This is a genomic window from Haemophilus parainfluenzae ATCC 33392 (assembly GCF_031191205.1).
Lineage (GTDB): Bacteria > Pseudomonadota > Gammaproteobacteria > Enterobacterales > Pasteurellaceae > Haemophilus_D > Haemophilus_D parainfluenzae.
The window spans coordinates 1,102,017-1,332,702 of sequence record NZ_CP133470.1 but is presented as its reverse complement, the minus strand read 5'-3'; the positions used below and the strand labels follow the sequence as shown (position 1 = coordinate 1,332,702).

The following is a 230,686-nucleotide window of genomic DNA, read 5'->3' as shown; positions in this document are numbered from 1 at the left end:
AGTACGAGTAATAACGTCGCGTTGTTGTTCTGGCGTTAAAGAGTTGAAACGTACTGCGTAACCAGAAACACGGATAGTTAATTGTGGGTATTTATCCGGGTTGTTTACTGCATCTTCTAACGTTTCACGACGTAATACGTTCACGTTTAAGTGTTGACCACCTTCAACTTTAACAGTTGGTGCTACGTTTACCGGTAATTCACGGTATTCGATTTGGCCTAATTCGCTTACTGCTACTACTTGGTCTTCTACGAATTCAGCTTTTGCACATAAACAACGAGCTTCATTTTTTTCGCTGTCTAATAACCAGAATGAGTTTAAAAGATTGTCATTTGCTGCTTGAGTAATTTGAATACCTTTGATCATAAAGTGCCTCCTAATTTGGCGGTTGTATATTTATTAAACTGTGCAAATTTTATCAAACTATTTGAAGAATTCAATTAATTTTGACCTAAAACAGGTTCTTTTTTCTGACTAATTTTTAAAAATTGATCTAGATTAAAGTTTCAGCCACAGCAAGGCCTCAACACACTCTAACTTTTAACAAAGTATTAACATAACTCGGATGAAGCCTTTCTAAGCAATTTCATTTATAATGTGCTCAAGCTTATCCAATAAGGAAATACAGAATGAAAACCTGGACAGATGTTATCGGTCAAGAGAAAGAAAAACCTTACTTTAAACACATTCTACAACAAGTTCATCAAGAGCGACTCGCGGGGAAAACCATTTACCCACCGCAAGACGAAGTGTTTAATGCCTTTAAGTATACGGCATTTGATGAGGTGAAAGTCGTCATTTTAGGACAGGATCCCTATCATGGCCCAAATCAAGCGCACGGTTTAGCTTTTTCGGTGAAACCTGAGGTTGCAATTCCCCCTTCTCTACTGAATATGTATAAAGAATTGGCTAACGACATTCCTGGTTTTCACATGCCAAATCATGGTTACTTGGTGAAATGGGCGGAGCAAGGTGTGCTGCTGCTTAACACTGTGCTGACCGTAGAACGTGGCATAGCTCATTCACATGCTAAGTTTGGTTGGGAAGTTTTTACAGATCAAGTGATTGCAGCACTTAATGAACATCGTGAAAAAGTAGTCTTTTTACTTTGGGGAAGTCATGCTCAGAAAAAAGGGCAATTTATTGATCGCAATCGTCATTATGTTTTAACTGCCCCCCACCCTTCTCCACTTTCGGCACATCGTGGTTTTCTAGGATGTCATCATTTTTCTAAAACTAACGAATATTTAAAACAAAATGGTTTAACTGAAATTGATTGGCAAGTTTAAGATTGTGGCTCTACATCAAGCGGGAGATTCTTTTCCCGCTTTTCTTCTTTTTTTTGCTCTCGTCTTTTCTTGAAAAAATCACTCAATTTCTGACCGCACTTTTCTGCCAACACGCCAGACGTAATTTCTAACGCGTGATTCATTTTATAATCATCAAAGAAGTGAAAGCGAGAACCTACAGCCCCCGTTTTATAATCTGATGCACCGAAGACTAAACGTTTAATTCGACTATGCAAAATCGCGCCCGCACACATAGTACAAGGCTCAAGGGTGACATAGAGTGTGGTATTGAGAAGGCGATAATTTTGAATATTTTGCGCTGCGTTACGCAATGCGACAATTTCAGCATGAGCGGTCGGATCATTTTCAATGATAGATAAATTCCAGCCTTCACCGAGAATATTTCCTTCATCACCCACCAACACCGCCCCGACAGGAATCTCACCGAGCGCTTCTGCACGATCGGCAAGCATCAGGGCGTGTTGCATAAATTTCTCGTCTAAATCTGACCACACGTTGAATGCCTAAACAGAGAAAGGATATTTGATTGGTTCGTGAGATTGATAGCCCACCACCTTGAAATCATCCATCGTCACCCAAGTTTCAAGATCTTCAAGGGTTTTAATATCAGGATTAATTTCTAATTGCGGTGAAGGGAATGGTTCACGTTTTAATTGCACATCACGCATTAACTCTAGTTGGTCTTCATAAATATGCGCATTTACAATTTTATGATATGCCTTACCCGATTTATTACCAGTAATTTGCGCCATTAGAGCAAGGAAAGTAAAGACCTGAATTTGATTGAAGTTTAAGCCAAGTGGCACATCACAAGAGCGTTGATAGCTCGTTAAGTGCAATGTATCGCCTACTAAAGAGAAAGTATGTGTGTGCATGCAAGGACGCAAACAGCCTAGGTCAAATTCGCCTGGATTGAAGAAAGTCAGGATTTCACCACGGTCATCGATACCTCGGCTTAAATTATTCACAATTTTACGAAGTTGATCGATGGTTTCGCCATTCGGTTTACGCCATGCTCTTCCTTGTACACCATAAACGCGGCCCATGTCATCGGTGCCTTTACGATGTGGATTAGCAAGCCAAGCGGCATTTTCATTGGCATTGGCATCCCATGTTTTGGTGCCAAGTTTACGGAAATCTGCCGCATTATCATAACCACGGATATAACCTAAAAACTCCGCAATTGCTGCTTTCCAGTAACTTTTACGCGTGGTAATTAAGGGGAATTGATTATTAGCAACATCATATTCTAAATCCGCATTAATTACTGTAAGACAACGCTTACCAGTACGCTCGTTAGCAACCCACTCACCTTCATTTACAATGCGTCGACAAAGATCTAAGTATTGTTTCATAAAAAACTCCTTACTGATAAACCGCACTTTTCGCGCGATTGTATGCCCATGCTATAATTAATCCACCGCCAATAATCATAGGTAAGCAAAGAGCCTGGCCACGTGTCATGATGCCTAAGAAAGATTCCACTTCAGGCTCACGAACATATTCAACGATAAAACGGAAAATCCCGTAACCAACCAGGAATAATCCAGCTACCGAACCTACAGGACGAGGCTTTTTAATGAAGACATTCAGAATAATAAACAAAATGAAACCTTCTAAGAAGGCCTCATAAAGCTGTGAAGGATGGCGAGGTAATAACAATGGATCATTTGGGAAAATCATAGCCCAAGACACATCCGTTTCTCGTCCCCAAAGTTCTAAATTGATGAAGTTACCAATTCGTCCCATCCCTAAACCAAATGGAATCAAAGGCGCAACAAAATCTGCTGTCTGCCAGAAACTTCTTTTTTGAGAATAAGAGGTCCAAATCATTGAGATAATCACCCCAATTAATCCACCATGGAATGACATTCCCCCTTCCCAAACACGGAATAAATACAGCGGATCTTGAACAAAATGATCGAAGTTATAGAAAAAGACATCGCCAATGCGACCACCTAAAAATACGCCCATAAAGCCATTAAAAAGTAACGTATCCACTTGTTCGACGGTCCAACCACTATTCGGTTGATTTGCTCGACGAACAGCTAACCAACGAGCAAAAATGAAACCTAATAGATACATTAAGCCATACCAACGCAGCCCAATATTGCTATCACCGAAAGTGAAAATAGTCGGATCAAAATGCGGAAGCATCAAAAATTCTGAATTCATAACATTCCTTATTTAATAAACATATCAACTGCGATCGCAACTAATAGCAAGGCAAAGCCTTTTTTCAAGGTTGGGACAGGGAGTTTGGAGGTTGCTGTTGCCCCTAGTTTAGAAGTGAAGAATGAAGTGCCCGTAATACCAAGCACGGCAGGCAAATAAACATAACCTAGGGAATAATCTGGCATAGAAGGATTACCCCAACCACTCACCATAAAACTCAACATGCCAGATAAACCAAGAAGTGCGCCACAGAATGCAGAAGAACCAATGGATTTTTTCATATCAATACCGCGGGAATTTAAAAATGGCACGATAAAACCACCACCACCTACGCCCGCTGCACTAGATGCCATCCCAATTAAAATACCCCCAATAACAGAAGCTTGCGTTGTTAAAGGTTTGGTTTTCCCTGTGCTTTTCTTAATAGAAATCACCATTTTTGCCGCTAAATACACAACTAAACAGGCAAAGATTTTAGCGGATACATCACGATCAAGCTTGCCAATAAACAAACCAGAGATAAAGACCGAAATCATGATCATCGGTGCCAATACTTTAACTGCACTCCAAACTATATTGCCTAGTTTATGATGACGCTGTGCAGAAGAAAATCCGGTAATCACAATAGTTGCAAATGAAGTCCCTAATGCGGTGGACATCAGCAAGGGTTCAGGTACGCCTACCATCGGCAATAAATAAACCAAGGTAGGGACGATAATTAACCCACCACCAATGCCAAATAATCCCGCAAGAAAACCAACAACAGACCCGACAAGTAAACAAAGTAGAATAAAAGTGAGCATTATTGCCCCCTTGATTTATAAGATGAACGTTTTTGATATTTAGAAAAACCATTTTTACGCGGCGCATGATAAGGTTTATTTGTCTCATGCTCTTGCGTATTTTCAAGCAATGTTTTTTCGTTGCCAAACATCACTTGAGCAAACTCTTTCATCGCTTTGCGATAAACATCTTTCTTAAAGGACACAACCTGACGTACGGGATACCAAAAACTCACCCAACGCCAACCATCAAATTCGGGTGATTTTGTCGTGTTCATATTGATATTTTTTTCATCACCCACTAATTGCAACAAAAACCAACGTTGTTTTTGCCCAATACACACGGGTTTGCTGTCATAACGCAGCAATCTTTTCGGCAGCTTATAACGCAACCAATGTTTAGACGCGTAAAGCACCTTCACATCTTTAGGTTGCAAGCCAACCTCTTCATGTAATTCACGATACATGGCTTGTTCGGCACTTTCATTATCATTAATTCCCCCTTGCGGGAATTGCCACGAATTCTGCCCGTATCGTTTAGCCCAAAGCACCTGCCCTTTGCGATTACAAATGACAATGCCTACATTTGGACGGTAGCCATCAAAATCGATCACTATCGTTCACCTTAAATTTTGTACAAAAATAATTTGCAGATTGTTTCATAAATTCGCTTTTTTATCAACCGAATGGGCATATTTACCCTATTGTGGATAACTCTGTGGGTAACACTTGGATAGCCTAAATTTAACTGTGTATAAAGATCAAAAACAGCTTTTCTCACTTCACTTTTTTCATTTTTAAATAATATTTGCTCAAAAATTTCTCGAAAAAAATGACCGCACTTTTTCTCATCAAAGTGCGGTCAAAAATTCAGCCATTTTTTAATTTAAACATATCTTGTCTGATGAAAAAATAACAGCTGTGAGTTATTCAATATTTCTGTGGATAAAATTGTGATTGAGCAAATGGTGACTGTTGCATAACTCTTCTTAGCATTTTACCATCGATTTTTGAGAAGAAATTTTATCTTTAATTTCATGAAGATAACGCTTATTCACAGAAATCATCTTATTCACATTAAAGTAAAAATTTTAGTGGTTATTTTTCATCCAAGCCTTTTTTGACTAACGCTAAATAGCGTTCCCATTCAAAATATTGACCAGGATCGATCTTACGACCAGGCGAAATATCGCAATGCCCAACGATACGATCGAGCGTTATTTTCGGGTACGCCTGCATGATATCTCGTGTTAATTCAGCAAGTGCTTGATATTGCTCCGCTGTAAAAGGTTGTTCATTACTGCCCTCTAGCTCAATCCCAATCGCAAAATCATTACATTTATCGCGTCCTTCAAAGCAAGAAAGCCCTGCATGCCATGCTCTGTCATCGAAACTGACATATTGTGTCACCTTACCATCCCGTTCAATTAAACAATGGGCAGACACGCGAAATTGATAAATTTCCTCAAAATAGGGATGGATGGTTGGATCGAGTTTACCTTGGAAAAAATCATCTACATATCCCCCACCAAATTGTTCTGGCGGCAAACTGATGTAATGAATGACGAGTAATGAAATATCCTCTACATCAGGACGTTCATCAAAATGTGGTGAAATCACTTTTCTTGCCTGGCTTAACCAGCCATTTTTTATCTTATTCATCTGTTTTTCTGCGATTAAATTTTATTTTTGCGATCGAGATCGCAAAAGAAGTGCGGTCAGTTTCACTTTCATTTTTCCCTTTTACACAATGTTGCAGCCAATCCTGGCATTTTTTTATTCAACCAAAAGGAAATTTAATTTAATGAAACTGACTTTTTCTAAACCTTTACATAAAGGTTTTACGTTAATTGAATTGATGATCGTGATTGCGATTATTGCTATTCTCGCGACGATCGCCATTCCGTCTTATCAAAATTATACCAAAAAAGCGGCTATCTCCGAATTGTTACAAGCTTCGGCACCTTATAAATCTGATGTGGAGTTATGTGTCTATAGCACCAATGCCCCGACAAACTGTTCTGGTGGTTCAAATGGCATTGCAGCAGACATCACTACTGCAAAAGGTTATGTTAAATCCATTACCACGAAATCGGGTGTGATTACGGTAACAGGAAATGGTGCATTAGATGGGATCAGTTATTCTTTAACGGCGACAGGCTCAACCTCATCAGGTGTTACCTGGACAACCGCTTGCCCAAGCAATGCGGATTTATTCCCTGCGGGTTTCTGCTCTCCTACCAAATAGCGAAACATGGCCTATCAAGCAATCGCAAAAAATGGCGAGATTTATCATATCTCGCCACAATATTGGCAACAAAACCAACAGCAACAAGCTTTACTGTTGCGTTACTTTGCGCTCCCTCTTAAAGAAGACGAACACCATTTATGGCTTGCGGTGGATTCGCTAAATAATCTTGCAGCTTGTGAAACCTTTGCTTTTTTAAGTGGAAAATTAGTTGAACCGATTTTATTTGAAACGACTCAACTCAAACAACTTTTACAATCCCTTGCCCCTAAAGCCAATCAAATAGAAGACCAAACAACGTTTTATCATCATTCTGAAGACGAAAACGCTGCTAATTTATCTAATGAAGATGAACCCGTTATTCAATTATTAAATAGTATTTTTGAAACAGCCCTACAAAAAAATGCCTCCGATATTCATTTAGAAACTCAGCCAAGTGGACTCTTAATTCGTTTACGTATTGATGGCGTACTACAGCCACAGCCGGTAATCAGTAAAGCGTTCGCCAATCGTGTGATTTCTCGTTTAAAACTCTTAGCTAAACTGGATATCAGTGAAACTCGGCTACCACAAGATGGCCGCTTTCAATTCAAAACCACGTTCTCCGATATTTTAGATTTCCGCCTTTCTACCTTGCCCACACATTGGGGAGAAAAAGCGGTATTACGATTACAACAAAATAAACCAGTTCAGTTAAGTTTTGCTGAACTTGGCATGACACAAAAGCAACAAATCCAATTTCAACACGCGCTCAGCCAACCTCAAGGTTTAATTCTTGTAACTGGACCAACAGGAAGCGGAAAAAGTATCTCGCTTTATACCGCACTTCAATGGCTCAATACGCCAGATAAACATATTATGACAGCAGAAGATCCCGTTGAAATTGAATTAGAAGGTATTATTCAAACTCAAGTGAATCCGCAAATCGGTTTAGATTTTAGCCGATTACTTCGTACATTTTTACGACAAGATCCCGACATTATTATGCTTGGTGAAATTCGAGATGAAGAAAGTGCATTGATGGCATTAAGAGCCGCTCAAACCGGCCATTTAGTGCTTTCTACCTTACATACCAACGATGCCATCTCAGCGATTTCACGCTTGCAACAACTAGGCATTCAATCTCACGAAATTGAAAACAGTCTCTTATTAGTTATCGCACAACGATTGGTGCGTAAACGTTGCTTAAAGTGCGGTCAACATTTCAGTGATTCTTGCGATTGCCATCAGGGATACCGAGGTCGAATTGGGGTATATCAATTTTTACAATGCAAAAACAATCGCTACCAAACTGATTTCGATTCACTTTATCAAAGCGCGTTAGAAAAAGTAAAAGATCACATCACCGATCTCGATGAGATTCAACGCGTGTTAGGCAAAAAATAGGTATCACTATGGCAAAGCAAAAACTCTTTTATTTTCAAGCCTATGACCAGCGACAACAATGGCAAAAAGGCAGTCTTGTTGCTCAATCTAAACAAGCCGCACAATTTCTGTTAATTGCAAAAGGTTTTAGTAGAATTCGCTTGCAACAAGATTGGCAACTTAATCAGAAACCTAAAAATGCTGAAATCAGTGCTTTATTAAATCAGCTAGCTACTCTGCTCAGCTCTGCCATTCCATTAAAAAATGCATTGCACATTTTGCAAGATAACTGCACGCAATTGGGATTGCATCAATGGCTTGGCGCCTTAATTGAATTAATTGAAAGTGGCATTTCGTTTTCACAAAGCTTGGAAATACAAGGAAAGTATTTAAATTTTCAAGAAATTCAGCTCATTCAAGTGGGGGAAATGACAGGAAAACTGGCGGAGGTATGCACTAAAATTGCAGAACGTCGAACGCAATCATTAACGCTTCAACGAAAATTACAAAAAATTATGCTTTATCCCGCCATGGTATTAGGTATTTCGCTTTCACTTACGTTGATTTTATTACTCTTCGTTGTACCACAATTTGCTGAAATGTATGGTGAAAACTCCGCTGAACTGCCTACATTAACTGCTGTGTTATTAGCCATGTCTCAATTCCTACAACATCATTTTATCGCCTTGATGATTGTCTGTATTTTCGCTATTTTTATGCTAAAGATGGCATTAAAACATTCTCTTTGGCTAAATCAAAAAAAGAATGCACTGATTAGTCGCATGCCAATTTGGGGCAATATCATTTGCCTTTCTCGTTTAATCAGTTTTAGCCATAATCTGCAATTAATGCTTCAATCCGGTGTAGCCTTAACGCCTGCGTTAAATAGTTTTCTTCCCAAACAGCAAACCTGGCAAACACAACGTACTTTAAAAGGCGATATCCTGCTACAACAAGAAGTGCGGTCAATTTTACAGTGGGTTTCTCAAGGTTATCCATTTTCAGAAAGCGTCAGTAGCCATCTTTTCCCAATGGAAGCGCAGCAAATGCTACAAATTGGCGAAAAAAGTGGAAAACTTGCGTTGATGTTGCGCCATATTGCTGACAACTATCAAGAAAAGCTTAATCATCAAATTGATTTACTTTCCCAACTTTTAGAGCCATTAATGATGCTCATTATTGGTAGTTTAATTGGTATCATAATGATGGGGATGTATCTGCCAATTTTTAATATGGGTTCGGTAATCCAATGATGACATTCGCCTTTTTCTTATTGGGTGGTTTAGCGGGCATCTTTGCTTGGTTTTATATTGATCGTTTTATTCCTAACCTTCAACAAGAAATTTATCTGAACTATGTCGAACTTTATCCCGAAAACAGGCCTATTTTCCATAGCGAAAAAGCATTGATTCAATCTCAAAAGTGTGGTCATATTTTTCGTTATTTTTTAGGATTCGGACTCTGTTTTGCTGTACTCGATTATTTTCTTCAGGATGAATTGTTTACTTTATGGCTCGCGATTACGCTTAGTCTCATCTTTGTTATCAGTTGGCTAGACTGGCATTATCAACTGATTTCACCAACACCTTGCCTATTTTTATTTTTCCTGGGGCTATTCGGCGCACATCAAGAATTTTCAATTCTGACGCTTTCTCAAAGTTTAGAAAGTGCGGTTAGTTTTTTCAGTGTTTTTTATATCATCTATCATTTGTCTAAATGGTTTTATAAGAAGGAAGCGTTAGGTCGTGGCGATTATTGGCTCGCTTTGGGAATCGGCACTTATCTCACCATCGAATACTTACCACTTTTCTTATTCATTGCCTGTCTATTAGGCATAATAGTCTATTGGATTTCTCGTAAACCTGTTTTACCTTTTGCGCCCTTTCTTTGCATATCGTTAATCGTCACCAGTGCAATAACCTTATAAATGTAATATATTGGCAACATTGGAAAATATTATATTTAAAGGATAGATGCGAAACATCCCCTCTAAATCAAGTAGCAAGGAATCTTATGACTTATATTGTGGGCCTCACTGGCGGCATCGGTAGTGGAAAAAGCACAATTGCAAATCTTTTTGTTGAACTTGGTGTCCCTATTGTTGATGCCGATATTGTGGCAAGAGAAGTGGTTGAAAAAGGCTCGCCGCTACTTGCTCAAATTGCTGAGCACTTTGGAAAATCGATTTTGACTGAAGAAGGCGAATTAAATCGAGCTGAGCTACGAAAAAAAGTATTTGCAGACGAAAATGAGAAAAACTGGCTCAATCATTTATTACATCCTGCTATTCGAGAAAGAATGTTAGCACAGTTAAATGCTCAGACCGCTCCTTATACCTTGTTTGTCGTTCCACTGCTTATTGAAAACAAGCTCACCACGCTTTGCGATCGCATACTTGTTATCGATGTTAAACCTGAGACTCAACTCGCTCGTGCATCATCGAGAGATCATAATAATATTCAGCAAATTCAAGCTATTATGAATGCACAAGTCAGCCGAGAAGAAAGATTAAAATGGGCGGATGATATCATTTCAAATGATGCAAAATTGCCAGAAAACTTACCGCACTTAAAACAAAAAGTGCTAGAATTGCACCAATTTTATTTAAGTGAATCGAGAAAGAAAGATGTCAGATGAAATTTTTGAAGTACCCTGCCCAACATGTCAAAAGCCAGTGCCTTGGACGCAGGAAAGTCAATTTCGCCCTTTTTGCAGCAAACGCTGCCAACTCATTGATTTAGGCGAATGGGCTGCAGAAGAAAAAGCCATTCCAAGTGATACTGCTGATTTTGCCATGGATCCCAATCTCAGTGATGAATGGAGTATCAAATGAGTCTTCAGCATCATGATAATGGTAAACAGGGCGAGTTTTTCTTACTCGATGAACAAGGCAAGAAAATCGCAAAACTCACCTATTTTTATGAAACACCCGATACCATTAATGCTAATCACACGTTTGTTGATGATTCTCTTCGAGGACAAGGTGTGGCGGACAAACTCTATCAAGCCTTAATTCATTTTATCCAAGCTAAAAAGCTGACATTGCACCCAACTTGTAGCTATATCGCAAGAAAATGGGAACGAACCCAATCAGCTCAATCACAAGCTTAATCTTATTAATAAGCTCGTAATTTTTAAGGATATTTTTCCGACTTCGTGCTATCCTTAGCCCTATTTATTTCTGAGAACCATTATTTATCATGCAAGAAAATTATTTAAGCCAGCAGCGATTTGCTGATCTTCCATTACATCCTATCGTACAAAAAGCCCTACAAGACAAGGGGTTTGAATATTGTACCCCGATTCAAGCATTATCATTACCTATCACGTTACAAGGAAAAGATGTTGCCGGCCAAGCGCAAACCGGCACGGGTAAAACCATGGCATTTTTAACGGCAACCTTTCATCACTTATTAACACATCAACCTGATTTTGCCACCTCTCAACCTCGCGCATTAATTCTTGCACCAACCCGTGAACTGGCTGTGCAAATTAATAATGATGCAGAATTATTAGCTAAAACAAGTGGATTACGAACCGCACTTGCTTATGGTGGAGATGGCTATGATAAACAGCTCAAAGCTATCGAAGCCGGTGTAGATATTTTAATTGGCACTACTGGTCGTGTGATTGATTATGTTAAACAAGGCATTATTCGTTTAGATGACATTCAAGTCGTGGTATTGGACGAAGCGGATCGTATGTTTGATTTAGGATTCATTCGTGATATTCGTTATTTATTACGCAAGTGTCCTTCTCCGCAAGAACGCCTCACCATGCTCTTTTCTGCTACACTCTCTTACAAAGTGCGCGAACTTGCCTTTGAAGATATGAATTCCCCAGAATACATTGAAATTGAACCAGAACAAAAAACGGGACATCGAATTAAAGAGGAACTTTTCTATCCGTCAAATGAAGACAAAATCCCTCTCTTACTGACATTAATGGAAGAGGAATGGCCGGAGCGTTGTATTGTTTTTGCGAACACTAAACATAAATGTGAAGAAATTTGGGGCTATTTAGCAGCAGATGGCCATCGTGTTGGATTACTCACGGGTGATGTGGCACAGAAAAAACGTCTTTCATTGCTCAAACAATTTGCAGATGGTGAGCTCGATATTCTCGTGGCAACTGATGTTGCGGCGCGTGGATTGCATATTTCAGACGTGACTCATGTCTTCAACTTTGATTTACCCGATGATCGAGAAGATTACGTTCACCGTATTGGTCGTACTGGTCGAGCAGGTGAAAGTGGTGTGTCTATCAGCTTTGCTTGTGAAGAATATGCGATGAATTTACCGGCAATTGAAGAATACATTGGTCATTCTATTCCCGTCAGTCAATATGACCCGAATTCATTGATTAGTGATATTCCAAAACCTTATCGTTTAAAGCACCATTCTACGCCCCAAACGAGAAATACTTCGACGAGAAAAACAAACTATCGTCGTAAAAACTAAAAAGAAAAGCTGATGAACTTCTTCATCAGCTTTTTTATGATTAATTCAATCCAACTCTTCGACGCGCAGTACGCATCAATAAGAATACCCAAGGCCATAAGACGCCAGATGCAACAGCACCAAAGATTTCCTGCCAATTAAAAAATGCACCATGCAAAGAAAATTCAACCAAGAAAATAGCCACTCGAATGACAAAAACGAAAAGAAGTACTAATAAGCTTTGAAACCACAAGGAAAGGTTACGCAACATTAAGTAATATTTAGAAACAAAATAGAAGGTAATAGAAAGTACCAGCGCATGCACGCCTAAAATAGAGCCTAGCACAATATCCCATAAAACTCCGAGTAAAAATGCCAAACCAATGCTTACTCTATCAGGTAAAGCAAGGGTCCAGTAAAGCAAGACTAAAATCAACCAAGAAGGTTTAAAGGCTTGAAAGCCTGCTGGCCATGGCGCTAACTCCATCACTAATGCCACAACAAAAAAGCATAAAATGGTCGCCCATTGAAAAATAAAACGCCCTTGCATTAGTCTTCATCCCTATGTTCTTGTTGATCTGGAGAAACCGGTTCCTCTTGTTGAGGCATTGTGGTCGGAATTTCAGGATCCACGATTTCTTTTCCTGTATGTGGTTGAGAGCTATCCGATTGCTCATCCATAATTTTGGTTTTTCTCACAGAATGTTTTGCTTCATGAGCTTGGCTTTCCAAACGCAGCTGTACAAGACGACGCACTTCTTCCGGTGACATAGATTTGACTTTCGACATATCAAGATTGCTCGGCCAAAGTAAAAGCAGATAACGTAAACGATCTAACTCAGCCAAAGGTTTCGCTTTCACCGTTGCAAAGTAATTTGAGCCATCACGAGACACACTTTGTACGACTGCCACAGGATAGCCTTCTACAAAACGTCCGCCCAAACCCGAAGTTACTAATAAATCGCCTTTTTCAATATCCACGGAACGAGGCACATTATCTAAGGTAAGCTCATCAGAGTGTCCTGTACCACTCGCAATCACACGAACATCATTACGTAAAACTTGTACTGGAATTGAATGAGTCACATCAGTTAAAAGCAATACTCGGCTCGTATTTTCGCCCACAGATATAATCTGTCCAATCATCCCTTTTTCATCAATCACGGGCTGACCGACATAAGCGCCATCACGTTCCCCTTGATTGATCACCACTTGCTGACGATAAACGTCAGTTTCAGCGGTAAGCACTTCTGCAATCTTTTTATATTCATCCGTGCGTAAAGGCGAATTAAGAAGTAAACGAAGACGTTGGTTTTCTACCTTGAGTTGATCCAATAATAAAAGATCGGCATTTTTCTCACGCAACTGCTCACGCAATACTTTATTTTCAATAAGCAGTTTATTGGTATCCACCAAGTTGCTTGATACACTATCTAGAACTGTTCTTGGCCCATTCGCAAGGTAATATAAGCCTCCGACAGCCGTTTCCATGACACTACGCGCCTTTGTCATTGATGAGGTTTGCCCATCAACTAAAATGAGTGTCATCGAAGCAATCACCGCTAATGTGAGTCGGATACCTAATGGTGGTGCTTTACCAAAAATGGGTTTCATTCACTGTCCTAGGGTTGAAAGGAAAAGTGCGGTCAAAAAATCAGACGAATTAAAAACGTCGATTTTTCTGACCGCACTTTTAGAAATTAAATTTCGTCGCTGAAAATATCGCCGCCGTGCATATCAATCATTTCGATTGCTTCACCGCCACCACGAGCTACGCAAGTTAATGGTTCTTCTGCAATGATTGCCGGTACGCCACATTCTTTTGATAACAATACATCAATGTTGCGTAATAAAGCACCACCACCCGTTAACACCATACCACGCTCAAAAATATCTGCTGCGTGTTCCGGTTGACATTCTTCAAGTGCTGTACGCACTGCTGCAACGATACCATTTAATGGTTGTTGAAGGGCTTCTTGTACATCACGAGAGGTTAATTTGAATGAACGAGGCGCACCTTCAGCAAGATTGTGACCGTGCACTTCCATTTCTAAAATTTCATCACCTTCTTGAATGTAAGCTGTACCAATTTCGTGTTTGATACGTTCTGCAGTTGGCTCACCAATAACAGAACCAAAAGTGCGACGAACATAAGAGATGATCGCTTCATCAAAACGGTCACCACCAATACGTACAGAAGATGAATACACGATACCGTTTAAAGAAATCACCGCCACTTCAGTGGTACCACCACCGATATCAATGACCATTGAACCGATCGCTGTAGAAACCGGCAAGTTTGCACCGATTGCAGCCGCCATTGGCTCTTCAATTAAATAAACTTCACGTGCACCTGCACCTAATGCTGATTCTTTGATTGCACGACGTTCAACTTGAGTTGCACCAGCCGGTACACAAACGAGTACGCGTGGACTAGGACGCATAAAGTTACCGCTATGTACTTGTTTGATAAAGTATTGCAACATTTTTTCTGTCACAGAGAAATCAGCAATTACACCATCTTTCATTGGACGAATAGCCACGATACTTTTCGGAGTACGACCAAGCATTTGTTTTGCTTCTTTACCTACTGCCGCAATGCTTTTGTATGCCCCCATTCGGTCTTGACGAATTGCCACAACTGAAGGCTCATCAAGTACGATACCTTGGCCTTTCACGTAAATTAATGTATTTGCTGTACCTAGATCGATAGAAAGATCATTTGAAAATAAACCACGAATTTTTTTGAATAACATAAGAATTCCGTCATTAGTTTGGTGAAAAATTACTCATTTCTGAGCATAGAAAAAAATTGTGCTAAATGTATCAAAAAATCGAGTTTGATAACAGGATTTTTTGCTTTGTTCATCCACACTTACCTCACTATTTTTTCTAACAAGGTAAGTGCGGTCAATTTTAATGGTGTTTTATACGAGATTTCGGTCAGTGAATTGCCACTCGCCATTACCTAAAATCATCAATTGTTGCTTATGGAAAGCTTGCAAGGTTGAACGATGCCCCACACTAATAACCGTTGTATGAGGTAAACATTCTTTTAATAGACGATACATATTATCTTCTAAGCCTTCATCCATACTCGCCGTGGCTTCGTCCAGGAATGCTACTTTCGGTTTATGTAATAACAAACGAGCAAAAGCCAAACGTTGTTGCTCACCGAGAGAAAGAATTCGTGTCCAATCTTGTTCTTGATCTAAACGATCTTGTAAATGGCCTAAGGACACTTGTTTTAATACCTCAATCATCTCATCACGATTAAAGGCCTTTTCTTCATTCGGATAAGCCAGCGCAGTCAATAAGCTGCCTTGTGGTAAATAAGGTTTTTGCGATAAGAAAAGCTGATGGGGTGGACAATACACATCCCCTTCTGAATACACCCAAAGCCCTGCTACTGTTCGCAATAACGTGGTTTTACCCACGCCTGAATGACCTTGAATTAATAGGGTTGAACCTTGTGGCAGTGTTAAATTTAAATTCTCAATTAAGGTTTTTCCAAATGGATTACTGATGCTTAAATCCTTAAAGATCACGTCAGTTTCATGTTCGTGTAAATGCGAAGTAGATTGACGATTCGCCATATCAATCGCATAACTAAAGCCAGTTAAACGATCCAATGTGGCTTTGTATCCAGCAAAACCATCGTAAGAATTACGGAAGAAGGAAAGATTTGAATGCAACTTACCAAATACTTGTAGCGTTTGCATCAGATCGCCGAGTTTAATTTGTTTCTCAAAATAACGCCCCACTTGAATTAACAAAGGGAACACAACGGAAACTTGGCTTACTACTAGGTTAAAACCAGAGAATTTTAAGGTTCGATAAACAATATCCCACATGTTATTGATCACCGTACCGAATTGTTTATAAAGTTGGCTGCTCTCAACTTTCTCCCCCGCATAAAATGCCACACTTTCCGCATATTCTTTGATGCGAATTAAAGAATAACGATAGTTAGCGTTTAAGCGTTCGTTGACGAAATTCAGCATAATTAACGGACGCCCTAAACGGAATGCAATCGCGGTAGTGATAATCACATAAGCAAATACCAAGAATACCATCATGCGTGGAATTTCAGTACCAAATACCATCATTGGTCCCGCTAATCCCCACAATAAGATCGTGTAAGAAATCATAGAGGTGACAGCATCAATCACCCCGGTACTTAAAGAGAGCGTGGTTCGCACATAGGATTGCACATCTTGTTGAATACGTTGATCGGGGTTATCTAAGTTAGCGGAAACATACTGCGTTTTATAGTACGCGCGATTATTCATCCATTTATCCACTAGCTGACCATTCAACCATTCGATCCAATCAATAGAAAAACGTTGCTCTAAATAATAGCTCAGCAATGCAGCAATCACTGAACTTGTCGCTATCACACAAAACAGCACCATTTGATCCCAAAACACAGGTTCATTAAATTCCTGCAAGGATGTGTACATATTGTTATACCATTCGGAATGCACCAAGCTAATACGCACACTGACCAATGTCATCGCTACAATTAACAAGAAAAATAGCAAAGGTTTAATACTTCGGCGTGGTGAAAGATAACCACCAGCAAATTGCCAAAATTGTTTCCCCCAGTGGGTAAAACGGACTAATAAGAAAATACCAAAGCTAAACACGACAGCCGTCATCGCTAATGTTTTTGCTATCCATAAAAGCGAATTAATGGCCTCTTGAGCGTAATCCATAATCAACCTATAAAATCAAAAAAGTGCGGTCATTTTAGGCGGTGTTTATTTTTAAGCAAGAAAAAATGTGATGGAGATAACATTTTTTGACTTTGTCACAAGCGGGTAAGAAATCTAATTGATATAATCCAAAATAGTTAAATTTTTAATAAATTAGAGGTCGGTATGAGTGAAACTGCGATTACCATTAGTTTGCTTGCCCTCGTTGCCGTGATTGGCCTATGGATCGGGCATTTTAAAATTAAAGGTGTAGGTCTGGGTATTGGGGGCGTGCTATTTGGTGGGATTTTAGTTGCCCATTTTACCACCCAATATGGCATTAAATTAGATAGCCATACATTACATTTCGTGCAAGAGTTCGGCTTAATTCTGTTTGTTTATACGATTGGTATTCAAGTGGGGCCGGGCTTTTTTGCTTCCTTACGAAAATCAGGCTTAACCTTAAATGGGTTAGGCATTTTAATCGTTGCACTTGGTGCAGTGGTGACAATTCTCATTTATAAGCTGGCGGATATTCCTCTTGATGTCGCGCTTGGTATTTACTCCGGTGCAGTCACCAATACCCCATCTCTCGGTGCGGGTCAGCAAATTCTTTCTGAATTAGGCATGTCGCAGACGACGTCTAACATGGGGATGGCCTATGCAATGGCTTATCCTTTTGGAATTTGTGGCATTTTACTTTCTATGTGGCTTATTCGTCTTTTCTTTAAAATTAAAGTGGATAAAGAAGCAGCAAATTTTGAAAAAGAAAGTGGTCATGACAAAGAAGCACTCAAAAGCATGTCTCTGAAAGTCACCAATACTAATCTCAATGGTATCCATTTGATTGAAATTCCAGGTTTTGATGATGAAGATGTCGTCTGCTCTCGCTTGAAACGGGGTGAGCTTGTTATTGTGCCGAAAGCAGATACCAATGTTCAGCTTGATGATATTTTACATTTAGTTGGTAACCCTGAAGGCTTGAAAAAAATGCATCTGATTATCGGGGAAGAAGTTGATGTTCCAGTCGCAAGCTTAAGTGGAGAAATTCGTTCTGAGCGAGTGGTCGTGACAAATGAAAAAGTGCTCGGAAAACAAATTCGTCATCTCGGCATTCATCAAAAATACGGTGTAGTCATTTCACGTTTAAACCGAGCAGGTGTCGAATTAGTACCAACTGCACATACAACACTTCAATTTGGTGATGTATTACACATGGTGGGTAAAACTGATATTCTCAACCAAGCAATTTCAGTGATCGGGAACGCCAAACAGAAACTGTTACAAGTACAAATGTTGCCAGTGTTTATTGGGATTGGCTTAGGGGTATTACTCGGCTCCATTCCTTTCTATATTCCAGGTTTCCCTGTGGCATTAAAATTAGGGCTAGCAGGCGGACCGTTAGTCGTCGCATTGATCTTGGCTCGAATTGGCTCTATCGGAAAACTCTACTGGTTTATGCCACCGAGTGCGAACTTGGCATTGCGCGAAATTGGTATTGTGCTCTTCCTTGCTGTAGTCGGTTTAAAATCTGGCGGTAGCTTTGTGGACACACTCACCAATGGTTCCGGTCTTGAATGGATGGGCTACGGTATTTTCATCACTCTTGTACCATTAATGATTGTAGGTATCATTGCACGTTTATATGTAAAATTAAATTATCTTTCTCTTTGTGGCCTGTTAGCGGGGTCAATGACGGATCCTCCTGCGCTTGCTTTCGCCAATGAACTGAAAGAAGGAAGCGGTGCCGCAGCACTCTCCTATGCGACAGTCTATCCGCTCACCATGTTCTTACGGATCATTTCACCACAATTATTAGCCATTCTTTTATGGGTTTAACATCCTTCAGACTTGGGGCAGAATAACTGCCCCAATATTTACGTTAAGCACCATGAAAACCATGAAACAATTCAAATAAAATCTGCCCTAAGCCTATCCCTTTCCCTCATTCAATGATAGAATTCATCGCTTTATTTAGATAGGAAAAGAAATGTCATTAGTTGAATTTGTAATTGATAAACTCGATGATTTAAAAGGCACTGAAATTGTGCATTTTGATGTAAAAGGCAAATCATCGATTACTGAAAATATGATTATTTGTACCGGTACATCTAGCCGCCAAGTCTCTGCGATGGCCGATAACCTTATTGCGGAATGTAAAAAAGCCGGTTATGAAACCTTTGGTGAAGAAGGTCGTAATACCGCAGATTGGATCGTGGTCGATCTCGGTCAAACCATCGTACACATCATGCAGCGCGATGCACGTGAAATGTATCAATTAGAAAAACTTTGGGCATAAAGTGCGGTCAATTTTGATGGTGTTTTAAAAGGGAAAAGGATGAAAATCACATTAATTGCAGTGGGCACCAAAATGCCGGCTTGGGTTACCACCGGATTTGAAGAATACCAACGTCGTTTTCCTAAAGACATGCCTTTTGAACTCATTGAAATCCCTGCAGGCAAGCGTGGAAAAAATGCGGATATTAAACGTATCTTAGAGCAAGAAGGCAAAGCGATGCTCGCAGCTTGCGGAAAAGGCAAAGTAGTCACATTAGATATCCCTGGCAAACCTTGGACAACACCACAACTTGCTGAGCAATTAGAGGGTTGGAAAAATGATGGTCGTGATGTGTGCTTACTCATTGGCGGGCCTGAAGGTTTATCCCCCGAATGCAAAGCGGCAGCAGAACAAAGTTGGTCACTGTCACCACTCACACTGCCCCATCCATTAGTGCGAGTTGTCGTGGCAGAAAGTTTATACCGCGCGTGGTCACTGACAACAAACCACCCTTATCATAGAGAATAACGTATTACATTACCGATGAATTTAAAAAAATTCTTTTCTGCACCAACCAATGAACCGATCCGCGATAAAAAAGCGGAGCGGAACTTGTTTGCGCGTCGAACATTGGTCGCATTCATCGGTATTTTAGCCCTAAGTGGTGTGCTATTTGCTAATATTTACCATCTCCAAGTGGTGAATTACGACATGTACCAAACTCGCTCAAATGGTAACCGTATTAAATTACTTCCGCTTCCTCCTACTCGCGGATTAATTTACGACCGTTACGGCGAGTTACTGGCAGAAAACCTCACTTTTTTCGGTTTATATATCGTGCCGGAAAAAACAGAAAATTTAGACCGCACTTTTGAAGAATTGCGCTATGTTGTAGGACTCACTGATGAAGACATTGAGCATTTCAAAAAAGAGCGTCGTCGTGGTACACGCTATACGCCGATTTTACTCAAACCAAGCTTAACGGAAGAACAAATTGCCCGTTTTGCAGTAAACCAGTATAAATATCCAAGCCTTGATGTACGTCCTTATTTCAAACGAAATTACCTGTATGGCGAAGCCATGACTCATATTTTGGGTTATGTTGGACGCATTAATGACCGAGATGTTGAGCGCCTAAAAAAAGAAGAAAAATTTGCTAACTATTCCGGTTCTACGGACATGGGGAAACTGGGTATTGAACGTTATTACGAAGAACAACTCCATGGTACAACTGGTTTCGAAGAGGTTGAAATTAATAACCGTGGTAAAGTTATTCGTAAACTACGTGAACAACCCGCCACCGCGGGGAAAAGTATTCATCTGACTATCGATTTTACTCTTCAACGCTACATTATGTCGCTCCTTTCAGGTCAAAAAGGCGCTGTTGTTGTGCTTGATCCGAAAGATAATAGTGTATTAGCGATGGTTTCAACACCAAGCTACGATAATAATTTATTCGTCGATGGCATTTCTTCCAGTGATTACAAACGTTTACTCGAAGATCCAACTCGACCACTTTACAGTCGTGCAACACAAGGGGTGTATCCACCAGCCTCTACGGTAAAACCATTCGTTGCTGTTGCGGCATTAACTGAAGGGGTGATTACACCTAATACCACGATTTTTGACCCAGGCTACTGGACATTACCAAACTCAACAAAACGTTTCCGAGATTGGAAAAAAACAGGGCATGGTTATACAGATTTAAACAAAGCCATTACTGAATCATCGGACACTTTCTTCTATCAAACCGCCTTTAATTTAGGTATTGATCGTTTCTCAATGTGGATGAAACGTTTTGGGTTTGGTATGCCGACAGGTATTGAAATTCAAGAAGAAGCCACGGCCAATATGCCGAGTAAAGAATGGAAACAAAAACGTTATAAAAAACCTTGGGTACAGGGCGATACAATCTCAGTGGGTATTGGGCAGGGGTATTGGACAGCGACACCATTACAAGTGGCAAAAGCGACTTCTATTGTAGTCAATAACGGTAAAATTCATACGCCACATTTAATGAAATCAGTTGAGGGTGCCACCATTGAACCGTATCAAGACCCGCTTTTATATGAAGATATTACCGACCCGAAACAAGCTTATTGGGATGCGGCTAAGCGCGGTATGTTCAATGTGGTGAATTCAGGTGCAGGAACAGGGCGAAAAGCCTTTATCGGCACGAATTATCATGTAGCAGGGAAATCCGGTACCGCACAAGTGTTCAGCTTAAAAGAAAACCAAAAATATAATGCCGCGGGATTGAAAAAAGAATTACATGACCATGCTTGGTTCACGGCTTATGCGCCTTATGAAGATCCAAAATTAGTTGTCACCATTATTTTAGAAAACGCGGGCGGTGGTTCAAGTAATGCGGCGCCAATTGCACGGCAAATTATGGATTTCTACTTGAATAAACGCTTGCCGCAAATTGAACGTCTAGAAAATGCTGAAAAAGAGAAAAAGACGAACCAAACTGATTTAGATGCGCCAGCACTAGAATCTCAACCAAGTGAGAATGAATAATGGAAGAAAAAGTGCCTCTATGCTTGCGATTATGGCAACGCTTACATATTGATTTTTTATTATTTATTGGATTAGCCGCTATTACAGCCTATGGCATGCTTGTGCTTTATAGTGCATCTGGTGCCAGTGAAGTGATGTTCCAAAATCGTATCATTCAGGTCATATTAGGTTTTACTGTCATGATGATTATGGCACAACTTCCCCCTAAATTTTATCAGCGACTCGCCCCTTACTTATATTTGGTGGGTTTTATCATGCTGATCTTGGTTGATGCTATCGGAACAACCAGTAAAGGAGCACAACGTTGGTTAGATCTTGGGTTTATTCGCTTTCAGCCTTCTGAAATTGTCAAACTCGCGGTACCATTAATGGTTGCGGTATATTTAGGTAACCGTCCATTACCACCGAAAATGAGCGAAACCTTTATTGCTATTGCCATGATTATTGTGCCAACTTTACTTGTGGCTATTCAACCAGACTTAGGCACGTCAATTCTGGTTAGTGCATCAGGCCTATTCGTGGTATTCTTAGCTGGGATGAGTTGGTGGCTAATTCTTGCTGCAGTAGTTGGTTTAGCGGCATTTATTCCTATCATGTGGATGTATTTAATGCATGATTACCAACGCATGCGTGTATTAACCTTGCTTGACCCCGAAAAAGATCCTTTGGGGGCAGGTTATCACATTTTGCAATCCAAAATTGCCATCGGTTCAGGCGGTATATCTGGCAAGGGATGGATGCAAGGGACACAATCCCAATTAGAATTTTTGCCTGAACCACACACTGATTTTATTTTTGCCGTGATGAGTGAAGAACATGGAATGGTCGGTTTTCTTATTCTGATGGCAATTTATTTGTTTATTATTATCCGTGGCTTAATAATTGCGGTAAATGCAGAAACCTCTTTCGGGCGTATTCTTGCGGGCGCAACCACACTGATATTCTTCGTTTATGTCTTCGTGAATATTGGTATGGTGAGTGGCATTTTGCCTGTTGTAGGGGTGCCTTTACCACTCTTTAGCTACGGCGGTACCTCATATGTCGCCATCATGGCAAGCTTTGGTTTAGTGATGTCCATTCATACTCACAAACCTCGCTTTATGAAAGGGAACTAATTTCCCTTTTGGCTTTCTTATGAAGAGCACCGATAATCTTGAAAGTAATAAGTATGACATTAAAAAACATCTTAAAAACGACCGCACTTTTTACCTTGATAAGCAGCTCAAGTTTTTCTGCTTTTGCCGATACGCAAAAAATGTATGGTATTCAAGGAGATTCACTGTCGATTACCACGACCGTTCAAGCGCCACAGAGCTATGAAGTGAATGGTAAAACATACACCACACAAGGTGATGAGGCGAAATCCTATTCAAAAGAAGGGACAGCAAGCTATTACCACCATAAATTTAATGGTCGTAAAACAGCTAATGGTGAACGCTATAATTCGGCTCTTTTCACTGCAGCCCATAAAACGTTGCCTTTAAACTCTTATGCAGTTGTCACAAACTTGCATAATAATCGCAAAGTGATTGTGCGAATTAATGATCGCGGCCCATTCAGTGAGAAACGTATCATTGACTTATCCCATTCGGCTGCGAAAGAATTAGGCCTTATTGCTCGTGGTACAGGACAAGTAAGAATTGAAGCCTTACACGTGGATCATGAAGGTCAAATTTCAGGTGCAGGAGCAAAAACACTCGCTAAGCATGCAAAAACGCAAGAAGCCAGTGACCGTTTAGTTATCAATAAAAATAACGAAAAAAAAAATCAAAACTTAGAAAGCACAAACAATGCAAAAACTGTCTTCAAGCTAAAACTACTCGCTCTGTCGTCAAAAAATCAAGCAGAAAGCATCATCACAAAACTCGCACTAGACGACATCAAAACTGAAATTAATCAAAATGGGCAAAACTACGAAATCCATTTTGGTCCATTAACGGAGCAATCGGATATTAATCAATTAAAAACAAAATTACAAAAAACGATCAATGGGCAACCCGTAATCGTTTATACTTATAAAAACTAATAAGCTATTAAAGGAAATGCTATGTTAAAACAATCTGCAAAATTGAAAAAAATTGTACTATGCTCGGGATTAATGGCAGCATCAACATTTGCCGCATCTGAAGACATTCAATATGGTATTGCAATACCGGAAGTGAATGCACAAACTTATGTTTTAATGGATTACAATTCTGGTGCGGTACTGGCATCACTTAACCCTGATCAACGCCAATACCCTGCTTCATTAACGAAAATGATGACCAGTTATGTGGTTGGTGCGGCATTAAAACAAGGTAAAATCCATAATGAAGATATGGTGACAATTAGCGAAAGCGCTTGGGGTAGAAATTTCCCTGATTCGTCAAAAATGTTCTTAAATTTAAATCAACAAGTGTCAGTGGGTGATTTAAACAAAGGGATTATCATTGTTTCTGGTAATGATGCCTGTGTTGCAGTAGCTGAACATATTTCGGGTACCGTGGCTAACTTCGTTGATACCATGAATAAATACGTTCAACAATTTGGCTTAAAAAATACTAACTTCACTACACCACATGGTTTAGACGATCCAAACCAATATTCAACTGCACGTGATATGGCGATTATTGGTGCGCATATTATTCGTGATTTACCGGAAGAATATAAAATCTACGCGGAAAAAGACTTTACTTTCAACAAAATCAAACAACCTAATCGTAATGGTTTATTATGGGATAAAACCATTAACGTGGATGGTATGAAAACCGGTCACACAAGCCAAGCAGGTTATAACCTTGTCGCATCAGCAACAAGCCCAAACAATATGCGTTTGATTTCTGTTGTCATGGGCGTGCCTACCTATAAAGGCCGTGAAGTTGAAAGTAAAAAACTCTTACAATGGGGTTTTGCTAACTTTGAAACCTTAAAAACCTACAAAGCCAATGAAGAAATTTCAAAACAATCGGTTTACTACGGTGATAAAGGTGAGGTAAAAGTTGGTGTATTACAAGATGGATTTATTACCGTGCCAAAAGGTAAACAAGCTGACTTAAAAGCACGTTACGAATTAGATAACAAATACTTACAAGCACCTTTAGCAAAAGGCCAAGTGGTAGGTAAAATCGTTTATCAATTAGATGGTAAAGATGTCGCAACAGTGAATCTTCAAGCATTAGAAGATGTACAAGAAGGCGGCTTCTTAGGAAAAGGTTGGGACTGGTTAGTGTTAACGGTTAAAGGATTATTCGACTAAACACCTTGAAAATTAACCGCACTTCCCCATTTATATCACATCAATAAATTCGTAAGGTGTGTGAATTTAGCTGATTCACACACCTTATTCTTAAATTAAGGAAACAACATGGCAACCGAAAACGATTATGAAAAACTAAAAGAAGTAATGGAATTCCCAGCTGCAATGACATTTAAAGTCGCAGGCGTTAACCGCGAGGGGTTAGCACAAGACATCATCGCGGTGATACAAAAATATTTACCGGGTGATTATATTCCAAAGGAAAAACGCAGTAGTAAAGGCACTTATAATTCAGTTTCGATTGATATCGTCGCGCAAAACTTTGAGCAAGTAGAAACACTTTACAAAGAACTTTCAAAAGTTGAAGGCGTTAAAATGGTTCTCTAAAATGAGCAATACTGATTTAATTGTCCGTCAATTAGGATTACAAGATTATCAGGAAATCTGGCATAAAATGCAGAAATTCACCGATAATCGAAATGCAGAAACCACCGATGAAATTTGGTTAGTTGAGCATCATCCTGTTTTCACACAAGGCCAAGCAGGCAAACCAGAGCACTTATTACAAAGTAGTAATATACCTGTTGTTCAATCCGATCGTGGTGGTCAAATTACCTATCATGGTCCTGGTCAGCAGGTCATGTATGTACTCATTGATATTAAACGTCATGAACATTTAAATGTTCGCCAATTAGTGACAGCACTTGAACAATCCGTTGTAAAAACCCTAGCAGACTATGGTATTGAAGGTTATCCCAAACCAGATGCACCTGGCGTGTATATTGATGGCAAAAAAATCTGTTCATTAGGTTTACGCATTCGAAAAGGCTGCTCTTTCCATGGGCTCGCGTTTAATATCAATATGGATCTCAATCCTTTCCACTACATTAATCCTTGTGGCTATGCAGGGCTTGAAATGTGTCAGCTTGCTGACTTTATTGGTAAAGAAGAGGCAACACTTGACAAGGTTTCCCCAAAATTAATTAAACACTTTGCCGAACTTTTGGGCTATAATGTTACAAATTTATAACATTCACTTTTATAATACATTTAAAAATGCCTAAATCAGGCATTTTTCTTTAGGAAAGAACAATGTCAACGCCTTTTAAAATGGAACGCGGTGTGAAATACCGTGATGCAGCCAAAACATCAATTATCCCTGTTAAAAACATCGATCCTAATCAAGAATTATTGAAAAAGCCGGAATGGATGAAAATCAAATTGCCATCTAGCTCATTAAAGATCGAGACCATTAAAAATGGGATGCGTCGTCATGGCCTACATTCTGTCTGCGAAGAAGCGTCTTGTCCAAATTTACACGAGTGCTTTAACCATGGTACAGCAACCTTTATGATTTTAGGGGCGATTTGTACTCGTCGTTGCCCTTTCTGTGACGTTGCACATGGTAAACCATTACCACCCGATCCAGATGAACCACGTAAATTAGCTGAAACTATCCAAGATATGAAGTTGAAATATGTGGTGATTACCTCTGTAGACCGTGATGATTTGCCTGATCGTGGCGCAGGTCATTTTGCTGAATGTGTAAAAGAAGTGCGCGCATTAAATCCTGGCATCAAAATTGAGATTTTGGTTCCTGATTTCCGTGGACGTATTACTCAAGCCTTAGAAAAATTAAAAGACAATCCACCGGATGTGTTCAACCACAACTTGGAAAATGTGCCACGTTTGTATAAAGAAATTCGTCCGGGCGCTGATTATCAGTGGTCTTTAAAATTGCTTCATGATTTCAAAGAAATGTTCCCAAACATCCCAACAAAATCAGGTTTAATGGTTGGATTAGGTGAAACTAATGAAGAAATTCTTCAAGTCATGGAAGACTTACGTGCAAACGGCGTAACCATGCTTACACTGGGTCAATATCTTCAACCTAGTCGCCATCACTTACCGGTTGCGCGCTATGTGCCACCAGCCGAATTTGATGAGTTCCGTGATAAAGCCAACGCAATGGGCTTTGAACACGCAGCCTGTGGCCCATTTGTTCGCTCTTCCTACCATGCTGATTTACAAGCAAGTGGTGGATTAGTGAAGTAATCAAAAACAGATAAAAAAATGACCGCATTTTGAATCTCAAGTGCGGTCATTTTTTATATTATCCTTTCAACTAGTCAGTTGCTGCTGGCTTCTCTTCTTCGCCCTCATCACTCTCCATCATGCTTTCTTGACGAAGATCTTCAAGCGTACGACCATTAATTAAGTAGCCATTTTCCGTTTTTTCCACTCTAGAAACGTAATTATCACCTTCTTCCACAAATTCTCGGTGAAGTTTTCCATCATGTTTCACAAAGCTACTTAAATATTGCCAAAAGTATGAATTTTCCTTAATGGCTAAGGCTTTTTCATTTTGATCATCAAACAACATTTTACTTAATGTCAGATTAAATGTGCCTTCAATATTATCTGGAATCATGTCTGATAAATCATCTTCGGGCACTTGAGGCACAATACCACTCACTTCCAATTTAACAGGATAAGCATTAGTCTCTGGATAAGTATTTAGATTTAAATTCAACGTTGCATTATCAACAATTAAATCAAGCTCTTTCCATGAGTTTTTGATGTATTTATCAAATGTTGCTGACGTTAAATGTGTGCTGCATAAGGCCCCATAAAACGGTGCTGAGCAAAATCTTGCTGATAAATGCGCTTTGCTGTGATTAATTTTAAATGGTGCATCAACCGCTAATTTTTCAAATTCGAAACCTGCACTTGGGTAACTCGCTTTATTCGCAGACAATGTGATATGTTCATTATATTGATCATTGTCTAATGTTTCCGTCTTATCACTGGCTGATACGTCATCAAGCACTAGATCGGCCATATTAAATGATTTTAATGCGGCCTCAATATTGGTTTTGCCACTAAATTCTCTCACCCATTTATCTTTGGCATTCAAGAAGTCTTTATTGTCTTTTGACGGTGCCTCTTTCTCAGCAAAAGCATCTAATAAAAACGGTACAAACGCCAATTCGTTTGCCACGTTGTAATCATCTAACTGAATATTAACTTTACCGCCTTTAGCTTCCCATTTACGCTCTTCATCGGCAGGAGTTTGTTTCACACTTTCAACATTTAATTTGAAATCCACATTGGCTTTGGTTAAATCTGTATTCGCCAACTTAAGTTCAAGACTGGCATTTTGTAAGTTAAAGTAAGGTTGATTATTTTTAGGCACATTGACAGAAAGTACCGATAATGAACCATCAAAACGATCGTTTTGTGTAAAAATTTTCGTTAACAAATTGACGCCGTCTTTAATATCTAATGAGCCATCACTTAATTTTTTAAATTCATGATGAAAATTGACCGCACTTGGCACGCCATTTTGTTTAATCAATAAATTCAAACCACCTGCTGTTGCTTGGCTTTCTTCTGTCGTACGGCTTTTATTGGCAATGCGTAAAATATCACTACTAAATTTTGTACTTAGATCACGTTTATCTGATTCTCCAGGTTTCACATCAAAATGATAAGTGGCATTTTTAAAATAAACATGTGTATTTTCCCCATTTAACAATGCCACTTCGGCATTTTTCGCGGTTAAGTCAATACTTGATAGGTCATATTGATTTGCTCCAACAGGCACAAGGCGAGCTTCACCCTCAATTTCTTCAAGTTTCGTGTCTTTATCGTAATTAAAACCACTTAAGTTTGTTTTTAGCTCAACTTCTTTATTTTTTAAGAAATGAAGACCAATAGAAAGGTTTTGGGACTTATTCGCAAAATCACGGAATTCCGTCAAAATATCAGACTGTAAATAATCCCCTACCGGCGAAAATTTACTATTAATCGTGTTTTTATCAATCGTGATATTTAATGTTTTATTTAATTGACGAACTAATTGCTCGGACAGCTGAGACTCCGCTGTAATGAAGAAAGGCAGTGCGGTGAGCTTAGTTGAAATCACATTTGTGCTTTTCGCATCACTATCTTTTACACTAAAGATCAACTCACGAATAAAAAAGTTTTTCGCGGTTTGCGTCACATTCAATGTTGCTTGGTTATCCAAAGAATAAGGGAAATTTTTTAACACCTGATCGATTTTATGATTGGTGTAAAATTGTGCGCCAATCCCAAGTGCCACTGCGATAGCCGAAATCGTCAATGCTATTGTTCTTTTCTTGCTCATAATGTCCCCAAATACGATCTCAATTTACGATCTCAAAATCCTTTTGAAAAATTAACCGCACTTTAATCTTCAAAGTGCGGTCAGTTTCCAGTCTATTTTAACCTAAGATTTTATCTAACTCTTGGCTTACAGCTTCCACTTTTTGAGTACCATCTAAACGGAAATATTGCGTATTACCTGCTTTTGCTTCAGCTTGGTAATAATCAATTAATGGGCTGGTTTGTTTGTGGTAAACCGCTAAACGATCTAACACAGTTTCTGGTTTATCATCGGCACGGATAATTAAATCTTCACCCGTTACATCATCTTTACCTTCCACTTTTGGTGGGTTGTAAACGATGTGATAAGAACGACCAGACGCTTGGTGAACACGACGACCACTCATACGCTCAACGATCACTTCATCCGGTACATCAAACTCTAAAACGTAGTCAATTTTCACGCCAGAATCTTTTAATGCATCCGCTTGTGGAATCGTACGTGGGAAACCATCTAATAAGAAACCATTTGCACAATCTGGTTGAGAAATACGATCTTTTACTAATGCCACGGTTAATTCATCCGGTACTAATTTTCCTTCATCCATTAATGCTTTTGCTTGTTTGCCTAATTCTGTACCCGCTTTAATCGCTGCACGGAACATATCCCCTGTTGAAATTTGTGGAATGCCAAACTTGTTCATAATAAATTGTGCTTGCGTGCCTTTTCCTGCACCAGGAGCACCTAAAAGAATAATTTTCATACGAATCTCCAATAAATAATAAACCTGTTTAAAATACCGTTAAAGCCTTGTTTGGTCAAATGATTTTGCTGTTAATTTTGACCGCACTTTATTTTATTTTAAGCTTTTTCATTTCCTTTTTCATTCCATGGCGCCACCCAGAATAAACAAATCATTCCTGGGATAGCGAGGAATAAACAAATCCAGAAAAAATGATAGTAACCTACTGCTTTGACTAGGTAACCCGATAACATACCAAGCCCTTTACTTGGTAAAGCGGAAAGGCTGGTAAATAAGGCTAATTGAGTGGCAGTATAAAGTGGATTTGTTTCGCGAGCCATAAAGGCGACAAAGGCGGCTGTGCCGAGACCGACACCAATATATTCACCCGCAATCACGAAACCTAATTTCCAAAGTTCTGCGGCGCCAATTTGGTCAAAATGCCCAAATGCCGCTAACCAAATAAATCCACCAATAGTGATTAATTGGATAAAACCAAATACCCATAATGCGCGGTTAATCCCTAAACGCAGCATGATCACACCGCCCACGAGACCAGCAGAGATACTCGCCCAAAGTGAAGTGCTTTTTACCACCAACGCAATATGCTCTTTTTCAAAGCCCATGTCATAGACGAATTTCGTTTGTAACGTAGTGGCAAATGAATCACCAAATTTATACAAGAACAAAAAGAGTAAAAAACCGATGGCTTGGGCGACACCTTTGCGTTGGAAGAACTCTTTCAAAGGTATCCAAAACACCATATAGAAAGGTTGCTCACGATCGACCTGTGCAATCTGCGGTTCTTTCGCTAAAAAGAGCGTCATAAATATGCCCGCTAACATACAAAGTGCGGTCAATAAAAAGACGGTTTCCCATGGATAAATCGTCGCTAAATAAAGCGAGAGCCCCCCTGGAATTAAGCCTGCAACGCGATAAGCATTAATGTGGATGGTGTTCCCCAATCCTAATTCATTATCCGTTAAAATTTCACGACGATAAGCATCGAGTACAATATCTTGTGTCGCTGAGAAAAAAGCAATGAATGTGGCAATTTTAGCTACCATACTTAACTCAGCCACGGGATCAAACTGACTAATCGCATAAAGGGAAATCAGCAAAATCACTTGAGAAATCAATAACCAACTACGACGACGACCTAAAAAATGCGGGAAATAGCGGTCTAATAACGGTGCCCATAAAAACTTCAAACCATATGGCACCATCACCCCTGTCAATGCACCGATTAATTCAACGGAAAGTTTCTTATCTGTCAGCCACACTGGCAACATTTGCAATAACACGAAAAGTGGTAAGCCCGAACTAAATCCAGTGAAAACACAGATCAGCATTTTGCGGGTAAATATTTGACTAGAAAGGGATTGTTCTGACATAAAGTGCGGTTATTTTTGAGCGTGTTTTATCTGATTAAAATATTAAGGGCGGAATGATACTCCGCCCAATAAGAGTGAGATTAATCTCTGTATCCTTTTGGATTATTTTTTTGCCAATTCCAAGTGTCTTTCATCATTTGCTCAAGACCACGTTCAGCTGTCCAATTTAACTCTTTCGCAGCAAGACTTGGATCAGAATAGCATGTTGCAATATCACCAGGGCGACGCGCAACAAGACGATACGGGATTTCGATATTGTTCGCTTGTTCAAACGCTTTCACCATATCAAGCACAGAATAACCCGTACCTGTACCTAAGTTATAAATGTGTAAACCTGCGTCATTTTCATGGCGATTTAATGCTTTTAAGTGACCAATCGCTAAATCCACCACATGGATATAATCACGTACACCTGTACCATCATGAGTATCATAATCGCTACCAAACACCGAAAGTTGTGGTAATTTACCGATCGCAACTTGGCTGATGTAAGGCAATAAATTATTTGGAATACCATTTGGATCTTCACCAATCAAGCCGCTTGCGTGAGCGCCTACTGGATTGAAATAACGTAAAATCGTCATGCTAAATTGTGGTTCAGCTTTCGCAACATCGGTCAGAATTTGTTCCACCATGTATTTAGAGGTTCCGTAAGGGTTGGTTGTACCGCCCACTTTGCAATCTTCTGTAATTGGAATGATTTCCGGATCGCCATAAACCGTTGCAGATGAACTAAATACAAAGTTCCACACGCCTGCTTTTTTCATTTCTTGAATGAGAACAATCGTGCCTGCGACGTTATTCATGTAGTATTCAGCGGGTTTTTGAACACTTTCACCCACGGCTTTTAAACCGGCAAAATGGATTACCGACTGAATGCTGTTTTCAGCAAAGATTTTTTGTAATAAAGCACGATCTAAAATATCACCTTCATAAAATTTCACGTCTTTGCCCGTGATTTCTTTGACGCGTTCTAAAGATTTTGGCGATGAATTGCATAAATTATCCAATACCACGACATCTTTATTTGCATTTAATAATTCCACTACAGTGTGTGAACCGATATAGCCTGCGCCACCCGTTACTAAAATAGCCATGAGTTACTCCTTAATCATTTTTGTTCGCAAATTATAACATTGATTTCTACGATACATAAATTTATCCCCTATTTTGACCGCACTTTGGTGTGATCGTTGTCACAGAATAAACATTTTTCTCTGGAATTTTGATTTGAGTCATTGAAGCGCTTCGCGATGAGACGAATAATAGTCTCCTAAAATCAAAAAGATAAAGGAAGACAATATGAAACCTCAAACACTTCAAAAAACCGCACTCGCACTACTTGTTGGTTGGTATGCTGCTAATGCAGCCGCTTATTCTGAACAAGGCCAAGCCGGTAATACCAAAAGTTGGGAAAGCGCTGAATACCTCAAAGACTGGGGCTTAACCTCAATGAATGCCTCCACGGCTTACGCTCTTGGCTTTAATGGTTCAGGCGTAAAAATCGGCGTGATGGATTCAGGTGTGCTATTAAACCACCCTGAATTTCAAGACGGTCGAATCCACGTTGTAAAAACGGAAGGGACTTATAGTAAAGATGGCATGCGTTATCCCGATGCATCGGTAGGAAATGGTCCAATTAATAAAAATGAACCAGTAAAAAACGGTAAACGCAATTTCGATAAAACAGATAATGGCATCTTCACTAAAGGTGAAGCCTTCAATATTGACGGGGCATGGCATAAATATACCAATGATGCGCACGGTACGCATGTTGGCGGGACAATGGCGGCAAGCCGTGACGGCAATGAAATGCATGGTGTAGCATTCGGTGCTAACCTCTATTCTGCCAACACAGGTGGTAACGACAACATGACCTATGGTCCAAACCAAGACTATAGTTTCTTCTTACAGGGCTACTCGGCCCTAGCAGATGCCGGTGCAAAAGTGATTAATAACAGTTGGGGTTCAAACCGTCGTGTCAATTCATCCTTTGCTGGCGCACAAGGCTACAAACCAAAATATGATTGGCGTGATGTGCCTGAATATGGCGTGCAATACTACGATGTACCAAAAGCACCTGAACCAATTTCCAGTCCTGCAGCACATATTTATTTAAGTAATTTAGGCGAAGCTGAAAAAGCTTATTATCAATTTGTCACCAGTGGTGAGAAAAACTTCGTTGATGCGGCTTATGAAGTGGCAAAAAATAAACAAGTGATTCAAGTCTTTACAGCGGGTAACCGTAGTATGATGGTTGAATCTTTTACGCGTGCTATGTTGCCATATTTCAGACCTGATGCAGAAAAATACTGGGTAAACGTCACGGGGCAAGTCGGTGGTGAAGGCTATCCGAATGACTCAAATGACGATGTGAGTGATGAAAAAGCAGGCGCAGATATTCAAGAATTTAACTTAGCCGGCCATTCCAAATGGTGGACGATTGCAGCGCCATCCGCCAACATCTATTCCTCCTACATTCAATTACAAGACAACAATACTTATGGTGACCCTATTTACAAATCGGCCGGTGGTACTTCAATGGCTGCCCCACACGTAAGTGGTGCATTAGGTGTCATTCTTTCTCGCTATCCATACATGACAACCGATCAAGCGCGTGATGTCATGCTGACTACAGCAAGACAAACCACACTTCGTAAAGGGCTTGAAGGTAAACCGTTAGAACGTTGGGAAACCGAACAAGGTGTACCAAGTAACGTTTGGGGTTGGGGTATTTTAGATCTTGGCAAAGCCATGTTTGGCCCAGGTCAATTCTTAGGAAACGTAAAAATCAACCTCAATCAAAATGATGTTTGGTCAAATGATATTAGCGATAAAGCCATCAAAGCACGTCAAGTCGAAGATCAAGCTGAAGCCGCAACTTGGACAACGCGCAAAGCAGAATTACAAGCATTAATGCAAAATCGTGCAGGCGCGACAGCAGAAGAAAAAGCGGAATATCAAGTCGGTTTAGCACGTGAAGTGGCTCGTAATGAACGTGCCGCACAAGGCTATGTCGGCACATTAACTAAAAATGGGTCAGGTACCTTAACGCTCACAGGTAATAACAGCTTCACCGGTGCAATTACTGTAAATGAAGGTCAACTTTCAGGGTTAAATCAATCCCTTGGTTCGACACAACAAGTCATCGTAAAACAAGGTGCAACATTGGAAGTGTTACCGAAAGCGGAAGTTACTAAACCAAGTGAGAATGGATTTGTCACCGAAACCTTAACCAGCACCGCGAAAACGGTCACCGCAACCGTGGAAAAAGGTGGTCGTTTGTTACTGAATAATGGTATTGCTAACGTCAATGCAACCTTTGCAGACGGTTCTATTTTAGTGCCAAATAAATTTGACGAAGAAATTCTGCCTCAATTACAACAAGATCCACAAAAAGCAGTTTCCGTACAAGGTACTGGCTCATTTGTGGGAGCTGAAAATGCGGTAGTTGAAACACCTCGCACTTATGATTTCTTTGCGGTTAAAAATGAAAGTAATGCAAATACGTTGAAAGTAACCGTTCAGAAAAAAGCCCTTTCATCTGCGGCAACCACTGAAAATGAAGTGGCTATCGCCAATGCTTTAGATGCAGCAACAAACAGCCCTGATTACCAAAACCTTGTTTTGGGAACTGAAGAGAATGCTCGCCAAGCTTTTGCTCGTTTAAGCTATGATGAGGATCTCGCTGCCCAACAACACAATGTGTTAAATGGCTTATTGCTTCGTCAGCAACTTGCCCAACCGGGTACAGTAAGAGCACAACTTAATACCGGCACACAAATTTGGACAAGTGGCACCTTCACTCACTTCAGCACGGATAGTTTAAGCAGTCATGCGTACAATCAACTTGTGGGTATTGATGCAACCATTGATACAAACAAACATTTAGGTGTATTTGTTGGTTCAACACAAAACAGCCACAAAATTGACCGCACTTCGAAAGATCGTGCCGTACATTTAGGCTTAACAGCTGAACATCGTTTCAACGTGTTAACACCGAAAATTGGTTTTATTCAAAGTTGGGGTAAACACGAACAACGTGCTGAATTTGCACAAGGGGTGAAAAGCCATAGCCAAACACAAAATGTCTTTGCTGAGCTTGCCTACACAGGCTTAAAAGGGGAACATTTTGCAATTGAACCATACGCTGGCGTAAGCTATATGCACATCAAAAACAAAGGTGTGACAAAAGACGAAGTGCAGTTAAAAGACAACAATCGTGATTTAATCGTTACCTCTGCAGGTTTACGTCCATCCATTCCATTTGCAATTGGTGGCGTTCAATTAAACTTATTAGGTGATGTGGCTTATCATCGTTTCCACAAAGATAAAGCCGCTGAAGGCAGCTTGGTTATCAATAACCAAGGTGTAGCGAATCTTTATGGTAAAGAATTGAAAAATGTCGTTACAACAGGTGTGGCATTACAAGCGCAGTTCACACCAGCATTTAGCGTAAAAGTTGGCTATCAAGGTGCTTACAACCACGATACGAAAGCGAATAATGTTAATGCAGAACTACGTTTCTCATTTTAACGATATTCAATAAGACAAAAGTGCGGTCAATTTTTGAGAGGTTTTAAAACTCTTTGAAAATTGACCGCACTTTGTACTTCAGTATTTTAAATTATTATGCTAGGAAGATTCTACCTCCCTATCTTCTAGAAATCTAAAAAACTAAGATATTGATGTTTCTTTTCAAAGCATGTTTTTTAAAACACCTCTAAAATTCTATTTCCTAATTCTATTTGAAATAAATATTGATAATAATATCAAAGGAGAGCCTAATAAAAACAATTTAAAGCAAAAAACTATTATTTCCATTGTCTCATCTAAAGAAATAGAACCTCCATTCATAACAAATGAAAATATTATTAAACCTAATGAAAACACAAAAAAACAACATAAAAATATCATTATTAAAAGAATAATAATTTGAAGAATTTTATTCATTAGTGATTACTCCCTTTACCCAATTCTTTATTTTTTCTTGTTTATATTAAATCTCTAACTCCATTTCTTCTTTGTCTATTAAGCTTTCTCCACAACGATATCCTACTTTTTAGTTCAATCTCATTACGAGTACGGTTAAAAACATGCTGATTCTAGAAGTTTATATAGCTAATTTTAATTATACTTTTATTCATCTATAAAAACAAAAGGCATCAATCTGATGCCTTTTAAATTCACTAACATGAAAAATTAACGTTCATTCCAACGTTTGATTGATTCACGAATCACTTCTTTCGCTTCTTCTACATCACCCCAGTGAGTTACTTTCGTTGAACCTGGTTTTTTCAATGCTTTGTAGTTATTGAAGTGGAATTCAATTTGTTTGATTAATTGCGCTGGTACATCGGCAAGGCTGTTGTATGCATTGCCGGTATCGCGGTCATCTGCTGGCACACAAACGATTTTATCGTCCACTTCGCCATCATCAACGAATTTCATCACCCCGATTACTTTTGCTTCAAGGAATACACCTGTTGCAAGTGGTTGGCGAGTTAATAATAAAACATCTAACTCATCGCCATCTTCGTCTAAAGTTTGTGGAATGAAACCATAGTTAGTTGGTTTTGCGAAGATCGCTGGCTCAACACGGTCTAACTGGAACGCTGCAACTTTACGGTTCCATTCTATTTTGTGGCAGCTACCTTCTGGAATTTCATTTACCACATTGATAATGCCAGCATCTACATCGCCTGGCGTTAAAATTTGATTAAAATCAGCCATTGTTTTTCCTTTTTTTGATTACGTTAAAAACTTTCAGAGTATAGCAGTTTTTAGTCGATAAAAAAATATGCGAAAAACATCCTCAAAAGCGACCGCACTTTTCCATCCAACTTCTATAAAACAATTACGCAAACGTTTACTTTTAAATGATTTACTATAAAATGGCACATCTTTTTGATTATTAACCTAGGGGACTTTATGTCAAGTTTAGAAAAAACCTTTGAACTCAGTAAACGCGGTTCAACGGTTCGTCAAGAAATCATTGCGGGTTTAACCACCTTCTTAGCCATGGTGTATTCCGTGATTGTTGTGCCTAAAATGCTTGGTGATGCAGGCTTTCCGGCAGAATCGGTGTTTATCGCAACCTGTTTAGTCGCGGGTCTTGGTTCGATCTTAATAGGCTTTTGGGCAAATGCGCCAATGGCAATCGGCTGTGCTATTTCATTAACTGCCTTCACCGCATTTAGCTTAGTGATTGGTCAACATGTTTCTATTCCTGTGGCATTAGGTGCGGTATTCCTCATGGGTTTAGTGTTCACCTTAATTTCGGCAACAGGTATTCGTTCATGGATCTTACGTAACCTGCCATCAAGTATCGCTCATGGTGCAGGGATCGGGATCGGCCTATTCTTACTTTTAATCGCCGCAAATGGCGTAGGCTTAGTAGTCGGCAACCAAGCAGGTTTACCGGTTAAATTAGGCGATTTCACCTCGTTCCCAGTAATGATGTCTTTAATCGGTCTTGCATTCATTATCGGCTTAGAAAAAATGAAAGTAAAAGGCGGGATTTTATGGGTCATCATCGCGATTACTATCGTCGGTTTAATCTTCGATCCAAACGTAACATTCAATGGCCAAATCTTCAAAATGCCAACCTTTGGTGAAAACTCACTTTTCTTACAATTAGATTTACAAGGTGCATTACAACCGGCTATTTTACCGATTGTTTTTGCTTTAGTGATGACAGCGGTATTTGATGCAACAGGTACTATTCGTGCCGTTGCAGGACAAGCTGACCTATTAGATAAAGACGGGCAAATCATCAACGGTGGCAAAGCCTTAACCTCTGACTCTGTAAGTAGTTTATTCTCAGGCTTATTTGGTACTGCACCGGCAGCCGTTTATATCGAATCAGCAGCAGGTACAGCCGCAGGCGGTAAAACTGGTATCACCGCTATCGTCGTCGGCGTATTATTCTTATTGATGTTATTCTTCCAACCACTTGCATTCTTAGTGCCAGGTTACGCAACTGCCCCGGCATTAATGTATGTGGGCTTATTAATGTTAAGCAATGTGAGCAAATTAGACTTCGATGATTTCGTAGGCGCAATGAGCGGCTTAGTTTGCGCGGTATTCATCGTGTTAACGGCAAACATCGTAACCGGTATCATGCTTGGCTTTGCGGCATTAGTAATTGGTCGTATCGTGAGTGGCGATGTGAAAAAACTCAATATCGGCACAATTATCATCGCTGTTGTACTTGTCGCATTCTACGCAGGCGGCTGGGCGATTTAATTAAATACAATCTTGATAAGGCGAACAATGGTTCGCCTTTTTTATTTCTAGCCTTAAAAAACAATCAAAAAACTAACCGCACTTTTACTTTACAAATCCCTAAATCCGCCTAAAATACAGGCCTTTAATACGGCTTGCCAAAAGCAAGCTACTGACCTGAAATCAGACAAGAGAACATTATGACAACCCCATTTAAACCTGAATTACTCTCCCCTGCTGGCTCCCTAAAAAATATGCGCTATGCCTTTGCGTATGGTGCAGATGCCGTTTATGCAGGCCAACCACGTTACAGCTTACGTGTACGCAACAATGAATTTAATCATGCCAATTTAAAAATCGGGATCGATGAAGCCCATGCACTTGGCAAAAAATTCTATGTGGTCGTAAACATTGCACCGCATAACTCCAAACTCAAAACCTTTATCAAAGATTTACAACCTGTGATCGACATGGGCCCTGATGCCTTAATTATGTCTGACCCAGGCTTAATCATGTTGGTGCGTGAAAACTTCCCTGATATTGATATTCACCTTTCTGTACAAGCGAATGCGGTAAACTGGGCGACCGTCAAATTCTGGAAACAAATGGGATTAACCCGTGTGATTTTATCGCGCGAATTATCCATTGAAGAGATCGCTGAAATTCGCCAACACGTGCCTGATATCGAACTCGAAATTTTCGTACACGGTGCGTTATGTATGGCGTATTCTGGCCGCTGCTTACTTTCTGGCTATATCAACAAACGCGACCCAAACCAAGGCACTTGCACCAATGCTTGCCGTTGGGAATACAAAATGGAAGAAGGCACCACAGATGAAGTAGGCAACATCGTGCCGAAAATCGATCCCGCTCAACAAATCGAAGTGAAAAATGTCGCGCCAACTTTAGGCGAAGGTGCGGTAACGGATAAAGTCTTCCTTTATACCGAATCACAAAAACCCGATGAACAAATGACAGCGTTTGAAGATGAGCACGGCACCTACTTTATGAACTCGAAAGATCTACGTGCCGTACAACACGTGGAAAAATTGACCGCACTTGGTGTGCATTCTTTAAAAATCGAAGGCCGTACTAAATCCTTCTATTACTGTGCAAGAACCGCTCAAGTTTATCGCAAAGCCATTGATGATGCGGCAGCGGGCAAACCATTTGATGAAAGCTTAATGGATACTTTGGAATCCCTTGCACACCGTGGTTATACCGAAGGTTTCTTACGTCGTCATACGCACGATGAATACCAAAATTATGAATACGGCTACTCTATCTCTGAACGCCAACAATTTGTTGGTGAATTTACCGGTAAACGTAATGAACAAGGCATGGCTGAAGTGGCAGTGAAAAACAAATTCTTGCTTGGTGATGAAGTAGAAATGATGACTCCACAAGGCAATATCGTCTTTAAGATTGAAAAAATGCTCAATCGCAAAAACGAAAATGTGGAAGCCGCACTCGGCGATGGCCATTTTGTCTTTTTAGATGTGCCACAAGACATCCAGCTTGATTATGCCTTGTTGATGCGTAACCTAGTCAACACCAACACGCGCAATCCACATAATTAATTTGTTAAAAAAATGTTGCATTTGTTAATAAATAAACTATAATACGTCCCATACCTGATTTGTTAATTCAACAACTCATAGTATGACTCCAAATATTTTGCCCTTTCACCTTTTTGAAAGGGCTTTTTTTATGCCCAAAATAAATTTTGAGATATAGATCACAAATTTAATATATATTTCATTATCATATTGAAGCCATAATAAAAAGGCGTACACTATCTCATAATTTTATATTTAACAATGGGATAATAGGCAGCCGCCTTCGGGCGGCTGTGTGTTGAAACCGCAAAATGAAACAATGACACGCACAATCAAGCTAAGCAGCCGCCTTCGGGCGGCTGTGTGTTGAAACAGGGCAATAACTCACAAAATCCCATGTTTTATATGCAGCCGCCTCCGCGCGGCTGTGTGTTGAAACTACTTTTTCTTGTTTTTAAATCAAGATTTAACCAGCAGCCGCCTTCGCGCGGCTGCATGTTGAAAAACAAGCACCGAAGGGAACAACGTTAGTTAATAAGGAAAGAACATGGGCGTTAAACGCATTGTGGCCAATATCAACGTAACCCAACCCGTCGCAGCAAAGGCTTTCTACCATGACTTGCTTGGACTGGAATTGCTAATGGATCATGGTTGGATACAGACCTACGGGCAGGATACAACCATGTCTGTGCAGGTTAGTTTTGCCAGTGAAGGCGGTTCTGGCATGCCTGTGCCTGATTTGTCTATTGAAGTGGACAATCTGGGCGAATTATTGGAACGGATGCAGCATGCTGGTTTCACACCTGAATACGGACCAGTCACTGAGCCCTGGGGCGTGCGCCGTTTTTTTGTGCGTGATCCGTTTGGGCGGCTAGTGAATATTTTGCAGCATGAATAAGTTAACTTAATGCGTGGCTACGCCATACACCCTAGCCGCCTCCGCGCGGCTGTGTGTTGAAACATGGAGAAAGGAAAATTTTTCACATCTAAATAGGCTGCGCCTCTAGGCGGTTTTACGTTGCAATAAAACTTAATAAATTTAAATAGTATAATATTTGCCGCCCTACTCTATCTCTCAAGCCAATTCATGCCCAACAACATTCCCCCTTGTATTTCCCCCTTATTCACTCTAGACTATGCCCCATTTTTAGCTTTCATGATTTACAATTATGCGTGTTTCTGACTTTCATTTTAACTTACCTGATGAGCTGATTGCTCGTTATCCTAAAGAAGATCGCTCTTCTTGCCGCTTGCTACAACTTAATGGCGAAAACGGTGAAATTTCTCACCGCACTTTTACCGATGTATTGGATTTAATCGATGAAGGGGATTTGTTGATTTTTAACAATACACGTGTGATCCCTGCTCGTATGTTTGGTCGTAAAGCCAGCGGCGGTAAAATTGAAGTGTTGGTGGAACGTGTTTTAAGTGAACATCATTTCTTAGCACATATTCGTTCGTCAAAAGCCCCGAAAGAAGGTACAGAATTATTTTTAGGCGAAGATAAACTCGGTGAAAATAATGGCGTAAAAGCCATTATGGTTGGTCGTCAAGATGCCCTTTTTGAAGTGGAATTAGCAGATAAAAGTCGCAATGTGCTTGATGTGTTGCAAGAAATCGGTCATATGCCTTTGCCGCCTTATATTGATCGACCTGATGAAGAGGCAGATCAAGAATGCTATCAAACCGTGTATAACAAAGTACCTGGTGCAGTGGCAGCGCCAACGGCTGGCTTGCATTTTGATGATGAGCTTTTACAAAAGCTACACGAAAAAGGTGTCAATTTTGAATTTGTAACTTTGCACGTAGGTGCGGGTACATTCCAACCTGTACGTGTTGAAAATATTGAAGATCACATTATGCATGCAGAATATGTGGAGCTTTCTCAAGAAGTCTGCAATGCCATTATTGAAACGAAGAAAGCGGGTAAACGTGTCATTGCAGTAGGCACAACATCAGTACGTTCTGTTGAAACCGCTGCCCTATCCGCAGAAGAAAATGGCAACCCAGATTTAATTGAACCTTATTTTTCTGATACGTCTATTTTTATTTACCCGGGTAAATCATTCCGTGTGGTGGATGCATTAATTACCAACTTCCACTTACCAGAAAGCACATTGATTATGTTGGTGTCTGCCTTCGCAGGCTTTAGCCACACCATGAACGCCTATAAAAGTGCGGTCGAAAATCGCTACCGTTTTTTCAGTTATGGCGATGCGATGTTCATTACTAAAAATCCCAATGTGAAAGGGTTAGAATAAGTGGTTTGACTTATTTTCAACCAACTCATAAAATACCTATCAAGAAGCCTGTACTAACAGGCTTTTTTATTGAATAACAACCTACGAACTGTTTATTCGTTGAGGAAAGAAAATGAAATATGAATTAGATAAAACCAGCGGCAGTGCACGTCGTGGTCGCTTGGTATTTGAACGTCCACAAGGCACGTTCAGCGTAGAAACCCCTGCATTTATGCCAGTGGGTACTTATGGCACCGTAAAAGGCATGACGCCAGAAGAAGTGCGTGCGACAGGGGCAGAAATTTTGCTTGGTAACACATTCCATCTATGGCTTCGTCCTGGTCAAGAAGTGATGCGTAAACACGGTGATTTACACGACTTTATGCAATGGCATCGTCCGATTTTAACTGACAGTGGTGGTTTCCAAGTATTTAGTTTAGGTAAATTACGTAAAATCACCGAAGAAGGCGTGAAATTCCAAAACCCAATTAACGGTGAGCGCATTTTCCTTTCACCTGAAAAATCCATGGAAATTCAATATGATTTAGGGTCTGACATCGTAATGATTTTCGATGAATGTACGCCTTATCCTGCAACTTTCGATTATGCGAAAAAATCCATGGAAATGTCTCTTCGTTGGGCAAAACGTAGCCGCGATCGCTTTGATGAATTAGGCAATAAGAATGCCTTATTCGGTATTATCCAAGGCGGCGTATTTGAAGAATTACGCAAAGTATCATTAGAAGGCTTAGTCAATATTGGCTTTGACGGTTACGCGGTGGGCGGTTTAGCGGTAGGCGAACCAAAAGAAGACATGCACCGTATCTTAGAATACATCTGCCCACAAATCCCAGCTGATAAACCGCGTTATTTAATGGGCGTGGGTAAGCCAGAAGATTTAGTGGAAGGCGTACGTCGTGGTATTGATATGTTTGACTGTGTAATGCCAACCCGTAACGCTCGTAACGGTCATTTATTCGTGACAGACGGCATTGTCAAAATCCGTAATGCAAAATACCGCGATGATACGAGTCCATTAGATCCAGAATGTGATTGCTACACCTGTAAAAACTACACCAAAGCTTATTTATATCATTTAGATAAGTGTGGTGAAATTTTAGGCGCTCGCTTAAATACTATTCACAATTTACGCTATTATCAACGTTTAATGGCGGAAATTCGTCAAGCTATCGAAGACGATCGTTTTGATGATTTTGTAGTGGAATTCTATGCTCGCATGGGCAAACCTGTTCCCCCATTACAATTAGCAGATAAATCATAATTGATGAAAGTGCGGTAGAAAAATGAAATATTTTTTGACCGCACTTTTTAACAAAGGAAACCTTATGCAAATCCTCGAACCTCAACAATTTGCCACTTGGAATGAACCGATTGATATGCTTTATGCTTGTCATAGCAAAGTGAAACGCTTTTGCAAGCAGCTCACCATTCTTCCAGGCTATTTAGAAAAGAATGGCGTGAATCAAGCTGTATTAAATGATGTGAAAACCATTTTGCAGTATTTTAATCACGCGGCTCCACTTCACCATGATGATGAAGAAAAAGACTTCTTCCCCGCTTTAATTGAAAAAGCGCCTCAAACGAAAGAATCGGTAGATGAATTAGAACGCCAACATGTTACTTTGCATGAAAATTGGGCAAAGCTTTCTGAGCAGCTAGAAGAATTAATTGCTGAGAAACGCACTGATGTAGATGAAAGGCTGATTACGCTGTTTGTGGCGAGCTATGATAGACACATTGCCCTTGAAGAGCCGCTATTTGAGCTTGGTAAGCAATATTTATCCGCAGAACAACTCACGGCTATGGGCAAAATTATGTTTGCTCGTCGTCAAGCTTAAATCATGAAATATCAATTAAATTTGACCGCACTTTCCTGCCCGATTCCGCTTTTAACGGCGAAGAAAGCTTTGGCAAATTTAGCGCCAAATGATGAATTAGTTTTGCAATTAAATCGTCAAAGTGCGGTAGAAAATTTTGTTGTTTTTTGTGAAGAAAATCAATGTGAATTAGTGGATAAACATTGGCTTTCCGAGCAAATCTTCGAAGTTTGCTTGAAAAAAATCAATTAATCCTAAAATTCTCGTTGTTATTGCCTTCATCGGCTTTTACTGAATGCCGTTTTATGGTATTTTACGCACACTTTTAACTTTTCATTTATAAGGAAAACACAATGGAAGCACAAAGCCCAATGTCCACGTTATTTATTTTCGTGATCTTCGGTTTAATTTTTTATTTTATGATTTACCGCCCACAAGCGAAACGTAATAAAGAACACAAAAAATTAATGTCTGAATTAGCGAAAGGCACTGAAGTATTAACCGCTGGTGGTTTGATTGGTAAAATCACTAAAGTAACCGAAGGTGCTGAAATTGTTATCGCGTTAAACGATACCACTGAAATCACGATTAACCGTAACTACATCGTTTCAGTATTACCGAAAGGTTCTGTAAAATCTCTCTAATTTAAATTCCTAAAGGGAAAACTATGTTAAATCGTTACCCATTATGGAAGAATCTAATGGTGATCCTTGTGGTCGCCATTGGTGCTTTATACTCTCTTCCAAATATCTATGGTGAAGATCCTGCGGTACAAATTTCTGGTACTCGCGGACAACAAGCAGACACCACCGCATTAACTGAAGTACAAAACGTACTAAAAGAAAATAACCTTTCAACCAAATCTATCGTTCTTGAAAATGGCTCTATTCTTGCCCGTTTCAACAACACAGATGACCAACTTCTTGCCAAAGATAAAATTGCAGAAAAACTTGGCAACAACTACACCACGGCATTAAACCTTGCACCAGCAACACCGGCTTGGTTAAGCAGCATTGGGGCTAATCCAATGAAATGGGGCTTGGACTTACGTGGTGGGGTACGTTTCTTGATGGAAGTGGACATGAATTCTGCGCTTGCTAAACGTCAAGAACAGTTACAAGACACATTACGCAACGAATTACGTAAAGAAAAGATTCAGTTTACGGCAATTAAAAACGGTGACAAATTTGGTACAACGGTCACATTAGAAAACGCTGACCAAATGTCGAAAGCAGCGCGTATTATTCGTCAATTACACCCAACATTAGACGTATCTGATATTGGTGACAACACCTTAAATCTTGCCCTTTCTGAAGCATCATTAACTGAATCACGTAACTTAGCGATCGAGCAAAACTTAACGATTTTGCGTAAACGTGTTGCTGAATTAGGCGTAGCTGAAGCAGTGATCCAACGTCAAGGCGCAGAACGTATCGTAATCGAATTGCCGGGCGTTCAAGATACTGCGCGAGCAAAAGAAATCTTAGGGGCAACTGCAACACTTGAATTCCGTATTGTGAATTCGTTGGTGAACCCTGAATCAGCAGCGCGCGGTATGTTACCTTCTGACACAGAAATCAAATATGACCGTCAAGGTAGACCTGTTGCACTTTACAAACGTGCGGTATTGGGTGGTGAACACATTATCAACTCAAGCTCGGGCTTAGACCAACACACCAGTACGCCACAAGTAAGTGTGACCTTGGACAGTGAAGGCGGCGAAATCATGTCGCAAACTACCAAGAAATACTATAAAAAACCAATGGCAACCTTGTATGTAGAATACAAAGACAACGGTAAAAAAGACGAAAATGGCAAAACCATTTTAGAGAAAAGTGAAGAAGTGATTAACGTTGCTACTATTCAAGGTCGCTTCAGTTCTAACTTCCAAATTACAGGTGTAAGCAGTTCTGCAGAAGCACAAAACCTTTCTATGTTATTAAAATCAGGTGCATTAATCGCGCCAGTGCAAATTGTTGAAGAACGTACAATCGGTCCTTCTCTTGGTGCACAAAACGTAGAACAAGGTATTGATGCAAGCTTCTGGGGCTTAATTGCGGTCATTGTCTTCATGCTGGTTTACTATAAAGTCTTTGGTATTATCGCAAGCTTTGCCTTGGTGATTAATATCGTTTTATTAGTCGGTTTGATGTCTATCCTACCTGGTGCAACACTCACCATGCCGGGGATTGCGGGTATCGTATTAACCCTGGGGATGTCGGTGGATGCCAACGTACTTATTTTTGAACGTATCAAAGAAGAGATTCGTAATGGCCGTCCAATCCAGCAAGCCATTAACGAAGGTTATAACGGTGCATTCACCTCTATCTTCGATGCGAACTTAACTACAATTTTAACGGCAATCATTCTTTATGCTGTGGGTACCGGTCCAATTCAAGGCTTTGCGGTAACCCTTGCATTAGGTGTAGCAATTTCAATGTTTACAGCGATTACTGGAACACGTGCTATCGTGAACTTCCTATACGGCGGTAAACGTCTTGAAAAATTATCAATTTAGGTAGGATAAGATGAGATTATTTGCAAAAGATAAAAACGGACATTTTATCCGTGAAGTGAATGGGATTAAATTGCCATTCCCTCTCACTGAATTTATGAAAGTGAGATTTGTGGGATATACCTTTTCCATCATTTTAATGGCGATTTCCCTCTTCTTCATTGTGACAAAAGGCTTCAACTGGGGCTTGGATTTTACCGGTGGTGTGGTATTTGATACGCACTTCTCACAACCGGCTGATTTAGAGAAAATCCGTGGCACATTAAATCAAAACGGGATTGCAAGTCCAATTGTACAAACAACGGGTTCTGTACAAGACGTGATGATCCGCTTACCGGCTGATAATAACGATTCAGCTATTGGTGATCACGTTAAAAGCATGCTCCAAACAATTGATCCTAATATTCATATTAACAGTATCGAATTCGTCGGTCCGAATGTGGGTGAAGAACTGGCTCAAGGTGCGGTTTATGCGACCCTTGCAACCCTAGCAATGATGTTAATTTACGTGGGCTCACGTTTTGAATGGCGTTTAGGTTTTGGTGGTATTGCCTCACTTGCGCATGACGTGGTGATTACACTCGGTGTTTTCTCTGCATTACAAGTCGAAATGGATTTAACCTTCGTGGCGGCGATTCTTTCCGTTGTAGGTTATTCTATCAACGATAGTATCGTGGTATTCGACCGTGTACGTGAAAACTTCCGTAAAATTCGCCGTGTAGAAACCATCGATATTATTGATATTTCCTTAACGCAAACCTTATCGAGAACCATCATGACATCTCTCACAACGCTTCTTGTTGTGATTGCCTTGTTCTTCTTTGGTGGTCCATCAATTCATAACTTCTCATTAGCGTTATTAATTGGTATCGGTTTTGGTACTTACTCATCAATCTTTATCGCGATTGCGATTGCTTATGATATCGGCCTACGCCGTGAACATATGATTCCACCAAAAGTGGATAAAGAAATCGATGATTTACCTTAATCTATTAAACATCAGATAAAAAGAAAGCCACCATAACGGTGGCTTTTTTATTGCTAAAATTATGACATTTTTTATGACTGCACTTTAGTCGTTTACATCTCCTAATAAAGCCGCATATTTCTTCGTTGATTCAGAGCTTTCCAAGGTAATTTTAAACGCCATTGTTAGCGGCACTGAAAGTAACATACCGACTGTACCGAGCAACCATCCCCAGAAAAGCAACGAAAAGAATACGACCAAGGTAGAAAGCCCTAAGGTTTTACCCATCATTTTCGGTTCAATAATATTACCGATCACAATATTTAATACAATAATACCGACGGTTACGCCCATGCCTACACCAAATCCATTCAGCAATAACGCTTGAACAATAATAGGTACTGCTGCAATAATGGAACCGATATTCGGAATGTAATTTAATAAGAAGCTTAAGGTTGCCCATAAAATCGCATATTGCACACCCGCTACGTCCAATAAAATCCAAGTTGTGAAACCAGTCAACAAACTAATCACCGTTTTCACACCAAGATAACTAATTACACCGTCTAAAATACGATCAATATGATGTTCTTCCGCGACAACATCATGTTCATTGTCACTTAAAACTAAAGCAAGTTTATGCTTCATAGTTGGTGCTTCAAGCAGCATAAAAATCACCGCTAAAATCAACACAAAAACATTCGTCACCACGCCAGAAAAGTTTAATAACAAACGGCTCACAAAGTTCATGATCACACTTGGATCAAAATGCTCCATAATGGCTTCGCGAGAAATCACAATCGGCAATTTCAGTTTTTGTGCTAATGCCATAACGTCATTTACACGCTCCGAAAGCAGCACTTTATATTGAGGAATCGAGCGTGTAAATTCTTGTACACTGCTATTAATTAATCCCGCTAGGAAAAAGAATACGATTAAAATTAGGATAAACAACAAGGCAATAGCAATACCATGCGGCACTTTGCGTTGTGTCATCGCTTTAATTACCGGCGAACAAATAATAGCGATAAATAATGCCAATAAAAAAGGCACGACAATCTCTGCCGCCAGTTTAATTCCCGCAAACACAATTACTAAAGCCGCCATAGCGACTACAGTGCGGTTAAAATTTAAGTTTTTTTCCACTAAATGGCTTCCTCATTTTCTTCGCCTGTACGAACACGAATCACGCGTTCTATATCATAAACAAAGATCTTACCATCCCCGATTTTGCCTGTTTGGCAGGTTTCAACAATGGTTTCAAGACATTGCTCAAGCAAATCATCTGGCACGACAATTTCAATTTTCACTTTAGGCAGAAAATCCACCATATATTCTGCACCACGATAAAGCTCTGTATGCCCTTTTTGACGACCAAAACCACGAACTTCAATCACGGTCATTCCGCTAATGCCAATATCAGATAAATTTTCACGCACATCATCTAATTTAAATGGCTTAATAATGGCTTCGATTTTTTTCATCTTATTTCTCCAAATTTTCGCGGCGTGCGGCTTTCGGTCGGAAGCTTGTAATCACTTCAGGCTTGGTATCAATATAAATACCATCGATTAATTGCAAGCAGTAAGGCACTGCACTAAAAATCCCTTTCACTAAGACCTTGCCTTGCTCATCTTTCACGCCTTCTAAGGTTTCTTTGATGGCTTTTGGCTGCCCTGGTAAATTCAAGATTAGGCTGTTTTTACGAATCACACCAACTTGACGAGATAAAATCGCTGTTGGTACAAAATGTAAACTCACTTGACGCATTTGCTCACCAAATCCTGGCATTTCACGATCGGCTACTGCTAACGTGGCATCAGGTGTCACATCACGTTTTGCCGGTCCTGTACCGCCCGTTGTCAGCACTAAATGACAATGGTGCTCATCCACCAATTCTTTCAGCGTTTGTTCGATTAATGGTTGCTCATCTGGAATTAATCGCGTTTCCACTTCAAAAGGATCCACCAACGCTTGCTCTAACCATTTTTGTAATTCTGGAATCCCTTGATCTTGATACACACCACTTGATGCACGATCTGATACTGAAACCAAACCAATTTTTAAAACTGCAGTCATTTTTTTCCTCATTTTTATACGCAATACACAGCGTCATTCTACCCTATTTTATCTTTTACCAAAGCATAAAAAAGCCATTTAGCTTTCACTAAATGGCTTTCATTTTACAAATTATTGTCTGGCTTGAACTTTGCCATCCACATAATCTACTGTGACCACTTTACCTGGTAATAATTGACCAGATAGAACTTGTTGTGCCAAGCTGTTTTCGATCTCTTGTTGGATTGCACGTTTTAATGGACGCGCCCCATAAATTGGGTCGTAACCCACTTCACCAATGAAATCTAATAACGCTTCGGTAAACACCAATTCGTAACCACGAGTTTCCATACGTTTTGCTAGACGTTCTAATTGGATGCTTGCAATCGCACGGATATTTTCTTTGCCCAGTGGGTGGAATACCACAGTTTCGTCAATACGGTTGATGAATTCCGGACGGAAATGTTGGCTCACCACTGACATCACTAAGGCTTTCATTTCGCCATAGCTTTCGTTTTTGCTACCTTGAATTAAATCAGAACCCAAGTTAGAGGTCATAATCACCACGGTGTTACGGAAGTCCACTGTACGACCTTGACCATCAGTTAAACGGCCATCATCCAACACTTGTAATAAGATGTTGAATACATCCGCATGTGCTTTTTCCACTTCATCGAGCAAAATTACTGAATATGGACGACGACGAACTGCTTCAGTTAAGTAACCACCTTCTTCATAGCCTACGTAGCCTGGAGGCGCACCCACTAAACGAGATACGCTGTGTTTTTCCATAAACTCTGACATATCAATACGCACCATTGCATCTTCGCTGTCAAAGAGGAATTTCGCCAACGTTTTACAAAGCTCGGTTTTACCTACACCAGTTGGACCTAAGAATAAGAAAGAACCAATTGGGCGGTTAGGATCTGAAAGCCCTGCACGGCTACGACGAATTGCGTTCGCGACGGCATCAACTGCTTCTTCTTGACCGATCACACGTTTGTGCAATTCTTCTTCCATACGTAAGAGTTTTTCTTTCTCACCTTCCATCATTTTAGAAACTGGAATGCCAGTTGCTTTAGAAAGTACTTCCGCAATTTCTTCATCTGTCACACGATAGCGTAATAGGCTCATTTCTTTGCCTTCACCGGTTTCAGCGGCTGCAAGTTGTTTTTCCAATTCAGGAATACGCCCATATTGCAGCTCAGACATTTTGCTTAAATCGCCAGCACGACGCGCTTGTTCCATTTCAGTTTTCGCCGCATCTAACTCTTGTTTGATGTGTTGAGAACCTGAAAGCGCCGCTTTTTCTGATTTCCATACTTCTTCAAGTTCAGCATATTCACGTTCTTTATCAGAAAGTTCTTTTTCTAACATTTCTAAACGTTTACGGCTTGCTTCGTCTTCTTCTTTTTGTAACGCCTGTTGTTCCAATTTTAATTGGATGATACGGCGTTCAAGACGATCGAGTGGCTCTGGTTTAGAGTCAATTTCCATACGGATGCTTGAAGCAGCTTCATCGATTAGATCGATTGCTTTATCCGGCAATTGACGATCTGAAATATAACGATGCGAAAGTGTTGCCGCAGCTACGATTGCAGGGTCAGTAATATCTACATGGTGATGGATCTCATAACGCTCTTTCAAACCACGTAAGATCGCAATGGTATCTTCTACACTTGGTTCATCTACAAAGACTTTTTGGAAACGACGTTCAAGCGCCGCATCTTTCTCAATATACTGACGATATTCGTCTAACGTTGTTGCCCCCACACAGTGTAATTCACCACGAGCTAAACTTGGTTTTAATAAGTTGCCTGCATCCATCGCACCGTCAGTTTTACCTGCACCAACCATGGTATGGATTTCATCAATAAAGAGGATCACGCGACCTTCTTCTTTTGCAAGTTCATTTAATACCGCTTTTAAACGTTCTTCAAATTCACCACGATATTTAGCACCTGCAATCAAGGCCCCCATATCTAAAGAAAGGACACGTTTGTTTTTCAAGCCTTCCGGTACTTCACCATTGACAATACGTTGTGCCAAACCTTCTACAATAGCGGTTTTACCTACACCAGGCTCACCGATTAATACTGGGTTGTTTTTGGTACGACGTTGTAATACTTGAATGGCTCGACGAATTTCTTCATCACGACCAATAACCGGGTCGAGTTTGCCACTTTCAGCACGAGCTGTTAAATCAATCGTATATTTTTCAAGAGCTTGTCTGCTTTCTTCTGCATTTTGATCGTTCACGCTTTGTCCTCCGCGAATATGTTGAATCGCTTGTAAAATTTGTTCTTTTTTCGCACCACATTTTTTCAAAATGTCATTTAATGCACCACGCTCTTCAAGCGCCGCCAATAAGAACAATTCACTGGAAATAAATTTATCTTGTTTTTGTTGTGCTAATTTGTCACATAAATTCAATAAGTTGAGTAATTGACGAGAAATTTGCACGTCTCCGCCATTACCTGACACTTGTGGCAATTTATTCAATTCTGCGTTTAATTCATTACGTAATAACGCGACATTCACGCCACTTGCTGTCAAAATCGGTGCAATTGAACCGTCTTGTTGATTTAAAAGTGCGGCCAATAAATGCACTGGTTCAATAAACTGATTATCTTTACCAAGCGCTAATGACTGTGCTTCACTAAGTGCTTGTTGGAATTTAGTGGTAAATTTTTCAATATTCATATCTTATCTTCTCCTGCATAAAATACTTGGGGTCATCCCCTTTATGAGTAATTAAATAAGACCCTTTTTTGGGATTTCAAGAGAAAAAATAGACTATTTTTAATTTTTTCTATCAAACTTTACGTCTTGATAGGTTTAAGCAACTAAGATTTGATGAAGTGGCACGTCCCACGCTTCTGTTGGAAGCTGTTCGACTTGCTGACATTGATGGGCTAATCCCACGGGGATAAAAGGAGATTTCTGCCAATGTTGTAAAGTGCGGTCATAAAAACCACCGCCCATGCCTAAGCGATTCCCCTGTTTATCAAACGCGACGAGTGGCGTAAAAAGAATATCTAATTCATCCAAAGGCAATACGTTTTGCACATTGAGTTTTGGCTCCCAAATGCCAAATTTATTTTTCAGCATCGGTGTATCTGGCAAATAACGTAAAAACAAAAGATGATTCGGATTGAAAGGGTGTAATACCGGCAAATAAACCTGTTTACCTTGCGCCCAAAGGATTTTGATGAGTTTATCCGTGGAGATTTCTCCATCAAAGGAAAGATACAAAGCAATATGCTGAGCATTTCGTTCTTCAATTAACGCAAGTGCTTGTTGAGTGATAGAATCTTCCGCCTGTTGCTGCTGAAGAGCGGTCAAATTTGCTCGTGTTTTACGAATTTGTTGACGGAGTTGATTGCGAAGCGTTTGCTGTGTTGATTTCATTCGATTGGAAAGAATGGATTTTAAAGGAAGGTCCCAGAGTGCCGCTACGAGTAGTAGTCCTTGAACCCGACGGTCCAAGGAAACCGGTAAGGCCATTTTTAGGTTTCTTTAGTCCAATGACAAAGTCAAAGGTCAAGCCTACACACCAATGGCGGGAAACCGATTTATAAAGTTCTAAGTATCGGCTCAGGGACATAACCCATCCACGAACACCCCAGGAAATCTTTTAAATTTATACTAGCTCAATTTGATTAGTTTGACTAGCCTTTATTTGAATAATTTTGCTTATTCAAGCACGTCCCACAAGGGACGGGATTATTTTTTAACCGGTTGAATTAAATCAGACTCTTCCAGTTTTTTCACGTCCGCAAATTGTTTATCTTTATTCGCATCGATGACTTGTTGAGTTTGACTCGCTAATTGTTGTAAACCCATTTTTTCATAGGCTTCTTTCATTAAGAATAAACCTTCGTAAGTCGCTTTGGCATCTGGATATTGTTGTAACATACCCACTACACGGTTTGCTACAGCTACCCATGCATCACGTTTTGCATAGAATTTTGCAATTTCTAATTCATGACGAGCTAATGAATCTTTGATGTATGCCATACGTGCTACTGCATCTTGTGAATATGGGCTATTTGGGAACGCACGCACTAAGCTTTGGAAGTTTGAAAACGCCGTTTTCATTGAAGTGGTTTCACGCGTTGCACGATCGATACCAAAGAAATCTTGGATCATGTTATCGGCCGTTGCTAAGTTTGTTAAACCCGCCATATACACTGCATAGTCACGGTTTGGACTTTGTGGGAATTGGTGTAAGTAGTTATCTACGGTTACCAACGTTGCGGTGTAATCTTGCGTTTTATAGTTTGCATAAATTAAATCAAGCATTGCTTGCTCTTGGTAAGTACTACCAGGGAAACGCTCTGTTGCTGCTTTTAAATAACGAATCGAGTCAGAATAGCTTCCTTCTTGCAATGCTGCTGCCCCTTTTGCATAAAGGTCATCAACAGAAGCTTGTTCCACTTCTTTATTACCACTGCTACAAGCTGCAATCGCGAATGAGGTCAATGCAATTAGTGCAAGAGATTTTATTTTACGCATTCTTTTTTCCTTAATTTTTACGAAAATCAATAAATAAGTTACAATTAACGAATATTGTATAGAACATTACACAATAAGCCAACTTTTTAAATTTTTAGATGGATTTTTTATGCCACAAATTACCTTAACGGCTGAAATTCAGCCCGAACAAATGGGACAGCGTTTAGATCAAACCCTAGCAGAGTTGTTCCCAGAATATTCCCGTTCGCGTTTAAAAACCTGGATTGAAGCAAAACAGGTAAAAATGAACGGTGAAATTGCCGATATTCCACGTGCAAAAGTTTATGGCGGAGAGCAAATTGAAATTTCGGTAGAAGTAGAAGATGAAAACCGTTTTGAGCCACAAAATATTCCGCTCAATATCGTTTATGAAGATGACGATATTATCGTGATTAACAAACCTAAAGATCTCGTGGTTCATCCCGGTGCAGGCAATCCAGACGGAACGGTACTTAACGCACTACTCTATCACTATCCACCTATTGCCGAAGTACCACGCGCAGGGATTGTGCATCGTTTAGATAAAGATACGACGGGTCTCATGGTTGTTGCTAAAACGATCCCCGCACAAACTAAGCTCGTGCGTGACTTACAAAAACGTAAGATCACTCGTGAATACGAAGCCGTCGCCAGTGGCATTATGACCAAAGGCGGCACAGTAGATCAGCCAATGGCTCGTCATGCGACAAAACGCACATTGATGGCGGTTCACCCAATGGGTAAACCGGCTGTGACGCACTACCGCATTATGGAAAACTTCCGTAATTACACCCGCTTACGCTTACGTTTAGAAACCGGTCGTACTCACCAAATTCGTGTGCACATGGCGCATATCGCACATCCATTATTAGGTGATCAAACTTACGGTGGTCGTCCTCGTCCACCTAAAAATGCAAGCAAAGCCTTTACTGAAGTGCTGCGTAATTTTAAACGTCAAGCCTTACATGCGGTTATGTTGCGTTTAGCTCACCCGATTACGGGAGAAATGATGGAATGGTATGCCCCATTACCGGATGACTTTGTCGAATTACTTCATGCCTTAAAAGCGGATTACCTCGAACACAAAGACGAGTTGGATTATTAAGATGAAAAGCATTGTTCCAAACTGGACTGTTCCACCACACATCCAAGCTTTTACGACCACAAGAGAAGGGGGCGTAAGCCTGCCGCCTTTCGAGAGTTTCAATTTAGGCGATCATGTCGAAGATGATAAAAGTGCGGTCAAAACTAACCGCACTTTATTGGTTGAAAAATTTAATCTGCCACATTTCCCGTTGTTTTTAACTCAAACGCACAGCACTCGTGTGATTACAGTACCTTATGAGGGAAATAATTTTGAAGCTGATGCAGTTTACACCAATCAACCTAACCAAGTCTGTTTGGTGATGACGGCTGATTGCTTGCCAGTTTTATTCACCAATAAACTAGGCACTGAAGTGGCTGCAGCACATGCAGGCTGGCGCGGACTCTGTGATGGTGTTTTAGAAGAAACGGTGAAATGTTTCCAATCTGCCCCCGAAGAGATTATCGCGTGGTTTGGACCTGCTATCGGCCCCAATGCGTTCCAAGTAGGAAAAGAAGTGATTGAGCAATTTATGGCTTTTGACCCAATTGCAGAAACAGCTTTTCGACCAGATCCGAATGAAGCAGGAAAATACCTCTGTAATCTTTATCAAATTGCTACACAACGCCTCAATAAATTAGGGATTACCCAAATTTACGGTGGAGAACACTGCACATTCACAGAAAAAGAGAGCTTCTTTTCCTATCGTCGAGATAGCAAAACAGGTCGAATGGCAAGTCTGATTTGGATAAAAAAATAAACTCATAAATACAACAAACCGCACATTAAAGTGCGGTTTATTTTTGGCTTATTCTGAATAACTTTCGAACCAACTTTCTAAAATCAGACAAGCAGAAATTCCATCGACTTTGCCTTTATTGAGGGCGCGATAACCGCCACGCTGGAAAATTTCATCTCTAGCAGAAACCGTCGTTAAGCGCTCATCTTGCAGTTCTACTTTAATACCGAAACGACCATTTAAGCGATTGGCAAATTTTTTCGCACGAAGTGTTAAATCTTGCTCGGTACCATCCATATTTAAAGGCAATCCCACCACAATAACATCAGGCTTCCAATCCTTTAAACATTTTTCAATAGCATCCCAGTTTGGAATCCCATCTTGCGCTTTAAATGCAGGTAAGGCTTGTGCCGTACCTGTGATACTTTGCCCGACCGCACAACCAATGCTTTTTGTGCCAAAATCAAACGCGATTGCCGTGATGCCCATTAACTATGCCCCACTTGTGAAAAGACAAAATTATGAGGATGAATCCCTAATAATTGATTCGCGGCAGGATAACGATCTTCATAAATCGTTTCAAACAAAATGGTGTCTGAAGCCGGTGCCACTAACCACGCATTATCTGCAATCTCTTGTTCAAGCTGCCCTGCTGTCCAACTGGCACAACCGAGTGCAACAAGATATTTCTCAGGCGCATCCGCTGAACCAAAGGTTTCCACAATATCTGCTGACGTGGTGAGATACATATCATCAGTAATTTTATAACTATGCTCAAATTCTTTCGCGGTTTTCTTATGCAAAATAAAACCACGCTCAGAATGTACTGGACCACCCGCAAGTACAAGTTCATTGCTAAAAGTGCGGTCATTTTTCATCATAAAATTCATTTTTGAATATAGCTCTGCAATGCTTAAATCAGTGGGTTGATTAATCACTAAGCCCATCGAACCTTGCTCATTATGCTCGCACATATACACCACGGTATTTTGGAAATAATCCTCCAACTGTGGCATCGCAATTAAAAATTGCCCTTGTAAATCCATCATTATCCCAAATCTCCAAAACAAATTTGTAACGCGCTAATAGCTGCTAAAGAAGCCGTTTCTGTGCGTAACACACGCTTTCCTAATAAAATTTCAGTAAATCCTTGTTGTTCAGTTTGAACGATTTCTTGAGGTGATAAACCACCTTCTGAACCAATAAGCAAACGAACCCCTTCTTTGGGAATGGAAGGCAAGGTTTTAATAGAATATTGGGCTCTTGGATGTAAATTCAATTTCAACGTACCATCATTTTCTGCACACCAATCTTGTAATTTCATTAATGGGCGAATTTCTGGTACAACGTTACGGCCACATTGTTCACAAGCGGCAATAGCAATTTTTTGCCATTGTTGAATTTTCTTATCCATGCGTTCGCCGTCTAGCTTCACGCCACAGCGTTCTGACCACAATGGTGTAATCACGTTCACGCCCAATTCCACAGATTTTTGGATTGTAAATTCCATTCGATCACCACGGGAAATAACCTGCCCTAAGTGAATCGATAAATTCGACTCTTTATCACTCAATTCACAGCCTAGAATTTCCACTTTAACGGCTTTTTTGCTCACTTCAATAATTTTGGCTGGATAAATATGATTACTTCCATCAAATAATTCAATTTGCTCACTTTCAGTCATTCGAAGTACACGTCCTACGTGATTAGCCGCATCTTCTGAAAGTTGACAAGTAGATTGATTTTTAAGAGATTCTGGGTGATAAATTCTTGGAATACGCATAATATTGAGTCTTTGATATAAGGAAAAAGTGCGGTCATTTTCAACCGCACTTTTCATATTATTCTGTTTCTAAATCTTTTGGCAAACTTTCTAAAATGGTTCGCCAGTAAGCGGAAGTCACTTGCTTATGTTTGCGAATACAGCCTACCACTAAATCGGATTGGCCACTTTCACAAATATCGCGCAATTCAACATAGAAATCATGCGTGACTTGGCGATGTTTTTCTTCGCTGAAAAACAATAAGCCAATTTTATGATAAACCCCACGTAAACTATTAAAAATCAAACGATAGAAGGGTTTATTCGCCATGACTGTAAATTGGCGGAATAAGGCATAATCGAATTCCATGTAACTTTCAGCGGTGTTTTCTAATGAATCTAGCCCTTTAAACAAAGCAACCGAGGCTTTAGGTGAATTTTTGACAGCTTCATAAATATAAGATTCAGACATACGACTACGCAACGAAAGCATATTTTCAATGATTAATGGCGCACTCTGACGATCTAAGGTAATTAAGGTTTCAATAATGCTTGGGCCGGCTGTATCCCAAATATCATTGACTTTGGTCGGCTTGCCGTGTTGAATGGTAAGCCATCCATCTCGTGCTAAACGCTGTAATACTTCACGTAATGTGGTGCGTGTCACACCGATTTTATCAGCTAAATCACGTTCAGAAGGAAGATTGGTACCCGCGGGAAATACATCATCCCAAATGCTTCTAACAATATATTCTTCGGCAAGTGCGGCTGGGCTTTGAGCCCGTAAAAGGGTATTATCTGTTTGCATAAATATAAAATAAATATAAAAAAGCTTAAAAAGATCAAAAAAATGTGATTTATTCAATAAATCTTTAACTGGTCTATTATCCTTTAAAGCTGTATATATTACAATGTTAAGACTATAAAAAAACGGAGTTCGATATGACTTACACACAAGCATTTATGAAAAACTTTCTGGGCGCAAGTCCAGATTGGTATAAATTAACTATTATTGCCTTCCTGGTAATTAACCCGATTTTATTCTTTTTTGTTAGTCCATTTCTTGCAGGTTGGCTACTCGTTGCCGAGTTTATTTTCACGCTAGCCATGGCATTAAAATGCTACCCTCTTCAACCGGGTGGTTTATTAGCATTTGAAGCCATTGCTATTGGCATGACAAATGCTGAACACGTTAAAGCGGAGATCGTGGCAAACTTTGAAGTGCTTTTACTTTTAATCTTCATGGTGGCCGGTATTTATTTTATGAAGCAACTTTTGCTTTATGTTTTCACCAAATTATTAGTGCGTATTCGTTCTAAAATCGTTCTCTCTTTAGCATTCTGTTTTAGTGCTGCATTTCTTTCAGCTTTCTTAGATGCACTAACTGTTGTGGCGGTCATCATCAGTGTTGCCATGGGTTTCTATGGGGTTTATCACAAAGTGGCATCAGGGAAAAATCTACAAGATGCGGTTGATATTTCCGATGATAACAAAATAAAAAATCACGAAACTCTCGAAAAATTCCGCTCTTTCTTACGTAGCTTAATGATGCATGCTGGTGTCGGTACCGCACTCGGTGGTGTCATGACCATGGTGGGGGAACCTCAAAACTTAATCATTGCAGAACAAGCTAAATGGAATTTCATTGAATTTTTCTTCCGTATGGCACCTGTGACAGTCCCTGTATTTATCTGTGGATTACTCACTTGTATTTTAGTCGAAAAATTTAAATTATTCGGTTATGGTGAAAAACTACCAGAAGAAGTATGGCAAGTCTTAGCGGATTTAGATCGTGAAAACGCACAAAAAATGTCTAAACAAGATAAGATTCGTCTTTCTGTCCAAGCGGTTATCGCGGTTTGGTTGATCTTAGGTTTAGCTTTCCACTTAGCGGCCGTAGGCTTGATTGGTTTAAGCGTGATCATTCTTGCGACAACCTTTACTGGTGTAACTGATGAACATGCTATTGGTAAAGCATTCCAAGAAAGTTTACCTTTCACTGCACTATTAGTGGTGTTTTTCTCTGTCGTTGCAGTGATTATCGATCAAAAACTCTTTGCGCCAATTATTCACTTTGTATTAAGTTCTGAAGAGAAAACACAGTTAGCATTATTCTACTGTTTCAACGGTTTACTGTCTGCGATTTCTGATAACGTATTCGTAGCAACAGTTTATATCAATGAAGCGAAACATGCCCTTGCGACAGGCGCAATTACACCGCACCAATTTGAATTACTTGCGGTAGCAATCAATACAGGTACAAACTTACCTTCTGTCGCTACACCAAACGGTCAAGCCGCGTTCTTGTTCTTATTAACATCATCGCTTGCACCGTTAATTAAACTTTCTTATGGTAGAATGGTCTACATGGCATTGCCTTACACTATCGTATTAACGCTAGTTGGTTTCCTTGCAATCGAATTTATCCTACCAGGAATGACGATTTGGCTTGCAAACCTTGGCTTAATTCTTCCAATTTAATGAAGCATAAGGAGAAAGAATGCTCGACTTTTTTAAGCAATTATCCCTTAAACGTTCAGCGTGGATCTTTTTGGCATTTTCCGTATTTGCCTTAGAATCGACCGCACTTTACTTTCAATACGGAATGGGTTTACAACCTTGCGTACTTTGTGTTTACGAACGTTTAGCTATGGTAGGGTTATTTATTGCTGGTTTTATCGGCGCCTTAGCCCCTAGTTCGCTTATTGTCCGCATTCTTGCTCTTATTGTGGGTTTATTTAGTGCAATCAAAGGATTAATGATTTCCATTCGTCACCTTGATTTACAAATGACCCCTGCGCCATGGAAACAATGTGAATTTATACCAAACTTTCCAGAAACGTTACCATTCCATAAATGGCTACCTGCGGTCTTCAATCCGACAGGCAGCTGCAACGAAAGCCAATGGTCACTTTTCGGCATCACGATGGTGCAATGGTTGGTATTTATTTTCGCTGTCTATGTCATTGTGTTGGGATTAATTACACTTTCACAAGTGAAGAAAAGTCGAAATCGACGCCTCATTTTTAAGTAGTCTAATCGCATACTAAAAAGCCTAGAGATATTCTCTAGGCTTTTTTCTTACTGAAAGTCATTCTGTACTCAACATTATTCAAGAAAGAAATACCAATAAGGCATTAAGATCAACCAAATAAAGGCACTGAGAATAACAACAAATTTAAAACTAAAGTGTTTGGTTTTATGACGAAAGCGTTTCATCCCACAATCAACACCAATAAACCCACCAAGCAGGCTTAATAGAAAGAAAGTATTTTCAGAAATTCGCCAGCCGTGACGAACCGCGCGAACTTTGTCTTTCCACATTAAAAAATAAGCGGCGATATTCATCGCCGCTAACATCACAAATAAAAGCTGAATCAGCATTATGCGTAAACGAGAAGATCAAAAAATAATAGTTCATTTTAACATATTGATCTGGTATTACGCCTCTCCTTTTGCATGAAAAAACATCAAGTAAGGTGTTATTTTTATAGCATCTCGCACGCTTTTTCATATCCAGCTTCACAGGATTTTTTAAACCATTGGGTGGCAAATTTGCGGTTGCGTTTTGTGCCAAAGCCATTGTCATACATCGCACCTAAATTATACATTCCCTCAGGACTGCCATTTTCAGCAGCAAGTTGGAAATACAAAAAAGCTTTAGCATTATCTTTTGGTGTGCCTAACCCATTAAAGTGAAGAATGCCTAACTCATTTTGCGCTTCACCGTTCCAGCTTCCGCCCGCCAATTCATAATATTCCCGTGCAGACTGATAATCTTTTTTAATAGTATCGCCATAAGTATAAAGAAATCCAAGTTGATAATAAGCTTCCGTGACGTCTTTTTTCGCGGCCTTTTTATACCATTTGATCGCTTCTAATTCATCTTTTCTAACTAAATCACCTGAACTATATTCAAATCCTAAATTATAGTAAGCCAGCCCATGACCTTGTTCTGCACTACGATGTAGCCATTTCATCGCTTCTTCGCTATTTTGTTCAACTCCTTCGCCTTTTGCATAGCGATTGTACAGACTATTTTGTGCATCAGCATCACCTTGTTCCGCAGCGGCTTTATACCATTTAAAGGCTTCTTCATTATTCTGTTCAATTTCATCACCTCGAACGTAAGCCATCGCTAAATCCTTTTGTGCATCAAGATCGCCTTCTTTAGCGCGTTCAAGTAATTCATCAAAATTATCTCGCACAGCAAGACGGCTTCGAAGTTGTTGTACTGAGCGTTCGACATTCTCTCCAGCTTCTTTGGCAAGTAGATAAAACGCTTGAGCTTTTTCTAAATTTTGTGGCACATTACCTAGCCCATCCTGGTAAATCTCAGCCAATTCCCTAGCCGCATCCCTCATTTGGTATTCTGCTGCTAGCTCTAGCCATTTCAAGGCTTTCTGGCTATCTTGTTGAATGCCCTCACCTCTTTTATAAGCATTACCAACATAGTAATAGGCATCAATTAAGCCATTTTCAGCGGCTTTTAAATACCATTTAAAGGCTTGTTTTTTATCCCCTCTGAAATCGTGTAAATTTGCTAAACCATACATTGCATTAGGAAGCCCCATTTCAGCAGCTTTGGTTAGGTATTTTTGCGCTTCAGCATAATTAGTTGGAATATCCTCGTGAGCGTTGTAGAGTGTCCCAAGGTTATTATAAAGCGTCATTAAATCTTCATTGGTTAAATCTTGTTTATTCTTTTCAGCAAGCAAGTAATATTCCAATGCTTTAGGATAATTAATTGGAACTTCATATCCTATAACACCATCATATACCTGCGCTAAAAGGTATGAAGCAAGCCCATCATTGTCATATTTCTTAAGCATTTCAACGCCTTTAAATGTGTCTTGCTCCACGCCAATGCCTAAAAGATAGAATCGTCCCAAACTAATTGTCGCTCGTTTATCGCCTTGACGAATGCCTTGCTCAAACCATTCTACTGATTTTTCGGGCTCACCCATATCATCATAAAGCGCACCAATATTATTTGCCGCTAATGGATAACCCAATGCATTCGCGCGGTGATATAACGTCATTGCTTTATCGTAATCGACTTCTTCCCCTTTACCAAGAGCATATACTCTCCCCAACTGATATATTGCCTCTGCATCACCTTGTTCTGCATGTTGCTTTAAGGCTTCAAGACTATTTTTGTCAGTCGAGCAAAATAAATTTAATAATGTTTTAAACATAGGACTTCCTTTGGGAGATAAATGTATTTCAATTGAATCGAAAGTGCGGTTGGATTTTTAACTAAATTGGATAATAGGCTCAGCACCGTTAAACCACTATCGTGGCAATTTGAGTAAGCATAATGGAGACTGTTTTTTACCCGGGCTCTTTAGGCTGAAGAATTAATATATTTATCGTTTAGTTGAGTTACCAAATAATATATTATTTTATTCAACTATTCTATTACTCAGAAAAATAGCACTATAACATCAACTAATTAGCCTTTACCTTTCCCTATAAATCATAAAAAATTGAAATAAAAAACGGTAACATCCTTCATTGATGTCACCGTTTCGTTTAGCAAAGATGAAAAATTAGTTTGCGTAAACAGGAAGACGTTTGCAGATTGCCAATACTTTTTCTTTGGTTGCTGTAATCACTTGTTCTTCGTTTTCTTTGCCTAATGCATCCAATACATCACACATCCAACCGGCTAATTCACGACAGTCTTGTTCGTTAAAACCTCGACGAGTCACTGCTGGTGTACCTACACGGATACCAGAGGTCACAAATGGTTTTTGTGGATCATTTGGTACGGAGTTTTTATTCACTGTGATATTCGCTTTACCTAACGCGGCATCTGCTGCTTTACCGGTTAAACCTTGTTTGATGAAACTGACTAAGAATAAATGGTTTTCTGTGCCATTTGAAACCACGTCATAACCACGTTGTTTAAACACTTCTACCATTGCTTTCGCATTTTTAATCACGTTTGCTTGGTATTCTTTATAAGCAGGCTCTAATGCTTCTTTGAAACATACTGCTTTCGCCGCAATAATGTGAACTAATGGACCACCTTGGTTTGCAGGGAAAACAGAAGATTGTAAGCGTTTATAAAGCTCTTCATCACCACAAGAAGAAAGGATTAAACCACCACGTGGACCACCTAAGGTTTTATGGGTGGTCGTTGTTACAACATGTGCGTATGGTAATGGGTTTGGATATAAACCTGCTGCGATTAAGCCCGCAACGTGAGCCATATCAACAAATAAATACGCGCCCACTTCATCCGCAATTTCGCGCATTTTTTTCCAATCTACCACTTGAGAATAAGCAGAGAAACCCGCCACGATCATTTTTGGTTTATGTTCTAACGCTTTTTGACGCACATCTTCATAGTCGATTAAACCATCAGCAGTGATACCATAAAGTACAGAATTATAGATTTTACCGGAGAAACTCACTTTTGCCCCATGGGTTAAGTGACCACCGTGTGCTAAATCCATCCCTAAAATGGTATCGCCCGCATTGATTAATGCACCATATACTGCCGCATTTGCTTGTGAACCTGAGTGTGGTTGTACGTTCACATAATCCGCACCAAATAACTCTTTCGCGCGATCAATCGCCAACTGCTCCACAATGTCTGCGTACTCACAACCGCCGTAGTAACGTTTACCAGGATAGCCTTCAGCATACTTGTTAGTAAACTGTGAACCTTGCGCTTCCATTACGCGTGGACTCGCATAGTTTTCAGACGCGATAAGTTCGATATGCTCTTCTTGACGACGATTTTCGTCCTGAATGGCTTGCCATAGAACCGGATCGTAATCAGCGATGTTCATACTTTTTTTAAACATTGTGTTTTCCTCGTTGTTTGCATTATTTGTGTATAGTTTACCTGTTTCTAGGCAAAAACTTAATCAAAAATTTCGACCATATTTTTCATTATTACAATGAAAAACATTCATTTATCTAAATCGAGCCTTTTTCTTTCACTAATTTTTCAATTAATTTAACTTCTTTTGTTTTCTCACCAGCACCGAGTTTACGGCATTGGCTGGTTTCTTTCGTATAAGTATTAAAATTTGTCATCCTTGTTGGACTTTTCATTTTAATCTTCATATCCAAATGATCACCACAACGATCACAAGGTTAAACAAATTCCTTATCTAATTCTTTAAATTCTGGAGATTGTTCAATAATTTTCGCGACTTGTGGTGAATGGGCTGTTTTAAATAGACGATCGGTAAAGTCATAACTTAACTTACCATCACTCGCCTGCCATTTAGCTTTAGCTTGCAATAAATAACGCATCCAGCCTTCTTTTGTATCAATCTGTGAAATACCGCGTAGAAGCACAGTTTGATCTGCTCGATAAGTGACATAATCAAAATGTTCAACTGGCAAAGGTGCCTTGGCGGCGGGTTTCACATGACAAATCCAATCACCCACCAACGCTTTTTCCTGTTCAGTTTTCTGATGCGCCGTTGCACATCCCGATAGCAATACAGCGACAAGACTACCTAATACTAATTTTCTCATAGTAATACTAATTTTCTCATAGTAATACTCCTTTTATTAAGTTGATTTCAGCACTTACAAAAATAAAGTGCGGTTAAAATCATGCTTGTTTTTTATCAAGCTTAAAATAATTATATTTATTTCTTCACAAACCATTTATTCAATAACTGAATATCTTTGTCATTCTCGGTGACTCGTCGGCAAGTCGCAAAATCCTTACCTAAAATTAGTTGATTGCCATTCTGTTTAAGTTCAATTGGCATATTCACGTGATCGCCTGATTTGCTATAAAACGCAGCCAATTTCTCTTTTTCTTGTTTTTGTAATTTCTTATCTTGCTTAATGGCTTTAGCCACATTATTACTGTGCGCAGGCACCATAGCGCGATTAACAAAATCAAAACTCAAGACATTATTTTGGCTCTGCCATTTCACCTTACCTTTTGTTAAATAACGAATAGTCGTCTCTTTATCCAATTCAATGTAGGAAATGCCTCGCAAGGCGCCTGTTCCATCTGGCTTTAAGACAAAGTGATCTAATCGATCGTAAGTTTGTTTATCTTGTGTCGGGATAGTATGACAAATCCACTCGCCATCTAATGTTGAGCTTTGTGAGACATTTGAAGCCCCCGAGCAAGCCGTTAATAATGCAGCAACAAGGCCACCTAATATTAATTTTCTCATGAGATACTCCTTTTATTAACAGTAGGGATAACGTTGTTCACAACAAAATAGGGAAATTTTCGTTTAATCAGGAATGTGTAAAAGGCGGCAGTTACATAAATCATCACTCTCAAATTCTGATATTTCACCTGCAACCTTATTCGGAATGGGAAATAAGCGTACAGTTAGTGGTTTATTTAAGCGAAATGCCATCGTCCCCGTATCACGCATAATCGCCGCGATGCTTTCAGCCTTAGCATTTCCCGCTACAGGGACCGTATCTAAACCGATACCACATACTGCGCTATACGTCAGTAAAGCACGAATATCGAAATCTTGTTTTTGTGTCCCTTCGGCTAAACCTAAATCTTCTGTCACCGCCAACATTAATCCAGAAAACCCAACCAATGGCACACGTTGGACTGATTTAAACACTTTTGTCAGTAGCGCAGAAACCTCGACTGAACCAGCCGCACCAAAATAGGGTAATCCCATTAATTCATACACTTTTGTCATGGATGCACAATTTTTAGATGGTGCCGCCGAACTATCAATGCCTGCAAATTCAAATTCACCTGATAATTTGGCCGCACTTAACATCTCTAATACTTGATCTACATGATATTGCAGAGCTTGCGACATAGCCTGATAACAATCAGCATAAAATTGATTATGAGGCGATTTTGGCACAGATTTTAATACTTCGACTAATAAATCGGGTGTTTCTAAACCAATGACAAAACTGTTTGGTAAATGACTTAGATGATAACCGGCGGGGAAATAAGGAATAAATGGCTTGCAGTTAAAATTCACCGTAAAGTTAAAATTACCTTCGCCACGTGGTGTGATATTTGCAATTCGTTGTACCGCATAAACAGATTGCTCAATAAGTTCATTATCTAACACGCCATTTTCATCTAATGGCACATTGACACAAGCATTACACAAGTCGCCATAAGCGGCGATTAACTCTGGTAATAAAGCAATTTCCTCTTTATTTCTCGCTGCACCTATTGCAAATCGAAGACGAATTCCACTTTCATTAAATTTATTCAATAATTCCGTTAAATACTGCAAATCTGCTTTTGCTGTCTGCAAATTGGTTAAATCCAAATATTCACCAAAGGGATTGGTGATCACTCGAATCGATTGCAAGGTATAACCTGCTTTCTGAACAGCTGGCAATAATAAATCCACATCACGTTTCACCGAATAAAGGGCGTCTTCCCATTGCGTTTTATCTTTATGTAACGTCAGAAAAAAACTGATTGTGCGGAGACGACATAATTCTTTATTTTTATAATCCATTCGAGCCCTTACCATTAAAGTAGTTAATTTTTATTGTTCACGAGCGACGGCACGATGACCAATATCTCGACGATAAAAACGTCCTGTCCATTGAATTTGTTCAGCTAGTTTTAAGGCTTTTTGTTGAGCTTCAAATACGCTTTCGCCTAATGCAGTAACACAAAGCACGCGACCGCCATTCGTAACTAATTTGCCTTCTTTTTCTGCGACACCCGCTAAGAAAACTTTCTCATTTTCGACCGCACTTTGTGGTAAACCACTAATCACATCGCCTTTACGATAATCGCCTGGATAGCCTTCCGCGGCTAACACAATACCTAAGGACGCTTTTGGATTCCATTGGGATTTCACTTCATCCAATTTTCCCTCGCAAGCTTTAAGACAAAGCTCAACGAGATCTGATTCGAGGCGTAGCATAATTGGCTGTGTTTCTGGATCGCCAAAACGGCAGTTAAATTCAATTACTTTCGGCTGACCATTTGGCATGATCATCAATCCCGCATACAAGAAACCGGTGTAAACATTGCCTTCTGCCGCCATGCCATTAACCGTTGGATAAATCACTTCACGCATAATGCGATCATGAATTTCTGATGTCACCACTGGTGCAGGCGAATACGCCCCCATGCCACCAGTATTTAAACCTGTATCATTTTCGCCCACGCGTTTATGGTCTTGACTGGTTGCCATAGGCTCGACGTTTTTACCGTCCACCATGATGATAAAACTGGCTTCTTCGCCATCTAAAAACTCTTCAATCACCACTCGGCTACCCGCTTCGCCAAAGGCATTGCCAGAAAGCATATCACGCACAGCGTCTTCCGCTTCTTGCAATGTCATTGCAACGATTACCCCTTTACCCGCCGCTAAACCATCCGCTTTAACGACAATTGGTGCACCTTTCTCACGCAAGTACGCCAATGCAGGTTCTACTTCGGTGAAGTTTTGATATTCTGCCGTTGGGATTTTATGACGAGCGAGGAAATCTTTGGTAAATGCTTTTGAACCTTCCAATTGTGCAGCCGCTTGAGTTGGACCAAAAATTTTTAATCCTGCAGCCCGAAATGCATCGACTACCCCAATTACTAATGGGGCTTCAGGGCCAACAATGGTTAATCCAATTTGTTTATCTTGAGCAAATTTAACTAATGCGGGGATATCTGTTGCAGAAATATTTACGTTTTCTACTTTGTGTTCCAATGCTGTACCCGCATTGCCCGGTGCGACAAAAACTTTATCTGCCAATGGAGATTGTGCTGCTTTCCAAGCCAAGGCGTGTTCACGACCGCCATTTCCGATGATGAGAATGTTCATAATACTCCTTGTATCTTTTTGAATTTAATCCCCTCTTTAGCAAAGAGGGGTAGGGGAGATTTGGCAGAAGTTATTTCAACCTCATAGTATATTTAGCATCGTTTAAATCTCCCCCTCGCCCCCTCTTTACGAAAGAGGGGGAATAAGTAAGTCGCTCATTGAGCGAAGTTACGACATAAATTAATGTCTAAAATGACGCATTCCAGTTAATACCATCACCATATTATGTTCATCCGCTGCATCAATGACTTCTTGATCGCGCATTGAACCACCTGGATGGATAACACATTGAATTCCCACTTTCGCCGCCGCATCAATACCGTCACGGAATGGGAAGAATGCATCAGATGCCATCACACAACCGGCTACGGTTAAACCTTCATCCTGTGCCTTAATCCCTGCAATCTTCGCAGAATATACGCGGCTCATTTGGCCAGCACCGATACCGATAGTTTGATTGTCTTTGGCGTAAACAATGGCATTCGATTTCACAAATTTCGCTACTTTCCAGCAGAACAATAAGTCTTTTAGTTCTTGTTCAGTTGGCTGACGTTTACTTACCACTTTTAAATCATCCACGCCAACCATGCCTAAATCCGCATCTTGCACTAATAAACCGCCGTTTACACGTTTGAAATCTAGACGTTCAGAACGTGACGTCCACTCGCCACATTCAAGCAAACGAACATTTTTCTTACGTTTCACCACTTCTTGCGCTTCAGCTGATACTTTCGGTGCAATAATCACTTCAACAAATTGACGTTCCACAATTTCAGTCGCGGTTTTTTCGTCTAATTCACGGTTGAAAGCAATAATGCCGCCAAATGCAGAAGTTGGATCGGTTTGGTAAGCACGGTTATAAGCTTCTAAAATATCTTTACCTAAAGCCACACCGCATGGATTAGCGTGTTTAACGATCACGCAAGCCGGCTCATCAAATTCTTTCACGCATTCAAGTGCTGCATCGGTGTCAGCAATATTATTGTAAGACAAGGCTTTACCTTGTAATTGATGAGCGGTAGCTACGCTTGCTTCTTTCACATTTAAATCAACATAGAAGGCCGCATTTTGATGAGCGTTCTCCCCATAACGCATGGTTTGTTTACGCACGAAGTTAAGGTTTAAAGTACGTGGGAATTGACCGCACTTCGCATTGGCATCTTCTTCCTCTGCCACATGATACGGTTTCACCATTTGTCCAAAGTAGTTAGCAATCATAGAATCATATTGAGCGGTATGTTCAAATGCTTTGATGGCAAGATCAAAACGGGTTTCAAGCGTTAAGCTGTTGTGGTGTTTATCCATTTCAGCAAGAATGGCGTTAAAATCATGATTATTCACTACAATCGCCACATCTTTATGGTTTTTCGCTGCAGAACGTACCATGGTTGGCCCACCGATATCTATATTTTCTACTGCATCAGCCAATGTGCAATCTGGTTTAGCCACGGTGGCTGCAAATGGATATAAATTCACGACGACCATATCAATGCCTTCAATGCCATGTTGCTGCATGATCGCATCATCTGTACCACGACGCCCAAGAATCCCGCCATGCACTTTTGGATGTAAGGTTTTTACACGACCGTCCATCATTTCAGGGAATCCCGTATAATCAGACACTTCAGTCACCGGCAAACCATGTTGCTCTAACAATTTTGCAGTACCGCCTGTGGAAAGTAGTTTTACACCACGCTGTATTAAGCCTTGAGCAAATTCTACGATACCGGCTTTATCAGAAACACTCAGTAAAGCCTGACGAATTGGACGATCTGTCATTACATTTTCCTTTCATTAAATGGTTAAAAATAAGTGGGATAAATTATAGCGCAAACGTTTGCTTTTATATAGAAAAAATTTTACTGGTAAGCACACTTAAAAGTGTGTGATTTATTTAATTGATTAAAAAAAAAGCCCGCAAAATGCGGGCAATAAATTAATGAGATAATTGATTAACGTTTGCGGTTGTCTAGAGAAAATGCGCCGGCACCAGCAAACACAAAATAGAAGAACACTAAAGAATAAAATAAAGCAAGTTCACCACCGTTCGCGATTGGGAAGAACAAATTCCCTTTACCTGCTACATGCATGAAGAAATATGCATAAGCCATTTGACCTGAAAGGATAAATGCCGCTGGGCGAACAAATAAACCTAAAATTAATAAGATTGAACCGACAATCTCAATTATCCCACCAACGATCATTAGTGGATCGCCCACCGCACCATTACCACCAGTCATTGACACTGGGAATTCCCAGAATTTCGCTGTACCGTGCAAGATAAACATATAGGCAGCGATGATACGTAATAAAGCTAAAACATACGGAGAATATTTTTCTAAGTTTTTCATAAAGTTTACCTCATAAAAATAAAAAGTGATTTGAGAACGGGGTGTATATTAATGATTAACTTAACACTAAGCAATACCTTAAATCGAAAAGGACTTTTTACGATTAAGAAATAATTTTATGGTTTACTGATTTTCTCAATCCATTGTAGAAACTCAACAGGCGACATGAATCCGTTAATACGACTCCCCTCGATTTCTTTTCCATCTTGATTAAAGAACAAAATAGTCGGTAAACCTAGCACTTTATATTTTGTCATTAAAGCACGGTTTTCTTCAGAGTTTTTTGTCATATCAACTTGAAGGAGCAACATATCGCCAAAGGTTTTTTGTACACGAGGATCGCTAAATGTTTCTTTTTCAAACTCTTTACAAGCCACACACCAATCCGCATAAAGATCGAGCATCACCAGTGATTTGTTATTTTCCGCCAGTGCTTGTTGCAATTCAGCTTCACTTTTCACTTGTTTAAATTCAACGTGAGAAACCAATTTATTTTCGACCGCACTTTGTGCAGAGCCTTCACCCCAAACCCATGCTTGAAGAGGTTTCACACTAATCATCGCTGCCACTAAAAATAGAATTCGGAATAGCCAACCTGTACCATTCTTCGGCATTTGGAAAGCAAACCAAATAAAAAATGCAGTGCCGAGCATCGCCCATAATCTTGGTGTCCATTCATCTGGTAAAATACGAGAAATTAAGAATACCGGTAATGCGAGCATCACAAAGCCAAAGAGCTTTTTGACCGTTTCCATCCACATACCTGATTTAGGCAGGATTTTATTACCGAATAAGGTGATTAAAATAAGTGGTACGCCCATCCCTAATGCGAGCAAATAAAGCGTAATCGCACCAGTGAATAAATCGCCACTCTGCGCCACATAAAGCAAGGCCCCTGAAAGCGGTGCTGATGTACAAGGTGAAGCGACAAGTCCCGCAATCATTCCCATTAAGAACACTCCACCAAAGGCACCGGCTTTTTGCTGTTGACTAAGTAAAGATAGTTTTGTTTGTAATGAGCTTGGAAGCTGTAAGGTAAATACCCCGAACATCGACAAAGCTAACAAAACAAAGATGATTGATAACCCAATCATCACATAAGGATGTTGCAACGCCACTTGGAATGGCAAACCAATTGCAGCTACAATCAAGCCTAGTAAGGTATAAGTCAGCGCCATCCCCTGCACATATACAAAACTTAATGCGAAAGCGCGCCACATATTAGGGCGTTGATTTTGACCAATTACTATCGCTGAAAGCAATGGTAGCATTGGCAACACACAGGGGGTAAAAGCCAAACCTAAGCCCAATAAAAAGAAACCAAATACGGCATATTTGCTATTAAATAAACTTTCCGCTAAACGGTCTTGCTCTGCTTTAGGTTGTGCTGAAAGTGCGGTCGATTTTTCCGATGTTTTTTCAGTATCGGTAACCTGGACAATAGGCAAATCCGCCACTTTAATTTCTTTCACTTCAGGGGGATAACAAAAGCCCTCAGTACAACCTTGGTAAGCAATTTCAATCACATCTTCCGCTTTAAAGGGCGGCTGGCTTGCTTTAAAAATAGCTTGTACCGGCTTTTTGAAAATCTTCATTAAGCCAAAATAAGGATCGTTATAATCTTCAGGTGAAATAGAAAATGTCGGCACATCAAAGGATGGGGTTTCCGCTTGGTTAAGTTTCACGGAAATTTTATCTTGATAGAGATAATACCCTTCTGCAATTGACCACTTGACGATCACATTTTCTTGATTATCGCTTTTCGCAGCTGAAAATTGAAAAGCGTCATCCACAGGTAAGAAAGCTGATTTTTTATCAAAAAGACCGGCTTGAGTGGAAAGTGCGGTAAAAATAAAAAATAAAAAAAGAAGAATTCGCTTCATCATAAAGTTCCATTTGTTGTTCCTGTTAAAATTCTAGCATAGATGAACAGAATGTTAAGAATTTATGACTTAGATCATAAAATTAAATGTAATTTAAAAAAATGACCATACTTTTCTGTTGTTACAGCAATGTTACAATTATAGAATATACTCATAATAAAGTATAACAAGGAGCAATGAATGGCTACCCCAAAAATCCTCATCGTGGAAGATGAAGCGGTAACCCGTAATACATTAAAAGGAATTTTCGAAGCTGAAGGCTATGACGTATTACAAGCACAAGATGGTGCAGAAATGTATCGTCAGCTAAATTCAGAAACGGTTAATCTCATTGTATTAGATATCAACTTACCTGGTAAGAATGGTTTATTACTAGGTCGTGAATTACGTGAAAAAACACCTATCCCTTTGATTTTCCTCACTGGGCGAGATAATGAGGTCGATAAAATTTTAGGTTTAGAAATCGGAGCCGATGATTATCTTACAAAGCCATTTAACCCTAGAGAACTTACTATTCGTGCACGAAATTTATTACATCGCACGATGACATTAAATGGTAAAGAAGCCCATTTACAACGTGAGAACTATCGTTTTAATGGTTGGACGCTGGATTTAAATAGCCATAATTTAATTACACCAGAAGGCGTTGAATTTAAATTGCCTCGTAGTGAATTTCGTGCCATGTTGCATTTCTGTGAAAACCCAGGCAAATTGCAAACACGTGAAGAATTATTGCAAAAAATGACAGGGCGTGAATTAAAACCACAAGATCGTACTGTAGATGTAACAATTCGTCGTATTCGTAAGCATTTTGAAGATCATCCTAATACACCAGAAATCATTGCTACCGTGCATGGTGAAGGCTATCGTTTCTGTGGTGAATTAGAAGAGTAATCTATCATTAAGTAATAAAAGGCTGAGTCAAATCAGCCTTTTGTTTTTTGCTATCCACGGCGAGATTCGGTAAAATCAACGCCAATTTACGATTAATGAACAACGGATAACAATGACCAAGAAGAAAGTCAAAGTCGGCTCCAATACCATTGCGTTAAACAAACGAGCTCGACATGAATATTTTATTGAAGATGAGATTGAAGCCGGCCTTGAATTACAAGGTTGGGAAGTCAAATCAATGCGCGCGGGTAAAGCCAATATCAGCGACAGCTATATCATTTTTAAAAACGGTGAAGCCTATTTATTTGGTGCAACCATTCAACCATTAAGCTTAGCCTCAACTCACGTAGTTTGCGATCCGACGCGTACACGTAAACTTTTATTGAATAAACGTGAACTGGATAATCTTTTCGGTAAATCAAGCCGTGATGGTTTTACCATTGTTGCCCTTTCTCTTTATTGGAAAGGCCCTTGGGCGAAGATCAAAATCGGTCTTGCGAAAGGTAAAAAACAACATGATAAACGTGATGATATTAAAGAGCGTGAATGGAAAGTAGCAAAAGAGCGTATTATGAAAAATGCGAATCGTGGATAACTCTCCCTCCAAGCAGACAAAATGCCTTTCAACCGAAAGGCATTTTTCTTTTTTCAATATGAAAAAAATTCTCATCGCTATGAATAAAAATACATTGATAATCATTCTCTTTTAAATTAGTATCTTCGCCCAATTATTTCCGTCATATAAGGAGCTCTAATGAAAAAAGGCATTCACCCTGAAAATTATCGTACCGTTTTATTTTATGATTCCAATGCGAAACAAGGCTTTCTCATCCGTTCTTGTGCTAAAACTAACAACACCATGAAATGGGAAGATGGTAACGAATACCCTGTATTTATGTGTGATACTTCATCTGCTTCTCACCCATTTTATACTGGTAAAACTCGTCAAATTGGTAACGAAGGTCGTGCAAGTGAATTTGCAAACCGCTACGGTAAGTTTGGTGCATTTAAATCAAAATAGGAATGTTCAATGAAAGTATTATCTTCACTCAAAAGTGCTAAAAACCGTCCTGGCTGCAAAATTGTTCGCCGCCACGGTGTCGTCTATGTCATTTCGAAAACCAACCCTCGCTTTAAAGCGCGTCAAGGTGGGAAAAAGAAAGGTTAACAGCAATAAAAAAGAGCGGTCAAATTTCCGCTCTTTTTTTTATTTAGGGATTAAGGTTTGTAAATAAACTCAACACCTTCTTCATCTTCTTCGTCCCAATCATCCCAGTCGTCATCTTCATCATCAAATTGATGTTCAGCAAGCTGTTCCTGATGGTAGTCTTCCCATTTGAATTTCACTTCTTCCGGTTTATTTTCTTCTACTTCCGCATCACGTGGATTCGCTTCAATGAAATCCATAATATCACGACAAAGTGGTGGCACATTTTTACCGGTTGCGGCAGAAATAAGGTGATACCCTTCTTCCCAACCAAGACGTTCCGTAATCTCTTGTGCTCGTTCATGCGCCTCTTCTTCTGTCATCGTATCAATTTTATTGAAGACTAACCAACGCGGCTTATCTGCCAATTTTTCGCTATATTGGAATAATTCTGACTCGATGATCGAAATATTATCAGCAGGATCGGATTCATCAATTGGGTTAATATCTACTAAATGAATTAACACACGACAACGTTCCAAGTGTTTTAAGAAACGAATCCCTAAACCAGCGCCATCCGATGCACCTTCAATCAATCCAGGAATATCTGCCACCACAAAGCTATGGCTTTCATCCACTTTTACGACACCTAAACTTGGCACTAAAGTGGTAAATGGATAATCAGCGACTTTTGGTTTTGCGGCTGAAACGGCACGAATAAAGGTCGATTTACCTGCATTTGGTAAACCAAGCATCCCGACATCCGCAAGAAGCATTAGTTCTAATAATAAATCGCGTTTTTCTCCTGGTGTACCCATGGTTTTTTGGCGAGGTGCACGGTTCACTGAAGATTTAAAACGTGTGTTCCCTAAACCATGATAACCACCTTTCGCCACTAACATTTTGGCACCATGCTTTGTTAAATCTCCAAGCACTTCTTTGGTGTCATGATCAATTGCACGCGTTCCCACCGGCACACGTAATGTAATATTTTTACCGCGACGACCAGTACAATCTGAACTATGTCCGTTCTCACCACGCTCTGCGGCAAAACGTTTTGTAAAACGATAATCGATCAAGGTATTTAAGTTTTCGTCTGCAACCAAATAAACATCACCGCCATCACCGCCATCGCCGCCATCTGGACCGCCTTTTGGGATAAATTTTTCACGGCGGAAACTTACACAACCGTTTCCACCATCCCCTGCTTCCACACGAATCAGGGCTTCATCAATAAATTTCATAAAAACTCTCCAATATTTAACCGCACTTTATTTTGATTGCGGTAATAACTTATGTCCGATTGCCGACAAAATTGCTCCGCATACTACAACAAACGCCCCAATATAGCTAATCATATTTAATTCTGGCGCGGCAAAATTCTCAGGGCTCACATAATGGGCAAGATGGGCAAAGAAAATGGTAAAGAGTGGTACTAAGGTTATCACTACGCTTACTTTAGAAACCTCCCAACGATTAAGCGCCTCAGCATAAGCCCCATAACCAAATAACGTATTCAAGCAGCAATAAACAAAACAACCGAATGCAAACGGGGTGAGGTTACTCACTTGTGAAAATTCGGCTACAGGTGTAAAGACTAAAAGACAGCCGAAATACATCATTAATAAAATTTGTTGCTAACTAAAACGACGGAGCATGAGCTTTTGTGCCATACCATAAGCAACCCAAACTAATGAGGCTGTTAGGCTTAATAAGACGCCCGTTAAATAACCAGTCTCTCCTTTAAACACCTCAAGCTTATCATTGAAGAAAAGCACCAACCCAGCCAATAACAAACCTAAACCAATCTTTTGATGTAATCCGAGCTTTTCTTTAAAGACAAAAATACCGCAAATTAACATACCAAAAGAAGAAAAATGAATAAAAATTTGAGCCGAAGAAGGATCGATAAAATTAAGTGAGCTATTGAATAAAAAGAAATTACCCGCTAACCCTGCTACACCGATGAGTACAAGCCAAATAAAACGACCACCTTTCGAAAATTGTGGCAGTTTTTTCTTATAACCTAACAGAATCAATAGTGCAAGAGAAGCTACCGCAAATCGATACCAAACGATCGTTTGTGGTGTCATCACTGATAGAACCTGTTTTAACGCAATAGGTAAAGATCCCCACGCCATCGCTGTAATTAAAGCGAAGAGAAAACCTAAAAGCGGTTGTTGTTTCATGATATCTTCCTTTATTTTACTAAAGTACAGTTAGGAATTCAGGTAAATTTCATTCTAAGAAATATTGAAGAGAATGAATGACAGTGCCAAGATAACAGATTTGATTAATGATTGTAAATCACAGGTAAGAAAACAAAGAAAACGCCCCACAGATAATGCGGGGCGTTTATCAAATCAGATGTAAAATTATTCAGTTACAATACTCACGTATTTACGGCTTTTCTCGCCTTTAACTTCAAATTTTACTTTACCGTCAGCGGTAGCAAATAAGGTGTGGTCACGACCCATACCTACGTTGTTACCTGCGTGGAATTTAGTACCACGTTGACGTACAATGATGCTACCTGCTAATACAGATTCGCCACCGAAACGTTTAACACCAAGGCGTTTAGCTTCAGAATCACGACCGTTACGAGTTGAACCACCAGCTTTTTTAGTTGCCATCTACTTGATCTCCTCTGAAATTATGCTTGAATCCCAGTGATTTTCACTTCTGTGAACCACTGACGATGACCTTGTTGTTTACGGCTGTGTTTACGACGACGGAACTTAACGATTTTAACTTTATCGCCACGACCTTGTGCCACAACTTCAGCCACTACTTTCGCGCCAGCTACTACTGGTGCACCAATTTTAACATCTTCACCATTAACGACCATCAACACTGAGTCGAACTCAACTGTTGCGCCAGTTGCAAGTTCAAGTTTTTCTAAACGAACGACTTGACCTTCGCTCACACGGTGTTGTTTACCGCCACTTTGGAAAACTGCGTACATAAATACTCCGCTATAATTGTGCTTCTCCGTTACTATTTTCGGTCCGCACTTCAAAATTCATATAAATAGGTCGCAAATTCTACGGAAAAAACAACTCGATCGCAAGCACTTATTTGCAATAAAATAAAAAAAAGCGCTTTTCCTCGAGTTTAATTTCAGAAACCCTGAAAAATCGGGTAAAATTCACCGCACTTTTCTTTTATATACACAACCATCGAACCAAATGAAGATGAACAAACAAGATTTAATGGATATGCATGCAATCCAAGCATTAACAGATGCGGATATGCAGAAAGTTAACCAAGCCATTTTAGCACAAATTAACTCCGATGTGCCGATGGTTAATCAGCTTGGCTTTTATATTGTGCAAGGTGGCGGAAAACGTATTCGACCACTTATTGCGGTTTTAGCGGCGCGTGCATTAGGCTACGAAAGCGATAAAGTGGCGACTTGTGCGACCTTTGTAGAATTTATTCACACCGCTTCTTTATTACATGATGATGTGGTGGATGAATCGGATATGCGTCGAGGTCGAGCAACGGCAAACTCTGCCTTTGGTAATGCCGCTAGCGTATTAGTGGGTGACTTCATTTATACTCGTGCATTCCAATTAGTGGCGCAGTTACAATCGCTAGATATTCTTCGTATTATGGCAGATGCCACCAACGTGTTGGCTGAAGGTGAAGTTCAACAATTAATGAACGTGAATGATCCGGATACCACTGAAGAAAGCTATATGCGTGTGATTTATAGTAAAACGGCACGCTTATTTGAAGTGGCAGCACAATCTGTGGCAATTGTTGCAGGTGCTGAAAAATCAATTGAAACCGCATTTCAAGAATATGGTCGCTATCTCGGTACCGCATTCCAATTAGTAGATGACGTGCTAGATTACAGCGCTAACGCTGCGGCATTAGGAAAAAATGTGGGTGATGACCTCGCTGAAGGTAAACCTACTCTTCCTTTATTACACGCAATGCGTCACGGTAATCCACAACAAGCTGCGCTTATTCGTGAAGCCATTGAACAAGGCGGAAAACGTGATGCGATCGATGAAGTGCTTGCGATTATGGCTGAACATAAATCCCTCGATTATGCAATGGATCGTGCGAAACAAGAAGCACAAAAGGCCATTGATGCGATTCAGATTTTGCCAGAAAGTGAATATAAACAAGCGTTAATTTCTCTAGCTTATTTATCTGTTTCTAGGAGCTATTAGATGGAGCTTAAATGGATTACAGATAATTTATTTCCTAATTTTGTTCAAAATCTATCAATAATTGCAACTATACTTGGAACAGTTATAACATGCTGTGTGTGGTTTAAAACGAATAAGCTATATAAACTGTATAATGAAAAAAGTTCTAACTTTTACATCACAGATCAGATTTCTCAAGCGTATGATGACTACACTAAGGAGATTACTGCCAAGGGTGATTTTGAAGAACAAAAGCTAGCCGTATGGAAGCTAATAAAAAAGATTAATGGAATTGTTATTACTTATGAACATCCAAAAACATCAATTGGCAAACATGTCGGTACATTTAAATCTGAAACAAAGATGTTTATTAATCTTTCAAAGGATAATTTAACATATGAGGATGCTTGGAGTTATTACAATCATTTGGCAACTCTATCTCAAGCGTTAAAAAATATACAAGCGTTAAACGCGAGAAAAGCCGAATGATTACTAAAGAGATGTTTATATGACTGCAAATGAAATTTCTATTATTAATGAGTTACTAAAAAAGTCAGTAGAAGATATTGTTACATGGAAGATGACATCTCCTCCAACAATTTTATACGCAACTACTGAACTCACTATAGTCTCATGTTATATAGCTTATGGTATAAATAACAGTTCAGGGAAATTATATCTATTTAAATATAGAGTGCCTGAGTACTTAGGAGAATATGATAAGTTTTTCAACTTAGAAAAAGTTGGATTAGCACTTATTAATAATGATCAAATAACTTGGCAAAGTATAAATGATTCAATTCCTGCTCATAACTTATATGAATATGTCAGTAATAAATATTCTGGGATAGAAAATATCTTTAACATATGATAGAACAACAATCTCAAAGTGCGGTCGTTTTTCAACATAAATCGCGCAAACAAAAAGTGCGCAAGGATCCCAATGCGCCTTTTATTCGTGAAAAACTTGAATTACCTGAAGGACATAATAAGTTGCTTCTCCACTCTTGCTGTGCACCTTGCTCAGGTGAAGTGATGGAAGCCATTTTGGCCTCAGGTATTGAGTTTACGATTTATTTTTACAATCCGAATATTCATCCATTGAAGGAATATTTAATTCGTAAAGAAGAAAACATCCGTTTTGCCAAAAAATTTGGGATTCCGTTTATTGATGCAGACTACGATCGCCAACAATGGTTTGATCGCGCAAAAGGCATGGAATGGGAACCTGAACGTGGCATTCGCTGTACCATGTGTTTTGATATGCGTTTTGAAAAAGCCGCTGAATATGCTCATGAGCATGGTTTCCCTGTATTCACCAGCTGTCTTGGTATTTCCCGCTGGAAAGACATGGATCAAATTAATGGTTGTGGTCACCGTGCGGCTGAAAAATATGATGATGTGATTTATTGGGATTACAACTGGCGTAAAGCAGGTGGATCGCAACGCATGATCGAAATCAGTAAGCGTGAACGTTTTTATCAACAGGAATATTGTGGCTGTGTTTATTCTTTACGAGACAGCAATAAATGGCGTGAAGAAACAGGGCGACAAAAAATTGAAATTGGTAAACTCTATTACACGCCAGATTAAAAAACACATAAAAAAAAGAACCGCACTTTCAACATGCGGTTCTTTTTTATTTAATCTACGATGGTTCGCCCACCTAATGCATTCTCTAAAGAATGATCTAACTGTTGAATTCGCGTACATAACACGTTTTCAATCTGGGCATTTTTATTTTTTTCTTGGGTTAATTCAAAACTTAAATTCAAGGCAACAATAGAAAGCACACGGTCTAATTGTAATAAACCTGTACGCTCTTTCATTTCAGACACTTGAAGATCTAAATTACGCGCCGCTTGACGCAAAATCTCTTCTTGTTCAGCAGGGACATTCAAGCGCAACACTTGCCCTAATACAACAACTTCAACCAGTTTTAATGACATATTATTCCCTTATGTTGAATGCTCAAGTACTCCTATTATGCCACAGCCAAATGCCTTCGTCATAATTTTTACGTTTAATTGACCGCACTTTATCCGTTCGCCCCATTTCGTAATTTACGCTATAATGCGACACTTTTCATTATTTTTGAACGGAAGATTTATGCCAACTATCGCTCCTAATCCATTAGTCCTAGTGGACGGTTCATCTTATTTATATCGTGCTTTTCATGCTTTTCCGCCGCTCACCAATTCTGCTGGCGAACCGACTGGTGCCATGTACGGTGTATTAAATATGCTCAAAAGCCTGATTTCGCAAGTACAACCGAGCCATATTGCGGTGGTCTTTGATGCAAAGGGCAAAACTTTCCGTGATGAAATGTTTGAACAATATAAATCCCATCGTCCACCGATGCCAGACGACCTACGCAAACAAATTCAGCCGTTACACGATATTATCCGTGCCCTTGGCATTCCTCTGTTAGTCATCGAAGGCGTGGAGGCTGACGATGTCATCGGTACCTTGGCGGTAGAGGCTTCTAAAGCCAATCAAAAAGTGTTGATCAGTACCGGAGATAAGGATATGGCACAACTGGTGGATGACAACATTATGTTGATCAACACCATGAATAATACCTTATTGGATCGCGAGGCCGTGATTGAAAAATACGGTATTCCGCCAGAGCTCATCATCGATTACTTAGCGCTAATGGGTGATAGTGCCGATAATATTCCAGGCGTAGCGGGTGTCGGTGAAAAAACGGCACTTGGTCTCTTGCAGGGTATCGGCAGTATGGCAGAAATTTATGCCAACTTAGACAAAGTGGCCGAATTGCCAATTCGTGGAGCAAAAAAATTAGGGGACAAATTATTGGCGGAAAAAGAAATGGCCGATTTATCCTATCGCCTTGCCACTATTAAAACCGATGTCGCTCTCGATATCACTCCGGAACAACTTACCCTTGGTGCAAGCAATAACGATCAACTCACTGAATATTTCGGCCGCTATGAATTCAAACGTTGGCTCAATGAAGTGATGAATGGCGCTGATTCCATCACCAATAACAATGAACAACCGACTAAAATTAATCATTATCAAGCCACACCAGCGCTTGCTCAAAATAATGACGATGAAGCATTACCAGCAATTCAAATTGATCGTAGCCGTTATGAAACCTTGCTCACCGAAGCGGATTTAAATCGTTGGGTGGAAAAACTCAAGCAAGCCAAACTTTTTGCTCTAGATACTGAAACCAATAATTTAGATTATATGGCTGCCAACCTAGTAGGGATTTCCTTTGCGTTAGAAAACGGTGAAGCAGCTTACTTACCGCTACAATTAGATTATTTAGGTGCGCCGAAAACCCTTGAAAAAACAACCGCACTTGCTCTGTTAAAACCGGTTTTAGAAAATCCTGCTATTCAAAAAGTCGGGCAAAACTTCAAATACGACCTCACCATCTTTGCCCGTAATGGCATTGATGTGCAAGGTGTGGCTTTCGATACTATGCTCGAATCCTACGTGCTTAATAGCACGGGGCGTCATAATATGGACGATCTGGCGAAACGTTATTTAGGGCATCAAACAATCACTTTTGAAGAGATTGCAGGCAAAGGTAAAAATCAGCTGACTTTTAACCAAATTCCGTTGGAAAAAGCCGCCGAGTACGCGGCGGAAGATGCTGATGTGACAATGAAGCTGCAACAAGTGCTATGGGAAAAACTCTCTAAAGAACCCACTCTGGAAAAACTCTTTAAAGAAATGGAATTGCCGTTGTTAGGTGTACTTTCCCGTATGGAACGTCGTGGTGTTTTAATTGATAGCGATGCGCTATTCCTGCAATCCAACGAAATCGCTAACCGTTTAAGTGAATTAGAAGAACAGGCCTATGTCTTGGCGGGGCAGCCATTTAATTTGGCCTCAACCAAACAATTACAGGAAATTTTATTTGATAAATTAGGTTTGCCGGTCATTCAAAAAACACCAAAAGGGGCGCCATCTACTAACGAGGAAGTATTGGAGGAACTGGCATTTAGTCACGAATTACCGAAAGTGTTGGTAGAACATCGAGGTCTCAGCAAACTAAAATCCACCTACACTGATAAATTGCCGCAAATGGTAAATCCACAAACGGGTCGAGTTCATACTTCCTACCATCAAGCGGTAACAGCAACCGGTCGTCTTTCATCAAGTGATCCGAATCTGCAAAACATTCCAATTCGTAATGAAGAAGGCCGTCGTATTCGTCAGGCATTTATTGCGCGCGAAGGCTTTACTGTTGTGGCAGCCGACTATTCGCAAATCGAGCTACGCATTATGGCGCACCTATCACAGGATCAGGGCTTAATTAATGCCTTTACCCAAGGCAAAGATATTCACCGCTCTACTGCGGCAGAAATCTTTGGGGTGGCACTGGATGAAGTAACCTCCGAGCAACGCCGCAATGCTAAGGCAATTAACTTCGGTTTAATTTATGGTATGTCTGCCTTTGGCTTATCGCGCCAACTCGGTATTGGCCGCGCCGATGCCCAGAGCTATATGGATTTATATTTCAAACGCTATCCGGGCGTACAAACTTTTATGCACGATATTCGCGAAAAAGCCAAAGCCCAAGGCTATGTGGAAACCCTATTCGGCCGTCGTTTATATCTGCCGGATATCAACTCCTCTAACGGTATGCGCCGTAAAGCTGCCGAGCGTGTAGCAATCAATGCGCCAATGCAAGGCACCGCCGCAGATATTATTAAACGAGCCATGATTCAATTGGATCAAAAACTACAAAACGATCCCGATATTGCGATGATTATGCAGGTGCACGATGAATTGGTGTTTGAAGTGCGGTCAGAAAAAGTCGAGTTTTATAGCAAACTCATCAAAACACACATGGAAAGCGCAGCTGATTTAGTGGTGCCATTGATTGTAGATGTGGGGCAAGGCACTAACTGGGATGAGGCGCACTAAGGAATTTAGTCATGAATAAAGTTATTCAAAGTCAGCACTTTACGGCAGAACGTGCTTGGGGAGCACTGGATATTACCAATATGAATGGCATTTCCGTGCGTCTTCACTGGACAGATAAACCTTACAAATGGCATATCAATGACGGTGAAGAAGTCTTTGCTGTCATGGATGGTACTGTGGAAATGCGCTACAAAGAAGACGGCCAAGAGAAAACCGTATTGCTCCATACAGGTGATATTTTTTATGCGGGTATCGGTACCGAACATGTTGCTCATCCACAAGGTGAAGCGCGCATATTAGTCATAGAGAAAGAAGACAGCATTTAACATATTAAAAAGAATTTTATGAATCAAGAAAGACTCAATGAAATCGAAAAACCATTACTTCATCTTGTGGAACGTGATGTGGTTCCCGCACTTGGCTGTACTGAGCCTATCTCTTTAGCGCTTGCCGCAGCAACGGCGGCTAAATATTTAGGCAAAACACCGGAGCGTATTGAAGCCAAAGTGTCACCAAACTTAATGAAAAATGGCTTAGGTGTTGCAGTTCCTGGAACCGGCATGGTGGGCTTACCTATTGCCGCGGCGATTGGTGCTTTAGGCGGTGATCCTGAGAGTGAGTTGGAAGTATTAAAACACATCACGCCAGAGCAAGTTTCCCAAGCCAAGGCAATGCTTGATAAAAAACTCGTTAATATCGATATTCATCAAACTGAGCATATTTTATATTCGGAAGCCGTGTTGTTCGCCGATAACGACCGAGTGAAAGTAGCCATTCAAGATCAACATACCAACATCATTTTGATTGAAAAAAATGGTGAAATTATTTTTAAGAAAGAACATGATGAATGTGCTGATTGCGATCCTTATGATATTTTTAAACAGGTGAACTCACGTGAAATCTTTGAATTTTCTTGTGAAGTCGAACTCGATAAAATCCGCTTTATCGGACAAGCTGCCGCGCTCAACCGCGCGCTGTCTAACGAAGGATTGCGCGAAAATTATGGTTTACATATTGGCAGAACGTTACGCAAACAAGTTGGTAGTGGCTTAATGTCAGATGATTTACTCAGTAAAATCATGATTGAAACCACCGCAGCCTCCGATGCGCGTATGGGGGGAGCCACATTACCAGCGATGAGTAATTCAGGTTCAGGTAACCAAGGTATTGCCGCCACTATGCCCGTGGTTGTGGTCGCCGATTATTTAAACGTGAGTGAAGAAAAACGTCTCCGTGCCCTCTTCTTATCACACTTAATGGCCATTTATATCCACAGTAAATTACCCAAACTGTCAGCCCTTTGTGCGGTAACAACCGCATCGATGGGAAGCTGTGCGGGTATCGCCTATTTACTTACGGGTAAATTCGAAACCGTGAGCATGGGAATTTGCAGCATGATCGGTGATATTAGTGGAATTATTTGTGATGGCGCATCGAATAGCTGTGCAATGAAAGTCTCCACCAGCGTGGCTTCTGGCTATAAATCAGTTCTCATGGCCATGGATGAAACCCATGTGACGGGCAATGAAGGTATCGTTGAACATGATCTCGATCGTACTATCGACAACCTATGCTCAATTGCTTCTAAGAGTATGCACCATATCGATCGCCAAGTGATTGAAATAATGGTGAGTAAACCCTGTCCTTAATAGCGTGGTAACTTACGATAAAGTGCGGTCAGAAAATCACTCAAATTTCTGACCGCACTTTTTTATATCAAAAAAACATATTTTCTAGCCAAAAGTTATTGGCGTTACCTTCTTATTTTTTTAGAAAATACTGCCCTACTTAGTTCTAAAAGAAAGGAATATTTATGCTTTTAACCGGATTACTTTGCGGAATTTTACTCGGATTTGTGATGCAGCGTGGGCGCTTTTGTATTACCGGCGCATTTCGCGATATGTATGTCACCAAAAATAACAAAATGTTTGTTGCCCTTCTATTGGCGATTACCGTGCAATCCATTGGTTTTTTCCTCTTAAAAGAAATTGGTGTATTAAATGTTGATCCGGCTGAAAATTTTGCCTTTTTAGCAGTGATTATCGGTGCATTTGTATTTGGTATCGGCATTGTTCTTGCTGGCGGTTGTGCGACAGGTACATGGTACCGCGCTGCAGAAGGCTTAGTCGGCAGTTGGGTTGCTTTATTCACTTATATGTTATTAAGTGCCATCATGCGTACTGGTCCATTAGGGGAATTCAATAAAACTTTACGTAGTATCAATATTGAGCAACGCAACATTTACGATACATTCGGCATTTCACCTTGGTGGTTAGTCGCATTATTAACTTTAGTGACGGCTTTCTATGTATACAAACACCTCAGCAAACCAAGCGTAAAAGTCGCAGCATTAAAACCAAAGAAAACAGGACTTGCTCACTTATTATTTGAAAAACGCTGGCACCCATTTTTCTCTGCCGTATTAATCGGATTAATCGCACTTGCAGCTTGGCCACTCAGTGTTGCTACTGGTCGTGAGTTTGGACTTGGGATCACTGGTCCATCCGCTAATATTATGCAATTCCTCGTTACTGGCGACGGTAAATTTATTAACTGGGGCGTATTCTTAGTTTTAGGGATTTTTATTGGATCATTCATCGGCGCGAAAGCAAGCAATGAATTTCGTGTCCGCGTACCGGATGCCACCACGATTCTACGCAGCGGACTCGGCGGTATTCTTATGGGTATTGGCGCAACCCTTGCGGGTGGCTGTTCTATCGGTAATGGCTTAGTCGAAACCGCCTTTTTCTCTTGGCAAGGTTGGGTATCATTGCCCTTGATGATTCTCGGCACTTGGGTGGCCGCCTACTTCACCATTATTCGTCCACAACGTTTAAAATTATCAAAAGCATCATAAGGAGCTTATATGATCGTTAAATTACCAACACTCGGCCTTGTTTGCCCATTTCCTCTTGTTGAAGCCAAGGAAGCCATGGCTAAGTTAAATAAAGGCGATGGCCTAGAAATTGAATTCGACTGCACACAAGCCACTGAAGCCATTCCTGCTTGGGCTGCAGAAGAAGGCTATGAAGTCACAAACTTCGAGCAAATTGATGATGCCAAATGGTCAATTACCGTAATTAAATAATAAAAAAGTGCGGTCAGAAAAATATATAAATTTCTGACCGCACTTTTGCTTTAATAAATCGAAATAATTAAATCAATTCTACTGGTACTTTCACCACCAGTTTTTTCACAAAACTTGATTTGCCGTTTACCGTGCAACCTGGTTTATGTGGCTCATAAGGGAAAAAGACAGCGAACATTTTTGGTAAAAGTGTCACGGTGCTTTTATTTTCAATTTGCGGGGTAAGTTGGTAATCATCGGCATCACGATATTCATCGTATAAGCTGAGATTTGGATAAGTCGCGCTTACTTCAACATTTTCTTCACCACGAATAAGTAATTGAATATCTAGATATTTGTGGTGAAGTTCAGCTTGTTTGCTATCCGCTTCAACCGTATCAAATTCCATGACATTCATATAAACTTGCTCACTTAAATCATGACGGCCATTTTCTAATGCTTCAAGATCTAAGGTATTGAGATGATCGCAAATGCCCGCAATAACTTTTGGTAAACCCACTTTGAAATTTGGGTTATTTAATGCACTGATAATCATAGTGTCTCCTTACGTATGTATTTGTATGAGAATATGATAACAAGTTGCTTATATTAAATAAAGTTACCAATAAATTTAAAACTCTGTATAATAAGCAAGCTTTATTTTCTGCATTAGCGTGCGGCTATCAAAAGAAATTTTTAAACGCCAAAAGTGCGGTCATTTTTTTCGAAAGATTTCTTTTGCTAGTCGCAATCTGGAAAATAAAGCTTTGTTTTAAATATTATTTTGAAGGAAAACATTGTGAATCCAATTGTTAAACAATTTAAATACGGTCAACATACCGTTACTCTAGAAACCGGCGCAATTGCACGTCAAGCAACTGCTGCGGTTATGGCAAGCATGGACGATACCACGGTATTCGTGACTGTTGTGGCTAAAAAAGATGTGAAAGAAGGTCAAGACTTCTTCCCATTAACCGTAAACTACCAAGAGCGTACTTATGCGGCGGGTAAAATCCCTGGTGGCTTCTTCAAACGTGAAGGTCGTCCATCTGAAGGCGAAACCTTAATTGCTCGTTTAATCGACCGTCCAATTCGTCCATTATTCCCAGAAGGTTTCTTCAACGAAATCCAAGTTGTAGCAACTGTAGTTTCTGTCAACCCACAAATCAGCCCTGACTTAGTGGCAATGATCGGTGCTTCTGCAGCATTAACCTTATCTGGCGTGCCTTTCAATGGCCCTATCGGTGCTGCGCGCGTTGGTTTCATCGACAACCAATTCGTATTAAACCCAACTATGGCTGAACAAAAACAAAGCCGTTTAGACTTAGTAGTTGCAGGTACTGACAAAGCCGTATTAATGGTTGAATCAGAAGCAGACATTTTAACTGAAGAACAAATGTTAGCAGCGGTCGTATTTGGTCATCAACAACAACAAGTTGTAATCGAAGCGATCAAAGAATTTGCAAAAGAAGCAGGTAAACCACGTTGGGATTGGGTTGCGCCACAACCAAACACAGATTTAATCAACAAAGTAAAAGCGATTGCAGAAGCACGTTTAGGCGATGCATACCGCATTACTGAAAAACAAGCACGTTACGAACAAATCGATGCGATTAAAGCGGATGTGATTGCACAAATCACAGCTGAAGATGAAGAAATCAGCGAAGGTAAAATCGTGGATATTTTCACCGCACTTGAAAGCCAAATCGTTCGTGGCCGTATCATTGCAGGTGAACCACGTATTGATGGTCGTACCGTTGATACCGTTCGTGCATTAGATATTTGCACTGGTGTATTACCACGTACTCACGGTTCTGCAATTTTCACCCGTGGTGAAACACAAGCATTAGCCGTTGCAACGTTAGGTACTGAACGTGATGCTCAAATCATTGATGAATTAACAGGTGAACGTCAAGATCACTTCTTATTCCACTACAACTTCCCTCCATACTCTGTAGGTGAAACCGGTATGATCGGCTCACCAAAACGTCGTGAAATCGGTCATGGTCGTTTAGCAAAACGTGGTGTCGCTGCAGTTATGCCAAGCCTTGCAGAATTCCCGTATGTAGTGCGTGTTGTGTCTGAAATCACTGAATCTAACGGTTCTTCTTCTATGGCATCTGTATGTGGTGCGTCTTTAGCATTAATGGATGCGGGCGTTCCAATCAAAGCTGCTGTTGCAGGTATCGCAATGGGCTTAGTGAAAGAAGAAGAGAAATTTGTGGTTCTTTCAGATATTTTAGGTGATGAAGACCACTTAGGTGATATGGACTTTAAAGTAGCAGGTACACGTGAAGGTGTCACAGCACTTCAAATGGATATCAAAATTGAAGGTATCACCCCTGAAATTATGCAAATTGCATTAAACCAAGCAAAAGGTGCACGTATGCACATTCTTGGCGTAATGGAACAAGCAATCCCTGCACCACGTGCAGATATTTCTGACTACGCACCGCGTATTCACACCATGAAAATTGATCCAAAGAAAATCAAAGATGTTATCGGTAAAGGTGGTGCAACTATCCGTGCATTAACTGAAGAAACCGGTACTTCTATTGATATCGATGATGATGGTACAGTGAAAATTGCTGCAGTAGATAGCAGTGCAGCTAAAAATGTGATGGTACGTATTGAAGAAATTGTTGCTGAAGTTGAAGCGGGTGCAATTTACAAAGGTAAAGTGACTCGTCTTGCTGATTTCGGTGCATTCGTGGCTATCGTAGGAAATAAAGAAGGTTTAGTTCATATTTCTCAAATCGCAGAAGAACGCGTAGAGAAAGTGAGTGATTATCTTCAAGTTGGTCAAGAAGTGACGGTTAAAGTGGTTGAAATCGATCGCCAAGGTCGTATCCGCTTAACCATGAAAGATCTTGCACCAAAACAAGAAACTGAAGCAGAATCTGCACCTGCAGAAGACATTTCAGAAGAACAAGAATAATCTCACAGGGTGTGTGAATTCAATTTACACACCCGTTTTGATTATCAAGCTAACTTATAAAACAATGCAATATTTTCGGTTCTTCCGTTTTCTAGTTTCGTTATCTAGCCTAAGTCTGACTTTATTTATTTCCGGTTGTGTACAATCGGGAAACGTGTTTGTCGCGCCAAATAAAGTCGTACTAGCAGATCAAACACCGAATAGTCATTTCGAACAAGAAGTGATGATTACCCGAATCAGCCAAGTTTTATTAGTTGGAAAAATGAGTAATGAAGAACGAGCGACGCTTCACTTTGAACGTGGCGTTTTATATGATTCCCTCGGTTTGTGGGGCCTCGCACGTTATGACTTTACACAAGCCCTCTCGTTACACCCAAAGATGGCTTCCGTTTACAATTATCTAGGGCTTTACTTACTGCTTGAGGAAGATTACGACAGCGCATTAGAAACCTTTAATGCGGTGTTTGAATTGGATCCAAGTTATGACTATACCCACCTTAATCGTGGTTTAAATTTTTATTACGTCGAACGCTATAATCTTGCTGAAGACGATTTGATGAAGTTTTATGAAGCCGATACCAAAGACCCTTATCGTGTACTCTGGCTCTATTTGAACGAACAAAAATTAAAACCACAAGAAGCCCATGCCAACCTTGTTGAACGAGCTAAAGGGCTATCTAAGGACTTCTGGGGGACAAATATCGTTCAATACTATTTAGGTAATATTTCTGTGGGTGAGTTGCAAGAACGGGCAACTAAATTTGCAGAAAACTCACAGCAATATGCAGAAATATTAACTGAAACCTACTTTTATCTAGCAAAACAAAAACTCAATTTGGGGCAAATTGATGAAGCTGCGGCTTTATTCAAACTCGCTATTGCGAATCAGGTATATAACTTTGTTGAGTATCGTTTTGCCGTGTTAGAGCTGATGAAATTGAAACCAGCTCAAACAGAAGACGAAAAAGAAGAAAAAAGTGCGGTCACAAAAACTGCTGTTTTTTAAACTTGCCTCTTTCTTTTTTCTTTTGTAACAAATAAACCTGAAAGCGAAATTGAGCTTTCCTTACTTACATTCGAGTATTTTAATGACAGACAAAATCACTTTTAATGATTTAGGCTTGCCTGAATTCATTCTAAAAGCCGTTTCTGACCTTGGTTTTGAAACACCTTCGCCAATCCAACAAGCTTGTATTCCTGCTCTTTTAGAAGGCAGAGATGTACTGGGTATGGCACAAACCGGTAGTGGTAAAACTGCCGCATTCTCTTTACCTCTTTTGGCAAAAATTGATCCTGCCGCAAAACATCCACAATTATTGGTGATGGCACCAACGCGTGAACTTGCAATTCAAGTTGCGGATGCTTGTGAACACTTCATGAAATATGCAAAAGGCATTAATATCGTGACCCTTTATGGTGGTCAACGCTATGACATCCAATTACGTGCATTAAAACAAGGAGCACAAGTTGTTGTAGGTACGCCGGGTCGTATTTTGGATCACATCCATCGTAACACATTAAATCTTTCTGAATTAAAAGCGATTGTTCTTGATGAGGCCGATGAAATGCTTCGCATGGGCTTTATTGACGATGTAGAAACTGTTATGGCTGAATTACCGGAAGAGCACCAAACTGCCCTTTTCTCCGCGACTATGCCTGAGCCAATTCGTCGTATCACAAAACGCTTCATGAACAATCCACAAGAAGTGAAAATCAAAGTAAATAACGATAATGCGCCGGATATTGAACAAAATTGTTGGTATGTTCAAGGTTTCCGTAAAAATGAGGCATTATTACGTTTCTTAGAAGTGGAAGAGTTTGATGCGGCAATCATTTTTACCCGCACTAAAACAGGTACACTAGATGTGACCGAATTATTAGAAAAACACGGGTTCCGTGCTGCGGCATTAAACGGTGATATGACTCAGCAATTACGTGAGCAAACCTTAGATCGCTTACGTAATGGCAGTCTTGATATCGTCGTTGCAACCGATGTGGCTGCGCGCGGTATTGATATTGAACGAATCAGCCTTGTAGTGAACTATGACATCCCGCTTGATGCAGAGTCTTACGTTCACCGTATCGGCCGTACCGGTCGTGCAGGTCGTTCTGGTCGTGCATTATTATTCGTTGAACCACGTGAACGCCGTTTACTTCGTAATATCGAACACTTGATGAAAAAACCAATCAATGAAGTTGAATTGCCAAATCATGAAGTGTTACAAGCTTGTCGTCGTAAGAAATTCCAAGACAAGATTACCAAGCAATTGGAACATCACGATCTCGAAATGTATCGCAGCTTATTGGAAGATTTATTCACCGCTGATCAAGATCAAGAAGATATTGCTGCAGCGATGTTGATGTTGCTTCAAGGTAAACAAAAACTCATTCTTCCACCTGATCCTCCGATGGATAAACGTCGTCGTGACCGTAATGATCGTGGTGATCGTCGTGAAAATCCTCGTTCGGCTGAACGTCGTGGTGAACGTAAAGGCTACGGCACACCACAGCCGATGGATTTATATCGTATCGAAGTGGGTCGTGCGGATGGTGTAGAAGTGCGTCATATCGTAGGTGCGATCGCAAATGAAGGTGATATTAACAGCCGTTATATTGGCCATATCAAACTTTATGATGAGTACTCTACCGTTGAATTACCGCAAGGTATGCCAAAAGAATTGCTCCAACAATTCGGTAAAACGCGCGTTTTAAATAAACAAATGCAAATGAGCTTTATGGGCGCAGCACAGTCAGACAATAGACGTAGTGGCAATGACTTTGGTGGAAAAGGTCGCCGTAATGAACGAGGAGACCGAGGCCAAGATCGCTTCCGTGGTCAACGTAACGGCGAACGTCGTCAACGTAAATTTAACGATAAAAACGACCTCACTTTTAATGAACGTGATCGCCGAGATCGCCAACATTAATCCTTATTTAACAGCCCCTTGAAGTAAAAGGGGCTTTTTTATTGTCTTAATTCTCGTTACAATCCTCTCTTATCTCAATTTATAAGGTTTATCTATTGAAAGGTCTATTTTTACGTATTATTGCTGCCTTTGCATTATTACTTTGGGCAGTGGATATGGTGTTCCCTTGGCAAAAAATTATGCAATCGGAGCAAAACCCTTACACCACGATCAAAAATCGCGGTAGCCTTATTGTCGGCACCATTAACAATCCCATTTACTATTTTATTGGGAATGAGGGCGAATCTGGCTTGGAATACGAATTAGCAAAAAACTTTGCTGATTATTTAGGGGTTCGTTTACAAATTAAAACCTTAGAAAATAACGATCAACTTTTTAACGAATTAGAGAACAACAATATTGATATTGCAGCTGCGAATCTTTTATTCCAGCCTCAACGTGCAGAAAAATTTCAGTTAGGGCCATCTTATACTTCCGCTTCTTGGCAGCTTGTGTATAAAAAAGGTGAAAATCGCCCGAAAGATTTAGCGCAAGTACAGCAAGAAATTATCATTTCTGCGGGGGAAGACTTAGAAAAATTACTATCCCTTGCACAGAAGAAACTCCCTGCACTTAAATGGCAGAATAACAAGCAGTTGACCCAAGAAGAATTGTTAATTCAAGTAGCGGAAGGCAAAATTCCTTATACCATTGCAAATAGTATTGATGTGGCGGCCGCACAACAAATTCGCCCTAACTTAGCAATTGCATTTGACCTAACGGATGAAATGACCGTGCATTGGTATCTTTCCAATAAATCCTATAATGAGCTACAAGCAGGCTTGTTGGATTTTATGAATAATGCCATTGAAACAGGATTAATTGATCGTATTGAGGAAAAATATTTCCGCCATATTACTGCCTTTGATTATGTAGATACTCAAGCTTATTTAGAAGCGGTTGAAAAAATTCTGCCTCAATATCAACCGCTCTTTGAAAAATACAAAGGGAATTTAGACTGGCGATTATTAGCTGCTGTGGCCTATCAAGAATCGCACTGGGACCCTTATGCCACCTCTCCAACTGGCGTACGTGGAATGATGATGCTCACCAAAGATACGGCTTTGCGGATGAATATTAATAATCGTACAGATGCTGAACAAAGTATTAAAGCGGGATCTGAATACCTGCATTGGCTACTCGCTCAAATACCTGACAGTATTCCAGAAGAGGATCGAATTTGGTATTCTTTAGCAGCATACAACATGGGATTAGGGCATATTTTAGATGCTCGTCGCTTAACAAAAAAATTGGGTGGCAACCCAGATAATTGGTTAGATGTAAAAAATAATCTTCAACTATTATCGGAAAAGCGTCATTATTCAAACTTAAAATATGGCTACGCTCGCGGTTATGAAGCCTATCAATATGTCGAAAATATTCGCCGTTACATGAACAGCATTGTGAATTATCATCGCGTTCAAGAAAACCAAACGACTGCAACAAAGTAAGTGCGGTCAGAAAAATCAACGTTTTATTGAACTTAAAGAAAACAAGGAGAAAAAGATGTTAAAAAGAAAAACGTTTTTAAAGAAAAAAACATCAAGAGATATCTCTGCCTCACGCAACTTGCGTTTAAGACGCTTAAAACATCGTAAAGCAAAACAGTTCCAACGCCATGCATTACAATTAGTGATTCAAGATATCTAAAAAAGGGCGAACATGATGTTCGCCCTTTTTATTTATTCATTATCCTTTATTTTTCAAAAGAATCTTTCAAACGCTCATCTGCTCGGCGGGATTCGCCTTTATGTTGAAGTTTATTTAATTGACGTTCTAATTTTTCTTCGACTTCATTGATCGCTTTATACATATCATCAGCCGTTGCAGTGGCTAACAGATTACCTAATGGAGTTCCAATTGAAGCCTCTACAGAAAAGCCGTTTGGTACTTTACTTAAAACAAAATGCGGGCTAATCAGTTGAGTGTGCCATTTCTCTAATTTTGCAAGTCTTCCCTCCACATGTTCACGAATTGCAGGAGTGATTTCCATTTGTTTACTTGTGATATTGAGTGTCATAGCATTTACCTCTTTTGCTTAAATGAACCCTTCGGTTCCGTTCATCTTTAGTAACAACATATCGACCTTGAACCACTTTTTCAAGTGCTTTTAGGTAAATAAAAAAACAAATGTTCAAAAATATGATCGGGATCTAATTTCTGAAAAAATGTGATTTCATTTCCGTGTAAACTTGTTATGATGTAAAGCTGTAAACAACAAAGGGAAGCACTCGGCTTCCCTTTTCTTTTTATGAGATAAATTAGGCTAATTCATCTTGATCATGTTGCGTTGCTTTTAAACGTTCAAAGTAATCTTTGGTTTCTGAAATAATCTCTTTGCGTAAACCAATTAATGCAACTAAGTTCGGGAAGGCCATTAAACCATTCACAATATCCGCTAAGATCCAAATTAAATCTAAAGTCAGGAATGAGCCTGCCCCAACCAGAACAATAAACACGAAGCGATATACTTTAATACCACGGATACCAACTAGGTAAAGGAAACAACGTTCACCGTAGTAACACCAACCTAAAATTGTGGTAAAAGCAAAGAATAATAAGCCAACGGTTACAATCGTTGCACCGATTGATGTGCCTAAACCCTGTGCAAAAGCATAGTTAGTCACGCTTGCGCCTGAAAGCTCAGGATTACTCCATGCTCCCGTAATCACAAGCACTAAGCCCGTCATCGTACATACGATGATGGTATCTAAAAATGTTCCTGTCATTGAGATTAAACCTTGGCGAACAGGCTCTTTCGTTTGTGCCGCAGCAGCTGCAATAGGCGCACTCCCTAAACCAGATTCATTTGAGAAAATACCACGTGCCACACCTGATTGAATCGCTTTCATCACGGTAAAACCAACTGCTCCGCCTAAAGCTGCTTGTGGATTAAACGCACTCTGAATAATTAATGCAATTGCAGTAGGCAATTTGTCGTAATTAACGATTAAGATGATAATTGAAGTCGTTACATAACCAAGCGCCATAAAAGGCACAATGACTGCAGATGCTCTCGCAATACGTCTTACCCCACCGAGAATAATCATGGCGACCAATACGGTCACCACTGTTGCAGTAATCACAACAGGTACATTAAAGGTGTCTTGCATTGCATGTGTAATCGCATTCACTTGAGGGAAAGTACCGATACCGAAGAAGGCCACCAACACCCCAAATAGCGCAAATAATTTCGCTAACCATTTGATACCAAGACCACGTTCAATGTAGTACATTGGCCCACCAGCCATAAAACCATATTTATCGCGTACACGATATTTCACAGCAAGCAAACATTCTGCATATTTGGTTGCCATGCCTAATAATGCAACCAACCACATCCAAAAAATTGCGCCTGGGCCACCCGCTTGTACTGCGGTAGCTACGCCGACGATATTCCCGGTCCCGATAGTTGCGGCCAATGCCGTACAAAGTGCCGCAAAAGAAGACACATCCCCTTTGCCTTTATTCGCACCACGAGCAAATAAATAACCCAAGGCACGAGGCAAATAACGAATTTGTAAGAAGCCTAAACGAAGGGTGAGATAAAGTCCTGTTCCGGACAAAAGAATAAGTAGGGGCGGTCCCCATATAAAGCTACTAATAGCCGATAAGATTGTCTGTAATGACATTGATGATTCCTCGTCGCTTAAAATACAAATAAACTCGACAAGGAGACAAGAAGAATCCCGATAGAAATATTTTTGATAATACGGATTGTCTTTTGCCCCTGTCCTTTTGCCTGAGCGTTTGGAAAACAATCGAAAAGTCGACCGCTCTTTTGCGCCTTCGGCGTCCATTTACATCAATAAATGCAATGGATCTCTCCAAGGGTTCGTCCAGTAACAGTCCCTGCAATCTTGCAATTGCGCCTGAAAGATTTTACCTCGTCGGCGTAGGGGCAATTCCCTACTCTCCAGCTACCTTCTTCCGAACTCACTTTTTACGTTTTATTTTTTATCGCAAAAAGTGTTGCGAATTTTAGCAAACTTGAAAGGCTAACTCAATGGATTGACGAAAAAAGGCTTAGATAACAAGGTGAAAGCAGATAAAAACAAAATGCGGTCAAAAATTTTCTTATTTTTTGACCGCACTTTTTTTAAATCAAAAAAGAAAGGCAGGTAATGACCTGCCCTTATCTATTTTTATAATTATAAAATCTCTTTTGCTTTTGCCACCACGTTATCTACGGTGAAACCAAAGAGTTTGAATAATTGATCCGCAGGTGCTGATTCGCCGAAGCTATTCATGCCCACTACACGACCTTCAAAGCCAACGTATTTATACCAGAAGTCCGCAATGCCCGCTTCAATCGCAACACGTTTGGTTACCGCTGCAGGTAATACGCTTTCACGGTACGCTGCATCTTGTTTGTCGAAACGGTTAGTGCTTGGCATAGAAACAATACGTACTTTTTTACCTTCAGCAGTCAATACATCTGCTGCTTTCACTGCTAATTCCACTTCAGAACCTGTCGCAATGAAGATTAACTCAGGTGTTCCCTCACAGTCTTTTAATACATAAGCACCACGTTTAACTGCATCTAATTGTGCAGAAGTGCGGTCCATTTGTGCTAAGTTTTGACGGGTAAAAATCAACGCACTTGGGCCATCTTGACGTTCAACCGCTTGTTGCCATGCGATAGCTGACTCCACTTGGTCACAAGGACGCCATGTTTCAAGATTTGGAATTAAGCGTAATGAGGTGGTTTGCTCAACTGGTTGGTGAGTTGGACCATCTTCGCCTAAACCGATCGAGTCATGAGTATAAACGAATAAAGCACGTTGTTTCATTAATGCCGCCATACGCACCGCATTGTGTGCATATTCGTAGAACATTAAGAAGGTTGCGCCGTAAGGAATGAACCCTCCGTGTAAAGCAATACCATTCATAATCGCTGACATACCGAACTCACGCACACCATAGTTAAGGTAGTTACCACCTACGTTTTCGTGTGCACGAATTGGTTTAGAACCGCTCCATAACGTTAAGTTAGAGCTTGCTAAGTCTGCAGAGCCACCTAAGAATTCAGGTAATACATGTGCATAAGCTTCGATTGCATTTTGTGATGCTTTACGGCTTGCAATACTTGCAGGGTTGGCTTGTAATTTTTCAATGAACGCTTTAGATTCTGCTGCCCAATTTGCTGGTAATTCACCGTTTACACGACGTGTAAATTCTGCAGCAAGTTCAGGATATGCTTTTGCATAAGCGGCAAATTTTTCTTCCCAAGATTTTTCTGCTGCAGCGCCTTTTTCTTTCGCAGACCATTCTGCATAGTACTCAGCCGGAATTTCAAATGGACCATATTCCCAGCCTAGTACTTTACGAGTTAATGCGATTTCTTCATCACCTAATGGTGCACCGTGACAATCATGAGAACCTGATTTATTTGGTGAACCAAAACCGATGATAGTTTTACAAATAATTAAAGTTGGTTTTTCTTTTTCTGCTTGAGCAAGAATGGTTGCAGCGCGAATTTGTTCTGCATCGTGACCATCCACATTGCGGATTACTTGCCAGCCATAAGCTTCAAAACGTTCTGCCGTATCATCACTGAACCAACCATCAACATGACCATCAATCGAAATATTGTTGTCATCGTAGAATGCGATTAATTTACCAAGACCTAATGTACCTGCTAAAGAGCAAGCTTCATGAGAAATCCCTTCCATTAAACAGCCATCACCTAAGAACACATAAGTGTGGTGGTCTACGATTTCATGGCCTTCACGGTTAAATTGACCTGCTAATGTTTTCTCAGCAATCGCCATACCCACGGCATTGGTAATACCTTGACCTAACGGACCGGTAGTAGTTTCAACACCTGGTGCATAACCATATTCTGGGTGTCCAGGGGTTTTAGAATGTAATTGACGGAATTGTTTTAAATCTTCGATAGAAAGATCATAGCCTGTTAAATGTAATAAGCTATAAATCAACATTGAACCGTGGCCGTTAGAAAGCACAAAACGGTCGCGATCGGCCCATTTAGGATTGTTTGGGTTGTGTTTTAAGAAATCGCGCCATAATACTTCAGCGATATCCGCCATTCCCATCGGTGCACCTGGGTGGCCTGATTTCGCTTTTTGTACCGCATCCATTGATAGCGCACGAATTGCGTTGGCGAGTTGTCTACGAGTTGCCATGTTTTTCTCCTATCTAAATAATTCTCAGTATTCTACCTTATTTACTGATTGGCTTAACCAATATTTGCAATTTTATTTACCTTAATCAAATTCTTCGACGACGTTGATGGAAACGCTGGCTACTCGATTTACCTTGCAAATTAACCACCGTTTTAGTTTCCACTGGTTTTCGATATGTTCGACGATAATGACTTAAAAAATAATGAATGGAACTGGCGAATAAAGCGCCTAATAAAAAGACCACGACAATTTCACCATATAAGCGATGAAACATTTGATTGATTTTGCTCTGCGTCGTTTGAGCATATTGGACATCAAACGTCACCCGCAAAAAGCCACGAATGGCATTATTCGAAGCAGAGTAAATTGGCTCAACAATTTGCTGTGTTAAAAACTCACCTTCATTTTTATTTTCTAAGCCTAGTTGTTCACGAAGATTGCCAGTATTGGTACTTTGTGCCAATTCTTTACCGTTATAATCATAAATGGTCGCATCAAGCACAAAATTCTCTTTAACTAAATTATCTAAATTTTCAATGAGCTGATCAGATTTCGCATTATTGGTTAATAAAACTGAAAATAAATTGGCTTGCTGACGAACCAAAGTATGCGATAAATTCGCTACTTGATTCACACTTGAAAGCTGTGAACCAATCTTAAATTGTTTCACACCAAACAAAATCACCGCCATGGCACTGATACAAAGCAGCACGATGAGCCCAAACATCAGTGATTTTTGAAGTTTTTCTTTAATTAATTGCACGTTGTTTTTCCATTTTTTCACCAAGATCGGCTAGAATAGATGAGTATTCACAATTTACAGGATTTTCTATGCAAATTCAAAACCTTACAAGCATTACCCAAAAATATCCCCAATTTCCTACCGCACTTTCGTCTGATTTGCCACATTCTGATGAAACGCAGGCGTTTATTTTATACGGTACAACGCTGAATTTAGCCAAATTACTCGAGTTCCAACAAAAGTGCGGTCAATCTTTCCAGTGTTTTGATGCATGGAACGTTGAAAAAAATACCGTTGTCCTTTTAAAAGGCAAATGGCTAACCGATTTTATTGCCCACGCTCACGACCTGCAATTAGACATCGCCAAACTGGATTTTGATGCAAAATTATCAGAAAATGGTTTATTGGTGATGGATATGGATTCTACGGCAATTCAAATTGAATGTATCGATGAAATTGCAAAACTGGCTGGCACAGGTGAATTAGTTTCTGCCATTACTGAAAGTGCCATGCGTGGAGAACTCGACTTTGAACAAAGTTTGCGTCGTCGAGTGGGAACACTTAAAGGTGCACCAGAAAGTATTTTGCAGCAAGTACGTGAAAAATTACCTTTAATGCCGGGCTTAATTGAAACCATTAAGACATTACAACAACATGGTTGGAAAACTGCCATCGCTTCCGGTGGCTTTACCTATTTCGCCGATTACTTAAAAAGCTTATTAAACCTCGATTTTGCGGCGTCTAATCAATTTGAAATTATTGATGGCACGCTGACTGGCAATGTAAAAGGTAGCGTGGTCGATGCACAATACAAAGCGAATACCTTGCAAAAACTCGCTGAAGAATACGGTATTCCACGCAAAAACACCCTTGCTATTGGTGATGGCGCTAATGATTTGGCGATGATGAAGGTCGCAGGATTAGGCGTAGCATTTCATGCCAAACCGAAGGTGCAACAACAAGCACAAATTGTGGTAAACTTTGCTGACTTAACCGCACTTTTATGTCTTTTAAGTGCAAATGATCGAATTTAATTCATTTTGGGAGAAAATTTATGCCATCTTTTGACATCGTATCTGAAATTACTATGCACGAAGTGCGTAATGCGGTTGAAAATGCAAACCGCGTATTAAGTACACGTTATGATTTTCGTGGCGTGGAAGCGGTGATTGAATTAAATGAAAAAAGCGAAACCGTGAAAGTAACGACCGAATCAGATTTCCAATTAGAACAATTAATTGAAATCTTAATTGGTGCGTTTGTAAAACGTGGCATTGAGCATAGCTCATTGGATATTCCAACAGAAAGTGAACATCACGGTAAACTTTACACCAAAGAAATCAAATTAAAACAAGGGATTGAAACAGAGATGGCGAAGAAAATCACTAAATTAGTGAAAGATTCAAAAATCAAAGTTCAAACTCAAATTCAAGGTGAACAAGTACGCGTAACCGGTAAATCCCGTGATGATTTACAAGCTGTTATTCAATTAGTGAAAGGCGCGGAATTAGGCCAACCATTCCAGTTTAATAACTTTAGAGATTAATTTAATGAAAAAATATCTTTGGGTATTTTGGGCTGCCGTTCCACTATGTTCGTTCGCAAATGAGAATGTCATGAATCTCGGTGATAGCGTCATTGATGTTGTAAAATGTGAAAGCACCAAAGGGGAAAAACTTTGGGTCGAGCTAAATAATCTTAAAACATTCACTTACATGAAAAACGATGTGAATGTGGCTGATCAAACGATAGATAATGCTTACTTACAAGCTTATGCCACAGAAGCGACTCTTTTTCTTCCACCAACAGAAAATAATCAGTTGTGGACGATAATAAAAGAAAGAGCAGTAGATAAGACGAGCATCAGTCAAGTTACTATCGATTTGCGTAATAAGAAAGGTAAGCTAATTTCTCATGCTGCTTGTAAACGAAATGACGAGACTTTTTCATTATTAATGGAATCGAGTTTCGATATAAAAGAGCCTACAGATAAAATCCTTGAATTAATGGATCCACCTACACCATAAAAACGAAAGAGCGGTCAAAAAACACGGTATTATGTAGCAGTTGCACAAAGATTTAATTTGTTGTTTCTGCTACATTTTCTTATCTTTTATGTACGAAAGGTAAGAATAGTCAATGACAAAACAAAAATCAACTTTGGAAAATGCGCTTGAAGAAGCGATTGAAGAAATTGAAACCGAAAAGAAAGAAATTGTAGCGCAAATCAAGCAACTCCATAAAGAATTAAAAGATCTTGATCGGAAGATTTCAGACTATCGTGTAGCATTAAATCACGCAAAAGGTCGGGAAGAACCGCCTTTACCGTCAAACCCCAAATTTAGAAATCTTCGTTTCCAAACTTCTCCTCAACAGTTGATTGCTCAGGTACTAAAACAAGAGCCTTCAAAATGGTTAAGTGTGAAGGAGATTACATATCTGGCGATGAAGTTAGATGGGCAAGAGATTGAAGAAGTCATACCGTATAAACAATCACAAACGATTGCTTGTACATTAAACTATTTAAAGTATAAATCGTTAGTGGAAAAATGCTTAATAGATAACTCACAACATTGGCGATTGAGAACACTTGAGCAAGGATAGTAAATAGCGGTAGAAATACCGCTATTTTTGTTTCCATTGCCAGTGAACCTCATTTCGGCTGATTTGAATTCTATCAATCCATTCTCTCTTATAAAACTCATTCAGTTGTTTACGAACGGAATCAAGATGTTTTTCGGACGGTGTATCAGGGTTTTGTTCAATATCAAAAATGCGCTGCGTGAGTTCTGCAATTGTAAAGGCTTTATTGGGTGCTTCTCGCATCATTTGTACGATGTATTTACGAATTTTCCCTTTAAAGAGCTTATATTTGGAACGGTACACAAAGTTGTCCGTATTATAAAGGGCTACATCACTTTCCTGTTGAGTAAACTCAATAGCACGTTTTAATGTGGCAATGTTCGCATCAAGTAACGCGAGATGATGCAATACCTGTTTACGCTCAAACTCAAATTCTTTGAGTTTCTTATCAAGGTTGTATGCCATAATCTACTGCCAAATCACTTCTTGATGAATAATTTTTCGTTGCCAATAACCGCACCATTCATTGTTATCGTTGGTGGTTTTCAAACATCGGCTTAATACATCAATAAACTGCGCTTTATTTGAGGTACGGCGATTGTCCTCACGGTACGCAATTTCATTAGCATAGTTGAGCAAGTATTCATTGCTAATTCGGTGAACTTGTCCGTAGTACATACGTTTGAAACGACTGAACAAACTTTCTGCCTGATTGTTCGTTACGCCTAAGTCACTGCGATATTCTTCTTTATGGTTTACAGTTCTCAAGTTATAGTAAGGCAACAAGACATCATAAGCCGTGCTTTCATCGGTATTGATTTGTGTATTAGGTTTAATGAACTTATCGGCAAAACTTTTCACTACCGATTGCGATTCAGTATGCGCTACAAAAACGTGAGAGCGTTTTGCCCCACAATGCAGCGCATTACTGGCTTTTTCTTCTGGCGAATAATGCTCACGTGCAACCATGACACAACGTTTATCAGGATTCTGATTTTCCTTTAAACAATAGTCAATGCGATCAGATTTCTTATTTGCTTTACGTGGCGCAGGATGAACATAAGTACCGTCCATATCCACTACACCTGAAAGTGGTTTCATATCACGGCTTTCCAGTAATGCCTTGCGGAATTTATGTGATAAAACAAATGCCGTGCGAGGATTAAGTTTTGCATTACGTGCTAATTGAAGGGAAGATAACCCTTTGACAGCATTTACCCATTCCATTAAAGCATAGAGATAAACCTTAATCGGTTTCTTGCGATTGGCAAAAATGGTACCAGAAGTAACGCTGAAAGTGTGATTACAATGTTTGCAACGCCATTGTTTACGTGTAGAAATATAATAAGGTTTATGTTGCACTCCACATTTAAGACAAGTGATAAACTCTTTGCCACCCCATCTTAATTCACAAAGCAAATCATACGCTTCTTCTTCCGAGAGTTGTGCAATCTCGTAAGAAGAAAGCGAGCGAGCTTTGCTAGAAAGTAAGAAATGCTGAGTCATCGTCTTGTTTAAAATTTATGTTAATAGAGATTTTAAATATGCTCAAACGTGATAAAATGCGTTTAAACTGAAAACAAATATACGCTCATTTGCGTAATTTGTCAATTTTAAATTGAAAATGGAACGCTCAAATGTGTATATCAGAAAGATTAAGACAAGTTTGTGAAGCTAAAAATTGGAAAATTAAAGACTTTGCAGAGCAAACAGGAATTGCTTACCGCACCCTACAAGGTTATGTTGGTGGCGAACGAGAACCTAATGCGGAAGGGATGGCTGGGATCGCTAAAGCAGGAGTGAATTTAAATTGGCTCGTTAGCGGTGAAGGTGAGATGTTTCAAGCTGTAACGCCAAAAAATACTATCTCAGAGCAAGAAGAAAAGCTGATTGCAGACTATCGTACTATGCCTGAAAATTTAAAGGATGCCTTTGCTATTTCTTTTAAAGAAATATCAGAAAAACAATAAATATTTAACTTGACATTAACTCAATAAGGAACAAAAAATGTCCCTACAAGCCTACAAGCCTACAAGCCTACAAGCCTACAAGCCTACAAGCCTACAAGCCTACAAGCCTACAAGCCTACAAGCCTACAAGCCTACAAGCCTACAAGCCTACAAGCCTACAAGCCTACAAGCCTACAAGCCTACAAGCCTACAAGCCTACAAGCCTACAAGCCTACAAGCCTACAAGCCTACAAGCCTACAAGCCTACAAGCCTACAAGCCTACAAGCCTACAAGCCTACAACAAGTAGATTAGCTCTTTCTTTTCAACCTTGCAAATTTATTTTGGGAGGTTTTTATGGAAAGAATTGATATTATTAATACCATAGGGAGAGAGTATTTAAAATCTAATATAGAGAGTGGTGAATTTAGTTATTCAATAGCTCTAAAAAAGATAGGTAAAAACTACAAAGATTACCTAACAGATAAAGCGATAAGAGATTATAAAGATATTGATCTTAGATTTGTTGATGGCTCTTTAACTATTTTGGTTGAAACAAAACAGAAATTATTGAAAAGCAAGTTGATAGAGAATATGGAGCAATTACAAAATTATGTTAATTTTGAAAAAGAATTAACTGGAAATAAAGTTATAGCAATTCTGTCTTCAACTGTTAATGGAGAAATTAGAGTATGGCAAGATGGCTCTGATATTATTGATGATTTTCACGAAGATAAAGATGAAAACGTTATAAAAACAATGAATGAATATAAAAATATTCACTTTGGAACTATTAATAATAAATCTGAGATTGTACAAAATACTTATCAATTAAATGAATTGCTCCATCAATATGGTATTAATGAGAAAATCAGAAGCCAATTTGTCGGGACTTGCTTGTTAGCTTTAAAAAATGGGCTAGTTTATTCAATGCCTATTGATAAAAAGAATGATGAAGGAGAGATTGTTAAAGTAGAGTCATTATCTACGAATCAAATTAGAACAGGTATAGAAGGAATCTTAACCAACTTGCTAAATAAAGATTTAAATAAAGCAGAGAAACTAGTTATATTAAAAAATAAAGTGATTGATTCTCAAGATATTAGAGATTTAAAGATTGATGAATTTAAGAATATATTAAGAACTATAGAAACGAAGATACTTCCATACATTAATGATAAAAATACTATGGGTCAGGACCTTCTAAATCTATTTTTTACTACATTCAATAAATATGTTGGAAAATCAGATAAAAATCAGGCTTTTACACCCGATCACATAGTTCATTTTATGTGTAAAGTTGTAGGGGTTAATAGGAACTCAGTTGTTTTAGATCCTTGTTGTGGCAGTGGGGCTTTTTTAGTCAGAGCATTGACTGAAGCTATGGATGATTGTAATACGGAATCAGAAAGAGAAAAAATTAAATCTTCTCAGATTTACGGTATTGAATATGAGGAAACTGCTTTTGGATTAGCGACAACAAATATGTTAATTCACGGAGATGGTAATTCAAATATTAAACAAGGAAATTGTTTTTTAGAATTAAAAGAGCTATCAACTAAAGGCATAAATGTTGTTTTAATGAATCCACCATATAATGCACAAAGAAAACATTGTGATCCAGAATACGTTGAGAGTTGGTCTGAAAAAATTAAAGAAGATCCCACAAAAGGATTTCACTTTGTTTATAAAGTTGCTAGTTATATTAGAACAGGAAAATTAGCAGTTTTATTACCTATGCAATGTGCAATAGGTGCATCATCTGATATTCAAACGTATAAAAAGAAAATGTTAGATGAACATACCTTAGATGCTGTATTTTCATTTCCATCAGATATATTTCATCCTGGAGCCAGTGCTGTAACTTGCTGCATGATATTTGAACTTGGAACTAAACATAAAAATTCAAAAAAAGATACTTTTTTTGGATATTTTAAAGATGATGGTTTTGAGAAACGTAAGAATCTTGGACGAATGGAAAAGGAAAATAAAGCATGGCAGAGAAGAGAATCAAAATGGCTTGATTTATATTTCAAGAGAAAAGAAGAAAGTGGGTTATCCGTAGTAAAAAAAGTTACTTATGCTGATGAATGGCTAGCAGAAGCCTATATGGAAACAGATTATTCAAAATTAAATCAATCTGATTTTCAGAAAGTATTAAATGAATATCTTGGATACTTAATTTCTAATGGAAAAGTTCTATGAAGAAAATATGTGAATTATTCTATGTTTTTAATGGAAGCAAACTTGATTTTGGAAAACAGATTATCTCTGAATCATCAGATGAGAAAAGTATCAACTTTATCTCTAGAAGTTCAAATAATAATGGTGTAGCTGGTAGAATTATTTTACAAGAGGGAATGAAAACCTTTAATAAAGGGGATATCACGGTTCCTTTAGGTGGTTCCATATTATCAGCTTTCGTACAAGATGAAGATTTTGTTACAGCTCAAAATGTTTGCGTTTTAAGACCAATAGGAGAAATGTCAGAATTAGAAAAATGGTTTTATTGCTACTCTATAAGAGAAAATAGATTTAAATTTTCAGCTTTTGGAAGAGAAGTTAATAAATATATAAAAGAAATTGAGTTACCGGAAAAAATACCTGATTGGGTGTATTCTAGTAAAGGCAGTATAGATTTTAATTTGGAGAATCAATTATCATTTCCTTTAAAATTAAAAAAGGATAACTGGATCGATTTTTATATTCATGATGTTTTTACTGATATTGAGTCTTGTAAATGTTCAAATGCGAGTTCTCTTTTAATAGAAGGGGATGATATTGAGTATATTGGAGCTAAAAAGAAAAACAATGGTGTTATGTATAAAGTTCAATATAATGAAGATCTTATTACAAAAGGGAATTGTGTAATTTTCATCTGCGATGGGCAAGGTTCTGTAGGCTATGCAAATTATATAGATCATGATTTTATAGGCTCAACTACGTTATCTGTCGGTAGAAATGATAAATTAAATCAATATTCTGGAATTTTCCTTGTGACTATACTGGATATGGAAAGGTATAGGTATTCTTTCGGAAGGAAATATAAATCAAATTTGCGCAAAGCCAAAATAAGATTACCAGCAATTTATGATCGCGTTTCTGAGAAATATGTTCCAGACTGGCAGTTTATGGAAAATTATGTAAAATCACTTCCATTTGGAAACAAAATCTAAGATTAAAAATGGCGAGCTTAGGCTTGCTATTTTTTCTTGCAAATCGATCAAGCTTCGATCTAAAATACTGCCCACTTTAGGCAAATCTTATCGTTTGCTTTTTTCATATTTAATTCGTTCAACCAATTTAACTAAAGAAACGTGACTTATTGGGCATAAAACAATAAGTTAAAAGTTAATTATGTATAGAACGAATAAATGAAAAATAAGCAAAAAACATCACCACTTTTACTTTCTGCACTTCGCAATCTCTCTTCGTTCGCTATTTACGATTTATCTGATACCGAAATACTCATTCTTCTTAAAAATGCTCGTTGGGGAAATTCTCATTGTTTTCATACAGTTCAATGTCCTCGTTGTCAGATTGAGCATAAAGCCTATTTTATTTCTTCTCGTAAGCAATGGCAGTGCAAACATTGCCAACATCGTTTTTCTGTAAAAAGTGGTACGATTTTTCAGCACACTAAACTTTCCCTAAAAAAGCTACTGTTATCGGTTTATTATTTCACTATCAATAGTAAAGGGATTTCTGCGCTTAACTTATCTCGTCATATTGGCGTGCAATATAAAACGTCATGGGCATTACTACATAAATTTCGTGAAGCAGTTGAAAAAACGCAAGATTACACACCACTCACGGGCATTATTCATATTGATGGTTGTTATGTGAATAACTACCTTCGCCCCAAAAATTTTAAACATAAGCGAATTGATAGACGTAAGAGATGTCACCAACGTAAAGATAAATCCTGCGTTATGGTTTTCCGTCAACAAGCTGCAAATCAGGAAATAATAAAAGGAACCGACCGCACACTCGTTGCATTAGTTAAAGAGGAAAATGCTGATGATATGCTTGCTTTAACACATCGCTTAGTCGCACCAAAATCTACAATTTGCGCTGATGAAAATCCTGCTTATGATGGCTTGGCATTTCACTATGACTTATGTCGCGTAAATCATTCGCAAGAATATTGCTCGATTGACGGCACCACCAATAACCTAGCAGAATCCTTCTTTGCTAGATTTAGAAGAATGATTATGGGTGTGTATCATAAGATGGGAAATAATTACATGATGCACTATGCGAATGAAACCGCATGGCGTGAGGATTTTCGTTACCAGTCAGATAAAGACAAATTCGACAACGTACTAAAACGCTGTTTGAAAGCCAGACCTTCACGAGATTTAACAGGTTACTGGCAGGGAAATAAGAAGCCTACGGCAAAATTCGGATTAGAAAGTTTGTGTTTGGAAGCATCAAACGATAACCAATATTTAGCCGTAGCCTAAACAATTTAAAGCAACACAAGGAGCAATAATGGAAACCATGACACACACGCCACTTAACGTGGATTTAAAAAAGATGGACTATGAAACATTCAAAACTTTTATGCGAGAACTGGCTCAGATGTATTCAAACGTAAAAGATGATGCCTATCTGTTGTTCTATCACAATTTGCGAGACCTTGCGAAAGAAGTCAGTACTTTACCCCGTAATCCATTGATATTTTATGGGGCCTATGAAATCGCTAATAATCAGGTAGTCGTGGCGATATTTGAAATGCAATTTACCGATGAAGTGTTTGAAACCGAAGATGGGAAACCTTATCAGATGCTTTCTATTATTAGTAGTTTTGCAGAAGATAAAATCTATCTACGTTGCCCGACTAAAATTAGAGAACACTTAACCCAACCTGAATACGTTGCTCTCTGCGAACAGGCTTACCCTGCAATGATGGAACAAATGCTGCTAGAGGAGCAACGAGAAAGACTGTTTAGAAGAAAACGGAAAAGTGAGTAACGTAAAAATAAGTAGAATTCTGTAAAATACATTTATAAAAAATAATGCCCTTATCGAAATAAGGGCATTTTTGTATAGTTTTGTTTAAATTTTGGTCTTTGTGCAACTGCTACATAATACCGAAAAAACACAACATTTTTTGACCGCTCTTTTTATTTGCGCTAATTAAGCTAATCTCGCTTTTGCTTCTGCAATCGCTTCTGCCACTCGAAGTGGTGAAACCCCACCTTTCGCACAACGTTTATCTAAACAAGATTGTAGTGAAAGAATGTCATATACATCATCCCCTACCACATCACTGAATTGACGGAATTCAGGAATGGTTAAGTCTTCCAAGGCTTTGCCTTTTTCAATGGCATAAACCACGGTTTCACCGACAATATGGTGAGAATCACGGAATGGTACACCTTTTGCTACAAGATAATCTGCTAGCTCTGTTGCATTTGAGTAGCCTTTTAAAGCAGCTTCACGAGTACGATCGGTATTCACTTTTAATTCATCTAGTACAAAAGTCGCCATATCTACGCAATCTTGCCAGGTATCTAATGCATCAAAGATCCCTTCTTTGTCTTCTTGCATATCTTTGTTATACGCTAATGGTAAACCTTTTAAGGTCATCAACATACCGGTTAATGCACCCATGACACGGCCCGCTTTACCACGAATCAATTCACAAGCATCTGGATTTTTCTTTTGTGGCATTAAAGAGGAACCAGAAGTCACACGATCCGATAATTCCACAAAATTCGCTTCACCACTGTTGAAAATAATCATATCTTCTGCGAAACGAGAAAGGTGAGCCATGCTTAAAGATGCCGTTGAAAGTAATTCCACAATATGATCGCGATCTGATACGCTATCCAAACTATTACGCGTCGCAAAAGCAAAACCAAGATCGGCGGCTAATTGTTCACGATCGACCGCATAGGCTGTCCCCGCAAGTGCACCACTGCCTAATGGACAGCTATTCATGCGTTTATAAGCATCGGCGAGACGTGAATAATCACGCTCAAACATTTCCACATAAGCCATGCACCAATGAGCAAAAGTGATTGGTTGTGCACGTTGTAAATGAGTATAACCCGGCATCACCGCATCTTGTGTATTTTCCGCCGTTTGAACCAAATGGCGTTGAAGATTACGAACGGACTCTTGTAACTCGATTACACGCTGTTTGCACCACATTTTGATATCAAGTGCAACTTGGTCATTACGGCTACGACCCGTGTGTAATTTTTTACCTAAATTACCCACTTTATCAATAAGCTTACTTTCCACCCAGCTATGAATATCTTCTGCATCATCTTGCAAAATCGCTTGTGGATTTGACCGCACTTCGATTAATAATTCATTTAAGGCAACCTCTAGCTGTTGTTGCTCTTCAGCACTTAATACACCAACATTCACTAAAGCTTTAGACCAACCAATTGAGCCTTCAATATCTTGCTCTGCCAAGCGATAATCAAAACGCAGGCTATCATTAAAATCTTTAAAACGTTTGTCTGCCGCTTGTGTAAAACGACCACCCCAAAGAGCCATAGGTTATCCTTCTTTTAACATTAAAACATGATTAATTATTCAATTATCACGCATAATTAATCAATATGCAATAATAATCTCTTCATGACTGGTTATTTTACCCTGTTTTTTCTAACAAAAACTAGACAGTATTAGATTTTAGTGGTAATTTACGCACCATTCTTAAGGGCATTGCCCACCATTCAAACATTTCAGTATTATCAACTCTTATTCGTTCCAACATTATTAATTATGCATCTTACAGAACTTAAAAATACGCCTGTTTCTGATCTTGTGAAACTTGGCGAAGAACAAATGGGTTTGGAAAATCTTGCCCGTTTACGTAAACAAGATATTGTTTTTGCTATTTTGAAACAACACGCCAAGAGCGGTGAAGATATTTTTGGCGGCGGCGTGTTAGAGATTTTGCCCGATGGTTTCGGTTTCTTACGCTCCGCAGACAGTTCCTACCTTGCTGGTCCTGATGACATCTACGTCTCTCCAAGTCAAATTCGTCGTTTCAATCTTCAAACTGGTGATAAAATCGAAGGTAAAATCCGTCCACCAAAAGAAGGCGAACGCTATTTTGCACTTTTAAAAGTCGACCAAGTCAACGATGACAAACCTGAAGTCTCTCGTAGCAAAATCCTTTTCGAAAACTTAACGCCATTACATGCTAATTCTCGTTTAAGAATGGAACGTGGTAATGGTTCAACTGAAGATTTAACAGCACGTATTTTAGATTTAGCCTCTCCAATTGGTAAAGGTCAGCGTGGTCTTATCGTGGCTCCGCCAAAAGCAGGTAAAACCATGTTGTTACAAAATATTGCACAAAGCATCACGCACAACTATCCAGAATGTGAACTTATTGTGCTTTTAATCGATGAGCGCCCCGAAGAAGTAACAGAAATGCAACGCTCAGTTAAAGGTGAAGTAATTGCCTCAACCTTTGATGAACCAGCTGCTCGTCACGTTCAAGTGGCAGAAATGGTTATCGAGAAAGCAAAACGTTCTGTAGAGCACAAAAAAGACGTGGTGATTTTACTCGACTCTATCACGCGTTTAGCTCGTGCTTACAATACTGTTACGCCAGCATCTGGTAAAATTCTTTCTGGTGGTGTGGATGCAAATGCTTTACATCGTCCAAAACGTTTCTTTGGTGCAGCGCGTAACGTAGAAGAAGGTGGTAGTTTAACCATTATTGCAACCGCACTTGTTGATACGGGTTCAAAAATGGATGAGGTTATCTTTGAAGAATTTAAAGGTACCGGTAACATGGAATTACATCTTTCTCGTAAAATTGCAGAAAAACGTGTGTTCCCAGCAATCGACTTCAACCGTTCAGGTACGCGTAAAGAAGACTTACTTACCACACCAGATGAATTACAGAAAATGTGGATTCTTCGCAAAATCCTTAACCCAATGGGTGAAGTGGAAGCAATGGAATTCCTCATTGACAAACTTATGGTGGCGAAAACCAACGATGAGTTTTTTGAAATTATGAAGCGGTCTTAATATTGGCCGCACTTAAAAACAAAAAAGGCTTGGAAAACCAAGCCTTTTTCATTTTGCGAATTATTCGCCCAAACGCTCTTTAATACGAGCAGATTTACCTGAACGTTCACGTAAGTAGTAAAGTTTAGCTTTACGTACTGCACCTTTACGTTTAACAACGATAGAATCTACAGCTGGAGAGTGAGTTTGGAATACACGCTCAACACCTACGCCGTTAGATACTTTACGTAAAGTGAATGCTGAGTGCAAGCCACGGTTACGAATTGCAATAACCACGCCTTCGAATGCTTGCAAACGACGTTTGCTACCTTCAACTACCCATACTTTAACTTCTAAAGTATCACCTGGGCGGAAACTAGGTACGTTTTGTTTTAATTGTTCTTGTTCAAGTTGTTTGATAATGTTAGACATTGTTTGATCCTTTATTGATCCTAGATGTAACTGAAACTAACTGTTATATTCGGCTTGCGCTTCTTTTAACAGCTTACGTTGTTCGTCAGTCAGAGCTAGGCCTTCTAAGAGCTCAGGGCGTCGGAGCCACGTTCTTTGTAGCGATTGTTTTAATCGCCATTTCCGAATTTCTTCGTGGTGTCCCGACATCAGCACGGGCGGTACCGTTAATCCTTCTAACACTTCCGGTCTGGTGTAATGCGGGCAATCTAATAAACCATCTGCAAAAGAATCCTCTTCTGCCGAAGCTTGTTTGCCTAATACACCGGGAATAAATCGCGCAACAGCATCAATTAATGTCATTGCCGGCAATTCCCCACCGGTCAGAACGTAATCGCCGATTGACCATTCTTCATCAATTTCAGTTTGAATCAATCGCTCATCAATACCTTCGTAACGTCCACATACCAAAATCAATTTCTGATTTTGAGCAAGTTCCGTTATGCCACCTTGATCGAGTTTACGTCCTTGTGGCGAAAGGTAAATCACCTTTGCGCCTTCTCCTGCAGCTGCTCTCGCAGCATGAATCGCATCCCGTAAAGGTTGCACCATCATCAGCATTCCCGGACCACCACCATAAGGACGGTCATCCACGGTTTTATGCTTGTCGAATGTAAAATCTCTTGGATTCCAACATTCCACTTGCAGAAGATTGTGTTTTACGGCTTTACCTGTAACCCCAAATTCCGTAATCGCTTTAAACATTTCGGGGAACAATGAAATTACCCCTATCCACATAAAAAGCCTACTACATTACGTTTGTGCATACTTGAGATTAGAAACCAGCGTCCCAATCCACTTCAATTGTTTTCGTGGTGAGATCGACTCTTTTAACTACTTGTTCATACAAAAACGGAATTAACCGCTCTTGTTTCCCAAAAGCATCTTTAGTATTGGCTTTAACCACTAACACATCATTAGAACCGGTTTCCATCATCTCTGTTACCGTTCCCATTGTATAACCTTCTAGGTTGACGACTGAACAACCGATTAAATCGTGCCAGTAATAATCGCCTTCTTCCAGTTCAGGGAAAACAGATAAATCCACACCAATTTCAACATTCGCTAAAGTTTGTGCAGCTTCACGATCATCAACGCCTTTTAATTTAACGATGATTTCGTGATTATGATGACGCCAGTTTTCTAATTCAGTTGGCTGCCATTCACCTTTGATTTTTAAAAACCAAGGTTGATAATCAAAAATGCTTTCAGCTTGTTCTGTTGATGAATAAATACGTAACCACCCACGGATACCGTAGGTTGAGCCTAATTTGCCCACAACTTCAATGCGTTGTTGTTCCATATTTTTCACCTATCTTAGTTTAAGAACTAAATCAAAAAGCGAGATTATGCTTTTTGAGCTTCTTTTACCAAAGTTGCAACACGATCTGAAAGTGATGCACCTTGAGCAACCCAGTGGTTTACACGCTCAAGATCAACACGAAGACGCTCTGCGTTACCTTGTGCGATTGGGTTGAAGAAACCTACACGCTCAATGAAACGACCGTCACGTGGTGAACGACTGTCAGCTACTACGATTTGATAAAATGGGCGTTTTTTAGCTCCGCCACGAGATAAACGAATGGTTACCATAACCTTCCTCTAAATGTTTAATTACTAAAAGAATATTCTCAAACTCGAAAGTGATTTAAGAATATAGCTTACTTTTTTCTCTGTATATATAGACAAAAAGCCTGCGAATTTTATACTTTTTGAGCAAAATTCCAAGTTTTGGATGAGCATTCTAATAAGTACGTTATATTCTCTTGAAAAAGTAAACATTATCATTCACATGCAATTTTGTTTTACGTATAATCTAAGAAACTCTCAAATAGTTTTAGGTCAAGTTTACGCGTTAAGCGGTATTTTATATTGATAAAATATCAGTTAAATGAGGTTTATTATGAAAATCAGTTTTCATTCTGTGTTACTTGGATTAGCGTCATGTATTGGCATTCAACAATCTGTGATAGCGAGTCCTCCTTCGTCTTCTCACCAATCAATATCTACTGAGTCCGCTGAGGCTTTAAAGCAACAATTTTCAATCGCTTTAGCTAAACAAGAAAAGCAACAAATTTCTATTTTACAGAAAAAACTCACCGCACTTTTTTCTTTACCTCCCCAATTTCTTGATAATCAGATCCAAATAAGCGAAAAAATCCTCACTCGCATTTTTAAAACAGATAAAAATCTCACCCCTAAATTTCTTGATTATTTATACTTTGAACCGATAAATACTGGCGATGCTAATTTAATTCAGGAAATGAAGAAAAACTTACTGGTGTCTTTTTTAGCGAATGAGCAGGCAAAAATTTATATTCGTCAAACAGATAATTCGGAGCAATTTGTTCAGGCTTTAATAGAACGGGGAGCCAAACCAGATCAAATTATATTATTGTCTTTGGATGCTAAAGGCATATTTCAAAAAATTATTGAACAGATGCGTCAAGATTTTCCTAATCAAACAACTTTTTCTATTACTGAGAATCGAGTGAGTTTGATAACCCCTTCTTCTGAAATTAAGCCCCGCCTCGCTCTAGCCAATATGATGTTTGCTCGCCAATTTAAAGGGGTGGAGGTTGATGATTTTTCGTATTTGGATCAAGCACGTGAAAATCTTCAACACAATAACTATGCTATTCGTTATAAGACTTTCCAAGCAATGCTTGAAGGCTTAAATTAATCCGTTTACTCACAAGGAGCCATTATGTTTTTATCTAAAAAATCAGTTACCTTTGCAGTTAGTGCGTTAGCAATGCTTTGCTCAGGTGCAGCCTTTGCTAAAGAAGCGCCGCAAGCACATAAAGCTGTGGAGTTAAGTATCTTACATATTAACGACCACCATTCTTACTTGGAACCGCACGAAGCGAGAATTAATTTAAATGGTCAACAAACAAAGGTTGATATTGGTGGTTTTTCTGCTGTGAATGGGAAACTTTATGAGTTACGTAAAAAGTATAAAAATCCATTAGTGCTACATGCAGGTGATGCGATTACCGGTACGCTGTATTTCACCCTTTTTGGTGGTTCTGCTGATGCGGCTGTCATGAATGCTGGTAATTTCCATTATTTTACTTTGGGTAACCATGAATTTGATGCGGGTAATGAAGGTTTATTAAAACTACTCGAGCCATTAAAAATCCCAGTACTTTCAGCCAATGTTATTCCTGATAAAAATTCAATTTTATATAACAAATGGAAACCTTACGATATTTTCACTGTGGATGGAGAAAAAATTGCTATTATCGGTTTAGATACCGTGAATAAAACGGTTAATTCCTCTTCACCAGGTAAAGATGTGAAGTTCTATGATGAAATTGCTACTGCGCAAATTATGGCAAATGCGCTAAAACAACAAGGTATTAATAAAATCATCTTACTTTCACATGCAGGAAGTGAAAAAAATATCGAAATCGCTCAAAAAGTAAATGATATTGATGTGATCGTTACTGGCGATTCACATTATTTATACGGAAATGATGAATTACGTGGTTTAAAATTGCCAGTAATCTATGAATATCCACTTGAATTTAAAAATCCGAATGGTGAACCTGTATTTGTAATGGAAGGTTGGGCTTATTCTGCTGTGGTGGGTGACTTAGGTGTTAAATTCAGCCCTGAAGGTATTGCGTCTATTACTCGTAAAATTCCTCATGTGTTAATGAGTTCTCATAAACTTCAAGTGAAAAATGCGGAAGGTAAATGGACTGAATTAACAGGCGATGAACGTAAAAAAGCGCTTGATACTTTAAAATCAATGAAGAGTATTTCACTTGATGATCATGATGCAAAAACAGACATGCTTATTTCAAAATATAAAAGTGAAAAAGATCGTTTAGCGCAAGAAATTGTTGGTGTCATCACTGGTTCTGCAATGCCGGGTGGTTCAGCGAACCGTATCCCAAATAAAGCAGGCTCTAATCCAGAAGGTTCTATCGCAACGCGTTTTATTGCAGAAACAATGTATAATGAACTAAAAACGGTGGATTTAACGATTCAAAATGCGGGTGGTGTACGCGCAGATATTTTACCAGGCAATGTGACTTTTAATGATGCTTATACTTTCTTGCCTTTCGGGAATACCTTATATACCTATAAAATGGAAGGTTCATTAGTGAAACAAGTGCTTGAAGATGCAATGCAATTTGCTTTAGTTGATGGCTCTACAGGGGCATTCCCTTATGGCGCAGGTATTCGTTACGAAGCTAATGAAACACCAAATGCGGAAGGTAAACGTTTAGTCAGCGTGGAAGTATTGAATAAACAAACCCAACAATGGGAACCAATTGATGATAATAAACGTTATCTCGTTGGTACCAATGCTTATGTAGCTAGCGGTAAAGATGGTTATAAAACGTTTGGTAAATTATTTAACGATCCAAAATATGAAGGCGTTGATACATACTTGCCTGATGCGGAAAGTTTCATTAAATTTATGAAAAAACATCCGCACTTTGAGGCTTATACTTCATCAAATGTGAAATTTAATGCTTCAACTGATGCGTTACCTAAAAAATAAAAGCTAAAATATATTGAAAATAGCGCGTATTTAACACTCGATTTTATACCTCAGGCAAACCCACTTTATAGACCATCTGGTAAAGGTGGGTTTATTTTTTGTCGTTTTATCTCTTTCTATTACATTTCACTTTAGATTGCCATTCAAGCAGTCAGTTTCGTAGAGTTTTTACCATTACCTCATATTAATAAAGTCTGAATTATAAAAAGCGTAAAAAAGCCCATATCACAAGGGCATTTTCTTGATATTTTGTGCTTGCTTGCATGTGTACTTTCGACGAACCTCTGTAATGGGCATAACTATGTCTATGGTGTTGTTCTGCTTCCGTAAAGTTATGCTCAACCATTTTTGCTAGACGTTTGTAGAGTTTTTCCCTTGCTCCGATGACTTAACTGCATTGGCGTTTTCTATCGTAGCTTGATAAGTGTGTCAGGTAATCAGCCTTTCGGCTTTTTATTTTTGTCGGGCGACGATAATCAAATACACTAATAACCTCTCGGCGAGCCAAGCTTTCTGTGATAGGGACGGTAAAATAGCCAGCATCAAGCCCGACGGCTTTTTTGGGGGGGCTGAAAGCGTTATGTCGAGGAATCAAGGTGGGCAATATAGGGGTAGTTGTCATTGACATTACCTGCCCGATGCAAAGGTATTTAAAATAATCCTATGCTTGCCTTGATATCTTTGATTTCTGTCACTTTTTCACTCGCTTTTAACGGCTTCTTTCCTTTTTTCGTATTTTCACCACATCTTGGTTGAGCATATCAATATACTGACTGACTCGTACCTTATACTTTTTATTATGTTTTTCGTTCTTATTAGCGCTGGCTTTAAATGGGGACTGTCTGTAAACGGATACTTGCCCCCATCAAGCCTTTTTCAATTTCTTTACGCTCTTGTTTTTATCCCTTACTGAAAGAAAAGATTAATGGAAAAGTAGGGGATATCATTGATATTCTCGGGATTTGTACTACCTTATTTGGCGTAGTCGCAACCTTAGGTTACAGTGCGATTCGGTTGGCTGCAGCATTCCATTCAATGCATTTATTGGATAACTCATCGTATTTGGTTCCCCTTATTTTAGTGAGTGTTTTTATCATTGCTATCTTAATTTCACTGCAAGGGATTGCCAACGGGTTCCGTATTCTTAGTGAGCTAAATCTAGGCGTTACCTTTCTCTTTATGCTATTGGTTTTGCTATTCGGTCCAACAATATATTTAATTTCGGCTTTTACGGAAAATATTGGTACCTATTTAAGCGGTTTAATTAGAGTCGGCTTCAAGGCTTATGCCTATGATGTAGAACATCTAGATTGGTTTATGGATTGGACGGTTTTTTACTGGGCATGGTGGTTTTCATGGGCGCCTGGCTTTGGGATTTTTATCGCACGGATTTCTCGCGGACGAACTTTGCGGGAGTTTATTTTCGGCGTATTGATGGTGCCAAGTTTATTCTTCGTTTTGTGGTTCACGGTATTTGGTAATGGAGCAATTTGGGTGAATGAGCATCTTGCTAAGGGGGCATTAGGTCGAGCTGTAAATGATGTGGGAGCACTTCTTTTTGATTTTTTGAGTTATTTACCCTATTCCGGTTTAACTAAAACGTTAGCTTTATTTATTATCACACTCTTTTTTATTGTAACCATTAACTTTGGTATTTATACGCTTAATAATATCGCAATTGAAGACAAAAGCCAGGTTTCACCTCGTTGGCAATCTATGTTTTGGGGTGGGCTATTGTCAGCAGTTACGTTTGTTCTTTACCTTTTTGGTGGTATTGAAATACTCCAATCAACGATGTTGTTTTTTTCTTTACCTTTCGCTCTGTTGATGTCAGTGATGGCATGGAGTTTGTTGAAAGGTTTACGATTTGAGCGTCAATATTATTCCACAGAGGTTTCAGATTTGTGGACAGGTGCAAACTGGCGTAGCCGTTTAAGACAGTTAGTGATTGAACCTAAGCGAGATGATGCCATTTTACATTTAAAAACAACGGCGCTTTTGGCAATGAGAGAGTTGCGTCAGTTACTCATCGGTACCTATGGTTTAAATGTGACCTTACAGTAACATTTTGGTCGTGATAATAATCAACTGGTTCTTTCTATTGAAAATGGTTTAGCAGAAGATTTTTTTTACCAAATTACCTTGTTCGAGAAGCCTGAGCCTGAAACTGCACAAGTCCATCATGCATTAATGGTTTCAACCAATATTCAATTGGAAGGTTATCCTTTGAGTATTACAAATGAAGAGGATTTGATTGTAGATATCTTGCAATGTTATGAGCGATACATGAAAGAACTGGATTTTGTTATTTCATAATTCCTGTCTCATGAGCAAACAGAACTGGCTGAATAATAAGACTAAAGTGCGGTTGAAAATCCTCTAATTTTTTGACCGCACTTTTAAAATTACCTCTTGAGACAAATGCATAAAAAGAGTATATTCAAGCCCAAATTTTCAATTTAATTCTAACGGAGTTTTTCTATGTTTGGTTTATCCCCAGCACAAATGATTATTTTATTAGTCGTGATTTTATTAGTATTTGGTACCAAAAAATTACGCAATGCGGGATCTGATCTTGGCGCAGCGGTAAAAGGCTTTAAAAAAGCGATGTCTGATGACGAGCCGAAAAAGGATGCTGAGTTTACTCAAATTAAAGACGGTACAACCACCGCTGAAAAAACTGAAACTGTAAAAGATAAAGAACAGGCATAACCGTGTTTGATATTGGTTTTTCCGAACTTGTTTTATTGATGCTTGTGGGCTTAGTAGTGCTAGGCCCTAAGCGTTTACCTGTGGCTATTCGCACGGTAATGGGCTGGGTGAAAACGATCCGTGGATTGGCAGCTAATGTTCAAAATGAATTAAAACAAGAGCTTAAATTGCAAGAGTTGCAAGATAGTATTAAGAAAGCGGAACAACTTAATCTAAAACAGCTTTCCCCAGACTTAAGTAAAACCGTTGAAGAGCTGAAAGAGCAAGCTCAAAAAATGCGTGCAGAGTTAGAAGAAAAAGCGGTTGCAGCAGGAACAACGGTGGAAGAGCAAATTAAAGAAATTAAAAGTGCGGCTGAAAATCCGGCTGATTCTGCGGAAAAACTTGAGGTAAGCGCACAAGAAACAGCAGAGAAACCGGTTGAAACAGCATCCACTGAACATGCAGAGAATGAAACTGCCGAAGTTTTGGAATCTGAAAAAACAGAAGTGGATTTGACCGCACTTGAACCTCATGAACAAGCTGAATTAACTGAGCGTTTATCCGATTACTATTCACCGGATGATGTGGAGCTACAGCCAGCACCCAAATCTGAAGCGAAGTCCTAGAGAATAATTATGAGCAATATGACGGACGATTCCCAACCGTTAATTACCCATCTTGTTGAACTCAGAAACCGCTTATTACGTTGTGTAATTTGTATTTTAGTGGTTTTTGTGGCGTTGGTTTATTTTTCTAATGATATTTATCATTTTGTCGCCGCACCTTTAACAGCGGTGATGCCAAAAGGTGCAACGATGATTGCAACCAATATCCAAACGCCTTTCTTTACGCCAATTAAATTAACCGCGATTGTTTCGGTGTTTATTTCTGTACCTTATTTGCTTTATCAAATTTGGGCGTTTGTTGCACCGGCACTGTATCAACATGAAAAACGTTTAATTTATCCGTTATTATTTTCCAGTACAGTTTTATTCTATTGCGGTGTAGGGTTTGCCTATTATGTTGTTTTCCCTTTCGTGTTTAGTTTCTTTACGCAAACCGCGCCAGAAGGGGTGGCTATCGCAACAGATATCAGCAGTTACCTTGATTTTGCGCTAGCATTATTCTTGGCTTTCGGTGTGTGCTTTGAAGTACCCGTTGCCATTATTTTGCTTTGCTGGACAGGTGTCACAACCACGAAAGCATTGGCGGCAAAACGCCCTTATATTATTGTGGGAGCATTCTTTGTTGGCATGATCTTAACGCCACCAGACGTGTTCTCTCAAACTTTACTTGCTGTACCAATGTGTCTTCTCTTTGAATTAGGCTTGTTAGTTGCTCGTTTCTATCAACCGAAAGAGGATGAAGAAGAGGCAACTGATGAAGAAAGTGCGGTAGAAAATCAGGGTGATTTGAATCACAAAGATTAAGAAAATGGGCGTAGGTGATACGCCCTTTTAACATCATAAAAACAGGAAATATTATTATGACTCAACAAATTTTAGGCGGTTTTCCAACCCGTCGTCTTCGTCGTTTACGTAAACATGATTTTAGTCGCCGTTTAGTCGCAGAAAATACTTTAACCGCGAATGATTTAATTTATCCGGTATTTATCATTGAAGGTGAAAATCATCGTGAACCAGTCCCTTCTATGCCTAAAGTTGAACGTTTAACGATCGATCAGTTATTAATCGAAGCAGGCCTTTTAGTGAAATACGGCGTGCCAGTGATTTCATTATTCCCTGTAGTTGAGCAAGATAAAAAATCTTTAATGGCGGATGAGGCATTTAGCCCGAATGGTTTGGTACAGCGTGCAGTGAGAGCATTGAAAGCCGCTTATCCAGAATTAGGTGTATTAACCGATGTCGCACTCGATCCTTATACACTACATGGACAAGACGGGATCATTGATGAAGAAGGCTATGTATTAAACGATATTACAACAGATATCCTGATTAAACAGGCTGTTTCACACGCTGAAGCTGGTGCTGATATTGTGGCACCGAGTGATATGATGGATGGTCGTATTGGTCGTATTCGTCAGGCATTGGAAGAAAATGGTCATATCAATACGCAAATTATGGCGTATTCTGCAAAATATGCGTCTAATTATTATGGTCCATTCCGTGATGCAGTCGGTTCTGCGGGCAATCTGAAAGGTGGCGATAAGAAAACTTATCAACTTGATCCGGCAAATGGTAATGAAGGCTTGCAAGAAGTCGCACTTGATTTACAAGAAGGGGCAGATATGGTGATGGTGAAACCAGGTATGCCATATTTAGACATGGTATATCGCGTGAAAGACTATTTCGGTGTGCCAACCTTTGCTTATCAAGTTTCTGGTGAATATGCGATGCATATGGCTGCGATTCAAAATGGTTGGTTGAAAGAAAAAGAATGCATCATGGAATCATTGCTTTGCTTTAAACGTGCTGGTGCGGATGGTATTTTGACGTATTTTGCGAAGCAAGTCGCTGAATGGCTTTACTTAGAAGGTAAAAATAAATAAGCACTTTTTAACTTGAAGTGCTAATCTAGGTGCTGATTTTAGATCTCATCTAATAAAAACGAGAAAATATTAAATGTTTTCTCGTTTTTTATTTTTTCTTCATTTTTTCTATAAAAAAACTATTGCCTAGTTGATTTTTCTATTGTTATATTGATGACACGCCGCAACAAGACGGTGATAAATAAAATAACATTACACACATCATATTAACTCACTACTAGAAGGAAAATCCTATGTCAGCAGTAGCATCATTAGACGCATTTCTTGAAAAAGTGGCTCAACGTGACGGCCACCAACCTGAATTTTTACAAGCCGTTCGTGAAGTCTTCACGTCAATCTGGCCTTTCTTGGAAGCAAATCCTAAATACCGTTCAGAAGCTTTACTGGAGCGTTTAGTTGAGCCAGAGCGCGCAATCCAATTCCGTGTGGCATGGACTGATGATAAAGGTCAAGTTCAAGTAAACCGTGCTTTCCGTGTGCAATTCAACAGTGCAATTGGTCCTTTTAAAGGGGGGATGCGTTTTCATCCATCCGTTAACTTATCAATCTTAAAATTCTTAGGTTTTGAACAGATCTTTAAAAATGCCTTAACCACATTGCCAATGGGCGGTGCGAAAGGCGGCTCAGATTTTGATCCTAAAGGCAAATCAGATGCTGAAGTGATGCGTTTCTGCCAAGCATTAATGGCTGAATTGTATCGTCATGTAGGTCCGGATACCGATGTGCCGGCAGGTGATATTGGTGTAGGTGGTCGTGAAGTCGGTTATCTTGCAGGCTATATGAAAAAATTATCAAACCAAGCGGCTTGTGTCTTTACTGGTCGTGGTCTTTCATTCGGTGGGAGCTTAATTCGCCCAGAAGCAACGGGGTATGGATTGGTTTATTTTGCCCAAGCAATGCTTGCAGAGAAAGGGGATAGTTTCCAAGGTAAAACGGTTTTAGTGTCCGGTTCGGGTAATGTGGCGCAATATGCGATTGAAAAAGCGATGGCGCTCGGTGCGAAAGTCGTAACCTGTTCTGACTCTGCGGGTTACGTGTATTTGCCTGAAGGGTTTGATCGTGACAAATTAGAAGCGTTATTAGAACTCAAAAATGTAAAACGTGGTCGAGTAGAAGAGTTTGCAAAACAATTCGGTCTTCAATATTTTGCAGGTAAACGCCCTTGGGAAGTGAAAGCAGATATTGCACTTCCTTGTGCAACCCAAAACGAATTAGAGATTTCAGACGCTAAAGCTCTAATTGCAAACGGTGTAAAATTAGTCGCTGAGGGGGCAAACATGCCAACCACTATCGAAGCGACAGAAGCATTCTTAGAAGCTGGTGTATTATTTGGCCCAGGTAAAGCAGCTAATGCGGGTGGTGTTGCGACATCCGGCTTAGAAATGGCGCAAAGTTCACAACGTTTATACTGGACAGCTGAAGAAGTGGATAAACAGCTTCATCGAATCATGTTAGATATTCATGCAAACTGTAAAAAATACGGTTCAGCAGAAGGCCGAGCAAACATTAACTACGTAGTTGGCGCAAACGTAGCAGGCTTTGTAAAAGTAGCCGATGCAATGTTGGCTCAAGGGGTTTATTAATCCAATAAATTAATGAAAAATTGACCGCACTTTGTGATGAAGTGCGGTCATTTTTTATGGTGAATTTCTCAAGTAGAAATAGGCTATTGGCTTGCTTTTTTGCTCAAAAAGTGTAAAATCTTCAGGCTTTTTGTCTATATATACAGAGAAAAAAGTAAGCTATATTCTTAAATCACTTTCGAGTTTGAGAATATTCTTTTAGTAATTAAACATTTAGAGGAAGGTTATGGTAACCATTCGTTTATCTCGTGGCGGAGCTAAAAAACGCCCATTTTATCAAATCGTAGTAGCTGACAGTCGTTCACCACGTGACGGTCGTTTCATTGAGCGTGTAGGTTTCTTCAACCCAATCGCACAAGGTAACGCAGAGCGTCTTCGTGTTGATCTTGAGCGTGTAAACCACTGGGTTGCTCAAGGTGCATCACTTTCAGATCGTGTTGCAACTTTGGTAAAAGAAGCTCAAAAAGCATAATCTCGCTTTTTGATTTAGTTCTTAAACTAAGATAGGTGAAAAATATGGAACAACAACGCATTGAAGTTGTGGGCAAATTAGGCTCAACCTACGGTATCCGTGGGTGGTTACGTATTTATTCATCAACAGAACAAGCTGAAAGCATTTTTGATTATCAACCTTGGTTTTTAAAAATCAAAGGTGAATGGCAGCCAACTGAATTAGAAAACTGGCGTCATCATAATCACGAAATCATCGTTAAATTAAAAGGCGTTGATGATCGTGAAGCTGCACAAACTTTAGCGAATGTTGAAATTGGTGTGGATTTATCTGTTTTCCCTGAACTGGAAGAAGGCGATTATTACTGGCACGATTTAATCGGTTGTTCAGTCGTCAACCTAGAAGGTTATACAATGGGAACGGTAACAGAGATGATGGAAACCGGTTCTAATGATGTGTTAGTGGTTAAAGCCAATACTAAAGATGCTTTTGGGAAACAAGAGCGGTTAATTCCGTTTTTGTATGAACAAGTAGTTAAAAGAGTCGATCTCACCACGAAAACAATTGAAGTGGATTGGGACGCTGGTTTCTAATCTCAAGTATGCACAAACGTAATGTAGTAGGCTTTTTATGTGGATAGGGGTAATTTCATTGTTCCCCGAAATGTTTAAAGCGATTACGGAATTTGGGGTTACAGGTAAAGCCGTAAAACACAATCTTCTGCAAGTGGAATGTTGGAATCCAAGAGATTTTACATTCGACAAGCATAAAACCGTGGATGACCGTCCTTATGGTGGTGGTCCGGGAATGCTGATGATGGTGCAACCTTTACGGGATGCGATTCATGCTGCGAGAGCAGCTGCAGGAGAAGGCGCAAAGGTGATTTACCTTTCGCCACAAGGACGTAAACTCGATCAAGGTGGCATAACGGAACTTGCTCAAAATCAGAAATTGATTTTGGTATGTGGACGTTACGAAGGTATTGATGAGCGATTGATTCAAACTGAAATTGATGAAGAATGGTCAATCGGCGATTACGTTCTGACCGGTGGGGAATTGCCGGCAATGACATTAATTGATGCTGTTGCGCGATTTATTCCCGGTGTATTAGGCAAACAAGCTTCGGCAGAAGAGGATTCTTTTGCAGATGGTTTATTAGATTGCCCGCATTACACCAGACCGGAAGTGTTAGAAGGATTAACGGTACCGCCCGTGCTGATGTCGGGACACCACGAAGAAATTCGGAAATGGCGATTAAAACAATCGCTACAAAGAACGTGGCTCCGACGCCCTGAGCTCTTAGAAGGCCTAGCTCTGACTGACGAACAACGTAAGCTGTTAAAAGAAGCGCAAGCCGAATATAACAGTTAGTTTCAGTTACATCTAGGATCAATAAAGGATCAAACAATGTCTAACATTATCAAACAACTTGAACAAGAACAATTAAAACAAAACGTACCTAGTTTCCGCCCAGGTGATACTTTAGAAGTTAAAGTATGGGTAGTTGAAGGTAGCAAACGTCGTTTGCAAGCATTCGAAGGCGTGGTTATTGCAATTCGTAACCGTGGCTTGCACTCAGCATTCACTTTACGTAAAGTATCTAACGGCGTAGGTGTTGAGCGTGTATTCCAAACTCACTCTCCAGCTGTAGATTCTATCGTTGTTAAACGTAAAGGTGCAGTACGTAAAGCTAAACTTTACTACTTACGTGAACGTTCAGGTAAATCTGCTCGTATTAAAGAGCGTTTGGGCGAATAATTTCGCAAAGAAAAAGGCTTGGGATCCCAAGCCTTTTTTGTTAGGTTATTTAATCCGTTCTTCGATAATCCCACCGCCCAAACAAATTTCACCAAGGTAAAATACGGCAGATTGTCCTGGTGTGACGGCTGATTGAGGTTCATCGAAAATCACTCGAATAGTTTCATCATCAATCGGTTCAATCACACAAGGAATATCTTGTTGGCGATAACGTGTTTTAACCGTGCAACGTACTAATTCACGAATTGGCTCGCGATCAACCCAATGTAATTGGCTAGCAATCAAACCTTTTGAAAATAAACGAGGATGGTCATGCCCCTGAGCGACAATAAGCTCATTATTTTCAACATCCTTATCTACCACATACCAAGCCTCATCACCCGCATTTTTTAAACCACCAATGCCTAACCCTTTACGCTGTCCCAACGTGTGATACATCAAACCATCATGGCGACCAATAATTTCACCATCAACAGTACGAATATCACCAGGTTGAGCCGGTAAGTAACGAGCTAAGAAATCCTTAAATTTACGCTCACCAATAAAACAAATACCGGTAGAGTCTTTTTTCTTCGCCGTAATTAAGCCAAGCTCTTCAGCAATAGCGCGAACAATGGGCTTCTCAATTTCACCAACGGGGAATAAACTTTGTCCCACTTGTTTATGGCTTAAGGTATAAAGAAAATAACTTTGATCTTTATTAGCATCTAAACCACGTAATAATTTTGCATTTTCATCATCACCAGCCCTACGTACATAATGCCCTGTTGCAATGTAATGAGCACCAAGATCTTCAGCTGCATATTCTAAAAATGCTTTAAATTTAATTTCTTTATTACACAAAATATCTGGGTTCGGCGTGCGCCCTGCTTTATATTCAGTTAAAAAATGCTCAAATACATTATCCCAATATTCTGCAGCAAAATTAATTTTATGTAGTTTAATCCCCAACTTATCACATACAGCCTGAGCATCTGCAAGATCAGCTGCTGCAGTGCAGTAATCCGTATCATCATCTTCTTCCCAGTTTTTCATAAACAGGCCTTCCACCTGATAGCCTTGCTGTTGAAGAATAAAAGCTGACACAGAAGAATCCACTCCGCCAGACATACCACAAATGACTTTTTTTGTCGCATTTCTCGCAAGCTGTTCTTGCGTCAATTGAGGAAAGTATTGATTATAAGTATTTGAAATTAACATAGTTCTCCCGTAACTTCGGCTAAGGCGAAGCACATTGGTCATTGAATGAGAAAACGGCAAAATAATTTTGCACATAAAGTGCGGTCATTTTTGATGCAAGTTATTTCACTTCATAAAATTGCGAATCACCATCTTTTTTCGCAAATTTTTGCTCATATTCGGCTTTTGCTTGTTTATCGCCCGCATCTAATTTTGATTGAAGCGTGTCGCAAGGTTTATCACAATCACAAGCTTTGGCAATACCAAGGGTAGATAAACCACCGCAGCTGCCTTTTAAACTTTGTTTTTTGATAATAAATCCGATAGACATCAACAATATAATTGCGACGAAAGCGATTAAAGTAAAAAATAAAGTTTGCATAACTATTCTTTTGTTTCTGTTAATTTTTTGAAAGCAGAGGATGATTTTGTCACAAAACCATTATCTGTTTTAATGATTAAATAAACGGCAAGATTATTTTTCTCAGCCACTTCTAACGCCTTGTCTTCACCAAGCACAAATAACCCTGTTGATAAGCCATCTGCAGTCATTGAAGTTGGTGCAAGTACCGTAATTGAGGCTAAATGATGCTGAATTGGATAACCTGTTTTCGGATCAATTTCATGAGCAAAGCGTTTACCATTTTCTTCAAAGTAAATTCGATAATCGCCAGAACTTGCCATTCCCATATTGTCTAATCCAATGACAGCTTCAACCGCTCTTTCACCTGTTGTAGTTGGTTTTTCAATTGCGATCTGCCAAGGTTTGCCTTCAATATTTTTTCCTTTCGCACGAATTTCTCCGCCGATTTCAACCATGTAATTCTGAGCATTTAATTGTTCTAACTTTTCAGCGACCAGATCAACGCCAAAGCCTTTAGCAATCGAGGACAAATCGACATAAACTTGAGGAAGTGCTTTGCTTAATGTCGGTTTGGCAGCACTCATATCGAGGGCAATTTTATCAATACCAACCCAAGCTTGGCGTTCAGCTAATTGTTCTGGTGTAGGTTGTTTTTCTGGACGTTTTTCCGGGCCAAATCCCCATAAATTAACGACAGGGCCAACAGTTACATCCAATGCACCTTCAGTCACTTTATTTAAACGAATCGCTTCGGCCAATACTTTGGCAAAATCTGCTGAAATCTCAATCGGTGTATTCACTTGGGTATTTTGATTGAAACGACTCAATTCCGAATCTTTTTTGTAAGTGGACATTTTCGCGTTCACATCTTTTAAGATAGCTTCAATTTCTTCATGCGTCTTTTCAGATGTTGCTTTCATTGAGCCTTCATCAAGGTATTTAACATGATAAGTTGTTCCCATTGTTTTACCACTTAATGAGATAACTTTTGTTTCTTTTTCACAGGCTGCAAGACTTAATGCCATTGCCACCGCCACGATACCGCTTATTAATTTTTTCATCTGGATTTCCTAAATCTGTGAACTACTAGCAAACTAAACAAAATTTACCTGTAATCATAGAAAATTTTCTAAAAACACCTTAAATATTGACCGCACTTCATCACAAAGTGCGGTCAGTTTTCATGATGTTTTGATTAACTAAAATCAACCACCGAAGTCATCTAATAAGATGTTTTCATCTTCAACACCGAGGTCTTTCAACATTTTGATTACCGCAGCGTTCATCACTGGAGGTCCACACATGTAGTATTCACAATCTTCAGGTGCTTCATGATTTTTCAAGTAGTTTTCATAAAGTACGTTGTGAATAAAGCCGGTGTAACCTGTCCAGTTATCTTCTGGTAACGGATCAGATAATGCCACGTGCCATGTAAAGTTTGGATTTTCTGCTTGAAGCTGATCAAAATCTTCTACATAGAACATTTCACGTTTAGAACGTGCACCATACCAGAATGACATTTTACGTTTAGAATGTAAACGTTTTAATTGGTCAAAGATATGAGAACGCATTGGTGCCATACCCGCACCACCACCGATGAAGACCATTTCATTGTCAGTTTCTTTCGCAAAGAATTCACCGAATGGACCAGAAATTGTCACTTTATCACCCGCTTTTAATGACCAAATGTACGAAGACATTTGACCTGGAGGTGCATCAGGTTGACGTGGTGGAGGCGTTGCAATACGCACGTTAAGCATAATGATGCCTTTCTCTTCTGGGTATGAAGCCATAGAATAAGCACGGATAATATGCTCGTCTACTTTAGACACATAACGCCATAAGTCGTATTTATCCCAGTCCTCATGGTATTCTTCTGGAATATCGAAATCTTTATAGTAAACCGTATGTGGATCAGCTTCGATTTGAATATAACCACCGGCACGGAAAGGTACTTCTTCGCCTTCAGGAATAGCCAATTTAAGCTCTTTGATGAAGGTTGCTTTGTTATCGTTAGAAATAACAGTACATTCCCATTTTTTCACGCCGAAGATTTCTTCTGGAAGTTCAACGTCCATGTTGCCTTTTACATTCACTTGGCAAGCTAAACGATAACCTTCTTTTGCTTCACGTTTATTAATATGAGAAAGTTCAGTTGGAAGAATTTCACCACCACCACTTTTCACTTTCACAATACATTGGCCACAAGAGCCACCGCCACCACAAGCAGAAGAAACGAAAATACCTTTACTTGCTAATGCACCAAGTAATTTGCCACCAGCTGGTAAAGTAATCGCTTTTTCAGGATCGTCATTAATAGAAATGGTGATATCACCAGAATCCACTAATTTTGATTTAGCGAATAAAATAATCGCAACGAGCACTAAAAGGATAACCGTAAATGCCGCAACACCTAATAATAAAATTGAAGATTCGCTCATTTATGCCTCCTTATAACTGAATACCAGAGAATGACATAAAGCCAAGCGCCATCAAGCCCGCAGTAATAAAGGTAATCCCTAATCCTTTTAAGCCTGCCGGTACATCGGCATATTTCATTTTTTCGGTTAAGCCTGCAAGCGCAACGATTGCTAACATCCAACCAAGCCCTGCACCCACACCATAAACTGCAGATTCTGCAAAAGTGTATTCACGTTGTACCGCAAAAGATACACCACCAAAGATCGCACAGTTTACGGCGATAAGTGGAAGGAAGATACCTAATGCGTTATAAAGTGCAGGGAAGAATTTATCTAAAGTCATTTCAAGAATTTGAACGATACCTGCGATAATCCCGATAAACGTAATAAAGCTTAAGAAGGATAAATCTACCCCTTCAACTAAGGCGCTATCTTTTAACACATGTTCGAACACAAATTGGTTCGCCGGCACAGAAATACCAAGCACCACTGTTACTGCAACCCCTAAGCCGAATGCTGTTGACACTTTTTTCGATACGGCAAGGAAAGTACACATACCTAAGAAGAAAGAAAGCGCCATATTTTCAATGAAGATCGCCTTCACAAATAGGCTAATATAATGTTCCATTGATTATTTCTCCTGTTGCTCAGGTTTCCACGTTCTTAAGCCCCAAATAACGAAGCCAATAATAAAGAACGCACTTGGTGCAAGAAGGAATAAACCGTTTGGTTGATACCAACCACCGTCTTGAATTGTTTGGAATACAGGGAAACCAAATAAACGACCAGAACCGATTAGTTCACGTAATGTTGCAACAATTAATAAGATCGCACCATAACCTAAACCGTTACCGATACCATCAACAAAGCTTTCTAGCGGAGGTGATTTCATCGCAAACGCTTCTGCGCGTCCCATTACGATACAGTTTGTAATGATAAGACCAACGAATACAGAAAGCTGTTTAGATAAACCATAAGCATAAGCTTTTAATACTTGGTCAACCAAGATTACTAAAGATGCGATAATTGCCAGTTGCACAATGATACGGATACTATTTGGAATATAGTTACGAATCAATGAAATGAACAAACTGGAGAAACCGGTTACCAAACTTACCGCAATCGCCATAACGATCGCAGTTTGTAATTGGGTCGTTACCGCTAATGCAGAACAGATACCCAAAATTTGCAAGGCAATCGGGTTATTTTTAACAATAGGATCGAATAAAAGACCTTTTAAGTTTACTTTTGCATCAGCCATTATTTGATTTCTCCTGCTTTAAATTTCGCTAAGAATGGACCAAAGCCATTTTGGCTGAACCAATAATCAAATGAACCTTGAACACCGTTACTGGTTAAAGTTGCACCTGATAAACCATCTACACCGTGCTCTTTATCTGCAGCAGAGCTACCTTTGTAGATTTTGAATTTTTGGTTACCTTGTTCATCGAATAATTTTTTATCAACGAACTGTGCTTGCCAACGTGGGTTCGCAATTTCGCCCCCAAGACCAGCTGTTTCACCTTGATCATAGTAAGTAATACCTTTGATGGTATTCGCATCTGGTGCAACAGAAACAAAACCATACATGGTTGACCATAAACCACGGCCATACATTGGTAATACAACTTGGGTTACATTGCCTTGTTCATCTTTTACAAGATAAACACGCGCTTGGTTTGCACGAACCTTAATTCCTGCTTTATCTGCCTCAGCTGGGATAGCTTGGCTTTTAGCTGGATCTTTAACGGCATCTTTAGGTTCAAATTTATTAATTTCTTCTGCTGAAGCTTGAACGTAATCACCACTTTGCAAATCCACTAAACGTGGTTCAATAAATTTGCTGTAAGTGTCTTTAATTACTGATGCATTATCTTCTTTCATTAAGCCAGCAACAGTTAAAATGTTACGTTGAACGTCGAGTGCTTTTTGTTCATCTTGTTTGGATTTTAATGCTACTGCAGCACCAGAAACCACGATAGAACACACTAAACTTAGCAACACAACAACGGTAACTGTACCGCTAACGCTATCTTTATTAAATTTAGCCATTTGTTCTTGCTCTCCGACGTTTGATATTTGCTTGAACCACGATGTAGTCGAAAATTGGTGCAAATAAGTTTGCAAATAAAATCGCTAACATCATCCCTTCTGGATAAGCTGGGTTCACTGTACGAATTAATACAGCCATCACGCCAATTAACGCACCGTACCACCATTTACCCGTGTTGGTAAATGAAGCGGATACAGGGTCTGTAGCCATGAAGATCATACCAAGTGCAAAACCACCTAATACAAAGTGCCAATGCCAAGGCATTGAGAACATTTGGTTAGAATCAGAACCGATTAAGTTGAATAAGGTTGCAGTACCAATCATACCGATCATGACACCAGCCATAATGCGCCAAGAAGCAATTCGAGTGAATACAATCACTGCACCACCGATTAACAACGCAAGCGTTGAAACCTCACCCATTGAACCTGGAATATTACCAATGAATGCATCCATCCAAGTAATAGGTTGACCGGTTACAGTGTGTTGTAATGCTGCTTGACCACCTTGAGACCATTGTGAAAGTGCGGTTGCGCCTGAAAAACCATCTGCTGCAGTCCATACTAAGTCACCGGAAATTTGAGCCGGATAAGCAAAGAATAAGAATGCACGACCCGCAAGCGCAGGGTTCATAAAGTTACGACCTACACCACCGAAGATTTCTTTCGCTACCACGATACCAAAGCTGATACCAAGTGCAGCTTGCCATAATGGTAATGTTGGTGGAACGATTAACGCAAATAAAATGGTTGAAACGAACATCCCTTCATTTACTTCATGACCACGTACCACTGAGAATAATAATTCCCAAATTGTACAAACGGTAAATACCACTAAGTAAATTGGTAAGAAGAAGATCGCCCCTAACGCCATTTTTGAGCCCCAAGTTGCATTATTGGTTAAATCTAAACCTAATGAACTTGCAAGCGCATAGTGCCAATCGTTAGCAATTAATTGATCTAAATTGCCTAATTGATTTAAGGCAGGGATCGCTTGGTTACCCACATTGTACATCCCATAGAAAATCGCTGGGAACAACGCAAGGAAAACCGTAATCATCATACGTTTTGAGTCTAACGCATCACGAACGTGTGTGTTTTTGTGCGTTACCGTACCTGGTGTATAAAGCAAGGTATAAATCGATTCAAAGACCGGATAAAGCTTGCTGTATTTACCACCTGGTAAAAACGCGGGTTCCATTTTTTCAAAAAGATTTTTTAAACCCATTTTTAACCTTCCTTCTCAATCTTATCTAATACTTGACGCAAGATTGAACCGTATTCATATTTGCCCGGGCAAACGAAAGAACATAATGCTAAGTCTTCTTCATCTAATTCAAGACAACCTAACGCTTGTGCACCATCGGTATCACCCACGATTAAATCACGTAATAATAATGTCGGTAAAATATCCAACGGCATTACGCGCTCATAGCTACCGATTGGTACCATTGCACGCTCACCACCATTTTCTGCAGTAGTGAAATTGAATAATTTCTTACCAAAGTGACCTAATACGGTACGGGTAATCGAATATTTGTTCGATTGTGGTGTGATCCAACCTAAGAACTCTTTCTCATTACCTTCTGCAATCACAGAAACTTGTAATGCATAACGACCTAAATAGTCGTGAGCATCTTTTGCGGTTTGACCACAAAGTACTGAACCAGAAATTACACGGTTATTACCGTCTTTTAATTCACCTGCCGTTAATTGAGAAAGGTTAGCACCGATTACGGTACGAACTAAACGAGGCTCTTTCACTTGCGGACCCGCAAGAGAAATAATGCGTTCTACATAAAGTTCGCCCGTGGTGAATAATTTACCGACAGCAATCACATCTTGATAATTGATGTGCCATACGGTTTTATTTACACCAACCGGATCGATAAAGTGAATATGAGTACCTACTAAACCAGCTGGATGGACTCCGCCAAAATCATGTACTTTAAGGTTAGGTAAATCCACGGTTGGGATATTGCTATCACCCGCTTTACATAGATTTAATGGTTTATTTGGGAATAGACGACTTAATACCGTTAAACCGTCAATAAAATCTTGCCAATGCTCTTTTAATACCACCTCTGGATTTGCAGCCAAAGGATTGGTATCCATCGCATTTACAAACAGAGAAGAAGGTTCTGCATCTAAGGCAGGCACTTTGCTGAACGGACGAGTGCGGAATGCAGTCCACAAACCGGATTCAACGAGATTTTGTTTGACTTGTTCGGAAGAAAGCGTATTGAGCTCACCTGCGTTATATTTAGCGAAAGTAACTTGATCGTTACCTTGCACATCAATGACCACAGATTGTAATACACGTTTTTCGCCACGATTAATTACAGTGATAGTACCACTAGCAGGGGCAGTAAAAACCACTCCAGGGTTTTTCTTATCTTCAAAAAGCACTTGGCCTTTTTTCACGACATCGCCTTCGCGAACCTTCATAGAAGGACGCATACCCACATACTCTTCACCAAGAATCGCAACCTGATTCACAGCGTTACCGCTATGGATTACTTGTGCTGGTTTTCCTGCAATAGGAAGATCCAAGCCTTTTTTGATTGTAATCATACTGTTTGCACTACTTTTCTAGGTTAAAAACACGATTGCGATTAAAGCATATACTCTAAAAGCAATCTCGCGATTGAGCGTGACAGAAAACACTTTTAAGATCAAAGCATTATTAACTGACACATAAATTTAAAAACTCAAATCTATTTAATTCCTCGACGAGTAAGGAATCACTTACACATCCAGAAATTGAAATTCGAAAATTAAAAGCGCCCCATTTTATCTAAAATTGAGCTTTTATGCCACTTTATACCCTTACTTTTTGTGAAATATTTGTGAATATTTCTAAACCAACGTTTATCAAGAATACGGATAAAATGATTTTAAAATAAAAAGAGAGAAGGATAGCCACCTTCTCTCTTCTTATGAAAATCTAATATAGGGAACGTAAGGAAATACTTACTGTCCAACACCAAGACAATTTGGTGATTTTGGAAATGCTTCACCTATGCTCTCCCATTCGCTTTTTGTATAAAGGTGAAGCGCTAATGCGTGAATGCCATTTTTTAAATCATCGTCAAAAAGTTGGTAAAGTTTTTGGTGGCGCTGCACCTTGCGCATGCCTTCAAAAGCATCGCTGACAATCACTAATTTAAAATGAGAATCAGCCCCTCGACCGGAACTGTGCATATGACTTTCATTTTCTACGGTGGCAAAGTGCGGTTGAAATTCGGCTTGAATTCTCTCTAATAATTCTTGCTGTTTTGACATAAATAAACTCCCTAACTTTTTGCTATACATTCAGCGTTAAGTTTGTAAGAATAACACAAATTAACCTAATTCAATGAGGAAATTATGAAAGTAACAAACAAAATCAAAGCATTATCAGCAATGACGTTAGCCGCTGCGACATTATTTTTAGCGGGTTGCCAAGCGCAATCTAATACCTTAACTTTTACCCCTCAATCACCGACTGCATCAATGAATATTAACCAATCCGCAGTGGTAACAGTTAATACTCGTGATTCTCGTCCACAACAAGAAATTGCAACTTATACTAAATCAGGCGAGCTAATTAAATTAAATGCCTCACCAAGCGTTACTCAACTTTTCCAACAAGTGATGCAACAAAATTTAGTCAGCAAAGGTTTCCGTATCGGACAAGCGAATAATGCAAATGCTGGTGTAACCGTTGAAGTGAAAGAATTCAACACTCACGTAGATCAAGGCAATTTACGTTATACCTTGAACAGCAAAATTCAAGCGGTTGTTTATGTACAAGGTCCACGCGGACAATACAACAAAACCTTTAATGCAACCCGTTCACAGTCTGGCGCATTTAATGCGAGCAATGATGAAATTCAAAAAGTGTTAGGCGAAACCTTCAAAGATATTGTTAATAATATTTATCAAGATCAAGAAGTTACTAACGCAATTAATCAATATACCAATTAATTAAAAAGTGCCGTGTCCTTTTTAATAATCACTTGACGAATACGCCTTTCAAGCGTAACATTCGACCGATTTTTTAACGAGAAGGACACACACTTTGGACAGTCATAGTCGATACCGAATATCGCTCTAGACTCTCGCCTCTTATCAGCGAGAGTTCGCTGGTAATCAATTTACCTTTCTTCGGCATCTTTTATCGAACGAAACCCATTTTAAAACATACAAAAATTTGACCGCACTTTTCTCTAGTGCCAATTTCGTTTGATCTTTTTTTGTTCACAGTTGGATCTTCATAATCCCAAAAGGAGTATGACCAATGATTAACGCTTTTGCCATTAACGATTCCCGCTTGGTTCGTATTGATGACGAACCAGCCGATCTCAGCTCTGCCATTTGGTTAGATTTGCTGGAGCCGACAGGGGAAGAACGTGAAATGTTGCAAGAAGGCTTAGGACAAAGTCTCGCCTCATTCCTCGAATTGGAAGATATCGAAGCATCTGCACGTTTTTTTGAAGACGAAGACGGCTTGCACTTACACTCATTCTTCTATTGTGAAGACGAAGAAAACTACGCTGACCTCGCAAGCGTGGCGTTTACTATTCGTGATGGCCGTTTATTCACTCTGCGTGATCGTGAATTACCGGCATTCCGTTTATATCGTATGCGTTCCCGTAGCCAACGCTTATTGGAATGCAATGCGTATGAAGTCTTACTCGACTTATTTGAGACCAAAATTGAGCAATTAGCGGATGTTATTGAAAACGTTTATGCCGATTTAGAAAAATTAAGTCGTGTGATTTTAAACGGTACGCAAGATGAAGCTTTCAATGAAGCCTTAAATACCCTAACAGAACAAGAAGATACCAGTTCTAAAGTGCGTTTATGTTTGATGGATACACAACGCGCGTTGGGTTTCTTGGTGCGTAAAACTCGCTTACCGCCAAATCAGTTAGAACAAGCACGAGAAATCTTACGAGATATCGAATCATTGCAACCGCATAATGAATCATTGTTCCAAAAAGTAAACTTTTTAATGCAGGCGGCAATGGGTTATATTAATATCGAGCAGAATAAAATCATGAAATTCTTCTCGGTGGTGTCGGTTATGTTCCTACCGGCAACACTTGTGGCATCTACTTACGGGATGAACTTTGAATTTATGCCAGAGCTCCATTTTAAATATGGTTACCCAATGGCTATTGGATTAATGATTGGTGCGGCGCTTACGCCTTATATCTATTTTAAACGGAAAGGTTGGTTATAATGGAAATTTCCCAAACTGCATTATTTTTAGGATCGATTATCGATCTGTATTGTTTAGTGTTAATTTTACGCGTATGGCTCCCCTTAGCGAACGTGGATTATTACAATCCTATTTCTCAATTTACGCTGAAATTTACCCAACCGGTTATTGCACCATTACGTAAAGTTTTTCCTGTGGTGAAAAAAGTGGAAACGGCGGCACTGTTTTTAGTCTTCTTGCTTTGCGGACTAAAATCGATTCTCTTTGGCGGATTAAATCTCAGTTTCTTCTTACTATTGGGCATATTAGGACTAATTAAAAATATCGGTGTGGCAATTTTCTATGTGTTAATCGCCAGTGCAATTTTAAGTTGGTTTAATCGTGGCAATAATCCTGCATTCTATGCGTTATATCAACTTACCGAACCATTATTGAAACCCATTAAACGCATTTTACCAACTATAGGCATGATTGATTTTTCACCAATGGTGATCGCCATTATCCTATTATTTTTGAATAATCTCTTTTACGATTACTTTAACCTTTTATGGGCAATTGCCGCTTAAATTGCGGTTAAAAATAATATTATTTTTTCGGGCTGGATTTTCCAGCCCTTATTGTAAATGTGATAAGTAAATTTAGTTATGTCAGCAATCGAACAAACACCTGAAGGACTACGTCTTAAAATCATTCTGCAACCCAAAGCCAGTAAAGATCAAATTGTGGGATTACATGATGATGAACTCAAAATCACGATCACCGCACCACCTGTTGATGGTCAAGCAAATGCTCACTTGCTGAAATTTTTGAGTAAAACATTCAAGGTACCTAAGAGCTCAATAGTTCTTGAAAAAGGTGAATTAAACCGACATAAACAAGTTTGGATTCCTTCGCCCAAATTAATTCCATCTGAAATTCAAAATCTCTTATAAAATCAGTAAAAAAATCACTGCACTTTCTACCAATTTTCCCCGTTTTACGCTATCCTATACCACATTTTATAAAGCAAAATATGCCGCAAAGTGCGGTCAAAATTTAAGGTGATTTTCTATGCAACAACATTACCGTCCTGATTTGATTGAACCTGCCGTTCAACAATATTGGGCTGAAAATAAAGTCTTCAAAGCGATCAAAGATACGTCTAAAGAAAAATATTACTGTCTTTCAATGTTCCCTTACCCATCAGGTCGTTTACACATGGGTCATGTGCGTAACTACACCATCGGTGATGTGGTTTCTCGTTATCAACGTATGAACGGTAAAAATGTTTTACAACCGATTGGTTGGGATGCATTCGGTTTGCCAGCGGAAGGTGCTGCGATTAAAAACAAAACTGCACCAGCAAAATGGACTTACGAAAATATTGAATACATGAAAAACCAGCTCAAAATGTTGGGCTTTGGTTATGACTGGGATCGCGAAATTGCGACTTGCCGTCCGGAATACTACAAATGGGAACAATGGTTCTTCACCGAGCTTTATAAAAAAGGCTTAGTTTACAAAAAAACCTCAACTGTAAACTGGTGTCCGAACGATGAAACCGTATTGGCGAACGAACAAGTGCACGAAGGTTGCTGCTGGCGTTGTGACACTCCGGTAGAACAAAAAGAAATCCCACAATGGTTTATTAAAATCACTGACTATGCAGAACAATTACTAGGTGGATTAGACCAACTACCACAATGGCCAGACATGGTTAAAACCATGCAACATAACTGGATTGGCCGTTCTGAAGGGGTGGAAATTACGTTTAATGTGGCGGATACCGCAGAAAAAGTTTCAGTTTATACCACCCGCCCAGATACTTTCTATGGTGTGAGCTATTTAGGTATCGCAGCTGCTCACCCATTAGCAGAATTAGCAGCAGAAAAAAATCCTCAATTGGCTGAATTCATCCGTGAAGCAAAAAATGCCAAAGTGGCAGAAGCAGACCTTGCTACTATGGAGAAAAAAGGGATGGCAACCGGCTTATTCGCTATTCATCCATTAACCGGTGAAAAATTACCAATTTGGGTCGCAAACTTTGTATTAATGCATTACGGTACTGGCGCAGTCATGGCAGTTCCAGCACATGACCAACGCGACTTTGAATTTGCTCAAAAATACAATTTGCCAATTAAACAGGTAATCGCACCGCTTGCAGATGAAGAAATTGATTTAACCAAACAAGCTTTTGTTGAACACGGTAAATTAGTGAACTCTGCTGAGTTTGATGGTTTAGATTTTGATGCTGCATTCAACGGTATTGCGGACAAATTAGAAAAATTAGGCGTGGGCAAACGCCAAGTTAATTATCGTTTACGTGACTGGGGCGTTTCCCGTCAACGTTATTGGGGTGCACCAATTCCAATGCTCACCTTACCAAACGGTGAAACCATACCGGCACCAATCGAAGATTTACCGATTATTCTGCCGGAAGATGTGGTCATGGATGGCGTGAAAAGCCCAATTAAAGCAGATCCAAACTGGGCGAAAACCACCTTCAACGGTGAACCTGCATTAAAAGAAACCGATACCTTTGATACCTTTATGGAATCGTCTTGGTACTATGCACGCTATACTTCACCAAGCTATGCTGAAGGCATGTTGGATAAAGATGAAGCCAACTACTGGTTACCGGTGGATCAATATATCGGCGGTATCGAGCACGCGACCATGCACTTGCTCTACTTCCGTTTCTTCCACAAACTATTGCGTGATGCAGGTTTCGTAACGAGCGACGAGCCAGCACAAAAATTATTATGCCAAGGCATGGTATTAGCGGATGCGTTCTATTACACCAGTCCGACTAACGAGCGTATTTGGGTAAGTCCAACGCAAGTTACTCTTGAGCGTGATGAAAAAGGTCGTATTATCAAAGCAACCGATCCGGAAGGCCATGAATTGGTGCATACCGGTATGACCAAAATGTCGAAATCCAAAAACAACGGTATTGACCCACAAGAGATGGTGGAAAAATACGGTGCAGATACTGTGCGTCTCTTCATGATGTTCGCGTCTCCTGCAGAAATGACGCTTGAATGGCAAGAATCTGGCGTGGAAGGAGCAAAACGTTTCTTAGGTCGTGTATGGAATTTGGTGTATGAATACAGCCAAAATCCCGCAAAAACGGCTTTAGATGTAACCGCACTTTCTGCAGACCAAAAAGCGCTTCGCCGTGATGTGCATAAAACGATCGCCAAAGTGAGCGATGATATTGGTCGTCGTCAGACTTTCAATACCGCTATCGCGGCAGTAATGGAGTTAATGAATAAATTAACCCGTGCGCCATTAGAAAGTGAACAAGATCGTGCGGTGATGGCAGAAGCATTAAGCGCAGTCGTACGTATGCTTTATCCAATCACACCACATATCTGCTTTGAATTATGGAAAGCCTTAGGCAACGAAAGTAACATCGATCATGCCGAATGGGTGAAAGCTGACGAAGCAGCGATGGTCGAAGATGAAAAACTTATCGTGGTACAAGTCAACGGTAAAGTACGTGGTAAAGTCACCGTTGCTGCCGATGCGGATGAAGAAACCGTGAAAACGGTTGCATTTGCAGATGAAAATGTGAAGAAATTTACTGACAATACACAAATCGTGAAAGTGATTTATGTACCAGGTAAGTTATTAAATGTGGTGGTTAAACCGCAATAATCCATAAAATAACCGCATTTTATTCCAAGAGTTGTATAAACGACTCTTAAACAAAATAAAGTGCGGTGAATTTTACAGGTAATTTTTATGATGAAATCAATCAAAACGATCTGCTTTGTTGGGGCTACTGTCTTTTTAACGGCTTGTGGTTGGCACTTCGATAATGGTGCGGCTGTTCCTGCAGAATTAAAAACAATGGCTCTTGAAAGTAGCGACCCATACAGTGAAATGTCAATGGCAATGCGTAAGCAACTGCTTAGCAACAACGTAAACCTTGTTCCTGCAAAACAAGGTGTGCCAGTGTTGCGTTTAAATAAACAGACTTCAAGCGATAAAGTCGCATCTGTCTTTAAACAAGGCCGTGAAGCAGAAAAAGTACTGACTCTTGATGTTGAAGCAAGTGTACGTTTGGCAAACGGAGAAACCTATCCAATCTCTGCAAAAATCAACCGTACTTTCTTTGATAACTCACGTGCTGCATTAGCAAAATCAGCTGAACGTGATGTGATTTGGAATGATATGCGTGAACAAGCGGCTCGCCAATTAATTAATAAAATGGCCGCCTTGCAACATCAAGTTCAAGGAAAATAATGAACCGCATTTTTCCTGAGCAACTGGCCTCTAACCTGAACAGCCATTTAGCGAAAGTTTATTTCTTGGTTGGGACAGATCCCCTGTTGCTCAGTGAAAGTGAAGATCTGATTCATCAATCTGCTCTTCTTCAAGGTTTTGATGAAAAAAATCAAATCACTATAGATACTAATACTGACTGGCCCGCATTAATCGAGGCCAGCCAGTCTATGGGACTCTTCTTTAATAAGCAAGTTTTCATTCTCAATTTACCCGAAAATTTGACCACACTTTTGCAGAAAAACCTTCTGCAATTTATCAGTGGATTAAATGAAGATAGCTTGCTTGTCCTCACCTTGCCTAAATTGTCTAAAGCAGCCGAAAAACAAGAGTGGTTTATTCAGGCGAATCAACTTGAGCCACAAGCTATTATCGTGAACTGCCAAACACCGAACTCAGAACAACTTTCTCGTTGGGTGAAGCATCGTACAAAAAATATGGGATTATCAGCTGATGAGGAAGCCATTCAATTGCTTTGTTACAGCTATGAAAACAATCTACTGGCATTGAAACAAGCATTACAGCTTTTAGATTTGCTTTATCCTGATCACAAACTCACGTATAACCGCGTTAAATCAGTCGTAGAGCAATCTTCTGTTTTTACCCCTTTCCAATGGATTGATGCATTGCTATCAGGCAAAGCAAACCGCTCAAAGCGAATTTTACGTGGTTTACAAGCTGAAGATGTGCAACCTGTCATTTTATTGCGTACTTTACAGCGTGAACTACTCACGTTGTTAGAATTAACAAAACCACAGCTACGCAATCCATCTCTTCAAATGAGTTTGCCAACACAGACACTCAAAGCGGATTTTGATCGCCTCAAAATTTGGCAGAATCGTCGTCATCTTTATACTGCAGCGATACAACGACTCACCTATCAAAAGCTCTTTGAAATATTGCAAGAATTAGCAGATATTGAGCGCATAACCAAACAAGAATATGCTCAAGACGTGTGGGTAAAATTGGCAGACTTATCGGTTAAAATTTGTTTATAAAAAAATCTCGGCGTTAACCGAGATTTTTTATTATTGCGCAATTTTTAAATCTTGATACAGATAATTTCGATAGCTATTCACTAAATCCATATCCTCGGAATCTTCTAGCTTACCTTGGCTTAACTGACGCATAGCAATATTCGCTCGCATAAAGTCATCTTTCGGAGATAAACCTGCCACATCAAGTAATACACCACCAACAAAGGCTAAATCTAAGAAATCTTGCTGTTGAACAAAGTCGGTTTTACGATTAGTTCTAACTACAAATTGAGTCACATAATCCGGGTTCGCAAAGTTACCTTTTTTCGGTGGAAGCTGATTATCAAAAGCGACTTGATGATCACCAAAATAACCGAATACATAAGGTGTTTCACGCGCTTTTAAATAATCATTCAAACCTTCGATCGCCTCATTAAGACTAGCGATACGGTCAATATAATCATTTAAACAAGAAATCGCTTTCCCTCCTAAACGCTTACTTGCCAAATTAAAGTGGTTTGGCATGTTCGTGTTGTAAGGGCCGTGCTCTTTCATCGTGAGCACATAAACAAACATTGGCTGTTCCACATTTTCCAATGATGGATGCTGTTTCTGTAAAATAAGCTTGGTGTAGTACATCATCTCTTCACTGCTAATATGCCAGAGATTTTTGCTGATTGATGCCGGATAACCTAAATCTTGTGGTTGCAACATCAAATCAAAACCAAAGTGGTCATAAGCTGGTTTTGCGTTGTAGTTACCTTTCGTAAAAGGCGATAACGCCACACAAAAATAGCCTTGCTCACGGAGATTTTTAATAAACCCCGTCTGTAAGTGTGGTACAACCGAATAAAACACGCCACTTGCCAAAGCACCAAAATCCGTTGAAGGCACACCAGCAAGGAAAGCAAATTCAGATTTCCACGTTGCGCCGCCCACCGTATGTACGCGCAATGGACTTACAAATGCGGTATCTTCTTGCTTATTAAACATCGAAAATGGCGGGATGGTTTCTGCATCAAAATCAAATTGATGAGGATTCAAGGTTGATTCTTGTAGACACACCACAATATCGGGCTTTTCTGCACTTTCAGTTTTTCTCTCAGCCTTTTCACTTAAAAGTGCGGTCATTTTTTCTTTAAATTTTTGACTATTACCTTCAAATTCTGGCACTTTAAAGAATACGCCACGACAAGACATTGGTAAGTTTAAAAAGACATCTCGACCATCATCTGGCAATGAATCTAGCCAGACTTTTGTCGCATCTGGATCTTTAGAATAATGCCACATTAATGCAAAGCTCATTGCAGCAAGTATTGCTGCGAATACACGAAATCCATTTGAAACACTTTCTACATCTGACCAACCAAATATAGCATAACCCAATAGACCTAATAACCCTAACACGCCGAAAATCGCCCCTTTATAATGTAAGAGGGTTTCCCAATTTCTCCAGTCTGTTACGAGCCAAAAATCTGAAATGAGTAAAGGTTGTTTGTAGTAATGAATTTTCATTCGATGGAATAACATCAACACTACAAAAAGTACAGACGCAAAATTCAGTCCGCGTTGCCATTGACCGGTTCTTGCAAACATAATGCTAAATAATAAAACGAATAACGCAATCGCAAAAAAATACGTCCAACGATAGTGCGAATTGACGATAAAAATCACCGTCGCAATAAAAAATAAACTCAGAAAAATACTTGGAATCATAATAAATAAATTTGATTAAATGTTATTTGACACTTTCAGCCACTAAACGCTGAATCAGCTTTAAATTAGCTGGGGGGAATTGCCCTGCATCAAGCTCACTTTGTTCAAGCCAAAAACCTTCCTGACCTTCTCGACCAAACGGCTCGCCAATCCATTCAGTGACCAGATAAAAACTAAAATCTAAAATTTTGGTTGGATATTCAAATTGAAAACGTTCGTACAGCTCAGCATTTAAAATGTGAATGCCAATCTCTTCTTCCAATTCTCTTTTTAAGGCTTCTTCAGGGGTTTCATCTGCATCAACTTTGCCACCCGGAAATTCTAATGCTTGCGCAAAATCTTGCCCTTCTAAGCGTTGGGTCAAATATAGCTGCCCAAATTCATTACGAATAATTCCTGCCGCAACTTGAATGATAGGCTTACTCATCGTCTTTCCTTATCTCAAAAGTAGAAAGAGCGGTCATTTTTAGCGGTGTTTTAAACACGCAAAAATTTAACCGCTCTTTACCTTAACTAAGCATATCGGGCTTTACTGCCGTGACAATGCTTGTATTTTTTACCTGACCCACAAGGACAAGGTTCATTACGTCCAATATGGCGATCAGAATAGTCCTCGCTTTGAGCTTGCTCTGTATTTTCATCTACAGGTTGATGTGTTAATGCTTCACGTTCAGCCATTTCCTGACGTGCACGTTCCGCTTCTTCAATCTCTTCCTGTGTACGGACTTTCACTCGAGTAAGTGTCGTAATCACATGATGTTTTAAAGAATCCAACATTTCAGTAAACATACGGAAAGATTCTTTTTTGTACTCTTGTTTTGGATCTTTTTGCGCATAACCACGTAAATGGATACCTTGACGTAAATAGTCCATTGCCGCCAAGTGCTCTTTCCAAAGCTCATCAAGAGTTTGTAACATCACACCTTTTTCGAAATGACGCATGGTTTCTTCACCCGCAAGCGCTTCTTTCGCTTTGTATTCATCTTCGGCTTCTTGAATAATGCGCTCACGCAAGTTTTCTTCATGAAGATTGTTATTTTCTTCCAACCAATGTTCAATTGGTAACTCAAGACCAAACTCTTGTGCTAAACGCTCTTCTAAGCCTTTAATATCCCATTGTTCTTCCAATGATTGTGGTGGAATATATTGGTCAATCACATCGTTAAATACATCGCTTCGGATAGCTTTGATAGTCTCTGAAATATCATCGTTATCGAGCAAGTAATTACGTTGTTCGTAAATCGCATGACGTTGGTCGTTAGCCACATCATCATATTCAAGCAAGTTTTTACGACCATCAAAATGGAAAGCTTCCACTTTCGCTTGTGCCGACGCGATCACTTTAGCAAGAAGCTTAGACTCCATCGCTTCGCCTGGTTGAGTGAAGGCTTTACGCATCATATTTAATTTACCTTCATTTAGATAAATACGCATTAAGCCATCTTCTAAAGAAAGGTAGAAACGTGAAGAACCTGGGTCACCTTGACGACCTGAACGACCACGCAACTGGTTATCAATACGACGTGATTCATGACGCTCTGTCCCGATAATGTGTAAACCACCGGCTTGCATCACGATCTCGTGATTTTTCTCCCACTCAGCTTTAAGTGCCTCAATTTGCTCTGGAGTTGGGTTCTTTAATTTTGCAGCTTTTGCTTTCCAGTTACCGCCCAGGATAATATCGGTACCACGACCGGCCATATTGGTTGCAATGGTTACAGCACCTGGTGCCCCCGCTTCAGCAACAATTTCCGCTTCTTGTGCGTGGAATTTTGCATTCAATACGTTGTGTTTGATACCCGCTTTATCTAACGCTTTAGAAAGCATTTCAGATTTTTCAACAGATACAGTACCAACAAGAACCGGTTGATTACGTGCGACACAGTCTTTGATATCCTCAATAATCGCATTGAATTTGTATTCTTCATTCTCAAACATGACGTCCGTACGATCATCACGAATCATTGGACGGTTGGTTGGGATAACAACAGTTTCTAAACCATAAATTTGTTGGAATTCAAAGGCTTCGGTATCTGCTGTACCAGTCATACCCGCTAATTTGTCATAAAGACGGAAGTAGTTTTGGTAAGAAATCGACGCAACAGTTTGGTTTTCACTCTTAATTTCTACGCCTTCTTTCGCTTCGATCGCTTGGTGTAAACCATCAGACCAACGACGACCCGCCATAGTACGACCAGTATGCTCATCGACGATCACGATTTCGCCATCTTTCACGATATAGTCTACATCACGCTCAAATAAGGTGTTTGCACGTAATGCTGCCATAACATGGTGTAATAATACAATGCGTGCAGGTGAATAAAGTGAATCACCTTCAGGCATTAAACCTTGTTCGATTAACCAATTCTCTACTTTTTCTTGACCTCGCTCAGTCAAATACGCCTGTTTAGTTTTAAGATCTAAGGTGTAATCGCCTTCACCGGTATATTCTTCCGTATCTTCTTTTTCTTGCTTAATTAAATTCGGAATTAATTTATTTACCGCAATATAAAGCTCAGAACTGTCTTCCGCTTGACCTGAAATAATCAATGGCGTACGCGCTTCATCGATTAAAATTGAGTCCACTTCATCCACTAACGCATAGCCTAAATGACGTTGGAAACGCTCTTCTTTGGAATGCGCTAAGTTATCACGAAGGTAATCAAAACCTAGCTCGCTGTTTGTCGCGTATGTAATATCTGCCGCATAAGCTTCACGTTTTGCTTCAGGCGGTAAACCAGGGATATTCACCCCAACAGTCATCCCCAAGAATTCAAATAATGGGCGGTTAGTTTCCGCATCACGACGTGCTAAGTAATCATTCACTGTCACAACGTGCACGCCTTTACCTTCCAAAGCCATCAAATAGCAAGGCAAGGTTGCGGTTAAGGTTTTACCTTCACCAGTACGCATCTCTGCGATACAACGATTAGTGAGCACCATACCACCGATTAATTGTACATCGAAATGACGCATACCAAGCACACGCTTACCTGCTTCACGCACGGTAGCAAACGCTTCTGGTAAAAGTTGTTGTAGGGTTTCACCGTTAGCTAAACGGCTACGGAATTCTTCTGTTTTTGCTCTTAATTCATCATCACTTAATGCTTCAAAAGCTGGCTCCATTTTGTTGATTTTCGCCACTTGTTTTCTTAATCTGCGTAAAATACGTTCGTTACGGCTGCCAAAAATTTTTGTTAAAAAACTCATAATTTCTCTTTCAAATAAAAATAAAAAGGATCATCCGATTAAAAAATCGGTTCGTTCAAAGATAAAAGAAAATTAAATGATGGCTGGACCGGCACGAATAGGGGCAAAAACAGGAAACTCTGCCGCGATAAAGTGCGGTTGAATTTTTTCGTGTTTTTGATTGGAATGGGTTTTGTGATTTGTTGGTTGAGGTTGAACCTGCAATGCTTGACGAATTTCACGCACCGCAATCAACATATGTTGTTCAGATGATGTTTGGTAATTCTCGCCACTCATATTTGATGAAGGCTGTGCCTCCAATCCCTGAGCAACAGGTACAGCAAAAATCGCAATCATGCTTAACAGCAACTGCGACCAGAAATTTGTTTTACCTTTGTTTGATTTCATCATCTTATTGTCTCTGACAAAATTTGTGTGTATTGTATCGGAAATTCAACGTAAAGTCATTATTGGGGTATTTTTGTGGAAAACAAGCATGAGCGTTATCAAAAAGCCATGAATATTATTGATGTGCTAGAAGGATCACAATTTGCCAAAATCATGCAGAAAGGGTTAATGTTGAACGAACTGAACCAAAACATCAGCCGCCTTTTTCCTCAAGAATTTAAAGGACTTTTTCGTTTAGGCTCCATCACAAATGGGAAACTCTTTATCGAAGTCAAAAGTGCGGTCGTTCGCCAAGGGATTTTATTTCGCCAAAGCGAATTACTCGCCACAATTCAACCGACTTATCCCGAAGTAAAAGGCTTTGAGATTAAAATCAATCCCGAACTAACCAGCTAAACTAACCTTTAAAGATGGCGATTAATTCTTTTACTTTAACTCGTTTTTCTGAAGATTGGCTAATCGAGCGCTGTACTTTAACGCGTTTGAATTTTGCCCCTTTATAAATCTCACGCGTAAATTTCGTATCGTGATTAGAAATCACGACAGAAATTTGCTTTTCTTTTTGTGCTTTTTTGGCGCATTCTGCTAAATTCTTTTGATGTTCAAGGCCAAAAGCATTCCCTGCATATCCAGTAAAATTGGTATCTTGCGGAATCGGTGCATAAGGCGGATCACAATAGATCACGCTGTGTTTATCCGCTAATTCAAAGGTCTGTTGAAAATCAGCGCATAAAAAGACCGCACTTTGTGCTTTATGGGCGAAATAGCGCAATTCATCTTCAGGGAAATAATGGGTTTTATAAGCGCCAAATGGCACATTGAATTCATTTTTACTGTTATAACGGCACAATCCATTAAAACCAAAACGGTTCAAATAAAGAAACAACACCGAGCGCTCGAAAGGATCGCTTGATTGATTAAAGGCATCACGCTGGGCGTAATAATAGTCGGCTGTATTGGCATTTTCGGCGAAGAAAATTGGCTTACAAGCCTCAATATAGGCATCTACATTTTCCTTGACGATATTAAACAAGTTAATCAAATCAGGATTAACATCTGCCAAAATATAACGCTCAAAATGAGAATTAAGAAAAACAGCACCCGCACCAACAAAAGGTTCGATCAAACACTGTTTTCTTTTAGGAAAGACTCGGTTGAGATCGTCCGTTAAACGAAATTTACCGCCCGCCCATTTTAAAAACGGGCGGTGTTTAATTCGGGGTTTCGTTTTATTATTTTTCGGACGCAACATGGAGCAATGACTGTTAGTCATGTTGTGTGCAACGCTCAATCGCGTTTAGCACAAGAGATTTGTCAGTATCAGTCGCCACATAGGCTTGACCAAGGGCTTTTAGCAACACAAGACGCAACTTGCCCGCCAGTACTTTTTTATCTCGCATCATATGCGGTAAATAATCTTCTGGCTGCATGGTATCAGGCGAGACGGTCGGTAAATTAGCGCGCGCTAAGAGTTTTTCTAAACGTGCAACATCTTCAAAAGAAAGATCGCCTAATTGTTCAGATAATACCGCTGCCATCATACTTCCAGCCGCAACGGCTTCACCGTGTAACCAGTTTCCGTAGCCTAAATGTGTTTCAATTGCATGACCAAAAGTATGACCGAGATTTAATAATGCACGATCACCTTTTTCAGTTTCATCGCGCGCGACAACATCGGATTTGATTTGGCAGCAACGCGCAATACAATGCTGCAGTGAATGTTGATTTAACGCGACTAATTCATCAATATGTGCTTCAAGCCATTCAAAAAAGGCATAATCTAAAATAGCCCCATATTTAATGACTTCCGCCAGTCCCGCATTCACTTCACGTTTTGGCAAAGTATTGAGTGTAAGGGTATCAATGATCACCGTAGAAGGTTGATAAAACGCCCCAATCATATTTTTGCCTAACTCATGATTAACGGCAGTTTTGCCACCAACAGAAGAATCCACTTGGGCTAATAATGTGGTAGGAATTTGAATAAAACGCACACCACGCTGATAACTTGCTGCTGCAAAACCTGCCACATCACCAATCACACCACCACCTAATGCAATAATGGTGGTATCTCGCCCATGATTATGCTTTAAAAGTGCGGTAAAAATGAGGTTTAAAGACTCTAACGTTTTATATTTTTCGCCATCAGGCAATAATACCGATTCAACCTGACAACCTATTTTTTCTAACGTTTCTGTAACAGGCTCAAGATAATATTGTGCGACGGTTGGATTAGTCACGATCATCACCTTATCCCCTTTTTTCAGCGGATAACAGGTTTCATCTTTAAGTAACCCTTCGCCAATATAAATAGGATAACGACGTTCTTTTAATTCAACATTTACGCACAACATTTTAAATCCTTAAAGTGAACTGTTTAAGCCGTTTAGATTATCAATTAAATCAACAATTTGATTAACCATTACTTTGGCATTTTGCTCATCTGTTGGTAAGGTGATATCAGCAATTTCTTCGTATAACGGATTGCGTACTTTGGCTAAATCTTCCAACACTTGGCGTGGATCATCTGTCCCTTGTAATAAAGGACGTTTTTTATCACGTTGCGTACGTTGATATTGTTTATCTACTGAGGTTTCTAAATAAATTACAATGCCACGAGCAGAAAGATAATTACGATTCTCTTTTGACATCACTGCTCCACCACCAGTAGAAAGCACAACGCCTTGTAATTGGGTTAATTCATTGATAATGCGCTCTTCACGCTTACGAAAACCTTCTTCGCCTTCTAAATCAAAAATCCAGCTAATGTCTGCGCCCGCACGTTCCTCAATTACTGCATCTGAATCAACAAAGTCCATATTCAGTTGTTGCGCAAGCTGACGGCCAATGGTGCTTTTACCTGCGCCCATCGGTCCTACTAAAAAAATATTACGTTTTTCAGCCATTGTTATTCTTCTAACTTAAATAGTGTTCAAATTAATCTTTCCTAATAAAAACTGGCTACCTGAAAAAATGGCAGCCCGAAAGATCACCCAAAAAATAATGGGAATTATCGCAATAAATCCCCCTATGTTTCAACCTTTAGCAGGAATTTATTTTAAGAAGAATAAAAGTGCGGTCAGTTTTGGAGGGATTTTTATGTTGAACCTAATCCTCCGTTCCTAAAACAATCTTTCCCCTTACGGTTAAGTTTAATACTTAGTTTTTCATCTGAAACAGTACAGGATAGAGACATTGAATAGGCTATAAATCAAACATTAAATAATATATAATGTCACATTAAATTACATTCTACATTTAATTATGTCTCAATCGCAAAAACACATTTTGGTTATTTCTTATTCACAAACGGGGCAGTTAAATGAACTGACTCAACATTTTCTTGAACCATTAAGGCAACAAGAAAATATTGCCATTGAAGTTGCCCAAATTAAACCGATTCAACCCTATTCTTTCCCTTGGAAATTCATTCCCTTTTTTAATCAGTTTCCAGAATCGGTTCATCTCAAACCAGCGCCGATTGAAAAGCCAATATTACAACGTGAAAAATACGATTTAGTCATCATCGCTTACAGCGTATGGTTTCTATCGCCTTCACAACCTATCACTGCATTTTTGCAATCTGAACAAGCTAAAATCTTAAAAAACACGCCTGTCATTACACTGATTGGCTGCCGTAATATGTGGTTGATGGCACAAGAAAAAATGAAAAAAATGCTGACCGCACTTGATGCTAATTTAATTGGCAATGTGGTTAAAACGGATCAATCCAATGCTTGGGCAAGTTTTATTACGACCCCAGCATGGATGTTCAGTGGAAAAAAACGTTATTTTTCATGGCTACCAAGCGCAGGAATTAGTGATGCAGATATGCAAGATATGCAACGTTTTGGATGCCGTTTAGTACAAATTCTGAACGAAAATCACCCTTTAGATAAATCACTTTTCCAAAACATGGGCGCCGTCAAAATTGATGAAAAATTAATGATGAGCGAAAAAGTCGGTCATCGGAGTTTCTACATCTGGGGAAGATTGCTGTTAAAGTGCGGTCAAATTTCACCTGCTTTTCGTCAAGCCGTACTCTATTTTTATATCGTATTTTTGATTATACTAATTCTCACTGTTGTACCACTTTCAGCCGTGGTAAAACGCTTATTAAAACCATTATTAAAAGAAAAACTGGCGCGCCAAAAGCGCTATTTTGCTGAACCATCAGGGGAATAATTTTGACTTCACTACATGATGTTTATATTAATCGAGTTGCTGCATTTTTACCAAATGAACCTGTAACAAATGATCAAATGGAAGAAGTACTCGGTATGATTGGTAATACACCATCCCGTGTACGTAAAATGATCTTACGTTCGAATGCGATAAAAACGCGTCATTATGCAATTAATCCGAAAACCCGAGAAACGACACATACTAGCACTGAGCTTGCAGTAGAAGCCATTAATGATTTAATTCGCCAAGGGATGAATGTCAATGAGGTGAGTTGCTTGGCATGCGGTACCTCTTATCCCGATCAAATGATGCCGGGGCAAGGTGTCATGGTACATGGTTTAATTCCTAATGCCCCACCTTATGAAGTGCTAACAACCGCGGGCGTTTGTGTAGCTGGTATGGCTGCAATGAAGCATGCTTATAATGCAGTGCGAACTGGTGAACATCAAAGTTCAATTGCCGTGGCATCTGAAGCGGCATCTGCCATCATGCGTGGTGAACATTTTCAAGCCGAAATTGAACAAAGACTGTTAGATGAAGCTAAACCGGAAATCGGTTTTGAAAAGGATTTCCTACGTTGGATGCTTTCTGACGGTGCTGGCGCTGTACAATTAAGTAATCAACCCAACCAACATGGTCTCAGCTTCAAGATCCACTGGATTGATCTTATTTCTTACGCCAACGAAATGCCTGTTTGTATGTATGCGGGCGCAGAAATTCGCGATGAACAATTTGTGAGTTGGAAAAACGTCACTAAAGAAGAGCGTGAAGCGCGCAGCCTGATGGCCGTCAAACAAGATGTCAAATTACTCAATGAAAATATTGTGCGTTGCACAGTTGAGAATGCGCTCTTACGCTTAATTGATAAATATGATTTAAAAGCGGACGAGATTGATTATTTCTTACCTCATTATTCCTCAGGCTTTTTCCGAGATAAATTATTAGATGGTCTGAAAAATATTAATTTCGAGATTCCACAAGAAAAATGGTTCACAAATCTTGAAAGCAAAGGAAATACAGGCTCGGCATCGATTTATATCATTTTACAAGAGTTTCTAGAGAAATTCCCACTCAAAAATGGGCAAAAAGTATTGTGCTATATTCCAGAGAGCGGTCGTTTCTCCTCTTGTTTTATGCTACTTGAGGTCGTGAATGGACATTAATGAAATCCCACAGGATGACAGTAAAATTTTTCGAGGGCAAAAAAAAGTCATTTATGCCACTCAAAATGGTCATTATAAAACTGGCACCACGACCGGTTGGGATACGGAAGCATTTGTTACAGAACAAGCCGTTGAAGAATTTAATCAACTGACCAATGAAGCCTTAGATGCGGTAAAACGCGGTGAAAAATCACCGCTCTTTTATTATATGTACCGTTATCGTTTCGATCTTCAAACGCTCGCTCAAACCACAGGGTTTTGGCAGTGGCAAATTAAGCGACATTTTAAACCGAGCATCTTTGATAAACTCTCGGATAATGTATTAGCCAAATATGCAGAAGCATTTGGTGTATCAACTTCAACATTAAAAACGATCTAAAAAATAACAGTGATATATTAATTCTTATGAACAATTTCCAGCATCAGCACACGGCTCACTGCGAAAGTGGTGTCATGTCCACTATGTTGAAAGCACAAGGTGTCGATTTTAACGAAGCGATGGTTTTCGGCTTAGCCTCAGCGTTGACCTTTGTTTATATTCCATTAGTCAAAGTTAATGGAATGCCACTTATATCCTACCGCATGCCCCCAAAATCTATCATTAAAAATGTGGCAAAACGTTTAAAAGTGCGGTTAAAAATACAAAAATTTCGTGCACCACAAGCTGGACAAGATGCACTCAATCTCGCATTAGCTGAAAATAAATTAGTTGGTTTACAAACCTCTGTTTTCTGGTTGCCTTATTTCCCACCAGAAATGCGTTTCCATTTTAATGCTCACAATTTAATTGTGTACGGCAAAGAGCAAAATGACTACTTAATTAGCGATCCCGTTTTTGAAACGGTACAGCGTTGTGCGGCTGAAGATTTACAACGCGCGCGTTTTGTAAAAGGCGTACTAGCACCAAAAGGGTTGATGTATTACTTTGAAAGCCAACCTGACTTAACGAAGATTGATTTACCAAGTATTACCCGTAAAGCTATTCGAAAAAATGCGAAGCAAATGTTAGCACCACTCTTTTTCGTCGGTGTAAAAGGCATTCGTACTGTTGCAAAACAAATTGAAAAGCTAGCGAATCACCCTTCAGACAAATACAAACGCTTATATCTGGGTCACATCGTGCGTATGCAAGAAGAAATCGGCACTGGCGGTGCTGGCTTCCGTTATTTATACGCCTATTTCCTTGAACAAGCCGCTGATATCTGTCAAGAGCCAAAATACAAACAGGCTTCTGAACAAATGACGGAAATTGGCGATATGTGGCGTCAATTTGCAGGATTATGCGTGAAACAATGTAAGAAGCCTACAATCGAAGGGTATCATATCATAGCGGAATATTTGCGGGATATCGCAAGTTTAGAATATAAACTTTTTAGAATTTTATCATAAGGAACATTTTATGAACACGGAATATTTAATTGCATTTGAATCTGAAAAAAATTTATGTAGTTCACCTAAACAGTTTAAAAATTTATTATCAATACACAATGATATAAAAATAGAAGGAAATAAAATAAAGTTTCAAGATAAAACTTTCAAATACACACTAAAAAATGGGAAATTACCTAATAACTCAGATTACTATAATTTGAATATAGAGCTAACAAAAATTGAGGATGAAAATGAGTTTGAGCGTTTGTTAAAAGAAATTAGAAACATATGCTTTAAAATAAGCAATAAAGATGTAGTAGAGCTCGGAGACGCTATAAGTGAATATTATTGTCAAAAAGGTTATAGTATAGTATATCGGACTGAAATGCTAATGAGAAAACTAATTTATAAGTTTATGACCATTAGTGTTGGATATGAATGGAAAGATGAATCAACTCCAAAAGAAGTTCTTCATTCAATAAGAGACCAAAAAGGAGAAATTAACTTTCTGTATGAAGTTGACTTCATAAAACTATCTGATTTCCTGTTTAAAAATATCTCAAAAACAGATACATCCCAGTTAATTAAATTAATTAAAGATGCATCACCAAATGATGAAAAATTACTTGATAACCTAAAATCTAAGTTACCTTATAGCAATTGGGAGCGTTTTTTTTCCAAACGACTAAATTGTGACTCAAATTTACTAAAAACGAAATGGGAAAAATTATATGAACTTAGATGCATGATTGCACATAGTAAAAAATTTACTAAAGACAACTATAAAATGCTAGAAAAATTATCTAATGAAATATGTAAAATATTGGAGTCCGCCCTTCAATCAATAAATGAAATAAATGTAGAGGATAAAGATAGGGATGAAATATCTGAAAACATTACATCTTTCATTGGGAATAATGCATATAAATTCATCGAATTGTATAATATATTAAAAATTCATGTTCAAGATATAATCGCACTAAATTCGGAAAACCCTCCCAAAAACCTAAATAAGCCATTAATGGTTAATATTCTATATTTATATAAAAACGAACACATATTACCAATAAATATCATAGAGAAATTAAAAGACATATGCGGATTTAGGAACAATTTAATACATCAATCTGGGATCAACGAAATAGACGAGACAGAAATAATAGAAAAAATAAAAGAAATTAATAATATTATAAAATACATCTCTGATATAAAAACAATAGATTAAATAATTTCATGATAGAAATAAATAACATTTCGCATAATTATTCAAATTCAGAAAAAAATGCATTAAGTGCGGTCAATTTTGATATTGAATCAGCCTCCACGATTGGACTTTTAGGTCCGAATGGTGCAGGTAAAACGACCTTAATGTCTCTACTTGCTGGCTTACAATCTGTGCAACAAGGCGAAATTTATTTTGATGGTGTACCTTTTGCAAAATTAAGTAAAAAACAGCGCCATCAGATTTCGTTAGTACCACAAGATTTTGCATTTTATCCCTTGCTCACGGTTTGGGAGAATCTGAAATTTTTTGCGTCATTGTATGACGTTCGAGATAAAGGTTATTTATTAGAACTACTCGCTAAAGTTGATTTAACCTCTCATAAAAATAAGCTCGCGAAACATTTATCCGGCGGATTAAAACGACGTCTTAATTTTGCTATTGGCTTAATTAACCGTCCGAAAGTGATTTTTCTAGATGAGATAACGGTGGGTATTGACCCTCAGTCCCGTCAATTTATTTTAGATAGCGTAGCGGCGTTGAAACAGCAAGGTGTGACGGTGATTTATACCTCTCATTATTTGCAAGAAATTGAGCAATTATGTGACAAATTAGTGCTGTTAAATGAAGGTAATCTCATTTATCAAGGCACTGTGCAAGGCATTTTAGAAGAAGGACAAAGTTTGGAACGTTTTTATTTAGATTTTTTAAATCAGGCGGGAAAAACATGTTAATTGCATCAATTTTTAAAGAAATGCGCCTATTAAGCCGCGATCTACATGGTGTTGCTGTATTATTCATTATGCCGATTTTGTTTATGTTGATTATGTCGGCAGCATTGAGTAACGACAATGCATTAAGTAATCGTTCAGAGATTGTGCTATTAAGTGAAAAAAATCAGCTAAATGATGATTTCCTCACTCAACTCAAGAAGGAAAATCTTGCGGTTAAACAAGCTCCGTTGTCTGAATTAGCTCAATATCAAGCGGATTTACAAGCGGGTAAATTTGACTTGCTAATTTTAAATCCTAATCAAAAACAGACCGCACTTTCAGAAGAACAGGCTTTACAACTTTGGTTGAATCCTAGCGTAGATCGCAGTTGGCTACTAGGTGTGAAAGGTGTATTGCAAAAACATTACTCTCAACTGCGTTTAAATGACTATTTAGCTGATAATCACATCACGTTAGAAAATAATAAACGCAAACCAATCAAAGACATTCAGAATAAAATCAATAAAGAGTTAGATAGCAAATTTGCTCAAATTAATGATTATCTCGCGAAAGATTTGTGGCAAGAAATTTATGTCAATCGTCATGGTAAGGAAGTGAGCAAACCAAGCTCCGTACAACATAGTGTACCGGCTTGGCTGATTTTTGGCATGTTCTTTATTATGATTCCTCTATCTAACGTGATGGCAATGGAACGTCAGACCAATACGCTAACTCGTTTACGCATGGCGCGGGCTTCTGCATTGAGTTTGATTATTGCCAAATTAATTCCTTATTTTTTGATTAACCAATTACAATTTGTCGGCATGGTCGCGCTGGGTTATTTTGTCCTCCCTGCACTTGATATGCCCGCATTTACGCTTTCAGGAAGTTGGTTACCTTACATCGTATTATCCAGTGCAGTAAGCCTTGCTGCACTTGGCTATGGTTTGTTAATTAGCGTGGTAGCGAGAACAACGGAACATGCGGTCGTGTTAGGCGGAGGCGGCATCATTATCATGGCAGCCACTGGTGGTATTATGGTGCCTGTTTATGTAATGCCAGAAATCATGCAAACTATTTCACAATTTTCGCCTATGGGCTGGGCATTAAGTGGTTTCCAAAATTTATTATTAAATCACTATCACCTTAACCAAATACAACAACCACTCTATTTATTAAGTGGATTTGGGGCAATCACATTACTTTTAGCGACTTTCATTTATCAACGACAATTAACTAAACAAGCGAGATTCTAATGGCTTATACTTTTACACTGGAAGCACCGGCACTTGAGCTGGAACTCAAAAAACTCATCGTGCAAGAAACAGAAAAAGATGAATTTGATCCTGCCGAAATTAGTGATGATGAATGGCTATTTGGAGACCAAAGCCGTATTCAATTAGATTCATTAGATGCGTTGCAAGTTGTGGTAGCACTACAGGCTCATTTTGGTGTACGTTTACAGGGTGATCGCATGGTGCGTAAACATATGATGAACGTACGTGATCTTGCAGCATTTATCCGCGAACAGCATAGTAAAATCTAATGAACGTTTATATCAACGCTGTTTCTGCTCGATTTGCAGAAAAGCTCGGATTAAGAACCTCTAATATGCTAGGCCAACCGCTTAGTTTTCCTTATTTCAACGCATTTAAGGAACCGCTGTTGTCACTAGAACGACTCTATCACTATATTGACCTCGAAATTGACCGCACTTTGCGACGTGCTGGTTGGGATAAATCTGAGCTAAAAAATATTCCTATTCTACTTGGTTCTACCGCTTATATGATCAGTGATTGTGAAATGCGCGTAGCTCATCATCAAGCATTACCGAAAGAATATAACCTTACTGCCATCGCCGAAGATTTAGGAAATTGCTATCAGACAGAAGTATTTAGTTTTGCCACGTCTTGTACCTCTTCAGCACAAGCCATTGGTTATGCATACAAAATGCTGAAAGCTGGGATGTATAAAAAGGCTTTGGTCATTGGTTTTGAGATGTTTAATCGTCTTACTTTTGAACATTTCCAATCCATGAACCTATTATCACAAGCCAATGAATACCAGCCTTTCATCAATCCTACGGGCATTGTATTAGGCGAAGGCGTTGGGTGTGTCGCATTCTCAACAGAAAAAAACGAGTCATTCCCATGTGAAATATTGGGGATAACAACGATCACAGATAATGAAAACCTGACCAACAGTAGCGAAGCAGCATTACGTCAATTACTCACCAACTGTTTAGCGAAAACAAATCTAAAAATAGAAAACATTCAAGGCATTAAAGTGCATGGCGTGGGGGGAAATAGCGATGAGATGGAACAATCTGTTTTACAGGAACGCTTCCCGAATACCGAAACCATTTTAGTTAAACCCTATATGGGACATACACTTGGTGCTAGTGGTGCATTAGAAACCGCATTTTTAATCGAACACTTACAAAAAACTAATGTGAAGTGCGGTCACTTTTTAAATTATTTTCTAGGTTTTGGCGGTAGCAATATTGCATGGATTTTAAAGGTGGGTGAATGACATTTTATATAAAACAAACTAATCAGTTCATCGCCAATGGCGTAGATGATAAAACGTTACGTCTGAGACTCAAAGAACAAGGTCTCGAGGCTCGTCGTTTGAGCCGTTTCACTCAACTCGCTTTACTTGGTGCGATACCATTAAAACCCTATATTAATGAAAATACAGGAATTTACTTAGGATCGTTTTTTAATTCGCCGAGCAAGTTCGATAAAATGTTTCATCAACTGATGGAACAAAATGTGCCTAGTCCTTTAGATTTTATGGCGAATATTAATAACGCGGCGACATTTCAACTCACTCAAACCTTGCAAACCTCTGCCAACTCCGTATTTTTAGCGATTAACCACCAAACCATTTGGCAACCACTAAAACTCGCCTTATTGGATCTTGAAAATGATGAAATATCATCCGCCTTAATCGGTTGGACGCTAGAAAAAAGTGAACATTCTGAGCAAACTGAAGGGGCCGTATTTTGGCTTATTTCTAAAAATAAGGAAGATGCAGAAATAGAGTTTAATCTCTTATCTCTTGAGAATTCAATGTCTAAAAACTTAGACTTTCTCTCGCAAATCAAAAAATAACACCTTAATTTATATAAATTAAGGTGTTATTTGGTAGAAAATTACTTAACAATATCGCCTTTTAATGCCACACCACTCATTAAGTTACCCGCATGGCATTCATATTGCGTTGTACTTTGGAAAGTGTTCTTTTTGTAATAGCTGACGATATTACCGACTTTGCTCGCACCTTGTGATTTTGCTCTATCTTGGAATTGTTTCACTGTAGAAAGGAACGCCCACTGACAAGATTTTTCATCTGTTTTATTTGCCGCATTTGTTTTCTTATTGCTCACCACACCAGCTTTCACTACTTTACCAGGTGCAGATTTACCAAAGTAAAGCTTAACCGATGGATCAACGATTTCTTTTGCTTCAGGGGAATTTAACGCATCCTGGATAGAATAGTAATGCGTTGTATCTCTTGGCGCACAAGCAGCCATAAGCATAGCCGCAGCAACAATACTCAATTTAGATACTAATTTCATTTTGACTCCTTGTGATTTGAATGAAATAAATAATTTCTCTTATTACATAGAGGTAAACAATATACCAGATTTTAACAGTCCTGTGACTATTTTATTGTGAATAGAAGTAGTGTAAAATCTCACCTTTAAATTATAATTTATAATATTAATAAGGTTTCAATTTTATGAAGAAATTATTACTTTCCTCACTTTTATTTAGCTCATTTGTTCTTTCCGCATGTTCTTCAGGTGTCAACGATGTAAAACCTGTGGAAAGCAAAAATATTAAAGAAGTATGTTTAAAAGGTTCTATTCGCAAAGCACCAGATGAAATTGTTGAGGCTTTAACAAAAAGCTTAAAACAAAAACGTATCACAGCAAGACTTGTTAAAAAAGATGAGGGCTGTAGCCATATTTTACACTTCAGCGTAAAAGGTAACTCTAAAATTATTGCAAGAGCAAGATTAGATTTAAGAGATTCAAATAAACTTTCTCTTGGATCTGTTTCTTATAAACATCGCGGTGACGAAGCCGATCGTGTAAAACAAGTTGGTTTACAAGGCCAAACAGATTTAATGATTAATGAATTATTCAAAAACAATTAATTTTTAACCATATAACATGACTGAAATCTGTAATTTCTCTTTCTCACTTCAAGGGTGGAATATTGTTTGCAATAAATCGCTAACCGCAGATGATTGGAAACAAGGCTATGCTTATTTGCGAAATCAATGTGAAACATTTGAAGACTTTGCACCTAAATTATCCTTTTTACCCCCGCTAAAACGCCGTCGTTTAAGTGACTCAGCCCGTCTTTTTTTTGAGGCTGCGTGGGATTTGGTAGGAGAAAATGCAGATATGCCTGTGGTTTATGCCTCATCAAACAGTGAAATGAATCGTAATTTTGCGTTGTGGCATTCCTTATTAAAAGAGGGGGAGGTTTCTCCCACCTCTTTTAGTCTCTCAGTTCATAATGCATTAATTGGACAATGGTCTGAATTACGTCAAGTTAAATCAGAAACCACTTCGATTATGGCTCGAGTGGACAACCTTGAAACCGCACTATTAGAAGCGACATTATTGCTTAATGAAGGGCATGAAAAAGTGCTTGTTGTTATTGCTGAATCGCCGCTTGAAGCAAAATATAATGCTCAACCTGTCATTCGTACACCTTTAGGTTATGCTTTGGCTTTAATCGTCACTCAAGGAGAGCAATATCAATTAACGCTTACAGATTCCCCTTTTAATCATGATGTTACCGATAATGCACTAACTTGGGTTTCTCACCAATATCTTGAAAGTCGCACTTGGCACACACCGAGTAGTTCAAATGGAACTTGGCTATGGCAGAAAAATTAGATTTTCTTAAACGTTGGCTGGCTACCGCCATTGCCTTTTTATTTTGGGCTGTGGCAGGCACACTATTACAACTCGTTTTACTTCCTTTTGCCCAAAAAGGAAAGCACGCTAATTTATCTACCCAGTTAAAAGTTCGTCGTTTTGTTGGCGGAATTTGGTATTATTTTATTCGTTACCTGTCTTGTGCGGGTGCTTTAAAAGTGACTTATCAAGGGTTTGAAAAATTGGGACGTCCAGGTCAATTAGTTGTGGTCAATCACCCATCTCTACTTGATGTAGTACTGATTCTCAGTAAAGCGCCTTCACTTAACTGTATTGTGAAAAAAGATCTTTTACACAATCCCACGATGAGGAATCAAATTCTCGCTTGTGGTTTTATCCCCAATACCGAGTCTCTAGAACTCTTGGATCATTGTGAGCGTGTATTGCAACAAGAGAGTCTCTTATTGTTTCCAGAAGGAACAAGAACTGGCTGGGATGGCATCATCAAATTAAATCGCGGTGCTGTTTCAATTGGTTTACGTAGTGCAAAAGTCATTACCCCTGTCACGATCAGGATGAATCCATTAAGCCTAAAAAAAGGTCATCCATGGTATAAAATACCAGACAAACAAATTCATTATGAATTGTTCGTTGGCGATGATATCGATCCACAAGAATGGATAGAAAATCAATCTATCCCGATGGCATCTCGTCGTTTAACGAAATATTTAGAAGATTATTTTAATTCTCAAACCTCACAAAAAGGATCGCAATAATGCAACTTGAACAACAATTAAAACAACTTATCATTGATAGCCTGGCATTAGAAGACATCAGTATCGACGATATTGAAACTGACATGCCTCTTTTTTCATCTGAAGGGCTAGGTTTAGATTCAGTTGATGCCTTAGAATTAGGCTTAGCTGTTCAAAAAACATTTGGTCTACAATTAGATGGTGAACAAACTCAATTAAGAGATCACTTTGAAAGCGTAGCAACACTTGCTCACTTTATTCGTACACAAAAAGGTGAGGCATAATTCATGACTGAACAGGAAATCAGAGATTTATTAACGGAAGCTCTGGAATCTTTATTTGAGATTGAACCAGAAAGAATTAAGCCGGAAACGAATCTTTATGAAGATTTAGAGATCGATAGTATTGATGCTATCGACTTAATCGATCATATTAAACGTAAAACAGGGCATAAACTTCAAGCGGAAGATTTCCGCAATGTGCGTACTGTAGATGACGTGGTTCAGGCGGTTCTAAAACTTAGTCAAAACGCACAATAATGACACCTTACTTACCGACTTCTCTTATTGCTCAGCACCCAAGTTGGCTCTATGCTGATTTTGAGTGCCGAGCGTTTCAAATTTCAGCTGAATTGCAACAGCGTCAACTTCGATCCGTTACGATATGGCTAGAAGATGGTGCAACATTGGCATGCCTACTGCTAGGTGCTTGGCATGCTAATGTTCGTGTTCTTTTCCCACCTAATTTCACTGAAGAAAGTATTCAGTGGGCAAATGAGAATTCTGAACTTTGGCTTACTGATCGTGATATTGAACTCGAAAAATGCGAGCAAATCTCTCAATTTGGCATCACACAAGATTGGGAAAATGTTGCTAAAAATCGACCGCTCTTTGACTTTAGTAACCAAAGTGAAATCTGGTTGAAAACCTCAGGTAGCACAGGTGAAGCCAAAACCATCATTAAAACAGCAGAACAAATGTGGTTAGGCGGAGAAGTATTAGCCAAAGGTTTACCATTCCCTGCCGGAAATAACATTACGGCAATTAGCACTGTAAGCATTCAGCATATTTACGGCTTAACCGTACATATTATGATGTCACTGGTTAACGGCTGGCAAATTGGTCGAAAACAACTTTTCTATCCAGAATGTGTCATGCAAGAAGCGAATCAATCACAATCAGCTGTAATTGTGAGCAGCCCAGCAATGCTTTCAGGCATAGATTGGCAACAAATGAAAATTTCTGAAAATATTGTGGGGATTATTTCTTCTGGTGGTGCTCTAGCTGAAGAGCTATCTGAGCAAATTAGAGCCAAAATTCATCATCCTGTTATCGAAATTTATGGCAGCACGGAGACGGGTCCAATTGCTATTCGGGATGATATTTCCCTTTGGCGACAATTACCTAATAGCCAACTTGGCAGCAATGAGCAAGGCGAGTTATGGATTGAAGGGGTTTGGCTTGCTAAGCGTGAGCAAACCGCAGATGTGGTTGAGTTTGAAGAAAACGGTTTCCGTTTATTAGGACGAGCAGATCGCATCGTCAAAATAGGAGATAAAAGAATTTCCTTATTAGGCGTAGAAACGGCATTGAATAAACACGAATTTATTGAAGATTGTTATATTGCTCAACATCCTGAGAAATCTCGTCTTGCCGCCTGGATTGGTTTAACTGAACAAGGTATTCAATTTTTTAGAGAGAAAGGTCGAAGAGCGCTTATTCATAAGCTAAAACTTTTCTTAGAGCATTCTCAAGAAAAAGCAGCCATCCCTCGTTTCTGGCGATTTACTTATCAATTACCACGTAATAGTCAGTCAAAAATAAATAAGCTGGAATTTAACCGCACTTGTTTAGAAACCTGTAAGGATGCGATTTGGCTTGAACAAAGCAAAAATGAAAATTCACAAATCTCAACCGGTATTGTGCCACTTGATTTAGTGTATCTAAAAGATCACTTCGCTGAATTTCCATTAGTCCCTGGCGTCATTGAATTACAATGGATTTCGGAAAAAATAAAGGCATTTTTTGGTAAAGAAGTCATTATTCGTTCATTCGATAAGCTGAAGTATCAAACATTCTTACGGCCGAATGATCGCTTTGATATTCAATTAAAATGGGATTCATCAAAAAATAGAATGGCATTTCAATTACTTGCCAATAATGAAACTTGCTGTACTGGATTAGCCATCATAGAGCATGAAGATCATCCTACTGATTGTTAATATATTGCTTGCGCTAACAGCCATAGCTTATCCGATTATTTGGCTTTTCTTTCAAGCAGACCAACTCTTGCATACGTTACCTTATGTGATGAGTTTATTATGGTTGATTAAAAGCCTAATACACCCGCATAAGGGGCAAAGAATTTTTGCATTAAGCATGGCTATCCTATTATTCCTTGTGGGGTGGCAACGCTCACTCGATATGATGTATTGGTACCCTATTTTAATGAATGGCATTATGTTGGTGTTATTTGGCGGAAGTCTATTCCAATCTCAATCATTGGTTGAAAGATTAGCTCGTTTACAAACGCCTAATCTCAATACTCAAGCTATTCAATATACTCGCCGAGTAACCCAAGTCTGGTGCAGTGTATTTTGTTTAAATATTTTGCTTTCAACGCTCTTTATTGCATTTAACTTATTAGAATATTGGGCAATTTATACTGGGGTTATTTCTTACATTATTATGGGCCTAGTTATGAGTATTGAATGGCTCATTCGTCAACGCGTAAAACGGAATCACTATGAATAAACATCAACCTAACTCACTTATTGCATTAAATCCAGAATGGCGCTGGCAAGATTTTACTTATCGTTGTCAACAAATCAGCCAACAACTCCAACAAGATAATATTCAAAGTGCAGCATTTTGGTTTGAGGATGCCGCAAACTATGCCTGTGCAATGCTTGCCTGTTTTGATGCTAAAACCCGAATTTTGCTTCCACCTAATCTTCTCGATGAAAATCAAGAATGGATTCGTGATAATGCTGATATGTTATTTGATGACAATAAATTCAACACTTACGGCATTTCACAAGTTGTTGATAAAAAAGATTTCTTCATTGATAAACATTGTCAAACTGAAATTTGGCTAAAAACATCAGGAAGTAGTGGACAACCTAAAATCATGGTGAAAACAGCTGAAAAAATGTGGCAAGAATCTGAAGCAATCAGTCAGTCACTTCCTTTCCCGGAAGGAAATGGCATCCATATTGTCTCAAGCGTTTCTGCACAGCACCACTATGGTCTATCCTATCGAGTCATGTTACCGCTGACAATGGGCTGGTCAATTGGCCGCAAACAGCTCCCTTATCCAGAATATATGATTGCAGAAAGCCTTATTGCGAAACAGTCTATTTGGGTTAGTAGCCCTGCATTACTGACCCATTTAAATTTAGATGAACCTCAACTTCATCAATGTCGTATTTTAGGCATTCTATCTTCAGGTGGGATGCTGCCAGAAGAAACCGCAACAGCCATGCGCGCCAAGCTTAAAACTAAAACCATTGAAGGCTATGGTAGTACAGAAACGGGCGTCATTGCGTTTCGTGAACAAGCCGGGCTTTGGACCCCTACACCCGTAACTAAAATCGGGGTAAATGAAGAAAATGCGTTATGGGTTGAATCACCTTGGCTTGAACAGCGTGAGCAAACAGCAGATGGTGTTGAAATCATCGGTAATCAATTTAACTTATTAGGACGCATTGATCGCATCGTTAAATTTGGCGATAAGCGTATTTCTCTAGTTCGAATTGAACAAGACCTACTGAAACACCCTTATATTCGAGATTGCTATGTTGCACAACACCCTAATCATTTACGCCCTGCTGCTTGGGTTGAATTGAAGGAAGAAGGCATTTCCTTTTATCTACAAAAAGGACGGGCTGAATTATTAAAACAACTCCGGCTCCATTTAAGTAAAACCCAGGAACATTCAGGCTTACCACGCTTTTGGCGATTTACTAACAAATTGCCACGTAATAGCCAATTCAAGATTAGTCGAGCAGATTTTGATGCCATATTTTTACATGAAAAAGAAGAACAATTTTAACTTGCTATGATGGAACCGAAACTTATTGCGATTATCCCGCACTACAATCATTCTGACAAAATTGGCAATGTAATTAACCAATTACACAAGCTAAATTTACCTGTATTAGTGGTTGATGATGGATCATCTGAACAGCATAAAAAATCATTAGCTTCTCTTTCAGAAAAAGACAACCTACATATTCATTATTGCCCACAAAATCAAGGTAAAGGTGGCGCGATGAAAGTAGGTTTTAGATTAGCATTTGAGCAAGGATTTACACATGCCTTGCAAGTGGATGCAGATGGCCAACACAATCTGATTGATGCCCTTTCAATGCAACAAAAAATGCTTGAAAATCCGACCGCACTTATTTGTGGTAAACCCATCTATGGTGATGATGCGCCTAAATCCCGACTTTATGGGAGAAAAATTACAGATTTTTGGAATGCCATTCACACGCTTTCTCTCGATATTAAAGATGGCATGTGTGGCTTTCGCTTGTATCCATTAAATCGCACCATTGAAATTCTCGATAATGAACATGTCGGAAACCGCATGGATTTTGATATCGAAATTCTCATCAAGGCTCACTGGTACCAAATACCATTAATTTGGGTTGACTCCCCCGTTTCCTACGATAAAAATGGTGTCTCACATTTCAATGCTTGGAAAGACAATGTGTTAATCAGTAAAATGCACATGTATTTATTTTTTGGGATGTTAAAACGCTTATTAACCGGAAAGCCGCTATGAATCAATCAACTGAGAATAGCCAACATTGGGCGAAACAATCTGAGCGAGGGAATGCGTTCTTCTTAAATATCACGCGATTAATCGTGAAATATTGCCCATTATGGTTAATTAAAATCGCCACATTTGTGGTGGTTTGTTATTTTTATCTCACGGCAAAAGAAGCGCGAAATAATATTAAAACTTACCAACACCGTCTCAAACAACAGTTTCCACATTGTCATTTACCCTCATTTTCTGTATTTCGTCAGTTTCTCTTTTTTGGTGAAATCATTTGCGACAATTTTGCGGTTTGGCAGCGGAAAATCCATTACACGGATTTAATTGTCGATGATGCTGATAATTTATATGGCGATGTAGATCAAGGTGGACGAGGTCAGATTCTTGTTTGCTCGCATTTTGGTAACATCGAGATTTGTCGAGCATTAGTCGATAGCGGACAACACAAAAACTTTCATTTGAATGTATTAGTACATAGCAAAAATGCTGAAGCTTTTAATAAAGCATTAGTTGAAGCCGGTGCAGATGCCTTACCCCTTATTCAAGTTGAAGATTTAGATGCGCAAAAAATGTTAGAGCTTTCTCAACGCTTAGAGCAAGGTGAATGGATTGCGATTGCGGCTGATCGCGTACCTATCCGTGGCGATAAAACACAATCAGTCAACTTCCTTGGCCATTATGCTGAATTCCCTCAAGGTGCGTGGCTATTTGCAAGTATTTTAAAAGCACCTTTAAATACAATTTTTTGCCTTAAAGAAAAAGGACAATATCGAATGAAATTGCGCCGTTTTTCTCCCCCAATTAGCGGGCGTGGCAAAGCGCGAGAAGAAAATATTAAACAAGTCATGCAACAATATGCAGACTTACTTGCCAAAGAATGTGCAGAAAATCCTCTACTTTGGTTTAACTTTTATAACTTTTGGAATGATAAAAAATGAAAAAACATGTTTTTTGCCGTCATAATTCTGAATTCGAAGTGCAATTCTTTGATGTCGACTCGATGGATATTATGTGGCATGGGCATTACGTCAAATACCTTGAGATGGCACGCTGTCAATTCCTAGAGGAAATTGGCTATACCTATGATGTTATGAAAAAACAAGGGTTTGGTTGGCCAATCGTTCAACTTAATATTAAATATGTTAACCCAGCATTATTTCGTCAAAAAATCCGAATTGAATTAAAAGTAGTCGAATATGAAACTTGTTTGCGCATTGATTATGTTATTTTTGATGCTAAAACCAATCAAAAATTAACCACGGCAAGTACCACCCAAGTAGCCGTTAGTATGCAAACACGCGAAATGCAATTACAAACACCACCATGTTGGCAAAGTGCGGTCAAAACTCATCCTACTTTTGTATCTGAAGGGGAATAATAATGCGATTGATGATCTTCATCTTAGGTTTGTTCCTAAGCAGCGTAAGCTTCGCTTTTTCTGAAGCTGATTTAGTTAAACAACTTCAGCAACCTCAAAGTGTTCAAGGAAACTTTATCCAACATCGCTATTTAAAGGCATTAAACAAGCCAATTGAAATGCAAGGTCAATTCGCTTTGTTAGCTCAAAAAGGGCTATTATGGCAGCTTAAAAAACCGTTTAATAACAGCTTAAGAGTCACGCCTAACGGGATTCAACAATGGAATGGAACTCAGTGGGTGAATAGCGGTAATGTTGGGCAAAACGAGCAAATTGGTCTTTTTTTAGGGTTGTTATCCGGCAATATTGATGGGCTCAAATCTCAGTTTGATTTTGCATTATCCGGTAACGCTAACCAATGGCAACTGACCTTAACGCCTAATTCATTATTAATGCAGCAAATCTTCACAACTATTGATATTTCAGGCGATCAAACTGTGAAAAAATTAACCTTAAATGAAAAACAAGGCGATCGCACACAAATTGAATTTAAACAAATCCAGCTTAATCAGTCATTAAGTCAGTTTGCCCGTTCAGCGCTGGAATAAACGATTGTAAAAGATGAAAAAAACAACCGCACTTTCCTTGTTATATGCTGTATTTATCTTGTTTGTTTCCCTCTTGTTTGGCTATTTTGTCAAACAAGGAAATTGGCTACAAACAGATTTACACACATTACTCCCCTCTCAACAAGAATGGGTGGATGTTCAAGTTCTCGCTGATCAACAGCAAGAAAAACAGTTAAATAGCCAAATTATTGCACTTATCGGACATGCTGATGAAAAACAGGCTTTTCAGCTGACTGACCATATTGCGCAAACATGGCGTAACAGTAAACTTTTCTCTCATATTACCGATCGCATTCAGCCTAATCTTACAGCGCTACAACAAGATATTCAGCTTGTCGCATTTGCTACTTTGCCACAAACTGTTCGTGAACAGTTGATTAACGATCCTAAAGGCTATTTTCAGCAATATGCGGAGGACATCGTCAACCCATTTAAGCGAAATAATTTACTTTCACTAGAACAAGATTGGCTTGGTTTTGGACGTTTTGCACAGCAAACACAACAAGGTAATGTGCAATGGCACGCCGAAAATGGCATGCTCACGGTCAACCAAGATAATATGACTTGGGTTTTATTACGTGCTGAACTGCAACAAAATGATTTCATCAATCCATCAGAAAATTTAACCGCACTTCTGACAGAAAATCGCCAATATCTCACTCGATCAGGTGCCCAATTTAAAATTACGGGTAGTGCATTGTTTGCCGCTGATGCAAAACAAAAAGCCGAAAAAGAAAGTACATTAATGAGCGTACTCGGCGTGAGCTTAACGTTATTATTATTACTGATTGTCTTTCGCACTCCTCGTATTTTATGGTTATTTTTGCCTATTCTAATTGGGATGCTTTCAGGTGTTGTAGCAACGGTGTGGGGATTTGGTCAAATTCATATTCTCACCCTTGTTATTGGGACCAGTCTCGTCGGTGTATTAATTGACTTTCCTCTTCACTGGCTTGCAGGATCCCTTTTTGACCGAAAATGGTTGCCCCTTCTTGCGATGCAAAAATTGCGTTTTACGTTTTTCATCAGCTTGTTAGTTACCTTACTTGGGTATGGACTACTTGCCTTTACCCATCTGCCTATCTTGCAGCAAACTGCTCTTTTTTCGGCTGTATCCTTGATTACTGCATTACTTGCGACCCAGTTATTCTTACCCTATTTATTTTATCGGTATCAGCCAACCACACTATTACCCGAAAGAAGAACATTTAATCTCATACAAAAAGGATTAAATACCTTTGCAAACAAACGCTTTAATAAAGGTACATTCCTTATTATCTCTCTTTTAGTTTTAGGAGGCGGGATTAAATCCTCATGGTATGACGATATCCGACAATGGGTCTCCATGCCTCAATCCATGTTAAATGAAGCCAAAACTATCGGTGAGCTCACTGGGGTTGATTTAGGAAGCCAATATTTTTTATTGACGGCTGAAAATGAGGCGTTACTACTTGAAAAAGATGCGAAGTTAAGCAAGCAATTAGCTCAACGTAACATCACATTTAAATCATTAAGCCAGTGGATTTTGCCCCTCGCAGAACAGAAACAATTCGCAGAACACCTTCAACATATTTATGCTGATGATTATGCGGTATTAAATGATATTGGCGTGCCAAATGAAAAAATTCAGCAAAATTTGACCGCACTTTCTCAAGGTAAACCCTTGACGTTATCTGAAGCGCTTAATACGCAACTTGGACAAGCGTGGAAGATGCTTTATTTAGGTGAACTAGCCCCTAACCAGGTGGCAAGTATCATAAAAATATCTCAAGCGGATAGTGCAACAATGCAAGCATTGGCAAATAATCGAGATATTTTCTGGCAAGATAAACGAGCTTATTTAAATCAAGCTTTTAAAGAAGCAAAAGAGCAAGCTGCCTGGCTAAAAATTATTTCTTTTGTTATTGCTGGATTGCTTTTATGGAAAGTATTTGAAACCAAAACAAGTATTCGAATCTTATTCATTCCTTGTATCTCAATCTTAGGAACGATCGCTATTTTTGGTTGGATAGGCCTGCCTATTGGTTTATTTTCAATGTTTGGATTATTACTGGTTTCGGCCATTGGTATTGACTATGCCGTTTATATGAAAACCGTACATGAAGAGCCATCTCATAAACGCATTACACTGACATTGGCCGCTTGTACCACATTAATCTCATTTTTACTGCTCGCCATTAGCTCCACACCAGCAGTTGCGACATTTGGTATAAGTGTCAGTATTGGTGTTATAATAAGTCTTTTAACCACATTAAAACTCATGCGCTAAAAAATGCATAAAAATGACCGCACTTTATGATAAAAAAATACCTTTTATTATGGGCATTAACATTACTAACAGCTTGCTCAACTTTACCTAATATTGAAGCATTACCGGAAGTAAAAACAGATAGCCGAACCTTTAAAGTAGAGCAACTTGCAGAACAACAAGTTAAACAAACAAGCTTGCTGACTGTTCAGTTCCAGCCTGAACAATGGCGATGGGTTCAAACCGATCCGCTAGGCTCACCTATTGCTCGATTATTATTAACGAAACAAGGCTGGAAAAATGACGGCTTTGTGATGCCAAATAAACAAGCACAAGGTTTGTTCTTAGCACTGGCAACTGCATTTACAGAACAACAACCCGATGCAAAACACTTAATATTAATAAATGTGGATGTATCGCATCAACAAAACACGGCGATTTACCAGCAAAATGGTCGTTTTTTATGGAACGTTCACAAACAATCAAATCAATATTTTATTCAGCTAGCAGATGGCAGTCGTTGGCAAATTGAAGAACTTAACAATTAGGAATCTCTGTGCAATTATTTCTTTCTCAACCAGGCATTTTGAGTAGTATTGGCGATAGTCTATCTCAACATATTCAAACTTTATTAGAAGGTAGTGACTCGCCACTGACTTTTTCTAACAAGCATTTCCAAGAAAATGGCTTACAGGGTAAATATAATACGCTGGGTGAAGTCAACACACCCTTGCGTGCATTTCCAGCTGATTTACCCCAAAAACATCACAGCCGAAACAATCAATTACTCTGGCACAGCTTAGAACAAATTGAACCAACGATTCAGCAAGCTATCTCACGTTTTGGTCGTCACCGTATTGCAGTAGTTATCGGCACATCTACCACGGGTGTAGATGAAAATTTACCTGTATTTAAATATGCCGCAGAACATGAAGATTGGTCCGGTGCTGAATTTAATCAACAACAACAATATTTTTCTGCTCCGGCTGATTTTATTGCCCATCAATATGGCTTAACCAATCTTATCTATGGCATTTCAACTGCTTGTACATCAGGTGCGAAGGCATTAATTAGTGCAGCTCGCTTATTGAATGCGAATTTATGCGATGCGGTAATTTGCGGCGGCGTCGATACTTTATCGCTATTAACCTTAGTTGGTTTTAACTCTCTCTCCGTTTTATCTGCTGAACAAACTAATCCTTTTTCTGCTAATCGCCAAGGTATCAATCTAGGTGAAGGTTCCGCTGTATTCGTGATGAGTAAAGAAAAATTAGATGATCATAATATTGCGCTATTAGGCTATGGCGCCAGCAGTGATGCTTATCATATGTCCTCACCACATCCCGAAGGTGAAGGTGCGATTAAAGCTTTCCAAAACGCATTAAACTTGGCAAAACTTGCACCAGAAGCCATCAATTGGGTTAATTTGCATGGCACAGGCACCATTCATAATGATCAGATGGAAGCCTTAGCCATTCACCATATTTTTGGTCACAATACGCCTTGTACAACAACAAAACCTTATACAGGACACACTCTAGGTGCTGCGGGTGCTGTTGAGGCCGCTATTTTATGGGGGATTATTGACCGCACTTTTAACCCAACAGGTAAACTCCCTGCACAATTATGGGATGAACAAACCGATGAAAAAATGCCACCGATTGCCATTACTGATCACATGAGTCATTGGAAATCCGACAGACGCATTGGTGCAAGTAGCTCTTTCGCTTTTGGTGGGAATAATTCAGTACTTATTTTAGGGGAAGTGAATGATTGATTTAACCTGTCCTATTACTGATATCTCACCATTAATCCCTCATAGTGGGGAAATGGTCATGCTAGATAAAATTACTGAATTTGGCGAAGATTATTTGATCGCGGAGATGACCGTAAAACCAGATTGCCTGCTCTTAAAAGACGGTAAATTGGCTACTTATATGGGCGCTGAAATCTTAGCTCAAGGCGTAGCAGCATGGGCGGGATGTAAATGTGTAAAAGCGGGTCAACCTATTGGATTAGGCTATTGGATCGGCTCAAGAAAACTGACATTACATCGCCAAGATATCTCAGTCGGAAGTTTATTACAAATTCAAATTAAACGTTCTATTGAAGACGCAACAGGATTTGGTGTTTTTGACTGTACGCTAATCGATCTTTCTAATCAGCAACCTTTAGTGGAAGGTGCATTAAACGTTTTCAGACCACAAGTATCACAGGAATAAAAAATGAGTGAAACCATTTTAGTTACAGGCTCAAGCCGAGGTATCGGTAAAGCCATCGCCTTACGCCTTGCACAATCAGGTTTTGATATTGTGGTTCATTGCCGCAGTCGCATCGAAGAAGCTGAAGAGGTCGCACAATCAATTCGAGAATTAGGTCGTCAAGCTCGCGTATTACAATTTGATGTTAGTCATCGAAACGAAACAGCTGAAAAACTACTTGCGGATGTTGAATCTCATGGTGCTTATTATGGCGTTGTGCTCAATGCCGGATTAACACGAGATAATGCATTCCCTGCTCTAACTGATGAAGATTGGGATGTTGTTTTACGCACGAATTTAGATGGATTTTATAATGTTCTCCATCCCATTATGATGCCAATGATCCGACGCCGTAAAGCGGGGCGAATCGTCTGTATCACATCTGTATCAGGGTTAATTGGCAATAGAGGTCAAGTCAACTATAGTGCCTCTAAAGCCGGTATTATTGGTGCAGCAAAAGCACTCGCCGTCGAACTCGCCAAACGCAAGATCACGGTAAACTGTGTGGCTCCAGGCCTTATTGATACGGATATCTTAGATGAAAATCTTCCAATTGATGAAATTTTAAAAATGATTCCAGCGGCAAGAATGGGAAGCCCGGAAGAAGTTGCGCATGCCGTAGATTTTCTGATGGACGAAAAAGCAGCTTATATTACTCGCCAAGTTATCGCCGTAAACGGCGGGCTTTGCTAAAACATTTACAGTACAAAATTGTTTGTACTAGTCTAATAATGAATAATTGAGATAAAAAAATGAAACGAGTTGTCATTACAGGTATTGGTGCGGTCACTGCCTTTGGAAAAACATGGGAAGACGTAAAAGCTGCCTTTCAACGCAAACAAAATGCAGTTCAAGCGAAAACTGAATGGGCTGAACGTTATCCTGAGTTAGGTGCAAATCTCGGTGCTGAAATCCATGATTACAACCCTCCTGCCCATTGGAATAGAAAACAACTTCGCAGTTTAGGCCGTGTCTCTCAATTTGCTGTTGAAGCCGCTGAACTCGCCTTAGCAAGTGCTAATCTATTAGATGAGAATGGGATCATTTTACCTTATTTAAAAGAAGGAACAATGGGTGTTGCCTGTGGCTCTTCTACTGGCTCAACAAATGATGTCAGAGATGCAGCAGAACTTCTCATGACCGGAAAATCAGATGGATTTAATGCCAATACCTATGTACGAATGATGCCTCACACCACTGCAGCTAATATTGGCATTTTCTTTGGCCTAACTGGCCGCATCATTCCGACTTCTAGTGCTTGTTCTTCTGGTAGCCAAGGTATTGGCTATGCTTATGAATCAATTAAACATGGTTTAATCCCAATGATGCTTGCTGGCGGTGCTGAAGAATTTTGCCCATCTGAAGTTTATGTATTTGACTCTCTTTATGCGGCAAGTAGAAACAATGCTCACCCTAAACAAACACCTCGTCCTTATGATAAAGATCGTGATGGATTAGTGATTGGTGAAGGTGCGGGCATTTTTGTATTAGAAGAGCTGGAACATGCGCTTTCTCGTGGTGCCAATATCATTGCAGAAATTGTTGGCTATGGTGCCAATAGTGATGGTGCTCATGTAACTCGTCCACAAAAAGATACTATGCAACGCTGCATGGAGTTAGCCTTAAAAGATGCACAGTTATCTCCAGATCAAGTAGGTTATGTAAATGGCCATGGTACGGCCACTGAACAAGGCGACATCGCAGAAACGCTCGCAACGGAAGCTGTGTTTGGAAAAATACCACTTAGCTCACAAAAAAGCTATTTAGGACATACCCTAGGTGCTTGTGGTGCATTAGAGTCATGGTTCTCAATTGAAATGATGCGTGATGGCTGGTTTGCCCCAACTATTAACCTAGACAATATTGATGAACGTTGTGGTAAATTAGATTACATTCAAGGTGATGGCCGACAAATTCAAACAAACTATGTTATGAATAATAACTTTGCTTTTGGGGGCGTTAATACCTCGCTTATTTTTAAACGCTGGGAAGCGTAATAAAAAAGGCTATTCAAACGAATAGCCTTTTCTTTTATCAGTGAGTTAATTATAGATAACCAAACAAGCTTGTGAAAATGTAACCAAAGATACATGAAGTGATTACACCGATTAAGCCTGGTAAAATAAAGCTGTGGTTAATTACAAACTTACCGATATGTGTTGTACCTGAACGGTCGAATTGGATTGCTGCAAGGTCACTTGGGTAAGTTGGTAAAATGTAGTAACCGTAACAAGCTGAAGCAAAGGCTAAGATAACAGCTGGATCAACTCCGATACCTAAAGCAAGTGGAACGAATGCAACTAATGCTGCCGCTTGTGAGTTTACGAATTTAGAAATTAATAACAACATCACGGCGTAAGTCCAAGGATGCGCTTTTACTACATCTCCAAGTGCTGCTTTCATCATTGGTGTGTGAACAGTAAACATAGTTTCTGCCATCCAAGAAATCCCGAATACGGCCACTAACGCAATCATACCTGAACGGAAAATTTCATTTTTACTGATTTTACCTGCATCAGTTTTCGTAAAGATAACAATTAATGCACCCGCTAATAGCATGAAGATTTGAATAACGTGAACCATACTTAAATTCACTTTTTTCTTCGCGGTGTCTTTTAATACGATTGCAGCGTTATCGATAGTTTCAGTTTTATCACCCGCAGTGATGACAACATTGTTATCTTGAGCGGTAATTGTTTGAGCGACTTCGCCTTTATCGTTATAAATTGCAACGTTATTGTAGGCTGTTTTTGCTTTTGCCTTGCTCTCTTTAACATCAAGTACTAATGTACCATCTTTTGCTAATGCAACAATTTTACCGTCTTTAACATTGAAAGATTTCACTGCTTTATCGGCAGAAACAATTTCAACCACTTGAGCTGGTGCTGATTTTTCAAAGGCTGGGCGTAAATCTTTAAAGTAACCTAATACCGCTACCACTAAAATTGCACCAAAGAAGATCCACATCGCATTCCAGCTAGATTGTGGCAATTTTTTGTCTAATAATGATGTACTATCACCATAAACATATTTTTTGAATTCTGGATCTTTTAATTTCTCTTGGAATTCTGGGTCTTTATCTAAATCTTTACCGCGGAACCAACTGAAAATACCGATAGCTAATACACCACAAAGGGTTGAAGGGACGGTAATTTTTAATAAATCTAAATAACCATCAAAACCTGCTAATGGTGTTTTAGCATTCACTAAGAATGTGGTTAAAGTTACTACAGCCACAGAAACAGGTGATGCAATGATACCCATTTGAGAAGCGATTGAACTTGCAGCCATTGGACGTTCAGGACGAATATCATTTTTGATCGCAATATCATAAATGATTGGTAACATGGTATAAACCACGTGACCTGTACCACATAAAATGGTTAAGAAACAGGTTACAAACGGAGCCAAAATACTGACATATTTCGGGTTACGACGAAGCATTTTCTCCGCAATTTGTAACATGACATCTAAACCACCACTGGCTTGTAATGTTGCCGATGTGACCACCACCGCAAGGATGGTTAACATCACATCGATAGCTGGCTTACCTGGTTCAATACCAAAGCCGAAAACAAGAACAATTAAGCCTACCCCACCAAGCATACCCAGTGCGATACCACCTTTTTTTGCTCCGTAAAACAAACAGATAAGAACAATAGCAAGCTGAATAGCAAACTGGCTACCTTCACCTAGGTTCATTAGAAAATCCATAAGATACTCCGAATCATTTTATGGTTAATTAGAAAAAATTTTGACCAAATACTAGCATCAAAATTAACTCATAATAAGTAATTTTAAGACAAACCTTGTTTTAAATCAAAAAATAAGGGAGCTAGATAATAAAAGCAAATCTGAGAAAGATTAAAAAAAGAAAAGTGCGGTCAGAAATTTAAGAGATTGAGGTATATCTTGTTTTATTTAAAGATAACGAATTTAAAAAAGAAATTTAAAGAAAAAATTAGGCGACCTAAAAGATCGCCCAACTTAAAAATTACTGATTGTTTTGAACGTAGTCAATCGCAGATTGAACAGTTGTGATTTTTTCAGCTTCTTCATCAGGAATTTCGATATCGAATTCTTCTTCTAAAGCCATTACTAATTCAACTGTATCTAAAGAGTCCGCACCTAAATCTTCAACGAAAGAAGCTTCTGGTTTTACGTCTTCTTCTTTAACACCTAATTGTTCAACGATGATTTTTTTCACGCGTTCTTCAATACTCATTTGTTTTTCCTATTGTTGTTTTAACTCATTTAAGAGCGGTTAGTGTATGCATTTTTGATAAAGTTGCAACTATTTCTTAGGTGGTCGCACCACAAAAAAATAGGCAATGTAAAAACACATACAGAGAAAAAGTTACATTGCGATTGGGATTTTATCATTAACTAAACTGCTTTGCTATATTTTATAGACAAAATCCCCGATATATATGCCCTAAAGGGTTAGCTCATATATAAGCCGCCATTCACATGTAATGTGGTACCCGTAATATAAGCTGCATCATCAGAAGCTAAAAACGCTACCGCTTTTGCGATATCTTTTGGTTCACCTAAACGGCCAGCCGGTACATTACCAAGAATACCTGCTTTTTGTTCTTCAGTAAGCACTTCAGTCATATCTGTTGCGATAAAGCCAGGTGCTACCACGTTTACAGTAATGCCACGTGATGCCACTTCTTTCGCTAAACCTTTAGAAAAGCCAATCAAACCCGCTTTTGCTGCACAATAGTTAGATTGACCCGGGTTACCCATTGAACCCACCACTGAACCAATAGTAATAATACGACCGAAACGTTTTTTCATCATGGAGCGTAACATTGCTTTAGAAAGATGGAATACAGAAGTTAAGTTAGTTTGCATAATATCGAACCATTCTTCATCTTTCATACGCATTAATAAGTTATCGCGTGTGATACCTGCGTTATTCACAAGAATATCAATATCACCAAATTGCTCTTTAATTTGTTCTAATACGGCATCAATACTTTCTTTGTCTGCCACATTTAATACTAAACCTTTACCTTTATCACCAAGGTAAGCAGAAATGGTATCAGCACCTTTTTCAGAGGTTGCGGTACCAATTACAAATGCACCTTTTGATGCTAATTCTTCTGCAATTGCGCGACCAATACCACGTGTTGCACCTGTTACTAATGCGATTTTATTTTGCATTCTTAATCCCCTTTTATGCTAATAATGCTTCAACGGCATCTAATGATGCCACATCGTTTACTGATGTTGCTTGTAATTCTGCTACGATACGTTTTGTTAAACCGTTTAATACTTTACCTGGGCCGATTTCAACTAAAACCTCTACGCCATCTTGTGCCATTTTCTCAACGGTTTCAGTCCAACGAACTGGGCTATATAATTGGCGAATAAGTGCGGTACGAATTTCTGCACTTTCTGTTTCCGCTTTAACGTCTACGTTATTTAATACTGGTATTGCTGGCGCATTAAGCGTAATCCCTTCAAGTGTTACAGCTAATTGATCAGCAGCTGGTTTCATTAATGCACAATGTGAAGGAACACTTACCGCTAATGGTAAAGCTCGTTTTGCGCCCGCTTCTTTACATAATGCAGCAGCACGTTCAACTGCCTCTTTCGCTCCAGCAATGACTACTTGACCTGGTGAGTTAAAGTTTACTGCAGACACCACTTCACCTTGCTCTGCTTGTTTACATGCATTGATAATCGCTTCATTGTCTAAACCAATAATCGCATACATTGCACCAGTACCTTCTGGTACTGCTTGTTGCATTAATTTACCGCGTAATTCGACTAATTTAATCGCATCTTTAAAATCAATGACACCTGCGCAGACTAATGCTGAATATTCACCTAAACTGTGACCAGCCATCACACTTGGTTGTAATTGTGGGTATTTTTCTTGCCATACACGGAAGATCGCAACGGATGCCGCTAATAATGCAGGCTGAGTTTGCCAAGTTTTATTTAATTCTTCTGCCGGACCTTGTTGAACCAAGTTCCATAAATCATAGCCAAGCGCTTCTGATGCTTGTTTAAACGTCTCAGTGACTACCGGATATTCGTTAGCAAGATCAGCTAACATGCCAACAGCTTGAGAACCTTGTCCTGGAAAAACCATTGCGAATTTTTTCATGTTTTCTTCCTATTTCTTCATCGTTTAAATGTTGAAAGTGCGGTCAAATTTAACCGCACTTTTAAAATTCTGTCGGGATTCTAACAAAATAATTAGAATCGCACCAATGCTGAACCCCAAGTCCAACCACCGCCAAAAGCTTCGAGTAGAAGCAATTGACCACGTTGAATTCGGCCATCTCGTACCGCTTCATCTAAAGCCGTTGGTACAGTCGCCGCACTGGTATTGGCTGTTCGATCAAGCGTTACCACCACTTGCGACATATCCATCTCTAATTTTTTCGCTGTCGCTGTGATAATACGTAAATTCGCTTGATGTGGTACAAGCCAGTCGATATCTGTTTTTTGGAGATTATTAGCAGAAAGGGTTTCTTCCACCACATTAGAAAGCTCACGCACCGCTAATTTAAAGGTTTCATTACCTTGCATTTCAATATAGCCAGATTTCTCTACGCCACGTTCAGCTTGTGGAAGTAGCAATGCCGCATTGTTATCTGGCGATGCATGTAAATGCGTTGAAATAATGCCTTCTTGCTCTGACGCTTCTAAGATCACTGCTCCCGCACCATCACCAAATAACACGACAGTACTACGATCAGTTTCGTCTAATTTACGCGAGTTAAGATCTGCTCCAATGACAAGGGCTTTTTTCACGCTACCTGAACGAATAAATTTATCCGCTACACCTAAAGCATAAACAAAACCGGTACAAGCCGCTGCTAAGTCAAAAGAAATCGCATCTTCAATGCCTAATAAACCTTGAACTTGGCAAGCTGAACTTGGATAAGCGTGAGAACCACTGGTTGTTGCAACGATGATCAACTCAATTTCTTGAGGATCAAGATTGGCCATTTCAAGCGCTTTTTTGGCTGCTTCACATCCCATTGTTGCGACAGTTTCATCTGCTGCTGCAATACGACGTTCACGAATGCCCGAACGCGTCACGATCCATTCATCTGAAGTATCAACCATTTTTTCCAAATCCGCATTGGTACGAATGTGGCTCGGCAAATAGCTACCGGTGGATAAAATTCTACTATTCATCATATCAAAACTTATTAATTAATAACGTTGTAAACCCGCCAAGATTTTTTGTGGAATTTGCAAACGCGCTTGCAAAGCGGCATCCGCAATTGCACGAGCAAATGCATCCACATTTGCGCTGCCATGACTTTTCACCACAACAGCCGTTAATCCGAGTAAAGATGCCCCATTATATTCATCTGGGTTAATGCGTTTCAAGCGATGATAAGCATCCTTAAAGAAAAAACGCAGAATAAATTTGGCAAATGATTTAAAAATAGGCTGTTTTTCTTTTCCTTTCAGAAGAGATAACAGATTCTTAGCTGCCCCTTCAAGGGTTTTTAATGCAATATTTCCCGAAAACCCATCACTCACGATTACATCAGCCACGCCATTTAATAACAAGTTACCTTCAATAAAGCCGGTATAATTAAGTGCGGTCGATTTTTCTAATAAATTCGCAGCTTCACGGATGGATTGATTCCCTTTAATTTCTTCCACACCAATATTGAGTAAGGCAATGCGTGGATAAACTAAGTTCAATCGGTTTTCGGCAAAGATCGAGCCCATGACGGCAAATTCATAAAGATTTTGAGCAGAACATTCTACGTTTGCGCCTAAATCTAACATCACGGTTTTATCGCCCGTCATCGACGGTAATAAGGATACCAACGCCGGGCGTTGAATTCCCTCTAAAGGCTGTAAGAGAACCTTTGACAATCCCATCAATGCCCCTGTATTTCCTGCGCTGACACAACCTTGCGCTTCTCCTTTCTGAACCATTTCAATAGCTAAACGCATCGACGTGCCTTTGCTATGACGCAATGCATGAGAAATACCTTGATTGTTATCAATAGCCTTCGTGCAATGATGAATTTGAATACGTTCTAAAAGGGAAGAAGGGGCATTTTCCAGTAAGGGGGAAATTTGTTGGCTATCGCCAAACAGCACTAAAGAGAGCATTGGATCTGCTTCCAACGCCGAAAGAGATGCGGGGATAGTAATACGGGGACCAATGTCCCCGCCCATCACATCTAACGCTAAGGTTAGACGGTTCAAGTGAATACCTTATAAGTAAAATTACTTATTGATCACTTTGCGACCACGATAGTAACCATCAGCAGTTACGTGGTGGCGTAAGTGGGTTTCACCGCTTGCTTTATCCACTGATACTGCAGCAGTAGTTAATGCATCGTGTGAACGACGCATATCACGACGTGAACGAGATTTTTTGTTTTGTTGAACAGCCATTGGCTATACTCCTAAATTTAATTTACTTTTGCTTTAAATTAGCTAATACAGCGAACGGGTTCGGTTTTTTTGCCAATTCTTCAGGCAATTCGCCAAAAACCTGTTCGTGCGCGGACACTTCACAGTGTTCAGATGAATGCATTGGGACAAGCGGTAGAGCTAAAATAAGTTCGTCTTCCACTGCACCAAGTAAATCTATTTCACCAAACTCATTAAATTCGATTGGCTCATAAATTTCCGGCAAGTCATCAGCCTGATCCCAATTAGCCACTGGACTATACATAAAATGACATTCCAATGTTTGTTTGAATGGCTCGCCACAACGTTGACACTCTAATTCAACATCAACTTGTACTTGCCCTTTCATCACCACTAATTTTTGTGGATCAATATAAAACGATAATGTTACCTGTGCATCGCTGAGCACTTTCCCCGTAGATTCAGCTAAACGCACTAACTGACTAGCGGTATAATAACCATCATAATCAATTCTTTGTTGAGCGTCTTTAACTGGATCAACGGTTAGGGGTAGTTTTACCTTTTGCATAGGGTGCGAATATTACCTGTTGTCAATAAAATAGTCAAAGGAAATTCGCACTAATTATGAGAAAAGTTCAATCGCTATCTAAACTCTCTCAAGATTTACACCTTTACAAAGTGCGGTCATTTTTTCCTGTGTTTTACTCGACATGCTCACTCAAGAAGCCACCACTTTGGTGTTTCCAAAGGCGAGCATAAAGTCCATTTTGTTCGAGCAATTCTGCGTGAGTCCCTTGCTCGACAATTTGCCCTTTATCTAATACGATTAAACGATCCATTGCTGCAATAGTGGATAAACGGTGAGCTATGGCAATAACCGTTTTATTTTCCATCATTTTGTCGAGACTTTCTTGGATCGCCACCTCTACTTCTGAATCTAGCGCACTGGTCGCTTCATCCAAGAGTAAAATTGGCGCATCTTTTAACATAACACGCGCAATAGCAATACGCTGGCGTTGTCCACCCGAGAGTTTCACCCCACGTTCACCAACATGGGCATCATAGCCTTTTCTGCCTTGAGCATCGCTGAGATAAGGAATGAAATCTGCCGCTTCCGCACGTCTAGCCGCATTGATCATTTCTTCCTCTGTCGCAGTTGGGCGACCATAAATGATGTTATCGCGGACAGAACGGTGTAAAAGTGAAGTATCTTGTGTTACAAGACCAATCTGACTACGAAGACTTTCTTGGCTTACATCTAAAATATTTTGACCATCAATGGTAATTGAACCTTCTTGCGCTTCATAGAAACGTAGAAGCAAATTCACAATGGTTGATTTGCCCGCACCAGAACGCCCAATTAAGCCCACTTTTTCGCCTGGTTTGATGGTGAGATTAAAATGGTTAAGCAATGGTTTATTCGGATCATAAGCAAACGAAATATCATTAAATTTGATCTCGCCTTGTTTCACTTCTAGTGGAACACAATCAGGTTTATCAACAATAGTATGCGGTTTGGTCAACGTCGCCATACCATCATTCACCGTCCCGATATTTTCAAATAAACGTGCCGATTCCCACATAATCCAGCGGGAAAGACCATTTACACGTAACGCCATCGCAGTTGCAGTCGCCACTGCTCCCACGCCTACTTGACCGTTTTGCCATAACACCACACCTAAAATTGCAGTGCTTAACGTTAAGAAGATATTGGTTGCATAAGTTAAGGTGTCTAATGAACTCGCTAAACGCATTTGTGCATGCACGGTGACCATAAATTCTTCCATGGAACGTTTTGCATAATTCGCTTCTCTCGCATCATGTGAAAATAGTTTAACCGTTGCAATATTTGAATAAGCATCCGTAATACGACCCGTCATGAGAGAGCGCGCATCGGCTTGTCGTTGTGCTGTTTTCGCTAAGAGTGGAATAAGCAAACGTAAAATAGTCACAAAGGCCACAATCCATAAGAAAAACGGCACTAAAAACCAGGTATCTAAAGCCGCAAGTACCAAGCCTGAAGTAATAAAATATACAGCAACATACACCAACATATCCGCAATGGTCATGACGGTATCACGCACCGCAAGAGCAGTTTGCATCACTTTCGCCGATACACGACCTGCAAATTCATCTTGATAGAAGCTTAAGCTTTGTCCTAGCATCAAACGGTGGAAATTCCAACGCAAACGCATTGGAAATACCCCTTGTAGCGTTTGTAAGCGTACATTCACACCTACGAATAACCATACAATACTGAAAATGAGCAAAGCTGCCATGCCAGCAAGCAAATGCCCTTTTTCTTGCCAAAGCGTGCTTGGTGTATAAGCGCCTAGCCAGTCCACCAATAACCCCATAAATTGGAAAAGTAAGGCTTCCATTACACCAATACCGACCGTCAATACCGCAAGTAAAAAGATCCAGCCTTTCATGCCATCAATGCTTGACCAAATAAAACGGAACAAGCCTTTTTCAGGCGTCGTTGGATTGCTTTCCGGATAAGGATTTAAACGGTTTTCAAACCATGAAAATATTTTATTAAACATAACAATACCTTAAAAAAATTAAAGGCGACAGAGCCGCCTAAAGTGCGGTCATTATAGCGTAAGTTTTGAACGATGGGCTAGATTTTGCGAAATTGACTCGGTGAAAGCCCATAAATTGCTTTAAATGCCTTACTAAAATGCGCTTCTGATTGATACCCCACTTCAAGAGCGATGGCTAAAATGGTCTTTTGCGTATTTTTCAATAAAACAGCCGCCATTTCTAACCGCACTTGTGTGAGAAATTTTCCTGGCGGCATCCCGAGCTGCTGTTGAAAGATCCTCATAAAGGTCGCACGCGACATGGAAGCCAACTCTGCTAATTGCTCAATATTCCAATCTAATTGAGATGAAAACAAGATTTTTTCAAGGACTTGATTCAGCCTTTTATCCTGCAACGCAGCTAATAAGCCTTGATTAAGCAAACCTATTTGCTGTGCATGACGCAAAATATAAATAAACAACACATTTGATAGTGCGTCTATCACGGATTTTGTGCCTTGCTCCGGTTTCTCGGCTTCTTGTAAAAAAAGTGAAACCAAAGGCTGTACAGGTGTATTTTGTAGCGAAAGATGCAAATAATCTGGTAACGAATTAATTAATAATGACGGTTTTTGGTAATAAAATGTCCCACAAAACATCTTCAGATCGGGCGTACCTGCTCCAATCTGATGGACATTAAAAAGTGTATTTGATTGCTCTCTCTGTAGGCTATTCTCTCTTTTTTGCTGAGAACTGCCCAAAAAGTGCGGTCGATTTTGAGGGAGAAAAAAGAGGTCGCCTTTCTTCAAATGAAACTGTTTTCCCGCCAAGGTTATCCAGCACTCACCTTGCTCGATTAAATGAAATAAACCTTGATATTCCGCCGCATCTGGCTGATGTTCGACTTGCCAATCCCCTTGAAACAAGCAGCGAATATTAATTTCCCCGCGCACTTGCGCCAGCTGTGTTAATTTATCTAAATAATCCATCGTGAGATTTTCCGTCTAAAAGTTAAGACAATTTGACAAGTATCATACGCTAATCTGCTTATAATTCCTCTAGAAATTTATACTAAATTTAAGGAGAAAAACAATGTTTGCAGATTGGAAAAATGATGTAGCACACGTTAAAAAATCATTCGGTGCATTAGGTAAAAAATACCCTAAAATGTTACAAGCTTACGGCGCATTAGGTGCGGCTGCAGCAGAAGGTAACGTATTAGATGCTAAAACTCGTGAATTAATTGCATTAGCCGTTGCAGTAACCACTCGTTGTGAAAGCTGCATTGGTGTGCATGCTGATGAAGCGGTGAAAGCAGGTGCAACTGAAGAAGAAGTGGCAGCAGCATTAGCAATGTCTATCACATTAAATGCGGGTGCAGCTTACACTTACTCTCTTCGTGCATTAGAAGCTTACAACGCACAAAAAGGCGAATAATTCGCGAGGAACTTTATGATTCTTTTAGCCCTCATTTGAGGGCTTTTTTATCTCTAAAATTGACCGCACTTAAAATAAATTCAACGCTCTCATCTGAGCCACCACTTGCTCTACCTGAATTTCAGCCATTAAATTTTTGCCTTTTAATTTGGTCACCCAAGGCAATTCACTTGAAGGCTTACCTTGTTCTTTCTGCACATTTTCTTCATATACTGACACCACATTATCCAGATTATGATAAGGCGCAGTGCGCAATGGATTGTGATAAGCATACAATCCAATAACCGGTGTTCCTTGCGTGGTCGCAATATGAGCTGGCCCAGAATCGGGCGAGATCACTAAATTTGCTTGATGAATTAATGCAGCAAGTTGTTTCAAACTAGTTTTTCCTGAAGCATCAACCGGCTGAAAATCACAAAGTGCGGTTATTTTTTTTACCATTTCTAATTCGCGTTTTGCTGGCGAGCTACAAAAAATCACATTCACATTATGTTGATGAGCAATATTTGCCACTTCCGCATAACGCTCAACCAACCAATCTTTCTCGGCTTTACTGGAGCAAGGAGAAATAATCAGATTTTTACGTGTAGGATCAATAAACTGTTTGGCGTATTCTCGATCTGCATCAGAGATCGCCAATTGCCAAGAAAGCATTTCCGCCGGTGGCACGCCTAGATAATCGGCAAAAGCCATGAAACCATCTAGCACATGAGACGTTTCAGGATCTTGAACTCGACGATTCACAAATAACCACTGCCCTTCTCTAGAACGTTTTTTGCCAAATCCAATTTTATATTTCGCTTGAATACCAAGAGAGATAATAGAAGCACGAAATGCCGTCTGCATATTCAAAAGCGCATCAAATTTATTATTTTTCAAAAACATCCATAAATTCCACACGCCTTTCCAACCGCTCTTTTTATCGTAAGGAATCAGTTCCACGCCTTCAATGCCAGAAAGCAGGCCCATTTCTGTTTTACCCACAATCCACGTTAATTGGGTTTGCGGCCAATACCGTTGAATATGCTGCACCACAGCAAGTGCATGACAAACATCACCCACCGCAGACAAACGCAAAATACAAAGTGATTTAGGAGGTGAAATAAAAAGTGGAGAATGGGACATTTGAATTCCTCGCGCATTTAATTTCCGTCTATTAACCCAAAATAATTTAATGAAAACAAAGGGCGAATTTATTTAATTCGCCCTTTTATTTATCTAGATTGCTACTTTTTAGGACCTAATCCTTCCGCAACAATATGCCCTTTCACATAGTGCTTAGTAAAGATAACGTTACCATCTTTATCAAAATATTTCCACATTCCTTGCTCTACGCCATTTTTTAATTCGCCTTGCGAGATAAGTGTTCCTGATTCATCATAATATTTAGTCGTTTTGACGCCATTTATTTCAACCACCTCCGATTTTATATTACCGTTAGGATGAAAAGTCTGATTCTCTATTGTTGAACGAATATACGCCGTAGCAGAACCAATACAAAAAAGCGCTAAAACAGTAAATAGAGGTTTTTTCATAGCTAATTTCCTCATATTAAATAGAGAGTCATCAAAATAATTTCTGGAAAAAGTGTAACCTAACAAAATAAATATGTAAAACAGTGCTTTTCACTTCTATTCATTTTATAACATAAAATCACACTGCAAGGGGTAAAATTCTGCAAAAATTTTACGAATTAACAAAATACAGATATCTCACTACTTATGTGATCTGCTTCACAACTTTGACATAAAATAAGATGAAAAGCTTGTAATGCTAGAAAATCAGCGTATTTAAAGTAGAATGAGGGCATTTTCTATTATTCGGTTCAACTAAAATGCTTGAATTCCAACAAGATAATCAATTCTTTCTTTTTAATCTCACGGAAAAACCAACTGAACCCGCTTCATTTTTTGAATCGGCTTTTTGGGAAAAACAACAACGTATTACCGGTTCAGCCAAAGGACGTGGCACAACCTACTTCCTGAACACAAAAGATCTGTTTGGGGTAAATACTGCCCTTCGTCACTATTATCGAGGCGGTTTATGGGGAAAATTCAACAAAGATCGCTATCGTTTTCAATCATTGAGTGAAACTCGCAGCTTGGCGGAATTTCAGCTGTTAAATCAACTCCATCAAGCTGGTGTAGCTGTACCAAAACCAATCGCTGCACGTGTTAAAAAAGGCAAATTAGGGATTTGTTACCAAGCAGATATCTTGATTGAAAAGATCGAAAATGCCCAAGATCTGACCGTACTTTTACAAATTCAACAACTACCGAATGACATCTGGCAAGCTATCGGTAAATTAATTCGTAAGTTGCATGATTTGCAAATTTGCCATACGGATCTCAATGCTCATAATATTCTCGTGCAACAACTCGAAACTGAACAAAAATGTTGGCTCATTGATTTCGATAAGTGCGGTCAAAAATCAGGAGATTCTTGGAAACAAGGCAACCTAGAAAGATTACACCGCTCTTTTGTCAAAGAAGTCGGCAGAATGAATATTCAATTCAATGAAGAAAATTGGGATGAATTGTTGAAAGGATATAACGCCTAAAACACATTAGAAAAAGGCAATAAAAAAGACCGCTTAATGCGATCTCAATAAATGGTCCCCCCTACCGGACTTGAACCAGTGACCAAGCGATTATGAGTCGCCTGCTCTAACCGACTGAGCTAAGGGGGGAAAGTGCGGTTGATTATAGAGAAATAATCATTTGAAGTCTATATACAAAAGGATAGTCGTTGGAAAATTGACCATCCTTTTTTAGATTCATTATTGCAATAGCGAAATATCTGCTACTTGTAAGAACAAGCCTTGTAACGTGTTTAAAATCGCTAAGCGGTTTTGGCGTAATGCTGGATCTTCAGCATTTACCATCACGTTATCAAAGAAGTTATCTACCGGTGCACGTAAGTTCGCTAATTTATCTAATACTGCTGTGTAATCACCTTTTGCAATAAGTGGTTGTACTTCAGTACGTAATGCAAGTACCGCTTCAGCAAGGGCTTTTTCTGCAGGCTCTACGCAAGCGGTCAAATTGATCTCGCCAATTGCAGCATCCGCTTTCGCTAAGATATTGCTTACACGTTTGTTTGCTGCTGCTAACGCTTCCGCTGAATCTAAAGTACGGAAATGTGAAACCGCACGCACGCGCGCATCAAAATCAGCCGGACGAGTTGGACGACGAGCCAATACCGCTTGAATCACATCCACCGCAATGCCTTCATCTTGATACCACGCACGGAAACGACCGAGCATAAAGTCCACCACATCAGCAACCACGTTTTTATTCGTAAGTTTATCGGCGAAAAGTGCGGCTGATTTTTTCACTAAATCTTCTAAATCTAGAGGTAAATTTTTCTCAACAATAATACGTAATGCACCTAATGCTGCACGACGCAATGCAAATGGGTCTGCGCTGCCTTTTGGTGCTTGACCGATACCGAAGATACCTGTTAGAGTGTCAAATTTATCGGCTAAAGCGACCGCACTTGCAACGAGTGATTTTGGTAATTCATCACCCGCAAAGCGTGGCATATATTGTTCGTTTAATGCGACTGCCACTTCTTCGTCTTCACCATCATGACGAGCATAGTGCATACCCATTACGCCTTGCGTATCAGTAAATTCAAACACCATGTTGGTCATTAAGTCACATTTTGACAGTAAACCTGCACGTTTTGCTTTTGCTTCGTCTGCACCGATTTGTTTTGCAATTTCGCCTGCAAGTTTCTCAATGCGGTCAGTTTTATCTTTCAATGTACCAAGTTGTTGTTGGAACAACACAGTTTCTAAACGCGATAAACGATCAACCAGTTTTTGTTTTAAGTCGGTTTTGAAGAAGAATTCTGCATCGGTTAAACGTGGGCGAACCACTTTTTCGTTACCTTCGATAATTGCTGTTGGATCTTCTGGGTTGATGTTCGATACAAAAATAAAGTGCGGTAATAATTTGCCGTCTTTGTCATAAATCGGGAAATATTTTTGGTCGCCTTTCATGGTGTAAACCAAGGCTTCCGCAGGTACGGCTAAGAAACGTTCTTCAAATTTTGCTGCTAATACGTTTGGATATTCCACCAATGAAGTGACTTCTTCAAGCAGGCTTTCTTCAATGTCCGCCACGCCGCCAAGTGCGGTCGCTTTTGCTTGCGATTTTGCAAGAATTTCTGCTTTACGCTCATTGAAATCTGCTACTACAGAACCTTTTTCACGCAATAATTGCGGATATTGGTCTGCATGTTGAATTTCAAATTCTTTCTCGCCTAAGAAACGGTGACCGCGAATGGTGCGAGCACTTGCCACACCTAAAATTTCGCCTTCGATTAACTCATCACCTAACAACATAGTCACAGTATGAACCGGACGAATAAATTGCACGGTTTTGTCTGCCCAACGCATTGGTTTTGGAATTGGCAATTTCGCCAACGCATTTGCCACAATGTCGTTCAGCAAGTTTTTGGTCGGCTGACCTTCAATTTTTGCACGGTGAACAAGCCATTCGCCTTTATCAGTTGCAATGCGCTCTGCTTGATCAACGGTAATACCACAACCGCGCGCCCAGCCTTCTGCCGCTTTAGTTGGTTTACCTTCCGCATCAAACGCAGCTGATACTGCTGGCCCACGTTTTTCGATTTCTTTGCTTGGCTGTTGTGTGGCTAAGTTCAACACTTTCACCGCCAAACGACGCGGTGCCGCAAACCATTCGATTTTGTCGAAGGTTAAGCCGGCTTGGTTTAATTCTGCCTCAACGTTATCCGCAAAAGAGGTTGCTAATGTTTTGAGAGCTTTTGGTGGCAGCTCTTCTGTGCCGATTTCTACTAGGAAGTTTTGGGTTGTCATTTTGTTTTCTCTGGTAAGGTGCGATTTGGCACCATTTTATTTTAATTTAATCTTTTTCAATCAGTGCTTCACATTTCACAGGGAAATTAAGTGAATTTGCGATAAAACATGCCCGATGCGCATTTTCATGTAATGCCAATGCCTTAACTGCATCCGACTCGCTTGAAATTCTCACACGAGGTTTTAATGTTGCCGAAATAAAGCGTCCTGCATGCCCAGAACTGCCTTCATCCATAATCGCTATTGCTTCATCACGGTATTCTTGCACAATAATGTTATTAACGGCACAAAAATGTAAATACCATAATTTATGACAGGCAGAAATGGAGGCTAATAACATATCTTCTGGATTCCAACGTGTTTTATCACCACGAAAAGCTGGATCAGCAGAACCTAAAATATTAGGTTTATTCGGTGCCGAAGCAATAAAATCCCGATCATACGCGGTATAAGAAGAAGTGCCTCGCCCTGAATTTCCAACCCATTCTACGGTAGTTTGATAAGTATGTTGCTTCATTATATTTTCCGTTATCTCTTATAGCGTATGTAAATTAAGAAATTCATGTCCTATTTGATTATTTTCTTCGTTTTCACTTCTGCCAAATCTCCCCTCCCCCTCTTTGCTAAAGAGGGGATTGGATCTTTGGAAAATTAAATATATATGTTCTACTTTAACGTTTTTTAAAGTAGATATTTTAATCTCTATTAAAATTAAAATGTAAATGAGCCCGATACTATCAATTTACTCAAGAATTCCCCTCTTTAGCAAAGAGGGGTTAGGGGAGATTTGGCAGAGCTACTTAACGCTCATACTCAATCAGCCCTTACATTCTCTAAAAACAAATAAACCTGCTCGACTACTGCTTCAATTTCACGCATTACTTCATCATTGCTAAATCGCATCACCGTAAAACCAAGTGAATTTAATTCTGCATCTCGCAATGCGTCTTTTTCCTGATAATCAGGTTCATAGTGCTGACTACCGTCCAATTCGATAATCAACCTTGCTTTCGCACAATAAAAATCAACGATATAACTTAAAAGTGGCTTTTGTCGATTAAATCGAAAACCTAATAATTGATCTCGATTGATGCGTTGCCATAACTTTCTTTCCACATCCGTTTGATCCACTCGCAATTTCTGTGAATTCTCTTTTAAGTATTTTTCATAGGGTTGCATGAACGCTATTTCTTACCGTTCTCAATACTCTCACTCAACACTTGTTGAAACCGCTCATAATCACAAAAACCATGTTCATCTTTTTCACAGCCTTTAAGGGTTAATGCTGTTTGGTTTGGTGGTGTCGCTAAACTTAGTGGCGTAATGTTAATCAGCTGGTCGGTGGTTTGATAAACATAATCCAATTTAAATTTGAGCTTACCGCTCGGTTTATGCTTCCATACTTCAAATAGCAACTTACCGCCAATTGGAATATTTTCCAATGAGTCATCCAACTCATAAGGCTCAACGCCTAGTGCCGCAAGCAGAGCGACGATATTAGAATCGTGTCCAACCAATAAGTTAATTTTGTTTTCACTATTTAGCTTTTGCTGAATAAATGCTAACAACGGATACGAGACATTTTGTGCCAACGCTTCGTTGTTTTTAAATAAAGTGCGGTAATATTCGTTTTTAATTTCGTTAATTGCACGCCATTTTTCTTGGCTATCCACACGACCGTTGGCAATTTCTGCATCAGGTTTGCCCACATAATGGGCGAGCAATAATGCGCTGACAATTTTCTTCCCTGTGCTAATAGCACCGGTAATTTTAACCGATTTGCCGTCTTTAATACTGTATTCACCGACTTTTCCACCTAAATCACATTCGTCTTTTTGTAAGCAATTTGGTGAGTTTTTGTAATCAATGATTTCACTTAACAGTGCATAATTTGGCGCTAATTTTTTCTGTAAAGCGGTTAAATCTACATTATTTTTTGCTGATTCGATTAAGGCTTTACTTGGGTTGTGGACTTTTGTCGTAAAAATTGGATCTTTTTCTGAACCAATTTCACCACGATGTTGTAATTGCACATTACATCCAGCAAAAGCACCTGCCACAATCGCTTGCCCCGTTGCAACTGTGCGTTGTACTGCATTCGCATAAGCAAAAATACCTTCACCCGATGCACAACGTTCTGTCGTTAATAACCTTTTATCCGCAAGCCATTGACCTAAATACTGTCCGAAATAGGTTTCTAGCACCGTCCCTTTTGCAGTGAGATAGCCTGATGGCACATTCCATTTTGCCCACGCATACGGGGAATATTTCGCCATTTCTTGCGGATCTTTTTCCACTGGTGAACGCAATCCATGGCGGCTGAAAATTAAGACTTTCTCAAGCTCGTAATCTTCATTCTGTGTGCTTGATCGATTTTCTGTTGCGAATACACTGCTTACAACGACTGAGCTGAGTAAAAGTGTGGTTAAAGTTTGGGATACTTTCTTCATTTAACTTTTCTCCTTTTTCAACTGACTACCCTGTATACCTCAGACCAGAATGGATGCTTGTAGTTTCCTACACTATCACAAAAAATAAGTTCAAAATATTCATATTTAATGAAATGAATACCTATATTTACCTCATTTATAACGTGTTACCAACGATAGCCCACTTTCAAACCAATATGATATTGTTTATCTAGTTGTTTACCACGACTTTTTCCTGCATAAGTCGCAATCTGCCAACTAGCAAAATCCGTAGTGACCCCAATTTCCTGTTGCCAGTAACGATCAAAACGTTGTGTTAACTGTGATTGATTAACTTGCACTGCCACCTGGGAATCGGATGCATCGACGTAATTCAACGTCAATGCCGGTCGGATAGTAACGCCTTCCCACGGCATAAAGGCATAATCCACAGTTACACCGGCATGATAAGCATTAAAGCTCATTTTCGGAGAATGCACATTAACCCCGGCATAAGTGTAACTATCGGCAGAAATATAATAACGATGAATGCCAACATGTGGTCGGATGGCCAGTTTATCTAAATTCAGTTGATAACCCAAGCCCATGCCAATTGTTGCGATGCGACGTTTTATTTTGACATTTTGAGATTCACCACGAATTTCACCCGCACTTAAACCATATCCTGCATCGGCAGAGAGGTTTAAGCCATTTTCAAAATCATATTTAGCAAAAGCAGACAGCATATTTAAGCGGCCTTTGCTACTAATGTTGTCATCAAAAGCATTGCTTACTCGAGAATGAGAGAACAACAAGCCTAAGCGGTGATTCGTATCAATATGTTGCACACCAACTTGTGTCAAACGTGCTTTTTGTTGATACGCACGGAACTCATCAGCATCATAATGGCGGGAAGAATATAACGTATTTGCCCAAACATTGGTGTTGTTCTCTGACACTAAATGTTTGTTTAATTCATCTTGTGCCAATAACGCACTATTCACGCTCGCCGATAATTCGGATAACGCGCTATTAGCATAACGGCTAATCAATTCTTTTTGTTTTTTGACCGCACTTTCTTGTTCCAACGCTTTACGCTGTGCATCTAAACGAGCCTGTTCTTCTGCCTTGCGTTTTTCTTCTGCTAATCGAGCGGCTTCATCAGCTTTACGTTTTTCTTCCGCTAAACGAGCCGCTTCTTCCGCTTTACGTTTTTCCTCAGCGAGACGTGCCACTTCATCTGCTTTACGTTTTTCATATACTTTACGTTTTTCTTCGGCTAGACGTGCCGCTTCTTCCGCTTTACGTTTTTCCTCTGCTAAACGTGCCGCTTCTTCCGCTTTGCGTTTTTCTTCGGCTAGACGAATCGCTTCGTCCGCCTTACGTTTTTCTTCCGCTAAACGAGCAGCTTCTTCCGCTTTACGTTTTTCTTCCGCTAAACAAGCAGCTTCTTCCGCTTTACGTTTTTCTTCCGCTAAACGAGCAGCTTCTTCCGCTTTACGTTTTTCTTCCGCTAAACGAGCAGCTTCTTCCGCTTTACGTTTTTCTTCGGCTAGACGCAATTCTTCTTTTTGCTGCTCTTCTGCTAAACGTAATTCTTCAGCTTTTGCCTTAGCTTCTGCAATTTGAGCTTCTTCGGCTTTGCGTTTTTCTTCAGCGAGACGTGCGGCTTCGTCGGCTTTACGTTTTTCCTCTGCTAAACGAGCTTGATCAACAAGCTCTTGTTCTTTTCTTGGGTTGTATAAGCGGTAATCATGATTGTCATTTTTCAACTCATAGCGATAGGTTCCCACATCCACTGTACCATTCGCCAAAGCAACATTGACGTTGTCAGTCTGAGCGGTGTTTTTAAGGGTCAGCAGGCTGAGTTGTTGCAAGGTTTGTGGTTCAGCACCGGTATTGCGTACATTTAATACAAAATTCCCTGTTGCCAAACCATGCACTGCCACATGATCGCCTTTGTTTTCCTGCAAATAAGTGCGGTAATTAAAGGTGCCGTTTCCGCTTAAATCGCCTAGCACGGTGAGTTGATTAAATGTTTGATTATTCGTTTGAGTCGCAAAATCCGGATTAAGCGTAATTTGGCTGTTATTAAGGGTTAAATTGCCAATTGTTGTACTGCTTGGTAACGTCCAGTTTGCATTGTCTGACAAGGAAACCAAGGTATCTTTACTTCCTTGAATTTGATGATCAAAACGGGCGTTAACGAAATTTAATTTTGCCTGATCAGAAAGCGTCGCATCGCCCGCCAACGTAGCATTTTCAACCGTTGCCACAGTTTGGTTATTCAGCACAAGTGTGCCAGTTTGAGTGGCGTTATGCGCTAAGCGATATTGGCTTTGCCCTTGTAATGCCACATTGCCCGTAACATCAGCAAGTCCCAGCACCGATAATTTGGCATTGTCATTCAGGGTAAAATTACCATTGATTTTGCTGCGTTCAATGCTCGCAAAGACTTTATCAGATAAGGTTTGGTTAGCGCATTTGGTTAACCCCGTCCAGTCAGAACGGGCACAAATGAAATTCGCCTGTTTATCGGTAACACCTAATGTGGCATTAGCGTTATTGCTTAATTGCCAATCGCCGTTTATCACAGAAACGTTTCTAGAAACGACCGCACTTCCGCCCTTAATGATGAATTTTTCCGCTTTAAAGGTACGACTTAGCCAGTCATCGTCAATCACTACTTCCCCTTGCGGACGGCCAATTAATGCCGGTCGGTTTTGGTGGTTATAGGCATGAGGCGTTGGGCGACCACTAAAGACCAAAGTACCGTTTTCTTGCGTAATATTGCCGTTTAAGTTGGTTCCGCCTGACAATAGAAAAACGCTGTCTGCGTGCGTAGGTCGATAAACCACATCTAATCGACCATTATGAAGCCCGGTATTGGTTTCACCAAACCAACCGTTAAATGCCGCCGCTTTGGATTGGTTAATTTTGCTTTCATTATCAATTTGTGCATTGCCAAGAAGCGTGACGGTTGCTGCCGTGTCTTTGTTATGGTTGACAATTTGTGCGCCTTCATCGGTATTTTGAATGCGATTAAAGGTAAGTGAATGTCCGTTAAGATCTAAACGACCGCCACGGAAGCCGAAATAAATATTGTTTGGATTAACTTGGTCGGCACTTTCCAATTTCACCGTTGGACGACCGCTCACAATACCTAATTGATTAAAGGCTTGTTTTTTGCCTTGCTCGTCCGCTTGTTGATTTAAAACGACAACGCCGTCTCCCACGCTGATGTCACCAAGGTTTTCGCCTTTACCGTTGACCAATAACGTGCCTTGCCCAATTTTAGACAAACGATCGCCTGCCGGATTTTTGACTTTCCACCTCACCGTACTGCCTTCACTTACTGAAACACCTGCGCCTTTCCAAGTTTCATCGGTGCTAGGCTGTACCACAAAATCGCCTTCAAAGGTCAGCCCACCAGCACCCTGATCGATATTATTTTTCAGGGTTATCGTGCCGTTTTCCATATTCCCAAAGTAAATATTCTTACCGTGATGAAGTGCCGGCATATAAGGGTTTGGGCCACCATATCCAAAAAATTCATCTCTGCCGGAAGAAGGCAGGCTGTAATTGGCAAGCGGTGTGTTTGTGACAACTCTGCTACCTTTGGTTAATTTACCGCTGCCGTTGCCGTCTGCTGTCCAGTCATAAGAAGCTGATGTAAAGTCAAAAACCGTCATCAAATCACCGGCAATGATCTCATCTAAATAATTCTTACGTGCAATTTGATAGGTATTTTCTTTTCCTTGATAAGGGTGTCCACTACGCAATACGCCGTTTATCAGCCATTTTCCTGCCGTTTTATCATAAATAAACATCGGTGAACCACTGTCACCGCTAGAACCTGAAATCGGTAACGGGCCATATTGATTTGGATGACGCACATCACCACTTAAACTGACCTCACCATTGTTCGCCCAACCTTGCATAAAGGTATTGCCTGCGGTGAGGTAGTTATACGCCATGGCAATATGATTGCCATTGTCATTATCATCACGCAAAAATTGCCAGCCGCTACCAATTCGCACCCGCATTGGATACTTTTCTAAATCTCCATAGGTGCTACCCTGCATATTTGACACCATTTCTATTGGTGCAGCTTCTGTGACGAATTTGGCTAATCGAGGGTTATGGTAGTCGGTCATGTAAGGGTGAGTGCGGTCGTTTTTATAATTATTTCGTTTAACGATGTTATAACCGAATCGGTGCTGATCGGGGTTATTGCCTTCCATGCCAAAATCAACATTTCGATAGCCCACGTTATGCGCCACACTGACGATATATTGATCGCCTACAAGCGCCGCCACACCATTACGACTGACCACCGAAAAATCCATCATCGGCGCATTTTGCATCATAGTGCCGATAGATTCGCCTTTTTTATTCACTACCGCAATATTTTGCGCACCGGGAGTAAATTTGCCTTTATTCTCAGCAAAATCACGGAAATATTGATAATCCACGCCGGAATAAACTTGTCCGGCGAAGACCATTGGGCTTAGGTTCAACGCCACAAACGCAGCAATGAACTTAGGTTTGAAAGTTGTTTTTTGCATAAAATTGGTTCAAATAAAAGTAAATGGTATAGACCGCTTATACTTGGTATTATTTTAATATCAAATAAAGATTTTTTTTAATTTAGATTCATCTAAAATAACACGATCGTCCTCTAACAATAATGCCGGGAAGCCCGCATAGCCTTGTGCTTTTGCATCATCAAATGCGGCGTGACGATCACGCAAGCGCAACCATTGTTTCAAATTCGGAATGGAAGATAATACTTCCACTGCCTCATAATCCACACCCAAGCGTTTTAATTCCGCCACAAATGGCGCAGTATCCGGGCAATCTGCCGCATAATAAAGAATCGGTTTCATTATTCATCCTCTTTTTCTGCTGCCGCAGTCGGATTTAATTTCGGCTCAGCAATTTTGGTTAAACGGTTACGATCGCGATGTTCAAACGGTGCAACATAATTTGGAATAATCAAGGTTGTGGTTTGATCGTATGACCAAGTGCCATCATCATGGAACTTCACCGTCATTTCAAAATTTTCCGTAGTAAATGAACGCTCTAAGAATGGATTAGAAATGATGCCGTTTGTTAATGAACCGCGTACCGCTTTTACAGTGAACTCTTTCGCATCAGCTGGTGCATTACCGACCGCAATAAACGTTTGGCCGCGTGGAATGCTACCTGTTAATAAAATATTGCCTGTTTCAGGTTCCCATAACCAATAACCCACTTGGTCGTGAAACGTTTCTACTTCACCCGGTTGTACAATATGGGCGTGATAACGTAATCCATAATAGAGTTGCGGACCATTAGTTTGCGCATCAGTTGGGTGTGCTTCATAACGTTCGATATAAGGATCTTTTTCTGGCCCTTCTGCTTTCGGGTTGATATCCACACCGCGTTTACCCTCCCAAACACCCGCTAATTTTGCCAATGGGCCTAAATTCGCGAGCGTATTAGGATCAGTTTCTGCTTCCGTGTAGATATCATCTGGGTATTGAAAATCTTTCATCATTTTCTCCTTATATCGTTGTGTTAATGCTTAAAGTGCGGTCGTTTTTCGCTTTATTTTTTACAACCAGGGAAACCTAAGGCTTCACGGCTCGCATAATACGCTTCAGCCACACCTTTGGTTAATGCACGAATGCGTAAAATATAGCGTTGACGTTCTGTGACCGAAATCGCTTTACGTGCATCTAACAAGTTGAAGCTGTGTGCGGCTTTTAAAATGCGTTCGTAAGCCGGTAATGGTAACGGACGCTCTAATTCCAATAAGCTTTTCGCTTCTTTTTCGTATTGATCGAAGCAGTAGAATAAGAAATCAGTATCTGCATATTCAAAGTTGTACGTGGATTGTTCAACTTCGTTTTGATGGAACACATCACCGTAAGTGGTTTTGCCAAGCGGGCCGTCAGACCAAACTAAGTCATACACAGAATCTACGCCTTGAATGTACATGGCTAAACGCTCTAAACCGTAAGTCACTTCACCGGTTACCGGTTTACATTCTAAGCCACCTACTTGTTGGAAATAAGTAAATTGGGTCACTTCCATACCATTTAACCACACTTCCCAGCCTAAACCCCAAGCACCTAAGGTTGGGTTTTCCCAGTTATCTTCCACGAAACGGATGTCGTTTTGTGTTGGATCAAAACCAAGCATTTCAAGGGAACCTAAATAGAGTTCTTGAATGTTGTCTGGAGACGGTTTAATCACTACTTGGAATTGATAGTAATGTTGTAAACGGTTCGGGTTTTCGCCATAGCGACCATCGGTCGGACGACGTGAAGGTTGCACATAAGCAAATGCCATCGGCTCTGGGCCTAACGCGCGTAATGCAGTCATTGGGTGAGAAGTCCCTGCGCCCACTTCCATATCAAATGGTTGAACAACTGTACAGCCTTGATTTGCCCAATATTCTTGCAAGGCTAAAATCATGCCTTGGAATGTTTTTACGTTGAATTTTGTACTCATAATTTTTTTAATAACAATGTGATGAAAAATACAGGCATTATACTTGAAACTATAAGGCGGATAAAGGCGAAAAAGTGCGGTCAGAAAAATCCTTAAATTTTTTATTTCTCTTAAATTTCATTCATTTTCATGATGAGTTATTTTCATCATGATAGGTTTGCTTGCCAAGCCTCAAATGTGTAAACTGCTGGCGCTTTTATACAGACTTTTATCCTAGGGATTTTAAAATGAAAAAAAATGTGATTACTTCAGCGATTTTATTAGCAATTCCAGCATTAGCTGCGGCTGAAGACGTGGCAAAATTAGATGTGATTAACGTCTATTCTGCATCAGCCACGCCAACTAGCCTTCATCAAACCGCCTCATCTGTTACTGTTTTAAGTGAAAAAGATTTTGCACAACGTGGTGCGACTTATGTCAGTGACGTATTGAAAACGGTACCAAGTTTAGCCGTGAGCGCGTCGGGCGGTCGTGGCACCCTAACCAATGTATTCTTACGTGGTGCGGATGCAAACCACACTGCTGTGATTATTGATGGCGTGAAAGTGAACCCTGTTTCTGGTTACGGCTTTGATTTCGGTGGCTTAGCATTAAGCAATATCGACCGCATCGAAGTATTACGCGGCGAGCAATCTGCCCTTTGGGGAAGTGATGCAATGGGTGGTGTAATTTATATCACCACGAAAAAAGGCTTAGAAAAAGGCAAAACCTTCAACGTCGATTACGATTTTGGCACAGGCTCGAATCGTACGGTAGATGGTTCATTAACCCTTTCAGGCTCAAACAACCATTTCTATTATGCTTTACATGGTGACAGTCACCACACCAAAGGCATTTCAGCACTCAGCAAAAACCGCTTTAACTACACTGCGCAAGATGGCACAGCGGTAAGTACCGGTGGCTCAAGCGAACGCGATAAATTCCATCGTGATAACGCTTCTCTTCGTTTCGGCTATGACGATAACCAAAAAGGTTTCGATTTCTTAACCTCTCACAGCAGCCAAACTGCTCACTTTGATAACAGCGCAACGGATGAAAAAGGCCACTACACTCGCACACGTGACACCTTATTCAAATTAAGTGGTTTCTTAGGTAACGATGATGAATTGCTTAAACACAAAGTTGGGGTAAGCCATCTCAAAACTGACAGCGATACCGTTGGCTACACATCGGCTTACGATGCGAAAAAACTCAACGCAAACTATCAATTAGATGTCAATTTCGATCGTGAAGGCAGTCTCACACAAGGTTTAAGCTTCTTAACTGACTATCAAAAAACAGATTTCAACTCGTCTTATTTCAACAATGCAGGCAATAAGAAACTTGTTGAGAAAAGCTTAGCAGCAGAATATCGCTTATTGCACGATGCAGATCAGAGCTTAAATATTAGTGGTCGTTATACTGATAGCTCTGAATACGAAAATTCATGGACAGGCCGCATTGCAGGCGCTTACCGCTTACACAATAACGTGAAAGCACACGCAAGTTTCGGTTCAGCGATTCAAAACCCGACAATCACTGAATATTACGGTTACAACGCGCGCTATATCGGCAACCCAAATTTACAACCTGAGAAAAGTTTAGGTGGCGATGTTGGCTTCTTATTTGAAACTAATGACAATCGCCACAGCTTTGATGTGACTTATTTTGCTCGCAACGTGAAAAACGCGATTAGCAGTGAAGTAATCAACTTTACCACTTATGCAAGCCGTGCCGTAAACCTTGAAGGTAAGAGCAAAGTGAAAGGTGTTGAAGTGACTTACAACGGTAAAATCACCGATGCATTAACTGCTTATGCGAACTACACCTACACGCAAACCCGAGATAGTAAAGGCGCTGAATTAGCACGTCGTCCAAAACATTTAGCGAACGCGGGCTTAGCATACCAAATCACTGAAAAATTGGGTGCGGATGTAAATGTATCTTACACAGGCAAACGCATGGATACCTACTATTCACCGACTTACAGCACGCATAAAGTGAAATTGCCATCTTACACCTTGGCAAACTTAGGCGTAAATTATAAAGTGGCGGATAGCTTGACAATTTACGCTAACCTTAACAACGTATTCAATAAAAAATATGAAAACGTACTGGGCTACGGCCAAGAAGGACGTAATGTTTACGTTGGGTTGAAAGGATCGTTCTAATTATTACCCACTCATAAGGGCGTGCTTAGCACGCCTTTTTACATTCTTGATGGCGTAGCGTATCATTATCCATATGCAAAAAACTCGCTTAATTTTAACCGCACTTTTCCTTCCGTTTACCGCTCAGGCTTCGGAACAATTTGTCTCGCTCACACTTTGCAGTGACAGGCTGCTTATTGAACTGGCTGAATCATCGCAAATTGCCGCACAGTCACCTTATTCGAAAAAACCGTTGATGATGTTAGACAAAATCAATACCGATAAACCTGTTCTGGAACCGCAATTAACGGAATTATTGCCCTATTTGGATAAAACTATTCTGATTAATGAAACCTTTTATCCACAATTAGTCACAGAGCTGAAAAAACTCGGTGTGAAGATTATTCCCATTAACGACAGCCCACAAACGCCTGATGAATTATTTGCGCTGATTCTAGAATTAGGCAAACAACTGGGTAATGAGCAAAAGGCGGCTGATTTAGTGACAAAACTCAAATCGCAAAACTTTCATTTAAATCGACCGCTTACTGACACACTGATTTTGTCAGAAACTGGTGTGGTAGAAAGTTATTATCCGCAATATCCCGTGCTGTTAAGTTTACTCGGATTAACACCGTTAAAAACACCACTTACCGCACAAAATTTCTCGTTAGAAAAAGTGATTTTAAGCCAACCAAATGTACTGATTTCTCTGACTGACAAACAAGGTTACAATGCACAAGCCGAATTACTGCACCACCCTATGTTGCAAGATTTCTTCAAAAACCAACCGCTTGTCAGCATCCCAATGAAATATACCTATTGCTTCGATCATGGCGTGTGGCAAGGGGCGGAGAAGATTTATCAACAATTAAAATAATGTAGCTGACAAATCTCCCCTAACCCCTCTTTGCTAAAGAGGGGGATTTCATTATTAAATTAACCTAGGGTGATGTAATTACAATTTTTATGTATAAATGATTAAAATAAAACATCAGAATTATAAATCCCGACACTATAATCCCCCTCTTTAGCAAAGAGGGGTTAGGGGAGATTCGACAAAATCAAATTAACAAATGATATTTGGATTACATAGGAAATTGATCATTGACCAAAACACTAAAATTAAATACCGCACTTTTCTTCGCGTTGCTGTTGATTAGCGGCTTTGCGATTTATCATCAGCTCGGCGACTTTGCCCATCTCAAAAATGCGGATGGTGTGCTCACGGATATGCGCTCGATGGTACTGTGGGATATTCGTTTTCCACGCATTGGTTTAGCTTTATTGACGGGCGCTAGCCTAGCAATAGCGGGCAATGCGATGCAAGGTATTTTCCAAAATCCATTAGCCAGTCCTGGCTTACTTGGTAGTAGTTCTGGAGCCACAGCGGCTAGTGTATTTATCCTTTATTATTTTTCCGTGCCATTTTCACTGCTCTTAGCCGGTGGTGTGATTGGTGCACTTTTAAGCTTTTTAATCGTGTATTTGATCGCCCAAAACTACGGCACTACGATGATGATTCTAAGTGGTTTAGCGGTCAATATGTTGCTTGGATCAGCAATCGCATTACTGCTTTCCAACGCGGAAAGCCCATGGGCATTAGCTGAACTTTATCGTTGGTTACAAGGCTCATTAATGTGGGCTAAATTAGATACCCTGCTTATTTCACTCCAGATTGTTTTGGCGGGAATTTTCTGTTTATACCACACTCGCCGATACTTAGATTTACTCACCTTTGGTGAAGAAACAGCGAGCACAATGGGCGTGGATCCAAAACGTAGCTTTTTCATCAGTACCTTTGGTGTGGCTTTATTAGTTGGGGCAACCATTCCGCAAACCGGCACTATTGGCTTTATCGGCTTAATCGCGCCACACTTCGCCCGTATTTTACTGAAAGCTCGCCCATCACAACTTTATCTCACCAGCGCGTTAATTGGGGCTTTACTGCTCTTATTGGCTGATTTGGCGATTTTATATATCCCACTATTTTCACATATTTACATCGGCACATTGACCGCACTTATCGGTGCCCCTTGCTTGATTTGGATGTTATTAACGCAACAGAGAAAAATCTATGATTAGAATTGAAAAACTCACCCAATCCTATTGCTTAAATGACATCAACTGTACGCTTCCATCAGGTAAATTGATTGGCATTATGGGTGCCAATGGTGCGGGGAAATCTACCTTATTAAAAACCATTGCGGGCATCTTGCCCCTCAAACAAGGAGAAATCTGGTTTGATGCTCAGCCATTAAGTAAGATGAACGCGACTGAAAAAAGCCAACACATTGCTTACCTCGCACAGAATACACAAATTCATTGGGATTTATCCGTTTATGATGTGATTGCATTAGGCTTGGCAGCTCCATTACCAAAAGAAAAAGAGCGGTCAAAAATTCAAGCGTTTTCAGAAAAATTTGCGGTAACACATTTACTCGATAAGCCATTTCAACAACTTTCTGGAGGCGAAAAAGCACGAGTACAACTTGCTCGTTGCAGTATTAAAGAATCCCCCGTTTTATTGGTCGATGAGCCGATTGCGCCACTCGACCCTTATTATCAAATTGATATGATGGAACAGCTTAAATCACTCACACCACAACACACATGCATCGTCGCAATTCATCACCTTTCATTGGCTTATCAATTTTGTGATGAAATTATTCTATTAGAACAAGGCAAATTGTTAGCAGTCGGTGAAACGCAAGCCGTATTAAATGCGGAAAATTTGGCGAAAGCCTTTCATATTCGTGCTGAGATTGATCCTCTGGAAAAGACTATCTCAAAAATTGAAAAGCAATAAAAATAAAAGCACTTAGCGATTCACTAAGTGCTTTTTTATAGAAATGAATTACGGTTGGATTTCTGAATCTACGAAGAAATAAGCAATTTCTCGTTTTGCGCTTTCAATGCTATCAGAACCATGAACAGAGTTTTCACGCTGGCTTAACGCGAAGTCTTTACGGATAGTACCTTCTGCCGCCTCAGCTGGATTCGTTGAACCAATCAAAGTGCGGTAATCTTTTACGGCATTTTCTTTTTCCAATACAGAAACCACTATCGGGCCAGAGAGCATATACTCCACCAACGGGTCAAAAAATGGTTTACCTTGATGTTCTGCATAGAAACCTTCCGCCTGTTCTTTGGTTAATTGCACCATTTTAAGGGCAACGACACGGAATCCCTGTGATTCAAAACGTCCTAAAATAGCACCAATTAAATGACGCTTTACTGCATCGGGTTTGATAATTGAAAAAGTACGTTCTGTCATAAAATCCTACTTAACTTGCTTTCGTTACTAATAAATTTGCTAAAGTTTTCACACCAATTCCGGTTGCACCAACCGCCCATAAATCACTACCTGATTTACGATAAGTGGCCGAACAATCAATATGCAACCAACGTTGTTGATAGTTCTTCACAAAATACGATAAAAATGCTGTTGCAGTACTTGCCCCCGCCACAACTGGTGCTGTACCTGTATTTGCGATATCAGCAAAAGAAGACGTGATTTGGCTACGATGAAACGCTTCAAAAGGTAAACGCCAGAATGGTTCATTTTCTTCTTTGGCGGCTTGAAATAAGCTATTTACTAACGCATCATCCATAGAAAGTACACTGTGGTAATCATTACCGACAGCGACTTTCGCCGCACCGGTTAAGGTTGCACAATCGACAATAAATTGTGGATTTTGGCTATCAGCTTCAATTAAACCGTCTGCTAATACTAAACGCCCTTCCGCATCAGTATTTAAAATTTCAGCGGTTACACCATTTTTATACGTGATGATATCACCCAATTTGAATGCATTACCGCTCACCAAGTTTTCCGCACAGCATAGATAGAGTTTTACACGTTGATTTAAACCGTGTGCAATAGCAAATCCTAGCGCGCCTGTTAATAACGCAGCGCCGCCCATATCAGTACGCATAGTGCTCATGCCATCACTTGGTTTGATGCTGTAACCACCACTGTCAAAAGTAATACCTTTACCCACTAGACAGGCTAATACGGGCGCATTTGGATCATTAGTTGGGTTAAAATCTAATTGCAACATAGCTGGTGGATTAACAGAACCTCGACCCACAGTAAAGATCCCGTGATAGCCCTGCTCTTTTAATGCTTCACCATAAATGATTTGAAAACTGACCGCACTTTTATCGGCATAACTTTCGGCTTGTTTAGAAATAAACTCAGCCGCGCGTTCAGCTAATTTAACCGGCGTAAGGGTTTGTGCCGGTTCATTAATAATGCCACGCACAAAATCACCGCACTCGATACGAGCTAATAATTCATCTTGTGGCTCATCATCTAAATGAGGAAATTCAACAGAATAATCTTGCTTCGCCGAGTAAAAACCTTGATAAAATGCCCAGCAATTTTCTAATTCCCATGCATCCCCCACAAGTTCAACGTCTTTAATGCCTTGCCCACGTAACTTACGTGCGGCTTTTTGGACTAAAACAAGGTTCGATTTTTCATCATCTTTAAGATGAATAACGGCTTGATCTTGATTAAAACTTAAAATGGCATTTTTGCCCCAACTCTCCGAAGAGGGAGTAGTTGATAATGTAATTTGCATGAGGTTCTTCTCCTTTATTTATCTATTATTCTCTAGGTACCATTTTACCGTCTGACGAAGTCCTTGTTCAAAGGTTATTTGCGGTTGCCAACCTAATTCTGCATGAATTTTAGAACAATCTAATGAATATCGTACATCGTGACCTGGTCGGTCTTTTACAAAAGTAATTAAATCTTCGTAATACTTAATGTGATTAGGCTTATTTGGCACCAGTTCTTCGAGTAGTTCACAAATCATTTTAACTACTTCAAGGTTCGTTTTTTCACAATTTCCACCAATATTATAACTTTCCCCGACTCGACCTTTTGTCAAAACTAAATATAAGGCTTGAACATGATCTTCCACAAATAACCAATCACGAATTTGCCGCCCATCACCATAAATAGGCAAAGGCTTTCCCATCACAGCATTTGAAATCATTAAAGGGATAAGCTTTTCAGCGTGTTGATAAGCCCCATAGTTATTGGAACTGTTTGTGATAATCACCGGCAAACCATAAGTGCGATGCCAAGCGTGCACCAAATGGTCACTTGCCGCTTTTGAGGCTGAATAAGGGCTACTCGGATGATAAGGGGAATGTTCAGTAAAGGCCGGTTCAGAAAAGGATAAATCCCCATACACTTCATCTGTAGAAATATGATGGAATCGAAAGGTCGTTTTTTTAGCTTTGTCTAAGGTATGCCAATAATTCTTAACAACCTCTAACAATGTATAAGTACCAACAATATTGGTTTGAATAAAATCAGCCGCTCCCGTAATAGAACGGTCAACATGACTTTCTGCCGCCAAATGCATCACCGCATCTGGCTGATATTTTTCAAAAATGTTTCCTATAGCCTTAAGATCACAAATATCAATTTGCTCAAAAGCATAGCGAGGATTATTTTCTACCTCTTTCAAAGATGATTGATTTGCCGCATATGTCAGCTTATCAATATTGATAACGGAATATTGAGTCTGATTAATAATATACCGAATAAGAGCGGAACCGATGAAACCGGAACCACCGGTGATGAGAATTCTTTTGCTCATAAAAGGAAGTAGAATTTATTCAGATCTAGTACTTTCATTAACCATGAAAGAATAAAATAGAAATAGAACAAAGAAGTAAAAGATATTTCCTGAATTATGTGCAAGAAATGCCTGACTCATGCAGTAAATAATCGTTGATAGTACATGAATAATACCTAATATCGAAATAAATTTTATTCTTTTATTCCCCTGGCCCACTACTTTTCTGTAGAATAAGTGTAAAGGGACAATAAAAATACTTAATATGGCAATTCCTCCCAATATCCCTTTCTTTGCTAATTCGTCTATAAATTGATTATGTAAATGTAAAAACGAGATTGACGCCTTAGTTACAACATCTTTATCAGCTAAATCTTTTTTATAATAATCTAATTCTTTTAAACTCCACCCAGAAATTGGGTGTTCTAAAAAAGCTTTTGAACCAATCGTCCACATATCTAGGCGCTCTCCAATAGAACTTACCTTATTATCTCCAGATAAATATAATTTTAATTCATATTGTGCTTCAGATAGGCGATTAACAAATTTATTATTTACTGTTAATACTACTGAGATAATACATAAAAAAGTGATTCCACCTAATAGAAGTTTCTTAGATAATAAATGTCTATATAAGAAAATAAGAATTAGTAATAAAATTGGGACTCCAATCCATCCTCCTCTAGCAAAAGAAAGTAGACTTGCTAAAACTCCGAATATTCCAAAGAGGATTACTAACGCAACCAGTTTTTGCTTATATTTATTTACATCTAATAAATGAAATGCAATAACAAAACTAAATAAGCCTAATGACATCGCCATATCCCCAGACTGGATCTTCATTTGGTTATAAAAAGCACTTTCTAAGTTTAAAATATAATACTGATAGAGTGCTACAATACCTGAAATAAAAGAACCTAAAGGAATGCTATAGAGCAATATATCAAATTTAACTGAACTATAAGCGATAAAAATAATTACAGAAAGAAATAAAAATGCTCTTAGTGGATTATCAATTAAGTTAAATTTTTCTCCATGAAAAAAAATAAAGAAAAGCGAAACTAAAAAATAAAAAGTAGTCACAACAAAAATAGCTTTATTCTGCTTCACTATTGCTGAGAAACTTGCTCTCTTATAGAGTAAATAACACAAAAATAATACACTTAAAATTAATAAAGCAGTCGAGCCGTAGTTATATCCTTTAGGGAATATCAAAAGTAAAGTAAAAAATAAAAATATAGATGCATTAATAAATAACTTAGGGAAAACTCCTATATTATGCATAAATCTCAATCCTTATATAATACATCTACAATTTCTGTAGTCGGGTTAAAACCTGTAGGAGCATTTAGCAATGTTTGACGAATAGCCATATAATTGGCATCTCTGCAAGAACTCTCTAATTCAGCCAATACTTCAGATAATTGCTCAAACGGTAAATAAACCTCTTCAGCAGTCATGATACGGGGGTGGCTTGTTTTACGAACGTTGTCTCCACCAATTAACAATTCTTCATACAACTTCTCTCCTGGTCGCAACCCAGTATAAGTAATCTCAACATCACCTTTCGGGTTGTTTTCATCCTTAACTGAGAGTCCTGATAACTGAACTAAGTTTTTAGCTAAATCTACTATTTTAACTGGTTCACCCATATCTAAAATGAAAACATCACCACCTTTTGCCATTGCTCCAGCCTGAATAACAAGCTGAGCCGCTTCAGGAATAGTCATGAAATAGCGAATAATATCAGGATGTGTAATAGTAATAGGACCACCTTTTAGAATTTGCTTTCTAAACAATGGAATAACTGAACCAGATGAGCCGAGTACATTACCAAAACGAACCATACTGAAACAAGTTTGGTAGTCTTTTAATTGTTCTGATAATGCCTGCAAACACAGCTCAGCCATACGCTTACTTGCCCCCATTACATTTGTTGGGCGAACAGCCTTATCTGTTGAAATTAGAACAAAAGACTTAACACCATGTTCTGCTGCACATCTTGCGACATTATATGTACCAAACACATTATTTTGCACACCTTCAATCATATTATACTCAACCAAAGGAACATGCTTATATGCTGCAGTATGATAAATACTATCAATATTAAAATGAGATAAAACGCGATCTACGCGTTCAATATCCTGTACATTTCCTAAAACAGGATAAATTTTAGTGTTTGTAATATTATTTTTCTTCGCAATCTCTAATAACTCTTGATGAATGGAATAAAGAGAAAATTCTGAAAGTTCAAATAAAATTAAAGCATTTGGCTCATTTAAAATAATTTGACGACATAACTCAGAGCCTATTGAACCACCAGCTCCTGTTACCATAACAGCTTTACGATGAATATTTTTTTGTAATAAATCTTTATTTGGCAATACTGGTTCTCGACCTAACAAATCCTCAATGTGAACCTCTCGCAGCTCATCAATTTTTGCATTCCCTTGCAAGATATCTTCCATATCTGGAATAGTTTGAACCTTAATTTTTAAAGGAATTAAGCTATCAATTATTGCTTTACGCTCGCTACGTGATGCACTAGGAATCGCTAACAAAATAACTTTAATATGATATTTTTGAACAAGCTTTGAGATATCATTTGGTGAAAATATTTTATTTCCCAAAAGGTAAGTGCCATATAACTTCACATTATCATCAATGAAACCTCTGATACGATAACGATAGGAATGTTTTAACATTACCGCAAGTTGTCGTCCATTTGAGCCAGCACCATAGATAAGAATCGAGTCATTATCCTTATCAAGTAATAACCCAATATAATAGCGAACCAACATTCTTACGCCACCACATAATAAAAATACGTAAGAAAAATAAATAAGTGGAACTGTCCTAGGAATAAATGAATCAATAAAGAATGAAAATAGAACTAAACTTATAGATGAAATTAAAGCACCTATAGCTATCATAGCTAAGGCTTTAAAAGAAATGTAACGTAATACCGCTCTATATAATCCTAATTTAACAAATGCAATCAATGTAACAATTAATGTTCCTGTCAATGCGAACCAGATCTGATGATTATCAAATGCCGTAATATCTCCTAACCTAGTCCAATATGCAAAGAAAAATGAAGTAATAATTAAGATCGTATCAATAACTAAACTAATAATTCTCTTTTTAGATCTAGATAATTCAAATACAAAATAGTCTAACATAACATCATCTGGCTCTATCACCAGCTCCTTTTCCTAAAGCAGTCATGGCAATATATTGGAAATAAGACTTAACCGTTAAAGTTTCAATCATTTCGTTATCTGTTTTTGCTAAAAGCTCAGGCATTGACATATCGATCTCCTGAATTTGAGCTAACCCTGTAATCCCTGGTAATGCACGGTATACATTATATTCTTCACGAGCTTGAATTACATCATGCTGATTAAATAGATTAGGTCGCGGTCCAACTAAACTCATTTCACCTTTTAAAACATTAATTAATTGTGGCAATTCATCAATCTTTGTTTTTCTCAGAAAACCACCTAATTTAGTAATTGAAGCAGTTCCCACTAAATGACTTGCCACAGACTTTGTATCAACAGCCATTGTCCTAAACTTGATTAATTTAAAAGATTTTTTATTCTTACCAACTCGTTCTTGAATAAAAATCGGAGATTTTGTTTCAAAATAACCTAGAATAGTAACAATTAAGAGTATGGGCGAAGTTAAAATAAGCCCAACAAGAGAAAGTAATATATCAAGTAATCTAATCATTATTTATCCTTAATTGAATTAAGTGTTTTTAGAAGTCCTTCCTGAGTAGAAAAAGGTAATTTCTCAACATTTATAGCATCTTTTAATTTCTGGTTAGAAATAAAAAAGTTTCCAGTAAGTTTATTTAAAATATTCGTGTTAATCGGAAGGTGTAATATATCTCCAACTTTAAAAGCAGTAGATACCAAACCACTAGGAATAGCCCATAACCGCACGCGTTTCTTAGCAACTTCGCCCATTAATGAAATAAGCTCATTTGTTGAAATCGGTTGATCATCAGCAATATTATAAACGCCAGAAGTAATATTTCTATCTTCTAATAATTTGTCAATACAATAAATTAAATTATCAATATGTAAAAAAGAGCGTTTATTCTCAAAAACAGCAAAGAACCAAGGCAAACCTTTTTTAACTAATTTATACAATGCAATTAAGTTGCCATGATTTCCTTCTCCATGAACTAAGCAAGGTCTAATAATTAGTAATCTCTTGCCTTCTGGTAATTTATGAGCCAATAAATATTCTTCAGCAGCTTTTTTAGATCGTCCATAAACGCTCATTGGATTTAATGGAGTTTCTTCTGTTAAACAATCAGCAGCATTATCTGTAATAACCTTAGCACTACTAAAGTAAATAAAATCTTTAATCTTAGAATCTAAAAATGCTTGGAAAAGTTTAATTGTTAAATCTCGATTCACTTCAAAATATTCTTTTTCATCCGAAGTTTTATAACTATCACTTGACTTAGCGGCTAAATGGATTAGCACATCAGCATTTTTATTTAACACCCAGTTATTTCGTAAAGATAATGTTTCAACCTGTACAGCATTTTTTTTCTTAAAATGATTAAAAAAACTTTTCCCAATAAAGCCTGAAGCACCTGTTATAATAATTTTCTTCATCATTATTCTTCCAAAATAGAGATAATTCTTTTGTTAACTTTTCTTACATCAAATTTTTCTTCTGCTATTCTACGACTTTCAATGCCCATTGAACGAACAAGAATAGGTTTATTAATTAACTCAAGCATCTTTTCAGCTAATTTTTCAGCAGAGAAAAGTGGCACTAAGAAACCATTCACACCATCAACTACAGTTTCTCTACAACCTGGTACATCCGTGGTTAAAATGACCTTGCCCATCGCCATTGCTTCTTGTGTGCTTTTGGGCACGCCTTCTCGATAAGAAGGAAGCACAAAAACATCTACTTTTTCAATATAATCTGGAACGTTTTTTACATATCCTAAATATTCAATGATATTGGCATCAATATACTCTTGTAATTTTTCTTCTGACATTGCAGTAGGATTTTGTTTATCAATTTGTCCCAATACAAGAAATTGAGTATTTGTCTTCTCTTTTTTAACAACCTTAGCTGCTTCTAAAAATTCAAAAATTCCTTTTTCTCTTAATAATCGACCTAAGAAAATAAATGAAACATCAGTTTTAATTTTAGGTTCAGAATAGCGATAATAATCTAAATTTACGCCGATGCCACCTAATATTTCTGTAGACTTAACCTTAATATTATTCTCAATTAAAAGATCTCTCTGATCATCAGGATTTAAGAATAACACTTTATCTAATGTTGGTAAGGCGATCTTATAGAGTTGTATTTGCAAAAATTTAATAATTTTAGCTTTTAATCCTTTCTTCTCGGTGGAAGGTGTGAAAGCATAGCCTAAGCCTTCAATCATTCCTACCCGCTTTTTAATACCTGCCAATTTTGCCGCTAAAGAAGCAAAAATTACAGGTTTTACAAAACAAGTAAGCACCATATCAGGTTCAATATCCTTTAATATTTTTCTTAATTTAAAAACTTCAATAATATCGGCTAAAGGATTAAGGTTACTTCTTTTTAAATTATGCTCAACAGGTTTTGCTCCCCAGCTGACAATGATTTCTTTAGTAGAAGGTTCATACCCTTCTGCCAAGCAGAAAACTTCGTAGCCTTCTTTTACAAGGTCAAGTACTAATTCTTTTCTAAAATGTAATAAAGTCGAAACCTCATTCACGATAATTGCAATTTTCTTTTTCATTTTTTCTCTTGATATAAGTTCAGCCATTTATTTACAACAGCATCTAATGAATAATACTTAAGGATATGTTCTCGCGATTTCTTCCCTAAAATAGACCGCTCTTCTTCTGTTAAATCCATTGATTGTAGCATTGCATTTGCTAAAGCCTCGCTATTTCGAATCGGCACCAGGAAACCATTATCGTCTATCACTTCGCGTGTTCCACCACAATCAGTAGCAACAATCACATTTTCAGTTGCCATTGCCTCACCAATTACAAGCGGTAATCCTTCAAAATGCGAAGACATAACATAAGTATCCGCAATATTCATTAATTGATTAATATCACGTCTCAATCCTAAAAAAGATACTTTTTCAGAGATACCCAATTGAACAGTGTATTGTTTTAATTCTTGCTCTAATTCCCCGATACCAGCTATCAATAAACAAGTATTCGGCTTTTGTTTATTCACAATTGAAAATGCTTTAAGTAAATTAGGATAATCTTTAGGATCAGTTAATCGTCCAACTGCTAAAAATACATAATTATTTTTTATCAACGGTAAAGATAGGTGCATATTTTCTCTCATTGCACCATCTTTTTTAAAGAGAGAAGTATCTATACCATTTTCCATTGCAATCATTTGATCTTTTTTAACCGCTTTCTTCTCTATAAAAGCATTAACAGCATCTTGGCTTACATTGGTATTAATATCAGAGAGAAAATTAGTGAAACGATACAAAGTCATTCTTAATGCTCCACCTTCATTTTTACTATGGGCAGTGCAAATAAGTCGATCAACTTTAGTTGATAATCTTATAAGTCTTGCCATTAAATTAGCATGAAACATATGAGAGTGAATCACATCCGGTTTAAAAATTTTAATTTCATTTCTTAACTGAAAATAAGCTCTCACTAAACTTAATGGCTCTTTAGTCATATTGAGATAACTTATTTCTATCTGATTATTTTTCGGAAGTGTTTGTTCAGAAAAAGCTTTGCTCAGAGAAATTAATTTTACTTGATAACCGAACTGAGCAAATTTATCTGCTAAATCACAAACTTGTTTTTCCGCTCCGCCAATGCCTAACCCTGTAATGAGTAGTAATATTTTCATTTTTTTCTAGCTCTGAAGAAGATTAAATAAAAAATGCTATAAATAATTGAACAAGCAATCAGTGTTGATATAGATGCCCTGCTTATCATAAAGATTTGAGTAGCGAAAATAAATGATAAACCTTTATAATATGATTTTCTATCATAGTTATCTAAGTTATAAATTAACCTTCCCCATAAAAAATTAAGAATAAAAAATAATGCTAGATTTGAGAATGAGAAAACATAAAAATCAGATAATAAAGCCCAACCAAAGCCATACCCTTGGTCATACAAATCTGGTGCTGAAATAAAAGTAAGATAATGGGGAAAACTTACATCATAAACTTGAACATCCCCTATAAAATAATGAAAGAATAGCTGACTACCAGGTATAATTGTTTTTAAAAATGCAGGAAAAGGATAGTCTTGTGTTCTAGTACTTAAGTCAAAAACCATAAGGCTAATGCCTTGATTATTTAGGTTATTTGTAATAATTTCTAAAATACTCCCTTCCTCGCTACTTCTACTCGAAAAACTTAATAGCATATTAACAAAAATAACAAGAAAAATAGCAAACATAGTTAATAAAAAAACAGATTTTAGTGAAAATCTTTTTTCTCTTAGAAAGAGCCACCCAGAAAGTAATATAACACTAACAAAACCGCCTCTAGAACCAGTGATAATTGTCAATAATTGTACAAATATAAAAAATATGATAATCACTTTGAATCGCATCTGATGACTATTTTCTATATATAGTAATCCTATCATTGAAATTAATACTGCACTAACAATTAGAGATAAAGGAGTTGAATATTGTTCAGATTGAGCACTATATAGTGATAAATATCCTTCTGATAAGGAACGAAAAATATTAGCCAAGTTATCCTTCAGTACAAAGCAACATAAAAATAGAGTAAAAATATATATTAAACTTTTATTCAATAAGAATAACCTTACACCAAGATCTATAAAGTTATTTCTATTAATGACATTAGCAAATATAAAGAAAAAAATCGAACCATACACTAATGTGAATAGATAAAACTTATCAACACTAGCATCTAATTCATATACCAAACCAAAATCAAATTTAAAAACATCTATATTTTTATTAAGCAAATATGCAATAAATCTTCCACCAATAAATAAAACAAACCCATAAATATAAATATACTTTAATGAAAATATTCTATCCCCATTTAAAATCCCAAAAATAAAAACTAAAGAAATTGCCAAAACAAAAGAAAATGAAATAATATAGTTACCATAACTAACAAAATATAGTGAGGCTAACGAAATTAAATATATAAAAACCAAAAAAATCAATAGAATAATATTATTATTCTTTACATAAAGTGACATTTATACAATCTTTTCCCATTTATCTATAATCTTATCTAAAGAAAATTTACCAACAGTTTTTTTAGCATAAGAAACCATACCATTATACTCTTGTTCTGATAAGCTCATTAATGCTTTTAGTTTTAATGCTAAATCAGAAACATCTTCTGGATTGCATAAAAAACCTGATTTATTATGATCAATAATTTCGCTTGGTCCAAACTCACAATCAAATGAAACAGCAGGCAACCCGAAGGATTGAGCCTCCATTAACACCATTCCCAATCCTTCAAAACGAGAGCTTAAGGCATAGACAGAAGATGATTCATAATATTCTGATAACGTATTACTAAATGGAAATAAATTTACAGAAGTAGAAAGCTCTAAGTCTAATATAATTTGTTCAAGTAATTTTTTATCTTCTCCCTCACCTACAATATTTAACTTCCATTCTGAAAAGTGCGGTTCATTTTTAACTAATTTCCAAGCTTGAATAAGAAGATCAAAACCTTTTTGATAAGTTAATCTACCAACCGCCAGAACCGTCTTATTCATTTGAGAAGGAATATGCTCAGAAATAGCATAAGGAGAAGGATTAGAGATTGCAATAATTTCTGCCTTACCAATGGTTTTCTTTTCCCAAATTTGTTTATCTGCCTCTGTTAAAGTCACAATTTTATTTGAAAATAAGCGAGATAAATGACGAGATAGCGCTCGTCCTTTTTGTCCAAGAGTAACATTATAATTAAAATGCTCCCAAGTGATATGATTTATCACTAATCCAATCTTAGCAGGCAAGGAAAAAAGCGATAGCATTGATTCAACAACAACTAAAGTATCTACTTTATTCTCTTTTAAAAAAATTCTTAACTTCAATATGGTTTGCAAATATTGTTTAGAAAATGAAACACGTTGTGAATATAACTGTGAGCTCTTGATTTTTTTGTTTAAATCAAAGAAAGGTTTATCTCCTTCCCATAAATTTAACATTAAGACATTATAACCTTTTTCTGCTAAAGCATTTGCAACAGAAGTGGAAACACGCTCTGTACCGCCTGCATTATTTAAGTTACCACAAAAGAAACAGATTGTTTTCATTTTTCTACCTTAATAAAAAATCCAATCAAATAACTCAAGATAGCACTAAAATAGTTTGAGTCAGATGCTCTTTCTACCAAAGATTTATTTAAGTATTTTGCCATTTGTGAGAATCTAATAATCGTTTTTATATATGAAAGTGGGTTTTTAATCCAAATTAATAACGGAATGTCTTTTATCATTGCACTTCTAGAAATATAATGTCCTTTAGCATGCTTAAATATATTACTTCTACTTAGTCTATTTTCAGTCGCATCATCAAAAAATACCCGTAATGCTTTAGGAGAATAAATAAACTTATATCCTTTCTTAGCTAATTTTATATAGAACCATATCTCAGGGATAAATATTATATCAGAATCAACTGGATATAAGAATTTTTTTATAACATCCGTTTTTAGTATATCTATTCTCTCACCAAAATTTTTACTATTCGAAAATTCATCAAACCAAGTCATTTCAATTAACTTATTCTCTATTAAGCGACCACTTGGCTTATTTGTCATATTATTAATAGCTAAACATCTAATTCCTACTATATTATCTTTATCTAGTAAATTATTGCAATCTGATATAATGCTAAATAAAGAATTCTCTCTAAAAGTATCATCAGAGTCTAATCCAATAAAATACAACCCTTTAGCCAGAGATATAGCCTTATTCCAAGAAAATTGTTTTCCACTATTTTCTTGCTTTATATAGCGAATATTTAACTTATTTTCAGAAATTAAAGAATCCACAATATCATCTGTATTATCATTCGAGCCATCATTAATTAATAACCATTCTAATTCTTCTAAATTATCTTGAGCTAAAATACTTTCATAGCATCTTCTTAAGGTATGAGCTCGATTATAAGCAGGGGTAAAAATAGTAAACTTAATCATTTCAGGCCTTTCTTATTGATAAGGTTTTTAATAATATAATTACTGATATTAACGACATTAAAATATAGTTTATAATATATACGATGGATAAAGACTCTATTCTAACCACTGAGTATGCCAAATAATAGCTAACAGACATAATAATAGACATAGCAATCCATTTTAATAGAATATAAAGTGATTTTTTCTCTCTATAAAGATATTGAGTAATTACCGTGTCTATTCCAAAGAAAATTATTGCAAATAACATTCCTTTAGATATATCAGAAGCTAAGCTATAGTTATCACCATATACAACAAAAATGAAATATGGAATTAAAACATATCCTAAGATTAAAAATATTACAGAAACTAAAAATATGACAATAAGCAATTTCAATAGATTACCTCTTATTTCATTTTGAGATGCTTTTAAATATATTAACTTAGGTGATATAGACTGAACAACAATACCTAACAACAAGAATCCTTGCTCCATTAATTGTACCGCAATACCATATTGACCCAACACATCAAAAGAAAAATAATATTCAATATAAAATCTATCTAAACGTTGAAATAGATACATGAAGATTAATGCAGGCCAGAGTTTTATCCCTCTCAAAAATAATATTCTTATAACATGTAGATTTATAATAAATTTAAAATTGCTTTTACATACAAAAAACAAACACTGCAAAGAACATACTATAACAATGATTTCTAACACACGAGATAAAGGTAATAAAGGCATTACATCTCTATAATAGTTAAAGAATATATAAATAACTAAAACTCTAATAAATAAACCAGAAATTCTTATTATAGTAACTGGTAGAATTTTTACATTTGCTTGAAAATAGTTAGTAATAACGCCAAAAGGCTCTGCTAAAAGAAGGTATAAAGATAAAATATAGATAAACTCTTTAACAAGAACATCATTTGTAAAGAACTTAGCATATAATATAGCGACAAGCATTGCTATTATTGAGAATAATAGTCTAACAAGAAAAGTACCTGAAATGATTTCTTTATATATGCTTTTATTTCTAGCTAATGCAACAACGCTAATTTCTGAACCTATCACTAATGCTAAAGAGCTTAATAATAAAATAAAATTAACACTATAAATCCATTGCCCATATGCTTCTGGCGTTAGCAAACGGGCAATCATTCCCTCCGAATAGAAAATCAAAGCTACTGTTATTAACTTTTCGAAAAATAGGGCTATAATATTAATTATAATATCTTTCTTCATCTTATTTAGCTTTTGTGAATAGGTTTCCTAATACAATGAAAGTAGAACTTAGAATAAAGCCTAAAATAAAGCCAGCTAATGAAATCAACACTCTTTTCGGATTATCCTTTACTACTGGATAATCTGGTGAACTTAAATAATAATACGCTTTTACATTTTCAACCGAATCTAATTGAGGGGCTAATTTAGTTAACTTACTCAACTGTCTTTCCGTACTATAATAATTTGTTGGATAAACAACTGGGTTATTTTTCACAATATCTAATTGCGCTTGAAGGTATTTTTCACCAAGCATAAATAAATATGTACCATCAGCTAATTTAGAATCAGAGATGTTTAAACGTGCATCACCTAACATATATTCTGGTACAGAAATATTATTATTTCCTCTTGAGAAATCTTTAATTCCCGCTTTTTTTGCGATATCTAACGCATTTGTTAAGTTTTCAACTTGAACGATTTTTGCTTCTATTAGACTCTTTTCAATTTGTTCTTTAGTAAATTTCAGTTCATCTAAACGAAGGTTAAAACCTAGTTTAAACTCTTGGTTTGTTTGATTAAGAATATACTGGTTTACAAAACTGACATACTCTATTAGGACAGATTGTGCTTCTTTAGGCGTTTCTGCTGAAAAAGTTATTTTTAAACCAATTTTATCTAATTCAGTTAAATCTTTTTTCTTCTGATCAACTTCGTGAACAACTAAATACTTAGAGACTATATTTTCAATATAACTATGTCTTTGTTCTTCTGTCATCTCCTTCGTATAATCTTTCACCCATACAGATTGTTTTAAGAACTGGCGTTTTAAATCGTTAGAAAGAAGGAAGTATTTAAATTGACCATATAATGAACCAGATAATGCTCCAGCAGAAAATTCACCATCACCAATAATACGAGCATATTCTGCGCGTATAGGTAATAGATGACCTAAATCAGTTGAACGTGGAGCCACAATAATTGCAGTAGAAGTCCACTGCTCTTTCGCAGTAAATGCGTAAACACCCGCAATAGCCGTACAAAAAAAAGCCGATAGAAAAATCCAAATTTTTTTATTCCATAATGCTCTTATTAACTCAATTAAATCTATCTCATCATTTTTTTGATAATTAGTATCATTCATTCTCATATCCTATTATAAATATCTTAAATATTTTATATTCTACAGGGCACCACTATTCTTAACAAGAAAAGTTATGTAAAAGTATTGTAAGTTCTAATACATTTATAAGAAAATGCGGCTAATATTAGCCGCATTTTCCATGTTAATTTAATCCTGATTGAAACTTTAATTAAGCATAATACATCTCAAACTCAACAGGATGTGGTGTCATATTTAAACGTTCTACTTCTTTACGTTTAATATTAATAAATGCTTCGATAAAGTCTTTCGTAAACACACCACCTTGCGTTAAGAATTCATAGTCTTTTTCTAATGAATTCAATGCTTCTTCTAGCGAGCTCGCGACTGCTGGAATATCTTTTAATTCTTCTGGTGGAAGATCATAAAGATTTTTATCCATTGCATCGCCTGGATGAATTTTGTTTACCACGCCATCAAGGCCAGCCATTAATAATGCAGCGAAAGCCAGATATGGGTTTGCCATTGGATCGGGGAAACGTGCTTCAATACGGATTGCTTTCGGGCTGGTTACTGCTGGGATACGAATTGAAGCAGAACGGTTACTTGCAGAATAAGCCAACAATACTGGCGCTTCAAAACCTGGCACTAAGCGTTTGTATGAGTTAGTACTTGGGTTGGTGAATGCATTTAATGCTTTAGCGTGCTTAATGATACCACCGATGTAATAAAGTGCGGTTTCAGAAAGGCCGGCATATTTATCACCTTGGAAAATGTTTTTACCATCTTTGCTTAATGACATATTACAGTGCATGCCTGAACCATTATCGCCCGTAATTGGTTTTGGCATAAAGCAAGCGGTTTTACCGTGTTCTAATGCAACATTTTGTACTACATATTTATAGATTTGTGTTTCATCCGCTTTTAAGGTTAAGCTGTTGAATTTCGTTGCAATTTCGTTTTGACCTGCTGTTGCCACTTCATGGTGATGAGCTTCGATGACTAAGCCCATTTCTTCTAAAATTAAACACATTTCAGAACGAATATCATGAGCCGTATCAATTGGAGCTACCGCACAATAACCACCTTTCTTCAATGGACGATAAGCATTGTTACCGCCTTCGTATTTTTTGTTGGTGTTCCAAGCGGCTTCAATATCATCAATGGCGAAAGAAGCACGGTTCATTGATACATCAAAACGCACATCATCAAATAAGAAGAACTCAGGTTCTGGACCAAAGAATGCCTGATCTGCAACGCCTGTTGAACGCATATAGTTTTCTGCACGAATAGCGATTGAACGCGGATCACGATCATAGCTTTGCATGGTTGTTGGCTCATAAACGCTACAACGAATTGAAAGTGTTGGGATCTGCGCAAATGGATCGACCACTGCAGTTTCAGCAATTGGCATTAAAAGCATATCGGCTTTGTTAATGGTTTTCCAACCTTCAACAGAAGAGCCATCGAACATTTTGCCATCTTCAAACATATCTTCATCGACAAGGCTAACCGGGATAGAAACACCGTGTTCTTTACCTTTGATGTCGGTGAAACGAAGTAGCACGAACTTAATATCGTTCTCTTCGATCAGTTTAAATACGTTGGCAATTGCATTTGCATTTGGCATAAGGAGTCCTCTATTTTGCTATGTGTATAATCTTTAATAAAATTAAAAGAGCATTATAACGCAATCGCTTGCTTTTTTCATGGGATTTATTTTAAACACCGGCATAGCAGAGTAACGAAATATCGTGTATAATTTTTGCCCTTTCGCGATTCTCGTAGGGTGAGTTTTACTCACCAATTTAAACTACTTGGACTATTCGGTGGTATAAAAATTCCACCCTACAAAACTTAAACTTTAAGAATGTAATAAATGAAAAACGACATTGATATTAATAAATTGCGCAATATTGCAATTATCGCTCACGTTGACCATGGTAAAACCACCCTCGTTGACAAACTTCTTCAACAATCCGGTACATTTGAATCAACTCGTGGTGATGTTGATGAACGCGTAATGGACTCAAACGATCTTGAAAAAGAACGTGGTATTACCATTCTTGCAAAAAATACCGCAATTAACTGGAATGGTTATCGCATTAACATCGTAGATACCCCAGGACACGCCGACTTCGGTGGTGAAGTAGAACGTGTACTTTCTATGGTGGACTCTGTACTTTTAGTGGTAGATGCCTTTGACGGCCCAATGCCACAAACGCGTTTCGTGACACAAAAAGCCTTTGCTCATGGTTTAAAACCAATCGTAGTTATCAACAAAGTTGACCGTCCAGGCGCACGTCCTGATTGGGTGGTGGATCAAGTATTCGATTTATTCGTTAATCTTGGTGCAACCGATGAGCAATTAGACTTCCCGATTATCTATGCATCTGCATTAAATGGTGTAGCAGGTCTTGAACATGAAGATTTAGCGGAAGATATGACGCCGTTATTTGAAGCGATTGTTCAACACGTTGAACCACCAAAAGTGGAACTTGATGCGCCATTCCAAATGCAAATTTCCCAATTAGACTATAACAGCTATGTGGGTGTTATTGGTATCGGTCGTATCAAACGTGGTTCAATCAAACCAAATCAACCTGTGACGATCATTGATGGTGAAGGTAAAACTCGCCAAGGCCGTGTTGGTCAAGTCTTAGGCCACCTTGGTTTACAACGTTATGAAGAAGATGTTGCTTACGCAGGCGATATCATCGCGATTACTGGTTTAGGTGAATTAAATATCTCGGACACTATTTGTGATATCAACGCCGTTGAAGCCTTACCTTCATTAACCGTTGATGAACCAACCGTAACCATGTTCTTCTGTGTAAATACTTCACCGTTTGCGGGTCAAGAAGGTAAATATGTAACTTCTCGTCAAATTCTTGAACGCTTAAACAAAGAACTCGTTCACAACGTGGCATTACGCGTAGAAGAAACTCCAAACCCAGATGAATTCCGTGTTTCTGGCCGTGGTGAATTACACCTTTCTGTATTAATTGAAAACATGCGTCGCGAAGGTTATGAACTTGCGGTGTCTCGTCCTAAAGTAATCTACCGTGAAATCAACGGCAAAAAACAAGAGCCTTACGAACAAGTGACTATCGACGTAGAAGAACAACACCAAGGTTCAGTCATGGAAGCATTAGGTATCCGTAAAGGTGAAGTTCGCGATATGATGCCAGATGGTAAAGGTCGTGTTCGTTTAGAATATATCATCCCTAGCCGTGGCTTGATCGGTTTCCGTGGTGAATTCATGACCATGACATCTGGTACCGGTTTACTTTACTCTAGTTTCGATCACTACGATGACATCAAACCAGGTGAAATTGGCCAACGTAAAAACGGTGTATTAATTTCTAATGCAACTGGTAAAGCATTAGCCTATGCACTATTTGGTTTACAAGAGCGTGGTAAATTAATGATCGAAGCTAACGTAGAGGTTTACGAAGGTCAAATCATCGGTATTCACAGCCGCACAAATGACTTAACCGTAAACTGTTTACAAGGTAAAAAACTCACCAATATGCGTGCATCAGGTAAAGATGATGCCATCGTCTTAACTACGCCGGTGAAATTTACACTTGAACAAGCTATCGAGTTTATCGATGATGACGAGTTAGTGGAAGTCACACCTGAATCGATCCGTATCCGTAAAAAACTCTTAACGGAAAACGATCGTAAACGTGCAAACCGTACGACAACCAGTACGAGTACACACTAATTAAAAACGTGCGGAAATTTGACCGCACTTTTAAATAAACAAAAGGCGAACATGATGTTCGCCTTTTTATTTCATGATTAAAACTAACCTAATCTGACTTTCTCGCCACCGAATTCATCAAGCAAGTTTTCGGTTAGTTTAGATAAAATGCCCGTCATTAATACAAAATCAGCATCAAAGCGTTGCGCATAATCTTCTTTTAAAATATCCGCATTTTTCTCACGCACCGCATCAGCAAATTTTAAACGTTTGAGCGTACAATCTTCATTAAACACGAAAGTCAGCGTATCTTCCCATTCCAATGCAAGCTTGCTCACCACTTTTTTGCCATCTTGTAAAAGCGCAAGAATCTCTTCATTTTCTAAAGGCTGTTTCTTACAACGGATCACGCTGTCTTCTTGGCTTCCTCGCAGTTCAGCCTCTTCTAATGCCACCAACCAATGCGGGATTTTTTCCTGCACAATCCAATCCGTTAAAATGGTCGAAGGTTCATTTGCAAATGCCAACGGTACAACGGGTAACGAACCAAGTGATTTACGCAATAACGCCAAGGCATCTTCTGCTCGTTTACTCGATGCCGCATCGACATGCACAAGGTTGTTCTCCGTATCAATCCATACAGAAGTTTGCTGATTTTTAGTGAATGCGCGTGGCAATAAATTCATCACCACATCATCTTTTAACGTTTGTTTTTCCGTTTTCTTCAATTTACGGTTTTCTTTTTGCTCCAGGCTTTCAATGCGTTCATCTAATTCACGTTTCACTACATTCGCCGGCAACATTTTCTCTTCTTTTTTCGCAACCAATAAAATGTGTTTACCGACAGAAAAATGCAATAGCTCACTGTATTTCAACGGATTCGTCCAGCCAAATTTACTTTGATCTTGTGAGCCACAAGGATGAAATTCACAATCTGACAACTGGCGTTGTAATTCATTAAGATCCCAATCTAGGGGCTTAGTCAGCCTATATGACATTAAATTTTTAAACCACATCGTAACACTTCCTTCATAATAGGGTAAAATACGCGACATTGTAGCCCATAAACTCACGGGAAAAAATGATGCAACAAAAATTAATTACCTTCATCGGCGGTGGCAATATGGCACAAGCGATTGTGTTAGGCCTATTAAAACAAGGTTATCCTGCCGACAAAATTATCGTTAATGATCCTAATGAAGAAAAACGTGCCTTTTTTGCACAATATGGTGTCGCCGTTTCTACGGATAACGAGCAATCCATCACACAATCTCAAGTTGTGTTATTTGCGGTAAAACCACAAGTGCTAGCCGATGTTTGCAACCCATTAAATGCGGTTGATTTCTCTGATAAATTAATTATTTCTATTGCAGCAGGGATTTCAACTGCCCGATTAGCTGAACTCCTTCCAACAGCAAAATCCATTGTTCGCGTGATGCCAAACACACCTGCATTAGTGGGTGAAGGTATGGCTGGCTTATTTGCTGATAAAAACACACCTGAAATTGACCGCACTTTTGCGGAAGATTTACTGTCAGCTGTAGGGAAAACCACTTGGATGACAAATGAAGCTCAAATGCATGCAGTCACCGCGGCATCTGGCAGTAGCCCTGCCTACTTCTTCCAATTTTTAGAAGCCATGCAACAAGGCTTAATGGAAATGGGCTTAGATGAAAACCAATCTCGTGAGTTGGTACAACAAGCTATGTTAGGCTCAGCGAAGTTGGTGATTGAAAATCCACAGACAGCTCTTTCGACTTTACGAGAAAATGTCACCTCAAAAGGCGGCACCACCGCAGCCGCATTAAATGTGTTCAATCAACACCAATTTAACGACATCATTAAACAAGCGATGCAGGCCTGTGTGGCACGCTCACAAGAAATGGAAAAATTATTCTAATGCAAGTTCGTCCTTTTACTTGGCTCGCCTTGAGCTTTTTTGGCTACTATTGTGCCTACGGTGTGTTTCTTCCGCTTTTCCCGGCATGGTTGAAAACGCAATCTTATAGCGAAGAAAGCATCGGCTTATTGCTTGCCTGTGCCTACATTTTCCGTTTCAGCGGCGGTATTTTATTTTCCGGCTTAATAAAACGCGTTTCCCTCTTAGTAAACGGCTTACGTTATTTAGGCGTGGCCAGTGCCATTACAATGGCGTTAATTGGACTGATGTCGCACAATTTCTGGCTTTTGTTTATTGGACTTGCATTGTATTCTATGGTGAATGCGGCCGGTATGCCGATTGGCGATAGCCTCGCCAGTACGTGGCAACAACAAATTCATTTAGATTATGGCAAAGCGCGCTTAATTGGTTCCTTTGCGTTTGTTGTTGGTGTGATGGTATTCGGGTATTTTGTTGGACTCGTGGGTGAGCAATATATTACTTGGATGATCACAGGCATACTCGTTTTTTACTGTATTGTGCAATTACTTCATCCGAACCCAATGCCGCAGGATGAACCTCAAAGTGCGGTCGAAAATTCCGTTGGATTTTTAGACTTACTGAAAAATAAAACGACCCTTCGTTTGTTTATTGCGATTTCACTCATTCAAGGATCGCATGCAGCTTATTACTCATATAGCACTATTTTTTGGACAAATCATGGCCACTCCGTTTCCGATGCAGGTTTATTTTGGGGAATCAGTGTATTAGCTGAAATCGTGGTCTTTTTCTTCTCCACTCGATTATTCAAAAACTGGAGCATTACGGCCCTTTTCTATCTCACAGGTATCGCGGCTATCGTGCGTTGGCTCGCGTTCGGTTATGCCGACACCTTTGTTGAAATCATCCTATTGCAATGTTTTCATAGTCTTACGTATGTTGCGGGGCATTACGCGACCGTGCGTTACATCACGACTCAGCCACAAACCCATATTGCGAAATTACAAGGCTTATACAATGCTTTAGCGGGATCTGCCGCCATTGCGATTTTCACTGCGCTTTCTGGCGTACTTTATCCAATTTCGCCCGTTTATGCCTTTAGCTTAATGGCCGCCTTTGCCTTCATTGGGTTATTTATCACCCCGCGTGGCGTGAAAGCCTTTTTGGTACATAGAGTGTAAACATGAATAATCTCACGCTAGTTGATTTGTTCTTGAATGAATATTGGATCGAAAAAGGATTGTCTGAAAACACCGTGCAGTCTTATCGTCTCGATTTGACCGCACTTTGTGATTGGTTGGATAAACAAAATTTATCTCTCGAAACCCTCGACCCCTTAGATCTACAACAATTTTTAGGCAGTCGTTTAGAGCAAGGTTACAAAGCCACGAGCACTGCAAGAATGTTAAGTGCGATGCGGAAATTATTCCAATATTTATACCGTGAAAAGTATCGTACGGATGACCCGAGTGCTGTACTGAATTCACCTAAATTACCAAGCCGTTTGCCTAAGTATTTAACAGAGCAACAAGTTACAGATTTATTAAATACGCCAGATGTCGAAATTCCGCTCGAGTTACGCGATAAAGCCATGTTGGAATTACTTTACGCCACTGGATTGCGTGTAACAGAATTGGTCACACTCACCATTGAGAATATGAATTTACAACAAGGTGTCGTGCGTGTAATTGGTAAAGGTAACAAAGAACGCATCGTGCCAATGGGAGAAGAAGCCGCGTTTTGGGTGCGACAATTCGTGCTTTACGGTCGTCCTATTTTGCTTAACGGGCAAAGTTCCGATGTGGTCTTTCCAAGCCAACGAGCTCAGCAAATGACTCGCCAAACCTTTTGGCATCGCATCAAGCATTATGCTGTGTTAGCGGAAATTGATACGGATGCGCTTTCGCCACACGTTCTTCGTCATGCCTTTGCGACACATTTGGTGAATCATGGTGCGGATCTCCGTGTTGTGCAAATGCTCCTCGGACACAGCGATCTCTCCACCACGCAAATCTACACTCATGTAGCGAAAGAACGCTTGAAACACCTTCACGAAAGATTTCATCCGAGGGGATAAGATCAAAAAGTGCGGTCAAATTTATCGTTATTTTTGACCGCACTTTAGTATGAAAAGCTTATTTTAATGACAACAATCTCGCCACATTTTGAGCTGTTGAAACTAAATTCTGCTCTCCTTGGTTGAGAATTGTCGGTAAATTCCCCAGCTTACGGATAATTGGGAACACCGCGTCAATGCCATGTTCATACACCACTTCATAATCCTCACGCAAACAACCCACAATCGCGATGACTGGCTTATTAAATTGTTTCGCCGTGCGCGCCACACCGATTGGAGTCTTACCTAAGATACTTTGTGCATCCATACGGCCTTCACCAGTAATCACTAAATCAGCCTCTTTAACTTGATCAGCGAGTTTCAAATTATCCAAAACAATCTGCACGCCTGCTTTGAGTTGTACATTGGGTAAAAGTAATAAACCACCGCCCATACCACCTGCCGCACCCGCACCTGGTTGATCTTGAATCTTTTTACCACAATCCCGCTTGGCAATTTCGGCGAAGTGGGCTAACGCAGCATCGAGTTCTTTTACCATCTCAGGCGTCGCACCTTTTTGTGGACCAAAAATCGCAGAGGCACCTCGTTCACCACAAAGTGGATTATTCACATCACAAGCCACTTCGATTTGTACGTGTTGCAATCGAGGATCTAAATCAACCAGTTGAATTTCAGCAAGATTAGATAATGCTGCACCACCAAAGCCAATGGATTGCCCATTTTTATCCAATAAACGTAAGCCTAATGCTTGCAGCATACCCGCACCACCGTCATTTGTGGCACTCCCACCAATTCCTAAAATGATATGTTGTACGCCAAGATCTAGGGCTTGCTTAATCAGCTCACCCGTGCCAAAACTGGTGGTTTGGCAAGGATTACGTTTATCCATCGGGACAAGATGCAATCCCGACGCGGCCGCCATTTCGATTATTGCCGTTTTACCATCACCCGATAAACCGAAAAAGCTTTTTACTTGGTTGCCTAACGGTGCAGTGACTTCTGCCTCAATTAAGCGCCCCTGAGTGGCATCAACCAAAGATTGTACGGTTCCCTCTCCCCCATCTGCCATTGGTAGTTTCACATATTCAGCGTTTGGGAAAATACGTTTAAAACCCGTTTCAATCGCATTAGCCACTTCAAGTGCGGTTAAACTTTCTTTAAATGAATCAGGCGCAATGACAATTTTCATATTCTCTCCTTAAACTAACTAAATACACCCAAAATTAAGGTGGACACAATGGTCATGATCAAACCCACTGCACTTTCATAAGGAATCAATTTTAAGCGTTCTTTCATGTCCATATTTACGCTACCACCAGTTGCATGGAAGAAAGAACCATGTGGCATATGATCAAAAACTGTCGCCCCCGCATGAATCATCGCAGCACCAGCTAGACTACTCACCCCCAACTCTAATAGCGTTGAACTAAACACATTCGAAGCAACCGCAGTACCTGCCGTTGTTGATGCTGTGGCAAGCGACATGAGTGCACCTGAAATTGGCGCAAGGATATAAGAAGGTAAACCCGAATGTTTTAAGCCTTCAATGAGCACATCTTTCATACCGGAATTGGCAATAATACCGGCTAAAGCGCCCGTACCAAGTAGCATAATTGCCACCGGAGCCATTTTCCCTAAACCGCTAATCGCATAGTTATTGGCTTGGCGAAGCTTGCCCATACATAATGCGCCAATCAAACCACCAAGTGGTAAAGCGATTAAAGGATCAACTTTAATATCAGCTAACGGACGAAGAGCCAGTAAGAAGATAGCAACCAAAGGCGCCACAAGTGCGGTCAAAAATGAGGGTAGATTCTGTGTTTCTACAGCGACAACCTCTTGGGATGAAACGCGCGAACCTTTGTTTCTTAAACGTTTTGCTAAGAAATACGTCAATATTAAGCCAAAAATAGCGGGGATAATCCCTGCCATCATCACTGACGTTAAAGGAAGATGGAATGTATCTGCTGCAGCAATCGCATTAGGATTAGGTGACATTAAGTTTCCAGCTTTTCCCCCACCAATCATCGCTAAGAGAATGGCAGGTTTTGATAAGTCAGTACGACGAGCAAGTGCTAAGGCGATTGGAGAGACCGTAATCACGGCAACATCAATAAATACACCAACGGCGGTTAAAATTAATGTGGCCAACGCTAACGCTAATAATGCTCTTGTTTCACCTAACTTGTTTGTAATGGTTTCAGCAATGGTATTAGCCGCACCGGATTCAACCAGAACTCCCGCCAATACCCCTGCTGCGAGAATTCGCATGACTGCGGTAGTGATACCTTGAGCCCCTCCGATCATGAGACTCACGGTTTGAGATAAATCCGCACCACCGATTAATCCCCCTACTAAAGCCCCGACTAACATACCATAGGCTGGTGAAACTTTTTTCAAAATAAGGAAAATAGCGACGATGAGTGCAATGAGCGCACCTAAGGCTGTAACTGTAGGCATAGCATCCTCCTGTTGAGATAAATATGCCAAAATCTTTCTTATTTATATCAGCAAATGTAGAGGAATAAAATCTTGTCCGACTTCCACCTACAAAAACGGCTTATGTAAAACACATAAGCCGAAATTTTTACTTAAAATTGACCGCACTTTAGAAAAATAAAATACTCCCCCAAACAACGGCAACGATGCAAAGTGCAATGAATACCGCTGCTGAGCCTTGGTCTTTGGCTCTACCTGAAAGCTCGTGGCGTTCTGTACCGATACGATCCACCACCGCTTCAACTGCACTATTTAACAGCTCTACTGCCATCACGAGTAAAACCGATGAAATCATCAAGGCAATTTCAATTTTAGTGTCACCGAGCCAAAATGCGAGCGGAATCAGAATGCACGCAAGAAAACACTCGTGGCGGAATGCGGTTTCATTTTTGAATGCACTCTTTAAACCTTGTAAGGAATATTTTGTAGAGTTAATTAAATGGGTTAATCCCGTGGTTTTATACATAAAAGTTCCTATGTTGTAATCTATAAACGTTTTGCTTCGATAACGTCGTCTAACTTCGCTAATCTAGCCAGTATTTTAC

At 39.1% G+C, this 230,686-nt stretch carries 230 protein-coding genes, 1 tRNA gene, 1 other RNA gene, 2 pseudogenes and 1 riboswitch (2 of these 235 only partly in view); of the genes and pseudogenes, 120 read left to right on the top strand and 114 right to left on the bottom strand.

Features of this window, described 5'->3' with window-relative positions; translation table 11 throughout:
• A protein-coding gene (gene grcA / locus RDV53_RS06590; RefSeq protein ID WP_005695520.1) for an autonomous glycyl radical cofactor GrcA crosses the window boundary here: on the bottom strand, positions 1-366 show its 5' portion. Its footprint begins 18 nt before the window's first position; the window shows 366 of its 384 coding nt (coding positions 1-366); the start codon lies at positions 364-366; its stop codon lies off the left edge, out of view.
• A gap of 248 nt (positions 367-614) precedes the next feature.
• On the opposite strand from grcA, the gene ung reads away from it, so the two are divergent.
• Positions 615-1,289 (top strand): uracil-DNA glycosylase, encoded by a 675-nt coding sequence (gene ung, locus RDV53_RS06585; protein ID WP_256594755.1) that lies wholly within the window; start codon positions 615-617, stop codon positions 1,287-1,289.
• On the opposite strand, the gene tadA is transcribed toward ung, so the two are convergent.
• The 6 genes from tadA to ampD form a co-directional block, all read right to left on the bottom strand.
• Positions 1,286-1,804, bottom strand: a complete 519-nt coding sequence (tadA, locus tag RDV53_RS06580) for a tRNA adenosine(34) deaminase TadA (protein ID WP_005695517.1) — start codon at positions 1,802-1,804, stop codon at positions 1,286-1,288. The genes ung and tadA overlap by 4 nt on opposite strands.
• 9 nt (positions 1,805-1,813) lie before the next feature.
• A complete protein-coding gene (locus tag RDV53_RS06575; RefSeq protein WP_005695516.1) occupies positions 1,814-2,665 on the bottom strand; it encodes a thymidylate synthase in 852 nt (283 codons plus the stop codon).
• A 10-nt stretch (positions 2,666-2,675) separates the two neighbouring features.
• Positions 2,676-3,485, bottom strand: a complete 810-nt coding sequence (lgt, locus tag RDV53_RS06570; protein WP_005695515.1) for a prolipoprotein diacylglyceryl transferase — start codon at positions 3,483-3,485, stop codon at positions 2,676-2,678.
• Positions 3,486-3,493: 8 nt separating this feature from the next.
• Complete coding sequence (locus RDV53_RS06565) at positions 3,494-4,288, bottom strand: sulfite exporter TauE/SafE family protein (RefSeq protein WP_005695514.1); 795 nt, start codon at positions 4,286-4,288, stop codon at positions 3,494-3,496.
• Positions 4,288-4,881 (bottom strand): RNA pyrophosphohydrolase, encoded by a 594-nt coding sequence (gene rppH, locus RDV53_RS06560; RefSeq protein WP_005695513.1) that lies wholly within the window; start codon positions 4,879-4,881, stop codon positions 4,288-4,290. Before rppH ends, RDV53_RS06565 begins: the two co-directional genes overlap by 1 nt.
• A gap of 484 nt (positions 4,882-5,365) precedes the next feature.
• Positions 5,366-5,929, bottom strand: coding sequence for a 1,6-anhydro-N-acetylmuramyl-L-alanine amidase AmpD (gene ampD, locus RDV53_RS06555; protein ID WP_005695512.1), 564 nt, complete (start codon positions 5,927-5,929; stop codon positions 5,366-5,368).
• 142 nt (positions 5,930-6,071) lie between these two features.
• On the opposite strand from ampD, the gene ppdD reads away from it, so the two are divergent.
• The 8 genes from ppdD (at position 6,072) to rhlB (ending at position 12,340) form a co-directional block, all read left to right on the top strand.
• A complete protein-coding gene (ppdD, locus tag RDV53_RS06550; RefSeq protein WP_005697917.1) occupies positions 6,072-6,515 on the top strand; it encodes a prepilin peptidase-dependent pilin in 444 nt (147 codons plus the stop codon).
• Positions 6,516-6,521: 6 nt separating this feature from the next.
• The gene (locus tag RDV53_RS06545; protein WP_005695509.1) at positions 6,522-7,901 is read left to right on the top strand and encodes a GspE/PulE family protein; all 1,380 of its coding nucleotides are present in this window, start codon (positions 6,522-6,524) and stop codon (positions 7,899-7,901) included.
• Positions 7,902-7,909: 8 nt separating this feature from the next.
• Positions 7,910-9,133 (top strand): type II secretion system F family protein, encoded by a 1,224-nt coding sequence (locus RDV53_RS06540; RefSeq protein ID WP_005695508.1) that lies wholly within the window; start codon positions 7,910-7,912, stop codon positions 9,131-9,133.
• Entirely contained in the window at positions 9,130-9,807 is a 678-nt protein-coding gene (locus RDV53_RS06535) for a prepilin peptidase (RefSeq protein ID WP_005695507.1), read from the top strand. Before RDV53_RS06540 ends, RDV53_RS06535 begins: the two co-directional genes overlap by 4 nt.
• An 86-nt stretch (positions 9,808-9,893) precedes the next feature.
• The gene (coaE, locus tag RDV53_RS06530) at positions 9,894-10,517 is read left to right on the top strand and encodes a dephospho-CoA kinase (RefSeq protein WP_005695506.1); all 624 of its coding nucleotides are present in this window, start codon (positions 9,894-9,896) and stop codon (positions 10,515-10,517) included.
• Positions 10,507-10,713, top strand: coding sequence for a DNA gyrase inhibitor YacG (gene yacG / locus RDV53_RS06525; RefSeq protein WP_005695505.1), 207 nt, complete (start codon positions 10,507-10,509; stop codon positions 10,711-10,713). Before coaE ends, yacG begins: the two co-directional genes overlap by 11 nt.
• Entirely contained in the window at positions 10,710-10,991 is a 282-nt protein-coding gene (locus tag RDV53_RS06520) for a GNAT family N-acetyltransferase (RefSeq protein WP_032822874.1), read from the top strand. Before yacG ends, RDV53_RS06520 begins: the two co-directional genes overlap by 4 nt.
• A gap of 89 nt (positions 10,992-11,080) precedes the next feature.
• Entirely contained in the window at positions 11,081-12,340 is a 1,260-nt protein-coding gene (rhlB, locus tag RDV53_RS06515; protein ID WP_005695503.1) for an ATP-dependent RNA helicase RhlB, read from the top strand.
• Between the two features lie 40 nt (positions 12,341-12,380).
• Here the strand turns inward: rhlB and mreD are convergent, their stop codons facing one another.
• From mreD to RDV53_RS06495, 4 genes are all read right to left on the bottom strand, one after another.
• Positions 12,381-12,869, bottom strand: coding sequence for a rod shape-determining protein MreD (mreD, locus tag RDV53_RS06510; protein ID WP_005695501.1), 489 nt, complete (start codon positions 12,867-12,869; stop codon positions 12,381-12,383).
• Complete coding sequence (gene mreC, locus RDV53_RS06505) at positions 12,869-13,933, bottom strand: rod shape-determining protein MreC (RefSeq protein WP_005695499.1); 1,065 nt, start codon at positions 13,931-13,933, stop codon at positions 12,869-12,871. The genes mreD and mreC overlap by 1 nt, the downstream gene beginning before the upstream one ends.
• An 86-nt stretch (positions 13,934-14,019) precedes the next feature.
• Entirely contained in the window at positions 14,020-15,075 is a 1,056-nt protein-coding gene (locus RDV53_RS06500; protein ID WP_005695498.1) for a rod shape-determining protein, read from the bottom strand.
• A 171-nt stretch (positions 15,076-15,246) separates the two neighbouring features.
• Positions 15,247-17,037 (bottom strand): ABC transporter ATP-binding protein/permease, encoded by a 1,791-nt coding sequence (locus tag RDV53_RS06495; protein WP_005695497.1) that lies wholly within the window; start codon positions 17,035-17,037, stop codon positions 15,247-15,249.
• Positions 17,038-17,202: 165 nt separating this feature from the next.
• Between RDV53_RS06495 and RDV53_RS06490 the strand changes: the two genes are divergently transcribed.
• The 10 genes from RDV53_RS06490 (at position 17,203) to lipA (ending at position 27,104) form a co-directional block, all read left to right on the top strand.
• Entirely contained in the window at positions 17,203-18,855 is a 1,653-nt protein-coding gene (locus RDV53_RS06490) for a putative transporter (protein WP_005695496.1), read from the top strand.
• 151 nt (positions 18,856-19,006) lie between these two features.
• Complete coding sequence (gene rsfS / locus RDV53_RS06485) at positions 19,007-19,315, top strand: ribosome silencing factor (protein WP_005695495.1); 309 nt, start codon at positions 19,007-19,009, stop codon at positions 19,313-19,315.
• A 39-nt stretch (positions 19,316-19,354) separates the two neighbouring features.
• On the top strand, positions 19,355-19,822 hold the full coding sequence (rlmH, locus tag RDV53_RS06480; RefSeq protein ID WP_005695494.1) for a 23S rRNA (pseudouridine(1915)-N(3))-methyltransferase RlmH: 468 nt from the start codon (positions 19,355-19,357) through the stop codon (positions 19,820-19,822).
• Between the two features lie 15 nt (positions 19,823-19,837).
• On the top strand, positions 19,838-21,814 hold the full coding sequence (gene mrdA / locus RDV53_RS06475; protein ID WP_005695493.1) for a penicillin-binding protein 2: 1,977 nt from the start codon (positions 19,838-19,840) through the stop codon (positions 21,812-21,814).
• Positions 21,814-22,929: a rod shape-determining protein RodA gene (gene rodA, locus RDV53_RS06470; protein ID WP_005695491.1), complete on the top strand. Its 1,116-nt coding sequence runs from the start codon at positions 21,814-21,816 to the stop codon at positions 22,927-22,929. Before mrdA ends, rodA begins: the two co-directional genes overlap by 1 nt.
• A 53-nt stretch (positions 22,930-22,982) precedes the next feature.
• Positions 22,983-23,840, top strand: coding sequence for a septal ring lytic transglycosylase RlpA family protein (locus RDV53_RS06465; protein ID WP_065243034.1), 858 nt, complete (start codon positions 22,983-22,985; stop codon positions 23,838-23,840).
• Positions 23,841-23,861: 21 nt separating this feature from the next.
• Complete coding sequence (locus tag RDV53_RS06460; RefSeq protein ID WP_005695487.1) at positions 23,862-25,049, top strand: D-alanyl-D-alanine carboxypeptidase family protein; 1,188 nt, start codon at positions 23,862-23,864, stop codon at positions 25,047-25,049.
• 108 nt (positions 25,050-25,157) lie between these two features.
• The gene (gene ybeD, locus RDV53_RS06455; protein WP_005695486.1) at positions 25,158-25,436 is read left to right on the top strand and encodes a DUF493 family protein YbeD; all 279 of its coding nucleotides are present in this window, start codon (positions 25,158-25,160) and stop codon (positions 25,434-25,436) included.
• Between the two features lies 1 nt (position 25,437).
• Complete coding sequence (gene lipB, locus RDV53_RS06450; RefSeq protein ID WP_005695485.1) at positions 25,438-26,079, top strand: lipoyl(octanoyl) transferase LipB; 642 nt, start codon at positions 25,438-25,440, stop codon at positions 26,077-26,079.
• A 62-nt stretch (positions 26,080-26,141) separates the two neighbouring features.
• Positions 26,142-27,104 (top strand): lipoyl synthase, encoded by a 963-nt coding sequence (gene lipA, locus RDV53_RS06445; RefSeq protein ID WP_005695484.1) that lies wholly within the window; start codon positions 26,142-26,144, stop codon positions 27,102-27,104.
• A gap of 70 nt (positions 27,105-27,174) precedes the next feature.
• On the opposite strand, the gene RDV53_RS06440 is transcribed toward lipA, so the two are convergent.
• The 4 genes from RDV53_RS06440 to galE form a co-directional block, all read right to left on the bottom strand.
• On the bottom strand, positions 27,175-29,199 hold the full coding sequence (locus RDV53_RS06440; RefSeq protein WP_005695483.1) for a hypothetical protein: 2,025 nt from the start codon (positions 29,197-29,199) through the stop codon (positions 27,175-27,177).
• A 97-nt stretch (positions 29,200-29,296) separates the two neighbouring features.
• On the bottom strand, positions 29,297-29,941 hold the full coding sequence (gene adk / locus RDV53_RS06435) for an adenylate kinase (RefSeq protein ID WP_005695482.1): 645 nt from the start codon (positions 29,939-29,941) through the stop codon (positions 29,297-29,299).
• Positions 29,942-30,039: 98 nt separating this feature from the next.
• Positions 30,040-31,314: an MFS transporter gene (locus RDV53_RS06430; protein ID WP_005695481.1), complete on the bottom strand. Its 1,275-nt coding sequence runs from the start codon at positions 31,312-31,314 to the stop codon at positions 30,040-30,042.
• Positions 31,315-31,394: 80 nt separating this feature from the next.
• Positions 31,395-32,411, bottom strand: a complete 1,017-nt coding sequence (gene galE, locus RDV53_RS06425) for a UDP-glucose 4-epimerase GalE (RefSeq protein WP_005695480.1) — start codon at positions 32,409-32,411, stop codon at positions 31,395-31,397.
• A 205-nt stretch (positions 32,412-32,616) separates the two neighbouring features.
• Here galE and RDV53_RS06420 point away from each other — a divergent pair, with 205 nt between their 5' ends.
• Positions 32,617-35,850 (top strand): S8 family serine peptidase, encoded by a 3,234-nt coding sequence (locus RDV53_RS06420; RefSeq protein WP_005695479.1) that lies wholly within the window; start codon positions 32,617-32,619, stop codon positions 35,848-35,850.
• Between the two features lie 666 nt (positions 35,851-36,516).
• Here RDV53_RS06420 and RDV53_RS06415 read toward each other — a convergent pair.
• On the bottom strand, positions 36,517-37,047 hold the full coding sequence (locus tag RDV53_RS06415; protein WP_005695476.1) for an inorganic diphosphatase: 531 nt from the start codon (positions 37,045-37,047) through the stop codon (positions 36,517-36,519).
• 198 nt (positions 37,048-37,245) lie between these two features.
• On the opposite strand from RDV53_RS06415, the gene RDV53_RS06410 reads away from it, so the two are divergent.
• From RDV53_RS06410 to secF, 10 genes are all read left to right on the top strand, one after another.
• Positions 37,246-38,562, top strand: coding sequence for an NCS2 family permease (locus RDV53_RS06410; RefSeq protein WP_005695475.1), 1,317 nt, complete (start codon positions 37,246-37,248; stop codon positions 38,560-38,562).
• Between the two features lie 179 nt (positions 38,563-38,741).
• Positions 38,742-40,121 carry a prephenate-dependent tRNA uridine(34) hydroxylase TrhP gene (gene trhP, locus RDV53_RS06405; RefSeq protein ID WP_005695474.1) on the top strand — a complete coding sequence of 460 codons (1,380 nt, stop codon included), beginning with the start codon at positions 38,742-38,744 and terminating at the stop codon, positions 40,119-40,121.
• Positions 40,122-40,647: 526 nt separating this feature from the next.
• Complete coding sequence (locus RDV53_RS06400; protein WP_005695473.1) at positions 40,648-40,998, top strand: VOC family protein; 351 nt, start codon at positions 40,648-40,650, stop codon at positions 40,996-40,998.
• A 271-nt stretch (positions 40,999-41,269) separates the two neighbouring features.
• Positions 41,270-42,361 (top strand): tRNA preQ1(34) S-adenosylmethionine ribosyltransferase-isomerase QueA, encoded by a 1,092-nt coding sequence (gene queA, locus RDV53_RS06395; protein ID WP_005695472.1) that lies wholly within the window; start codon positions 41,270-41,272, stop codon positions 42,359-42,361.
• Positions 42,362-42,473: 112 nt separating this feature from the next.
• Entirely contained in the window at positions 42,474-43,622 is a 1,149-nt protein-coding gene (gene tgt, locus RDV53_RS06390; RefSeq protein WP_005695471.1) for a tRNA guanosine(34) transglycosylase Tgt, read from the top strand.
• 64 nt (positions 43,623-43,686) lie between these two features.
• Entirely contained in the window at positions 43,687-44,199 is a 513-nt protein-coding gene (locus RDV53_RS06385) for a hemerythrin domain-containing protein (protein WP_032822876.1), read from the top strand.
• A gap of 3 nt (positions 44,200-44,202) precedes the next feature.
• On the top strand, positions 44,203-44,430 hold the full coding sequence (locus RDV53_RS06380; protein WP_005695469.1) for a sulfurtransferase TusA family protein: 228 nt from the start codon (positions 44,203-44,205) through the stop codon (positions 44,428-44,430).
• A gap of 101 nt (positions 44,431-44,531) precedes the next feature.
• Positions 44,532-44,822, top strand: coding sequence for a preprotein translocase subunit YajC (yajC, locus tag RDV53_RS06375; protein ID WP_005695468.1), 291 nt, complete (start codon positions 44,532-44,534; stop codon positions 44,820-44,822).
• A gap of 23 nt (positions 44,823-44,845) precedes the next feature.
• Positions 44,846-46,696, top strand: coding sequence for a protein translocase subunit SecD (gene secD / locus RDV53_RS06370; protein WP_005695467.1), 1,851 nt, complete (start codon positions 44,846-44,848; stop codon positions 46,694-46,696).
• A 10-nt stretch (positions 46,697-46,706) separates the two neighbouring features.
• Positions 46,707-47,681, top strand: a complete 975-nt coding sequence (secF, locus tag RDV53_RS06365; RefSeq protein ID WP_005695465.1) for a protein translocase subunit SecF — start codon at positions 46,707-46,709, stop codon at positions 47,679-47,681.
• Positions 47,682-47,765: 84 nt separating this feature from the next.
• On the opposite strand, the gene RDV53_RS06360 is transcribed toward secF, so the two are convergent.
• From RDV53_RS06360 to bamD, 7 genes are all read right to left on the bottom strand, one after another.
• A complete protein-coding gene (locus RDV53_RS06360) occupies positions 47,766-48,806 on the bottom strand; it encodes an AI-2E family transporter (protein ID WP_005695464.1) in 1,041 nt (346 codons plus the stop codon).
• Entirely contained in the window at positions 48,806-49,144 is a 339-nt protein-coding gene (gene glnB, locus RDV53_RS06355) for a nitrogen regulatory protein P-II (protein ID WP_005695463.1), read from the bottom strand. Before glnB ends, RDV53_RS06360 begins: the two co-directional genes overlap by 1 nt.
• Position 49,145: 1 nt before the next feature.
• The gene (mog, locus tag RDV53_RS06350) at positions 49,146-49,739 is read right to left on the bottom strand and encodes a molybdopterin adenylyltransferase (RefSeq protein ID WP_032822877.1); all 594 of its coding nucleotides are present in this window, start codon (positions 49,737-49,739) and stop codon (positions 49,146-49,148) included.
• A 111-nt stretch (positions 49,740-49,850) separates the two neighbouring features.
• Positions 49,851-52,421 (bottom strand): ATP-dependent chaperone ClpB, encoded by a 2,571-nt coding sequence (clpB, locus tag RDV53_RS06345; protein ID WP_005695461.1) that lies wholly within the window; start codon positions 52,419-52,421, stop codon positions 49,851-49,853.
• A 135-nt stretch (positions 52,422-52,556) separates the two neighbouring features.
• The gene (locus tag RDV53_RS06340; RefSeq protein WP_032822898.1) at positions 52,557-53,129 is read right to left on the bottom strand and encodes a 5-formyltetrahydrofolate cyclo-ligase; all 573 of its coding nucleotides are present in this window, start codon (positions 53,127-53,129) and stop codon (positions 52,557-52,559) included.
• Between the two features lie 26 nt (positions 53,130-53,155).
• Positions 53,156-53,353: non-coding RNA, 6S RNA (gene ssrS / locus RDV53_RS06335), on the bottom strand.
• Positions 53,354-53,444: 91 nt separating this feature from the next.
• Positions 53,445-54,236: an outer membrane protein assembly factor BamD gene (gene bamD, locus RDV53_RS06330; RefSeq protein WP_032822878.1), complete on the bottom strand. Its 792-nt coding sequence runs from the start codon at positions 54,234-54,236 to the stop codon at positions 53,445-53,447.
• A 109-nt stretch (positions 54,237-54,345) separates the two neighbouring features.
• Between bamD and rluD the strand changes: the two genes are divergently transcribed.
• Positions 54,346-55,320 carry a 23S rRNA pseudouridine(1911/1915/1917) synthase RluD gene (gene rluD / locus RDV53_RS06325; protein ID WP_005695459.1) on the top strand — a complete coding sequence of 325 codons (975 nt, stop codon included), beginning with the start codon at positions 54,346-54,348 and terminating at the stop codon, positions 55,318-55,320.
• A 1-nt stretch (position 55,321) separates the two neighbouring features.
• Positions 55,322-56,059 carry a peptidoglycan editing factor PgeF gene (gene pgeF, locus RDV53_RS06320; RefSeq protein ID WP_005695458.1) on the top strand — a complete coding sequence of 246 codons (738 nt, stop codon included), beginning with the start codon at positions 55,322-55,324 and terminating at the stop codon, positions 56,057-56,059.
• 48 nt (positions 56,060-56,107) lie between these two features.
• On the opposite strand, the gene ruvX is transcribed toward pgeF, so the two are convergent.
• Genes ruvX through fadR form a run of 4 tightly spaced genes read right to left on the bottom strand, consistent with a single transcriptional unit; the run spans position 56,108 to position 58,608 of the window.
• Positions 56,108-56,527, bottom strand: a complete 420-nt coding sequence (gene ruvX, locus RDV53_RS06315) for a Holliday junction resolvase RuvX (RefSeq protein WP_005695457.1) — start codon at positions 56,525-56,527, stop codon at positions 56,108-56,110.
• Positions 56,527-57,087, bottom strand: coding sequence for a YqgE/AlgH family protein (locus RDV53_RS06310; protein WP_005695456.1), 561 nt, complete (start codon positions 57,085-57,087; stop codon positions 56,527-56,529). Before RDV53_RS06310 ends, ruvX begins: the two co-directional genes overlap by 1 nt.
• The gene (rsmE, locus tag RDV53_RS06305; RefSeq protein WP_032804034.1) at positions 57,087-57,821 is read right to left on the bottom strand and encodes a 16S rRNA (uracil(1498)-N(3))-methyltransferase; all 735 of its coding nucleotides are present in this window, start codon (positions 57,819-57,821) and stop codon (positions 57,087-57,089) included. The genes RDV53_RS06310 and rsmE overlap by 1 nt, the downstream gene beginning before the upstream one ends.
• A gap of 58 nt (positions 57,822-57,879) precedes the next feature.
• On the bottom strand, positions 57,880-58,608 hold the full coding sequence (gene fadR, locus RDV53_RS06300) for a fatty acid metabolism transcriptional regulator FadR (RefSeq protein WP_005697938.1): 729 nt from the start codon (positions 58,606-58,608) through the stop codon (positions 57,880-57,882).
• 134 nt (positions 58,609-58,742) lie between these two features.
• Between fadR and nhaB the strand changes: the two genes are divergently transcribed.
• Both nhaB and dsbB read left to right on the top strand, forming a co-directional pair.
• Positions 58,743-60,281, top strand: coding sequence for a Na(+)/H(+) antiporter NhaB (gene nhaB / locus RDV53_RS06295; protein ID WP_005695452.1), 1,539 nt, complete (start codon positions 58,743-58,745; stop codon positions 60,279-60,281).
• 19 nt (positions 60,282-60,300) lie between these two features.
• Complete coding sequence (gene dsbB / locus RDV53_RS06290) at positions 60,301-60,834, top strand: disulfide bond formation protein DsbB (protein ID WP_005695451.1); 534 nt, start codon at positions 60,301-60,303, stop codon at positions 60,832-60,834.
• Positions 60,835-60,908: 74 nt separating this feature from the next.
• Here the strand turns inward: dsbB and RDV53_RS06285 are convergent, their stop codons facing one another.
• The 10 genes from RDV53_RS06285 to RDV53_RS06240 form a co-directional block, all read right to left on the bottom strand.
• On the bottom strand, positions 60,909-61,184 hold the full coding sequence (locus tag RDV53_RS06285) for a DUF1294 domain-containing protein (protein ID WP_005695450.1): 276 nt from the start codon (positions 61,182-61,184) through the stop codon (positions 60,909-60,911).
• Positions 61,185-61,288: 104 nt separating this feature from the next.
• Entirely contained in the window at positions 61,289-62,998 is a 1,710-nt protein-coding gene (locus RDV53_RS06280) for a tetratricopeptide repeat protein (RefSeq protein ID WP_005695449.1), read from the bottom strand.
• A 354-nt stretch (positions 62,999-63,352) separates the two neighbouring features.
• A complete protein-coding gene (gene glyA, locus RDV53_RS06275) occupies positions 63,353-64,618 on the bottom strand; it encodes a serine hydroxymethyltransferase (RefSeq protein ID WP_005695448.1) in 1,266 nt (421 codons plus the stop codon).
• 295 nt (positions 64,619-64,913) lie between these two features.
• A complete protein-coding gene (locus tag RDV53_RS06270; protein ID WP_005695446.1) occupies positions 64,914-65,303 on the bottom strand; it encodes a hypothetical protein in 390 nt (129 codons plus the stop codon).
• Between the two features lie 116 nt (positions 65,304-65,419).
• Positions 65,420-65,965, bottom strand: a complete 546-nt coding sequence (locus RDV53_RS06265) for a hypothetical protein (protein WP_005695445.1) — start codon at positions 65,963-65,965, stop codon at positions 65,420-65,422.
• Between the two features lie 63 nt (positions 65,966-66,028).
• The gene (locus tag RDV53_RS06260) at positions 66,029-67,252 is read right to left on the bottom strand and encodes a DUF711 family protein (protein ID WP_032822879.1); all 1,224 of its coding nucleotides are present in this window, start codon (positions 67,250-67,252) and stop codon (positions 66,029-66,031) included.
• Positions 67,253-67,282: 30 nt separating this feature from the next.
• Positions 67,283-68,566 carry a phosphoribosylamine--glycine ligase gene (purD, locus tag RDV53_RS06255; RefSeq protein WP_005695443.1) on the bottom strand — a complete coding sequence of 428 codons (1,284 nt, stop codon included), beginning with the start codon at positions 68,564-68,566 and terminating at the stop codon, positions 67,283-67,285.
• A gap of 180 nt (positions 68,567-68,746) precedes the next feature.
• Complete coding sequence (purH, locus tag RDV53_RS06250; RefSeq protein ID WP_005695442.1) at positions 68,747-70,345, bottom strand: bifunctional phosphoribosylaminoimidazolecarboxamide formyltransferase/IMP cyclohydrolase; 1,599 nt, start codon at positions 70,343-70,345, stop codon at positions 68,747-68,749.
• A gap of 173 nt (positions 70,346-70,518) precedes the next feature.
• The gene (locus RDV53_RS06245) at positions 70,519-70,917 is read right to left on the bottom strand and encodes a DoxX family protein (protein ID WP_005695441.1); all 399 of its coding nucleotides are present in this window, start codon (positions 70,915-70,917) and stop codon (positions 70,519-70,521) included.
• A gap of 116 nt (positions 70,918-71,033) precedes the next feature.
• Positions 71,034-72,800 carry a protein-disulfide reductase DsbD gene (locus RDV53_RS06240; RefSeq protein ID WP_032822880.1) on the bottom strand — a complete coding sequence of 589 codons (1,767 nt, stop codon included), beginning with the start codon at positions 72,798-72,800 and terminating at the stop codon, positions 71,034-71,036.
• Positions 72,801-72,980: 180 nt separating this feature from the next.
• Here RDV53_RS06240 and arcA point away from each other — a divergent pair, with 180 nt between their 5' ends.
• The 4 genes from arcA (at position 72,981) to ykgO (ending at position 74,862) form a co-directional block, all read left to right on the top strand.
• On the top strand, positions 72,981-73,694 hold the full coding sequence (arcA, locus tag RDV53_RS06235; RefSeq protein WP_005695439.1) for a two-component system response regulator ArcA: 714 nt from the start codon (positions 72,981-72,983) through the stop codon (positions 73,692-73,694).
• Positions 73,695-73,806: 112 nt separating this feature from the next.
• Positions 73,807-74,289, top strand: a complete 483-nt coding sequence (gene smpB / locus RDV53_RS06230; RefSeq protein WP_005695438.1) for an SsrA-binding protein SmpB — start codon at positions 73,807-73,809, stop codon at positions 74,287-74,289.
• Between the two features lie 159 nt (positions 74,290-74,448).
• Positions 74,449-74,715 (top strand): type B 50S ribosomal protein L31, encoded by a 267-nt coding sequence (locus RDV53_RS06225; RefSeq protein WP_005695437.1) that lies wholly within the window; start codon positions 74,449-74,451, stop codon positions 74,713-74,715.
• A gap of 9 nt (positions 74,716-74,724) precedes the next feature.
• A complete protein-coding gene (ykgO, locus tag RDV53_RS06220; protein WP_005695435.1) occupies positions 74,725-74,862 on the top strand; it encodes a type B 50S ribosomal protein L36 in 138 nt (45 codons plus the stop codon).
• A 50-nt stretch (positions 74,863-74,912) separates the two neighbouring features.
• Here ykgO and cgtA read toward each other — a convergent pair whose 3' ends face one another.
• The 4 genes and pseudogenes from cgtA to rplU all read right to left on the bottom strand — a co-directional run bounded on the left by cgtA (position 74,913) and on the right by rplU (position 77,806).
• A complete protein-coding gene (gene cgtA, locus RDV53_RS06215; RefSeq protein ID WP_005695434.1) occupies positions 74,913-76,085 on the bottom strand; it encodes an Obg family GTPase CgtA in 1,173 nt (390 codons plus the stop codon).
• Between the two features lie 27 nt (positions 76,086-76,112).
• A pseudogene (locus RDV53_RS06210) lies at positions 76,113-77,030 on the bottom strand (EamA family transporter).
• Between the two features lie 186 nt (positions 77,031-77,216).
• Complete coding sequence (rpmA, locus tag RDV53_RS06205) at positions 77,217-77,474, bottom strand: 50S ribosomal protein L27 (RefSeq protein WP_005539872.1); 258 nt, start codon at positions 77,472-77,474, stop codon at positions 77,217-77,219.
• A gap of 20 nt (positions 77,475-77,494) precedes the next feature.
• Positions 77,495-77,806, bottom strand: a complete 312-nt coding sequence (gene rplU, locus RDV53_RS06200; RefSeq protein ID WP_005695431.1) for a 50S ribosomal protein L21 — start codon at positions 77,804-77,806, stop codon at positions 77,495-77,497.
• 229 nt (positions 77,807-78,035) lie between these two features.
• On the opposite strand from rplU, the gene ispB reads away from it, so the two are divergent.
• From ispB to RDV53_RS06180, 4 genes are read left to right on the top strand one after another with little or no spacing between them, the layout of a single operon-like run.
• Entirely contained in the window at positions 78,036-79,025 is a 990-nt protein-coding gene (gene ispB, locus RDV53_RS06195; RefSeq protein WP_032822881.1) for an octaprenyl diphosphate synthase, read from the top strand.
• On the top strand, positions 79,026-79,493 hold the full coding sequence (locus RDV53_RS06190) for a hypothetical protein (protein WP_005695429.1): 468 nt from the start codon (positions 79,026-79,028) through the stop codon (positions 79,491-79,493).
• 19 nt (positions 79,494-79,512) lie between these two features.
• A complete protein-coding gene (locus RDV53_RS06185) occupies positions 79,513-79,875 on the top strand; it encodes a hypothetical protein (protein ID WP_005695428.1) in 363 nt (120 codons plus the stop codon).
• Positions 79,872-80,597 (top strand): epoxyqueuosine reductase QueH, encoded by a 726-nt coding sequence (locus tag RDV53_RS06180; RefSeq protein WP_005695426.1) that lies wholly within the window; start codon positions 79,872-79,874, stop codon positions 80,595-80,597. Before RDV53_RS06185 ends, RDV53_RS06180 begins: the two co-directional genes overlap by 4 nt.
• A gap of 50 nt (positions 80,598-80,647) precedes the next feature.
• On the opposite strand, the gene RDV53_RS06175 is transcribed toward RDV53_RS06180, so the two are convergent.
• Positions 80,648-80,953: a cell division protein ZapA gene (locus RDV53_RS06175; RefSeq protein WP_005695425.1), complete on the bottom strand. Its 306-nt coding sequence runs from the start codon at positions 80,951-80,953 to the stop codon at positions 80,648-80,650.
• A gap of 160 nt (positions 80,954-81,113) precedes the next feature.
• Here RDV53_RS06175 and polA point away from each other — a divergent pair, with 160 nt between their 5' ends.
• From polA to RDV53_RS06150, 5 genes are all read left to right on the top strand, one after another.
• The gene (gene polA / locus RDV53_RS06170; RefSeq protein ID WP_005695424.1) at positions 81,114-83,912 is read left to right on the top strand and encodes a DNA polymerase I; all 2,799 of its coding nucleotides are present in this window, start codon (positions 81,114-81,116) and stop codon (positions 83,910-83,912) included.
• Positions 83,913-83,923: 11 nt separating this feature from the next.
• Positions 83,924-84,238: a cupin domain-containing protein gene (locus RDV53_RS06165; protein ID WP_005695423.1), complete on the top strand. Its 315-nt coding sequence runs from the start codon at positions 83,924-83,926 to the stop codon at positions 84,236-84,238.
• Positions 84,239-84,256: 18 nt separating this feature from the next.
• Positions 84,257-85,561, top strand: coding sequence for an L-cysteine desulfidase family protein (locus RDV53_RS06160; protein WP_005695422.1), 1,305 nt, complete (start codon positions 84,257-84,259; stop codon positions 85,559-85,561).
• Positions 85,562-85,725: 164 nt separating this feature from the next.
• Complete coding sequence (locus RDV53_RS06155; RefSeq protein WP_005695421.1) at positions 85,726-86,769, top strand: YeeE/YedE family protein; 1,044 nt, start codon at positions 85,726-85,728, stop codon at positions 86,767-86,769.
• 9 nt (positions 86,770-86,778) lie between these two features.
• Positions 86,779-87,000, top strand: a complete 222-nt coding sequence (locus RDV53_RS06150) for a sulfurtransferase TusA family protein (RefSeq protein WP_005631077.1) — start codon at positions 86,779-86,781, stop codon at positions 86,998-87,000.
• 67 nt (positions 87,001-87,067) lie between these two features.
• On the opposite strand, the gene nanQ is transcribed toward RDV53_RS06150, so the two are convergent.
• A complete protein-coding gene (gene nanQ, locus RDV53_RS06145) occupies positions 87,068-87,535 on the bottom strand; it encodes an N-acetylneuraminate anomerase (RefSeq protein WP_005695420.1) in 468 nt (155 codons plus the stop codon).
• A 243-nt stretch (positions 87,536-87,778) separates the two neighbouring features.
• Between nanQ and pnp the strand changes: the two genes are divergently transcribed.
• From pnp to RDV53_RS06120, 5 genes are all read left to right on the top strand, one after another.
• Complete coding sequence (gene pnp / locus RDV53_RS06140) at positions 87,779-89,917, top strand: polyribonucleotide nucleotidyltransferase (RefSeq protein ID WP_005695417.1); 2,139 nt, start codon at positions 87,779-87,781, stop codon at positions 89,915-89,917.
• Between the two features lie 64 nt (positions 89,918-89,981).
• Positions 89,982-90,923, top strand: coding sequence for a protease adaptor lipoprotein NlpI (gene nlpI / locus RDV53_RS06135; protein ID WP_032822882.1), 942 nt, complete (start codon positions 89,982-89,984; stop codon positions 90,921-90,923).
• A gap of 82 nt (positions 90,924-91,005) precedes the next feature.
• Positions 91,006-92,844 (top strand): DEAD/DEAH box helicase, encoded by a 1,839-nt coding sequence (locus RDV53_RS06130; RefSeq protein WP_005695415.1) that lies wholly within the window; start codon positions 91,006-91,008, stop codon positions 92,842-92,844.
• A 95-nt stretch (positions 92,845-92,939) separates the two neighbouring features.
• Positions 92,940-94,334, top strand: a complete 1,395-nt coding sequence (gene mltF, locus RDV53_RS06125; protein WP_005695414.1) for a membrane-bound lytic murein transglycosylase MltF — start codon at positions 92,940-92,942, stop codon at positions 94,332-94,334.
• Between the two features lie 55 nt (positions 94,335-94,389).
• Entirely contained in the window at positions 94,390-94,533 is a 144-nt protein-coding gene (locus RDV53_RS06120) for a hypothetical protein (protein ID WP_005695413.1), read from the top strand.
• Positions 94,534-94,579: 46 nt separating this feature from the next.
• On the opposite strand, the gene hpf is transcribed toward RDV53_RS06120, so the two are convergent.
• The 4 genes from hpf to RDV53_RS06100 form a co-directional block, all read right to left on the bottom strand.
• Positions 94,580-94,903, bottom strand: a complete 324-nt coding sequence (gene hpf / locus RDV53_RS06115) for a ribosome hibernation-promoting factor, HPF/YfiA family (RefSeq protein ID WP_005695412.1) — start codon at positions 94,901-94,903, stop codon at positions 94,580-94,582.
• Positions 94,904-95,144: 241 nt separating this feature from the next.
• Positions 95,145-96,515: an alanine/glycine:cation symporter family protein gene (locus RDV53_RS06110; RefSeq protein ID WP_005695411.1), complete on the bottom strand. Its 1,371-nt coding sequence runs from the start codon at positions 96,513-96,515 to the stop codon at positions 95,145-95,147.
• A gap of 88 nt (positions 96,516-96,603) precedes the next feature.
• Positions 96,604-96,724: riboswitch (glycine riboswitch) on the bottom strand.
• A gap of 310 nt (positions 96,725-97,034) precedes the next feature.
• Complete coding sequence (tkt, locus tag RDV53_RS06105) at positions 97,035-99,032, bottom strand: transketolase (protein WP_005695410.1); 1,998 nt, start codon at positions 99,030-99,032, stop codon at positions 97,035-97,037.
• 85 nt (positions 99,033-99,117) lie between these two features.
• Positions 99,118-99,795 carry a YtjB family periplasmic protein gene (locus RDV53_RS06100; protein ID WP_032822883.1) on the bottom strand — a complete coding sequence of 226 codons (678 nt, stop codon included), beginning with the start codon at positions 99,793-99,795 and terminating at the stop codon, positions 99,118-99,120.
• A 68-nt stretch (positions 99,796-99,863) separates the two neighbouring features.
• Here RDV53_RS06100 and serB point away from each other — a divergent pair, with 68 nt between their 5' ends.
• The 4 genes from serB to RDV53_RS06080 all read left to right on the top strand — a co-directional run bounded on the left by serB (position 99,864) and on the right by RDV53_RS06080 (position 102,378).
• A complete protein-coding gene (gene serB / locus RDV53_RS06095) occupies positions 99,864-100,808 on the top strand; it encodes a phosphoserine phosphatase (RefSeq protein ID WP_005695408.1) in 945 nt (314 codons plus the stop codon).
• A gap of 20 nt (positions 100,809-100,828) precedes the next feature.
• The gene (locus tag RDV53_RS06090) at positions 100,829-101,320 is read left to right on the top strand and encodes a YajQ family cyclic di-GMP-binding protein (RefSeq protein WP_005695407.1); all 492 of its coding nucleotides are present in this window, start codon (positions 100,829-100,831) and stop codon (positions 101,318-101,320) included.
• A gap of 4 nt (positions 101,321-101,324) precedes the next feature.
• Positions 101,325-101,801 (top strand): hypothetical protein, encoded by a 477-nt coding sequence (locus tag RDV53_RS06085; RefSeq protein ID WP_005695406.1) that lies wholly within the window; start codon positions 101,325-101,327, stop codon positions 101,799-101,801.
• A 112-nt stretch (positions 101,802-101,913) separates the two neighbouring features.
• A complete protein-coding gene (locus RDV53_RS06080) occupies positions 101,914-102,378 on the top strand; it encodes a hypothetical protein (RefSeq protein WP_005695404.1) in 465 nt (154 codons plus the stop codon).
• A gap of 21 nt (positions 102,379-102,399) precedes the next feature.
• Here RDV53_RS06080 and RDV53_RS06075 read toward each other — a convergent pair whose 3' ends face one another.
• Together RDV53_RS06075 and RDV53_RS06070 are read right to left on the bottom strand one after the other, a co-directional pair.
• Positions 102,400-102,822 (bottom strand): hypothetical protein, encoded by a 423-nt coding sequence (locus tag RDV53_RS06075; RefSeq protein WP_005695403.1) that lies wholly within the window; start codon positions 102,820-102,822, stop codon positions 102,400-102,402.
• Between the two features lie 3 nt (positions 102,823-102,825).
• Positions 102,826-103,863 carry an IS1595 family transposase gene (locus RDV53_RS06070; RefSeq protein WP_005695402.1) on the bottom strand — a complete coding sequence of 346 codons (1,038 nt, stop codon included), beginning with the start codon at positions 103,861-103,863 and terminating at the stop codon, positions 102,826-102,828.
• Between the two features lie 131 nt (positions 103,864-103,994).
• Here RDV53_RS06070 and RDV53_RS06065 point away from each other — a divergent pair, with 131 nt between their 5' ends.
• The 5 genes from RDV53_RS06065 (at position 103,995) to RDV53_RS06045 (ending at position 109,282) form a co-directional block, all read left to right on the top strand.
• Positions 103,995-104,327 (top strand): helix-turn-helix domain-containing protein, encoded by a 333-nt coding sequence (locus tag RDV53_RS06065; RefSeq protein ID WP_005695401.1) that lies wholly within the window; start codon positions 103,995-103,997, stop codon positions 104,325-104,327.
• Between the two features lie 335 nt (positions 104,328-104,662).
• Positions 104,663-106,510, top strand: coding sequence for an HsdM family class I SAM-dependent methyltransferase (locus tag RDV53_RS06060; RefSeq protein ID WP_005695399.1), 1,848 nt, complete (start codon positions 104,663-104,665; stop codon positions 106,508-106,510).
• Positions 106,507-107,481 carry a restriction endonuclease subunit S gene (locus RDV53_RS06055; protein ID WP_005695398.1) on the top strand — a complete coding sequence of 325 codons (975 nt, stop codon included), beginning with the start codon at positions 106,507-106,509 and terminating at the stop codon, positions 107,479-107,481. The genes RDV53_RS06060 and RDV53_RS06055 overlap by 4 nt, the downstream gene beginning before the upstream one ends.
• Before the next feature lie 198 nt (positions 107,482-107,679).
• Complete coding sequence (locus RDV53_RS06050) at positions 107,680-108,771, top strand: IS1595 family transposase (protein WP_005695397.1); 1,092 nt, start codon at positions 107,680-107,682, stop codon at positions 108,769-108,771.
• Positions 108,772-108,799: 28 nt separating this feature from the next.
• Complete coding sequence (locus RDV53_RS06045) at positions 108,800-109,282, top strand: hypothetical protein (RefSeq protein WP_005695396.1); 483 nt, start codon at positions 108,800-108,802, stop codon at positions 109,280-109,282.
• Between the two features lie 165 nt (positions 109,283-109,447).
• Here RDV53_RS06045 and argH read toward each other — a convergent pair whose 3' ends face one another.
• Entirely contained in the window at positions 109,448-110,821 is a 1,374-nt protein-coding gene (gene argH, locus RDV53_RS06040) for an argininosuccinate lyase (RefSeq protein ID WP_005695394.1), read from the bottom strand.
• A gap of 231 nt (positions 110,822-111,052) precedes the next feature.
• On the opposite strand from argH, the gene rho reads away from it, so the two are divergent.
• Positions 111,053-112,315: a transcription termination factor Rho gene (rho, locus tag RDV53_RS06035; RefSeq protein WP_005695393.1), complete on the top strand. Its 1,263-nt coding sequence runs from the start codon at positions 111,053-111,055 to the stop codon at positions 112,313-112,315.
• A gap of 60 nt (positions 112,316-112,375) precedes the next feature.
• Here the strand turns inward: rho and rplS (RDV53_RS06030) are convergent, their stop codons facing one another.
• From rplS (RDV53_RS06030) to rpsP (RDV53_RS06015), 4 genes are read right to left on the bottom strand one after another with little or no spacing between them, the layout of a single operon-like run.
• A complete protein-coding gene (rplS, locus tag RDV53_RS06030) occupies positions 112,376-112,726 on the bottom strand; it encodes a 50S ribosomal protein L19 (RefSeq protein ID WP_005697000.1) in 351 nt (116 codons plus the stop codon).
• A 36-nt stretch (positions 112,727-112,762) separates the two neighbouring features.
• Positions 112,763-113,503 (bottom strand): tRNA (guanosine(37)-N1)-methyltransferase TrmD, encoded by a 741-nt coding sequence (trmD, locus tag RDV53_RS06025; RefSeq protein WP_005697001.1) that lies wholly within the window; start codon positions 113,501-113,503, stop codon positions 112,763-112,765.
• A 37-nt stretch (positions 113,504-113,540) separates the two neighbouring features.
• Positions 113,541-114,068: a ribosome maturation factor RimM gene (gene rimM, locus RDV53_RS06020; protein WP_005697003.1), complete on the bottom strand. Its 528-nt coding sequence runs from the start codon at positions 114,066-114,068 to the stop codon at positions 113,541-113,543.
• A gap of 44 nt (positions 114,069-114,112) precedes the next feature.
• Positions 114,113-114,358, bottom strand: a complete 246-nt coding sequence (rpsP, locus tag RDV53_RS06015; RefSeq protein ID WP_005697005.1) for a 30S ribosomal protein S16 — start codon at positions 114,356-114,358, stop codon at positions 114,113-114,115.
• 310 nt (positions 114,359-114,668) lie between these two features.
• Here rpsP (RDV53_RS06015) and RDV53_RS06010 point away from each other — a divergent pair, with 310 nt between their 5' ends.
• Complete coding sequence (locus RDV53_RS06010; protein WP_032827502.1) at positions 114,669-115,448, top strand: hypothetical protein; 780 nt, start codon at positions 114,669-114,671, stop codon at positions 115,446-115,448.
• 24 nt (positions 115,449-115,472) lie between these two features.
• Positions 115,473-117,284: an NAD nucleotidase gene (gene nadN, locus RDV53_RS06005; RefSeq protein ID WP_005695389.1), complete on the top strand. Its 1,812-nt coding sequence runs from the start codon at positions 115,473-115,475 to the stop codon at positions 117,282-117,284.
• 202 nt (positions 117,285-117,486) lie between these two features.
• Here the strand turns inward: nadN and RDV53_RS06000 are convergent.
• Positions 117,487-118,160: pseudogene (locus RDV53_RS06000) on the bottom strand (transposase); the annotation flags it as partial.
• Here RDV53_RS06000 and RDV53_RS05995 point away from each other — a divergent pair.
• From RDV53_RS05995 to rplS (RDV53_RS05950), 10 genes are all read left to right on the top strand, one after another.
• Positions 118,116-119,348 (top strand): BCCT family transporter, encoded by a 1,233-nt coding sequence (locus tag RDV53_RS05995; protein ID WP_005695388.1) that lies wholly within the window; start codon positions 118,116-118,118, stop codon positions 119,346-119,348. The pseudogene RDV53_RS06000 and the gene RDV53_RS05995 sit on opposite strands and share 45 nt — an antisense overlap.
• Positions 119,349-119,765: 417 nt before the next feature.
• On the top strand, positions 119,766-119,996 hold the full coding sequence (locus tag RDV53_RS05990; protein WP_005695386.1) for a twin-arginine translocase TatA/TatE family subunit: 231 nt from the start codon (positions 119,766-119,768) through the stop codon (positions 119,994-119,996).
• 2 nt (positions 119,997-119,998) lie between these two features.
• A complete protein-coding gene (gene tatB / locus RDV53_RS05985; protein WP_005695385.1) occupies positions 119,999-120,604 on the top strand; it encodes a Sec-independent protein translocase protein TatB in 606 nt (201 codons plus the stop codon).
• 9 nt (positions 120,605-120,613) lie between these two features.
• Positions 120,614-121,408 (top strand): twin-arginine translocase subunit TatC, encoded by a 795-nt coding sequence (gene tatC, locus RDV53_RS05980; protein WP_005695384.1) that lies wholly within the window; start codon positions 120,614-120,616, stop codon positions 121,406-121,408.
• Positions 121,409-121,464: 56 nt separating this feature from the next.
• Positions 121,465-122,487, top strand: a complete 1,023-nt coding sequence (hemB, locus tag RDV53_RS05975) for a porphobilinogen synthase (RefSeq protein ID WP_005695383.1) — start codon at positions 121,465-121,467, stop codon at positions 122,485-122,487.
• A gap of 233 nt (positions 122,488-122,720) precedes the next feature.
• The gene (gene gdhA / locus RDV53_RS05970; RefSeq protein WP_005695382.1) at positions 122,721-124,070 is read left to right on the top strand and encodes an NADP-specific glutamate dehydrogenase; all 1,350 of its coding nucleotides are present in this window, start codon (positions 122,721-122,723) and stop codon (positions 124,068-124,070) included.
• Positions 124,071-124,296: 226 nt separating this feature from the next.
• Positions 124,297-124,542, top strand: coding sequence for a 30S ribosomal protein S16 (gene rpsP / locus RDV53_RS05965; protein ID WP_005697005.1), 246 nt, complete (start codon positions 124,297-124,299; stop codon positions 124,540-124,542).
• Between the two features lie 44 nt (positions 124,543-124,586).
• Positions 124,587-125,114: a ribosome maturation factor RimM gene (gene rimM, locus RDV53_RS05960; protein WP_005697003.1), complete on the top strand. Its 528-nt coding sequence runs from the start codon at positions 124,587-124,589 to the stop codon at positions 125,112-125,114.
• Positions 125,115-125,151: 37 nt separating this feature from the next.
• The gene (gene trmD, locus RDV53_RS05955) at positions 125,152-125,892 is read left to right on the top strand and encodes a tRNA (guanosine(37)-N1)-methyltransferase TrmD (RefSeq protein WP_005697001.1); all 741 of its coding nucleotides are present in this window, start codon (positions 125,152-125,154) and stop codon (positions 125,890-125,892) included.
• 36 nt (positions 125,893-125,928) lie between these two features.
• A complete protein-coding gene (gene rplS / locus RDV53_RS05950) occupies positions 125,929-126,279 on the top strand; it encodes a 50S ribosomal protein L19 (RefSeq protein ID WP_005697000.1) in 351 nt (116 codons plus the stop codon).
• Positions 126,280-126,324: 45 nt separating this feature from the next.
• On the opposite strand, the gene mnmA is transcribed toward rplS (RDV53_RS05950), so the two are convergent.
• The 10 genes from mnmA to RDV53_RS05900 form a co-directional block, all read right to left on the bottom strand.
• The gene (gene mnmA, locus RDV53_RS05945) at positions 126,325-127,479 is read right to left on the bottom strand and encodes a tRNA 2-thiouridine(34) synthase MnmA (RefSeq protein ID WP_005695381.1); all 1,155 of its coding nucleotides are present in this window, start codon (positions 127,477-127,479) and stop codon (positions 126,325-126,327) included.
• 100 nt (positions 127,480-127,579) lie between these two features.
• A complete protein-coding gene (gene nqrM, locus RDV53_RS05940) occupies positions 127,580-127,840 on the bottom strand; it encodes a (Na+)-NQR maturation NqrM (RefSeq protein ID WP_005695380.1) in 261 nt (86 codons plus the stop codon).
• A 2-nt stretch (positions 127,841-127,842) separates the two neighbouring features.
• On the bottom strand, positions 127,843-128,883 hold the full coding sequence (locus RDV53_RS05935) for an FAD:protein FMN transferase (protein WP_005695379.1): 1,041 nt from the start codon (positions 128,881-128,883) through the stop codon (positions 127,843-127,845).
• A gap of 144 nt (positions 128,884-129,027) precedes the next feature.
• On the bottom strand, positions 129,028-130,263 hold the full coding sequence (nqrF, locus tag RDV53_RS05930) for an NADH:ubiquinone reductase (Na(+)-transporting) subunit F (RefSeq protein WP_005695378.1): 1,236 nt from the start codon (positions 130,261-130,263) through the stop codon (positions 129,028-129,030).
• Between the two features lie 10 nt (positions 130,264-130,273).
• Positions 130,274-130,870, bottom strand: a complete 597-nt coding sequence (nqrE, locus tag RDV53_RS05925; RefSeq protein ID WP_005695377.1) for an NADH:ubiquinone reductase (Na(+)-transporting) subunit E — start codon at positions 130,868-130,870, stop codon at positions 130,274-130,276.
• Between the two features lie 3 nt (positions 130,871-130,873).
• Entirely contained in the window at positions 130,874-131,503 is a 630-nt protein-coding gene (locus RDV53_RS05920) for an NADH:ubiquinone reductase (Na(+)-transporting) subunit D (protein WP_005695375.1), read from the bottom strand.
• Positions 131,503-132,294, bottom strand: coding sequence for a Na(+)-translocating NADH-quinone reductase subunit C (locus tag RDV53_RS05915; protein ID WP_005695373.1), 792 nt, complete (start codon positions 132,292-132,294; stop codon positions 131,503-131,505). Before RDV53_RS05915 ends, RDV53_RS05920 begins: the two co-directional genes overlap by 1 nt.
• Positions 132,287-133,522, bottom strand: a complete 1,236-nt coding sequence (locus tag RDV53_RS05910; RefSeq protein ID WP_005695372.1) for an NADH:ubiquinone reductase (Na(+)-transporting) subunit B — start codon at positions 133,520-133,522, stop codon at positions 132,287-132,289. Before RDV53_RS05910 ends, RDV53_RS05915 begins: the two co-directional genes overlap by 8 nt.
• Positions 133,523-133,524: 2 nt before the next feature.
• Positions 133,525-134,868 carry a Na(+)-translocating NADH-quinone reductase subunit A gene (locus RDV53_RS05905; RefSeq protein WP_005695371.1) on the bottom strand — a complete coding sequence of 448 codons (1,344 nt, stop codon included), beginning with the start codon at positions 134,866-134,868 and terminating at the stop codon, positions 133,525-133,527.
• 399 nt (positions 134,869-135,267) lie between these two features.
• Positions 135,268-135,579, bottom strand: coding sequence for a BolA family protein (locus RDV53_RS05900; protein WP_032822891.1), 312 nt, complete (start codon positions 135,577-135,579; stop codon positions 135,268-135,270).
• An 84-nt stretch (positions 135,580-135,663) separates the two neighbouring features.
• Here RDV53_RS05900 and RDV53_RS05895 point away from each other — a divergent pair, with 84 nt between their 5' ends.
• The 7 genes from RDV53_RS05895 to holA all read left to right on the top strand — a co-directional run bounded on the left by RDV53_RS05895 (position 135,664) and on the right by holA (position 142,770).
• Positions 135,664-136,263: a YajG family lipoprotein gene (locus RDV53_RS05895; RefSeq protein ID WP_005695369.1), complete on the top strand. Its 600-nt coding sequence runs from the start codon at positions 135,664-135,666 to the stop codon at positions 136,261-136,263.
• Positions 136,264-136,576: 313 nt separating this feature from the next.
• Positions 136,577-137,524 carry a magnesium/cobalt transporter CorA gene (corA, locus tag RDV53_RS05890; protein WP_005695368.1) on the top strand — a complete coding sequence of 316 codons (948 nt, stop codon included), beginning with the start codon at positions 136,577-136,579 and terminating at the stop codon, positions 137,522-137,524.
• Positions 137,524-138,069, top strand: a complete 546-nt coding sequence (locus tag RDV53_RS05885) for a YggT family protein (protein WP_005695367.1) — start codon at positions 137,524-137,526, stop codon at positions 138,067-138,069. Before corA ends, RDV53_RS05885 begins: the two co-directional genes overlap by 1 nt.
• 78 nt (positions 138,070-138,147) lie before the next feature.
• Complete coding sequence (gene yggU, locus RDV53_RS05880) at positions 138,148-138,435, top strand: DUF167 family protein YggU (protein WP_005695366.1); 288 nt, start codon at positions 138,148-138,150, stop codon at positions 138,433-138,435.
• Positions 138,436-138,553: 118 nt separating this feature from the next.
• The gene (gene leuS, locus RDV53_RS05875; protein WP_005695363.1) at positions 138,554-141,142 is read left to right on the top strand and encodes a leucine--tRNA ligase; all 2,589 of its coding nucleotides are present in this window, start codon (positions 138,554-138,556) and stop codon (positions 141,140-141,142) included.
• An 87-nt stretch (positions 141,143-141,229) separates the two neighbouring features.
• Positions 141,230-141,733, top strand: coding sequence for an LPS-assembly lipoprotein LptE (locus tag RDV53_RS05870; RefSeq protein ID WP_005695362.1), 504 nt, complete (start codon positions 141,230-141,232; stop codon positions 141,731-141,733).
• Positions 141,733-142,770, top strand: a complete 1,038-nt coding sequence (gene holA / locus RDV53_RS05865; protein ID WP_005695361.1) for a DNA polymerase III subunit delta — start codon at positions 141,733-141,735, stop codon at positions 142,768-142,770. Before RDV53_RS05870 ends, holA begins: the two co-directional genes overlap by 1 nt.
• A gap of 30 nt (positions 142,771-142,800) precedes the next feature.
• On the opposite strand, the gene RDV53_RS05860 is transcribed toward holA, so the two are convergent.
• The 4 genes from RDV53_RS05860 to secM form a co-directional block, all read right to left on the bottom strand.
• Positions 142,801-144,465 (bottom strand): sulfatase-like hydrolase/transferase, encoded by a 1,665-nt coding sequence (locus RDV53_RS05860; RefSeq protein WP_005695360.1) that lies wholly within the window; start codon positions 144,463-144,465, stop codon positions 142,801-142,803.
• 22 nt (positions 144,466-144,487) lie between these two features.
• A complete protein-coding gene (mutT, locus tag RDV53_RS05855; RefSeq protein WP_005695359.1) occupies positions 144,488-144,892 on the bottom strand; it encodes an 8-oxo-dGTP diphosphatase MutT in 405 nt (134 codons plus the stop codon).
• 86 nt (positions 144,893-144,978) lie between these two features.
• Positions 144,979-147,675 carry a preprotein translocase subunit SecA gene (gene secA, locus RDV53_RS05850; RefSeq protein ID WP_005695358.1) on the bottom strand — a complete coding sequence of 899 codons (2,697 nt, stop codon included), beginning with the start codon at positions 147,673-147,675 and terminating at the stop codon, positions 144,979-144,981.
• A gap of 72 nt (positions 147,676-147,747) precedes the next feature.
• Entirely contained in the window at positions 147,748-148,065 is a 318-nt protein-coding gene (gene secM, locus RDV53_RS05845; protein ID WP_005695357.1) for a secA translation cis-regulator SecM, read from the bottom strand.
• A 72-nt stretch (positions 148,066-148,137) separates the two neighbouring features.
• Between secM and RDV53_RS05840 the strand changes: the two genes are divergently transcribed.
• A complete protein-coding gene (locus tag RDV53_RS05840) occupies positions 148,138-148,458 on the top strand; it encodes a DciA family protein (RefSeq protein ID WP_005695356.1) in 321 nt (106 codons plus the stop codon).
• 1 nt (position 148,459) lies between these two features.
• Here the strand turns inward: RDV53_RS05840 and RDV53_RS05835 are convergent, their stop codons facing one another.
• Genes RDV53_RS05835 through aroK form a run of 3 tightly spaced genes read right to left on the bottom strand, consistent with a single transcriptional unit; the run spans position 148,460 to position 150,968 of the window.
• Positions 148,460-149,314, bottom strand: a complete 855-nt coding sequence (locus tag RDV53_RS05835) for a Dam family site-specific DNA-(adenine-N6)-methyltransferase (protein ID WP_005695355.1) — start codon at positions 149,312-149,314, stop codon at positions 148,460-148,462.
• 13 nt (positions 149,315-149,327) lie between these two features.
• Positions 149,328-150,416 carry a 3-dehydroquinate synthase gene (aroB, locus tag RDV53_RS05830; protein WP_005695354.1) on the bottom strand — a complete coding sequence of 363 codons (1,089 nt, stop codon included), beginning with the start codon at positions 150,414-150,416 and terminating at the stop codon, positions 149,328-149,330.
• A gap of 9 nt (positions 150,417-150,425) precedes the next feature.
• Positions 150,426-150,968, bottom strand: coding sequence for a shikimate kinase AroK (gene aroK / locus RDV53_RS05825; protein ID WP_005695353.1), 543 nt, complete (start codon positions 150,966-150,968; stop codon positions 150,426-150,428).
• 358 nt (positions 150,969-151,326) lie between these two features.
• Here aroK and RDV53_RS05820 point away from each other — a divergent pair, with 358 nt between their 5' ends.
• From RDV53_RS05820 to RDV53_RS05775, 10 genes are read left to right on the top strand one after another with little or no spacing between them, the layout of a single operon-like run.
• A complete protein-coding gene (locus RDV53_RS05820; RefSeq protein ID WP_005695351.1) occupies positions 151,327-152,247 on the top strand; it encodes a hypothetical protein in 921 nt (306 codons plus the stop codon).
• A 2-nt stretch (positions 152,248-152,249) separates the two neighbouring features.
• Complete coding sequence (locus RDV53_RS05815; RefSeq protein ID WP_005695350.1) at positions 152,250-153,410, top strand: beta-ketoacyl-ACP synthase III; 1,161 nt, start codon at positions 152,250-152,252, stop codon at positions 153,408-153,410.
• Entirely contained in the window at positions 153,400-153,789 is a 390-nt protein-coding gene (locus RDV53_RS05810; RefSeq protein ID WP_005695349.1) for a DarG family dialkylresorcinol biosynthesis protein, read from the top strand. Before RDV53_RS05815 ends, RDV53_RS05810 begins: the two co-directional genes overlap by 11 nt.
• Positions 153,790-153,815: 26 nt before the next feature.
• A complete protein-coding gene (gene darH, locus RDV53_RS05805; RefSeq protein ID WP_005695348.1) occupies positions 153,816-154,799 on the top strand; it encodes a BtrH-related acyltransferase DarH in 984 nt (327 codons plus the stop codon).
• Between the two features lie 10 nt (positions 154,800-154,809).
• The gene (locus RDV53_RS05800; protein WP_005695347.1) at positions 154,810-156,006 is read left to right on the top strand and encodes a HEPN domain-containing protein; all 1,197 of its coding nucleotides are present in this window, start codon (positions 154,810-154,812) and stop codon (positions 156,004-156,006) included.
• A gap of 8 nt (positions 156,007-156,014) precedes the next feature.
• Positions 156,015-156,737, top strand: coding sequence for an ABC transporter ATP-binding protein (locus tag RDV53_RS05795; RefSeq protein WP_005695344.1), 723 nt, complete (start codon positions 156,015-156,017; stop codon positions 156,735-156,737).
• On the top strand, positions 156,731-157,972 hold the full coding sequence (locus tag RDV53_RS05790) for an ABC transporter permease (protein ID WP_005695343.1): 1,242 nt from the start codon (positions 156,731-156,733) through the stop codon (positions 157,970-157,972). The genes RDV53_RS05795 and RDV53_RS05790 overlap by 7 nt, the downstream gene beginning before the upstream one ends.
• A complete protein-coding gene (apeE, locus tag RDV53_RS05785) occupies positions 157,972-158,262 on the top strand; it encodes an ApeE family acyl carrier protein (RefSeq protein WP_005695342.1) in 291 nt (96 codons plus the stop codon). The genes RDV53_RS05790 and apeE (RDV53_RS05785) overlap by 1 nt, the downstream gene beginning before the upstream one ends.
• Positions 158,262-159,248, top strand: coding sequence for a beta-ketoacyl synthase N-terminal-like domain-containing protein (locus RDV53_RS05780; RefSeq protein ID WP_005695341.1), 987 nt, complete (start codon positions 158,262-158,264; stop codon positions 159,246-159,248). Before apeE (RDV53_RS05785) ends, RDV53_RS05780 begins: the two co-directional genes overlap by 1 nt.
• Positions 159,245-159,832, top strand: coding sequence for a hypothetical protein (locus RDV53_RS05775; protein ID WP_005695340.1), 588 nt, complete (start codon positions 159,245-159,247; stop codon positions 159,830-159,832). The genes RDV53_RS05780 and RDV53_RS05775 overlap by 4 nt, the downstream gene beginning before the upstream one ends.
• Before the next feature lie 41 nt (positions 159,833-159,873).
• Here the strand turns inward: RDV53_RS05775 and RDV53_RS05770 are convergent, their stop codons facing one another.
• Positions 159,874-160,299, bottom strand: a complete 426-nt coding sequence (locus RDV53_RS05770) for a hypothetical protein (RefSeq protein ID WP_005695339.1) — start codon at positions 160,297-160,299, stop codon at positions 159,874-159,876.
• A 164-nt stretch (positions 160,300-160,463) separates the two neighbouring features.
• On the opposite strand from RDV53_RS05770, the gene RDV53_RS05765 reads away from it, so the two are divergent.
• From RDV53_RS05765 to RDV53_RS05680, 18 genes are read left to right on the top strand one after another with little or no spacing between them, the layout of a single operon-like run.
• Positions 160,464-160,883 (top strand): hypothetical protein, encoded by a 420-nt coding sequence (locus RDV53_RS05765; RefSeq protein WP_005695338.1) that lies wholly within the window; start codon positions 160,464-160,466, stop codon positions 160,881-160,883.
• A 16-nt stretch (positions 160,884-160,899) separates the two neighbouring features.
• Entirely contained in the window at positions 160,900-161,637 is a 738-nt protein-coding gene (locus RDV53_RS05760) for a beta-ketoacyl synthase chain length factor (protein ID WP_005695337.1), read from the top strand.
• The gene (locus RDV53_RS05755) at positions 161,622-162,395 is read left to right on the top strand and encodes a lysophospholipid acyltransferase family protein (RefSeq protein ID WP_005695336.1); all 774 of its coding nucleotides are present in this window, start codon (positions 161,622-161,624) and stop codon (positions 162,393-162,395) included. Before RDV53_RS05760 ends, RDV53_RS05755 begins: the two co-directional genes overlap by 16 nt.
• On the top strand, positions 162,395-162,658 hold the full coding sequence (apeE, locus tag RDV53_RS05750) for an ApeE family acyl carrier protein (RefSeq protein ID WP_005695335.1): 264 nt from the start codon (positions 162,395-162,397) through the stop codon (positions 162,656-162,658). Before RDV53_RS05755 ends, apeE (RDV53_RS05750) begins: the two co-directional genes overlap by 1 nt.
• A 3-nt stretch (positions 162,659-162,661) precedes the next feature.
• Complete coding sequence (locus RDV53_RS05745) at positions 162,662-162,913, top strand: acyl carrier protein (RefSeq protein ID WP_005695334.1); 252 nt, start codon at positions 162,662-162,664, stop codon at positions 162,911-162,913.
• Positions 162,910-164,595, top strand: coding sequence for an ApeI family dehydratase (locus tag RDV53_RS05740; protein ID WP_370447715.1), 1,686 nt, complete (start codon positions 162,910-162,912; stop codon positions 164,593-164,595). The genes RDV53_RS05745 and RDV53_RS05740 overlap by 4 nt, the downstream gene beginning before the upstream one ends.
• Complete coding sequence (locus RDV53_RS05735) at positions 164,570-165,127, top strand: COG4648 family protein (RefSeq protein WP_005695331.1); 558 nt, start codon at positions 164,570-164,572, stop codon at positions 165,125-165,127. Before RDV53_RS05740 ends, RDV53_RS05735 begins: the two co-directional genes overlap by 26 nt.
• Positions 165,120-166,427 (top strand): AMP-binding protein, encoded by a 1,308-nt coding sequence (locus tag RDV53_RS05730; RefSeq protein WP_005695330.1) that lies wholly within the window; start codon positions 165,120-165,122, stop codon positions 166,425-166,427. The genes RDV53_RS05735 and RDV53_RS05730 overlap by 8 nt, the downstream gene beginning before the upstream one ends.
• 6 nt (positions 166,428-166,433) lie before the next feature.
• Entirely contained in the window at positions 166,434-167,162 is a 729-nt protein-coding gene (locus RDV53_RS05725; protein ID WP_005695329.1) for a glycosyltransferase family 2 protein, read from the top strand.
• Positions 167,159-168,097 carry a lysophospholipid acyltransferase family protein gene (locus RDV53_RS05720; protein WP_005695328.1) on the top strand — a complete coding sequence of 313 codons (939 nt, stop codon included), beginning with the start codon at positions 167,159-167,161 and terminating at the stop codon, positions 168,095-168,097. The genes RDV53_RS05725 and RDV53_RS05720 overlap by 4 nt, the downstream gene beginning before the upstream one ends.
• Positions 168,094-168,537: an acyl-CoA thioesterase gene (locus RDV53_RS05715; RefSeq protein WP_005695327.1), complete on the top strand. Its 444-nt coding sequence runs from the start codon at positions 168,094-168,096 to the stop codon at positions 168,535-168,537. The genes RDV53_RS05720 and RDV53_RS05715 overlap by 4 nt, the downstream gene beginning before the upstream one ends.
• Positions 168,538-168,539: 2 nt before the next feature.
• Positions 168,540-169,124 (top strand): ApeL family LolA-like protein, encoded by a 585-nt coding sequence (apeL, locus tag RDV53_RS05710; protein WP_005695326.1) that lies wholly within the window; start codon positions 168,540-168,542, stop codon positions 169,122-169,124.
• Between the two features lie 13 nt (positions 169,125-169,137).
• Positions 169,138-171,414 carry an MMPL family transporter gene (locus RDV53_RS05705; protein ID WP_005695325.1) on the top strand — a complete coding sequence of 759 codons (2,277 nt, stop codon included), beginning with the start codon at positions 169,138-169,140 and terminating at the stop codon, positions 171,412-171,414.
• 26 nt (positions 171,415-171,440) lie between these two features.
• The gene (locus RDV53_RS05700; RefSeq protein WP_005695324.1) at positions 171,441-171,941 is read left to right on the top strand and encodes a hypothetical protein; all 501 of its coding nucleotides are present in this window, start codon (positions 171,441-171,443) and stop codon (positions 171,939-171,941) included.
• An 8-nt stretch (positions 171,942-171,949) separates the two neighbouring features.
• On the top strand, positions 171,950-173,170 hold the full coding sequence (locus RDV53_RS05695) for a beta-ketoacyl-ACP synthase (RefSeq protein ID WP_005695323.1): 1,221 nt from the start codon (positions 171,950-171,952) through the stop codon (positions 173,168-173,170).
• Positions 173,163-173,615: a hotdog family protein gene (locus RDV53_RS05690; protein WP_005695322.1), complete on the top strand. Its 453-nt coding sequence runs from the start codon at positions 173,163-173,165 to the stop codon at positions 173,613-173,615. Before RDV53_RS05695 ends, RDV53_RS05690 begins: the two co-directional genes overlap by 8 nt.
• A gap of 3 nt (positions 173,616-173,618) precedes the next feature.
• Positions 173,619-174,347, top strand: coding sequence for a 3-oxoacyl-ACP reductase FabG (fabG, locus tag RDV53_RS05685; RefSeq protein ID WP_005695321.1), 729 nt, complete (start codon positions 173,619-173,621; stop codon positions 174,345-174,347).
• Between the two features lie 59 nt (positions 174,348-174,406).
• Positions 174,407-175,651 (top strand): beta-ketoacyl-ACP synthase, encoded by a 1,245-nt coding sequence (locus RDV53_RS05680; protein WP_005695320.1) that lies wholly within the window; start codon positions 174,407-174,409, stop codon positions 175,649-175,651.
• 49 nt (positions 175,652-175,700) lie between these two features.
• Here the strand turns inward: RDV53_RS05680 and RDV53_RS05675 are convergent, their stop codons facing one another.
• The 10 genes from RDV53_RS05675 to RDV53_RS05630 all read right to left on the bottom strand — a co-directional run bounded on the left by RDV53_RS05675 (position 175,701) and on the right by RDV53_RS05630 (position 185,544).
• Positions 175,701-177,368: an anaerobic C4-dicarboxylate transporter gene (locus tag RDV53_RS05675; RefSeq protein WP_005695319.1), complete on the bottom strand. Its 1,668-nt coding sequence runs from the start codon at positions 177,366-177,368 to the stop codon at positions 175,701-175,703.
• 280 nt (positions 177,369-177,648) lie between these two features.
• Positions 177,649-177,879, bottom strand: coding sequence for an acyl carrier protein (gene acpP, locus RDV53_RS05670; protein ID WP_005544465.1), 231 nt, complete (start codon positions 177,877-177,879; stop codon positions 177,649-177,651).
• Between the two features lie 218 nt (positions 177,880-178,097).
• Positions 178,098-178,826 (bottom strand): 3-oxoacyl-ACP reductase FabG, encoded by a 729-nt coding sequence (gene fabG, locus RDV53_RS05665; protein ID WP_005695317.1) that lies wholly within the window; start codon positions 178,824-178,826, stop codon positions 178,098-178,100.
• Positions 178,827-178,839: 13 nt separating this feature from the next.
• Positions 178,840-179,778, bottom strand: coding sequence for an ACP S-malonyltransferase (fabD, locus tag RDV53_RS05660; RefSeq protein WP_005695316.1), 939 nt, complete (start codon positions 179,776-179,778; stop codon positions 178,840-178,842).
• Between the two features lie 92 nt (positions 179,779-179,870).
• Complete coding sequence (locus RDV53_RS05655) at positions 179,871-180,821, bottom strand: beta-ketoacyl-ACP synthase III (protein ID WP_032822546.1); 951 nt, start codon at positions 180,819-180,821, stop codon at positions 179,871-179,873.
• Between the two features lie 18 nt (positions 180,822-180,839).
• Entirely contained in the window at positions 180,840-181,859 is a 1,020-nt protein-coding gene (gene plsX / locus RDV53_RS05650) for a phosphate acyltransferase PlsX (RefSeq protein ID WP_005695313.1), read from the bottom strand.
• 21 nt (positions 181,860-181,880) lie between these two features.
• A complete protein-coding gene (gene rpmF, locus RDV53_RS05645) occupies positions 181,881-182,051 on the bottom strand; it encodes a 50S ribosomal protein L32 (protein WP_005544470.1) in 171 nt (56 codons plus the stop codon).
• Between the two features lie 22 nt (positions 182,052-182,073).
• Complete coding sequence (yceD, locus tag RDV53_RS05640) at positions 182,074-182,598, bottom strand: 23S rRNA accumulation protein YceD (protein WP_005695312.1); 525 nt, start codon at positions 182,596-182,598, stop codon at positions 182,074-182,076.
• A gap of 133 nt (positions 182,599-182,731) precedes the next feature.
• On the bottom strand, positions 182,732-184,576 hold the full coding sequence (locus RDV53_RS05635) for an ABC transporter ATP-binding protein (protein WP_005695311.1): 1,845 nt from the start codon (positions 184,574-184,576) through the stop codon (positions 182,732-182,734).
• 77 nt (positions 184,577-184,653) lie between these two features.
• A complete protein-coding gene (locus tag RDV53_RS05630; protein WP_005695310.1) occupies positions 184,654-185,544 on the bottom strand; it encodes a cupin domain-containing protein in 891 nt (296 codons plus the stop codon).
• Between the two features lie 103 nt (positions 185,545-185,647).
• Here RDV53_RS05630 and RDV53_RS05625 point away from each other — a divergent pair, with 103 nt between their 5' ends.
• A complete protein-coding gene (locus tag RDV53_RS05625) occupies positions 185,648-185,992 on the top strand; it encodes a carboxymuconolactone decarboxylase family protein (RefSeq protein ID WP_005695308.1) in 345 nt (114 codons plus the stop codon).
• A 69-nt stretch (positions 185,993-186,061) separates the two neighbouring features.
• On the opposite strand, the gene RDV53_RS05620 is transcribed toward RDV53_RS05625, so the two are convergent.
• Together RDV53_RS05620 and RDV53_RS05615 are read right to left on the bottom strand one after the other, a co-directional pair.
• On the bottom strand, positions 186,062-187,117 hold the full coding sequence (locus tag RDV53_RS05620) for a glycosyltransferase family 9 protein (protein WP_005695307.1): 1,056 nt from the start codon (positions 187,115-187,117) through the stop codon (positions 186,062-186,064).
• Positions 187,118-187,218: 101 nt separating this feature from the next.
• Positions 187,219-187,527 carry a toxin-antitoxin system YwqK family antitoxin gene (locus RDV53_RS05615; RefSeq protein WP_014064182.1) on the bottom strand — a complete coding sequence of 103 codons (309 nt, stop codon included), beginning with the start codon at positions 187,525-187,527 and terminating at the stop codon, positions 187,219-187,221.
• A gap of 299 nt (positions 187,528-187,826) precedes the next feature.
• Here RDV53_RS05615 and RDV53_RS05610 point away from each other — a divergent pair, with 299 nt between their 5' ends.
• Entirely contained in the window at positions 187,827-188,552 is a 726-nt protein-coding gene (locus RDV53_RS05610; protein ID WP_005695305.1) for a 3-deoxy-D-manno-octulosonic acid kinase, read from the top strand.
• 52 nt (positions 188,553-188,604) lie between these two features.
• Here RDV53_RS05610 and RDV53_RS05605 read toward each other — a convergent pair.
• The 9 genes from RDV53_RS05605 to glyQ all read right to left on the bottom strand — a co-directional run bounded on the left by RDV53_RS05605 (position 188,605) and on the right by glyQ (position 199,747).
• Positions 188,605-188,681 (bottom strand) — tRNA-Ile (locus RDV53_RS05605).
• A gap of 90 nt (positions 188,682-188,771) precedes the next feature.
• Entirely contained in the window at positions 188,772-190,838 is a 2,067-nt protein-coding gene (glyS, locus tag RDV53_RS05600) for a glycine--tRNA ligase subunit beta (protein ID WP_005695304.1), read from the bottom strand.
• Between the two features lie 46 nt (positions 190,839-190,884).
• Entirely contained in the window at positions 190,885-191,355 is a 471-nt protein-coding gene (locus RDV53_RS05595; RefSeq protein WP_005695303.1) for an OsmC family protein, read from the bottom strand.
• Between the two features lie 296 nt (positions 191,356-191,651).
• Positions 191,652-192,017 (bottom strand): endonuclease domain-containing protein, encoded by a 366-nt coding sequence (locus RDV53_RS05590; RefSeq protein WP_005695302.1) that lies wholly within the window; start codon positions 192,015-192,017, stop codon positions 191,652-191,654.
• A gap of 5 nt (positions 192,018-192,022) precedes the next feature.
• Complete coding sequence (locus tag RDV53_RS05585; RefSeq protein ID WP_005695301.1) at positions 192,023-193,288, bottom strand: histidine-type phosphatase; 1,266 nt, start codon at positions 193,286-193,288, stop codon at positions 192,023-192,025.
• A 146-nt stretch (positions 193,289-193,434) separates the two neighbouring features.
• Positions 193,435-197,814 (bottom strand): S6 family peptidase, encoded by a 4,380-nt coding sequence (locus RDV53_RS05580; protein WP_005695300.1) that lies wholly within the window; start codon positions 197,812-197,814, stop codon positions 193,435-193,437.
• Between the two features lie 60 nt (positions 197,815-197,874).
• On the bottom strand, positions 197,875-198,135 hold the full coding sequence (locus tag RDV53_RS05575) for a hypothetical protein (RefSeq protein ID WP_005695299.1): 261 nt from the start codon (positions 198,133-198,135) through the stop codon (positions 197,875-197,877).
• Positions 198,135-198,785, bottom strand: a complete 651-nt coding sequence (locus RDV53_RS05570) for an FABP family protein (protein WP_032822518.1) — start codon at positions 198,783-198,785, stop codon at positions 198,135-198,137. The genes RDV53_RS05575 and RDV53_RS05570 overlap by 1 nt, the downstream gene beginning before the upstream one ends.
• A 53-nt stretch (positions 198,786-198,838) precedes the next feature.
• The gene (gene glyQ, locus RDV53_RS05565; RefSeq protein ID WP_005695296.1) at positions 198,839-199,747 is read right to left on the bottom strand and encodes a glycine--tRNA ligase subunit alpha; all 909 of its coding nucleotides are present in this window, start codon (positions 199,745-199,747) and stop codon (positions 198,839-198,841) included.
• Positions 199,748-199,974: 227 nt separating this feature from the next.
• Between glyQ and RDV53_RS05560 the strand changes: the two genes are divergently transcribed.
• The 4 genes from RDV53_RS05560 (at position 199,975) to RDV53_RS05545 (ending at position 204,685) form a co-directional block, all read left to right on the top strand.
• Positions 199,975-201,897, top strand: a complete 1,923-nt coding sequence (locus RDV53_RS05560; protein ID WP_005695295.1) for a TonB-dependent receptor plug domain-containing protein — start codon at positions 199,975-199,977, stop codon at positions 201,895-201,897.
• A gap of 73 nt (positions 201,898-201,970) precedes the next feature.
• On the top strand, positions 201,971-202,756 hold the full coding sequence (locus RDV53_RS05555; protein WP_005695294.1) for a TroA family protein: 786 nt from the start codon (positions 201,971-201,973) through the stop codon (positions 202,754-202,756).
• Between the two features lie 227 nt (positions 202,757-202,983).
• Positions 202,984-203,961, top strand: coding sequence for a FecCD family ABC transporter permease (locus RDV53_RS05550; protein ID WP_005695293.1), 978 nt, complete (start codon positions 202,984-202,986; stop codon positions 203,959-203,961).
• Complete coding sequence (locus RDV53_RS05545) at positions 203,954-204,685, top strand: ABC transporter ATP-binding protein (protein WP_005695292.1); 732 nt, start codon at positions 203,954-203,956, stop codon at positions 204,683-204,685. Before RDV53_RS05550 ends, RDV53_RS05545 begins: the two co-directional genes overlap by 8 nt.
• 48 nt (positions 204,686-204,733) lie before the next feature.
• Here the strand turns inward: RDV53_RS05545 and ndk are convergent, their stop codons facing one another.
• The 15 genes from ndk to glnA form a co-directional block, all read right to left on the bottom strand.
• Complete coding sequence (gene ndk / locus RDV53_RS05540) at positions 204,734-205,153, bottom strand: nucleoside-diphosphate kinase (protein ID WP_005695291.1); 420 nt, start codon at positions 205,151-205,153, stop codon at positions 204,734-204,736.
• 10 nt (positions 205,154-205,163) lie between these two features.
• Positions 205,164-206,465 carry an aminopeptidase PepB gene (pepB, locus tag RDV53_RS05535; protein ID WP_005695290.1) on the bottom strand — a complete coding sequence of 434 codons (1,302 nt, stop codon included), beginning with the start codon at positions 206,463-206,465 and terminating at the stop codon, positions 205,164-205,166.
• Positions 206,466-206,483: 18 nt separating this feature from the next.
• Positions 206,484-207,497 carry a dTDP-glucose 4,6-dehydratase gene (rfbB, locus tag RDV53_RS05530; RefSeq protein ID WP_005695289.1) on the bottom strand — a complete coding sequence of 338 codons (1,014 nt, stop codon included), beginning with the start codon at positions 207,495-207,497 and terminating at the stop codon, positions 206,484-206,486.
• Positions 207,498-207,512: 15 nt separating this feature from the next.
• Entirely contained in the window at positions 207,513-208,760 is a 1,248-nt protein-coding gene (locus RDV53_RS05525) for an O-antigen ligase family protein (protein WP_005695288.1), read from the bottom strand.
• A gap of 5 nt (positions 208,761-208,765) precedes the next feature.
• On the bottom strand, positions 208,766-210,661 hold the full coding sequence (locus RDV53_RS05520; RefSeq protein ID WP_032822519.1) for a polysaccharide biosynthesis protein: 1,896 nt from the start codon (positions 210,659-210,661) through the stop codon (positions 208,766-208,768).
• 4 nt (positions 210,662-210,665) lie between these two features.
• Positions 210,666-211,214: a sugar transferase gene (locus tag RDV53_RS05515; RefSeq protein WP_005695286.1), complete on the bottom strand. Its 549-nt coding sequence runs from the start codon at positions 211,212-211,214 to the stop codon at positions 210,666-210,668.
• Complete coding sequence (locus tag RDV53_RS05510; RefSeq protein WP_005695285.1) at positions 211,214-212,119, bottom strand: NAD-dependent epimerase/dehydratase family protein; 906 nt, start codon at positions 212,117-212,119, stop codon at positions 211,214-211,216. The genes RDV53_RS05515 and RDV53_RS05510 overlap by 1 nt, the downstream gene beginning before the upstream one ends.
• Positions 212,119-213,279, bottom strand: a complete 1,161-nt coding sequence (locus tag RDV53_RS05505) for a glycosyltransferase family 4 protein (protein WP_005695284.1) — start codon at positions 213,277-213,279, stop codon at positions 212,119-212,121. The genes RDV53_RS05510 and RDV53_RS05505 overlap by 1 nt, the downstream gene beginning before the upstream one ends.
• Positions 213,249-214,349 (bottom strand): glycosyltransferase, encoded by a 1,101-nt coding sequence (locus RDV53_RS05500; RefSeq protein WP_005695282.1) that lies wholly within the window; start codon positions 214,347-214,349, stop codon positions 213,249-213,251. The genes RDV53_RS05505 and RDV53_RS05500 overlap by 31 nt, the downstream gene beginning before the upstream one ends.
• Positions 214,346-215,695, bottom strand: coding sequence for an O-antigen polysaccharide polymerase Wzy (wzy, locus tag RDV53_RS05495; protein WP_032822521.1), 1,350 nt, complete (start codon positions 215,693-215,695; stop codon positions 214,346-214,348). The genes RDV53_RS05500 and wzy overlap by 4 nt, the downstream gene beginning before the upstream one ends.
• A complete protein-coding gene (locus RDV53_RS05490) occupies positions 215,696-216,772 on the bottom strand; it encodes a glycosyltransferase family 4 protein (RefSeq protein ID WP_005695280.1) in 1,077 nt (358 codons plus the stop codon).
• Complete coding sequence (locus tag RDV53_RS05485; protein ID WP_005695279.1) at positions 216,769-217,659, bottom strand: glycosyltransferase family 2 protein; 891 nt, start codon at positions 217,657-217,659, stop codon at positions 216,769-216,771. The genes RDV53_RS05490 and RDV53_RS05485 overlap by 4 nt, the downstream gene beginning before the upstream one ends.
• 1 nt (position 217,660) lies before the next feature.
• Positions 217,661-218,896 (bottom strand): oligosaccharide flippase family protein, encoded by a 1,236-nt coding sequence (locus RDV53_RS05480; protein WP_005695278.1) that lies wholly within the window; start codon positions 218,894-218,896, stop codon positions 217,661-217,663.
• A gap of 1 nt (position 218,897) precedes the next feature.
• On the bottom strand, positions 218,898-220,019 hold the full coding sequence (locus tag RDV53_RS05475) for an LPS O-antigen chain length determinant protein WzzB (protein ID WP_005695277.1): 1,122 nt from the start codon (positions 220,017-220,019) through the stop codon (positions 218,898-218,900).
• A 169-nt stretch (positions 220,020-220,188) separates the two neighbouring features.
• Positions 220,189-221,607: a glutamate--ammonia ligase gene (gene glnA / locus RDV53_RS05470; RefSeq protein WP_005695276.1), complete on the bottom strand. Its 1,419-nt coding sequence runs from the start codon at positions 221,605-221,607 to the stop codon at positions 220,189-220,191.
• A 249-nt stretch (positions 221,608-221,856) separates the two neighbouring features.
• Here glnA and typA point away from each other — a divergent pair, with 249 nt between their 5' ends.
• Entirely contained in the window at positions 221,857-223,707 is a 1,851-nt protein-coding gene (gene typA, locus RDV53_RS05465; RefSeq protein WP_005695275.1) for a translational GTPase TypA, read from the top strand.
• 83 nt (positions 223,708-223,790) lie between these two features.
• Here typA and rdgC read toward each other — a convergent pair whose 3' ends face one another.
• The gene (gene rdgC / locus RDV53_RS05460; protein WP_005695274.1) at positions 223,791-224,702 is read right to left on the bottom strand and encodes a recombination-associated protein RdgC; all 912 of its coding nucleotides are present in this window, start codon (positions 224,700-224,702) and stop codon (positions 223,791-223,793) included.
• A 68-nt stretch (positions 224,703-224,770) separates the two neighbouring features.
• Between rdgC and proC the strand changes: the two genes are divergently transcribed.
• From proC to xerD, 3 genes are read left to right on the top strand one after another with little or no spacing between them, the layout of a single operon-like run.
• On the top strand, positions 224,771-225,586 hold the full coding sequence (gene proC, locus RDV53_RS05455) for a pyrroline-5-carboxylate reductase (RefSeq protein WP_032822522.1): 816 nt from the start codon (positions 224,771-224,773) through the stop codon (positions 225,584-225,586).
• Entirely contained in the window at positions 225,586-226,746 is a 1,161-nt protein-coding gene (locus RDV53_RS05450; protein WP_005695272.1) for a 3-phenylpropionate MFS transporter, read from the top strand. The genes proC and RDV53_RS05450 overlap by 1 nt, the downstream gene beginning before the upstream one ends.
• A gap of 2 nt (positions 226,747-226,748) precedes the next feature.
• Complete coding sequence (xerD, locus tag RDV53_RS05445; RefSeq protein ID WP_005695271.1) at positions 226,749-227,642, top strand: site-specific tyrosine recombinase XerD; 894 nt, start codon at positions 226,749-226,751, stop codon at positions 227,640-227,642.
• Positions 227,643-227,700: 58 nt separating this feature from the next.
• Here xerD and RDV53_RS05440 read toward each other — a convergent pair whose 3' ends face one another.
• The 4 genes from RDV53_RS05440 to relA form a co-directional block, all read right to left on the bottom strand.
• Entirely contained in the window at positions 227,701-228,831 is a 1,131-nt protein-coding gene (locus RDV53_RS05440) for a glycerate kinase (protein WP_005695269.1), read from the bottom strand.
• A 14-nt stretch (positions 228,832-228,845) separates the two neighbouring features.
• A complete protein-coding gene (locus RDV53_RS05435; protein WP_032822523.1) occupies positions 228,846-230,102 on the bottom strand; it encodes a GntP family permease in 1,257 nt (418 codons plus the stop codon).
• A gap of 148 nt (positions 230,103-230,250) precedes the next feature.
• Positions 230,251-230,607, bottom strand: coding sequence for a diacylglycerol kinase (locus tag RDV53_RS05430; RefSeq protein WP_005695266.1), 357 nt, complete (start codon positions 230,605-230,607; stop codon positions 230,251-230,253).
• 20 nt (positions 230,608-230,627) lie between these two features.
• Positions 230,628-230,686 carry the 3' end of a GTP diphosphokinase gene (gene relA, locus RDV53_RS05425; protein WP_032822524.1) on the bottom strand. The gene runs 2,191 nt beyond the window's last position, so only the last 59 of its 2,250 coding nucleotides appear in the window; its start codon lies off the right edge, out of view — the gene reads right to left on this strand; the stop codon is at positions 230,628-230,630.

Excerpts from the sequence above, each read along its gene's own strand:
- serB (WP_005695408.1), top strand. The coding sequence starts at position 99,864 with ATGCAAATTCAAAACCTTACAAGCATTACCCAAAAATATCCCCAATTT.
- RDV53_RS06385 (WP_032822876.1), top strand. The coding sequence starts at position 43,687 with ATGCAAATCCTCGAACCTCAACAATTTGCCACTTGGAATGAACCGATT.
- RDV53_RS06490 (WP_005695496.1), top strand. The coding sequence starts at position 17,203 with ATGAGTGAAACTGCGATTACCATTAGTTTGCTTGCCCTCGTTGCCGTG.
- bamD (WP_032822878.1), bottom strand. The coding sequence starts at position 54,236 with ATGCGTAAAATAAAATCTCTTGCACTAATTGCATTGACCTCATTCGCG.
- RDV53_RS06080 (WP_005695404.1), top strand. The coding sequence starts at position 101,914 with ATGACAAAACAAAAATCAACTTTGGAAAATGCGCTTGAAGAAGCGATT.
- RDV53_RS06090 (WP_005695407.1), top strand. The coding sequence starts at position 100,829 with ATGCCATCTTTTGACATCGTATCTGAAATTACTATGCACGAAGTGCGT.
- purD (WP_005695443.1), bottom strand. The coding sequence starts at position 68,566 with ATGAACATTCTCATCATCGGAAATGGCGGTCGTGAACACGCCTTGGCT.
- RDV53_RS05510 (WP_005695285.1), bottom strand. The coding sequence starts at position 212,119 with ATGATGAAGAAAATTATTATAACAGGTGCTTCAGGCTTTATTGGGAAA.
- RDV53_RS05500 (WP_005695282.1), bottom strand. The coding sequence starts at position 214,349 with ATGAAAATATTACTACTCATTACAGGGTTAGGCATTGGCGGAGCGGAA.
- rimM (WP_005697003.1), bottom strand. The coding sequence starts at position 114,068 with ATGGAACAACAACGCATTGAAGTTGTGGGCAAATTAGGCTCAACCTAC.
- glnB (WP_005695463.1), bottom strand. The coding sequence starts at position 49,144 with ATGAAAAAAATCGAAGCCATTATTAAGCCATTTAAATTAGATGATGTG.
- secA (WP_005695358.1), bottom strand. The coding sequence starts at position 147,675 with ATGAGTTTTTTAACAAAAATTTTTGGCAGCCGTAACGAACGTATTTTA.
- fabD (WP_005695316.1), bottom strand. The coding sequence starts at position 179,778 with ATGAAAAAATTCGCAATGGTTTTTCCAGGACAAGGTTCTCAAGCTGTT.
- RDV53_RS05885 (WP_005695367.1), top strand. The coding sequence starts at position 137,524 with ATGGAAATTTCCCAAACTGCATTATTTTTAGGATCGATTATCGATCTG.
- clpB (WP_005695461.1), bottom strand. The coding sequence starts at position 52,421 with ATGAATATTGAAAAATTTACCACTAAATTCCAACAAGCACTTAGTGAA.
- rpsP (WP_005697005.1), bottom strand. The coding sequence starts at position 114,358 with ATGGTAACCATTCGTTTATCTCGTGGCGGAGCTAAAAAACGCCCATTT.
- rplS (WP_005697000.1), top strand. The coding sequence starts at position 125,929 with ATGTCTAACATTATCAAACAACTTGAACAAGAACAATTAAAACAAAAC.
- corA (WP_005695368.1), top strand. The coding sequence starts at position 136,577 with ATGATTAACGCTTTTGCCATTAACGATTCCCGCTTGGTTCGTATTGAT.
- cgtA (WP_005695434.1), bottom strand. The coding sequence starts at position 76,085 with ATGAAATTTATTGATGAAGCCCTGATTCGTGTGGAAGCAGGGGATGGT.
- secM (WP_005695357.1), bottom strand. The coding sequence starts at position 148,065 with ATGATGAAATCAAACAAAGGTAAAACAAATTTCTGGTCGCAGTTGCTG.
- ndk (WP_005695291.1), bottom strand. The coding sequence starts at position 205,153 with ATGACAGAACGTACTTTTTCAATTATCAAACCCGATGCAGTAAAGCGT.
- RDV53_RS06120 (WP_005695413.1), top strand. The coding sequence starts at position 94,390 with ATGTTAAAAAGAAAAACGTTTTTAAAGAAAAAAACATCAAGAGATATC.
- RDV53_RS05595 (WP_005695303.1), bottom strand. The coding sequence starts at position 191,355 with ATGAAGCAACATACTTATCAAACTACCGTAGAATGGGTTGGAAATTCA.
- aroK (WP_005695353.1), bottom strand. The coding sequence starts at position 150,968 with ATGGCTGAAAAACGTAATATTTTTTTAGTAGGACCGATGGGCGCAGGT.
- RDV53_RS05810 (WP_005695349.1), top strand. The coding sequence starts at position 153,400 with ATGGACATTAATGAAATCCCACAGGATGACAGTAAAATTTTTCGAGGG.
- RDV53_RS05795 (WP_005695344.1), top strand. The coding sequence starts at position 156,015 with ATGATAGAAATAAATAACATTTCGCATAATTATTCAAATTCAGAAAAA.
- RDV53_RS05520 (WP_032822519.1), bottom strand. The coding sequence starts at position 210,661 with ATGTTAGACTATTTTGTATTTGAATTATCTAGATCTAAAAAGAGAATT.
- RDV53_RS05725 (WP_005695329.1), top strand. The coding sequence starts at position 166,434 with ATGATGGAACCGAAACTTATTGCGATTATCCCGCACTACAATCATTCT.
- apeE (WP_005695342.1), top strand. The coding sequence starts at position 157,972 with ATGGCTTATACTTTTACACTGGAAGCACCGGCACTTGAGCTGGAACTC.
- RDV53_RS05525 (WP_005695288.1), bottom strand. The coding sequence starts at position 208,760 with ATGCATAATATAGGAGTTTTCCCTAAGTTATTTATTAATGCATCTATA.
- secF (WP_005695465.1), top strand. The coding sequence starts at position 46,707 with ATGAGATTATTTGCAAAAGATAAAAACGGACATTTTATCCGTGAAGTG.
- RDV53_RS05690 (WP_005695322.1), top strand. The coding sequence starts at position 173,163 with ATGATTGATTTAACCTGTCCTATTACTGATATCTCACCATTAATCCCT.
- RDV53_RS05915 (WP_005695373.1), bottom strand. The coding sequence starts at position 132,294 with ATGGCTAAATTTAATAAAGATAGCGTTAGCGGTACAGTTACCGTTGTT.
- RDV53_RS06310 (WP_005695456.1), bottom strand. The coding sequence starts at position 57,087 with ATGATGGATTTACAAGGGCAATTTTTAATTGCGATGCCACAGTTGGAG.
- yajC (WP_005695468.1), top strand. The coding sequence starts at position 44,532 with ATGGAAGCACAAAGCCCAATGTCCACGTTATTTATTTTCGTGATCTTC.
- RDV53_RS05430 (WP_005695266.1), bottom strand. The coding sequence starts at position 230,607 with ATGTATAAAACCACGGGATTAACCCATTTAATTAACTCTACAAAATAT.
- RDV53_RS05625 (WP_005695308.1), top strand. The coding sequence starts at position 185,648 with ATGTTTGCAGATTGGAAAAATGATGTAGCACACGTTAAAAAATCATTC.
- RDV53_RS05790 (WP_005695343.1), top strand. The coding sequence starts at position 156,731 with ATGTTAATTGCATCAATTTTTAAAGAAATGCGCCTATTAAGCCGCGAT.
- yacG (WP_005695505.1), top strand. The coding sequence starts at position 10,507 with ATGTCAGATGAAATTTTTGAAGTACCCTGCCCAACATGTCAAAAGCCA.
- rluD (WP_005695459.1), top strand. The coding sequence starts at position 54,346 with ATGCCACAAATTACCTTAACGGCTGAAATTCAGCCCGAACAAATGGGA.
- lipB (WP_005695485.1), top strand. The coding sequence starts at position 25,438 with ATGAGCAATACTGATTTAATTGTCCGTCAATTAGGATTACAAGATTAT.
- RDV53_RS06065 (WP_005695401.1), top strand. The coding sequence starts at position 103,995 with ATGTGTATATCAGAAAGATTAAGACAAGTTTGTGAAGCTAAAAATTGG.
- RDV53_RS05435 (WP_032822523.1), bottom strand. The coding sequence starts at position 230,102 with ATGCCTACAGTTACAGCCTTAGGTGCGCTCATTGCACTCATCGTCGCT.
- RDV53_RS05860 (WP_005695360.1), bottom strand. The coding sequence starts at position 144,465 with ATGATTCCAAGTATTTTTCTGAGTTTATTTTTTATTGCGACGGTGATT.
- RDV53_RS06415 (WP_005695476.1), bottom strand. The coding sequence starts at position 37,047 with ATGGCTGATTTTAATCAAATTTTAACGCCAGGCGATGTAGATGCTGGC.
- fabG (WP_005695321.1), top strand. The coding sequence starts at position 173,619 with ATGAGTGAAACCATTTTAGTTACAGGCTCAAGCCGAGGTATCGGTAAA.
- mrdA (WP_005695493.1), top strand. The coding sequence starts at position 19,838 with ATGAATTTAAAAAAATTCTTTTCTGCACCAACCAATGAACCGATCCGC.
- RDV53_RS05800 (WP_005695347.1), top strand. The coding sequence starts at position 154,810 with ATGAACACGGAATATTTAATTGCATTTGAATCTGAAAAAAATTTATGT.
- nanQ (WP_005695420.1), bottom strand. The coding sequence starts at position 87,535 with ATGATTATCAGTGCATTAAATAACCCAAATTTCAAAGTGGGTTTACCA.
- hemB (WP_005695383.1), top strand. The coding sequence starts at position 121,465 with ATGACTCAACAAATTTTAGGCGGTTTTCCAACCCGTCGTCTTCGTCGT.
- rpmA (WP_005539872.1), bottom strand. The coding sequence starts at position 77,474 with ATGGCAACTAAAAAAGCTGGTGGTTCAACTCGTAACGGTCGTGATTCT.
- RDV53_RS05835 (WP_005695355.1), bottom strand. The coding sequence starts at position 149,314 with ATGTTGCGTCCGAAAAATAATAAAACGAAACCCCGAATTAAACACCGC.
- RDV53_RS06180 (WP_005695426.1), top strand. The coding sequence starts at position 79,872 with ATGATAGAACAACAATCTCAAAGTGCGGTCGTTTTTCAACATAAATCG.
- darH (WP_005695348.1), top strand. The coding sequence starts at position 153,816 with ATGAACAATTTCCAGCATCAGCACACGGCTCACTGCGAAAGTGGTGTC.
- RDV53_RS05630 (WP_005695310.1), bottom strand. The coding sequence starts at position 185,544 with ATGGATTATTTAGATAAATTAACACAGCTGGCGCAAGTGCGCGGGGAA.
- RDV53_RS06185 (WP_005695428.1), top strand. The coding sequence starts at position 79,513 with ATGACTGCAAATGAAATTTCTATTATTAATGAGTTACTAAAAAAGTCA.
- RDV53_RS05450 (WP_005695272.1), top strand. The coding sequence starts at position 225,586 with ATGCAAGTTCGTCCTTTTACTTGGCTCGCCTTGAGCTTTTTTGGCTAC.
- RDV53_RS06460 (WP_005695487.1), top strand. The coding sequence starts at position 23,862 with ATGTTAAAACAATCTGCAAAATTGAAAAAAATTGTACTATGCTCGGGA.
- wzy (WP_032822521.1), bottom strand. The coding sequence starts at position 215,695 with ATGTCACTTTATGTAAAGAATAATAATATTATTCTATTGATTTTTTTG.
- RDV53_RS05720 (WP_005695328.1), top strand. The coding sequence starts at position 167,159 with ATGAATCAATCAACTGAGAATAGCCAACATTGGGCGAAACAATCTGAG.
- RDV53_RS06060 (WP_005695399.1), top strand. The coding sequence starts at position 104,663 with ATGGAAAGAATTGATATTATTAATACCATAGGGAGAGAGTATTTAAAA.
- rimM (WP_005697003.1), top strand. The coding sequence starts at position 124,587 with ATGGAACAACAACGCATTGAAGTTGTGGGCAAATTAGGCTCAACCTAC.
- glyS (WP_005695304.1), bottom strand. The coding sequence starts at position 190,838 with ATGACAACCCAAAACTTCCTAGTAGAAATCGGCACAGAAGAGCTGCCA.
- mutT (WP_005695359.1), bottom strand. The coding sequence starts at position 144,892 with ATGAGTAAGCCTATCATTCAAGTTGCGGCAGGAATTATTCGTAATGAA.
- ykgO (WP_005695435.1), top strand. The coding sequence starts at position 74,725 with ATGAAAGTATTATCTTCACTCAAAAGTGCTAAAAACCGTCCTGGCTGC.
- holA (WP_005695361.1), top strand. The coding sequence starts at position 141,733 with ATGAACCGCATTTTTCCTGAGCAACTGGCCTCTAACCTGAACAGCCAT.
- RDV53_RS05730 (WP_005695330.1), top strand. The coding sequence starts at position 165,120 with ATGAATAAACATCAACCTAACTCACTTATTGCATTAAATCCAGAATGG.
- RDV53_RS05575 (WP_005695299.1), bottom strand. The coding sequence starts at position 198,135 with ATGAAACCGATTCTTTATTATGCGGCAGATTGCCCGGATACTGCGCCA.
- rsfS (WP_005695495.1), top strand. The coding sequence starts at position 19,007 with ATGTCATTAGTTGAATTTGTAATTGATAAACTCGATGATTTAAAAGGC.
- glyQ (WP_005695296.1), bottom strand. The coding sequence starts at position 199,747 with ATGAGTACAAAATTCAACGTAAAAACATTCCAAGGCATGATTTTAGCC.
- lgt (WP_005695515.1), bottom strand. The coding sequence starts at position 3,485 with ATGAATTCAGAATTTTTGATGCTTCCGCATTTTGATCCGACTATTTTC.
- RDV53_RS06165 (WP_005695423.1), top strand. The coding sequence starts at position 83,924 with ATGAATAAAGTTATTCAAAGTCAGCACTTTACGGCAGAACGTGCTTGG.
- RDV53_RS06340 (WP_032822898.1), bottom strand. The coding sequence starts at position 53,129 with ATGAAATCAACACAGCAAACGCTTCGCAATCAACTCCGTCAACAAATT.
- nlpI (WP_032822882.1), top strand. The coding sequence starts at position 89,982 with ATGCAATATTTTCGGTTCTTCCGTTTTCTAGTTTCGTTATCTAGCCTA.
- RDV53_RS05935 (WP_005695379.1), bottom strand. The coding sequence starts at position 128,883 with ATGAAAAAATTAATAAGCGGTATCGTGGCGGTGGCAATGGCATTAAGT.
- ybeD (WP_005695486.1), top strand. The coding sequence starts at position 25,158 with ATGGCAACCGAAAACGATTATGAAAAACTAAAAGAAGTAATGGAATTC.
- RDV53_RS05765 (WP_005695338.1), top strand. The coding sequence starts at position 160,464 with ATGAAGAAATTATTACTTTCCTCACTTTTATTTAGCTCATTTGTTCTT.
- RDV53_RS06110 (WP_005695411.1), bottom strand. The coding sequence starts at position 96,515 with ATGTCATTACAGACAATCTTATCGGCTATTAGTAGCTTTATATGGGGA.
- RDV53_RS05700 (WP_005695324.1), top strand. The coding sequence starts at position 171,441 with ATGATAAAAAAATACCTTTTATTATGGGCATTAACATTACTAACAGCT.
- RDV53_RS05505 (WP_005695284.1), bottom strand. The coding sequence starts at position 213,279 with ATGGCTGAACTTATATCAAGAGAAAAAATGAAAAAGAAAATTGCAATT.
- rodA (WP_005695491.1), top strand. The coding sequence starts at position 21,814 with ATGGAAGAAAAAGTGCCTCTATGCTTGCGATTATGGCAACGCTTACAT.
- RDV53_RS05480 (WP_005695278.1), bottom strand. The coding sequence starts at position 218,896 with ATGAAGAAAGATATTATAATTAATATTATAGCCCTATTTTTCGAAAAG.
- RDV53_RS05555 (WP_005695294.1), top strand. The coding sequence starts at position 201,971 with ATGCAAAAAACTCGCTTAATTTTAACCGCACTTTTCCTTCCGTTTACC.
- RDV53_RS06540 (WP_005695508.1), top strand. The coding sequence starts at position 7,910 with ATGGCAAAGCAAAAACTCTTTTATTTTCAAGCCTATGACCAGCGACAA.
- rdgC (WP_005695274.1), bottom strand. The coding sequence starts at position 224,702 with ATGTGGTTTAAAAATTTAATGTCATATAGGCTGACTAAGCCCCTAGAT.
- glnA (WP_005695276.1), bottom strand. The coding sequence starts at position 221,607 with ATGCCAAATGCAAATGCAATTGCCAACGTATTTAAACTGATCGAAGAG.
- RDV53_RS05760 (WP_005695337.1), top strand. The coding sequence starts at position 160,900 with ATGACTGAAATCTGTAATTTCTCTTTCTCACTTCAAGGGTGGAATATT.
- RDV53_RS06245 (WP_005695441.1), bottom strand. The coding sequence starts at position 70,917 with ATGAAAAACTTAGAAAAATATTCTCCGTATGTTTTAGCTTTATTACGT.
- trmD (WP_005697001.1), top strand. The coding sequence starts at position 125,152 with ATGTGGATAGGGGTAATTTCATTGTTCCCCGAAATGTTTAAAGCGATT.
- RDV53_RS05920 (WP_005695375.1), bottom strand. The coding sequence starts at position 131,503 with ATGGCTGATGCAAAAGTAAACTTAAAAGGTCTTTTATTCGATCCTATT.
- RDV53_RS06260 (WP_032822879.1), bottom strand. The coding sequence starts at position 67,252 with ATGGATTATAAAAATAAAGAATTATGTCGTCTCCGCACAATCAGTTTT.
- RDV53_RS05615 (WP_014064182.1), bottom strand. The coding sequence starts at position 187,527 with ATGAAAAAACCTCTATTTACTGTTTTAGCGCTTTTTTGTATTGGTTCT.
- RDV53_RS05610 (WP_005695305.1), top strand. The coding sequence starts at position 187,827 with ATGCTTGAATTCCAACAAGATAATCAATTCTTTCTTTTTAATCTCACG.
- hpf (WP_005695412.1), bottom strand. The coding sequence starts at position 94,903 with ATGACACTCAATATCACAAGTAAACAAATGGAAATCACTCCTGCAATT.
- RDV53_RS06565 (WP_005695514.1), bottom strand. The coding sequence starts at position 4,288 with ATGCTCACTTTTATTCTACTTTGTTTACTTGTCGGGTCTGTTGTTGGT.
- RDV53_RS05620 (WP_005695307.1), bottom strand. The coding sequence starts at position 187,117 with ATGTCCCATTCTCCACTTTTTATTTCACCTCCTAAATCACTTTGTATT.
- lipA (WP_005695484.1), top strand. The coding sequence starts at position 26,142 with ATGTCAACGCCTTTTAAAATGGAACGCGGTGTGAAATACCGTGATGCA.
- RDV53_RS05560 (WP_005695295.1), top strand. The coding sequence starts at position 199,975 with ATGAAAAAAAATGTGATTACTTCAGCGATTTTATTAGCAATTCCAGCA.
- RDV53_RS05775 (WP_005695340.1), top strand. The coding sequence starts at position 159,245 with ATGACATTTTATATAAAACAAACTAATCAGTTCATCGCCAATGGCGTA.
- RDV53_RS06535 (WP_005695507.1), top strand. The coding sequence starts at position 9,130 with ATGATGACATTCGCCTTTTTCTTATTGGGTGGTTTAGCGGGCATCTTT.
- RDV53_RS06175 (WP_005695425.1), bottom strand. The coding sequence starts at position 80,953 with ATGTCATTAAAACTGGTTGAAGTTGTTGTATTAGGGCAAGTGTTGCGC.
- rplS (WP_005697000.1), bottom strand. The coding sequence starts at position 112,726 with ATGTCTAACATTATCAAACAACTTGAACAAGAACAATTAAAACAAAAC.
- RDV53_RS06285 (WP_005695450.1), bottom strand. The coding sequence starts at position 61,184 with ATGCTGATTCAGCTTTTATTTGTGATGTTAGCGGCGATGAATATCGCC.
- RDV53_RS05655 (WP_032822546.1), bottom strand. The coding sequence starts at position 180,821 with ATGAATAGTAGAATTTTATCCACCGGTAGCTATTTGCCGAGCCACATT.
- RDV53_RS05780 (WP_005695341.1), top strand. The coding sequence starts at position 158,262 with ATGAACGTTTATATCAACGCTGTTTCTGCTCGATTTGCAGAAAAGCTC.
- rplU (WP_005695431.1), bottom strand. The coding sequence starts at position 77,806 with ATGTACGCAGTTTTCCAAAGTGGCGGTAAACAACACCGTGTGAGCGAA.
- RDV53_RS05440 (WP_005695269.1), bottom strand. The coding sequence starts at position 228,831 with ATGAAAATTGTCATTGCGCCTGATTCATTTAAAGAAAGTTTAACCGCA.
- RDV53_RS06465 (WP_065243034.1), top strand. The coding sequence starts at position 22,983 with ATGACATTAAAAAACATCTTAAAAACGACCGCACTTTTTACCTTGATA.
- pepB (WP_005695290.1), bottom strand. The coding sequence starts at position 206,465 with ATGCAAATTACATTATCAACTACTCCCTCTTCGGAGAGTTGGGGCAAA.
- glyA (WP_005695448.1), bottom strand. The coding sequence starts at position 64,618 with ATGTTTAAAAAAAGTATGAACATCGCTGATTACGATCCGGTTCTATGG.
- rsmE (WP_032804034.1), bottom strand. The coding sequence starts at position 57,821 with ATGCGTATTCCAAGAATTTATCACCCAGAATCTCTTAAAAATCAATCT.
- RDV53_RS05515 (WP_005695286.1), bottom strand. The coding sequence starts at position 211,214 with ATGATTAGATTACTTGATATATTACTTTCTCTTGTTGGGCTTATTTTA.
- RDV53_RS05675 (WP_005695319.1), bottom strand. The coding sequence starts at position 177,368 with ATGGATTTTCTAATGAACCTAGGTGAAGGTAGCCAGTTTGCTATTCAG.
- RDV53_RS06010 (WP_032827502.1), top strand. The coding sequence starts at position 114,669 with ATGAAAATCAGTTTTCATTCTGTGTTACTTGGATTAGCGTCATGTATT.
- RDV53_RS05910 (WP_005695372.1), bottom strand. The coding sequence starts at position 133,522 with ATGGGTTTAAAAAATCTTTTTGAAAAAATGGAACCCGCGTTTTTACCA.
- argH (WP_005695394.1), bottom strand. The coding sequence starts at position 110,821 with ATGGCTCTTTGGGGTGGTCGTTTTACACAAGCGGCAGACAAACGTTTT.
- rpsP (WP_005697005.1), top strand. The coding sequence starts at position 124,297 with ATGGTAACCATTCGTTTATCTCGTGGCGGAGCTAAAAAACGCCCATTT.
- proC (WP_032822522.1), top strand. The coding sequence starts at position 224,771 with ATGCAACAAAAATTAATTACCTTCATCGGCGGTGGCAATATGGCACAA.
- RDV53_RS05900 (WP_032822891.1), bottom strand. The coding sequence starts at position 135,579 with ATGTCAAAACAGCAAGAATTATTAGAGAGAATTCAAGCCGAATTTCAA.
- RDV53_RS06280 (WP_005695449.1), bottom strand. The coding sequence starts at position 62,998 with ATGTTTAAAACATTATTAAATTTATTTTGCTCGACTGACAAAAATAGT.
- RDV53_RS06265 (WP_005695445.1), bottom strand. The coding sequence starts at position 65,965 with ATGAGAAAATTAATATTAGGTGGCCTTGTTGCTGCATTATTAACGGCT.
- RDV53_RS05580 (WP_005695300.1), bottom strand. The coding sequence starts at position 197,814 with ATGCAAAAAACAACTTTCAAACCTAAGTTCATTGCTGCGTTTGTGGCG.
- RDV53_RS05745 (WP_005695334.1), top strand. The coding sequence starts at position 162,662 with ATGACTGAACAGGAAATCAGAGATTTATTAACGGAAGCTCTGGAATCT.
- nqrM (WP_005695380.1), bottom strand. The coding sequence starts at position 127,840 with ATGCAAACTTTATTTTTTACTTTAATCGCTTTCGTCGCAATTATATTG.
- rpmF (WP_005544470.1), bottom strand. The coding sequence starts at position 182,051 with ATGGCTGTTCAACAAAACAAAAAATCTCGTTCACGTCGTGATATGCGT.
- RDV53_RS06085 (WP_005695406.1), top strand. The coding sequence starts at position 101,325 with ATGAAAAAATATCTTTGGGTATTTTGGGCTGCCGTTCCACTATGTTCG.
- trmD (WP_005697001.1), bottom strand. The coding sequence starts at position 113,503 with ATGTGGATAGGGGTAATTTCATTGTTCCCCGAAATGTTTAAAGCGATT.
- RDV53_RS05680 (WP_005695320.1), top strand. The coding sequence starts at position 174,407 with ATGAAACGAGTTGTCATTACAGGTATTGGTGCGGTCACTGCCTTTGGA.
- RDV53_RS05490 (WP_005695280.1), bottom strand. The coding sequence starts at position 216,772 with ATGAAAACAATCTGTTTCTTTTGTGGTAACTTAAATAATGCAGGCGGT.
- RDV53_RS05585 (WP_005695301.1), bottom strand. The coding sequence starts at position 193,288 with ATGAAGAAAGTATCCCAAACTTTAACCACACTTTTACTCAGCTCAGTC.
- aroB (WP_005695354.1), bottom strand. The coding sequence starts at position 150,416 with ATGTTGTGCGTAAATGTTGAATTAAAAGAACGTCGTTATCCTATTTAT.
- RDV53_RS05770 (WP_005695339.1), bottom strand. The coding sequence starts at position 160,299 with ATGAAATTAGTATCTAAATTGAGTATTGTTGCTGCGGCTATGCTTATG.
- mnmA (WP_005695381.1), bottom strand. The coding sequence starts at position 127,479 with ATGTTAATTTCAAATACTTATAATCAATACTTTCCTCAATTGACGCAA.
- RDV53_RS06575 (WP_005695516.1), bottom strand. The coding sequence starts at position 2,665 with ATGAAACAATACTTAGATCTTTGTCGACGCATTGTAAATGAAGGTGAG.
- tatC (WP_005695384.1), top strand. The coding sequence starts at position 120,614 with ATGAGCAATATGACGGACGATTCCCAACCGTTAATTACCCATCTTGTT.
- RDV53_RS05735 (WP_005695331.1), top strand. The coding sequence starts at position 164,570 with ATGAAGATCATCCTACTGATTGTTAATATATTGCTTGCGCTAACAGCC.
- RDV53_RS05545 (WP_005695292.1), top strand. The coding sequence starts at position 203,954 with ATGATTAGAATTGAAAAACTCACCCAATCCTATTGCTTAAATGACATC.
- mreC (WP_005695499.1), bottom strand. The coding sequence starts at position 13,933 with ATGAAACCCATTTTTGGTAAAGCACCACCATTAGGTATCCGACTCACA.
- gdhA (WP_005695382.1), top strand. The coding sequence starts at position 122,721 with ATGTCAGCAGTAGCATCATTAGACGCATTTCTTGAAAAAGTGGCTCAA.
- RDV53_RS05755 (WP_005695336.1), top strand. The coding sequence starts at position 161,622 with ATGGCAGAAAAATTAGATTTTCTTAAACGTTGGCTGGCTACCGCCATT.
- galE (WP_005695480.1), bottom strand. The coding sequence starts at position 32,411 with ATGGCTATTTTAGTAACGGGTGGCGCAGGCTATATCGGTTCACACACT.
- RDV53_RS05905 (WP_005695371.1), bottom strand. The coding sequence starts at position 134,868 with ATGATTACAATCAAAAAAGGCTTGGATCTTCCTATTGCAGGAAAACCA.
- RDV53_RS05715 (WP_005695327.1), top strand. The coding sequence starts at position 168,094 with ATGAAAAAACATGTTTTTTGCCGTCATAATTCTGAATTCGAAGTGCAA.
- RDV53_RS05870 (WP_005695362.1), top strand. The coding sequence starts at position 141,230 with ATGATGAAATCAATCAAAACGATCTGCTTTGTTGGGGCTACTGTCTTT.
- typA (WP_005695275.1), top strand. The coding sequence starts at position 221,857 with ATGAAAAACGACATTGATATTAATAAATTGCGCAATATTGCAATTATC.
- mog (WP_032822877.1), bottom strand. The coding sequence starts at position 49,739 with ATGACTGCAGTTTTAAAAATTGGTTTGGTTTCAGTATCAGATCGTGCA.
- RDV53_RS06410 (WP_005695475.1), top strand. The coding sequence starts at position 37,246 with ATGTCAAGTTTAGAAAAAACCTTTGAACTCAGTAAACGCGGTTCAACG.
- RDV53_RS05590 (WP_005695302.1), bottom strand. The coding sequence starts at position 192,017 with ATGCAACCCTATGAAAAATACTTAAAAGAGAATTCACAGAAATTGCGA.
- RDV53_RS06545 (WP_005695509.1), top strand. The coding sequence starts at position 6,522 with ATGGCCTATCAAGCAATCGCAAAAAATGGCGAGATTTATCATATCTCG.
- secD (WP_005695467.1), top strand. The coding sequence starts at position 44,846 with ATGTTAAATCGTTACCCATTATGGAAGAATCTAATGGTGATCCTTGTG.
- rfbB (WP_005695289.1), bottom strand. The coding sequence starts at position 207,497 with ATGAGCAAAAGAATTCTCATCACCGGTGGTTCCGGTTTCATCGGTTCC.
- RDV53_RS05705 (WP_005695325.1), top strand. The coding sequence starts at position 169,138 with ATGAAAAAAACAACCGCACTTTCCTTGTTATATGCTGTATTTATCTTG.
- RDV53_RS06160 (WP_005695422.1), top strand. The coding sequence starts at position 84,257 with ATGAATCAAGAAAGACTCAATGAAATCGAAAAACCATTACTTCATCTT.
- rho (WP_005695393.1), top strand. The coding sequence starts at position 111,053 with ATGCATCTTACAGAACTTAAAAATACGCCTGTTTCTGATCTTGTGAAA.
- RDV53_RS05895 (WP_005695369.1), top strand. The coding sequence starts at position 135,664 with ATGAAAGTAACAAACAAAATCAAAGCATTATCAGCAATGACGTTAGCC.
- queA (WP_005695472.1), top strand. The coding sequence starts at position 41,270 with ATGCGTGTTTCTGACTTTCATTTTAACTTACCTGATGAGCTGATTGCT.
- RDV53_RS06380 (WP_005695469.1), top strand. The coding sequence starts at position 44,203 with ATGAAATATCAATTAAATTTGACCGCACTTTCCTGCCCGATTCCGCTT.
- RDV53_RS06240 (WP_032822880.1), bottom strand. The coding sequence starts at position 72,800 with ATGAAGCGAATTCTTCTTTTTTTATTTTTTATTTTTACCGCACTTTCC.
- RDV53_RS06150 (WP_005631077.1), top strand. The coding sequence starts at position 86,779 with ATGATCGTTAAATTACCAACACTCGGCCTTGTTTGCCCATTTCCTCTT.
- nadN (WP_005695389.1), top strand. The coding sequence starts at position 115,473 with ATGTTTTTATCTAAAAAATCAGTTACCTTTGCAGTTAGTGCGTTAGCA.
- RDV53_RS05635 (WP_005695311.1), bottom strand. The coding sequence starts at position 184,576 with ATGTTTAATAAAATATTTTCATGGTTTGAAAACCGTTTAAATCCTTAT.
- acpP (WP_005544465.1), bottom strand. The coding sequence starts at position 177,879 with ATGAGTATTGAAGAACGCGTGAAAAAAATCATCGTTGAACAATTAGGT.
- polA (WP_005695424.1), top strand. The coding sequence starts at position 81,114 with ATGCCAACTATCGCTCCTAATCCATTAGTCCTAGTGGACGGTTCATCT.
- trhP (WP_005695474.1), top strand. The coding sequence starts at position 38,742 with ATGACAACCCCATTTAAACCTGAATTACTCTCCCCTGCTGGCTCCCTA.
- nqrF (WP_005695378.1), bottom strand. The coding sequence starts at position 130,263 with ATGAGCGAATCTTCAATTTTATTATTAGGTGTTGCGGCATTTACGGTT.
- ruvX (WP_005695457.1), bottom strand. The coding sequence starts at position 56,527 with ATGGGCATCACGGCAATCGCGTTTGATTTTGGCACAAAAAGCATTGGT.
- mreD (WP_005695501.1), bottom strand. The coding sequence starts at position 12,869 with ATGCAAGGGCGTTTTATTTTTCAATGGGCGACCATTTTATGCTTTTTT.
- fadR (WP_005697938.1), bottom strand. The coding sequence starts at position 58,608 with ATGCAAACAGATAATACCCTTTTACGGGCTCAAAGCCCAGCCGCACTT.
- smpB (WP_005695438.1), top strand. The coding sequence starts at position 73,807 with ATGACCAAGAAGAAAGTCAAAGTCGGCTCCAATACCATTGCGTTAAAC.
- RDV53_RS06520 (WP_032822874.1), top strand. The coding sequence starts at position 10,710 with ATGAGTCTTCAGCATCATGATAATGGTAAACAGGGCGAGTTTTTCTTA.
- RDV53_RS05820 (WP_005695351.1), top strand. The coding sequence starts at position 151,327 with ATGTCTCAATCGCAAAAACACATTTTGGTTATTTCTTATTCACAAACG.
- purH (WP_005695442.1), bottom strand. The coding sequence starts at position 70,345 with ATGACAGATCGTCCAATTCGTCAGGCTTTACTGAGTGTTTCTGATAAA.
- RDV53_RS06440 (WP_005695483.1), bottom strand. The coding sequence starts at position 29,199 with ATGAGCAAGAAAAGAACAATAGCATTGACGATTTCGGCTATCGCAGTG.
- adk (WP_005695482.1), bottom strand. The coding sequence starts at position 29,941 with ATGAAAATTATTCTTTTAGGTGCTCCTGGTGCAGGAAAAGGCACGCAA.
- RDV53_RS06075 (WP_005695403.1), bottom strand. The coding sequence starts at position 102,822 with ATGGCATACAACCTTGATAAGAAACTCAAAGAATTTGAGTTTGAGCGT.
- apeL (WP_005695326.1), top strand. The coding sequence starts at position 168,540 with ATGCGATTGATGATCTTCATCTTAGGTTTGTTCCTAAGCAGCGTAAGC.
- rhlB (WP_005695503.1), top strand. The coding sequence starts at position 11,081 with ATGCAAGAAAATTATTTAAGCCAGCAGCGATTTGCTGATCTTCCATTA.
- RDV53_RS06050 (WP_005695397.1), top strand. The coding sequence starts at position 107,680 with ATGAAAAATAAGCAAAAAACATCACCACTTTTACTTTCTGCACTTCGC.
- RDV53_RS06400 (WP_005695473.1), top strand. The coding sequence starts at position 40,648 with ATGGGCGTTAAACGCATTGTGGCCAATATCAACGTAACCCAACCCGTC.
- RDV53_RS06055 (WP_005695398.1), top strand. The coding sequence starts at position 106,507 with ATGAAGAAAATATGTGAATTATTCTATGTTTTTAATGGAAGCAAACTT.
- xerD (WP_005695271.1), top strand. The coding sequence starts at position 226,749 with ATGAATAATCTCACGCTAGTTGATTTGTTCTTGAATGAATATTGGATC.
- RDV53_RS06430 (WP_005695481.1), bottom strand. The coding sequence starts at position 31,314 with ATGTCAGAACAATCCCTTTCTAGTCAAATATTTACCCGCAAAATGCTG.
- RDV53_RS06270 (WP_005695446.1), bottom strand. The coding sequence starts at position 65,303 with ATGAGAAAATTAGTATTAGGTAGTCTTGTCGCTGTATTGCTATCGGGA.
- yggU (WP_005695366.1), top strand. The coding sequence starts at position 138,148 with ATGTCAGCAATCGAACAAACACCTGAAGGACTACGTCTTAAAATCATT.
- nhaB (WP_005695452.1), top strand. The coding sequence starts at position 58,743 with ATGACTTACACACAAGCATTTATGAAAAACTTTCTGGGCGCAAGTCCA.
- RDV53_RS06070 (WP_005695402.1), bottom strand. The coding sequence starts at position 103,863 with ATGACTCAGCATTTCTTACTTTCTAGCAAAGCTCGCTCGCTTTCTTCT.
- coaE (WP_005695506.1), top strand. The coding sequence starts at position 9,894 with ATGACTTATATTGTGGGCCTCACTGGCGGCATCGGTAGTGGAAAAAGC.
- RDV53_RS05990 (WP_005695386.1), top strand. The coding sequence starts at position 119,766 with ATGTTTGGTTTATCCCCAGCACAAATGATTATTTTATTAGTCGTGATT.
- tkt (WP_005695410.1), bottom strand. The coding sequence starts at position 99,032 with ATGGCAACTCGTAGACAACTCGCCAACGCAATTCGTGCGCTATCAATG.
- RDV53_RS06045 (WP_005695396.1), top strand. The coding sequence starts at position 108,800 with ATGGAAACCATGACACACACGCCACTTAACGTGGATTTAAAAAAGATG.
- RDV53_RS06155 (WP_005695421.1), top strand. The coding sequence starts at position 85,726 with ATGCTTTTAACCGGATTACTTTGCGGAATTTTACTCGGATTTGTGATG.
- RDV53_RS06225 (WP_005695437.1), top strand. The coding sequence starts at position 74,449 with ATGAAAAAAGGCATTCACCCTGAAAATTATCGTACCGTTTTATTTTAT.
- RDV53_RS05485 (WP_005695279.1), bottom strand. The coding sequence starts at position 217,659 with ATGATTAAGTTTACTATTTTTACCCCTGCTTATAATCGAGCTCATACC.
- ispB (WP_032822881.1), top strand. The coding sequence starts at position 78,036 with ATGAACAAACAAGATTTAATGGATATGCATGCAATCCAAGCATTAACA.
- arcA (WP_005695439.1), top strand. The coding sequence starts at position 72,981 with ATGGCTACCCCAAAAATCCTCATCGTGGAAGATGAAGCGGTAACCCGT.
- RDV53_RS06190 (WP_005695429.1), top strand. The coding sequence starts at position 79,026 with ATGGAGCTTAAATGGATTACAGATAATTTATTTCCTAATTTTGTTCAA.
- pgeF (WP_005695458.1), top strand. The coding sequence starts at position 55,322 with ATGAAAAGCATTGTTCCAAACTGGACTGTTCCACCACACATCCAAGCT.
- RDV53_RS06420 (WP_005695479.1), top strand. The coding sequence starts at position 32,617 with ATGAAACCTCAAACACTTCAAAAAACCGCACTCGCACTACTTGTTGGT.
- fabG (WP_005695317.1), bottom strand. The coding sequence starts at position 178,826 with ATGCAAAATAAAATCGCATTAGTAACAGGTGCAACACGTGGTATTGGT.
- ampD (WP_005695512.1), bottom strand. The coding sequence starts at position 5,929 with ATGAATAAGATAAAAAATGGCTGGTTAAGCCAGGCAAGAAAAGTGATT.
- RDV53_RS05995 (WP_005695388.1), top strand. The coding sequence starts at position 118,116 with ATGGGGACTGTCTGTAAACGGATACTTGCCCCCATCAAGCCTTTTTCA.
- RDV53_RS05570 (WP_032822518.1), bottom strand. The coding sequence starts at position 198,785 with ATGAAAGATTTTCAATACCCAGATGATATCTACACGGAAGCAGAAACT.
- RDV53_RS06495 (WP_005695497.1), bottom strand. The coding sequence starts at position 17,037 with ATGGATTACGCTCAAGAGGCCATTAATTCGCTTTTATGGATAGCAAAA.
- leuS (WP_005695363.1), top strand. The coding sequence starts at position 138,554 with ATGCAACAACATTACCGTCCTGATTTGATTGAACCTGCCGTTCAACAA.
- RDV53_RS06500 (WP_005695498.1), bottom strand. The coding sequence starts at position 15,075 with ATGTTATTCAAAAAAATTCGTGGTTTATTTTCAAATGATCTTTCTATC.
- yceD (WP_005695312.1), bottom strand. The coding sequence starts at position 182,598 with ATGCAAAAGGTAAAACTACCCCTAACCGTTGATCCAGTTAAAGACGCT.
- apeE (WP_005695335.1), top strand. The coding sequence starts at position 162,395 with ATGCAACTTGAACAACAATTAAAACAACTTATCATTGATAGCCTGGCA.
- rlmH (WP_005695494.1), top strand. The coding sequence starts at position 19,355 with ATGAAAATCACATTAATTGCAGTGGGCACCAAAATGCCGGCTTGGGTT.
- tgt (WP_005695471.1), top strand. The coding sequence starts at position 42,474 with ATGAAATATGAATTAGATAAAACCAGCGGCAGTGCACGTCGTGGTCGC.
- RDV53_RS05475 (WP_005695277.1), bottom strand. The coding sequence starts at position 220,019 with ATGAATGATACTAATTATCAAAAAAATGATGAGATAGATTTAATTGAG.
- RDV53_RS06130 (WP_005695415.1), top strand. The coding sequence starts at position 91,006 with ATGACAGACAAAATCACTTTTAATGATTTAGGCTTGCCTGAATTCATT.
- nqrE (WP_005695377.1), bottom strand. The coding sequence starts at position 130,870 with ATGGAACATTATATTAGCCTATTTGTGAAGGCGATCTTCATTGAAAAT.
- dsbB (WP_005695451.1), top strand. The coding sequence starts at position 60,301 with ATGCTCGACTTTTTTAAGCAATTATCCCTTAAACGTTCAGCGTGGATC.
- ppdD (WP_005697917.1), top strand. The coding sequence starts at position 6,072 with ATGAAACTGACTTTTTCTAAACCTTTACATAAAGGTTTTACGTTAATT.